General features: G+C 62.3%; 195 protein-coding genes and 11 tRNA genes (2 of these 206 running past the window's edge). 123 read left to right on the top strand and 83 right to left on the bottom strand.

Features of this window, described 5'->3' with window-relative positions; translation table 11 throughout:
• The 3 genes from FHP91_RS15505 to FHP91_RS15515 form a co-directional block, all read right to left on the bottom strand.
• A protein-coding gene (locus tag FHP91_RS15505; protein WP_246116330.1) for an HNH endonuclease crosses the window boundary here: on the bottom strand, positions 1 to 400 show its 5' portion. 230 nt of this gene lie to the left of the window's left edge; only the first 400 of its 630 coding nucleotides appear in the window; its start codon is at positions 398 to 400; its stop codon lies off the left edge, out of view.
• Between the two features lie 146 nt (positions 401 to 546).
• Positions 547 to 867, bottom strand: coding sequence for an EthD family reductase (locus FHP91_RS15510; protein ID WP_144310448.1), 321 nt, complete (start codon positions 865 to 867; stop codon positions 547 to 549).
• 150 nt (positions 868 to 1,017) lie between these two features.
• Positions 1,018 to 2,919: a sigma-54-dependent Fis family transcriptional regulator gene (locus FHP91_RS15515; RefSeq protein WP_186301579.1), complete on the bottom strand. Its 1,902-nt coding sequence runs from the start codon at positions 2,917 to 2,919 to the stop codon at positions 1,018 to 1,020.
• 294 nt (positions 2,920 to 3,213) lie between these two features.
• Between FHP91_RS15515 and exaC the strand changes: the two genes are divergently transcribed.
• From exaC to FHP91_RS15540, 5 genes are all read left to right on the top strand, one after another.
• The gene (gene exaC / locus FHP91_RS15520; protein ID WP_144310450.1) at positions 3,214 to 4,734 is read left to right on the top strand and encodes an acetaldehyde dehydrogenase ExaC; all 1,521 of its coding nucleotides are present in this window, start codon (positions 3,214 to 3,216) and stop codon (positions 4,732 to 4,734) included.
• Positions 4,735 to 4,879: 145 nt separating this feature from the next.
• The gene (locus FHP91_RS15525; protein ID WP_144310451.1) at positions 4,880 to 5,254 is read left to right on the top strand and encodes a DUF779 domain-containing protein; all 375 of its coding nucleotides are present in this window, start codon (positions 4,880 to 4,882) and stop codon (positions 5,252 to 5,254) included.
• A gap of 19 nt (positions 5,255 to 5,273) precedes the next feature.
• Positions 5,274 to 5,594 carry a c-type cytochrome gene (locus FHP91_RS15530; protein ID WP_144310452.1) on the top strand — a complete coding sequence of 107 codons (321 nt, stop codon included), beginning with the start codon at positions 5,274 to 5,276 and terminating at the stop codon, positions 5,592 to 5,594.
• Positions 5,595 to 5,726: 132 nt separating this feature from the next.
• On the top strand, positions 5,727 to 6,311 hold the full coding sequence (locus FHP91_RS15535) for a GNAT family N-acetyltransferase (RefSeq protein WP_144310702.1): 585 nt from the start codon (positions 5,727 to 5,729) through the stop codon (positions 6,309 to 6,311).
• Position 6,312: 1 nt separating this feature from the next.
• Positions 6,313 to 6,723 carry a VOC family protein gene (locus FHP91_RS15540; protein ID WP_144310453.1) on the top strand — a complete coding sequence of 137 codons (411 nt, stop codon included), beginning with the start codon at positions 6,313 to 6,315 and terminating at the stop codon, positions 6,721 to 6,723.
• Positions 6,724 to 6,893: 170 nt separating this feature from the next.
• On the opposite strand, the gene FHP91_RS15545 is transcribed toward FHP91_RS15540, so the two are convergent.
• The 4 genes from FHP91_RS15545 to pedF are packed head-to-tail and all read right to left on the bottom strand — an operon-like array spanning position 6,894 to position 9,678.
• Positions 6,894 to 7,418: a cytochrome b gene (locus tag FHP91_RS15545; protein ID WP_144310454.1), complete on the bottom strand. Its 525-nt coding sequence runs from the start codon at positions 7,416 to 7,418 to the stop codon at positions 6,894 to 6,896.
• Positions 7,415 to 8,365, bottom strand: coding sequence for a beta-propeller fold lactonase family protein (locus FHP91_RS15550; protein WP_144310455.1), 951 nt, complete (start codon positions 8,363 to 8,365; stop codon positions 7,415 to 7,417). Before FHP91_RS15550 ends, FHP91_RS15545 begins: the two co-directional genes overlap by 4 nt.
• A gap of 40 nt (positions 8,366 to 8,405) precedes the next feature.
• Positions 8,406 to 9,257: a substrate-binding periplasmic protein gene (locus tag FHP91_RS15555; RefSeq protein WP_144310456.1), complete on the bottom strand. Its 852-nt coding sequence runs from the start codon at positions 9,255 to 9,257 to the stop codon at positions 8,406 to 8,408.
• Positions 9,247 to 9,678, bottom strand: coding sequence for a cytochrome c-550 PedF (gene pedF, locus FHP91_RS15560; protein ID WP_144310457.1), 432 nt, complete (start codon positions 9,676 to 9,678; stop codon positions 9,247 to 9,249). Before pedF ends, FHP91_RS15555 begins: the two co-directional genes overlap by 11 nt.
• Before the next feature lie 297 nt (positions 9,679 to 9,975).
• Between pedF and FHP91_RS15565 the strand changes: the two genes are divergently transcribed.
• Complete coding sequence (locus tag FHP91_RS15565) at positions 9,976 to 11,988, top strand: sigma-54-dependent Fis family transcriptional regulator (RefSeq protein WP_144310458.1); 2,013 nt, start codon at positions 9,976 to 9,978, stop codon at positions 11,986 to 11,988.
• 257 nt (positions 11,989 to 12,245) lie between these two features.
• Here FHP91_RS15565 and FHP91_RS15570 read toward each other — a convergent pair whose 3' ends face one another.
• Together FHP91_RS15570 and queD are read right to left on the bottom strand one after the other, a co-directional pair.
• Positions 12,246 to 15,623 carry a transglutaminase family protein gene (locus FHP91_RS15570; RefSeq protein ID WP_144310459.1) on the bottom strand — a complete coding sequence of 1,126 codons (3,378 nt, stop codon included), beginning with the start codon at positions 15,621 to 15,623 and terminating at the stop codon, positions 12,246 to 12,248.
• Positions 15,624 to 15,989: 366 nt separating this feature from the next.
• Positions 15,990 to 16,445 carry a 6-carboxytetrahydropterin synthase QueD gene (gene queD / locus FHP91_RS15575; protein ID WP_144310460.1) on the bottom strand — a complete coding sequence of 152 codons (456 nt, stop codon included), beginning with the start codon at positions 16,443 to 16,445 and terminating at the stop codon, positions 15,990 to 15,992.
• Positions 16,446 to 16,525: 80 nt separating this feature from the next.
• On the opposite strand from queD, the gene FHP91_RS15580 reads away from it, so the two are divergent.
• On the top strand, positions 16,526 to 17,365 hold the full coding sequence (locus FHP91_RS15580; protein WP_144310461.1) for a radical SAM protein: 840 nt from the start codon (positions 16,526 to 16,528) through the stop codon (positions 17,363 to 17,365).
• A gap of 18 nt (positions 17,366 to 17,383) precedes the next feature.
• Here FHP91_RS15580 and FHP91_RS15585 read toward each other — a convergent pair whose 3' ends face one another.
• Positions 17,384 to 17,683: a helix-turn-helix domain-containing protein gene (locus tag FHP91_RS15585; protein WP_144176805.1), complete on the bottom strand. Its 300-nt coding sequence runs from the start codon at positions 17,681 to 17,683 to the stop codon at positions 17,384 to 17,386.
• 584 nt (positions 17,684 to 18,267) lie between these two features.
• Here FHP91_RS15585 and FHP91_RS15590 point away from each other — a divergent pair.
• From FHP91_RS15590 to FHP91_RS15655, 14 genes are all read left to right on the top strand, one after another.
• Positions 18,268 to 19,680, top strand: coding sequence for a Na(+)-translocating NADH-quinone reductase subunit A (locus FHP91_RS15590; RefSeq protein WP_246116331.1), 1,413 nt, complete (start codon positions 18,268 to 18,270; stop codon positions 19,678 to 19,680).
• 2 nt (positions 19,681 to 19,682) lie between these two features.
• On the top strand, positions 19,683 to 20,894 hold the full coding sequence (locus FHP91_RS15595; RefSeq protein ID WP_144310462.1) for an NADH:ubiquinone reductase (Na(+)-transporting) subunit B: 1,212 nt from the start codon (positions 19,683 to 19,685) through the stop codon (positions 20,892 to 20,894).
• On the top strand, positions 20,887 to 21,672 hold the full coding sequence (locus FHP91_RS15600) for a Na(+)-translocating NADH-quinone reductase subunit C (protein ID WP_144310463.1): 786 nt from the start codon (positions 20,887 to 20,889) through the stop codon (positions 21,670 to 21,672). The genes FHP91_RS15595 and FHP91_RS15600 overlap by 8 nt, the downstream gene beginning before the upstream one ends.
• 2 nt (positions 21,673 to 21,674) lie before the next feature.
• Positions 21,675 to 22,343: an NADH:ubiquinone reductase (Na(+)-transporting) subunit D gene (locus tag FHP91_RS15605; RefSeq protein WP_144176793.1), complete on the top strand. Its 669-nt coding sequence runs from the start codon at positions 21,675 to 21,677 to the stop codon at positions 22,341 to 22,343.
• Between the two features lies 1 nt (position 22,344).
• Entirely contained in the window at positions 22,345 to 22,953 is a 609-nt protein-coding gene (gene nqrE / locus FHP91_RS15610; protein ID WP_144176791.1) for an NADH:ubiquinone reductase (Na(+)-transporting) subunit E, read from the top strand.
• 15 nt (positions 22,954 to 22,968) lie between these two features.
• On the top strand, positions 22,969 to 24,195 hold the full coding sequence (nqrF, locus tag FHP91_RS15615; protein ID WP_144310464.1) for an NADH:ubiquinone reductase (Na(+)-transporting) subunit F: 1,227 nt from the start codon (positions 22,969 to 22,971) through the stop codon (positions 24,193 to 24,195).
• Positions 24,196 to 24,225: 30 nt separating this feature from the next.
• A complete protein-coding gene (gene nqrM, locus FHP91_RS15620) occupies positions 24,226 to 24,426 on the top strand; it encodes a (Na+)-NQR maturation NqrM (protein WP_144176776.1) in 201 nt (66 codons plus the stop codon).
• Between the two features lie 3 nt (positions 24,427 to 24,429).
• A complete protein-coding gene (locus FHP91_RS15625; RefSeq protein WP_144310465.1) occupies positions 24,430 to 24,825 on the top strand; it encodes a CBS domain-containing protein in 396 nt (131 codons plus the stop codon).
• A gap of 470 nt (positions 24,826 to 25,295) precedes the next feature.
• Positions 25,296 to 25,388, top strand: a tRNA-Ser gene (locus tag FHP91_RS15630).
• A 55-nt stretch (positions 25,389 to 25,443) separates the two neighbouring features.
• A tRNA-Arg gene (locus FHP91_RS15635) sits at positions 25,444 to 25,520 on the top strand.
• An 88-nt stretch (positions 25,521 to 25,608) separates the two neighbouring features.
• Positions 25,609 to 25,685 (top strand) — tRNA-Arg (locus FHP91_RS15640).
• A gap of 289 nt (positions 25,686 to 25,974) precedes the next feature.
• Positions 25,975 to 27,693 carry an NADH-ubiquinone oxidoreductase-F iron-sulfur binding region domain-containing protein gene (locus tag FHP91_RS15645; RefSeq protein WP_144310466.1) on the top strand — a complete coding sequence of 573 codons (1,719 nt, stop codon included), beginning with the start codon at positions 25,975 to 25,977 and terminating at the stop codon, positions 27,691 to 27,693.
• Positions 27,693 to 30,509: a formate dehydrogenase subunit alpha gene (fdhF, locus tag FHP91_RS15650; protein ID WP_186301580.1), complete on the top strand. Its 2,817-nt coding sequence runs from the start codon at positions 27,693 to 27,695 to the stop codon at positions 30,507 to 30,509. The genes FHP91_RS15645 and fdhF overlap by 1 nt, the downstream gene beginning before the upstream one ends.
• Before the next feature lie 288 nt (positions 30,510 to 30,797).
• Positions 30,798 to 31,829: a sodium:calcium antiporter gene (locus FHP91_RS15655; RefSeq protein WP_144310468.1), complete on the top strand. Its 1,032-nt coding sequence runs from the start codon at positions 30,798 to 30,800 to the stop codon at positions 31,827 to 31,829.
• Between the two features lie 62 nt (positions 31,830 to 31,891).
• Here the strand turns inward: FHP91_RS15655 and pabB are convergent, their stop codons facing one another.
• The 4 genes from pabB to FHP91_RS15675 form a co-directional block, all read right to left on the bottom strand.
• The gene (gene pabB, locus FHP91_RS15660; RefSeq protein WP_144310469.1) at positions 31,892 to 33,646 is read right to left on the bottom strand and encodes an aminodeoxychorismate synthase component I; all 1,755 of its coding nucleotides are present in this window, start codon (positions 33,644 to 33,646) and stop codon (positions 31,892 to 31,894) included.
• A gap of 15 nt (positions 33,647 to 33,661) precedes the next feature.
• The gene (gene serB / locus FHP91_RS15665; RefSeq protein WP_144310470.1) at positions 33,662 to 34,492 is read right to left on the bottom strand and encodes a phosphoserine phosphatase SerB; all 831 of its coding nucleotides are present in this window, start codon (positions 34,490 to 34,492) and stop codon (positions 33,662 to 33,664) included.
• Positions 34,489 to 35,568 (bottom strand): 3-deoxy-7-phosphoheptulonate synthase, encoded by a 1,080-nt coding sequence (locus FHP91_RS15670; protein ID WP_144310471.1) that lies wholly within the window; start codon positions 35,566 to 35,568, stop codon positions 34,489 to 34,491. The genes serB and FHP91_RS15670 overlap by 4 nt, the downstream gene beginning before the upstream one ends.
• A 187-nt stretch (positions 35,569 to 35,755) precedes the next feature.
• On the bottom strand, positions 35,756 to 36,292 hold the full coding sequence (locus tag FHP91_RS15675) for a peroxiredoxin-like family protein (RefSeq protein ID WP_144310472.1): 537 nt from the start codon (positions 36,290 to 36,292) through the stop codon (positions 35,756 to 35,758).
• Between the two features lie 91 nt (positions 36,293 to 36,383).
• Between FHP91_RS15675 and FHP91_RS15680 the strand changes: the two genes are divergently transcribed.
• Complete coding sequence (locus FHP91_RS15680; protein WP_144310473.1) at positions 36,384 to 37,205, top strand: AraC family transcriptional regulator; 822 nt, start codon at positions 36,384 to 36,386, stop codon at positions 37,203 to 37,205.
• 12 nt (positions 37,206 to 37,217) lie between these two features.
• Here FHP91_RS15680 and mfd read toward each other — a convergent pair whose 3' ends face one another.
• The gene (gene mfd / locus FHP91_RS15685; protein WP_144310474.1) at positions 37,218 to 40,649 is read right to left on the bottom strand and encodes a transcription-repair coupling factor; all 3,432 of its coding nucleotides are present in this window, start codon (positions 40,647 to 40,649) and stop codon (positions 37,218 to 37,220) included.
• A gap of 318 nt (positions 40,650 to 40,967) precedes the next feature.
• Here mfd and FHP91_RS15690 point away from each other — a divergent pair, with 318 nt between their 5' ends.
• Complete coding sequence (locus tag FHP91_RS15690) at positions 40,968 to 42,986, top strand: PEP-CTERM sorting domain-containing protein (protein WP_144310475.1); 2,019 nt, start codon at positions 40,968 to 40,970, stop codon at positions 42,984 to 42,986.
• Positions 42,987 to 43,164: 178 nt separating this feature from the next.
• On the opposite strand, the gene msrB is transcribed toward FHP91_RS15690, so the two are convergent.
• Complete coding sequence (gene msrB, locus FHP91_RS15695; RefSeq protein WP_144310476.1) at positions 43,165 to 43,671, bottom strand: peptide-methionine (R)-S-oxide reductase MsrB; 507 nt, start codon at positions 43,669 to 43,671, stop codon at positions 43,165 to 43,167.
• 259 nt (positions 43,672 to 43,930) lie between these two features.
• Between msrB and FHP91_RS21645 the strand changes: the two genes are divergently transcribed.
• On the top strand, positions 43,931 to 44,062 hold the full coding sequence (locus FHP91_RS21645; RefSeq protein WP_281281803.1) for a hypothetical protein: 132 nt from the start codon (positions 43,931 to 43,933) through the stop codon (positions 44,060 to 44,062).
• A 278-nt stretch (positions 44,063 to 44,340) separates the two neighbouring features.
• On the opposite strand, the gene FHP91_RS15700 is transcribed toward FHP91_RS21645, so the two are convergent.
• Both FHP91_RS15700 and FHP91_RS15705 read right to left on the bottom strand, forming a co-directional pair.
• Positions 44,341 to 44,952, bottom strand: a complete 612-nt coding sequence (locus FHP91_RS15700; RefSeq protein ID WP_246116332.1) for a PA2778 family cysteine peptidase — start codon at positions 44,950 to 44,952, stop codon at positions 44,341 to 44,343.
• A 225-nt stretch (positions 44,953 to 45,177) separates the two neighbouring features.
• Entirely contained in the window at positions 45,178 to 45,804 is a 627-nt protein-coding gene (locus tag FHP91_RS15705) for a PEP-CTERM sorting domain-containing protein (RefSeq protein WP_144310477.1), read from the bottom strand.
• Between the two features lie 453 nt (positions 45,805 to 46,257).
• On the opposite strand from FHP91_RS15705, the gene FHP91_RS15710 reads away from it, so the two are divergent.
• Complete coding sequence (locus FHP91_RS15710; protein WP_144310478.1) at positions 46,258 to 47,004, top strand: hypothetical protein; 747 nt, start codon at positions 46,258 to 46,260, stop codon at positions 47,002 to 47,004.
• Positions 47,005 to 47,164: 160 nt separating this feature from the next.
• Here FHP91_RS15710 and FHP91_RS15715 read toward each other — a convergent pair whose 3' ends face one another.
• The 3 genes from FHP91_RS15715 to FHP91_RS15725 form a co-directional block, all read right to left on the bottom strand.
• Positions 47,165 to 49,756, bottom strand: coding sequence for a TRAP transporter permease (locus tag FHP91_RS15715; RefSeq protein ID WP_144310479.1), 2,592 nt, complete (start codon positions 49,754 to 49,756; stop codon positions 47,165 to 47,167).
• 270 nt (positions 49,757 to 50,026) lie between these two features.
• Positions 50,027 to 50,767 (bottom strand): Mut7-C RNAse domain-containing protein, encoded by a 741-nt coding sequence (locus FHP91_RS15720; RefSeq protein ID WP_144310480.1) that lies wholly within the window; start codon positions 50,765 to 50,767, stop codon positions 50,027 to 50,029.
• Between the two features lie 302 nt (positions 50,768 to 51,069).
• Positions 51,070 to 52,230 carry an NAD(P)/FAD-dependent oxidoreductase gene (locus FHP91_RS15725; RefSeq protein ID WP_144310481.1) on the bottom strand — a complete coding sequence of 387 codons (1,161 nt, stop codon included), beginning with the start codon at positions 52,228 to 52,230 and terminating at the stop codon, positions 51,070 to 51,072.
• 301 nt (positions 52,231 to 52,531) lie between these two features.
• Between FHP91_RS15725 and FHP91_RS15730 the strand changes: the two genes are divergently transcribed.
• Positions 52,532 to 53,359 (top strand): THxN family PEP-CTERM protein, encoded by an 828-nt coding sequence (locus tag FHP91_RS15730; RefSeq protein WP_144310482.1) that lies wholly within the window; start codon positions 52,532 to 52,534, stop codon positions 53,357 to 53,359.
• Between the two features lie 103 nt (positions 53,360 to 53,462).
• Here FHP91_RS15730 and FHP91_RS15735 read toward each other — a convergent pair whose 3' ends face one another.
• Positions 53,463 to 54,731 carry a lamin tail domain-containing protein gene (locus tag FHP91_RS15735; RefSeq protein ID WP_186301581.1) on the bottom strand — a complete coding sequence of 423 codons (1,269 nt, stop codon included), beginning with the start codon at positions 54,729 to 54,731 and terminating at the stop codon, positions 53,463 to 53,465.
• Positions 54,732 to 54,914: 183 nt separating this feature from the next.
• Here FHP91_RS15735 and FHP91_RS15740 point away from each other — a divergent pair, with 183 nt between their 5' ends.
• On the top strand, positions 54,915 to 55,232 hold the full coding sequence (locus tag FHP91_RS15740) for a hypothetical protein (RefSeq protein WP_144310484.1): 318 nt from the start codon (positions 54,915 to 54,917) through the stop codon (positions 55,230 to 55,232).
• 21 nt (positions 55,233 to 55,253) lie between these two features.
• Here the strand turns inward: FHP91_RS15740 and FHP91_RS15745 are convergent, their stop codons facing one another.
• From FHP91_RS15745 to amrB, 5 genes are all read right to left on the bottom strand, one after another.
• Entirely contained in the window at positions 55,254 to 55,856 is a 603-nt protein-coding gene (locus FHP91_RS15745; RefSeq protein WP_246116334.1) for a putative metalloprotease CJM1_0395 family protein, read from the bottom strand.
• Positions 55,857 to 55,966: 110 nt separating this feature from the next.
• Positions 55,967 to 56,638 (bottom strand): alpha/beta hydrolase, encoded by a 672-nt coding sequence (locus FHP91_RS15750; protein WP_144310485.1) that lies wholly within the window; start codon positions 56,636 to 56,638, stop codon positions 55,967 to 55,969.
• Between the two features lie 18 nt (positions 56,639 to 56,656).
• Positions 56,657 to 57,751, bottom strand: a complete 1,095-nt coding sequence (gene amrS / locus FHP91_RS15755) for an AmmeMemoRadiSam system radical SAM enzyme (protein ID WP_144310486.1) — start codon at positions 57,749 to 57,751, stop codon at positions 56,657 to 56,659.
• Between the two features lie 17 nt (positions 57,752 to 57,768).
• Positions 57,769 to 58,326 carry an AmmeMemoRadiSam system protein A gene (gene amrA / locus FHP91_RS15760; RefSeq protein WP_144310487.1) on the bottom strand — a complete coding sequence of 186 codons (558 nt, stop codon included), beginning with the start codon at positions 58,324 to 58,326 and terminating at the stop codon, positions 57,769 to 57,771.
• A complete protein-coding gene (amrB, locus tag FHP91_RS15765) occupies positions 58,313 to 59,131 on the bottom strand; it encodes an AmmeMemoRadiSam system protein B (protein ID WP_144310488.1) in 819 nt (272 codons plus the stop codon). The genes amrA and amrB overlap by 14 nt, the downstream gene beginning before the upstream one ends.
• Positions 59,132 to 59,310: 179 nt before the next feature.
• Here amrB and FHP91_RS15770 point away from each other — a divergent pair, with 179 nt between their 5' ends.
• Positions 59,311 to 60,834 carry a hypothetical protein gene (locus tag FHP91_RS15770; RefSeq protein WP_144310489.1) on the top strand — a complete coding sequence of 508 codons (1,524 nt, stop codon included), beginning with the start codon at positions 59,311 to 59,313 and terminating at the stop codon, positions 60,832 to 60,834.
• A 25-nt stretch (positions 60,835 to 60,859) separates the two neighbouring features.
• Here FHP91_RS15770 and FHP91_RS15775 read toward each other — a convergent pair whose 3' ends face one another.
• Entirely contained in the window at positions 60,860 to 62,140 is a 1,281-nt protein-coding gene (locus FHP91_RS15775; protein WP_144310490.1) for an MgtC/SapB family protein, read from the bottom strand.
• A 98-nt stretch (positions 62,141 to 62,238) separates the two neighbouring features.
• Here FHP91_RS15775 and ispD point away from each other — a divergent pair, with 98 nt between their 5' ends.
• The 4 genes from ispD to FHP91_RS15795 are packed head-to-tail and all read left to right on the top strand — an operon-like array spanning position 62,239 to position 64,693.
• Positions 62,239 to 62,940 (top strand): 2-C-methyl-D-erythritol 4-phosphate cytidylyltransferase, encoded by a 702-nt coding sequence (gene ispD / locus FHP91_RS15780; RefSeq protein ID WP_144310491.1) that lies wholly within the window; start codon positions 62,239 to 62,241, stop codon positions 62,938 to 62,940.
• 1 nt (position 62,941) lies between these two features.
• The gene (gene ispF, locus FHP91_RS15785; RefSeq protein WP_144310492.1) at positions 62,942 to 63,436 is read left to right on the top strand and encodes a 2-C-methyl-D-erythritol 2,4-cyclodiphosphate synthase; all 495 of its coding nucleotides are present in this window, start codon (positions 62,942 to 62,944) and stop codon (positions 63,434 to 63,436) included.
• A complete protein-coding gene (thpR, locus tag FHP91_RS15790; RefSeq protein WP_144310493.1) occupies positions 63,426 to 63,986 on the top strand; it encodes an RNA 2',3'-cyclic phosphodiesterase in 561 nt (186 codons plus the stop codon). Before ispF ends, thpR begins: the two co-directional genes overlap by 11 nt.
• Positions 63,987 to 64,000: 14 nt before the next feature.
• Positions 64,001 to 64,693, top strand: a complete 693-nt coding sequence (locus FHP91_RS15795) for an aspartate/glutamate racemase family protein (protein WP_144310494.1) — start codon at positions 64,001 to 64,003, stop codon at positions 64,691 to 64,693.
• A gap of 3 nt (positions 64,694 to 64,696) precedes the next feature.
• Here FHP91_RS15795 and FHP91_RS15800 read toward each other — a convergent pair whose 3' ends face one another.
• The 6 genes from FHP91_RS15800 to FHP91_RS15825 form a co-directional block, all read right to left on the bottom strand.
• The gene (locus FHP91_RS15800) at positions 64,697 to 65,161 is read right to left on the bottom strand and encodes an RES family NAD+ phosphorylase (protein ID WP_144310495.1); all 465 of its coding nucleotides are present in this window, start codon (positions 65,159 to 65,161) and stop codon (positions 64,697 to 64,699) included.
• Positions 65,162 to 65,804: 643 nt separating this feature from the next.
• On the bottom strand, positions 65,805 to 66,260 hold the full coding sequence (gene parS / locus FHP91_RS15805; protein ID WP_144310496.1) for a type II RES/Xre toxin-antitoxin system antitoxin: 456 nt from the start codon (positions 66,258 to 66,260) through the stop codon (positions 65,805 to 65,807).
• A 135-nt stretch (positions 66,261 to 66,395) separates the two neighbouring features.
• The gene (locus tag FHP91_RS15810; RefSeq protein WP_144310497.1) at positions 66,396 to 66,830 is read right to left on the bottom strand and encodes a host attachment protein; all 435 of its coding nucleotides are present in this window, start codon (positions 66,828 to 66,830) and stop codon (positions 66,396 to 66,398) included.
• Between the two features lie 227 nt (positions 66,831 to 67,057).
• Positions 67,058 to 67,513, bottom strand: coding sequence for a flavodoxin family protein (locus tag FHP91_RS15815; RefSeq protein WP_144310498.1), 456 nt, complete (start codon positions 67,511 to 67,513; stop codon positions 67,058 to 67,060).
• 18 nt (positions 67,514 to 67,531) lie between these two features.
• Entirely contained in the window at positions 67,532 to 68,323 is a 792-nt protein-coding gene (locus FHP91_RS15820; protein ID WP_144310499.1) for a M90 family metallopeptidase, read from the bottom strand.
• Between the two features lies 1 nt (position 68,324).
• A complete protein-coding gene (locus tag FHP91_RS15825; RefSeq protein WP_144310500.1) occupies positions 68,325 to 69,221 on the bottom strand; it encodes a DMT family transporter in 897 nt (298 codons plus the stop codon).
• 85 nt (positions 69,222 to 69,306) lie between these two features.
• On the opposite strand from FHP91_RS15825, the gene FHP91_RS15830 reads away from it, so the two are divergent.
• The 14 genes from FHP91_RS15830 (at position 69,307) to amaB (ending at position 90,160) form a co-directional block, all read left to right on the top strand.
• A complete protein-coding gene (locus FHP91_RS15830; RefSeq protein WP_144310501.1) occupies positions 69,307 to 71,508 on the top strand; it encodes a RelA/SpoT family protein in 2,202 nt (733 codons plus the stop codon).
• A gap of 269 nt (positions 71,509 to 71,777) precedes the next feature.
• Positions 71,778 to 72,437 carry a Crp/Fnr family transcriptional regulator gene (locus FHP91_RS15835; RefSeq protein WP_186301582.1) on the top strand — a complete coding sequence of 220 codons (660 nt, stop codon included), beginning with the start codon at positions 71,778 to 71,780 and terminating at the stop codon, positions 72,435 to 72,437.
• Between the two features lie 214 nt (positions 72,438 to 72,651).
• Complete coding sequence (locus tag FHP91_RS15840; RefSeq protein ID WP_144310503.1) at positions 72,652 to 73,899, top strand: MFS transporter; 1,248 nt, start codon at positions 72,652 to 72,654, stop codon at positions 73,897 to 73,899.
• A gap of 22 nt (positions 73,900 to 73,921) precedes the next feature.
• On the top strand, positions 73,922 to 75,577 hold the full coding sequence (locus tag FHP91_RS15845; protein WP_144310504.1) for an MFS transporter: 1,656 nt from the start codon (positions 73,922 to 73,924) through the stop codon (positions 75,575 to 75,577).
• A 64-nt stretch (positions 75,578 to 75,641) separates the two neighbouring features.
• Entirely contained in the window at positions 75,642 to 79,397 is a 3,756-nt protein-coding gene (locus tag FHP91_RS15850; protein WP_144310505.1) for a nitrate reductase subunit alpha, read from the top strand.
• Positions 79,398 to 79,508: 111 nt separating this feature from the next.
• Positions 79,509 to 81,080, top strand: coding sequence for a nitrate reductase subunit beta (gene narH / locus FHP91_RS15855; RefSeq protein ID WP_144310506.1), 1,572 nt, complete (start codon positions 79,509 to 79,511; stop codon positions 81,078 to 81,080).
• A gap of 12 nt (positions 81,081 to 81,092) precedes the next feature.
• Positions 81,093 to 81,641, top strand: a complete 549-nt coding sequence (gene narJ, locus FHP91_RS15860; protein ID WP_144310507.1) for a nitrate reductase molybdenum cofactor assembly chaperone — start codon at positions 81,093 to 81,095, stop codon at positions 81,639 to 81,641.
• Positions 81,642 to 81,651: 10 nt separating this feature from the next.
• Positions 81,652 to 82,344 carry a respiratory nitrate reductase subunit gamma gene (gene narI, locus FHP91_RS15865; RefSeq protein ID WP_144310508.1) on the top strand — a complete coding sequence of 231 codons (693 nt, stop codon included), beginning with the start codon at positions 81,652 to 81,654 and terminating at the stop codon, positions 82,342 to 82,344.
• A 92-nt stretch (positions 82,345 to 82,436) separates the two neighbouring features.
• Positions 82,437 to 84,437 carry a histidine kinase gene (locus tag FHP91_RS15870; protein ID WP_246116335.1) on the top strand — a complete coding sequence of 667 codons (2,001 nt, stop codon included), beginning with the start codon at positions 82,437 to 82,439 and terminating at the stop codon, positions 84,435 to 84,437.
• Positions 84,434 to 85,102 carry a response regulator gene (locus FHP91_RS15875; protein WP_144310509.1) on the top strand — a complete coding sequence of 223 codons (669 nt, stop codon included), beginning with the start codon at positions 84,434 to 84,436 and terminating at the stop codon, positions 85,100 to 85,102. Before FHP91_RS15870 ends, FHP91_RS15875 begins: the two co-directional genes overlap by 4 nt.
• Complete coding sequence (locus FHP91_RS15880; protein WP_144310510.1) at positions 85,099 to 85,476, top strand: putative zinc-binding protein; 378 nt, start codon at positions 85,099 to 85,101, stop codon at positions 85,474 to 85,476. The genes FHP91_RS15875 and FHP91_RS15880 overlap by 4 nt, the downstream gene beginning before the upstream one ends.
• 125 nt (positions 85,477 to 85,601) lie before the next feature.
• Positions 85,602 to 87,458 carry a methyl-accepting chemotaxis protein gene (locus FHP91_RS15885; protein ID WP_186301583.1) on the top strand — a complete coding sequence of 619 codons (1,857 nt, stop codon included), beginning with the start codon at positions 85,602 to 85,604 and terminating at the stop codon, positions 87,456 to 87,458.
• Positions 87,459 to 87,522: 64 nt separating this feature from the next.
• Positions 87,523 to 88,653, top strand: a complete 1,131-nt coding sequence (locus FHP91_RS15890; RefSeq protein WP_144310512.1) for a saccharopine dehydrogenase family protein — start codon at positions 87,523 to 87,525, stop codon at positions 88,651 to 88,653.
• A 10-nt stretch (positions 88,654 to 88,663) separates the two neighbouring features.
• Positions 88,664 to 90,160 carry an L-piperidine-6-carboxylate dehydrogenase gene (amaB, locus tag FHP91_RS15895; protein ID WP_144310513.1) on the top strand — a complete coding sequence of 499 codons (1,497 nt, stop codon included), beginning with the start codon at positions 88,664 to 88,666 and terminating at the stop codon, positions 90,158 to 90,160.
• A 205-nt stretch (positions 90,161 to 90,365) separates the two neighbouring features.
• Here the strand turns inward: amaB and FHP91_RS15900 are convergent, their stop codons facing one another.
• The 9 genes from FHP91_RS15900 to FHP91_RS15940 all read right to left on the bottom strand — a co-directional run bounded on the left by FHP91_RS15900 (position 90,366) and on the right by FHP91_RS15940 (position 109,821).
• The gene (locus FHP91_RS15900; RefSeq protein ID WP_222105228.1) at positions 90,366 to 92,264 is read right to left on the bottom strand and encodes a putative bifunctional diguanylate cyclase/phosphodiesterase; all 1,899 of its coding nucleotides are present in this window, start codon (positions 92,262 to 92,264) and stop codon (positions 90,366 to 90,368) included.
• The gene (locus tag FHP91_RS15905; protein ID WP_144310514.1) at positions 92,261 to 95,122 is read right to left on the bottom strand and encodes a hybrid sensor histidine kinase/response regulator; all 2,862 of its coding nucleotides are present in this window, start codon (positions 95,120 to 95,122) and stop codon (positions 92,261 to 92,263) included. The genes FHP91_RS15900 and FHP91_RS15905 overlap by 4 nt, the downstream gene beginning before the upstream one ends.
• Positions 95,119 to 101,172 carry a cadherin-like domain-containing protein gene (locus FHP91_RS15910; protein ID WP_144310515.1) on the bottom strand — a complete coding sequence of 2,018 codons (6,054 nt, stop codon included), beginning with the start codon at positions 101,170 to 101,172 and terminating at the stop codon, positions 95,119 to 95,121. Before FHP91_RS15910 ends, FHP91_RS15905 begins: the two co-directional genes overlap by 4 nt.
• Before the next feature lie 11 nt (positions 101,173 to 101,183).
• Complete coding sequence (locus tag FHP91_RS15915) at positions 101,184 to 102,113, bottom strand: efflux RND transporter periplasmic adaptor subunit (protein ID WP_186301584.1); 930 nt, start codon at positions 102,111 to 102,113, stop codon at positions 101,184 to 101,186.
• Positions 102,114 to 102,117: 4 nt separating this feature from the next.
• Positions 102,118 to 104,079, bottom strand: coding sequence for a preprotein translocase subunit SecA (locus FHP91_RS15920; protein ID WP_144310517.1), 1,962 nt, complete (start codon positions 104,077 to 104,079; stop codon positions 102,118 to 102,120).
• A gap of 1 nt (position 104,080) precedes the next feature.
• Entirely contained in the window at positions 104,081 to 106,219 is a 2,139-nt protein-coding gene (locus tag FHP91_RS15925) for a PqqD family peptide modification chaperone (RefSeq protein ID WP_186301585.1), read from the bottom strand.
• Positions 106,216 to 107,592 carry an HlyD family efflux transporter periplasmic adaptor subunit gene (locus FHP91_RS15930; RefSeq protein ID WP_144310519.1) on the bottom strand — a complete coding sequence of 459 codons (1,377 nt, stop codon included), beginning with the start codon at positions 107,590 to 107,592 and terminating at the stop codon, positions 106,216 to 106,218. Before FHP91_RS15930 ends, FHP91_RS15925 begins: the two co-directional genes overlap by 4 nt.
• 155 nt (positions 107,593 to 107,747) lie before the next feature.
• A complete protein-coding gene (locus FHP91_RS15935; protein ID WP_144310520.1) occupies positions 107,748 to 108,740 on the bottom strand; it encodes an HpcH/HpaI aldolase/citrate lyase family protein in 993 nt (330 codons plus the stop codon).
• 91 nt (positions 108,741 to 108,831) lie between these two features.
• A complete protein-coding gene (locus FHP91_RS15940) occupies positions 108,832 to 109,821 on the bottom strand; it encodes a malate dehydrogenase (RefSeq protein ID WP_144310521.1) in 990 nt (329 codons plus the stop codon).
• A gap of 202 nt (positions 109,822 to 110,023) precedes the next feature.
• On the opposite strand from FHP91_RS15940, the gene FHP91_RS15945 reads away from it, so the two are divergent.
• The 17 genes from FHP91_RS15945 to FHP91_RS16025 all read left to right on the top strand — a co-directional run bounded on the left by FHP91_RS15945 (position 110,024) and on the right by FHP91_RS16025 (position 131,153).
• A complete protein-coding gene (locus FHP91_RS15945; protein ID WP_144310522.1) occupies positions 110,024 to 110,752 on the top strand; it encodes a GntR family transcriptional regulator in 729 nt (242 codons plus the stop codon).
• A gap of 100 nt (positions 110,753 to 110,852) precedes the next feature.
• Entirely contained in the window at positions 110,853 to 111,242 is a 390-nt protein-coding gene (gene sdhC / locus FHP91_RS15950) for a succinate dehydrogenase, cytochrome b556 subunit (RefSeq protein ID WP_144176648.1), read from the top strand.
• A complete protein-coding gene (sdhD, locus tag FHP91_RS15955) occupies positions 111,236 to 111,583 on the top strand; it encodes a succinate dehydrogenase, hydrophobic membrane anchor protein (protein ID WP_144176647.1) in 348 nt (115 codons plus the stop codon). Before sdhC ends, sdhD begins: the two co-directional genes overlap by 7 nt.
• Before the next feature lie 2 nt (positions 111,584 to 111,585).
• Positions 111,586 to 113,379 carry a succinate dehydrogenase flavoprotein subunit gene (sdhA, locus tag FHP91_RS15960; RefSeq protein WP_144310523.1) on the top strand — a complete coding sequence of 598 codons (1,794 nt, stop codon included), beginning with the start codon at positions 111,586 to 111,588 and terminating at the stop codon, positions 113,377 to 113,379.
• 19 nt (positions 113,380 to 113,398) lie between these two features.
• Positions 113,399 to 114,109 carry a succinate dehydrogenase iron-sulfur subunit gene (locus tag FHP91_RS15965; RefSeq protein WP_144310524.1) on the top strand — a complete coding sequence of 237 codons (711 nt, stop codon included), beginning with the start codon at positions 113,399 to 113,401 and terminating at the stop codon, positions 114,107 to 114,109.
• Positions 114,106 to 114,363: an FAD assembly factor SdhE gene (locus FHP91_RS15970; RefSeq protein ID WP_144310525.1), complete on the top strand. Its 258-nt coding sequence runs from the start codon at positions 114,106 to 114,108 to the stop codon at positions 114,361 to 114,363. The genes FHP91_RS15965 and FHP91_RS15970 overlap by 4 nt, the downstream gene beginning before the upstream one ends.
• 37 nt (positions 114,364 to 114,400) lie before the next feature.
• Positions 114,401 to 115,696, top strand: coding sequence for a citrate synthase (gene gltA, locus FHP91_RS15975; protein WP_144176643.1), 1,296 nt, complete (start codon positions 114,401 to 114,403; stop codon positions 115,694 to 115,696).
• Positions 115,697 to 115,851: 155 nt separating this feature from the next.
• Positions 115,852 to 118,680 (top strand): 2-oxoglutarate dehydrogenase E1 component, encoded by a 2,829-nt coding sequence (locus FHP91_RS15980; RefSeq protein ID WP_144310526.1) that lies wholly within the window; start codon positions 115,852 to 115,854, stop codon positions 118,678 to 118,680.
• A gap of 40 nt (positions 118,681 to 118,720) precedes the next feature.
• A complete protein-coding gene (gene odhB / locus FHP91_RS15985) occupies positions 118,721 to 119,902 on the top strand; it encodes a 2-oxoglutarate dehydrogenase complex dihydrolipoyllysine-residue succinyltransferase (protein ID WP_144310527.1) in 1,182 nt (393 codons plus the stop codon).
• Positions 119,903 to 119,956: 54 nt separating this feature from the next.
• A complete protein-coding gene (lpdA, locus tag FHP91_RS15990) occupies positions 119,957 to 121,387 on the top strand; it encodes a dihydrolipoyl dehydrogenase (RefSeq protein ID WP_144310528.1) in 1,431 nt (476 codons plus the stop codon).
• 99 nt (positions 121,388 to 121,486) lie between these two features.
• A complete protein-coding gene (gene zapE / locus FHP91_RS15995; RefSeq protein ID WP_144310529.1) occupies positions 121,487 to 122,599 on the top strand; it encodes a cell division protein ZapE in 1,113 nt (370 codons plus the stop codon).
• Positions 122,600 to 122,636: 37 nt separating this feature from the next.
• Complete coding sequence (locus tag FHP91_RS16000; protein WP_186301586.1) at positions 122,637 to 123,479, top strand: hypothetical protein; 843 nt, start codon at positions 122,637 to 122,639, stop codon at positions 123,477 to 123,479.
• Positions 123,472 to 125,502 carry an ATP-dependent DNA helicase gene (locus FHP91_RS16005; protein WP_246116336.1) on the top strand — a complete coding sequence of 677 codons (2,031 nt, stop codon included), beginning with the start codon at positions 123,472 to 123,474 and terminating at the stop codon, positions 125,500 to 125,502. The genes FHP91_RS16000 and FHP91_RS16005 overlap by 8 nt, the downstream gene beginning before the upstream one ends.
• Positions 125,503 to 125,522: 20 nt before the next feature.
• Positions 125,523 to 126,689, top strand: coding sequence for a M20 aminoacylase family protein (locus tag FHP91_RS16010; protein ID WP_144310531.1), 1,167 nt, complete (start codon positions 125,523 to 125,525; stop codon positions 126,687 to 126,689).
• 7 nt (positions 126,690 to 126,696) lie between these two features.
• Positions 126,697 to 129,180 (top strand): ABC transporter permease, encoded by a 2,484-nt coding sequence (locus FHP91_RS16015; RefSeq protein WP_144310532.1) that lies wholly within the window; start codon positions 126,697 to 126,699, stop codon positions 129,178 to 129,180.
• A 48-nt stretch (positions 129,181 to 129,228) separates the two neighbouring features.
• On the top strand, positions 129,229 to 130,647 hold the full coding sequence (locus tag FHP91_RS16020) for a DNA recombination protein RmuC (protein WP_449240248.1): 1,419 nt from the start codon (positions 129,229 to 129,231) through the stop codon (positions 130,645 to 130,647).
• Entirely contained in the window at positions 130,644 to 131,153 is a 510-nt protein-coding gene (locus FHP91_RS16025; RefSeq protein WP_144310533.1) for a hypothetical protein, read from the top strand. Before FHP91_RS16020 ends, FHP91_RS16025 begins: the two co-directional genes overlap by 4 nt.
• Before the next feature lie 78 nt (positions 131,154 to 131,231).
• On the opposite strand, the gene moaA is transcribed toward FHP91_RS16025, so the two are convergent.
• On the bottom strand, positions 131,232 to 132,278 hold the full coding sequence (gene moaA, locus FHP91_RS16030) for a GTP 3',8-cyclase MoaA (protein WP_144310534.1): 1,047 nt from the start codon (positions 132,276 to 132,278) through the stop codon (positions 131,232 to 131,234).
• Between the two features lie 184 nt (positions 132,279 to 132,462).
• Positions 132,463 to 132,538, bottom strand: a tRNA-Asn gene (locus FHP91_RS16035).
• 114 nt (positions 132,539 to 132,652) lie between these two features.
• Here FHP91_RS16035 and FHP91_RS16040 point away from each other — a divergent pair.
• Positions 132,653 to 134,557 (top strand): AsmA-like C-terminal region-containing protein, encoded by a 1,905-nt coding sequence (locus FHP91_RS16040; RefSeq protein ID WP_144310535.1) that lies wholly within the window; start codon positions 132,653 to 132,655, stop codon positions 134,555 to 134,557.
• 66 nt (positions 134,558 to 134,623) lie between these two features.
• Here the strand turns inward: FHP91_RS16040 and FHP91_RS16045 are convergent, their stop codons facing one another.
• On the bottom strand, positions 134,624 to 135,832 hold the full coding sequence (locus tag FHP91_RS16045; protein WP_144310536.1) for an amino acid aminotransferase: 1,209 nt from the start codon (positions 135,830 to 135,832) through the stop codon (positions 134,624 to 134,626).
• A gap of 133 nt (positions 135,833 to 135,965) precedes the next feature.
• Between FHP91_RS16045 and uvrB the strand changes: the two genes are divergently transcribed.
• Both uvrB and FHP91_RS16055 read left to right on the top strand, forming a co-directional pair.
• Positions 135,966 to 138,023, top strand: a complete 2,058-nt coding sequence (gene uvrB, locus FHP91_RS16050) for an excinuclease ABC subunit UvrB (RefSeq protein WP_144310537.1) — start codon at positions 135,966 to 135,968, stop codon at positions 138,021 to 138,023.
• 19 nt (positions 138,024 to 138,042) lie between these two features.
• Positions 138,043 to 138,513 carry a low molecular weight protein-tyrosine-phosphatase gene (locus FHP91_RS16055; RefSeq protein ID WP_144177249.1) on the top strand — a complete coding sequence of 157 codons (471 nt, stop codon included), beginning with the start codon at positions 138,043 to 138,045 and terminating at the stop codon, positions 138,511 to 138,513.
• Between the two features lie 89 nt (positions 138,514 to 138,602).
• Here FHP91_RS16055 and FHP91_RS16060 read toward each other — a convergent pair whose 3' ends face one another.
• Positions 138,603 to 141,623 carry an Rne/Rng family ribonuclease gene (locus tag FHP91_RS16060; protein WP_144310538.1) on the bottom strand — a complete coding sequence of 1,007 codons (3,021 nt, stop codon included), beginning with the start codon at positions 141,621 to 141,623 and terminating at the stop codon, positions 138,603 to 138,605.
• Positions 141,624 to 142,006: 383 nt separating this feature from the next.
• On the opposite strand from FHP91_RS16060, the gene FHP91_RS16065 reads away from it, so the two are divergent.
• The 3 genes from FHP91_RS16065 to FHP91_RS16075 are packed head-to-tail and all read left to right on the top strand — an operon-like array spanning position 142,007 to position 143,950.
• A complete protein-coding gene (locus FHP91_RS16065; RefSeq protein ID WP_144310709.1) occupies positions 142,007 to 142,978 on the top strand; it encodes an RluA family pseudouridine synthase in 972 nt (323 codons plus the stop codon).
• Positions 142,959 to 143,618: an HAD-IA family hydrolase gene (locus FHP91_RS16070; protein ID WP_144310539.1), complete on the top strand. Its 660-nt coding sequence runs from the start codon at positions 142,959 to 142,961 to the stop codon at positions 143,616 to 143,618. Before FHP91_RS16065 ends, FHP91_RS16070 begins: the two co-directional genes overlap by 20 nt.
• Positions 143,597 to 143,950 (top strand): Rieske (2Fe-2S) protein, encoded by a 354-nt coding sequence (locus FHP91_RS16075; protein ID WP_144310540.1) that lies wholly within the window; start codon positions 143,597 to 143,599, stop codon positions 143,948 to 143,950. Before FHP91_RS16070 ends, FHP91_RS16075 begins: the two co-directional genes overlap by 22 nt.
• 7 nt (positions 143,951 to 143,957) lie before the next feature.
• Here the strand turns inward: FHP91_RS16075 and FHP91_RS16080 are convergent, their stop codons facing one another.
• Both FHP91_RS16080 and FHP91_RS16085 read right to left on the bottom strand, forming a co-directional pair.
• Positions 143,958 to 144,674: an SAM-dependent methyltransferase gene (locus tag FHP91_RS16080; RefSeq protein ID WP_144310541.1), complete on the bottom strand. Its 717-nt coding sequence runs from the start codon at positions 144,672 to 144,674 to the stop codon at positions 143,958 to 143,960.
• Positions 144,671 to 145,246, bottom strand: coding sequence for a Maf family nucleotide pyrophosphatase (locus FHP91_RS16085; RefSeq protein ID WP_144310542.1), 576 nt, complete (start codon positions 145,244 to 145,246; stop codon positions 144,671 to 144,673). The genes FHP91_RS16080 and FHP91_RS16085 overlap by 4 nt, the downstream gene beginning before the upstream one ends.
• Positions 145,247 to 145,323: 77 nt before the next feature.
• On the opposite strand from FHP91_RS16085, the gene FHP91_RS16090 reads away from it, so the two are divergent.
• The 9 genes from FHP91_RS16090 (at position 145,324) to FHP91_RS16130 (ending at position 151,820) form a co-directional block, all read left to right on the top strand.
• Positions 145,324 to 145,812 (top strand): YceD family protein, encoded by a 489-nt coding sequence (locus FHP91_RS16090; protein ID WP_186301587.1) that lies wholly within the window; start codon positions 145,324 to 145,326, stop codon positions 145,810 to 145,812.
• A gap of 21 nt (positions 145,813 to 145,833) precedes the next feature.
• Positions 145,834 to 146,013, top strand: a complete 180-nt coding sequence (gene rpmF, locus FHP91_RS16095) for a 50S ribosomal protein L32 (RefSeq protein WP_144176624.1) — start codon at positions 145,834 to 145,836, stop codon at positions 146,011 to 146,013.
• Positions 146,014 to 146,099: 86 nt separating this feature from the next.
• On the top strand, positions 146,100 to 147,113 hold the full coding sequence (plsX, locus tag FHP91_RS16100) for a phosphate acyltransferase PlsX (RefSeq protein WP_144310544.1): 1,014 nt from the start codon (positions 146,100 to 146,102) through the stop codon (positions 147,111 to 147,113).
• Positions 147,110 to 148,075 (top strand): beta-ketoacyl-ACP synthase III, encoded by a 966-nt coding sequence (locus tag FHP91_RS16105; protein WP_144310545.1) that lies wholly within the window; start codon positions 147,110 to 147,112, stop codon positions 148,073 to 148,075. The genes plsX and FHP91_RS16105 overlap by 4 nt, the downstream gene beginning before the upstream one ends.
• 23 nt (positions 148,076 to 148,098) lie before the next feature.
• Complete coding sequence (gene fabD / locus FHP91_RS16110; protein ID WP_144310546.1) at positions 148,099 to 149,037, top strand: ACP S-malonyltransferase; 939 nt, start codon at positions 148,099 to 148,101, stop codon at positions 149,035 to 149,037.
• On the top strand, positions 149,034 to 149,783 hold the full coding sequence (fabG, locus tag FHP91_RS16115; protein WP_144310547.1) for a 3-oxoacyl-ACP reductase FabG: 750 nt from the start codon (positions 149,034 to 149,036) through the stop codon (positions 149,781 to 149,783). The genes fabD and fabG overlap by 4 nt, the downstream gene beginning before the upstream one ends.
• 84 nt (positions 149,784 to 149,867) lie before the next feature.
• Positions 149,868 to 150,107, top strand: coding sequence for an acyl carrier protein (acpP, locus tag FHP91_RS16120; RefSeq protein ID WP_144176619.1), 240 nt, complete (start codon positions 149,868 to 149,870; stop codon positions 150,105 to 150,107).
• Between the two features lie 22 nt (positions 150,108 to 150,129).
• The gene (gene fabF / locus FHP91_RS16125; protein WP_144310548.1) at positions 150,130 to 151,371 is read left to right on the top strand and encodes a beta-ketoacyl-ACP synthase II; all 1,242 of its coding nucleotides are present in this window, start codon (positions 150,130 to 150,132) and stop codon (positions 151,369 to 151,371) included.
• Between the two features lie 5 nt (positions 151,372 to 151,376).
• Entirely contained in the window at positions 151,377 to 151,820 is a 444-nt protein-coding gene (locus FHP91_RS16130) for a protein YgfX (RefSeq protein WP_144310549.1), read from the top strand.
• Between the two features lies 1 nt (position 151,821).
• Here the strand turns inward: FHP91_RS16130 and nadB are convergent, their stop codons facing one another.
• Complete coding sequence (gene nadB / locus FHP91_RS16135) at positions 151,822 to 153,411, bottom strand: L-aspartate oxidase (RefSeq protein ID WP_391527575.1); 1,590 nt, start codon at positions 153,409 to 153,411, stop codon at positions 151,822 to 151,824.
• 209 nt (positions 153,412 to 153,620) lie between these two features.
• Between nadB and rpoE the strand changes: the two genes are divergently transcribed.
• From rpoE to FHP91_RS16240, 21 genes are all read left to right on the top strand, one after another.
• Positions 153,621 to 154,220: an RNA polymerase sigma factor RpoE gene (gene rpoE / locus FHP91_RS16140; protein WP_144176615.1), complete on the top strand. Its 600-nt coding sequence runs from the start codon at positions 153,621 to 153,623 to the stop codon at positions 154,218 to 154,220.
• 2 nt (positions 154,221 to 154,222) lie between these two features.
• On the top strand, positions 154,223 to 154,759 hold the full coding sequence (locus tag FHP91_RS16145; protein WP_144310551.1) for a sigma-E factor negative regulatory protein: 537 nt from the start codon (positions 154,223 to 154,225) through the stop codon (positions 154,757 to 154,759).
• On the top strand, positions 154,756 to 155,715 hold the full coding sequence (locus FHP91_RS16150; protein WP_246116337.1) for a MucB/RseB C-terminal domain-containing protein: 960 nt from the start codon (positions 154,756 to 154,758) through the stop codon (positions 155,713 to 155,715). Before FHP91_RS16145 ends, FHP91_RS16150 begins: the two co-directional genes overlap by 4 nt.
• Positions 155,712 to 156,185: a SoxR reducing system RseC family protein gene (locus tag FHP91_RS16155; protein ID WP_144310552.1), complete on the top strand. Its 474-nt coding sequence runs from the start codon at positions 155,712 to 155,714 to the stop codon at positions 156,183 to 156,185. Before FHP91_RS16150 ends, FHP91_RS16155 begins: the two co-directional genes overlap by 4 nt.
• A gap of 31 nt (positions 156,186 to 156,216) precedes the next feature.
• Positions 156,217 to 157,587 carry a Do family serine endopeptidase gene (locus FHP91_RS16160; protein WP_246116338.1) on the top strand — a complete coding sequence of 457 codons (1,371 nt, stop codon included), beginning with the start codon at positions 156,217 to 156,219 and terminating at the stop codon, positions 157,585 to 157,587.
• A complete protein-coding gene (locus FHP91_RS16165; protein ID WP_144310554.1) occupies positions 157,587 to 157,847 on the top strand; it encodes a glutaredoxin family protein in 261 nt (86 codons plus the stop codon). The genes FHP91_RS16160 and FHP91_RS16165 overlap by 1 nt, the downstream gene beginning before the upstream one ends.
• Positions 157,848 to 157,896: 49 nt before the next feature.
• Positions 157,897 to 159,693: a translation elongation factor 4 gene (lepA, locus tag FHP91_RS16170; protein ID WP_144310555.1), complete on the top strand. Its 1,797-nt coding sequence runs from the start codon at positions 157,897 to 157,899 to the stop codon at positions 159,691 to 159,693.
• 28 nt (positions 159,694 to 159,721) lie between these two features.
• Positions 159,722 to 160,510, top strand: a complete 789-nt coding sequence (gene lepB / locus FHP91_RS16175; protein ID WP_144310556.1) for a signal peptidase I — start codon at positions 159,722 to 159,724, stop codon at positions 160,508 to 160,510.
• Between the two features lie 11 nt (positions 160,511 to 160,521).
• A complete protein-coding gene (locus FHP91_RS16180; RefSeq protein WP_246116339.1) occupies positions 160,522 to 160,890 on the top strand; it encodes a DUF4845 domain-containing protein in 369 nt (122 codons plus the stop codon).
• 10 nt (positions 160,891 to 160,900) lie between these two features.
• A complete protein-coding gene (gene rnc, locus FHP91_RS16185) occupies positions 160,901 to 161,575 on the top strand; it encodes a ribonuclease III (protein ID WP_144310711.1) in 675 nt (224 codons plus the stop codon).
• On the top strand, positions 161,565 to 162,473 hold the full coding sequence (era, locus tag FHP91_RS16190) for a GTPase Era (RefSeq protein WP_144310558.1): 909 nt from the start codon (positions 161,565 to 161,567) through the stop codon (positions 162,471 to 162,473). The genes rnc and era overlap by 11 nt, the downstream gene beginning before the upstream one ends.
• A gap of 11 nt (positions 162,474 to 162,484) precedes the next feature.
• Positions 162,485 to 163,207: a DNA repair protein RecO gene (recO, locus tag FHP91_RS16195; RefSeq protein WP_144310559.1), complete on the top strand. Its 723-nt coding sequence runs from the start codon at positions 162,485 to 162,487 to the stop codon at positions 163,205 to 163,207.
• The gene (locus FHP91_RS16200) at positions 163,204 to 163,971 is read left to right on the top strand and encodes a pyridoxine 5'-phosphate synthase (protein ID WP_144310560.1); all 768 of its coding nucleotides are present in this window, start codon (positions 163,204 to 163,206) and stop codon (positions 163,969 to 163,971) included. Before recO ends, FHP91_RS16200 begins: the two co-directional genes overlap by 4 nt.
• Positions 163,968 to 164,351, top strand: coding sequence for a holo-ACP synthase (gene acpS / locus FHP91_RS16205; RefSeq protein ID WP_144310561.1), 384 nt, complete (start codon positions 163,968 to 163,970; stop codon positions 164,349 to 164,351). The genes FHP91_RS16200 and acpS overlap by 4 nt, the downstream gene beginning before the upstream one ends.
• A 5-nt stretch (positions 164,352 to 164,356) precedes the next feature.
• The gene (gene nagZ, locus FHP91_RS16210; protein ID WP_144310712.1) at positions 164,357 to 165,394 is read left to right on the top strand and encodes a beta-N-acetylhexosaminidase; all 1,038 of its coding nucleotides are present in this window, start codon (positions 164,357 to 164,359) and stop codon (positions 165,392 to 165,394) included.
• Positions 165,395 to 165,404: 10 nt separating this feature from the next.
• Positions 165,405 to 167,213 carry an excinuclease ABC subunit UvrC gene (gene uvrC / locus FHP91_RS16215; RefSeq protein WP_144310562.1) on the top strand — a complete coding sequence of 603 codons (1,809 nt, stop codon included), beginning with the start codon at positions 165,405 to 165,407 and terminating at the stop codon, positions 167,211 to 167,213.
• Between the two features lie 82 nt (positions 167,214 to 167,295).
• Positions 167,296 to 167,871, top strand: coding sequence for a CDP-diacylglycerol--glycerol-3-phosphate 3-phosphatidyltransferase (gene pgsA, locus FHP91_RS16220; protein ID WP_144176603.1), 576 nt, complete (start codon positions 167,296 to 167,298; stop codon positions 167,869 to 167,871).
• Between the two features lie 48 nt (positions 167,872 to 167,919).
• A tRNA-Gly gene (locus FHP91_RS16225) sits at positions 167,920 to 167,995 on the top strand.
• A gap of 81 nt (positions 167,996 to 168,076) precedes the next feature.
• Positions 168,077 to 168,150, top strand: a tRNA-Cys gene (locus FHP91_RS16230).
• 10 nt (positions 168,151 to 168,160) lie between these two features.
• Positions 168,161 to 168,236 (top strand) — tRNA-Gly (locus FHP91_RS16235).
• Between the two features lie 94 nt (positions 168,237 to 168,330).
• Positions 168,331 to 169,527, top strand: coding sequence for an alkaline phosphatase family protein (locus FHP91_RS16240; RefSeq protein ID WP_186301588.1), 1,197 nt, complete (start codon positions 168,331 to 168,333; stop codon positions 169,525 to 169,527).
• 7 nt (positions 169,528 to 169,534) lie between these two features.
• On the opposite strand, the gene FHP91_RS16245 is transcribed toward FHP91_RS16240, so the two are convergent.
• The 3 genes from FHP91_RS16245 to FHP91_RS21360 all read right to left on the bottom strand — a co-directional run bounded on the left by FHP91_RS16245 (position 169,535) and on the right by FHP91_RS21360 (position 171,113).
• Complete coding sequence (locus FHP91_RS16245) at positions 169,535 to 169,957, bottom strand: DUF1178 family protein (protein ID WP_144310564.1); 423 nt, start codon at positions 169,955 to 169,957, stop codon at positions 169,535 to 169,537.
• A gap of 215 nt (positions 169,958 to 170,172) precedes the next feature.
• On the bottom strand, positions 170,173 to 170,784 hold the full coding sequence (locus FHP91_RS16250) for a 3'-5' exonuclease (protein ID WP_144310565.1): 612 nt from the start codon (positions 170,782 to 170,784) through the stop codon (positions 170,173 to 170,175).
• A 17-nt stretch (positions 170,785 to 170,801) separates the two neighbouring features.
• Complete coding sequence (locus FHP91_RS21360; protein ID WP_144310566.1) at positions 170,802 to 171,113, bottom strand: DUF5710 domain-containing protein; 312 nt, start codon at positions 171,111 to 171,113, stop codon at positions 170,802 to 170,804.
• A gap of 264 nt (positions 171,114 to 171,377) precedes the next feature.
• Between FHP91_RS21360 and FHP91_RS16260 the strand changes: the two genes are divergently transcribed.
• Together FHP91_RS16260 and yghU are read left to right on the top strand one after the other, a co-directional pair.
• The gene (locus tag FHP91_RS16260) at positions 171,378 to 172,031 is read left to right on the top strand and encodes a DsbA family oxidoreductase (RefSeq protein ID WP_144310567.1); all 654 of its coding nucleotides are present in this window, start codon (positions 171,378 to 171,380) and stop codon (positions 172,029 to 172,031) included.
• Between the two features lie 13 nt (positions 172,032 to 172,044).
• Positions 172,045 to 172,941: a glutathione-dependent disulfide-bond oxidoreductase gene (yghU, locus tag FHP91_RS16265; RefSeq protein WP_391527576.1), complete on the top strand. Its 897-nt coding sequence runs from the start codon at positions 172,045 to 172,047 to the stop codon at positions 172,939 to 172,941.
• An 82-nt stretch (positions 172,942 to 173,023) separates the two neighbouring features.
• Here yghU and FHP91_RS16270 read toward each other — a convergent pair.
• The 7 genes from FHP91_RS16270 to FHP91_RS16300 form a co-directional block, all read right to left on the bottom strand.
• Positions 173,024 to 173,108: transfer RNA gene (locus tag FHP91_RS16270), tRNA-Leu, on the bottom strand.
• Positions 173,109 to 173,249: 141 nt separating this feature from the next.
• On the bottom strand, positions 173,250 to 173,510 hold the full coding sequence (gene minE, locus FHP91_RS16275; protein ID WP_144176597.1) for a cell division topological specificity factor MinE: 261 nt from the start codon (positions 173,508 to 173,510) through the stop codon (positions 173,250 to 173,252).
• A 1-nt stretch (position 173,511) separates the two neighbouring features.
• A complete protein-coding gene (gene minD, locus FHP91_RS16280; protein WP_144310568.1) occupies positions 173,512 to 174,327 on the bottom strand; it encodes a septum site-determining protein MinD in 816 nt (271 codons plus the stop codon).
• Positions 174,328 to 174,354: 27 nt separating this feature from the next.
• Complete coding sequence (gene minC / locus FHP91_RS16285) at positions 174,355 to 175,137, bottom strand: septum site-determining protein MinC (protein ID WP_144310569.1); 783 nt, start codon at positions 175,135 to 175,137, stop codon at positions 174,355 to 174,357.
• A gap of 88 nt (positions 175,138 to 175,225) precedes the next feature.
• The gene (gene hslO / locus FHP91_RS16290) at positions 175,226 to 176,095 is read right to left on the bottom strand and encodes an Hsp33 family molecular chaperone HslO (protein WP_144310570.1); all 870 of its coding nucleotides are present in this window, start codon (positions 176,093 to 176,095) and stop codon (positions 175,226 to 175,228) included.
• Complete coding sequence (locus FHP91_RS16295; RefSeq protein ID WP_144310571.1) at positions 176,095 to 176,451, bottom strand: ArsC family reductase; 357 nt, start codon at positions 176,449 to 176,451, stop codon at positions 176,095 to 176,097. Before FHP91_RS16295 ends, hslO begins: the two co-directional genes overlap by 1 nt.
• Positions 176,452 to 176,500: 49 nt before the next feature.
• Complete coding sequence (locus tag FHP91_RS16300; protein ID WP_144310572.1) at positions 176,501 to 178,816, bottom strand: Tex family protein; 2,316 nt, start codon at positions 178,814 to 178,816, stop codon at positions 176,501 to 176,503.
• 85 nt (positions 178,817 to 178,901) lie between these two features.
• Between FHP91_RS16300 and FHP91_RS16305 the strand changes: the two genes are divergently transcribed.
• Positions 178,902 to 179,327: a hypothetical protein gene (locus FHP91_RS16305; RefSeq protein WP_144310573.1), complete on the top strand. Its 426-nt coding sequence runs from the start codon at positions 178,902 to 178,904 to the stop codon at positions 179,325 to 179,327.
• Here the strand turns inward: FHP91_RS16305 and FHP91_RS16310 are convergent.
• The 4 genes from FHP91_RS16310 to FHP91_RS16325 all read right to left on the bottom strand — a co-directional run bounded on the left by FHP91_RS16310 (position 179,320) and on the right by FHP91_RS16325 (position 186,705).
• Positions 179,320 to 180,174, bottom strand: a complete 855-nt coding sequence (locus FHP91_RS16310) for a D-hexose-6-phosphate mutarotase (RefSeq protein ID WP_144310574.1) — start codon at positions 180,172 to 180,174, stop codon at positions 179,320 to 179,322. The two genes, FHP91_RS16305 and FHP91_RS16310, sit on opposite strands and share 8 nt — an antisense overlap.
• Positions 180,171 to 180,758, bottom strand: a complete 588-nt coding sequence (locus FHP91_RS16315; RefSeq protein WP_144310575.1) for a DNA-3-methyladenine glycosylase I — start codon at positions 180,756 to 180,758, stop codon at positions 180,171 to 180,173. The genes FHP91_RS16310 and FHP91_RS16315 overlap by 4 nt, the downstream gene beginning before the upstream one ends.
• Positions 180,759 to 180,814: 56 nt before the next feature.
• Positions 180,815 to 183,502 carry a bifunctional acetate--CoA ligase family protein/GNAT family N-acetyltransferase gene (locus FHP91_RS16320; RefSeq protein WP_144310576.1) on the bottom strand — a complete coding sequence of 896 codons (2,688 nt, stop codon included), beginning with the start codon at positions 183,500 to 183,502 and terminating at the stop codon, positions 180,815 to 180,817.
• 251 nt (positions 183,503 to 183,753) lie between these two features.
• Positions 183,754 to 186,705: a PAS domain S-box protein gene (locus FHP91_RS16325; protein ID WP_144310577.1), complete on the bottom strand. Its 2,952-nt coding sequence runs from the start codon at positions 186,703 to 186,705 to the stop codon at positions 183,754 to 183,756.
• A gap of 205 nt (positions 186,706 to 186,910) precedes the next feature.
• Here FHP91_RS16325 and FHP91_RS16330 point away from each other — a divergent pair, with 205 nt between their 5' ends.
• Positions 186,911 to 187,492, top strand: a complete 582-nt coding sequence (locus FHP91_RS16330; protein ID WP_144310578.1) for a class I SAM-dependent methyltransferase — start codon at positions 186,911 to 186,913, stop codon at positions 187,490 to 187,492.
• Here FHP91_RS16330 and mnmH read toward each other — a convergent pair whose 3' ends face one another.
• Positions 187,493 to 188,560, bottom strand: a complete 1,068-nt coding sequence (mnmH, locus tag FHP91_RS16335; RefSeq protein ID WP_144310579.1) for a tRNA 2-selenouridine(34) synthase MnmH — start codon at positions 188,558 to 188,560, stop codon at positions 187,493 to 187,495.
• 45 nt (positions 188,561 to 188,605) lie between these two features.
• Here mnmH and selD point away from each other — a divergent pair, with 45 nt between their 5' ends.
• The gene (gene selD, locus FHP91_RS16340) at positions 188,606 to 189,646 is read left to right on the top strand and encodes a selenide, water dikinase SelD (RefSeq protein WP_144310580.1); all 1,041 of its coding nucleotides are present in this window, start codon (positions 188,606 to 188,608) and stop codon (positions 189,644 to 189,646) included.
• Positions 189,647 to 189,660: 14 nt separating this feature from the next.
• Here the strand turns inward: selD and FHP91_RS16345 are convergent, their stop codons facing one another.
• Positions 189,661 to 190,281 carry an arylesterase gene (locus FHP91_RS16345; RefSeq protein WP_144310581.1) on the bottom strand — a complete coding sequence of 207 codons (621 nt, stop codon included), beginning with the start codon at positions 190,279 to 190,281 and terminating at the stop codon, positions 189,661 to 189,663.
• Here FHP91_RS16345 and FHP91_RS16350 point away from each other — a divergent pair.
• A complete protein-coding gene (locus FHP91_RS16350; RefSeq protein WP_144310582.1) occupies positions 190,268 to 190,990 on the top strand; it encodes an ABC transporter ATP-binding protein in 723 nt (240 codons plus the stop codon). The two genes, FHP91_RS16345 and FHP91_RS16350, sit on opposite strands and share 14 nt — an antisense overlap.
• An 89-nt stretch (positions 190,991 to 191,079) precedes the next feature.
• Here FHP91_RS16350 and FHP91_RS16355 read toward each other — a convergent pair whose 3' ends face one another.
• From FHP91_RS16355 to FHP91_RS16395, 9 genes are all read right to left on the bottom strand, one after another.
• Positions 191,080 to 191,475: a hypothetical protein gene (locus tag FHP91_RS16355; protein WP_144310583.1), complete on the bottom strand. Its 396-nt coding sequence runs from the start codon at positions 191,473 to 191,475 to the stop codon at positions 191,080 to 191,082.
• A 65-nt stretch (positions 191,476 to 191,540) separates the two neighbouring features.
• The gene (gene hpnE / locus FHP91_RS16360; RefSeq protein WP_144310584.1) at positions 191,541 to 192,872 is read right to left on the bottom strand and encodes a hydroxysqualene dehydroxylase HpnE; all 1,332 of its coding nucleotides are present in this window, start codon (positions 192,870 to 192,872) and stop codon (positions 191,541 to 191,543) included.
• Entirely contained in the window at positions 192,873 to 193,706 is an 834-nt protein-coding gene (gene hpnD, locus FHP91_RS16365) for a presqualene diphosphate synthase HpnD (RefSeq protein ID WP_144310585.1), read from the bottom strand.
• Complete coding sequence (gene hpnC, locus FHP91_RS16370; RefSeq protein WP_144310586.1) at positions 193,703 to 194,527, bottom strand: squalene synthase HpnC; 825 nt, start codon at positions 194,525 to 194,527, stop codon at positions 193,703 to 193,705. Before hpnC ends, hpnD begins: the two co-directional genes overlap by 4 nt.
• A gap of 19 nt (positions 194,528 to 194,546) precedes the next feature.
• A tRNA-Leu gene (locus FHP91_RS16375) sits at positions 194,547 to 194,631 on the bottom strand.
• A gap of 60 nt (positions 194,632 to 194,691) precedes the next feature.
• Complete coding sequence (locus FHP91_RS16380; RefSeq protein ID WP_144310587.1) at positions 194,692 to 195,576, bottom strand: HDOD domain-containing protein; 885 nt, start codon at positions 195,574 to 195,576, stop codon at positions 194,692 to 194,694.
• A gap of 146 nt (positions 195,577 to 195,722) precedes the next feature.
• A complete protein-coding gene (locus FHP91_RS16385) occupies positions 195,723 to 197,273 on the bottom strand; it encodes a SpoVR family protein (RefSeq protein WP_144310588.1) in 1,551 nt (516 codons plus the stop codon).
• The gene (locus FHP91_RS16390) at positions 197,270 to 198,535 is read right to left on the bottom strand and encodes a YeaH/YhbH family protein (RefSeq protein ID WP_144310589.1); all 1,266 of its coding nucleotides are present in this window, start codon (positions 198,533 to 198,535) and stop codon (positions 197,270 to 197,272) included. The genes FHP91_RS16385 and FHP91_RS16390 overlap by 4 nt, the downstream gene beginning before the upstream one ends.
• 60 nt (positions 198,536 to 198,595) lie before the next feature.
• Positions 198,596 to 200,518, bottom strand: a complete 1,923-nt coding sequence (locus FHP91_RS16395) for a PrkA family serine protein kinase (RefSeq protein ID WP_144310590.1) — start codon at positions 200,516 to 200,518, stop codon at positions 198,596 to 198,598.
• A gap of 352 nt (positions 200,519 to 200,870) precedes the next feature.
• On the opposite strand from FHP91_RS16395, the gene tig reads away from it, so the two are divergent.
• The 8 genes from tig to FHP91_RS16435 all read left to right on the top strand — a co-directional run bounded on the left by tig (position 200,871) and on the right by FHP91_RS16435 (position 209,278).
• Positions 200,871 to 202,175: a trigger factor gene (tig, locus tag FHP91_RS16400; protein WP_144310591.1), complete on the top strand. Its 1,305-nt coding sequence runs from the start codon at positions 200,871 to 200,873 to the stop codon at positions 202,173 to 202,175.
• 35 nt (positions 202,176 to 202,210) lie between these two features.
• Positions 202,211 to 202,837 (top strand): ATP-dependent Clp endopeptidase proteolytic subunit ClpP, encoded by a 627-nt coding sequence (clpP, locus tag FHP91_RS16405; protein WP_144176572.1) that lies wholly within the window; start codon positions 202,211 to 202,213, stop codon positions 202,835 to 202,837.
• A 19-nt stretch (positions 202,838 to 202,856) separates the two neighbouring features.
• Positions 202,857 to 204,125 (top strand): ATP-dependent Clp protease ATP-binding subunit ClpX, encoded by a 1,269-nt coding sequence (gene clpX, locus FHP91_RS16410; protein WP_144176571.1) that lies wholly within the window; start codon positions 202,857 to 202,859, stop codon positions 204,123 to 204,125.
• 74 nt (positions 204,126 to 204,199) lie between these two features.
• Positions 204,200 to 206,620 carry an endopeptidase La gene (gene lon / locus FHP91_RS16415; RefSeq protein WP_144310592.1) on the top strand — a complete coding sequence of 807 codons (2,421 nt, stop codon included), beginning with the start codon at positions 204,200 to 204,202 and terminating at the stop codon, positions 206,618 to 206,620.
• 194 nt (positions 206,621 to 206,814) lie between these two features.
• Positions 206,815 to 207,087, top strand: coding sequence for an HU family DNA-binding protein (locus tag FHP91_RS16420; protein WP_144310593.1), 273 nt, complete (start codon positions 206,815 to 206,817; stop codon positions 207,085 to 207,087).
• 29 nt (positions 207,088 to 207,116) lie between these two features.
• Positions 207,117 to 207,192, top strand: a tRNA-Val gene (locus tag FHP91_RS16425).
• Between the two features lie 9 nt (positions 207,193 to 207,201).
• Positions 207,202 to 207,278, top strand: a tRNA-Asp gene (locus FHP91_RS16430).
• A 95-nt stretch (positions 207,279 to 207,373) separates the two neighbouring features.
• Positions 207,374 to 209,278, top strand: a complete 1,905-nt coding sequence (locus FHP91_RS16435) for a SurA N-terminal domain-containing protein (RefSeq protein ID WP_144310594.1) — start codon at positions 207,374 to 207,376, stop codon at positions 209,276 to 209,278.
• A 120-nt stretch (positions 209,279 to 209,398) separates the two neighbouring features.
• On the opposite strand, the gene FHP91_RS16440 is transcribed toward FHP91_RS16435, so the two are convergent.
• On the bottom strand, positions 209,399 to 210,190 hold the full coding sequence (locus FHP91_RS16440) for an enoyl-ACP reductase FabI (protein ID WP_144176567.1): 792 nt from the start codon (positions 210,188 to 210,190) through the stop codon (positions 209,399 to 209,401).
• 344 nt (positions 210,191 to 210,534) lie between these two features.
• On the opposite strand from FHP91_RS16440, the gene FHP91_RS16445 reads away from it, so the two are divergent.
• From FHP91_RS16445 to FHP91_RS16460, 4 genes are all read left to right on the top strand, one after another.
• Positions 210,535 to 212,691, top strand: coding sequence for an ABC transporter substrate-binding protein (locus FHP91_RS16445; protein WP_246116341.1), 2,157 nt, complete (start codon positions 210,535 to 210,537; stop codon positions 212,689 to 212,691).
• Positions 212,692 to 212,694: 3 nt separating this feature from the next.
• The gene (locus tag FHP91_RS16450; protein ID WP_144310596.1) at positions 212,695 to 213,672 is read left to right on the top strand and encodes an ABC transporter permease; all 978 of its coding nucleotides are present in this window, start codon (positions 212,695 to 212,697) and stop codon (positions 213,670 to 213,672) included.
• 234 nt (positions 213,673 to 213,906) lie between these two features.
• The gene (locus tag FHP91_RS16455; RefSeq protein WP_144310597.1) at positions 213,907 to 215,295 is read left to right on the top strand and encodes an ABC transporter permease; all 1,389 of its coding nucleotides are present in this window, start codon (positions 213,907 to 213,909) and stop codon (positions 215,293 to 215,295) included.
• A gap of 188 nt (positions 215,296 to 215,483) precedes the next feature.
• Positions 215,484 to 216,503 (top strand): S1C family serine protease, encoded by a 1,020-nt coding sequence (locus FHP91_RS16460; protein ID WP_186301589.1) that lies wholly within the window; start codon positions 215,484 to 215,486, stop codon positions 216,501 to 216,503.
• Positions 216,504 to 216,577: 74 nt separating this feature from the next.
• Here the strand turns inward: FHP91_RS16460 and FHP91_RS16465 are convergent, their stop codons facing one another.
• From FHP91_RS16465 to tssJ, 7 genes are all read right to left on the bottom strand, one after another.
• Positions 216,578 to 217,027, bottom strand: a complete 450-nt coding sequence (locus FHP91_RS16465; RefSeq protein ID WP_144310599.1) for an HD domain-containing protein — start codon at positions 217,025 to 217,027, stop codon at positions 216,578 to 216,580.
• A 391-nt stretch (positions 217,028 to 217,418) separates the two neighbouring features.
• Positions 217,419 to 218,153 (bottom strand): hypothetical protein, encoded by a 735-nt coding sequence (locus FHP91_RS16470; protein WP_144310600.1) that lies wholly within the window; start codon positions 218,151 to 218,153, stop codon positions 217,419 to 217,421.
• A gap of 3 nt (positions 218,154 to 218,156) precedes the next feature.
• The gene (locus tag FHP91_RS16475; RefSeq protein ID WP_144310601.1) at positions 218,157 to 219,287 is read right to left on the bottom strand and encodes a hypothetical protein; all 1,131 of its coding nucleotides are present in this window, start codon (positions 219,285 to 219,287) and stop codon (positions 218,157 to 218,159) included.
• On the bottom strand, positions 219,287 to 222,166 hold the full coding sequence (locus FHP91_RS16480; RefSeq protein WP_144310602.1) for a type VI secretion system Vgr family protein: 2,880 nt from the start codon (positions 222,164 to 222,166) through the stop codon (positions 219,287 to 219,289). The genes FHP91_RS16475 and FHP91_RS16480 overlap by 1 nt, the downstream gene beginning before the upstream one ends.
• A 29-nt stretch (positions 222,167 to 222,195) precedes the next feature.
• Positions 222,196 to 222,966, bottom strand: coding sequence for a type IVB secretion system protein IcmH/DotU (gene icmH, locus FHP91_RS16485; protein ID WP_144310603.1), 771 nt, complete (start codon positions 222,964 to 222,966; stop codon positions 222,196 to 222,198).
• Complete coding sequence (gene tssK, locus FHP91_RS16490; RefSeq protein ID WP_144310604.1) at positions 222,963 to 224,306, bottom strand: type VI secretion system baseplate subunit TssK; 1,344 nt, start codon at positions 224,304 to 224,306, stop codon at positions 222,963 to 222,965. Before tssK ends, icmH begins: the two co-directional genes overlap by 4 nt.
• 13 nt (positions 224,307 to 224,319) lie before the next feature.
• Complete coding sequence (tssJ, locus tag FHP91_RS16495) at positions 224,320 to 224,931, bottom strand: type VI secretion system lipoprotein TssJ (protein ID WP_144310605.1); 612 nt, start codon at positions 224,929 to 224,931, stop codon at positions 224,320 to 224,322.
• Between the two features lie 181 nt (positions 224,932 to 225,112).
• Between tssJ and FHP91_RS16500 the strand changes: the two genes are divergently transcribed.
• The 6 genes from FHP91_RS16500 to tssF all read left to right on the top strand — a co-directional run.
• Positions 225,113 to 225,751, top strand: coding sequence for a tetratricopeptide repeat protein (locus FHP91_RS16500; RefSeq protein ID WP_246116342.1), 639 nt, complete (start codon positions 225,113 to 225,115; stop codon positions 225,749 to 225,751).
• An 84-nt stretch (positions 225,752 to 225,835) separates the two neighbouring features.
• A complete protein-coding gene (gene tssB / locus FHP91_RS16505) occupies positions 225,836 to 226,348 on the top strand; it encodes a type VI secretion system contractile sheath small subunit (RefSeq protein ID WP_144310606.1) in 513 nt (170 codons plus the stop codon).
• Positions 226,345 to 227,829 (top strand): type VI secretion system contractile sheath large subunit, encoded by a 1,485-nt coding sequence (gene tssC, locus FHP91_RS16510; RefSeq protein WP_144310607.1) that lies wholly within the window; start codon positions 226,345 to 226,347, stop codon positions 227,827 to 227,829. Before tssB ends, tssC begins: the two co-directional genes overlap by 4 nt.
• A gap of 34 nt (positions 227,830 to 227,863) precedes the next feature.
• A complete protein-coding gene (locus FHP91_RS16515) occupies positions 227,864 to 228,400 on the top strand; it encodes an Hcp family type VI secretion system effector (protein ID WP_144310608.1) in 537 nt (178 codons plus the stop codon).
• Between the two features lie 60 nt (positions 228,401 to 228,460).
• Positions 228,461 to 228,940, top strand: coding sequence for a type VI secretion system baseplate subunit TssE (gene tssE, locus FHP91_RS16520; protein ID WP_144310609.1), 480 nt, complete (start codon positions 228,461 to 228,463; stop codon positions 228,938 to 228,940).
• A protein-coding gene (gene tssF / locus FHP91_RS16525; protein ID WP_144310610.1) for a type VI secretion system baseplate subunit TssF crosses the window boundary here: on the top strand, positions 228,941 to 230,686 show its 5' portion. It continues 93 nt past the right edge of the window; 1,746 of the gene's 1,839 nt are visible here — the first part of the coding sequence; its start codon is at positions 228,941 to 228,943; the stop codon falls past the right edge of the window.

Genomic DNA, 230,686 nt, shown 5'->3' on the forward strand with positions numbered 1-230,686 from the left:
GTGGTTTCTTCGATGGCGTTGCTGTTTTGGTAGAAGTGACGCTGTTCGGGCACTTGAATTGCCCTTTTTGATTGAGAACGACCTGGAATTTCTCTTTGAGTGACATGCTACCGAGCAGGGCATTGACCGATTTGCAGCATGCAACGCAGTTCTCGTCGTTGTTGCTTCCACCGTTGGAACTGGCGAACAGATGTTCAACGCTTGCCTCCGCTTTCGGTAATGGTTGCTTGCAGAAGAAGCACAGTCCTCCTTGGACAAACATCAAGCGGTCAAGTGGTTTTGTGGGCATAAGCTTCAAACTACAAGTCGCCTCGTATTTGACGAAAAATATCGCGTCAAGGCGTACCTTTGGGTGCTGGCCGAGGTGCCGGCCATCGCCAGCATTGGCGCGTCCTGTCATATCCAGAACGGATTAAACGCGACTTGGTCGAGAACGGCAAGCGGCACCCGGCGGGAATCGAGGGATTTCCGTCGGGTGCCGCGATCGTTGGTGGCGTCGTTCGCGACGCCGACGTTCGGTGAGGTGTCGGTGTCTGCGTGGTGGAGTCAGCCGCGCTCGACGACGACTTCGCTGATCTGCAGGATGGGCGCGAGGTCGGTGTAGTTGGAGATGTCGGCCATGATCTCGTCGGCGTGGGGGCCGAAGGCGCTCTGGAAGGCCTCGACGGAGTCGCAGAAGATGTGGCACATGCCGACGTAGGTGGCGGGCTCGTCAGGGGCGCCGCCGGCGAGTCCTTTGTCGACGGTGTAGTAGCGGCAGGCCGCGCCGAGGCGGGACTTGACCATGGGCATGTGGGTGTCGCGGTAGTAATCGTGGTCGAAGCGGGCGCCCGGGGTGTTGGGGTACATGACGCTGACTTTGATCATGGGGTGTCTCCTGTCTTTTCAGGCGGGGTAGGTTGGGTTGGTTGGGTTGAGCGGAGCGAAGCCCAACGCGATGGTTCGAATGTTTTTCTCGTGGCGAGGTGGCGGTTGTTGGGCTTCGCTGCGCTTAACCCAACCTATGTGTCCTTTGATTTACGTTGGTTCGTTGGGCGGGTTGTTTGGTGTGGCATTGTCATCCTGACGCAATTTCCGGTACAGCGTGGTTCGGGTGATGCCGAGCTCTCTTGCTGCGGCCGAAACGTTGCCGCCGTGGCGTTGCAGGCAGGCGCGGACGAGGCGTTGTTCGCAGCTGCGCAGGTCTTCGGCGGCCGGGGTGTGGGCCGGGGTGTTGGCGATGGCGGTGACGAGGTCTTCGGGCAGGTGCTTGAGATCGATGACGGTGTCGGTGTCGTCGAGCAGGGCGATCATGACGCGCAGGGCGTTCTTGAGTTGGCGGACGTTGCCGGGCCAGGGGTAGGCGCGTAGTTGGCTGCGCACGATATCGGCCAGGCGGATGGGGCGGCCGTCGGCGGCGTCGGCGAGCAAGGTGTCGAGGAAGCGGTCGAAGTCGGCGCGCTCGCGCAAGGCGGGCAGGGTGACGGAGAGGCCGTTGAGCCGAAAGAGCAGGTCGGCACGGAAGGCGCCTTCGGCGACCAGGGTGTGCAGCGGCCGGTGGCTGGCGCAGACGAGGGCGATGTCGATAGGGGTTTCATCGCTGCTGCCGAGCGGGGTGACGCGTCGGGTTTCGAGCACGCGCAGCAGCACGGCTTGCAGGGTGAGTGGCATGTCGCCGATTTCGTCGAGAAACAGGGTGCCGCCGTCGGCATCTTGGAGGCGGCCGGGGGCGCCTTTGGCTTTGGCGCCGGTGAAGGCGCCGGCGGCGTAGCCGAAGAGTTCGGATTCGATCAGCGTGGCGGGAATGGCGGCGCAATTGACGGCGACGAAGGGCGCGTCGCGGCGCGGCCCGTCGGCGTGGTAGGCGCGGGCAAAGAGTTCTTTGCCGGAGCCGGTTTCGCCCTGGATGAGCAGCGGGATGTCGTGCCCGGCGATGCGTCGGGCGCGGCGGATGGCCAGCTGCATGCGCGGGTCGCCGTGGTCGAGCGTGTCGAAGCCGCTTTTTGGCCCGGTGGTTTTATGCAGCACCGTGGGCACCGCCTGGCTGTAATGCGGGGTCGGTGGCGGCGGGTTGCGCCACTGCAGGCGGGCCGACAGCGCGGGCGGCGGTGAGGTGCGCAGCAGAATCGGGCCGGTGGCACAGGCCTCGACGAGATGCGGCAGGCGGCGCCAGTCGCGCTGAAAGCAGGTGGTGAAGTCGGGCAGCGCGGTGGGGTCGGCGAGGCCGAGCAGGGCGCGGGCGCGACGGTTGCAGCCGATCATGCGGCCGGCGTCGTCAAACAGGGCGATGCCTTCGATGGGCGTGCCGAGCATTTCGGCGTGGGGGCTGAAGCGCACGATGACTTTGCCGGTGTCGAGCGATTCGATCAGCCGGTGTTCGATCATCTCGGCGGTGGAGGTGAGCAGTGCCTGGGCGTGAGGCAGGGTGACGCGGGTGTCGCTCGATAGGTCAAGGATGCCGAGCATGCCGCCGGTGGGGGCGTGGATGGGCGTGGCGATGCAGGTGAGGAAGCGGTTGCGCTCCAGAAAGTGTTGCTCGCCGCACACGGCAATGGTGCGCGATTCATGCGCGACGGTGCCGATGGCATTGGTGCCCATCACCGCTTCGCGCCAGTGGGCGCCGGGGGCGAGGGCGACGCGCTGGGCACGGTCGACAAAATCGCCGTCGCCCACGGTGCGCAGCACCAACCCGTCACGGTCGGCCAGCAAGACCATGGATGATGACTGGGTGAGCTGACGATGCAGGTATTCCATGACCGGCTGGGCAAAGCTCATCAGCCGGGCGTTGGCTTCGAGCCGCTCGGCGAGCAGCGAGCGGCTGGCGATGTCCAGATGCAGCGGATGCTCGGGGCTGAGGCCGTAGTCGGTCGAGCGCTGCCAGGAGGCGTCGATGTGCGGGGTGTTGGCAGCGGCGGGTTTGGGCGGCGACATGGGTGTCATGTCAGCAGGATTCGTGCCGCTCGTAGACGGGCGTGAACCGGTGCTTTTCAGGTGTGCCATCTGCCCGGAAGCGCTCCATGATGGAACAGGTGTGCTTTTTCGAAGCATCCCGTGCGGTGTGCACTTGCCTGCCTGGGCAATGGGCGCGGCGCCGTAGCCGGCGCGTCATGCCTTGTGTGGCGTGGGATTCGATTGGAATTCCGGTTGGTCGGTGCGGCTTGGCACGGTGCCTGCGATGGTGTTCTGCGACGGACGAGTGTCCGCACCCGAATCGTTCATAACACTGGAGACACCATGATCTACGCGATGCCTGGCCAAGATGGCGCCAAAGTCCAATACAAATCCCGTTACGACAACTTCATCGGTGGCAAGTGGGTTGCACCGGTCAAGGGTCAGTACTTTGATGTGGTGACGCCGATCACCGGCAAGCCCTATACGCAGGTGGCGCGCTCCACCGCTGAAGACATCGAACTGGCGCTCGACGCCGCCCATGCGGCCTTCCCCAAGTGGGGCAAGGCCGACGCGACGACCCGCTCCAACACGCTGCTGAAGATCGCCGACCGCCTCGAAGCCAACCTGGAGCTGCTGGCCTACGCCGAGACCGTGGATAACGGCAAGGCGATTCGCGAGACGCTGAACGCCGACATTCCGCTGGCGATTGACCACTTCCGTTACTTTGCCGGCTGCCTGCGTTCGCAGGAAGGCGGCATTTCGGAAATCGACGAAAACACCATGGCGTATCACATCCACGAGCCGCTGGGCGTGGTGGGTCAGATCATTCCGTGGAACTTCCCGATCCTGATGGCAGCCTGGAAACTGGCGCCCGCCATTGGCGCCGGCAACTGCGTCGTGCTCAAGCCGGCCGAGTCGACCCCGATCTCGATCCTGCTCATGATGGAACTGATCGCCGATATCCTGCCGCCGGGCGTGCTCAACATCGTCAACGGTTTTGGTCGCGAAGCCGGCATGCCGCTGGCCACCAGCAAGCGCATCGCCAAGATCGCCTTTACCGGCTCGACCTCGACCGGCCGCGTGATCGCCCAGGCCGCTGCCAACAACCTGATTCCGGCCACGCTGGAGCTCGGTGGCAAGTCGCCCAACATCTTCTTTGCCGACGTGATGGACAAGGACGACGGCTTCCTCGACAAGGCCATTGAAGGCCTGGTGCTGTTTGCCTTCAATCAGGGCGAAGTGTGCACCTGCCCGAGCCGCGCGCTGATCCACGAATCGATCTACGACGCGTTCATGGACCGCTGCCTGGCCCGCGTGAAGGCCATCAAGCAGGGCAACCCGCTTGATACCGAAACCATGATGGGGGCGCAGGCCTCTGCCGAGCAGATGAACAAGATCGGTTCCTATCTGGATCTGGGCCGTCAGGAAGGCGCGAGCCTGCTGTGCGGCGGTAGCCCGGCGCAGTTCGAAGGTGATCTGGCCGAGGGCTATTACATTCAGCCGACGCTGTTCAAGGGCCACAACAAGATGCGCATTTTCCAGGAGGAGATCTTCGGGCCGGTGCTGGCCGTGACCACCTTCAAGGACGAAGCCGAAGCCCTGGCGATTGCCAACGACACGCTGTACGGCCTGGGTGCTGGCGTTTGGAGCCGTAACGGCAACGTCGCTTACCGCATGGGTCGCGCCATTCAGGCTGGCCGTGTGTGGACCAATTGCTACCACGCCTACCCGGCGCACGCTGCCTTCGGCGGCTACAAGGAGTCGGGCATCGGTCGCGAAACGCACAAGGTCATGCTCGACCACTACCAGCAGACCAAGAACCTGCTGGTGAGCTATGCGGAAGAGAAGCTGGGCTTCTTCTAAACAACTTCCAAGCCACACGCGGCCGGGCGCGGATGCTCCCGGTCCGGCCGCACACTGTGTTCTCCCTCCTCGCAGTCAGGAGCTTTTCGGGGCGGCTTCGGTCGCCCCGTTTTTCTTGTCTGGCGGCGTGTTAAAGGAGTGTTTCATGATCGACCGAGTGATAGCCACCGACGCCGCCCTGGCGTTGATTGAACGGCTCAAGGCCAAGCACGGCCCCGATCTATTGTTTCATCAGTCGGGCGGATGCTGTGATGGCAGCGCTGCCAATTGCTACCTGAAGGGCGAGATCACCGTCGACAGCGACGTGTTTCTCGGCGAAATCGGCGGTACCCCGTTTTACATCAGCAGTTCGCAGTACGAGTACTGGAAGCACACCCAATTGATCATCGACGTGATAGAGGCGCGAGGGGGCGGCACTTTCTCGCTGGAGGGGCCCGAAGGCGTGTCCTTTCATACGCGATCCCGTCTGTTTACCGATGCTGAGTGGGCCGAGCTTGAAGCCTCCGGCCTGGTGAGATAATTCATTCAAGGAAATTTTCATGCGTACAAAACTCTTGCTCGTTGCTGCGCTTGCACTCGGGTGTATTCAGCCGGCCTTGGCCTCATACGATGTGGTTAAAAAGGCGCGCTGCATCAGTTGCCATGCGCTCGACAAGAAAATGGTGGGCCCGGCCTTCCGCGATATCGCCGCCAAATACGCCGGTCAGGCCGATGCACAGACCGCCTTGTTTGCCAAGGTGCGTGAGGGCGGAGCCGGTGTCTGGGGGCAGATCCCGATGACGCCGAATGACGAAGCCAAGATCAGCGACGACAATTTGAAGGTCGCCATCGACTGGATTCTGGCGGGCGCAGAAAAGTAAGTCGCGTATTGTCGTCATGTGGTGGGCCGGCCCGCCGGACTGATGTGAATCAGAGCCGGCTGGCCGGTCTCTTGCGTGGACGCCGCGGCGCGGCTTTTCTATGCTGAAGCGATAGAGGAGAGCGCGGTGAGCATGCTGACAGCCGAGGCGGCGATCGAGTTTGAAACGGAACGTTTGCGTCTGCGCCAGTGGCGGACGACCGACCGCGGGCCGTTCGCGGCGCTCAATGCCGATCCGGAGGTGATGGCGTTTTTTCCCTCGCCGCTAAGCCGTGCGGCCAGCGACGCCTTGGCAGCACGCTGTGCGGCGCTGATCGAGGCGCGGGGCTGGGGCTTCTGGGCCTGCGAGCTGAAACGCACCGGCGAGTTCATCGGTTTTGTGGGTTTGCATGAGCCCCCCGCTGCCTTGCCGCTTTCACCTTGCGTGGAGATTGGCTGGCGCCTGGCGCTGCCGTTCTGGGGGCAGGGCTATGCCAGCGAGGCGGCGCGCGGCGCATTGGCGGTGGGCTTTGAGCAACTGGCACTGTCCGAGATCGTGTCGTTTACCGCCACCATCAATATTCGCTCCCGCGCGGTCATGTCGCGCCTCGGGATGCGTCAGACGGGGCAGTTCATGCATCCATCGCTGGCCGATGGCAGCCCCTTGCGTGCGCACTGCTGGTACCGTTTGTCTATCGCGCAGTGGCATGCGCAGGGGCTCAGACCACGGAGGAAATGACATGAAGCCGCGTATCAGCATGATCACCCTGGGGGTGCGCGATCTGGCCGCATCCATCCATTTTTACGAAGAAGGCCTGGATTTTCCGCGTATGGAATCGCCGCCGGGGGTTGCGTTCTTCACGCTCAATGGCACCTGGCTCGGGCTGTATGGGCGCGATGCGCTGGCCGAGGACGCACAGGTGAGCAAGGAGGGCGAAGGCTTTCCCGGTTTTTCGCTGGCCCACAATCTGGCATCCGAAGCCGAGGTGGACCAAGTGATGGCGCAGGCGCTGGCTGCGGGTGCGACGCTGGCCAAAGAGCCGCAAAAGGTGTTCTGGGGTGGGTACAGCGGCTACTTCAAGGACCCGGACGGCTATTTGTGGGAGCTGGCCTACAACCCGTTTGCCTGGATTGGTCCGCACGATGATTGATCGTCGCGGGTGCCGGGCGCGATGTTTCTAAGCCGCGGAAGCACTTTTTTGATCGTACTTCGGCCATCGTTGCCAGGCGGTTGACGTAGCGGCCACAAGACTTGCACGGCACACCTGTTCCGAAATGGAGCAGATGTGCCGTTTCGATGCACATGTGTATCGCGAGGTGTTCAGCGCCTGGCTGGCAGCATCCGCTGCAAAGTGCCGTCCCGACGTACGGCGTGACGAATGGCGGCAGCCACATGCAGCACGATCAGCGCGATCAGCGTCCAGGCCAGATACTTGTGGGTGGTGCTGAACAGTGTGTTAAGGGTGTCGTCCGGCCAGCCGGCTTTTGGAATTTCGACGCCGAAGAACTTGAGCGGGTACTTGGTGAAATTGACCGAGGTCAGCCCCATGCTCGGCACCACCACCAGCAGCACATACAGCAGGTGATGTGCGGCGTTGGCCAGGCGTGTTTCGATGGTTGTCAGCGCCTGGTTTGGCGGCGGGCGGTGGCTGATGCGCCAGCCCAGACGCACAAAAACAAGCATCAAGGCCAGCATCCCGAAGGATTTGTGAATGCCGATCGCCCAGCCGCGCTCCGGCCCTTTGGGCAGGTCGGACATCCACAGCCCCCAGCCAATCAGCCCGATCACGAGCACCGCCATGAGCCAGTGCAGACCCATGGCGACGCGGCTGTAACGCGGGTTCATCGGATCACCACGCCCCACGGGAAGCTGCCGACCGGGACATCCTTGATCGCCTTGAGGCTGGCGGTGTCGATCACGGTGACGGTGTCGGAGCGGCCGTTGGCCACGTACAGCTTGGCGCCGTCGGGCGTGATCGCCATGTTCCACGGGCGCTTGCCGACCGGCACGGTACCCACCACGGTGTTGGTCGCGGTGTCGATGGCCATGACGGTGGCGTCCTTGCCATTGGAGACATACACCCGCTTGCCGTCTGGGCTGATGGCGATGCCGTTGGAGAACTTGCCGGCGGGGATGCTGGCGATCACGGTGTGAGTGGCCACGTCGATGGCGAACACGGTGTTGCCGATCTCGCAGGCCACGTAGGCGCGGCTGCCGTCGGGCGTAAAGCCGATGCCGCGCGGACGTTTGGCGACCGGAATCTGCGCAACCTGCTTCATGGCGGCGACGTCAATCACGTCGACTTGTTCGGCGTCTTCGGCGCTGGCGTAGAGCCATTTTCCGTCGGGGCTGAAGACGGCGTGCTCGGGGTTTTCACCCTTCACCTTGATGTGCGCCAGCGTCTTGCCGGTGACCGCTTCGAGCAGGGCGACGCTGTTGTCCTCTTCAACTGCCGCGGCCAGCAGCTTGCCGTCGCGAGAGATGTACAGGCCCTCGGGCGAGTCGCCCAGTTTCCAGCTGGCAACAGGTTTTCCGCTGGCCAGGTCGACCACGATGAGCGATTCGGTCGGCGAGTCGGTCAGATACAGCCGGCTGCCATCGGGCGCGATGGCGATGCCGCGCGGCCGTTCGCTGATCTTCAGCGTGGTGGTGACGGTGTCGGTGGCGGTGTCGATAACGCTGACCGTGCCCGATTTTTCGTTGGGTACGTAGGCCAGTGGCGCAGCCAGAACGGCGCCGGCAAAGCCATAGAACGTCAGGGCTAGCGCCGCTTTAAGCGTTGTTTTACGCATGGGTGTCTCCTCGCCGATGGTCATGCCATCGATTCTGTGGTCAGGGGGTTTGGTGAGTGATGCCGTGCTCTTTGAAGATGCGTGCCAGTGTGCCATCACGCTGGATGTCGATCATGGCCTGCGAGAGTGCCTCGGCCAGCAGCGTGCTGTCCGCCTTGACGGCCATGCCCAGCGACCAGCCCTTGATGCGCAGCTCCGGCATCGAGACGGGGCCGACATCAATGTGCCCCGGCGCACCCAGCGCACCCTCGATCTCGGCGCGTGAGGCCATCACCGCGGCAATGCTGCCGGCCTTGAGCGCGGCGACGGCGTCATTGACGGTCTTGAAGTGCACCACGTTGTCGCGCAGTCGGCCATTGAGCACGCCGAGCAGGAAGTCGTCAGCGAGGCTGGCGGTTTCGACGCCGATCTTTTCGCGGGTGAACACCTCCAGCGCGGTGGCGGCCGAGCCTTTGACCGGCGGCACGCGCGACGGATCGCGCGCGACGGCAAGTGATTCGAGGTGGTAGGGGGCGAAGATGCGCACCTTGTCATTGAGTTCGGCGAGGCGCTGATCCACCGGGACATGGAGCATCACGTCGCCGGGGCGGGTGCCCAGGTAGTGACCTTTCCACACCATGTTGCGCAGGTCGTCGTTCATGTCCTCGTCTGCGGTGACTTCAACCACATCGGCGGTCAGCCCCATGCGCTTGGCCAGCTCTCGGCCGATGGCAATGTCGACGCCTTTGCCTTTGGCGGAATAGGGCGGAAAGTCGGCATACACGGCAATGCGCAGGCGGCCCGGCTGCTGAATTTCCAGCGCGTCGGCGGCGGTGGCGTGGCTCAGGCTGGCCGCCAGGCAGGCGACGGCCGCGATCGAGCCAAGTGCAATACGGCGTAGATTATTCTTCATGGACAGTCTCCAGCCAGGCACGAATCGACCACATGGCCTCTTGCTGCAGAATACCTTCGAACGGGGGCATATAGACCTTGCCGTTGCGGGTGGCGCCGTTGCGAATGCGCTGCATGAAGATCTCATCGCCTTCCATGCCCTCGGGCAGCATGCGAAGGTCAGGCGCGATACCGCCGGAGATGCCGCCCAGGCCGTGGCAGCGCGCACAGTTCTGGTTGTAGGCGGAGTCGCCAATGCGGATGGCTTCCTTGTCGCCCCGGTAGGGGTTCTCGGGCAGCCAGTCGGCACCGAGCGACTTCAATGTGCTGGTATCGACGGCTTGCGGTGTCACGTCACCGTGCGCAAGGGCGTGGCCCGAGACGCCGAGGGCGAGGATCACCGCAGCGTGGCGCAAGGGACGGAGAGCGGGGAGGTAAGGCATGACTGGTTCCTCTATCTTGGTTGAGTTCGATCCACTGCTCGAGGGCAGGGGGTGAGCTCTCCCCCGCAAAGGCTGTGCCAGTTGCTTTCACGGCGCGTTCATCCCGCTCGGAAGCGGCTGATATCGCCCAAGCGACGGATGGTCAGCCATTTGTCAGTGTTCGCTGGCACACTAGTTGCGTGATAGGTGACACAGGGATCTGCCCAGCTTGCTCCAGCTTGGAGCAGTTGCTACGTAGAGGAACAGGTCCGCATAACTATCAGAAAAATAATAAAAAATAGCTGCATGGAGGAGACGATGGAGAATCCGCTGCAATCAGTGGAGCACCGCGATGTCCGCGTTCGCGACGCTCGCACGGCGTTTTTTGAGCAAGGCGCACCGGCCGACGCGCTGGTGCCCATGGTGGGGACTGTCGCCAATTCCTGGTCGCGCTGCATACAGGTCGGGCTGGAGGCGTCGGCGCGTTCTGCTGGCGTGGATCCGGTGACGGACAGCCAGCTGCGCGAGACGCGCGATCGCAATGCGTTTTTGCTCTCCCATGCCCGCGGCGTGCTCAGTCATCTGTATGAACAAATCCGATCGACTGGCAGTGTGGTGATTTTGTCCGACGGCAACGGACTCGTGCTCGAAGGCATGGGCGATGCCGATTTTGTCAGCCGTGCCGATCAGGTTGCGCTGAAGGCCGGTGCCCAGTGGGCCGAGGGGCTGCGCGGCACCAATGCCATCGGCACCGCGATTGCCGAGCAACGCCCTGTCGAGGTGGTGGGTGCCGAACACTTCTTCGATTGCAATGCCTTCCTCACCTGCAGTGCGTCGCCCATTTTTGATGCCGGCGGTCAGTTGATGGGGGTGCTCGATATCTCCGGCGACTCCCGCTCACACGAACGGCACACGCTTGGCTTGGTCCGCATGTCCGCTCAGCTGCTCGAAAAGCGGTTGTTCGAGGCGGAGTTCGGACGCGAGATTCTGGTGTTTTTCCATCCGCGCATGGAATACGTCGGCTCCTTGCAAGAGGGGGTGTTGGCCTTCAACCAGGGCGGCGAGTTGCTTGGGGCCAACCGCTGCGCACTCGAGCTGCTCAAGCTCACACGCAACATGCTGCGCCAGCTCGATTTCGGCCTGTTGTTCGATCAGAATTTTGGTGTTTTTGTGGATCGGAGCATGCGTGATCCGCATGCCTTGTCCTCCCTGCCGCGCCGCCATGGCGAGCGTGTGTATGCCCGCATGAACATGCCTGCGGCGCTGATGCCTGCCGCCCGTTCCGCGCCGCCGCCCGCCCCCACGAAGATTGCCGCGGCACCCGCGCGAACAAGTAAATCGGCCTGCAGCGATGGCCGTGTCAGCTTTGACTGTCTCGATACCGGTGATGCGCGCATGGGGGCGGCGATTCAACGCGCCACCCGCATGGTCGGCAAAGACATTCCGCTGTTGATTCTCGGTGAGTCCGGTGTGGGCAAGGAGATGTTCGCCAAGGCCTTTCATGATGTCGGTCCGCGGCGCAGCGCGCCTTTCGTGGCGCTCAATTGCGCGGCCATCCCCGAGAACCTGATCGAGTCCGAGCTGTTTGGCTACCTCGGCGGCGCATTTACCGGCGCACGCAAGGAAGGCTATACCGGCAAGATCCAGCAAGCCTGTGGCGGCACCTTGTTTCTCGATGAAATCGGCGACATGCCGCTCAACCTGCAGGCGCGCCTGCTGCGCGTGCTGCAGGACCGGGTCGTGACGCCGCTCGGTGGCGCCAAGCCGGTGCCGGTGGATGTGTCGCTGGTGTGCGCGACCCACCGAAATCTGGTCGACGCGGTCAAGACGGGCGCCTTCCGTCAAGACTTGTATTACCGGGTCAACGGGCTCACGGTGACCCTGCCGTCGTTGAGAGAGCGCACGGATATCCGCGCCATCGTGGCCAATATCATCGCGATTGAAACCGACGGCATGCGCGATATTGCGGTGTCGGAAGAGGTGCTGACCTTCTTCGAGCGCTATCGCTGGCCGGGCAATATCCGCCAGATGCACAACGCGCTGCGGGTGGCGGTGGCCCTGCTCGATGACGATGAAGATCTGATCGATTCCACCCACTTGCCTGAAGAGCTTTTCGCCATGGAAAGCGATTCCGACGAACCCGTTGAGCGGGCCGAGCCACGGCCGCGGCGCATTGATGTGGCGCCTCTGCAGGGAGCCGAGTCGCTCGAAACAATCGAAAAACGGGCAATCGAGCAGGTGCTCGAAGAGGAAGGCGGCAATGTATCCGCCGCCGCGCGGCGGCTGGGGATCAGCCGCAATACCTTGTACCGGAAGCTGGGCCGGATGTAAGGCTTTGATTTGCGCCGGGTATGGGGCCGCCGGTTGGTTGTGCCTCGGTGGTCACTGGTGCGATGAGGCCAAGCCCGGCGAGGCCAACGACGTAGCGGGTTTGTGCAACATCGTCAGCCGCATCAAGGTCAGAGCGCGTCATCCGGTCGAGTGCATCGACTGGCGTGAGTTTAAGGAGTGCCTTTGTCGCCAACCGAGGATTCTCCCTCGCTGGCGCCCCGGATTGGCTTCCACAAGCGCAGTCCGGTTTTTCCATTTCAGTGGCGGCGCAGATCGAGGGTGAAGGGGAACTCCGGATTGGTGTTCACCGGCGGCGGGTTGATCTTGCCGGGGGTGTGACCAAAGGCGAAGAAGCGCGCCAGCCGGCGGCTTTCGGCCTCAAAAGCGTTGACCGGGAAGGTGTCGAAACTGCGACCGCCGGGGTGCGCCACATGATACTGGCAGCCACCGAGCGAGCGTTGCGTCCAGGTGTCGACCAGGTCGAACACCAGCGGCGCATGCACCGGAATCAGCGGATGCAGGCAGGACGGTGGCTGCCATGCGCGGTAGCGCACGCCGGCCACAAACTCGCCGACGGTGCCGGTGTTTTGCAGTGGCACGGTCTCGCCATTGCAGGTGAGGCGGTAGCGATCCGGCGCCATGCCGGTGAGCTTGACCTGGAGTCGCTCGACCGACGAGTCGACAAAACGCACCGCGCCGCCGGCCGCGCCTTCTTCACCCATGACATGCCAAGGTTCGAGGGCGTGACGTACTTCGAGCGTCATGCCGCGTACGGTGACATCGCCGTGACGCGGGAAGCGGAACTCGAGGTGCGGGGCGAACCACCCGAATTCGAGCGGGAAGCCGGCATCGCGGGTCTCTTCGATCACGTCTTTCAGGTCTTGCGCGACGAAGTGCGGGAGCATGAAACGGTCGTGCAGCTCGGTGCCCCAGCGGGCGAGACGATCCGGCTGATAAGGCGTTTTCCAGAAGCGCGCGACCAGGGCGCGCAGCAGCAGTTGCTGGGCGAGGCTCATCTGCGCATGCGGCGGCATTTCAAAGGCACGCAGTTCCAGCAGGCCAAGGCGGCCGGTCGCACCGTCGGGCGAGTAGAGCTTGTCGATGCAGAACTCGGCCCGGTGGGTGTTGCCGGTGACGTCGATCAGCAGGTTGCGCAGCAGTCGGTCAACTTGCCAGGGCAGGGATTCCTGGCCTGCGTCGGGCATCTGCTTGAAGGCGAGTTCGAGCTCGTAGAGGCTGTCGTTGCGCGCTTCATCCACCCGCGGCGCCTGGCTGCTCGGGCCGATGAACAGGCCGGAGAACAGATAGGACAGGCTGGGGTGGTTGTGCCAATAGGCGATCAGGCTGGCGAGCAGGTCGGGGCGGCGCAGGAAGGGCGAGTCGGCCGGCGTGGCGCCGCCAAGCACGAAGTGGTTGCCGCCGCCGGTGCCGGTGTGACGGCCGTCGACCATGAACTTTTCGGTGCTGAGCCGGCTGATGCGGGCCGCTTCGTAGAGGTGAACGCTGCGCTCGACCAGCTCGTCCCAAGATTTGGCCGGGTGCACGTTGACTTCGATGACGCCGGGGTCGGGGGTGACGCGGAACACCGTGACGCGCGGATCCTTGGGTGGCTCATAACCCTCGAGAATGACCGGCAGCGACATGGCGTCGGCGGCATCTTCAACGGCCACCAGCAGTTCGACGTAGTCTTCGAGGCTGCTGGTGGGCGGCATGAACACATACAGCCGGCCGTCTCGCGGTTCGGCGCACATGGCCAGACGGGTGATGTTGGTGGCCGATTCGCCGTGCGCGGGCGCTGCGCTGCTCAGACCTTGGGCGTTGGCGGTGCCCGCTTCGGCTCCTGCACCTGCATCTGCACCGGAGGCTGCCGACGCCGCCGGTGAGCCGGATACGGCAGCCTGACGGCGGCTGCGCAGCTGGGTGGCGATCTGCGCGCGCGAGGGCAGCGGCACGACTGGCTGCATCGGGTCGGGTGGCAGGACGTGCGGGTAGTCGGTTTCCTTGACCCAGGGCTGTGAGTCGATCGGCAGGCGGTAGCCGATGGGCGAGTCGCCCGGCACCAGATGGCAGCGGCCGGTGCGCATATACCAATCGCTGCTCTCCCAGTGACCCGCGGTGTTCTTGTTCACGGGCAGAACATGACCGACCGCGGCGTCCAGGCCCTTGTCGAAAACGCGTCGCAGGCGCTCGCGCTCGAGTGGGTCTTTCAGGCGCGCGTCGAAGGGATCGACGTTCACCGGCAAGGTGCGCTCGCGCCACAGGTAATAGTAAACGTCCTCGAAAGTCGGGAAGACATGCTTGGGCGCGAGGCCGAGGTTTTCCGCCACCTTGCGCAAGAACTGCTCAGTGGTGTCGGTGGTGACCTTGTAGTTTTTCTTCTCATCGCCCAGCAGGGCCGGGTTGTGCCATAGCGGCTCGCCATCTTCGCGCCAGAAGCAGTTCAGGCTCCAGCGCGGCAATTGCTCGCCGGGGTACCACTTGCCCTGACCGAAGTGGGTCAGGCCCTTGGGTGCGTATTTTTCGCGTAGATGCTGGAACACGTCGGCGGCCAGCAGACGCTTGGTGGGGCCGAGTGCGGCGGTGTTCCATTCGTCGCCATCGGGGTCGTCGATGGACACAAAGGTGGGCTCGCCACCCATGGTCAGGCGGACATCCTGCGCGACCAGGGCTTCGTCGATGCGGTGGCCGAGCGATTCGATGGCTGACCACTGTTCGTCGGTGTAGGGCTTGGTGACGCGCGGCGCTTCGTGTACCCGGGTGACTTCCATCGAGTGGGAGAACTCGACTTCGCTCTTGGTGACCGCGCCGGTGATGGGCGCAGCAGAGGAGGGCTCGGGCGTGCAGGACAGGGGAATGTGCCCTTCGCCGGCGAACAGGCCCGAGGTGGGGTCGAGGCCGATCCAGCCCGCGCCGGGGAGGTAGACCTCGCACCAGGCGTGCAGGTCGGTGAAGTCGACCTCGGTGCCTTGCGGGCCGTCCAAGCTTTTGACGTCGGGTGTGAGCTGAATCAGATAGCCCGAGACAAAACGGGCGGCCAGCCCGAGGTGGCGCAACACCTGCACCAGTAACCAGGCCGAATCGCGGCAGGAGCCGAGTCGCTTCTCGAGGGTTTCTTCCGGCGTCTGGACGCCAGGTTCCATGCGAATCGTGTAGTTGATGTCGTTCTGGATGCGCGTGTTGATGGCGACCAGGAAGTCGACACTGCGGGTCGGCGTCAGATCGACGTCGGCGATGTACTGGGCGAACAAGGGCGCGTTGTCTTTGTTCAGGTCCAGGCAGTAAAGATAGGGCGCGAGTTCATGGCGTTGCCACGCCTCGTATTTGAACGGAATCTCCTCCGCGTGGGGCTCAAGGAAGAAGTCGAAGGGGTTGATGACCGACATTTCGGCGACCAGATCGACCTCTACGCGAAAGCTCGTGGTCGGCTCGGGGAAGACCAGCCGGGCCAGCCAGTTGGCTTGCGGGTCTTGCTGCCAGTTGATGAAGTAGTTGTCGGGCGTGACTTTCAGGCTGTAGGCGTGAATCGGCGTACGCGAGTGAGCGCAGGGGCGCAGGCGAATGACTTGCGGACCGAGTTCGACCGGGCGGTCATAGTGGTACTCGGTCACATGGTTCAGGGCAACGTGAATCGACACAGGCAAACTCCTGTAGACGGAAAATCGAGAATCGCCACGGCAGCGGGTGCAGGTGCGCGGGAATCACCTGAGTGCTTTGAAAGCCAGCATAACAAGGATTTCTGCATGTCGGTATGTGGTCGCGAGGGCGTGCTGTACTGGGGTGGAAACGGATGCCAGGGCGCGTGGTTGGCTGCGGGGTGCGATGGATGCATGCGTGACACGCGCTTTGTTTGAGTGGCTACGGTGCAGGGAGTGCACACTTCGTGCCAAGCGTATTCCGGGCTAAACAAGGCGGACGGCGCAGATTCCGCCCGTTTGCGTGGCGTGAGATGCCGGTGGCGCACCGTTGCGGTGCATCTGGCAGTCGGGCAGACGCGGTAGCGACTAGGCCTGAACCATGTCGCGTGTGGCGTCGGCCCAACAGTTGGGGGTTTCGTACAGGCGCACGCGCTCGAGGCGGAGGTGGTTGCCGAAGCTGTCGGTGTAGTGCGCGTCGAGAATGCGGAAGGCGATGACGACGAGGTTCTCGGCGGTCGGGACGGCGTCCAGCAATACGGTCTTGTGATTGGGCAGACTGGCGAGGAAGTCGACGATGGGCGCGTCGCCACGGTAGGCCAGGAAAGCATGATCCCACTGATCGACCAGATGCGTTTTGGCGATGCGTTTGATGTCGCCGAAGTCCATCACCATGCCGTTGGCGGGGTTGCCATCGGCCTGGATGATGTCGCCGGTGAGCGTGATTTCGATGACGTAACGATGCCCGTGCAGGTGTTTGCACTGGCTGGCATGGTCAGGAATTCGGTGGCCGGCGTCGAACTCCAGGCGGCGGGTGATGCGCATGCGTTTCCCCTAGGTCAGGGGCGCAATTCTATATCATTGGCGCTTCCCATCGCGCTTTTCAGCAGGCAAGGACCACCGTCATGACGCTATTGAACGTCTCAGATCACAGCCGCGATTTTGCCGGTATGACCTATGTTTATCCGGTGCTGTCACGTCGCGCAGGCGGCGTGTCGGTTGGCATCAACCTGAATCCGAACAACGCGTGTAATTGGCATTGTGTGTATTGCCAGGTACCCAACCTTGTGCGTGGGGCCGCGCCGCTGATCGACCGCGCTCAGTTGCACCAGGAGTTGTCCGGTTTTCTGAGTGCACTGGTCGACGGTGATTACATGCAGCAGCATGTGCCGGAGGGGTTGCGAACGATCAAGGACATCGCATTTTCGGGCAACGGCGAGCCGACCAGTGCGGGCGACTTCGCCGACATCGTCAATGACGTGCTGGCGATACGCGATGCGGCAGGATTGACGGCGGTGCCGGTGCGGCTCATCACCAACGGATCTTTGGTCAAGCGACGCGCGGTGCAGGACGGGTTGCGCCGGTTGGCGGCGGGCGGTGGTGAGGTGTGGTTCAAGGTCGACGGCGGGCGTCGTGAGGATATTGCGCGTATCAACGGCGTGGATCTGGACCCGGCGTCGGTCTCGCGTGCACTGGCAAAGTCGGCCGAATTGTGTCCGACCTGGGTGCAGACCTGCATGTTTGCCTGGGATGGCGAGGTGCCCAGTGAGGCGGCGTTGGCAGGCTATCTGAATACGCTCGAGGTGGCCGGGCTGGATGCGCTCGAAGGTGTTCTTCTCTATGGCGTGGTGCGCGCCTCAATGCAGCCGGAGGCCGTGCGGGTGAGCGCGCTGGATGAAGCGGGCCTGATGCTGATTGCCGAGCGCATCAAAGAAAAAGGGCTGACGGTTCGCGTCAGCCCTTGATGTCCGGCGTGAGGCCGGTCACGCCTTCTTTGGTTTGCGTGCCGCGCGGGCTTCTTTCTTGAGCGTCTTGTACAGCTCGGGGTTGGACTTTTTCAGATAGTCGGCCATTTCCATGTCGTCACGTCGCACCTTCTCGATGTCGACTTGTTCGATGTGAACCAGACGCAGCAGTGCTTGAACCGGGCGGGGGATGTTACGGCCGCTTTCATAGCGCGAGCCACCGCTTTGGGTGACGCCAATGCGCGACCAGAATTGGGACTGGTTGAGACCGAGCTTGCGACGTACTTCGCGAACGTCAATCTTGTCGTTGGCTTTCATGATCTTTGCGCTCCATCAATATTGCGTATTTTGTAGGGGTATGACCAAGTTCTTGAACAAGAGTTCGCGTTACTACTTTGGTCATACGATGGTTGGAGTATAGAAAACTCTCTGGAAACCACACAAGCATTTTTTTCGACTTTGTGAGTAGTTCTTTTGAATATCTATCGAGGGTTTGCGTGGTCGTGGGTATGGGTTGCCCTTGAGATTGTTGCTACCCGGAACGGGCGAAACCGGCGTGGTTGCTGGGTGTCAGGTTCTTTTAGGATGCCAGGCGATGCGAATTGGGCGTACCGGAGGGCGCGTGAATTTCGGATGGCATTCTGATTTTGCCGTTCGTCGGCGAAATCGGCGGCGTGGAATAAATCACACACATGCGCGTCGGTGATGTCCGATGCATCGTGGATCGGCAGGTGATTTCATGTCTATCCCGTTAGGTGAGATGCCTTGTCATTGGTCAAAAAAAGAAGAGATCGCTCGCCATAAAATATCGACCGAACGGTCGATTCAGCAATGTTTTTCTATAAGACTGGAAGCAGAGCGTTTCAATCGGTAACATCGTGGCGTTTTGCTCTGGGGTTGCGATGTCCCATGACGGGATGGCGTGGCTCTGTTGCTCACTCTCTATTGATAGGCACGTTTTCATGCATTTCAGGCTACAGAAAGGCTTGGATCTACCCATCAGCGGGGTGCCGGAGCAGCGCATCCATGATGCGGCACCGGTACAGCATGTCGCAGTCGTTGGTGTTGACTACAACGACCTGAAAGCGACCATGCGGGTTGCCGAGGGAGATCGCGTCAAGCGCGGTCAAGCGTTGTTCGAGCACAAGAAACTACCCGGCGTCTGTTACACCGCCCCGGGGGCGGGCGAAATCGTCGCCATTCATCGAGGCGCACGCCGCGCCTTGTTGTCGATCGTGATCCGGGTGGATGAGGTCGAGGAAGCCGTTACGTTCGATACCCATGACGCGGCAAGTCTCGCGACGCTGGATGCGGACCGCGCGGTGGAACAACTCTGTGCTTCGGGTCTGTGGACCAGCTTGCGAACCCGCCCGTTCAGCAAGGTGCCCGATCCACAGACGCGACCCAGCGCCATCCTTGTCACTGCGATGGATACCCATCCGCTGGCGGCGGATGTGTCCCTGCTGATTGCTCAGCACCCGGATGATTTCCAGAACGGCTTGAAAGTGCTCTCTCGTCTGACCGAGGGCAAGGTCTGGGTATGCGCTGCGCCGGGTGCGAAGATTGCACTGCCCGATGGCACTGCGCAGATTGCGCGCGCCGATTTTGAAGGCCCGCATCCGGCCGGTTTGCCGGGGACGCATATCCACTTCCTGTCGCCTGTGAGTGAAAGCCGCACGGCATGGTACGTCGGTGCGCAGGACGTGATCGCGATCGGCAAGCTGTTTACGACCGGCCAGCTTGATGTGAGCCGGGTGGTGTCTCTGGCAGGGCCCGTGGTCAAGCAGCCGCGTTTGGTGCGCACCCGTGTCGGTGCCAGTTTGGTCGAGCTGACCGAAGGGCAGTTGAACGCGGGCAAGAACCGTCTGATCTCCGGCTCGGTGTTCGGCGGGCGTACCGGGCGTGAAGCGCTGGCCTATCTCGGGCCATACCACCAGCAGGTGTCTTGTCTGAAAGAAGGCAACGACCGCGAGTTCATGCACTTCATGCGTGCGGGCGTGAACAAGCACTCGGTACTCAATATCTTCATCTCCAGGTTGCTGGGCGAAAAACGCCTGGATATGACCACCACCACCAACGGGAGCCCGCGGGCCATGGTGCCGGTGGGCAACTACGAACTGGTCATGCCGCTGGACATCCTGCCAACGCAGCTGCTGCGTTATCTGGTGGTCGGCGATACCGAAATGGCGCAGAAGCTCGGTGCGCTGGAACTGGACGAAGACGATCTGGCGCTGTGCACGTATGTCTGTGCCGGTAAATATGAATACGGTCCTATCCTGAGGGATATCCTGGCCCGCATCGAGAAGGAAGGCTGATTATGGGGCTTCGTCAATACCTCGATTCGATCGAGCATCATTTCGAAAAGGGTGGCAGGTACGAGAAGTGGTACGCATTGTTTGAAGCGGCCGATACCTTCTTCTACCGCCCCGGCAGCGTGACCCGAACGACATCGCATGTCCGTGACGGCCTCGACCTCAAGCGGATGATGATCACGGTCTGGTTGTGTACCTTTCCGGCCATGTTCTTCGGCATGTGGAACGTCGGCTTTCAGGCCAACACGGCACTGGCTGCAAATGCTGAGCTGATGGCTCTCCAGGAGGGCTGGCGCATCGGGCTGATTCAGTCGATGGCGGGTTTCGATCCCGGCAGCGTCTGGGATAACTTTATTCACGGCGCGGCCTACTTTCTGCCCATTTATCTGGTGACCTTCGTGGTCGGCGGTTTCTGGGAGGTGCTGTTCGCCACGATTCGTCGCCACGAGGTGAACGAAGGCTTCTTTGTGACCGGCGTGCTTTTTGCGCTGACGCTGCCGCCGTCAATTCCCTTGTGGCAGGTGGCGCTGGGCATCAGCTTCGGCGTAGTGATCGGCAAGGAAGTGTTTGGTGGCACGGGCAAGAATTTCCTCAACCCGGCGCTGGCGGGGCGGGCGTTCTTGTTCTTTGCCTACCCGGCGCAATTGTCCGGCGATGCAGTGTGGACCTCGGTTGACGGCTATACCAGCGCAACGGCGCTGGCCAATGGTGCGGCCGGCGGTGTGGATGCGATCGTGATGGCCGGCGTGACCTGGACGGATGCGTTTCTGGGTGTCATGCAGGGCTCAATGGGCGAAACCAGCACGCTGGCCATTTTGATCGGAGGCATTGCGTTGCTGATCATGCGGATCGCCGCCTGGCGAATCGTCGCGGGCGTCATGCTGGGCATGATCGTGATCAGCCTGCTGTTCAACGCTATCGGTTCCGATACCAATCCGATGCTCGCGATGCCGTGGTACTGGCATCTGGTGCTTGGCGGTTTTGCCTTTGGCATGATGTTCATGGCCACCGACCCGGTGTCGGCATCCATGACCAATACCGGCAAGTGGATCTTCGGCGCCATCATTGGTGGCATGGCGGTGATGATCCGCGTGGTCAACCCGGCCTTCCCCGAGGGCATGATGCTGGCCATCCTGTTCGGCAACCTGTGTGCGCCGCTGATCGACCATTTTGTGGTGCAGGCAAACATCAAGCGGAGGCTGGCCCGTAATGTCTAATAAGGAAACGACCTCCCGCACGCTGATGGTCGCGTTGGCGGTCAGTCTGGTGAGCTCGATCTTCGTGGCCGGCGCGGCAGTGTCGCTCAAGCCGATCCAGGTTGAGAATCGCCAGCTCGACAAGCAGCGCAGCATTCTGGCCATTGCTGGCCTGGGTGAGGCGAAGCTCAGTGGCGCCGAGGTGAAAAAGCTGTTCGGTGAGCGGATTGCCGCCAAGGTGGTGGATCTGAGCTCCGGCGAGTATGTCGATCAATTCGACCCCACGACCTTCGATCCGCTCAAGGCGGCGCGCGATCCGAAGCTGTCCGCCGAGCTGGCGGGCAACGAAGATATTGCCCTGATCAAACGGCGCGAGCGTTACACGACCGTTTATACCGTGGAGCAGGACGGCAAGCTCGAATCACTGATCCTGCCGATTCGAGGCTATGGCTTGTGGTCGACGCTGCACGGCTTCATCGCTGTCAAGGCCGACCTGAACACCGTCGTTGGCCTCGGTTTTTATCAGCATGCCGAAACGCCGGGCCTCGGTGGCGAAGTCGACAACCCGAAGTGGAAGGGCCTCTGGCCGGGCAAGCAACTCTTTGACGACGCCGGCAAGCCGGTCATTCGTATCGTCAAGGGCGGCGTCGATCCTGCCAGCGCATCGGCCGTGCATCAGGTTGATGCGCTGGCTGGCGCCACGCTGACCAGCAATGGTGTCGATCGTTTGCTGCAATTCTGGCTGGGTGAGCAGGGCTTTGGCCCGTATCTGGCAAAACTGCGCGCAGAGGGGGTCTGATCATGGCGAAGCAAACCATCAAGGAAGTACTGCTCAACCCGATTTTCAACAACAACCCGATCGGCCTGCAGATCCTCGGTATCTGTTCGGCGCTGGCGGTGACGTCCAATCTCAAGACCGCATTGGTCATGTCGATTGCGCTCACGCTGGTGACGGCGTTCTCGAACCTGTTCATCTCGATGATCCGCAAGCAGATCCCCAGCTCGATCCGAATGATCGTGCAGATGGTGATTATCGCCTCGCTGGTGATCGTGGTTGACCAGATCCTGCGTGCCTACGCCTTCGGGCTGGCCAAGCAGTTGTCGGTGTTCGTCGGCCTGATCATCACCAACTGTATCGTGATGGGCCGTGCCGAAGCCTTTGCCATGCAGAACCCGCCGCTGCTGTCGTTCATGGACGGCATCGGCAACGGCCTCGGCTATAGCGTGATGCTGATCGTGCTCGGCGTGATCCGCGAACTCTTCGGCGCCGGCAAGCTGCTGGGCTTCGAAGTGCTGGCGCTGGCCAAGGATGGCGGCTGGTATGTGCCCAACGGCCTGCTGCTGCTGCCGCCCTCAGCCTTCTTTCTGATCGGTCTGATCATCTGGGGTTTGCGCACCTGGAAGAAGAATCAAGTCGAAGCGCCGGCATTCACGCTGGCGCCCCAAGTCGCCAATCAGGAGGTGCATTGATATGGAGCATCTCATCAGTCTGTTTGTTCGGGCGGTGTTCATTGAGAACATGGCACTGGCCTTCTTCCTCGGGATGTGCACCTTCATTGCCATCTCGAAGAAGGTCGAAACCGCGATCGGTCTTGGTGTGGCGGTGGTTGTGGTGCAGACCATCACCGTGCCGGCCAACTACCTGATCTTCAATCTGCTGTTGCGCGAAGGCGCGCTGGGCTGGGCCGGCTTCCCTGACGTCGATCTGTCCTATCTCGGCCTGCTGTCTTACATCGGCGTGATCGCCGCGATCGTGCAGATTCTGGAGATGCTGCTCGATAAATACGTCCCCAGCCTGTACAACGCGCTGGGCGTGTTCCTGCCGCTGATCACCGTGAACTGCGCCATCCTCGGGGGCACGCTGTTCATGGTCGAGCGCGATTACAACATGTCCGAAAGCGTGGTGTATGGCCTCGGATCCGGGTTCTCCTGGGCGCTGGCCATTGCGCTGCTGGCAGGTATTCGCGAGAAGCTCAAATACAGCGATGTGCCCGAGGGCCTGCAAGGCCTGGGTATTACTTTCATCACCATCGGGCTGATGTCGCTTGGCTTCATGTCTTTCTCCGGTGTTCAGCTGTAAGGACGGACAGACCCAATGAACAATCTGGAAATCATCCTCGCAATCGGGATGTTCACCGCGATCGTGCTGGCCCTCGTCGTCTTCATTCTGATGGCGCGCGCACGGCTGGTCTCAAGCGGCGATGTCACGATCGATATCAATGGTGAGCACAAACTGACGGTGCCGGCGGGCGGCAAGCTGCTGCAAACCCTCGCCAATCACAATATCTTCCTGTCGTCCGCCTGTGGCGGCGGTGGCACCTGCGCGCAATGCAAGTGCATCGTCGAAGAAGGCGGCGGCGAAATGCTGCCCACCGAAGAGTCGCACTTCACCAAGCGCCAGCGTGGCGAAGGCTGGCGCCTGTCGTGCCAGACCCCGGTCAAGCAGGACATGAAGGTCGAAGTGCCGGAAGAGGTCTTCGGCGTCAAGAAATGGGAGTGCACCGTCGAGTCCAATCCCAACGTGGCGACCTTCATCAAGGAACTCACGCTGCGCCTGCCGGATGGCGAGAGCGTCGACTTCCGCGCTGGCGGCTATGTGCAGCTCGAATGCCCGCCGCACGTCGTGAATTACAAGGATTTCGACATCGAAGAGCGCTTCCATGGCGACTGGGACAAGTTCGACCTGTGGCGCTTTGTCTCCAAGGTGGATGAAACCGTCATCCGCGCTTACTCTATGGCCAATTACCCGGAAGAAGAGGGCGTGGTGAAGTTCAACATTCGTGTTGCCTCGCCGCCGCCGAATCGTGATGACATCCCGCCGGGGCAGATGTCCTCGTGGGTGTTCGGCTTGAAGCCGGGCGACAAAGTCACCGTGTACGGTCCGTTCGGTGAATTCTTTGCCCGCGAGACCGATAACGAAATGGTGTTTGTGGGCGGGGGTGCCGGCATGGCGCCGATGCGCTCGCACATCTTCGACCAGCTCAAGCGTCTCAAGAGCACACGCAAGATCACTTTCTGGTACGGCGCGCGCTCCCTGCGCGAGACCTTCTATGTCGACGAGTTCAACAAGCTGCAGGAAGAGAATCCGAACTTCACCTGGCATCTGGCCTTGTCCGATCCCTTGCCCGAAGACAACTGGACGGGCTACACCGGCTTCATCCATAACGTGCTCTACGAGAACTATCTCAAAGATCACCCGGCGCCGGAAGACTGTGAGTTCTACATGTGCGGCCCCCCGATGATGAACTCGGCGGTGATCAACATGCTGGTCGATCTCGGTGTCGAACGTGAAAACATCATGCTCGACGACTTCGGTGGTTGATCGAGTCGGCAGACGGACGAGGAGCGCGAGATGAGTATTTTCGTTGTGACCTTTGCGGTCATTCTCTTTGTGGTGCTGGCGATGGCGATCGGTGTCATCGCCGGTCGCAAGCCGATTGGTGGAAGTTGTGGCGGGATGGGTGCGGTGGGGCTCGAATGTGAGGCCGGCTGTGCCAAACCCTGTCCGAAGCGACGCGCTCGCATGAAAGCGCAGGCGGAAGGAAAGGAATAAAGCATGCTGCGTTCGTTGAAAGTCAAAGATTATATGACGCGGGATCCGCTGTCGTTTTCACCCCAGATGGAAGTACTGAAGGCCGTTCATCAATTGCTGACCCATCACCTGAGTGGTGCGCCAGTGGTTGATGAGGCGGGCAAAGTGGTGGGTTTCCTGTCTGAAAAGGACTGCCTCAAGGCTGCGCTCAACGCGACCTATTACGAGGAGTTTGGCGGTCAGGTAAGTCAGTTCATGTCGTCACCGGCGATCACCATCGACGTCGAGTCCACCTTGACCGATGCCGCCGAGATGTTCGTGACCAAGGCCCATCGCTGCTATCCGGTGATGGATGATGGTCGTCTGGTTGGGCAATTGTCGCGTCACAACACCTTGGCTGCGCTTGAGCGGCTTTGGTAGGCCTCGCTTGATCCCTTCCGGGCGTATACGCCCGGAAGGGTGTTTTCTGATACTCGCCCGCCGCCTGTGTGGTCCGCTCAAAGGCCATTCCAGTCTTGGGCGAGTTTTTCATTGCTCAGTCTGGGGTGGCGGAGCCAGGTACGGTTCCGGTTGGACGCGGCCGCCATGGCGCGTGTACTTGGCTGGTTTGTCGCGGTGAGCGCGCTGACTTTCCGTTGAGGCAGGTCGTCACCATGCCGCGTGTTTCTTGCTGCGGTGCCGCCGCTCTGAGCGACCCCTCTGAAGCGTGAGTCGAGCGGGGTAGGCGCGATGATTTCGACCGCCTGGATCGGGATCTTGGTGGGAATTGGCGAGAAGCCTCGCTCGCTGGCCGCGCATGCACAATGCAAGCGATTTCGCAGCAACGCAATTGCAGCAAAAGCGGTTTGACCGCAGGGCCTGAAACCGATATTATCGCGGCCCTGTGGTGAGGAGACGTGGCCGAGAGGTCGAAGGCACTCCCCTGCTAAGGGAGCATACCGTCAAAAGCGGTATCGAGGGTTCGAATCCCTCCGTCTCCGCCACCCACAGTGCTTTACGGCGTTTATTCTTCATCGTATAATCGCTGGCTTCGCGGTTGCGCTCGTAGCTCAGTTGGATAGAGTACCTGGCTACGAACCAGGGGGTCGTGGGTTCGAATCCTGCCGAGCGCGCCATATCGAACAAGTAATAAAAAAGCGAAAAGGCCGCGTCCAGCGCGGCTTTTTTAGTCCGGAACGAAGGTCATCACCTGACGCCGGCAACGCGCTCGTAGCTCAGTTGGATAGAGTACCTGGCTACGAACCAGGGGGTCGTGGGTTCGAATCCTGCCGAGCGCGCCAGTTTTGATAAAGGGCATCTCATCGAGATGCCCTTTATTGTTTCTGAAACCTGTATTTCCTTGTTTACACGTTTGATATTCTTCAGGCGGTTTGCCTACTGCTCATCCATCCGGAAGCGGGGCACTCGCCGAATGAAAAGCGTTGCCCGTGGGGACGCTTGTGCGCCGTCCGTTGTGTCTTGAAACCCGGGTGTGTACGTCGCCTGACTGAGCGATTAGGATCGTCAGAGCGCGTCTTGCCACGCCAGCTGCGCGGCAAGCGATGCACAACCAAGGTGGAAACCGATCACATGACGCAATCGACTGCCGCGCCGCTGCGGCGCAAGTCACGTACAGGCCCCCGCGGTCGCGCGGTGGCGCCCCAGGCGCTCGCTGCCGTCGAGGCGTTGCTCGGCCAGCGCTCGCGCAGCCGCGATCAGCTCATCGAGCATCTGCATTGCCTGCAAGACCACTTCGGGCATATCTCGCTGGCGCATCTGCGCGCGCTGGCCGAGTGGATGAACCTGCCCATGGCCGCGGTGTACGAAACCGCGAGTTTCTACGCGCATTTCGATCTGATTCGCGAGGATGACGCTCTACCGCCGGCGCAGACGGTGCGCGTGTGCGACTCGCTGTCATGTCAGCTTGCCGGTGCGCAGGCGCTGCGTAGTGCGTTGTCGAGCGGCCTGGATGCGGCCGACGTGCGGGTGATTCGTGCGCCCTGCATGGGACGTTGCGACGTGGCGCCGGTGCTTGAGGTGGGGCACCGGCACCTTGGTCAGGCCAGCGTCGCTGCGGTTCAGGCGCTGCTCGACTCGGGTGAGCTCGACCCTGAGCCCATTGTCTGGCCGCGTCTGGCGGACTATCAGGCGGAAGGGGGCTATGCGCTGCTGGGCGCGCTCCGCACGGGTAAGGTGTCGGTCGATGCGCTCTGCGATCTGCTTGAGCGTGCAGGCCTGCGTGGTCTGGGCGGCGCGGGCTTCCCGACTGGGAAAAAGTGGCAGTTCGTCCGAGCCGAGCCGGCGCCGCGCTACATGGTCATCAATGCCGATGAAGGCGAGCCGGGCACGTTCAAGGATCGCTACCACCTCGAACAGGCGCCCCATCAGTTTCTCGAAGGTGCGTTGATCAGTGCGACGGCGATTGAAGCCTGCGCGCTCTATATCTACTTGCGTGACGAGTATCCCGGTTTGCGCGCCGTGCTGCGCTCGGCGATTGCTGAACTCGAAGCCACCGGCCTGGTGGCGCCGGGCTTCATCGTGCTGCGCCGAGGCGCGGGCGCCTACATTTGCGGTGAAGAGTCGGCGCTGATCGAGTCGCTGGAAGGCAAGCCGGGCAAGCCGCGACACCGCCCGCCCTTTGTGGCACAGGTGGGTTTTTTTTGTCGACCGACGCTGGTGAACAACGTCGAGACGGTCTTCTGGATTCCGGCGCTGTACGCGAAGGGCGCGGCGTGGTTTGCCAGTCAGGGGCTGCGCGGTAGGCAAGGCCTGCGCAGCTTTTCGGTGTCGGGCCGTGTCAAGAAGCCGGGGGTGCATCTGGCGCCGGCCGGCATCACCTTGAGCGAGCTGGTGGACGAATACTGCGGAGGCATGGCTGACGGACACACCTTGCTGGCCTACCTGCCCGGGGGCGCGTCGGGGGGCATCTTGCCGGCCTCGAAAGCGGACCTGCCGCTGGACTTCGACACCTTGCAGCCGCACGGCTGTTTCATCGGCTCGGCCGCCGTCATCGTGGTGTCGGATCAGGATGATCTGAGAGCCATTGCCAAGAACCTGATGGCCTTCTTTGCAGACGAATCCTGCGGCCAGTGCACGCCGTGCCGGGTGGGTACCGAAAAGATGCTGGCCTTGCTGGAAGCAGAGGCGTGGGATGCGACAGTGCTGCGCCGGCTCGCCCAGGTGATGCAGGATTCATCGATCTGCGGCCTCGGACAGGCGGCCCCCAACCCGGTCATCAGCTTGCTGACGTATTTCCCGACGGATCTGGCGCGGCAAGGTGTGCAGATCCGCGAAGCGGGAGACGCCTGATGCGCCAACCCACGCAAGACGATACTGTGTCCGCGGCCTTTGAACTGAGCCTCGACGGCGTGATGGTCGAGGCCTCACCCGGCGAGACCTTGTGGCAAGTCGCCAAGCGCGCAGGCGAGCATATTCCGCACCTGTGCTTCAAGGACGCGCCGGGCTACCGTGCCGACGGCAACTGCCGCGCCTGCATGGTTGAAATTGAAGGTGAGCGCACGCTGGCCGCCAGTTGTATCCGCGAAGCCAGACCTGGCATGGTGGTGAAAAGCGCCACCTCGGCGCGCGCTCAGGTGTCGCGCGAGGGGGTCATGGAATTGCTGCTGATCGATCAGCCCGATCGTGAGCTCAGCCCGGATCGCGCCAGTCACTTCTGGAAGACGGTCGATCAGCTCGACATGGACGCCGCCTCGGTGCGCGCCCGCTTGCCACATCGCGCGCCCGACGTGTCGCGGCAAGACGCCACCCACGCCGCCATGCGCGTCAATCTGAACGCCTGCATCGACTGCAATCTGTGCGTGCGTGCCTGCCGCGAAGTGCAGGTGAATGATGTGATCGGCCTGGCCTATCGCGGTGCGGCGTCCAAGGTGGTGTTCGATTTTGACGACACCATGGGCGCGAGCACCTGTGTGGCCTGCGGCGAGTGTGTACAGGCCTGCCCGACGGGCGCCTTGATGCCGTCCACCCTGATCGACGCCGAGGGGCGCGGTGACTCAGCCTCGGCCGACCGGCAGGTGGACTCGGTATGCCCGTATTGCGGAGTGGGCTGTCAGCTCACCTATCATGTCAAGGACGACCGCATCCTGTTTGTCGAAGGGCGTAACGGCCCGTCAAACGCCGGGCGCCTGTGTGTGAAGGGCCGCTTCGGCTTCGACTACCCGAATCACCATGCGCGGCTCACGCGGCCGTTGATCCGCCGCGCCGGCGTCGCGAAGGGCATGGACCCGGATTTCGACCCGGCCAATCCGCTCACCCATTTTCACGAAGCCAGTTGGGACGAAGCGCTGGATGTCGCCGCCAAGGGGCTGATCGCGCTACGCGATACCCACGGCCCGGACGCGCTTGCCGGCTTTGGCAGCGCCAAGTGTTCCAACGAAGAGGCGTGGCTGTTTCAGAAGCTGGTGCGCACCGGCTTTGGCTCCAATCATGTCGACCACTGCACACGGTTGTGCCACGCCAGTTCCGTGGCGGCGCTGATCGAGTGCATTGGCTCGGGTGCGGTCACGGCATCCTTCATGCAGGCGCTGGAGGCCGACCTCGTGGTACTGATCGGCTGCAACCCCGAGGCCAACCACCCGGTCGCCGCCACCTATTTCAAGCAAGCCGCCAAGCGTGGCACCAAGATCATCAGCCTCAACCCGCGCGGCCAGACGCTGGGTGGCTATGCCCACCGAACGGTGCGCTTCACGCTGGGTGCCGATGTGGCCTTGCTCAACGCCATGCTCAATGTAATCGTGGCCGAGCGACTTTACGACGCCGACTACATCGCCGCGCACACTGAGGGCTTCGAGGCGCTCAAGGCGCATGTCGCGCCAATCACACCCGAGACCATGTCGGCCGTCTGTGGCATTGCGCCCGACGAGATCCGCGACATCGCCCGCCTGTACGCCAACGCCGAGCGTGCCATGATCTTCTGGGGTATGGGCGTGTCGCAGCACACCCACGGTACCGACAACGTACGCTGCCTCATCTCGCTGGCGCTGGCCTGCGGCCATGTCGGCAAACCGGGCACCGGGCTGCATCCGCTGCGCGGCCAGAACAATGTGCAGGGCGCCTCCGACGCCGGCCTGATCCCGATGATGCTACCGGACTACCAGCGCGTCGGCGATGCGCAGCTGCGCGCCGCTTTCGAGGAACTGTGGAACACTCCGCTGGCCGACAAGCCGGGCCTGACGGTGGTCGAAATCATGGACGCGATTCTCGCCGGCACCATCTGCGGCATGTACATCATGGGCGAAAACCCGGCCATGTCCGATCCCGATCTCGATCACGCGCGCGCCGCGCTCGCCACGCTCGAACACCTTGTGGTGCAGGACATCTTCGTGACCGAAACCGCGCAGTTCGCCGATGTGATCCTGCCGGCCTCGGCCTGGTCCGAAAAGGACGGCACCGTCACCAACACCAACCGTCAGGTGCAGATGGGCCGCGCCGCCGTGCCGTTGCCTGGCGAGGCAAAAGCCGACTGGTGGATCACCCAGGAGATCGCGCGTCGCTTCGGACTGGATTGGCGCTACACCCACCCGCGCGAGGTGTTTGCCGAGATGGGGCAGGGCATGGGGTCGCTGGCCAACATCAGCTGGGACCGACTGGAACGCGAAGGCTCGGTAACCTACCCATGTCCGGCCGATGACGCCCCGGGGCTGGACGTGGTGTTTGGTGACCGCTTCCCGACCGCCAGCGGCCGCGCCCGCTTCTCGCTGGCTGCGCTGCTGCCGCCCGATGAACCGGTGGATGATGACTACCCCACGATACTCACCACCGGACGCCAGCTTGAACACTGGCATACCGGCTCGATGACGCGCCGTGCAAGGGTGCTCGATGCGCTGGAGCCTTCGGCCGTGGCCATGCTCGCGCCTGGCGAACTACAGCGGCTGGGTTTGCGCGAAGGCGAGATGCTGACCATCACCACGCGCCGCGGCCATATTTCGCTGGCCACGCGGATAGATACGGCGCTGCCTGACGGCATGGTGTTTGTACCTTTCTGCTACAGCGAGGCCGCGGCCAATGTGCTGACCAACCCGGCGCTCGACCCCTTCGGCAAGATTCCCGAATTCAAATACGCCGCCTGTCGCCTGAGCGTGCCGCCCCCGCTCGCGCCGGACTGACCCGCCGCGCGCATTGCAGACCCACGCATCGGACGGGTAGCAGGCGTTTGCTGTCTTGGGCCGCCGGACGTGGATGGCATGGGCGACGGTCTTGAGCGCCAGCCACGGGCGGTGCTGTCGAGCGCTTGGTCGACGAGGCAGATGGTTAGCTGACCCCCGACGGCGGCAGTTGAACTGCGACCGGCCACCAATGACTAATGGACCACTGACGGACGATGATCCTGCTCCGGCCCGCATTCGGCATGGCCCTGCCCGCGGGTGTGGCGCGGGCCGACAAAAGGGAGAGCCATGATCGATTTCGACGCGCTGCCGCTCGCCATCAATGTTGCGGTGTTTCTGGCCATGGGGGTGTTGATCGGTATCGGCGGATGGCGCCTGGCGAATGTGGCGGCGCGCATTGCCCGATGCACCGGCCTTGGCGAGGCCGTGACCGGGGCGCTCTTCCTCGGCGCCGCCACGTCGCTGCCCGGTTCGGTCACGTCGATGACCGCGGCTGCCGGCGGCCACGCCGAGTTGGCGGTGGCCAATGCGCTCGGCGGCATCGCCGCGCAGACGGCATTCCTGGCCATTGCCGATCTGGCCTATCCGCGCGCCAACCTCGAACATGCCGCCGCCTCGGCAGCCAACATCATGCAGGCTGCGATGCTGGTGAGCCTGCTCGCACTGATCTTGGTGGCGATGACCACGCCCGAGATCTCGCTATGGAGTGTGCACCCGGTATCGGTGCTGTTGCCGATGGCGTATGTCTATGGGCTGCGACTGGTGTCCTCGGCGCACCAGCGGCCGATGTGGTTGCCCGAGCAGACCGAGGAGACGCGTTGCGAGACCCCGCGGATACGCCTGCGCTTTGCCGGCATGTCACGCCTGTGGACCGAGTTCGCGCTCCTCGCTGGCCTGGTCGGTGCCGCGGGCTGGGCGCTGGCGGGCAGCGCCATCGCGCTTGGGCGACAGACCGGCATCAACGAGTCTGCGGTCGGTGGCGTGTTCACCGCGGTGACCACGTCCTTGCCTGAGCTCGTCACGGCGATTGCTGCCGTGCGACAGGGGGCACTCACGCTGGCGGTCGGGGACATCATCGGCGGTAATGTCTTCGACACCTTGTTCGTGGCCGTCTCTGACCTGTTCTACCGCTCAGGGTCCATCCTGCATGCGGTCAGCGACCGGCAGGTTTTTCTGGTCAGCGTGGCGATCCTGCAGTCCGGCGTGTTGTTGATGGGCCTGCTGTATCGCGAGAAGCGCGGTCTGGCGAACATCGGCTTCGAGAGCGTGTTCGTGCTGGTGGCCTATGTCGCCACCGTGGTGTTCATGTTCAGCATGTAGGCGTCGCCGGGGCGCATGTCGGAGGCAACGGGCGCCGACGCAATTCTGCCGGTCGGTGGGGCTCAATCGCCCAGATGTACCGCGATCACGCCCCGCAAGGCATTGCCGACCCACAGCCGGGTGGCGCGGGCAAGGTCGTCCCGGGTCAGGTGGCGCTCGCGTGCGAAGCCTTCGCGCAATGCCCGTTGCCGGCAGACGCCGGCCAGCAGACCGGCGGCCAGGGGCGGGGTGACAATTTGCCCATCGATTTCCACGAACACACTGCTGCGCGCACCTTCTGCCAGTTGACCGCGCTCATTGAAGAACAATGCATCGAAATGGCCGCGGGCGATCGCCGCCTTGAGCTGCCGGTCGTAGATCGCGCGGGCGGTGGTCTTGTGTGCCAGCAGCGGGTTGCCGCTGTCGAGCGTTTCGTCGGCCAGGCAGACGGTCTGAGGGCCCGCCAGCGGTGCCAGCGGTTCGGTGGCAAGGTCGAGGTCGCCGGCGTGGCCGAGGCTCAGGCGCATGCGGTGCTCGCCACGGAGCGGCGCAGTGGCGGCGTCGAGCGCGGCGCGCACCGTGTCGAGTTTGCAGGGCATGCCGAGGGCCGACGCCGAGCGGGCGAGGCGGGCGAGGTGGTCGTCGCGCCAGGGGATGGTCTGGCCATCGAAGCGCAGGGTTTCGATCAGGCGCAGGTCGCCGGGGAGGCAGTCGAGGAAGGCCTGCTTGAGGCGGCATTCGGCCCACTCGTCGCGGGCCACGGAGTCGTCGACGATGCCGCTGCCGGTGTGACTGCGCAGCGCGCCGTTGGCAGCGATGTCGAGAGTGCGGATCGGCACGTTGAACTGGAAGTCGCCGTGCGGGGCGATCCAGCCCATCGCGCCGCAGTACACGCCGCGCGGGCTGCCTTCGAGCTCCCGGATGATCTGCATGGCGCGGATCTTCGGCGCTCCGGTGACCGACCCGCAGGGGAAGAGGGCGCGGAAGATCTCGGCGAGGCCCGCCCGCACCGGCGCGGCGGTGACGGTGGAGGTCATCTGCCAGACGGTGCGGTAGGCCTCGGCTTCAAACAGCGTCGGCACGCTCACGCCGCCCGGGGGGGCGAGCCGCCCGAGGTCGTTGCGCAGCAGGTCGACGATCATCAGGTTTTCGGCGCGGTTCTTTTCGCTCGCGGTTAGCGCGCTTGCCGGCGCATCAATCGGCGCCGTGCCTTTCATGGGCTTGCAGGTGAGCGTGTGGCCGCGGCGGGCGACGAACAGTTCTGGCGAGCGGCTCATGAGCGCGCCGTCGGCATGGAGAATCAGCGCGCCGTAGCGCACCGGCTGCGCCTGGCGCAGCTTGCGGTAGAGTCGCCAGGGGTTGCCGTAGGCGCGGCCGTGGCTTGGGAAGGTGAAGTTGGTCTGGTAGCAGTCGCCGTCGAGGATGTAGCGTTTGATGCGCTCGACCGCGCGCAGGTAGTCGGTCTCTGAGAGTCCGGTCTGGCGGTCCATGAGGCCGGTGGCCTGGCCGTCGTCATGGGTCGCGAGCCAGGCGTCGCAGGCGCTGTCGTCGAGTTCGGCACACTGGGCAAACACCCAGGCGCGCAGCAGCGGCGTGGGGCTGGCCGGGCGCAGCGGCGCAAGCCGGGGCTCGAGCGCGTAGCCCAGCTCGTACGCTGCGGCGAGTGCGACCCAGTGGCCGGTCGCGGTGGCGGACTCGATGCGGGCAAAGGCAGCGTCGAGCCCTTGCGGGGCGTCGCAGACGATGGTGTCGATCAGGCCGTGCAGCCGGCGGGCGCGTTGTTCGACAAGGTTGTCGTCGAACAGCGCGACAGGCTCACGGGAGGCGAAGGAAAGCATCCGGAGCGGGCGGGGTCAGGCGAACAGCTTGAGAACCGCGTCCAGACCGCTGTAATTGAGGCTGCAGTCGGCGTGGGCGCGCAGCACCGGTTTGGCCTTGAAGGCGACACCAAAGCCGGCCGCGCGGAACATGGGCAAATCGTTGGCTCCATCGCCGGCGGCCATTACGCGCTCGGCGCTCAGGTCGAGCTGATTGCGGATGCGAATGAGGTGGTCGGCCTTGGCCTGGGCGTCGACGACCGGGCCGCAGACGCGACCGGTGAGCTTGCCGTCGGCGCGTTCGAGCGTGTTGGCGTAGGCGTGGTCAAAGCCGAGGTCGGCCTTGAGGCGTTCGGTAAAATAGGTGAAACCGCCCGACACCAGCACGGTGACAATGCCGGCAGCTTTGAGTGCGCTGATCAGTTCGCGCGCACCGGGGTTGAGTTGCAGCCGCTCGCGAAACACGGTGTCGAGTGCGCTGGCGTCCAGGCCTTCGAGCAGGGCGACACGGCGATTGAGTGATTCGCGAAAATCGATCTCGCCGCGCATGGCCGCTTCGGTGATCTCGGCGACCTGGTCTTTCTTGCCGCATTGGTCGGCGATCTCGTCAATGCACTCGATGTCGATCAGTGTCGAATCCATGTCGGTGACGAACAGGCCGAAGTCGGTCAGGCGTCGGCCGGTCGGCACAAAGGCGAAGTCCACGCCAGCCGCGTCACAGAGCTCGGCGACGCCGTCGCGGCGCTGTGTGTCGACCAGGCGGAAGGCGCTGGCGTCGATTTGTTCGATGGCCCGCGCACCACTGTGGCGGGCCAGATTTTTCAGCACTGGCGTTTCGATGTCGGTGCCAAGCACAACAAGATTCATTGAGGCGAGGTCCGGGTCGGCAAGGTGGTGCGCAGAATGTCGCGGGCGTGGCGCAGCATGTCGACCGTGGTCTCCCAGCTCACGCAGGCGTCGGTGACCGAGCAGCCGTACTTGAGCTGCGACAGATCGGTCGGGATCGACTGGTTGCCGGCTTCGATGAAGCTCTCGATCATCGCGCCGACCACCGAGCGGTTGCCTTCGCGGATCTGGTGAACCACGTCGCGCAGCACCAGCGGCTGGTATTCGGGGTTCTTCCAGGAGTTGGCGTGCGAGCAGTCGACCACCACGTTTTGCGCCAGCTTGGCTTTGGCCAGCGCCTTCTCGGCGAGGTTGACCGACACGGTGTCGTAGTTCGGCCGGCCACCGCCACCGCGCAGCACCACATGCCCGTAGGGGTTGCCGCGGGTGCGCAGGATGGCCGAACGACCCTGGCCGTTGATGCCGAGGAAACTGTGGCGATTGGCGGCCGAGACGATGCCGTTGATGGCGGCGTCGAGCGAGCCGTCGGTGCCGTTCTTGAAGCCCACTGGCGTCGACAGACCCGAGGCCATTTCGCGGTGAGTCTGCGATTCGGCGGTGCGGGCGCCGATGGCGGTCCAGGCGATCAGGTCGCCGTAGTATTGCGGGGCGATCGGGTCGAGGGCTTCGGTGGCGCAAGGCAAGCCGACTTCGTTCACGTCGAGCAGAAACTGGCGGGCCTTCTGCATGCCTTCGTCGATGCGGAAGGAGTCGTTCATGTAGGGGTCGTTGATATACCCCTTCCAGCCCGTGGCGGTGCGCGGTTTCTCGAAATACACGCGCATCACCAGCATCAGCGTGTCGGAGAGCTCGTCGGCAAGTGCCTTGAGGCGGCGGGCGTAGTCCAGGCCGGCGACGGGATCGTGAATCGAGCAGGGGCCAACCACCACAAACAGGCGGGGGTCTTCGCGATCCAGGATGGCCTGCAGGGCGCGGCGGCCTTCGAGTACCGTTGCGGTAGCCGCGTCGGTCAGCGGCACCTGTGCCTTCACCTCTTCCGGCGAGGGCATGTGGTCTTGCGCGATGATGTTAAGGTTTTCTGTCTGGGCGACGGTCATGGTGCGCTCTTTCCAGGCGGCGAAAAACGGGTAGTTTACTGCGTTTGCGGGCGATTCGTCAGATGGGAAAACCTCAAGGCGTTTGTCATCCGACAAAGGGCTTGCGGGCGGTGGTCGAAAAGTTGGGCTGTAAACGAAAAAGACCGTCTTTCGACGGCCCGTTTCGGGTGTTGCGGCGCGTGCAGATTCAGACGTTGCCGACAAACTCGCCGCGTGCCGGGTAGTGGTTCTTGAGTACGAAATCCATCGCACCCAGCAACTCGGAAAACAGCGGACGGGCGAAGGGCATGGTCTGCACGGCGCCGTAGTACAGGGTGCCGTCCGGGCGCACAAAGAACAGGCCGGGCTCGCTGAACAGGCTGGGCTCTTCGATGCCGATGGAGGTCTTGCCGCGGCTGGCCGAGATGTACAGACCCCAATTGCGGGCGACGGCCAGCGGCAGGTCGTAGCCAAAGCGCAGGTGATTGGCCTGAACCTTGTCGGCCATGGCCTGGGCGCGCTCCTGGTTGTCGCTCGAAATGGCGATGGTCTTGACGCCACGCTCGGCAAACTCGGGGGCCAGACGCTCCAGTTCCATCAGGTATTTGGCGCAGATCGGGCAGTGCAGGCCGCGATAGAAGGCCACCATGGTGAAGGTGTCGGCCTTGTCGGTGGCGATATCGAAGGGGACTCCGGCGAGCGTGGCAACCTTCAGTTCGGGGACGGCTTGGCGGGGAACGAGCATTTTTTGGACTCCAGCGAGAGATTCGATGCTTGGAGTATTGCGTACGATATGCAACACTTTGTCCGTAAATGTTTGCAGAGCGTACAAATTTATGCCAACAGCACCTCGCCTCGATCGCCTGACTTCCCTCCTGACCGGCTTGATGCCGCGCATTCAGATCCGTCATCTGGGCGATCTGGCCGATGCCGCGACAGTGGCCAGCGATGCCGCCGATTGCCTGCACTTGCATCTGGTGGTGGCCGGCAGTGTCGAGTTCGATAGCCGCGACGGCACACAAACGCTGAGCGCGCCGGCGATTGCGGTGTTTCGCAACGATCAGGCGCATGGCCTGCGGCCGCTTGACGATGCGCCGTGCCGGGTGTTTTGCGCCGAGGCGTTTTTTGATGGCCCGGCCGCGCCGCTGTTGCTCGAAGCCTTTGACACGCCGCTGTTTTTGCCGATGACGGCGGCGATGCCGGGGCTCACACAAACCATCGGGCTCATCGCGCTCGAAGTCGAGTCGCCGCGTTGTGGCGGGGGTGTGTTGTTGAGCCGCGCCGGCGAGATTTTGCTGATCGGTCTGCTGCGTCATCTGCTGTCGAATCAGATTCTGCCGCGCGGCGTGCTCGCCGGGCTGGCCGACCCCGGCCTGGCGCGGGCGTTGGTGGCGGTGCATACGCAGCCGGCCGCGCCGTGGTCACTAGAGGCCATGGCCGAAACGGCGGGCGTGTCGCGTACCACCTTTGCCGAACGCTTTCGCGACAGCCTCGGCATCACGCCGCGGCGCTATTTGAATGCCTTTCGGTTGACCATTGCCCGACGCGAGATTGCCGCCGGGCGTGGCCTCAAGCGGGCGGCGCAGGCCGCGGGCTACGAGAGCCCGGCGGCGCTGTCGCGGGCCTTGTCGCGCGTGGCCAACGAGGTGGCGTCGTAATCTGCTGCCTGATCAGGTGATCAGTTTCAGCAGTTCTTTGACCGCGGCGGCGCGCTGCTTGACCGTCGGCGCGAGGATCTTGCAGATCAACCGATCCTGCCCGGCCATGCGGGTGTTGCGGTCTTTCTGGATCAACCCGATGACCTTCATCGGGTCGATCGGCGCGGCCACGCCAAACTGGATGCTCAGCTGGCTTTCCGACACATCCAGCTTCACCACATCCATATCCTTGAGCATCACGCGCAGGCGGTGCGTCTCCAGCAGCGCCAGGGTTTGCGGCGGCATCTCGCCGAAGCGGTCGATCAGCTCTTCTTGCAGCTCGCGCAGCTCGTCTTCGGTGTCGGTGTTGGCCAGGCGCTTGTAAAGCGTAAGGCGCTCCTGCACGTCGGCGCAGTAGGCGCTGGGCAGCAGGGCGGGGCTGTGCAGATTGATTTCCGACACCACATCCAGCGGTTTGGTCAGGTCTGGCTCGCGCCCGGCCTGCAGGTCACGCACCGCGCGCTTGAGCATCTCGGTGTAGAGCGAAAAGCCGATCTGCTGGATCTCGCCCGACTGGTTTTCGCCCAGCACTTCGCCCGCGCCGCGGATCTCCAGGTCGTGCATGGCGAGAAAAAAGCCCGAGCCCAGGTCTTCCATCTGCGTGATGGCTTCGAGCCGCTTTTGCGCCAGTGCGGTCGGCTTGGCGTGCGCGTCGGTGAGCAGGTAGGCGTAGGCCTGGTGGTGCGAGCGCCCGACCCGGCCGCGCAGCTGGTGTAATTGCGCCAGGCCGAAGCGGTCGGCGCGGTTCATGATGATGGTGTTGGCGGTCGGGATGTTGATGCCGGTTTCGATAATGGTGGTGCACAACAGCAGGTTGGCGCGCTGCTGGGTGAAGTCGCGCATCACGCGCTCCAGCTCGCGCTCGGGCAACTGGCCGTGGCCGACCACGATGCGCGCCTCTGGCAGCAGCTCGGTGAGTGAGTCGCGCACGTTCTCGATGGTGTCAACTTCGTTGTGCAGGAAGTACACCTGCCCGCCGCGCTTGAACTCGCGCAGCACCGCCTCGCGGATGATGCCCTTGCTCCAGCGCTGCACGAAGGTCTTGATCGACAGCCGCTTCTGCGGCGCGGTGGCAATCACCGAGAACTCGCGCAGCCCCTCCAGCGCTAGGCCCAGCGTGCGCGGAATCGGCGTGGCGGTGAGGGTGAGGATGTCCACCTCGGCGCGCAGTTGCTTGAGCGATTCCTTCTGACGCACGCCAAAACGGTGCTCTTCGTCGATGATCACCAGCCCAAGGCGCTTGTACTGCACGTCTTTTTGCAGCAGGCGGTGGGTGCCGATGATGATGTCCACCTTGCCCTCGTCCAGCTCCTTGAGCGCCTGCGTTTGTTCCTTGGCGCTCTTGAAGCGCGACAGCTCGGCGATCTTGATCGGCCAGTCGGCAAAGCGGTCGGCAAAGGTCTGGTAGTGCTGCTCGGCCAGCAGCGTGGTGGGGCACAGCACCACCACCTGCTTGCCGTCGGCCACCGCGATGAAAGCGGCGCGCAGGGCGACTTCCGTCTTGCCGAAGCCCACATCGCCGCACACCAGCCGGTCCATCGGCCGGCCGGACTGCATGTCCTTGATCACCGCGTCGATGGCCGCTTGCTGGTCGGCGGTTTCCTCAAAGCCGAAGGCCTCGGCAAAGGCGTCGAGGTCATGCGTCTTGAAGCTGAACTTGTGGCCGGTGCGCGCGGCGCGCTGGGCATACAGCGCCAGCAACTCGGCGGCGGTGTCGCGCACCTGCTGGGCGGCCTTCTTCTTGGCCTTGTCCCACTGGCCAGAGCCCAGCCGATGCAGGTCGACCGCCTCGGGGTCGGCGCCGGCGTAGCGGGTGATCACATGCAACTGCGACACCGGCACATACAGCTTGTCGTTGTTCGAATATTCCAGATGCAGAAATTCGGTGTCGCCTTCGCCCAGGTCCATGTGCACCAGGCCAAGGTAGCGCCCCACGCCGTGCGACACATGCACCACCGGGTCGCCAATTTTCAGCTCCGACAAATCCCGCAGCCAACCCTCGACGGTGGCCTTGCGCCCGCCATCGCGGCGGCGCTGGGTGCGTGCGGTGTTAGCGTACAGCTCGGTCTCGGTGAGGATGGCCAGCTTCGCCTCGGGCAGGATAAAGCCGCGCGTCAGCGGGCCGGCCGACAGGCACAGTGGCGCATCGCTGCTCAGGAAGCTCGCCAGGTCGTCGCTGGGCGTGTAGGCCAGGTCGTACTCGGCAAAGTACTCCGCCATGGTCTCGCGCCGGCCGGCCGATTCGGCCAGCACCAGCACCCGGCCGTCAAAGCCGTCCAGCCAGCGCTTGAGCGCCTGCAGCGGATCATTCGCCTTGCGCTCGACCGCCACGGTGGGCATCGTCGTGCTCGCCACTTCGCCCTCGCGCGGTGCGCCAATCTGCAAGCGCGGGTGGTCGGCCAGCCGCGAGAAAAACGCCTCCTGATCCAGAAACAGCGCCCGCGGCGCCATCACCGGTCGGCTGCGGTCGCCCTTGAGCAAGTCGTAGCGTGACTGTGTATCGCGCCAGAAGTCGGCAATCGCCGTCGGCACATCGCCATGCAGCAACACCCGGCAAGCCGTCGGCAGGTAATCAAACAGCGTAGCCGTGTCTTCAAAAAACAGCGGCAGAAAATACTCCACGCCCGCCGAAGCGATGCCGTTCGACACGTCTTTGTAAATGGACGCCCGGCTCGGGTCGCCCTCAAAGGTCTCGCGGAAGCTGCTGCGAAAGCGTGTGCGGCCTGCCTCGTCGAGCGGAAATTCCCGCGCCGGCAAGAGGCGAATCTGATCCACCGGATACACCGTGCGCTGGGTGTCCGGGTCGAAGGTGCGGATGGTGTCCACATCGTCGTCGAACAGATCAATGCGGTAAGGCAGCGTCGAACCCATCGGAAACAGATCGATGATGCCCCCGCGCACGCTGTATTCGCCCGGGCTTACCACCTGCGTCACATGCGCATAACCCGCCAGCGTCATCTGTTCGCGAAACGCATCCCCATCCATCCGCTCGCCGCGCTTCACAAAAAAGGTATGCGCCGCCAGAAAGCTCGGCGGCGCCATGCGATAAAGCGCCGTCGATGCCGGCACCAACACCACATCCGCCTCGCCGCGCGTCACCGTATACAAGGTCGCCAGCCGCTCGGAGACCAGATCCTGGTGTGGCGACAGCGCGTCGTAGGGCAGCGTCTCCCAGTCCGGCAACACACACACCCGCAGCTCCGGCGCAAACCACAGGATCTCGTCCCGCAGCCGCTGCGCATCGATCGGATTCGCCACCACCACGACCTGCATCGTGTCAGTGCCCAGCGCAGAGATTGCCAAGGCGTCGGAAGAGCCGGCGAGCGCGGGCAGATCGACGCGGTGGCCGGGTTTGGCGGCGGGGAGGGCGGCGAGGGAGGGGAGCAGGGGGTGTGGGACGGGCATGCGGGGCGAAGACGTTTGGGGGCGGGGCGTTGATTATACGGGAGCCGATGCCCAGCGATTGCCGGGACGATGGCGTTGACCGAGCTCAATCGAGAACGGTATGCGCGTGGCCACGGTAGCGGCTAACTCTGGTCGGCTGGACGTGGTTCACGTGGCAGGAGATGTCGGGAAATTTTACGGAGGTGGATGCAGGTATGTTTTGTCGTAAGGGTAACCGTATGTAGTAAATAGACATTCTTCTTTGGGCATCTTTCTTGCATAATGCGATCGGTTTTCAAGGGGCCGATCGAAGCATAGACGTGCCGTCTGGAGAAATTAATGCATCGCAAAAAATTTGGAAGTGTTCGCCGATCTTTGCCGGCTATTAGCTTGTTTGTGGCCAGCTTTGGCATATCGCCTTTACCTACCTACGCAGTGACAATGGATGTGTTGGGTGTCGATGGTAGCGACGGTGTCAATGGTAGTGGAGGCACGAACGGTGGTAGCGCAACCGCCACGCTTCCGCTTAACAATGACAACACCAGTAGTGCGAAAGCAACTGGTGGTCAAGGCGGGTGGGCCGGTGACAAGTATCTGGGCGTTGGGGTGATCAATGGTCAGCCGAGCGTTCTTGGAAGTGGTGGCGATGGCGGTTCGGCGACTGCAGACGGGAACTCCACCGTGTTGTCGGGCAGCGCCTCGGTTCTTGGCCAGGCGACAGGTGGCGCGGGTGGCGTGGCGGCAGGGGTCGGGTACGACGGTGGCGAGGGCGGAGATGCCAGCGCGAAGGCGCGGGGTATGTCTGGTGGAAACGGGTCGTACTACGGTGTGGCCGCCCGCGCGGTTGGTGGTTCGGGGGGCAGCAGCTACTTTGGCGATGGCGGAAACGGCGGGAGTGCCGTTGGTGCGTCGTCGGGGCATTTCGTTGGCTTTGGCAATGCCAGCCTTATCAACGAGGTTGTCGGCGGTGCTGGCGGTACTGCGAGCTATGGCAGCGGTCGGGGGGGCGATGGCGGGGTCGCCTCGATTGGCTCAACCTATGGGCAACAAGGTTCCGGACACCTCAGCGTCAGGACTGATGCTATCGGTGGTAACGGTGGATCCGGCTATTCGGGTGCATCGGGCGGAAATGGCGCGGACACAAGCATTGTTGATGGTGCGCGAGGGTCATCTAATAACTCGCTGTCGTTGTCGCAGTTTGCCAAAGGTGGCGACGGCGGCTACTCCGAGAACGCGTTCGCAGGAAATGGTGGTGATGCGCTATCCCGGCTGGTTCAGACCTTCTGGCCCTATAGTGAGCGTAGCGTTTCAGGGGTTGTTACGGCATCGGGTGGGCGAGGCGGAACCACGAGTACGGGGGCTGCCGGCAACAGCGGAAACGCAACCGCCTATATCTCCATCGGCACAGATCACTTCGGTTCGACTGCGCGGGCAACCGCCCGGGCCATCTCACCCAGCACCCCGTGGGTCGTGGGTGGGAAGGCCAATGCCGATGCTTCTGCCAGCTCGCGCGGTGTTGGCTTTGCAGAGGCCAGCGCATATGCGGCAGGGAATGGTGGCCACGCCAATGCGTCGAGTATGACCAATCACTCCTTCGAGGTTGGCAGCGGCACCGCACGCAGATATATCCACCCGGTGATCAAGGCAGGAGCAAGCGCGCAGGTTGGCGAGAATACGGCGAATGCCTCTGATGTGGCGCAGCAGGTCAATAGTGTTGCCATGACCGGATTTTCCGGAGGTGCCTCGAAAGTGCTGCCAAATCTGTCCGGCGGCAGCAACGGCATTGAAGCGTTTTCTTATGCTGACGGGTTGCTGGCCAGCGGCCAGTTCGACAGCCTGGTCAATGGCCATAATGCAATCAAGGCGTCGTTTGTCGCGGGCGCGGAGCGCCGCATGATTGGCACTGGCGTAATCGGCGCGAACTACAGCGAGTTTGCAACTGGGCAACGTACCTACACTGGGAGTGCGCAGTATTCGTACACTTTCGATCAGGCGACCGATGTACTGCTTGGGTTGATGGATTTTTCTGGTTATGACGCATTAAATCCGATGGCTCTGGATTTTTCGATAGCAAACGCCGGCCAAACAATGTTTTCTCGTAGTTTCATCACTTTGTCCGATGCCCGTGGTTTCTTCGTCAACAATGCGATCAACCTTGGCTCGTTTGTGGGGCAAGTTGATCTGGCCATCAACTTTTCGCTCACTGCAGATGTATCGCAGGGTGCCGCGTTCAGCTACCTGCTTGCTGCCGGATCTGCGACGATTGCGCCGGTGCCGGAGCCAAGCCAGTTCGCGATGTTGCTCGCGGGTTTGGCCGTTGTTTCCTTGACGGTTCATCGGCGCGTGCGCAGGCCTTGAAGGATTCGGAGGCCGGGCGCCGCCGTGTTTGGCTCGGCCTGTTATAGAAGGCGCCCTCGACTGAGGGCGTTTTCGTTTGAGCACCTCGAATTTGTGGTGCCTGCGCTGGGCGTTCACCAGAGTTCAGGCAGACAGGGCGAGCCCGGTCAAGCGAGATGTGGCGGGCGCTGCCGGGCGCTCAGGTGCGCAGCGCCGGCAGCGTGTCGCCGCGCACGACGAACTGCAGCGCGAGCCCGTTGTTACAGTAGCGTTTGCCGGTGGGTTGGGGGCCGTCGTCAAATACATGGCCTTGGTGGCCGCCGCAGCGCGCGCAGTGGTACTCGGTGCGCGGCCAGATCAGCTTGTAGTCGCGCTCGGTGTTGACCGCGCCGGTCAGCGGCTGCCAGAAGCTCGGCCAGCCGGTGCCGCTGTCGTATTTGGTGGCGCTGTCGAACAGCGGGAGGTAGCACGCCGCGCAGACATAGGTGCCGTCGCGCTTCTCGTGGTTCAGCGGGCTGCTGCCGGGCGGTTCGGTGTTGTCCTCGAAGAGGACCGCGTAGGCCGGGCGGGGCAGTAGTTTGGCCCATTCCTCTTTGGGTTTCATCAAGGTGGGGCCCGCCGTGCCTGCCGCCCCGGCGACGCGATGTCCGCCGAGCGAGAGTAGGGCGGCTGCCAGCAGGGTTTGGAGCGATTGACGTCGGTTCATGCTTTGCCTCTCTTGGGTGGTGCGCGAGTGTGTGCAGCATTCAGCCGGCCGACGGGACGCCGGGCCGGGCGTGCGCCTGTGGTACTTCGCCACTACCTGTCTATTCGACAACGCCTGCGGAACAAAATTCGCCCGGCGCCTGCACTCAGGGCTTGTGTCGGACCCCCGGCCGGACGTTTGTCTCGCCGTTCGACGGACGCTTCTTGCCGTCCGGCAGGGTCGGGCCTAAATTGGAATCTCCCAATCGAAGGGAGAAGGCATGAATCGATTCCTTAACGCGTTGCTCACCGTACTGTTCGCCTTCGGCAGCCTATCGGCAGTCGCTTGCACAGGAGACAAGGCCAAGGACGACACCGGCGGCATGAGCACGCTATCGCAGCCGAAGAAGTAGGCTCCGCCGGAGCCGAATCGACAAGGGCCGGTCATGCCGGCCCTTTCCTTTCTTTTAACCAACCTCGGCGTCAGTGTTTGAAATACGACGTCTCAGCGTTAAAAATCCTTCTTGTTGCCGCGCGCCGGCCAACATGCGGGCGGGAATGTGCGTTGGATCATGCATGGCTCGATCGACGGTGGATGGCGCATTCTGGTCGTTGCATGATTGATCGACGACTCAGCCGCAGTGGCGGGTGCTTGGTCCCTGTGCGCAGTATTGGGGGCACGCACCGACTTTCAAACCAGACTCGAGGCCTCGATTTCATTCGCTGACCCGCCTGAGCGTATCGGTCGCTTGTGCGTGAAACGGGCCGCCAAGGCTGACCGCCCGCTCCGCCGCGCGACGGGCTTCGTCGCGGCGGCCCAGTTCAAGCAGCACCATGGCGAGGTTGTTGTAGGTGGCGGCATCCTGGTGGCGCTGCGCCGCGTCGTGGAACACCGCCGCGGCACCGGTTTTTCGCCCTGCGCATAGAGGGTGTTGCCGAGGCCCATGGCGAGCGTGAGGTTGTCGGGCCAGCGTGCCAGCGCTTGCTGGTAGGCACGTGCGGCGGCATTCGGCGGTGCATTGTGTTCGAACGCCACCAGTGCACGCGTGGCTTCGGATTCGGATGCGGTGGCCGGCAGTGACCCGGGCGGGGTGACGACGAAGGCCCAGCGTCCGCCGCGCTCCCAGGTATGTTCGAAGGTGGAGAAGGCGAGTTCCTGGCGCTTCATCGGGCCGGAGCGGAGCACTAAGTGGGCGGCGTCGAGGTCGTACCCGATGACTACGGCGTAATGCCAGGATGGCGTCCAGGACAGGCCGAGATTCTGGAACACCACCACCGGATTGCCATGATGGGTTACGCGCATGACGGCTTCGAGCGTGTCGAGAGCGTATGTCGCCACCGCGCCGCGGCCGCGCGGAGAATTTGGGATCAATTCTTGAATCCCAACATCCTTCGGGGGGCGTCGCGAAGATTTAACGCGAGAGAGTGTCGTAATTCAAGACCAGCCCCTCGGGGTGTGACGAATCAAGCAGGCATGCAAAACCCGCCCGGGGAGCGCTCGGGCAGGGCGGTGTGATAGGAAAGGCCCTCAGGTAGCCATGCGGCGACGGATCAGCCCGAGACTCCCCAGCCCGAGTAGCAGCAGGCTGGCCGGCTCGGGCACCGTCACTGGGTCCCCAAAGGCAATCGAGTCGATGTCAAAGCCGTCAGTGGTGTTACTGCCGGGATACTGAACCAGTGAGGCGTCCTGGATGTAGATGAACTCCCAAAAACCGGCGACGGTCAGGTCGGTGAGCGCGGCCGCCGGGTTGCCTCCGCCGTTGTTTACCGTGCCAGCGTACATGGTCGATGTGGCATCGAAATTTCCGAAGGCATCGGCCAGCGCCACAAACACGTCTGCCGCCTCATTAACGAGGCCGTCGTCGAAATCATGGATGGAGAACGTGCCGGTAAACGGCGTGGAGACCTGAAATACCGCAACCCCGGTGACACCGAGCGTGGGAATCCCCAGTGAGTACGCATGGCCGTCAGGTGCGCCCTGATTGACTTGAGTTGCATCGGTCTGCGCTGCAACGGCGCTGCAGCTCACACCGCTGCCGTTCCAGACGGGGTAGTTCGGGTCGCAATCGGCAAGGATGGGTGTGAGGGCGGCGTGGGCGCCGGTGGCGAGGCCAAGCAACGCGGCGAACATCAGGGGCCGAATACGACTCCTCATGAGGAATTCCTCCGTGTTGTTCCCGGAAGATCCCGGGTATATCCGTTTGCCAAGCAAGTTTCATGCGTAGGGCTCCAACGGCCGCCCTGACGCCGTGATCCCGCTGTTCGCCACGACTGAAGCGTTCTGGAGTGAAGACGAATGTCAATTTCATCGACATGGTGCGTATCTGCGTGCGGGACCCTTCGCAGTGGCACGCGGGGTCACCCATTAGCCTCCCCCATGCAATCGGGCACTCGGCGACAACATCAAACACCGGCCGCCGCGTCGCGCTGAAGAAGGTTGGCTGATGGTTTCGGGGGATGCCGCTGCTCTGCACAAGGACGTTCGAGTCACTGGCGCCGAGTCTGAAACCCTCCCTTCGGGTGCGGCGGGCATGTTGGTGGCGATTGTCTTTCCGGCATGCCAATTGCTGACCAAGAGCTGTGTTCAACACCGGCTGAGGCGCTCGCCATGACAATCCAATCCGGCATTGCCAATCCGGCCGCGACATGGCTGAACAGTTCTTCGCCGCTGGCGCGGACGGCGGTATCGGCAGAGACTGCCGGGGTTGCGGAAAATCTTGCCCAGCGGGTGAGCATTTCGCCGGCAGCGCGAGGCCTGCTGGCTGCCGAATCTGCGCAGAGAGCGTCGTCGGGTGGTGCAACCGCGGTCTTCGACACGACCCGCGGCGCGGTCGAGCTCGATATCAATGCGTATTTCACGCCCCCGGGAAGCGCCGACAGGGGGACGTATACACTGCCGCCGCTCCTGGTGCCGTCCCAAAATAACATCGACGCTCTGCGCAGGCATATCTCGGCGGCAATGCCGGATTTTTTGGCGCGGAACGGCATCCCGTTCGGACCGTCGAGTATGACCTACGATAGTGCGGGCAAGGTCCAGTTGCCCGCGGACTATCCGTACACCGATGAGTTTACCGCTGCGCTGGAGGGCAGCCCGGCAATGGCACGTGAGCTGCAGACCGTCAATGCGCTGACGTCGACCCTGGTGGAACTGAGAAAGAGCCTCCCGTTCGTGCAGGAATATGCCGCGGCATCGCCGGCCGAGGCTGGCGCCGTGGTAGCCAGATACAGTCAGCTGTTTTCGGGCAGCCGAACCTACGACACCATTGCCCTGGGTTTCTCGGCCGACGGCCGCTTGAGCCTGACAGCCAATGGCGAACCGGTGTTCCAGGGGGCGCTGGCGCACGCGCGCTCATGACACCGTCGGCGCCTGAAGCACCGTAGCATCGTTGCGTGTCCGCCCGCGCGCAGGCTGCCGGGTAGTGGCAGCTCGACCGGGATCTGTTCGAGGGGGTTGGGAGCGACCACGTCATGAGGTGGCGTGTTGCCGGTTCGGCCGCTGTTGCGTTGTGTGTCGTTCACTCCGCTTCTCGTCGGGCGCGCCCCCGCTGCAGCGCAACCACCAGCGCCAGCACCAGCAGCGTCGGGATGAAAATCCATTCCTTGGCCGGGCGTTTGGCGGGTAGTTCGATGTGGGTGACGTTGAAACCCTGTTCGAGGCCGAGCTTGGCGGCGCGGCTGCCGAAGTCGACCATCATGACCTGGACGCTATCGCCGAGCGCCATCACGGTCAGGCCCGATTGCTTCAGGCGCGCACGGGCATTCTCGGCGCTGTCGCCGAGCGGCAGCAGCACGCCCTTGGAGATCTCGTCGCCCTCCAGCGTGATGCCTTCGATCCATACGCGCAGATTGCCGTTCGCGGGGGCGGCTTCGACCAGTTCGTTGAGGCGTGTTGCCGGCACCGTGTTGTAGGGCGGATGGATCTGGTCCATCCAGAAGCCGGGCCGGAACAGGCTGAAGGTGACGAGCAGCAGCAGTGCGGTTTCGTACAGGCGGCTGCGGGTGAGGAACCAGCCTTGGGTGGCGGCGGCGAAGATCAGATTGGCGAGTACTGCGCTGCTAACTGTGAGGAAGAAGGCCCACAGGTTGTCGATGCCGATCATCAGCAACTGGGTGTTGAAGATGAACATGAAGGGCAGGATCGCGGTGCGGATCGAGTAGATGAAGGCCTGCACGCCGGTGGCGATCGGGTCGCAGCGGGCGATGCCGGCGGCGGCATACGAGGCGAGGCCGACCGGCGGGGTGACGTCGGCCATCAGGCCGAAATAGAAGACGAACAGGTGCACCGCGATCAGCGGCACCAGCAGGCCGCTCTGCGCGCCGAGCTCGACCACCACCGGCGCCATCAGCGTCGACACTACGATGTAATTGGCGGTGGTGGGCAGGCCCATGCCGAGGATCAGGCAGATCACCGCGACCATGAACAGCATGGCCATCAGGTTGCCGCCCGAGACCGCCTCGACGAACTCGGTCAGCACCAGGCCGATGCCGGTCAGCGTGACGGTGCCGACGATGATGCCGGCGGCGGCGGTGGCGATGCCGATGGCGATCATGTTGCGCGCGCCGATCGACAGGCCGTCGTAGAGGTCACGGAAGCCCTGATGCAATTCGGCCAGGGTGTCGCCCTTGCCGCGCATCAGCGCCAGGATGGGGCGCTGGGTGACGAGGATGAAGATCATGAAGCTCGTCGCCCAGAAGGCCGACAGGCCGGGCGAGAGTTCCTCGACCATCAGGTTCCAGATCAGCGCGACGACCGGCAGCAGGAAGTGCAGCCCGGACTTGAGCGTCGGGCCGACCTCGGGCAGTTCGGTGATCTCGTCGTTCGGGTCCTCGATGTGCAGTTCGGGCTGCTGCGCCGAAAACCACAGCAGCGCGAGATAGGCGAAGAACATCAGCACCGCGACGACGATGAACGAGGCGTCGCCGGCGACATCCTTGATCCAGCCCATGCCCCAATAGACGATGCCGGCGAGGACGATCACGCCGCTGATCGTCATGATCGTGCGCATCAGCCGTATCTGCCAGCTGTGCGGGCTGGGCGGCCGTGGCAGGCCGCGGATGTCGGCCTTCATGGCTTCGAGATGCACCAGGTAGAACAGCGCGATGTACGAGATCAGCGCCGGCAGGATGGCGTGCTTGAGCACCTGTACATAGGGAATGCCGACATACTCGACCATCAGAAAGGCGGCCGCACCCATCACCGGCGGCATGATCTGCCCGTCCACCGACGCCGCCACCTCGACCGCGCCGGCCTTTTTCGGCGCGTAGCCGACGCGCTTCATCAGCGGGATGGTGAAGGTGCCGGTGGTCACCACATTGGCGATGGATGAACCGGAGATCATGCCGGTCGAGGCCGAGGCCACCACCGCCGCCTTGGCCGGCCCGCCGCGAAAATGCCCCAGCATCGACATCGCCGACATGATGAAGTAATTGCCCGCACCCGCCGTCTCGAGCAGCGCGCCGAACAGCACGAAGAGAAAGATGAAGCTGGTCGACACGCCCAGCGCCACGCCGAACACCCCCTCGGTCGACAGCCACAGATGGTTCATGCCCTTGCCGAGCGAGGCGCCACGGTGGGCGATCACGTCCGGCATGTAGGCGCCGAGGAAGATGTACGAGATGAAGACCAGCGCGAGGATCACCATCGGCAGCCCGAGCGCGCGGCGCGCCGCTTCGAGCAGCAGCGTCAGGCCGACCACGGCGGCGACCAGGTCGAAGGTGGTCGGCAGCCCCGGGCGCTGGGCCAGCTCGCTGTAGAACAGATAGAGGTAGCCGGCGGCAAAGGCGCCGACGAGGGCCAGCACCCAGTCGAGCACCGGCACATGGGTGCGTGGCGAGCGCTTGAAGGCCGGGTAGGCCATGAAGCCGAGGAAGACGGCAAAGGCCAGGTGGATGGCGCGCGCCTCGGTGTCGTTAAGGATGGCGATGTTGAACACGAAGGGCAACGGGGAGGCGAACCACAACTGGAACAGCGACCATGCGATGCCGGTGGCAGCAATGATCGCGGCGGTGACGCCGGTCGGCTTGCGCCCGCCGGTGTCCGCCTCGGCAACGATCTGCTTCAGTTCCTCTTCGCTCAGTTCATGGTGTCGAGCTTGTGCCTTGGCCATTCGCCCGGTCTCCTCGTGTTCGCCGGTGTGGTCGCGGACGGGTAGTCGAACACTAGCGTCCTTATGCCGGCGATGTGCCTGAGAGTGCAGGAATGAACCCCTACCTTATTCTTTGTAGTACGTGGCGTGGCGGGCGGGCAGGTCGGTGGAGGCGTCGTGGTGAGAATGTGCGGGGATTTCGGGGCGATTCGAGATGGTGCGAGGCCTCGGGCTGGCAGCCGTTTGATCCGCCTGCCGGCAGGGCGCCAATGTTCGCGAAGGCGGTGCGCTTCATTCGATTCCGAGTTGCGTAATGAGGGCCTTCATGTGTTGCCAGTGCGAACCTTCCCAGAATACGCGCCGGCAGTGGTCGCAGGTGCTGAAATTGTGGTGCCGGCGGGCCACGTCAGGTGGTACGCGGTTGATCGCCTCGTCGCGGTCGAGCGGGCGCAGCGGCGTGTTGCAGTTGAGGCATAGCGTGAATGGGCGTGCGCTGTGCGTCAGATCGAGGCGTGCGAAAACTTCTTCGACCTGTTTCGACGGCTTTCTTGCGTGGATGTAGCAGCCGTGGGTGATGCTGCGGCGTTTGAGCAGATCGCGGTCTCGGGTGAGCACGATGCGATGGTCCCGCGCGGCCAGCCGTTCGATCTGGCTGTCTTCATAGGCGTTGTCGTACAGCGTGTCGAAGCCCGTCATGCGCAGCAGCCGGGCAAGACCGCCCATGTGCGCATCGGCGACGAAGCGGGTGTGCCGCAGCGGTGCGCTGCGCACACGCAACAGCGATGAGACGTCGAAGGCCTCGAAGACCGGATAGACCGCGACCCGGTCGCCCGCGGCCAGCTGGCGGTCGAAGCCGACCGACTCGCCATTGACCAGCACCAGCTCAACCTCGGTGTGAGGCACACCGAGGGCTTCAATGACATGCTTGACCGAGGCGGTCTCCGGGCTGCTCGTGGCGAATTCCCGGTGCCGTCGGGCCGGTGCCAGGAAGTCGTTCAGTTCGGCATAGAAGCGAAAGCGGCTGGTGGTCATGCCGCTTGGAGTTTGTGAGGAGGCCCTGGGTTCGTGATGATGCGCGGCTTTGCGGTCGCGATGTCACAGTCTGGCCGGCGGCATGCCGGATTCAAGCCATTGAAGGGATGCCTGCATCCGGCCGGTTATTCAAGGTCGGTACGTCGACAGATGGGTGATTGCGCGACACGCCCGAGTGTGCGTCTGGCGGGCCGCCTTGCTGCGTTGCGCCTCCATGCCGCGCGCAGGCTGTGCGTCCAGCCCGTCAGGCGCACACTAGGGCGCGTCCAACTACGGTTTCTAGGATGATTTACACACCCGGCTCAGCCCGCCACCATTACCGCCACCTGTCGGCCGATGGCCAGTGCCGCGGTGAGGCCGGGCGATTCGATGCCGAACAGATGGATGAGCCCGGGTGTGCCATGCTGGGCCGGGCCGTCGATGCGGAAGTCGGCATCGGGCATGCCAGGGGCGACGATTTTGGGGCGCACACCCGCGTAGCCGGGCTCCAGGCGGCCGTCCTCGAGTTGCGGCCACCAGGCGCGGATGGCTTGGTAGAAGCGCTCGGAGCGGGTGGGGTCGACATGGTAGTCGGGGGTGTCTATCCACTCGACGTCGGGGCCGAATTTGGCCTGACCGCCGAGGTCGAGCGTGAGGTGCACGCCGAGGCCGCCGGGTTCGGGCAGGGGGTAGATCAGCCGCGAGAAAGGGGCTTTGCCGGTGAGGGTGAAGTACACGCCGCGGGCAAACCAGGCTTGGGGCAGCGTGGCTTGGGCGGGGCCGCTGATGCGCTGGCCGAGGGCGACGGCGTCGAGGCCGGCGGCGTTGATGACCCAGTTTGCGCGCAATTCCATTTCTTGCTCGCCACCCGCGCGTACGACCACTGTGCCCTTGTCGGCGTAGCCATCGATGACCGGGCTGCCGAGCGCGAGCATGGCGCCGTGGGCTTCGGCGTCGCCGAGCAGCGAGAGCATGAGGCCGTGGCTGTCGATGATGCCGGTCGATGACGAGAGCAGCGCGGCGTGGGCGTCGAGGGCGGGTTCGAGTTCGGCGATCTGGGCGCGATCGAGTCGTTGCAGGTCGTGCACGCCGTTGGCGGTGGCTTTGGCGCGGATCTGGTCGAGCGCGCCGGCTTGTTCGGCGTGGGGGGCGACGACGAGTTTGCCGCAGCGCGCGTGAGCAAGGCCGCGCTCGGCGCAGTAGGCGTAGAGCTGGTCGCGGCCTTCAACGCACAGGCGGGCCTTGAGCGAGCCGGTGGGGTAGTAGAGGCCTGCGTGGATGACTTCGCTGTTGCGCGAGCTGATGCCGGTGCCGAAGGCGGATTCTCGCTCAAGCACAACGACTTCGCGGCCGGACTCGGCGAGGGTTTTTGCGCAGGCGAGCCCGACGACGCCGGCGCCGATGATGACGCAGTCGACAGTGTCCATGGTGTCTCGATAGGTTTGAGTTCGGGTAGGGCGGAAAAACGTAGCGCCTTCCGCCATTGGTGACACATGAATGGATAGACCGGAGGGCGCGCCTGCGGCTTATCCGCCCTACGAAATCCTTGCGGCGTTCACTTGGGCGGGTTTTACCAGATTGGTGCGGGAGTTGGTAGGGCTGGTGAGGCGCCGGGGGACGGGGCGATACCAGGCCGAGCTGTCGGGGGACTTTACAGTGGCAGACGTTGTTTTGAGCGCTGTTTTTTTAGGGCCTTGTTTTTATTGTGAAAAAATGCCGAGGCACAAATTGTGCTTCATGTCAATCGACGGTGTTTAAACCGTTTTTTGGCATAGGAGACATGTCATGTTCAAGACTACATTTCCCCGCCGTGCCTTGGTTGGTGTCTTGCTTGCACCAAGCCTTCTTGTCGCTGGAAGCGCCCAGGCTGCGGTCACCACATGGGGCTACGACATTCTTTCTGGCTTCACTCAGTCGGTCATCGGTCCCACAACGACCAATTACCCCGTTCCGGGAACGACATCCTTGTCGTGGGGGACGTCAACTGGCTCCGGCCAGAGTTCGTTGGTGATCAATAACCCGAGCATTCTGGGAAGCTCGGTCGATACGTACATTGGCGGAGCCCCCCCGGCTGCGGCGCCTTATCTTGGTTTCAGTACGTCTCTGACTCACAACAACAATCCGATCACCGGGGATACATTGACGTCGGCGACCTTGCGCAATGCCGTCACCCTGACACCGACGGTACCTGCTGGCGCTGCGTTGCCGGATCAAGTGGTCAATTTTGATATTTCATTCGCTGAGACGCCCAATTCTGGCACGTGCGCTGTACTCGGCAGCCCAACGCCGTGTAACGATATTTTTGTGCTGACGAGTGGTCTGCTCAATCAAACGTTCATGTATGACGCAGGGGACGGAGACGGGCTGCTGACGTATTTCGTGAATATCTTCCCGACCACTGGTGGCGTGTTGTCGACCCTGGCAAACGAGGTTTGCGCCGCAGCAAGTCAGCCGTTCGGTTGTATTGGTTTTACAACGCCCGAGAATGCGTCGACCACGCTGGCGTTCGGGTTCACGATTTCGACCAACCCGCTGTCGGTGCCGGAGCCTGGCGTGCTTGCACTGCTCGGCCTTGGATTGTTGGGTATGGGTTTGTCCAAGCGTAGGGCTTGAGTCGGATTGAGTTGAAGGGAAGTTTGGCTCTCGTAACAAGAAGCCCTCATCTCAGACAAGCCCCCGATTCGTCGGGGGCTTTTTTATCGCGACAGGAATGTGTTCAGAACGTCACGCTGACGCCTTCGTCGGGCAGGTCTTTAGGTTCGTAGGCGACCTGGTCGACAATCTGTTCGCCGGGGGCGAGCACGGTGATGGTGTCGCGGTCGTTGTTGAGTTTGACGGCGCTGGAGAGTGCGATGCGCAGCGTCTCGCCGCGGGCAATGTGGCCGCTGATGGTCTGGCTGCCTTTGGCGTCGGCGATGCGCCAGCCGGTGAGGTCGACATCTTGGTTGCTTGCGTTGAGCAGGGTGACGGTTTCGTTGCCGTGTTCGGGGCGCTCGATGGGGTTGACCAGCGCGCAGATGATGCGCACGCCGCTGGGGTGGCGTGGGCGCGAGGGGAGCACACCGCCAACGGTGGCGGGGAGGATGTAGTCGTCGGGAACGATCACGACGTCTTCGGGGGCGAACATGAGGCGCAGCGTGGTGCCTTGGGCGCGGATCATGTCGTGCAAGTTGCCAACCTCCATGGTGGGCAGCAGCAGGCGGTCATCTCGGTTGCGGGTGTCTTGGCGCAGCCAGGCGTCAAAGGCGTCGAAGTTGGTGTGGCCGGCCTGGAAGTAGGGCGCGATGCGGCGAAACAGTTTGGGCCAGAGGATGCCGTTTTGCAGGGCATCGACGCCGTCCAGCGTGATGCCGGTGCTCATGGATGGCGCCTGCGCCCAGAAGCCGAGCCGGTTGTCGCGTGCGTGGCGCACGCTGCGGCGCAGGTGTTCGCGCAGCTCGGGCGGCAGGCCGAGGTAGAAGGCGCCGTAGGCGTGGCCATGGTGCAGCATGAAGGCGTTGAGGCTGGTGTCGAGCATGTGCGGCTGCATGAAGATGCGCGAGCCGTCGATGGAGGGGTGTTCGCCGGTGTATACAAAGGCCACGCTGCGGCCGTAGGTGTCGAGCCCCATGGACAGGATGTAGCCGCGCACCGGGTGGGTCTCGACGGTTTCGACTTTGTAGGGGTGGCTGTCGAAATACTTGATGGCACCGAAGCCGATGCGTGCCATGAGCGCGTCACGCGCGGCGAGCGCCAGCGGCAGGTGCTGGTGGAACTCGGTGTCTTCGACATCAAAGTGGGTTTCGAGTGCGTCGACGCCTTCGAAGCGGATGCTGGTGATGCCGGCTTGGTTGAAGCCGGGCATGCGGTTGGGGCGAGGTAGGCGCTCGACCAGCTGCGGGTTGTCGGGCTGAAACTTGATGGTGTCGCCATCGGGCTCGGGGCCGCTGAGCGGGATGGCCGGGTAGTGGATGTGAAAGCTGCCTTTGATGAGCGTGTAGGCCATGTGCGCAGGTTCCCTGGGGTTGATCGACGCGAAGAGGCGCCGTTCTTTCAGGGTAGTTGGCCTGCGTGCGAATGGCATTGTTGATATTGACGCTAACGCCCCCACTTGGTGGATGCGCCGCGCATCGATGTTCGATCGGTGATAGCGTTGTGCATTGCACCCATGTCGTAAACAGGAAGCACCATGCGTATCGATCCGAACCAACAACGTGTTTTTGAGGCCTTTGCACGCCGTAATGGCCGTCCGCTCAGCCCGTGGCAGAAGATTGTCGGCTCGGTGGCGGCGATCGGTTTGTTTGGCTTGGCGCTGGTGTTTTCGGTGGTGGTGTTTGCGGTGGTGCTCACCGTGGGCGCTGCGGTGTGGGGCTGGTTCTGGTGGAAGACGCGCAATTTGCGCAAGCAGATGCGCGAGACGCAGGCGCAGCAGCAGGCTCAGGAAGGTTTGGTGATTGAGGGTGAGGTGATCCGCGAGGTGGATGAGCCCGACGACCGACGCGCTTGAGCGCCGCAATGCCTGACTGTGTCAGGCGAAAATATTGACTTGCTCGCCCGAGGCCGGGTTGGGCTCGATCTGCGATATCGCCGTCTGCAACTGACGGCTGGCGCCATCGGCGCCGATGGCTGGCTCATTCTGAGTCGCCAGTTCCCGTTGGGCTTGTTGAATCAATTGGGCGGCAATGGCCGCGACCCGGTAGTCCTGCGATGACGGATCTGCCGGGGCCAGCGCTGCGCGCTGGATCTGCTGTGCCTTGGCGATGGTTTCGTCCGGAGTGCGGCCGGGCGACACATCAATGCCGACCTCGCCACCCACCGCGTACATCTGCCCGTCCGGGCCGCGTACGGTGGAGAAGCTGGCTCCGCCTTGCGCGAGGCCGCCGGCGGCAGCCAGATGAGCTGCCTCGTGCGAACGGACTTTGCGATCAGTACTGGCGAGTGCGGCGACTTCAGCCGCAACCGCAGCCGCTTCGCGGGAGTCTGTTTGCTTGGCGTCCGTTTTGCTGGAAGCAATGTTTGCGTTGTCGGCTTCTGCTTTGGGTTGTGCGGTGGTTGTCGACGCGGCGTCGCTTGCCGGTGCGCGTTGAAGCGCGGCAAAGTAGCTTGGCGAAGCGGCGGACACGGACATCATGAGATATCCCCTTAAACAGTCGACGCCCTCACTTTAGTGCTTTTCTCAAGCATGCAAAAGGGTTAGATGGGCTTTGTTGCAGGGGGGTGTTTTCCTTGCATGGCAAGGGTTTAAATGCCGTCAGGCGTGTCTTCGGTGGTGCCGGGCAGCTGGTGTTCGAACCAGCGGACGAGCGTCGGGATGACGCGTGCCAGCGCGGCTGGCGAACTGAGGCCGGTGTCGTCGATATCTTGCCAAGCAGCGTCGGCGTGAATCAGCTCGAACGCCTTGCGCATCATGGCGCGGCTCGGCTCAGCATGGCTGACGGCGACGCACAGCGGCAGCGCCAGCGCCCCGAGTGGGCCGGCGCCGGCCAGGTCGATGCGGCCGCCGAGACAGAACAGCGCGCTCAATCGGTCGGCCGAGCGGCTGGCGGCACGAATGGCGGCACCGCTGGCGGTGCCGCCGGCCACGAGGCCGCGCGCCAGACCGTGCAGCGGGGGTTGGTGGTCGATCCAGGCGAGTGCGGCTTCAATGCGGTTGGCGAGCAGCGGGGTGTTGTAGCGCAGGTCGGGGTCGCGCTCGTCTTCGTGCGGGGTCGCCAGGTCGAGCCCGAGCGTGGCAAAACCGGCGCGGTTCAGCGCGTCGCTGATGGCGCGTTCGCGGGCGGTTTCTTCGTCATCGAGCGTGCTGCGTGTGATGATGACCAGGCCCCGGACATCGGGCGCGTGGGCCAGCCGGGCGGCTAGCCAGACGGGTCCGGCGGGCAGGCTGAGAGTGGAGTGACGGAGCGTGAGCGACATGGCGTGAGCATCGCACGGCTATTCGGCTGCTGTCGAGCCAATGGCGACCGGAATGCGCCGGTTGCCGAAGGGGCGCTCGAAGGTCGCGAAGCGGCCGGGGAGGCGTTCACCGCAGCGCTGGCACTGGCCGCGTTCGTCGAGCCGGTAGTCAAGAATGTTGTAGCCGACGCGGACAATGACAGGGGCGTTGCAGCCGGGGCAGTAGGTGCTGGCGCCGTCGCGGTCGGCGAGATTGCCGATATACACATGGCGCAAGCCGGCGTCGCGCGCGCAGCGGCGCAGCCGGGTGAGGGTGGTGTGCGGCGTGCCGTGGCGGTCGGTGAGCTTGAAGTCGGGGTGGAAGGCGGTGAGGTGCAGCGGCACGTCGTTGCCCAGCTCGCGGTGAATCCACTCGGCCATGGCGGTGATTTCGGCGTCGGAGTCGTTCTCGCCGGGGATGATCAAGGTGGTGATCTCGAACCACACATGGCTCTCGTGACGCAGCCAGATCAGGGTGTCGAGCACGGGCGCCAGCTCGGCGCCGCACAGCTTGCGGTAGAAGTCGTTGGTAAAGGCCTTGAGGTCGACATTGGCCGCGTCCATGTGGGCGAAGAAATCGGCCCGGCCCTGTCCGTGGATATAGCCGGCGGTGACGGCCACGGTGTTGAGCCCGCGCGCATGGCAGGCGATGGCGGTGTCGATGGCGTACTCGGCGAAGATCACCGGGTCGTTATAGGTAAACGCGACGCTCTTGCAGCCCCAGCGCTCGGCCGCTGCGGCGATGGCCTCGGGGCTGGCGGTGTCCATCAGGCGGTCCATGTCGCGCGATTTGCTGATGTCCCAGTTTTGACAGAACTTGCAGGCCAGATTGCAGCCGGCGGTGCCGAAGGACAGCACACTGCTGCCGGGGTAGAAATGGTTGAGCGGCTTCTTTTCGATGGGGTCGATGCAAAAGCCGGAACTGCGCCCCCAGGTGGTGAGCTCCATGTGGTCGCCGACCCGCTGGCGCACAAAACAGGCGGCGCGCTGGCCTTCGTGCAGGCGGCAGGTGCGCGGGCACAGATCGCATTCGATCCGGCCGTCGTCCAGCGTGTGCCAATAACGGGCGGGAACTCGGGATGCTGCGTCGTGCATGTTCGCCTCCTGTCGGTTTAGGCGTCGTCCTCCCGCCATTTCTGGACCGGGTAGGTGGCGACCATCACTGCCGAACTCCAGTAGTCGGCGCTGAGGCCGGCCTTTTTCTTGAGCTCGGTGAGGAAGTCGCGCGGGTCGGGGAGCTGCGCCCACACTTGTGGCAAAAACGTGGCCTGCTGGCAGCCGTTGAAAAAGATCACGCCGTCTTTGCCGGGCTTGAGCTGCGCGAGCACCTCGGCTTCGGATTTGGCATCGAGGAATTCGGCGCGGCCGAGCAGCGAGACTTCGACGCGGATGTGCGGCCATTCGTCGGCCGTCATTGGGGTGAAGCGCGGGTCGTGCAGCGCGGCGGACAGCGCATTGGCGACCACGTCGGCGCCCAGTGCGCGCTGCGGCTTGAGACTGCCGATGCAGCCGCGCAGCTGGCCGTTACGGGTGAGGGTGACGAAGGTGGCGCCGCGCTCGGCCAAGTCCGGGTCGTCGGCGGGTGCGGGGCCGAGATCGAGTGCGTGTTCAATCGCCGCGCGGGCGCGGGCGAGGAGGCGGGTGCCGAGTTCGGATTCAGTGAGCGACATGGCGTTGGGCCGGGGTAAAGGCGATGCTGGTGTATCCCACCACACGATTGCGGTCGCCGGCGGTGTCGCCAGAGTTGCGCAAGTCGAGCACGGTGGGGGCGAGATGGTGGCGCTGGGCGGCGAGCAACATGCCTTCGATGGGCAGCGCGCCGCAGGCCTGGTCAAAGGCGAGGCCGCCTTGCAGACGCTCGATTTGCTCCACCGTCGAGCGGTCGCGCCAGCGCGCCTGGTGATAGGGCAGGTAGTGCGACAGGTCGGATGAGATGACGATGAGCGTTTCGTCGTCGCCCCACAGGCGATCGAGCAGATGGGCGACGCGCTCGGGTGTGGTGTCGCCGACGACGATGGGTACGATGGTGAAGTGGTCGAGTACGGTTTGCAGGAAGGGCAGCTGCACTTCGAGCGCGTGTTCGAGGGCATGCGGGGCGTCGTCGACGACCACGTCGGGCTCGTCCTGAATCGCCAGCCAGCCGGGCCGGTCGACCGCCACCTCGCCCAGCGGCGTGGCCAGCGATTGCGCGGCGGGCAGCGCAAAGCCTTGCACCGGCACCCGGTGGCAGGGGCCGAGCAAGACCACCCGCCGATAGAACGCGCGCGTGCTGCGTAGCCCGGCGTAGGCGGATGCGGCGATCGGCCCGGAATACACATAGCCGGCGTGCGGCACGATCAGCGCCTTGGGCCAGTGCACGGTTTCCAGTGGCATGGCGGCGTTCAGCATGTCGCCAATCATGATCTGCAGCGCGCGTGGGTCGGCCGGGTAAAACGCGCCGGCGACGGCAGGCGGGCGGATGGAGGCATTGGCCATGTCAGTCTCCGGGAGACCTTAAGATTGATATAGGAATTATAGGCTTAGCGCGGCGCACTTGACCGTACTGCCTCCGGGTGACGTTTCACGGTCGCCCCGGGCACGAGGTTGGCTGACCCGCGTGCTAGCCGTTAAGGTAGGGCGCATCGACGCATTTTTCGCAGGCGTACATCCCTGGCATGACGACACACCACCGACTACGCAACTTCTTTTTCAATCTTTGGAACGAGCAGCCGCTTTGGCACTTTCTCGTTGTCATCGTGTCGCTGACGGCGACCGTTGTGTTTGGCTTTGCCTTGCTCTATCACGCGGCCGGCCCGCTGGATCAACTGAGCTGGCGCAACCTGCCAGGGGTATCCGACAAGCCGTTTTTGCCTTGTGTTGAGCGGGCGTTTCTTGAGTTCGTGACCCTGTCGGGGGGTAACACTCAGTGCGTGGTGCCGGTGCCTTGGCTGGATAAGGCGATTGCTGCGGTGCAGATTCTGTGCGGCTTGTTTTTCTTTGCCGCCATCGTCGCCTTTGTGACGGCGGTGGTGCTGCGCCCCAAGTCGGTGTTTGAATTCAAGCCGTGTCTCAATCTGCATCGTGCTGAAGGTCGATACGATCTGATCTTCAGTGTCTACAACGCCTCGCCGGTGACGCTCAGCCAGCTGCATGTGCGCCTCATCGCGCGCGCCCGCATTGACGGCACCACGCTTCGCAACGTGGTGTTGCGCGACGAAGCGCCGCGCCAGCCGCTGGCCGAACCGTACATCCCCTTGCGCATTCGGGCACCGCTGGATGATCTTGGCATTGCCGTCAACGGCGTGGACGCGCAGGGTTTTGTGACCTCGGCGAGCGTGCGGAGCGAGCGGGATCCGCAGCCGCTGCCAATTGAAGAGATCTATGCCGAGATCCGCGGTGTGATGCTGGGCATCGAGCAGCCGGTGCAGGGCGCCTTGCGCTACTGCCTGTCTGAAAAAGCGTTGTTTCATGGCCGCCATCGGTCGGTCGATTCCGACTACCCGTATGCGCGGCGCAAGGGTTTGTTCCGGCGACTCACGCCGCCGGGCGACATCGTTCGGGCGTTTCACCTTAACGCGCCACCCTGGGCGACGCAGGCCGACAAAATTTATGTGTTCGGGTTTGGTTCGCTCGTCGACCCGGCGTCGTTCAGCCGCACCATTGGCCGGGATGCGTGGCTTCTGGAAGACTTTCCGCTCGCCACCTTGAAGGGCCACAAACGGGTATGGGGCGTGGCGATGGACAATCGCGTCAGCCTGCCCGGCTACAAGCACTATGTTCGCGCCGACATGCCTGACAGCGTGCCGGCGGTGCATGTCTGTTTTCTGGATGTGGCGCCGGACGCGTCGCAGCAGGTCGTGGGGGTTCTTGTGGCGGTCAGCGAGGAGGAGTTCGCGCGGCTCAAGCAACGGGAGCGCAACTACGAGGCCGTCGATGTCACCGCCGCCATGGCGCATCCGCCACTCGATGGGCGGGTGTTCACCTTCAAGGGGCTGGACGAGGCCAAGGCGCGCCTCGACGCCGGGCGGGCTGCCGGCACGCTGGTGATCAACACCGCGTATCAAACACAGGTCGAATGCGCCTACCGGACGCGCGGGAAAGCCGCGTTCGACAACTACCGGGAGGCCACTGAGATACCCGACGGTGTCGCGTTGGTGGCCTTGAAAATGGTGCGTGTTCCGGAGGCCGGCGGCAGCTGAGGCGGCAGCCCGGCGTTTGTTCTGATTACCCTGTGACGCCATTCGCCGCCCAGCCCACCCAGGCCAGACCGCTGCCCAGCCCCAGACCCACCGCCAGCATGGCGGCCAGTACCCGTTTGGTCACGCTGGGCCCGCCCACGCTGATCGCCAGGGTGGTCTTGAAGGCCAGATTGGACAGCATGGCCAGACCGATGGCGGTGACGGTGGGGATGGATTCGAGGCGGTCCAGCGAAAACAGGCGCAGGCTCGACAAGGTGATGGCGTCCACATCGGTCAGCCCCGATACCAGCGCGACCAGATACAGCCCCGCGCTGCCGGCGATATCGGACAACCACGCAGCACCCAGCAGGACTGCGGCGTAGAGTGCGCCGAAGGTGAGTGCGGAGCGCAGTTCGGTCGGGTTCTTGGTGTCGGGCACCGGGCTGCCTTCGTGAGTCATCAAGGTTTTCCACTGCACGCCCAGCGCGACAAGGCCCAAGGCCAGACCGGGCCCGGCGATGCTCAGCACTTGCCAGAGCAGACTGGGCGCCAGCACCGCGCAGACCACGGCCACGCGCACCAGCATGATCAGATTGGCAATGACGATGACCAGCGCCGAGATGGGCGCAAAGACGGGCCGTTTGCGCGCGTCGCGGGCAAACACCAGCGTGGTCGCGGTGCTCGACACCAGGCCGCCAAACAGGCCGACCAGTGGCGCGCCATAGCGCCCGCCCACCAGTTGCAAGGCGGCGTAGCCGGCCAGGCTGACGCCCGAGATGAGCACCACCATCAACCACACTTGATAAGGATTGAGCGCGTCGAAGGGGCCGAAATTCTGGTTCGGCAGTACGGGCAGAATGACCAGCGAGATGACGCTGAACTGCAGAATCGAGTTCCAGTCGCGCGCGGTGAGTCGGGTGGCCCAGCCGCGCAAGGTTGTCTTGAAGTAGAGCAGGGCGGTGGTCCCGACCGCGATCATGATCGACAGCCGTACCTCGCCTTCCCACACCATGAAGCCGAGCACATGGCACAGCAGCAGCGCGGCCACCGAAGTGGTGCCGGCGTCTTGCGGGTCGGGGTTTTGCAGATAGGCGGCGATGATCATGACGCCGATCAGCGTAAGGCTGATGAGGAAGGGCCACAGGCTGTCGAAACGTTCGCCCAGCAGGCCGGCGAGCGCGCCGAGCAGACCGACCAGCGCGAAGGTGCGCAGGCCGGCGCGCGGTGCCGGTTGGCGTTCGCGCTCCAGCCCCAGCATGAGTCCGATGCCGAGGGCGACCAGGATGGCCTGGAGTTGACGCGTGTCGATGGGCAGGTCGGGTGCCATTTGAATGAGTCGGGAAATGGGCCTGGAAGTCCATTCTACGCCGCGTTGGCGGCATCAGAGGCCGTGCCGCGGCGGCCGCTCGCAGGTAGAATCGCGCCATGCAAAAAATTGCCCATCGCCATTTCGCTCTGGTGCCTGCCGCTGGCGGCGGCACCCGCATGGGGCGGGAAACCCCCAAGCAGTATCTGAATCTGATGGGCGAGCCGCTGCTGCGCCACACCTTGCGGGTGCTGTGTGCGGTGCCGCAGATCGAGCGCGTGTATGTGGTGCTGTCGGTCGGCGACCAGACCTGGAACGGCTTTGACTGGTCCGACTTGGGCGACAAGCTCAAACCGATCTATGTGGGTGGCCCCTCGCGTGCCGACAGCGTACTTAATGGTTTGCGCGCCATCCGGCCTGACGTGCGCGATGGCGACTGGGTGCTGGTGCACGACGCCGCGCGGCCCTGCCTGGCGCCCTGGCATGTGGATACGCTGATCGACACGCTGGACGAGGACGAAGTGGGTGGTCTGCTGGCGGTGCCGGTGGCCGATACGCTCAAGCGCGCCGACCCCCAGGGCCGCGCCGTGACTACCGTGCCGCGCGACAGCCTGTGGCAGGCGCAAACGCCGCAGATGTTTCGCTACATGATGCTGCGCCGCGCGCTCGAATCGGCGCGTGACGTCACCGACGAGGCCAGCGCCATCGAGGCGGCGGGCCTGCGCCCGCGTCTGGTGCGCGGCGATCCGACCAATCTGAAAGTCACGTATCCGCTCGACCTGCATCTGGCCGAGTGGATTTTGAAAAACCGGGAGAGTTGAGATGACGGTGCCTTTTCGCATCGGGCAAGGCTTTGACGTCCACGCGCTGGTGGCCGGTCGGCCGCTGATCATTGGCGGTGTATCGATTCCTTTTGCCAGCGGTCTGCTCGGCCATTCCGACGCCGACGTGCTGCTGCATGCCATCACCGATGCGCTGCTCGGTGCGGCGGGTCTGGGCGACATCGGCCGGCATTTTCCCGACACCGACCCGGCGCACGCCGGCGCCGATAGCCGTGTGCTGCTGCGCGAAGCGATGGCGGCGGTGCGTTCGGCCGGTTACACGGTGGGCAACGTCGACGCCACGGTGATCGCCCGCGCGCCGAAGCTGCTGCCGCATGTGCCGGCCATGGTCGCCAACATCGCCGCCGACCTGGGCGTGGCGGCCGAGAGCATCAATATCAAGGGCAAGACCACCGAAAAGCTCGGCTTCACCGGCCGCGGCGAAGGCATAGCCGCGCAGGCGGTGGCGCTGCTGTTCCGGGCGGATGCCGGCTGAAATACCGTTCTCGGACGACGGCACGCCAGTTGCGGCGCCGACCGCCCGTGTGTTTTTCGCCCTCTGGCCGACGCCGGCCATCGCAACCCAACTGCACCAACTCGCGCGTGATGCCGCGGCGTCCGACGCGCGCATCATGCGTGTCGACACCCTGCATCTGACGCTCGCCTTTATTGGCGATGTGGCGGTCGATCGGCTGCCGGCCATAGAGGCCGTCGGCGATCAGACCGTTTGGCCGCGTTGCACTTTTCATCTTGATCAGCTTGGCCATTGGCCTCACAACCAGATTCTGTGGGCGGGCAGCCAGTCGCCGCCGGACGCATTGGCGAATTTGGCCAGCGAACTGTCCTCGGGTTTGCAGACCATCGGCATTAGGCTGGCGGCTCGCCCGTTTGTTTCGCATGTCACGTTGGCGCGTCGCTGTCGGCATGCGCAGGGCAAAGCATTTGTGCCGATTGAATGGGCGGTCGAAGGCGGTGTGCTGGCGGTTTCGCACCGGGACGCCAGCGGCGCGCGCTATGAGATACGTCGGCGTTGGTTGGCGGCGTGAGTGCAGGAGGCAGCATGAAAACCATCGGTTTGCTCGGCGGCATGAGTTGGGAATCCACCGTGAGCTACTACCAGGCCATCAACCGCGGCGTGAATGCCGCGCTCGGCGGCCTGCACTCGGCCAGGCTGGTGCTCGCCAGCGTCGACTTCGCGCCCATCGAGGCCGCACAGCATAGGGGCGACTGGGATGCCACGGCGCAGATGCTTGTCGACTCGGCGCAGTCGGTCGAAGCCGGCGGGGCGGATTTTCTGTTGATCTGCACCAACACCATGCACAAGGTCGCACCGCAGATCGAAGCGGCACTGTCGATACCGCTGCTGCATATTGCCGATGCCACGGCCGAAGTGCTGCAGGCCGATGGCGTGCGTCGTGTCGGCCTGCTCGGTACGCGTTTTACGATGGAGCAGGATTTCTACCTCGGCCGCCTGCGTGATCGCTTCGGTATGGAAGTGCTGGTGCCCGAGGCCGCAGAGCGCGACTTTGTGCACTCCGTGATCTACGACGAGCTGTGCCGTGGCGTGGTGTCGGACGCCTCGCGTGCGTGCTATGTCGAGATCATCGCCGGTTTGCAGGCGCAGGGCGCCGAGGCGGTGATTCTCGGCTGCACCGAAATCGCGCTGTTGGTGCAGGCCGAACACACGGCGGTGCCGCTATACGACACCACGGCCATTCATGCGGCGGCAGCGGTCAGGCACGCGCTGGCCTGAGCGCTATTTTCGGATCAGCCGCAGGTCGGTGACGAAGTCCTGCGGCGCGCCGATCTCGATCTTTGCAAAGTCTGGGTGCAGCGGATTGATCAGGTAATTGGTCTCGGCCGGAATTACCGCGCTGGGCACTGCCAGCACCGCGCTGCTGCCACGACGCGCCCAGTCGCTACCGAGGCTTTGCAGGTGCGCACGATTGGCCGGGGCATTCCATTGGTCCGGCAGGTCGGCGAGAGCGATCTGTTCGACCTTAAAACGCTTGGGCAGCGTCGCCGCGATCATCACGTAGCGCGCCCGCAGCGGTTCGTCCTGCACCAGGATCTCGAGCATCGCCAGTGACTGGCTGGCGGCGGTATAGACCATCGGCACCCCCTTGCGATTCCAGCGCCCGCCAAACAGGCGCGCACCTTCGCCGCTGAAGGCGGTGTCGGCGAAGCGGGCGGTGACGAGGCGCCAGAGGGAGGTGGTCATGGTTTGTCGCCTTGGCGGTGGGGCGTGCGTGTATCGGAGGTTCGTTGGCCGGGTTTCGCCCCGGCGGGCGAGTAACTTTCTTGTGGCGACAAGAAAGTCACCAAAGAAACGCCCCCGCCGTGCCGCCGGCTTCGCCGGTGCCCTCTCTGCGCCTGGCGTCGGCGGGTCGTGTCGCAAACTCGCCCTGCGGGCTCAGACAGCGACACGACAATTTCCGCCGTCCCCTGGCTCCGTTCGGCGGCACAGAAGGGGAGGGGCATGCGGGCTCGGCTTCGCCGTCGCCCGCACGGGTGGTCCGTTGTAGGGCGGATGCGCCTGTGGCTTATCGGCCCTACGAGATTGGGTGCCGCTGATGCAGGCTGGCACCCCATTCCCCTCTGTCGTGCCGAGTGCAGCAAGTGCGGGGCGGAAAAAGCGGCTTCGCTGTCTGAGCCCGTAGGGCGAGTTTGCGAAGCTGCCCGCCCCGTGCTTGCGGAGGGAGGGGAGCCCGAAGGGCCACGACGGTGGGGTGTGCTTCTTTGCCTAGCTTTCTTGCACAAGCAAGAAAGTAGGTCGCCCGCCGGGGCGAGACCCGGCCAACGATCCCTATCGAGAAACCATGCACGCGGGAGTGCGAAAAGAGGGATCACAGTGGCTCTTCCGCTCAGCTATACACCCCATGCTCGATCCGCCCCAGCGTATCCATCACGCTCTGGGTGCCGATGTCGGTGTCGATCAGCGACAGCGGGGTGTCGCCACCGAGCGCGGCGTTGGGCGATTTGAGCCAGTCGAGGGCGGCGCCGAGGTCTTCGAAGACTTCTTCGGCGCGCTCGACCACGCGGGCCAGGCGCACCACCTTGGCGGACTCTTCGCTGCTGAGCGTGCCTTCCTTTTTACGCCGGGCCAGCGTGCGCTCGGGTATGGCGAGGGCGGCGGCCAGTTCGCTTTGGGTGAGGCGCAGGGTTTTTGAGAGTGCGTCGATGGCGGTGGAGGAGATGCCGTGGCGGATCAGCCCGACCCAGTCCAGCGGTGTGCGCGGCTGGCTGTGCAGGACTTTGCGCCCGCCCAGCAGGCGGTCGACCGAGAGCGGCTCGGGTGCGATTGCAGCAGCGGTGCTCATACGGATTCCTTGTGTGCCATGTGGCAGTTATTCTATGCAATATTGGCGTTAATTGCCAGGCGTCTCTTTGGCGCGCGCGCTGGGGCCACAAAAAAAGGGCGCCAGCGGCGCCCGTTGTGGTTGGAGGTCAAGAACTCAGAGGCAGATGCTGCCCCCCAGGCGCATGGCCAGATCGGGTTCGGCGGTTTTGGTGTAGTCCTTCTCGACCCGATCGGTGATGAGTTGGGCGGTGGGGCCGTCCATGACGGCATTGAGCATGCCCATGAAGGCGGGGGGCGCCACCAGAATGGCGCGGCCGAAGGCGTGCTTGTTGCGGCCTTGGTAAAACTCCTGCGCCAGTTCCTGTGCAAAGGCGCGCGCGGCTTGGGTTTTTGGGGGCGTGTGAGACTCGTAGCCACTGCCGTGGGTCGATTGAATATTGCCGGCTCGGTCGGTGACGAGGTCTTGGTTCTTCTGTCGGCTTTCCGGGTGGATCAGCTCTTTGACCAGCTTGAGTCCCTTGTTGGGACCATAGTTGGCGTAGAGCTTTGCAAGGCTGGCGTTTGCGACCAGGATCCAGGTGATAGCCATAGAGCATCCTCCGAAAGAGTGGTGGGTCTTCCGCGTCCAGCCGATCCGTCCAGACAGCAGGCGCAGAACTCTCAGCGTAGAAGGCGCACGCGAACACTTCAAAAGCGTTTGATGCCGAATTTTGCGCCGCGCCGTTGGTCGTGACCGCGAAAGCCGTGCCATGCGTGGCTCGGGCGGCGATCAACCGTTCGTCAGACACTTTGGGTTGTGACAATTCACCGCAGTGCTCAGAAAATGCCCATCGCCAGCCCCTCGGCCATGGCGGCGCCAATCGCGTGGCAGGCATCGAGGTCGGCGGGCTGAATCTCGCCCCGGGCAATGTGGGGTTCGGACACTTCGCGCCAGCCGTAGCCGGTGGCGATGCGGCGGATTTCGCGCACGGCGTTGGTGCCGTCATTGCCGGCGCTGATGAAGATGGCGAAGGGCAGGCCAGTGAGCTGGCCTTCGAGCGGGTAGTAGGTGCGGTCGAAGAAGTCCTTGAGCGCGCCGGACATGTAGCCGAAGTTTTCGGGCGTGCCGAGCAGCAGGGCGTTGCACTGTGCGAGATCGTCCACGCCGGCGTCGAAGGCCTTGAGGCAACGTACTTCGATGCCGTCGGCGGTGTCGGCGCCGGCCTTGACCGCGTCGGCCAGTTGCGCGGTGTGGCCGGACTGGCTGTGATAGACGATCAGCAGGCGTTTCATGGGCAAACCTCGCGCGCTTCAGTGTTCCTGCGGGTTGGAGTCGTGAGTGGGGCGGGGGTTCGCGCCGGCGGCGGGGTCGAGGCCATACAGACGCTTGAGCTGAGCATAGGCGGCGGGATAGGCGGCACGCAGTCTGAGCGGTACTTCGAAGAAGGCTTCGCTCATCACGGCAAAGAATTCGGCCGGGCTTTCGGCGGCGTAGGCGTCGATGGCGTGGGGCAGGTCGTGATCGACCCGGTGACAGAAATCGTGATAGGCCGCGATGAAAATGCGTGCCCAGTCGGCGCGGCGCATGTCGGCCGGTAGCGGCGGGAAGCCGTCAGCCTGACCATTGCACATGTCGAGTTTGTGGGCGAATTCATGGATGACGACGTTCAGGCCGTCGGTGCGTTGCTGCGGCTGCCAGGAGACGACCACCGGGCCGTCCGGCCAGGCTTCGCCGAGGACTGGCTCGTCGTATTCGTGCACCACACCGTCTTCGTCCATTTCTTCGCGCGGGATGACAAAGTCGCCGGCATAGACCACCACGCCAACCCATTGACTGTAGGCGTCGAGCCCGGTGTTATAGATCGGCAGACAGGCTTGCAGGGCAATGGACAGCAGGATGTCGTCGGTCAAGACCAGATCGTGTGCACCGTGGAAGGTCTTCTGGTCGAGGAATTCAAGCGCGAGGGCGCGCAGGCGCGAACGGGCGTCTGGTGGCAAATAGGTCAGAAAGGGCAGTCCGGCTTCGACGCGTGCCCACTGTTCTTCGGTGACGGCGGGGCGGTCTGCCTGGCCAAACAGCCAGCGTTGCAAGCGGCGCAGCATGTCAACGGACTTCGGGGTGGCGCGTGGTGAGCCAGATGCCCGACAGGATGAGCGCGATGCCGGCGCCGTGGTAAAGGGCCGGCAATTCATCGAGGAAAATCACTGACAGCACCGTGGCAAACACCGGCATCAAGTGAATGAACAGCGCGGCGCGACTGGGGCCGACCATGGCCACGCCGCGGTTGTAGAACACGTAACCCAGAAAACCGGGAAAAATGGCGGTATAGACGATGGCGGTGAGACTGCCTGTGTGCAGCACGATGTGCCGGCCTTGCGACAACTCCCACGCCCAGGCCGGTGCCAGCACGGTGATGCCGACCACCGTCATGGCGGCGAGCAGCACCATCGGGTGCATGCCGCCGGGGCGCCAGTGCAGGCCGACGGTGTACAGCCCCCAGACGGTCACCGCGATCAGCATCCAGAAGTCGCCGGGGTTGAACTGCCAGTCGAGGATCATGGCCGGGTTGCCATGGGTGACGATCACGCTTACGCCGATGAGCGATAACACCACGCCGAAAACTTCAAAGCGCTGCAAGCGCCGCCGAAGCAGCAACACTGCCAGTAATAAAGTAGCCACCGGGATCAGCGAGTTGATCATGGTGGCATTGATCGCCGTGGTGTATTGCAGGGCCAGGTAGGCAAAGGTGTTGTAGCCCCCCACCCCGAGCGCGCCGAGCAGCACGATGGGCCGCCAGTGGCGTTTGACCAGCGGCCATTGCGTGCGCAAATGCGGCCAGGCGAAGGGCAGGATCAGGCACAGCGCCAGCGTCCAGCGCCAGAAGGCCAGACCGAAGGGCGGCACGTCGGCGCGGATACCGCGACCGATGACCATGTTGCCCGACCAGAACAGCGTGGTCAGGGTCAGCAGCAGGTAGGGCAGATCAAACAGGCGGCGCATAGGGAGAGGTCGGTGTAAGGCAGTCGGAAGGCGGCGCGATTATCATCGGGGCATCCAATCTGCTCAATGAGAGATAATTGCAGTCATGGTATCCGTCACTCACGCTATTTCCTACGCCGACTCGGAAACGCCGCCGATCGATCGTATCTGCGAAGGCTTGCCCGAGGCCGACCGGCCGCGCATTGAAGCGGCCTTGTCGCTGATCACCGAGCTCTACAGCCAGCAGCCGCTGGGCACCGGCGAGCCGACCTTGCGCCATGCGCTGGGGATGGCGCTGATCTGCGTGTCGCTCAAGATGGATGGCGATGCGCGCTTGGCGGCTTTGCTGTTCGCGTTGCACAGCCACATGGACAACGCCACAGAGTATCTCGAGAAGCACTTCGGCGCGCGGGTGGCCAAGCTGGTGGGCGGGCTGTACCGGCTGAATGGCTTGCGGGTGATCACGCGCAAGACGGCCACCAATCGCGCGCCCGAAATGCGTCAGCAGTCCGAAACCCTGCGCAAGATGCTGCTGGCCATGGTCGAGGACATCCGCGTGGTGTTGCTGCGCCTGGCCTCGCGTACCCAGACCTTGCGCTACTACGCCGAGCATCCGGACGAGGATGAGCAGCAAGACGCCGCACGCGAAAGCCTGGACATCTACGCGCCGCTGGCCAATCGGCTGGGGGTGTGGCAACTCAAGTGGGAGCTGGAGGACCTGTCCTTCCGCTTTTTGGAGCCGGCCACTTACAAGCGGATCGCCAAGATGCTCGATGAGCGTCGGGTCGAGCGCGAGCAGTTCATTACCGACGCGGTGACCCGCTTGCGCGAGGAGATGGCCGGCGCGGGCATCAAGGGCGAGGTCTATGGCCGACCCAAGCACATCTACAGCATCTACAACAAGATGCAATCGAAGGATCTGGACTTTGAGCAGGTGTACGACGTGCGGGCGCTGCGCGTGCTGGTCAAGCAGGTGCGCGACTGTTACGCCGTGCTCGGCATCGTGCATCAGTTGTGGACGCCGATCCCGAGGGAATACGACGACTACATCCTGAAGCCCAAGGGCAATAACTACCAGTCGCTGCACACCGCCGTGCGCGCGGCCGATGGCCGTGCGCTCGAAGTGCAGATCCGCACCGAAGACATGCACCAGCACGCCGAATTTGGCGTGGCGGCGCACTGGCGTTACAAAGAAGGCAGTGGTGCCAGTGGCGGCACTTACGACGAGAAAATTGCCTTGTTGCGTGACCTGTTGTCCTGGCGCGATGAGGTGACCGATGCCGACCATTGGGAAGAAAAATATCGCGACGCTTCGCTCGACGACACGCTGTATGTGATGACGCCGCAGGGACGGGTGGTCGACTTGCCGCGCGGCGCGACGGCGGTGGATTTCGCCTATGCGCTGCACTCCGACCTGGGGCATCGTTGCCGTGGCGCCAAGATCGATGGCCATCTGATTCCGCTGAACAAGCCGCTGGAGAGCGGGCAGACGGTGGAAATCACCGCCGCCAAGGAGGGCGGCCCGTCGCGGGACTGGCTCAACCCCCAGCAAAACTACGTCACCACCGGCAAGGCGCGGCGCAAGATCAAGCAATACTTCGCGCAGCAGGAGCAGGGCGAATTGCTCGATCGCGGTCGGGCCGTGATTCACCGTGAGTTGCAGCGCGAAGGGCAGACCCAGTTCAACAACGACACGCTGGCGCAGCGCCTAGGCTTCAAGAATGCCGAAGCCATGTTTGTGGCTGCCGGGCGCGGCGAGGTGGGGCCGCGCGCGGTGCAATTGGCCACACACGCCCAGGAGGCGGCTACGCCCGTCGCTGACGACGTGGTCATTGGACGCAGCCACCAGCGCAGCACCGACGACGATATTCTGGTAGTCGGCGTTGGCAAGCTGATGACCTCGCTCGCCCGCTGCTGCAAGCCGGCGCCGCCGGACGCGGTGGAAGGCTTTGTCACCCGCGGGCGCGGCGTGTCGGTGCACCGGGTCGATTGCCCCGACTTCCAGGCCTTGCTCAAGCGCCACCCGGAGCGCGCCATTCCCGCCACTTGGGGGGACGGTGTGGATGCGCCGGGCAGCCGCTATCCGGTGGACGTGATAGTCGATGCCAGCGACCGTCAAGGTCTCCTGCGTGACCTGTCGGACGTGCTCTCGAGAGAAAAACTCAACGTTATTGCCGTCAACACCCTCACCCGGAAAGGCAAGGCGCGCATGCGCTTCACCATCGAGGTCAACGGCTCGCAGCAGATCCAGCGCGCGCTCTTGCTGATGGGGGAAGTCGTCGGTGTTGATCAGGCCCGCCGCACGTGAGTGCAATCGGTCTTCCCGGTATAACGCGGCCGACCTAGTTCTTTTGGACTAGGCCGCCTCGGTCATTCGGGGGGTGGTCGTCCGGCCGATTGTCGTGCTCAGCGTGTCTTCGTATTGTGTCCCCCGTAGAGGCTCCGGCCGTGCGCGCTGTTGTCGCCGCCGATGTGCCTCCGTGGCGGCGCGAGGAGGTACGTATGGACATGAGGATCAGTCAGGCACGACGGCATTTGGCTGGTGGTCACGCAGAGGGTCGCTCCGAGGTCATCTCCATGCTCCGGTCGATGCCCTTGCTCAAAGGTCTGCAGGCTCGCACGCTTGAGTTGCTGGCGCAGGAGGCAACCCGACTGCGCTATGAGCGCGAGGAGATCGTATTTCGTCGTGGCTCGGTGCCGACGGGTTTGTTTTTTGTGCTCGAGGGCAGCATCAAGCTGCTCGCCCTGGAGCCCGACGGGCGCGAAAAAGTGATCGAACTCTTCACCGAAAAGCGTTTTTTCGGTGAGATTGGCGTTTTTCGGTTGTCGCGCTATCGGGCGTGGACGCAAGCGGTACGATCGACCGAGCTGCTGCATGTGCCCTCCGACGCTTTGCGCCAGGCCGTGCGCGAAGACCACGAACTGTCCTTGCGCATGCTGTCCGAAGTGTCCGGCCGAGTGCAGGCCTTGATCGAGTCGATCAGCCAGACCGCCCCCTTGCTCGCCTACAAGCGGGTCGCGGCCTATCTCATTGAGCAGGATGGGATCGGCGACGTTCAGCCGGGATGGGTGCACCTGGCGGCGCCGAAATACACCATTGCCTCCATGCTAAACATGAGCAGCGAGGCGTTGTCCCGCGCGCTGCGCAAGCTGCGCGATGCCGGCATGATCGAAGGCGGGGGACGCACCATCCGCATTCTCGACTACAAGGGGCTGAGCGCTCTGCTCAACACCTGACCCACACCCTTGGCTTTCGTTTCGGCGCGGCCGACCCGCCGCGCCGGCATGTCGCTGTTGACGCTGGCTGTGCCGGATGCGCCGGCGTCTAGTTCTTTGTGACTAGTCCTTGTGCACCGCTCAACTCCTGCGGATGACCAATGTTGCACTTGCCCGTCGGCCGATACGCTGCATGGCAATGAAACATCCGTGTGCGGCAGGAGGAAAAACGGCAATGGCGACACTGCGTCATCAGCAGATTTCGGTGCTCTCGTCGAGTACGGTGGCCTTCACGGTGTGCTTTGCGGTGTGGATGATCTTCGCGGTCATCGGCGTGCCCATCAAGGCCCAGCTCAACCTTAACGAAACCCAGTTTGGCCTGCTGGCCTCGATGCCGGTGCTCACTGGTGCGCTGGTGCGTTTGCCGCTCGGCTTGTGGGGCGACAAGTACGGCGGCCGGCTGGTGTTTTTTGTGCTGATGCTCAGCACGGTGCTGCCGATCTATCTCATCGGCCATGCCACCGAGTACTGGCAATTTCTGGTGATCGGCCTGTTCGTCGGCCTGGCGGGCGGGTCGTTCTCGGTCGGCATTGCCTACTGCGCCCGCTGGTTCGAACGCAGTCGCCAAGGCCTGGCGATGGGCATCTTCGGTGCTGGCAACTCCGGTGCGGCGCTGACCAAGTTCGTGGCGCCAGCGATTGTCGCCGCCTGGGGCTGGGAGATGGTGCCGACGGTGTATGCCATCGCAATGTTGGTGACTGCGCTGGCCTTCTGGGTCTTCAGCTATGACAACCCCACTCATCGCGTTGCGTCGAATGTGAGCTTTGCTGACCAGTTGCGCGCCTTGAAAGACCCGCGCGTATGGAAGTACTGCCAGTACTACTCCATCGTGTTTGGCGGTTATGTGGCGCTCGCCTTGTGGATGACAAAGTACTACGTCACCGAGTACGGCTTCTCGCTTCAGATGGCGGCCTTGCTGGCGGCGGCGTTTTCTCTGCCGGGCGGCGTTCTGCGCGCTTTCGGCGGCTGGTTTTCCGACCGCTTCGGCGCACACAAGGTCACCTGGTGGGTGATGTGGGTGTCGTGGATCTGCCTGTTCCTGCTCTCTTACCCGCAGACGCATCTCACCGTTCAGACGGTCAGCGGTCCCAAGACCTTCGATATTGGCCTCAATCCGTGGATGTTTACGGTGTTGTTGTTCGCCGTTGGCGTGGCCTTCGCGTTCGGCAAGGCCTCTGTCTTCAAGTACATCTCTGACGAGTTCCCGCATGACATCGGCGCGGTGTCCGGCATCGTCGGCCTCGTCGGTGGCCTGGGCGGCTTCCTGCTGCCGATCCTGTTTGGCGCAATGGTCGATCTGACCGGCGTGCGCTCCAGCTGCTTCATGTTGCTCTATGGCGTGACCTGGGTATCGCTCATCTGGATGTACTGGACCGAGGTGCGCGCGACCGACGTGATGCACTCGGCGGCTACAAAGTCTTGATTTAAAAAACGAGGGGGTGAATGTGAATTCCAGCCGTGCCGAGCGCGTACCGCTCGCAACACAGAAGACCGGTGGTGCCGACGTCGATTACTGGGATCCTGAGGACGAGAAGTTCTGGGAGAGTACCGGCAAGCGTATCGCCAACCGTAACCTGTGGATCTCGATCCCGGCGCTTTACTGTGGATTCGCGGTGTGGGCGATGTGGGGAATCATCTCGGTGCAGATGCTGAACCTCGGTTTTCCCTTCACCAAGGAGCAGCTGTTTACGCTGACCGCGATCTCCGGTCTGTCGGGTGCGACGATGCGTATCCCCTCGTCGTTCTTCATTCGCCTCGCGGGGGGGCGCAATACCATCTTCCTGACCACGGCGATGCTGTTGACGCCGGTCATCGGTACCGGTATCGCGCTGCAACACCAGGATCTTCCGCTGTGGGTATTCCAGCTGCTGGCGCTGTGGTCCGGTGTGGGCGGTGGCAACTTCGCCAGCTCGATGTCAAACATCAACCCCTTCTTTCCCAAACGGCTGCAGGGTACGGCGCTGGGCCTGAATGCGGGTCTGGGCAATTTCGGCGTGACCGCGACGCAGATTTTCATCCCGCTGTTCATGACCGTTGGCTTGTTCGGCGCCATTGGCGGCGAGCCGATGACGCTCGTCAAGGATTCGGGCTGGTTGTTTGGCAAGATCCCGGCGGGCGCGCCCACCTACATCCAGAACGCCGGCTTCGTGGGCATCCTGATTCTCGTGCCGGTGTCGATTGCCGCTTGGTTCGGCATGAACAATCTGCGCTCGGTGTCGCCGCAGACGGGCGTCGTCGCCAGCTTCTCCAAGATCACCTGGCTCTACACGCTCGCCTTCATCCCCGCGATTGTCGGTCTTTACCTTTATCTGCCGGCGCCGACCGGCCTGGGCTTGATCAATGCGTGGTTCCTGGTGCCGTTCGATATCGTGATGGCGCTGTTGATCATGAAGCTCGCGGCGTTCGGCCCAATGAAGGAGAACGTTGCAAAGCAGTTCGCGATCTTCTCGAACAAACACACTTGGGCCATGACCGCGCTCTATGTCGTCACCTTTGGCTCCTTCATTGGTTTCTCGCTGGCGCTGCCGCTGGCGATCACCGTGATCTTTGGCGACAAGCACATTCTGGATGCGGCGACGGGAGTGTGGACTCACGTCAAGAACCCGGCCGCGCCCTCCGCGCTGACCTACGCGTGGATCGGCCCCTTTGTGGGCGCGGCGGCACGTCCGTTTGGCGGCTGGATTTCCGACAAGCTTGGCGGCTCCATCGTGACGCAGGCGGTGTCAGCGGTGATGGCGGTGGCCTCGGTCGCCACGGGCTACGTGATGTTCCTCGCCTTTCACTCCGAGACGCCGGAGCAGTACTTCCTGGTCTTCATGCTGCTCTTTTCGTCGCTTTTCCTCGCGTCGGGCGTTGGTAACGGCTCGACCTTCCGCTCGGTGGGCCACATCTTCAACCGCGAACAGGCCGGCCCCGTGCTGGGTTGGACGTCCGCGGTGGCGGCCTACGGGTCTTTTGTTGCGCCGACCATGATTGGCGGACAAATCCACGCCGGTACGCCGGAGAACGCCATGTATGGCTTCGCGGTGTTTTACGCGGTGTGCCTGGTTATCAACTGGTGGTTCTACCTGCGTCCCAACGCCTACGTAAAAAACCCCTGAGCATGCAGCCCCACGGCAGCGCGGCGGCATCGCCCTGTACCTCACAAGTTAGAAGGAGCATCAAGTGAGTCACTTTCTGGATCGACTGAAGTTCTTGGAACGGATTAAGGAAACCTTCTCCAACGGCCACGGTATCGTCACGGACGAAGACCGTAACTGGGAAGACGCCTACCGCAACCGCTGGCGCCACGACAAGGTGGTGCGTTCCACCCATGGCGTGAACTGTACCGGTGGCTGCTCGTGGCGGATCTTCGTCAAGAACGGGCTGGTATCGTTCGAAATGCAGCAGACCGACTACCCGCGTACCCGCGAGGATCTGCCTAACCATGAGCCGCGCGGTTGCCAGCGGGGCGCCTCGTTCTCGTGGTATCTCTACTCGCCGCACCGCATTAAGCACCCGATGATCCGTGGCCGACTGCTCGAGCTGTATCGCGCCGAGCGTCAGAGCGGCAAGGACCCGGTCGAGGCTTGGGCGGCCATCCAGAAAGACGAGAAGAAGCGCGACAAATACGTGCGTGTGCGCGGTTTGGGCGGCTTTGTTCGCACGAGCTGGAATGAAGTCAGCGAGATCGTCGCCGCCGCTAACGTCTACACCATCAAGAAGTGGGGCCCGGACCGCATCTACGGTTTCTCGCCGATCCCCGCGATGTCGATGATTTCCTATGCCGCCGGTTCGCGTTACCTGTCGCTGATCGGTGCCGCCTGCGGTTCGTTCTACGACTGGTATTGCGACCTGCCGGCTGCCAGCCCGCAGACCTGGGGCGAGCAGACCGACGTGCCCGAAGCGGCCGACTGGTACAACTCGACCTACCTGATCATCACCGGCGCCAACCTGCCGATGACGCGCACGCCGGATGCCCACTTCGCCACCGAGGTGCGCTACAAGGGCACAAAGATCGTCTCGATGGCGCCGGACTACGCCGAGTACGTCAAGTTTGCTGACTTGTGGATGCCGGTCAAGCAGGGCACCGATTCGGCCGCTTTCCTGGCCATGGGCCATGTCGCGCTCAAAGAGTTCTACATCAACAAGCAAGACCCGTATTTCCAGGAATACGCCCGCAAGTACACCGACTTGCCGATGCAGGTCATTCTGCGCGCTCATGAAGATGGCTTCGTGAGTGACCGCAACTTGCGCGCCTCTGACTTCGATGGCGGCTTGGGCGAGGCCAACAACCCCGAGTGGAAAACCATCGTTTTCGACAGTAAGGGCAAGCGCTTCATTGCGCCGAACGGTTCCATCGGTTTCCGTTGGGGCGAAGAGGGCAAGTGGAACCTGCTCGAGAAAACCGGCGCCGACCAAGCCGAGACCGAAGCGGAGCTGACCTGCATCGACAACCGCGACGCCGTGGTGTCGGTCGGTTTTCCGCACTTCACGCCGGGCGAAGACGAACTGCTGTACCGCAACGTGCCGGTGCGTCAGCTGACGCTGGCCTCGGGCGAAACGGTGTATGTCGCCTCGGTGTTCGACCTGCAAGTGGCGCAATACGGTATCGACCGTGGTCTGGGTGGCGGCAATGTGGCCTCGTCCTACGACGACGCTGATGTGGCCTACACGCCGGCCTGGGCCGCCAAGTACACCGGCGTCAAAGCGGCCGACATGGAGCGCACCGGTCGCGAGTTTGCCGACAACGCCTCGCGTACCAAGGGCAAGTCCATGGTCATCATGGGCGCGGCGATTAACCACTGGTATCACAACGACCTGTCCTACCGCGCGATCATGAACCTGCTGCACATGTGCGGCTGTGTGGGTCAGACCGGCGGAGGCTGGGCGCACTACGTGGGCCAGGAAAAGCTGCGGCCGCAGGCCGGCTGGGCACCGATTGCCTTCGCACTCGACTGGCAGCGTCCGCCGCGCCACATGAACTCCACCTCGTACTGGTATTTCCACACCGACCAGTGGCGCTACGAGACCATCGACGCTGACGCACTGATGTCGCCGGCCGGCAAGAACCGCAACAAGGGCCTGACCCTGGCCGACTACAACGTCAAGGCCACCCGCATGGGCTGGCTGCCGTCGATGCCGCACTTCAATCGCAACCCGGTCGAACTGGTCGCCGAAGCCGAAAAGGCCGGTGCCACCGACGAAGCCGGTGTGTCGAAGTACGTGGTCGATCAGCTCAAGAGCGGCAAGCTGGACATGGCCTTTGCCGATCCGGATGCCGAAGAGAACTGGCCGCGTAACCTCATCGTCTGGCGCGCCAACCTGATCGGTTCGTCCGCCAAGGGGCATGAATACTTCCTCAAGCACTTGCTCGGCGCGCAGAACGGCGTGATGAGCGAAGGCGGCGCCGGCAACGGCTGCAAGGAAGTGAAGTGGCACGAAGAAGGCCCGACCGGCAAGCTGGACCTGATGGTGGACATCAACTTCCGCCTCAACTCCACCGGTGCCTACTCGGATATCATTCTGCCGACCGCCACCTGGTACGAGAAGAACGATCTCAACACCACCGACATGCACCCCTTCATCCATCCGCTGGGTGAAGCCGTCACGCCGGGCTGGGAGTCCAAGTCCGACTGGCAGATCTTCAAGCGCCTGTCGAAGGAGTTCTCCAAGCTGGCCGCCAAGCACCTGCCCGACGCCAAGGATCTGGTCGCGTTGCCCATGCAGCACGACTCGGCCATGGAACTGGCGCAACCGCTGGGTGAAGCGCGTGACTGGAAACTGGGCGAGTGCGAGCCGATTCCGGGCAAGACCATGCCGATCCTGAAGGTGGTCGAGCGCGATTATGTCAGCACCTACAACAAGTACATCGCGCTGGGCCCCTTGATGGTCGAGCTGGGCAACAACGTCAAGGGCATCGACTGGAACACCGAGGCCGAGTACGAAGAGCTCAAGAAGTGCAACTACACGGTCACGGAAGAGGGTGTCTCGAAAGGCATGCCGTCGCTCGAAGAAGATATCTACGTGTGCGATGCGATCATGCGCATGGCGCCGGAGACCAATGGCGAAGTGGCACACAAGTCGTGGAGCGCGTTGTCGAAGAAGACCGGCATCGACCACCACCACCTGTACGCCGGCCGCCATGAGGACAAGATCACCTTCCGCGACATCGTCGCCCAGCCGCGCAAGATCATCACCGCGCCGACCTGGTCGGGGATCGAGTCGGAGACCGTGTCCTACACCGCCGGCTACACCAACGTGCATGAACACATCCCGTTCCGCACGCTGACCGGCCGGGCGCACTTCTACCAGGACCACGAGTGGTTCCTCGACTTCGGCGAAGGTTTCTGCACCTTCAAGCCGCCGGTCGACCTCAAGGCGCACGACAACGTGCCGGCCAGCGTTCGCGCCAAGCCGCACCTGACGCTGTCGTGGATCACCCCGCACTCCAAGTGGGGCATCCACTCGAGCTACCAGGACAACCTGCGCATGCTCAACCTGTTCCGCGGCGGCCCCTACATCTGGCTGTCCGAAGAAGAGGCGGCCACGGTCGGCATCCGCGACAACGACTGGGTCGAGGCGATCAACTCCAACGGCGCCACGGTGGCTCGGGCAGTGGTGTCGCAGCGCGTGCCGCGCGGCATGGCGCTGATGTACCACGCCCAGGAAAAGAACATCAACGTGCCCGGCTCGAACACCACCGGCAAGCGCGGCGGCATTCTCAACTCGGTGACCCGGGTGGTGGTCAAGCCGACCAACATGGTCGGCGGCTACGCCCAGTTGTCGTACAGCTTCAACTACTACGGCACGGTGGGTTGCCAGCGTGACGAGATGGTGGTGCTGCACAAGATCGAGGACCAGGACATCGACTGGCTCGAGCGACCGCTGACGGATGAACGCGAAGCCCAGCGCAACCCCGAGGGCATCGGCTCGAAATAAGCAGACAACGTAGGGCGGATAAGCCGCAACGCGGCGTCATCCGCCGCATGCAAAACGGCGGAAGGTGCTGCGCTTTTCCGCCCTACGACGACACAGGAACTGGAGAATCAAATGAAAATCCGCGCGCAATTCGCGATGGTATTCAACCTCGACAAGTGCATTGGTTGCCACACCTGCTCGGTGACCTGCAAGAACGTGTGGACCAACCGCAAAGGCATGGAATACGCCTGGTTCAATAACGTCGAGTCCAAGCCCGGCATCGGCTATCCGAAGCAGTGGGAAGACCAGGAAAAATGGAAGGGCGGCTGGGAGAAGATCAACGGCAAGCTCGAACTCAAGGCCGGCGGCCGGGTGAAGAAGATCGTGCAGATCTTTGCCAACCCCAACCTGCCCGAGATCGACGACTACTACGAGCCGTTCTCATTCGACTACGCCCGTTTGCAGAACGCACCGCTGTCCGAGGCCGCACCGACCGCACGCCCGATCTCACAGATCACCGGCGAGAAGATGGACAAGGTCACCTGGGGTCCGAACTGGGAAGACGATCTGGCCGGCGAATTCGCCTCGCGCTCGCGCGATGCCAACTTTGCCAACATGCAGAAGGAGATGTACAAGCAGTTCGAAAACACCTTCCACATGTACCTGCCGCGCATCTGTAACCACTGTATCAACCCGGCTTGCGTTGCATCGTGTCCGTCGGGTGCGCTGTACAAGCGTGAAGAAGACGGCATCGTGCTGTCCGACCAGGACCGCTGTCGCGGCTGGCGGATGTGCATCTCCGGCTGCCCGTACAAGAAGGTGTTCTTCAACTGGGAGTCGTCCAAGGCCGAGAAGTGCATCGGTTGCTACCCGCGCGTCGAGAACGGTCTGCCGACCGTGTGTTCCGAGACCTGCGTGGGCCGTATCCGCTACAACGGCATCATCCTGTACGACGCCGACAAGATCGAATCCGCCGCCAGCGCCGATGACACTCAGGATCTGTACCAGAACCATCTGGACATGTTCGTTGATCCCTTTGACCCGAAGATCATCGCCCAGGCCAAGAAAGATGGCATCACCGATGACTGGATTCTCGCCGCGCAGAAGTCGCCCATCTACAAGATGGCCGTGGAGTGGAAGATCGCCTTCCCGCTGCACCCCGAGTACCGCACGTTGCCGATGATCTGGTACGTGCCGCCGCTCTCGCCGGTGCAATCGCAGATCGACCAGAAGAATCTGCCGACCGAAGCCGATGGCGTGCTGCCCAAGGCCGAAGCCATGCGTCTGCCGGTGCAGTATCTGGCCAACCTGCTCACCGCCGGCAAGGAAGCGCCGATCGTCAGCGCGCTCAACCGCATGATCGCCATGCGCTCTTACCAGCGCTCGATCCATGTCGATGGCAAGCCCGACACCCGCGCGCTCGACGCCACCGGCATGACCGAAGACATGGCCAAGGAGATGTACCGTTATCTGGCCATCGCCAACTACGAAGACCGTTTCGTCATCCCGAGCTCGAAAGAAGAAATGCGTCTGGACGACTACTACGGCTTCCAGGGCCAGACCGGCTTCACCTTCGGCAACGCCTCGTCGCTGGGGATGACCAACAACGCCTTGTTCCCGGCGCGCCGGAAAGAAACGGTGGAGTCACGTGAAGAGGCGCCGCTGGCCGAGCCGACGCATGACGCGTCCGGCGAGCAGTACTGAGGAGGGAGAACCATGCAGACCTACAAACTATTGGCCGAATTGCTGGACTACCCGAACCGGGAACTGGTTGGCGAGCTGGACAACGCGGTGACCGCGCACGGCACGGCGCTTGTCTGGCTGGCCGAGATCGACCGTGACGACGTGTTTTCGCCGGCCGACCGCCAGGCCATCGCGGCCTTCATCGATGCGCTGGTTGCGCAGGACGCGACCGAACGCGAAGCGGCCTACGTGGCCACCTTCGACATGGTGCCGGATCACAGCCTGCACCTGACGCACCACCTGTTCGGTGACGACAAGAACCGCGGCCCGGCGCTGATCGATTTGTCCGAGTACTACAAGTCCTTCGGCTTTACGCATGAAGAAACGGAGATCCCCGACTTTCTGCCGCTGATGCTGGAGTTCGTCTCGCAACTCGACGTGCAGGGCGCCAAGGTCTTCCTCGCCGACGTGGCGAAGATCTTCACTGTGCTGGCACAAAACCTGGAAAAGGCGGGCAGTCCGTACGCGCCGCTGATCCGCATTCTCGAAACCCACGGCACGCTGACCCGTCTGGCAGCGTGAGGAGAGTGACATGTCTCTGATGAAATTTCTGTTTGCGGTCTATCCGTACATCTGTCTGACCGTCTTTGTGGTGGCCAGCTGGATCCGCTTTGACTACCAGCAATACACCTGGAAGACCGACTCCTCCATGCTGTTGTCGAAGAAAAGCATGGTGGTGGCCAGTAACCTGTTCCATATCGGCATCCTGTCGATCTTTGGCGGTCACTTCGCCGGTCTGGTCCTGCCGCACGGCCTGTGGCTGGGGCTGGGCATTTCGGACATGACCCACCAGTGGATCGCCATCATCGCCGGCATCGTGTTCGGTCTGATGTGCCTCGTCGGTGGTGCCATGCTGTGGTCGCGCCGCATGTTCAATCCGCGCATCCGTGCCACCGGCCGCAAGAATGACATGTTCGTCATCTCGTGGTTGATGATCACCCTGCTGCTCGGCCTGATGACCGTGCCGTTTTCGATTGGTCATGCCAACCACAATGATCCGTCCGTGATGCTCCTGCTGGCAGAGTGGGTCAAGAGCATCTTGCTGCTCAATCCTCAGCCCGAGTTGTTGGCGACGGTCGATCCGATCTTCCGGGCGCACATTTTCTTCGGCATGACCGTGTTCTTGATCTTCCCCTTCACGCGCCTGGTGCACATTCTGACCGCGCCACTGAGCTATTTGGGCCGTGCTTATCAGATCGTGCGTACCAAGCGTCGGACAGTCTGACGCATTGCGAAGCACTTCGGGGCGACCGCCGTTTTTGGGTGGTCGCCCGTGTCCGTTGACCCGGCTCAATGACTTCGAGAGCCGAGGAGAGCATGTTGCCAGCCAATAGCGAACACCCCGTTCGGACGGAATTTGACCTGTTGAACATGCTGTTTGGCCAGAAACTCGCCACCCGGATCATCGGCGTGCTGGTGGCCTTTTTCCTGCTCGCGCTGGTGGCCATCGGGCTCACCCTGTATTCGTCATGGAAGCTCGAAGGCGTGGCCGCGGCGATCAACGATGCCGGCAGCCTGCGCATGCGCTCCTGGAAAGTCGTGCATCACACCGCCGTATTGCCGCTCGAGGGTGCCACCCGCAATGCTCGCCTGGCAGTCTTGCACAAGGACATCGCCGATATCGAGCGCGTGCAGTCCGGCCTCGTGCTGGGTGACCCGGCCCGCCCATTGTTCATTCCGCGCGACGACGGAATCCCTGACGATGTGGCCACGATTGCCCGGATCTGGCATTCCGACATGCGTCCCCTGATTGAACGTGTGGTCGGTGCGCAAACGGCCGCGGCCGCGGAGCAGGCCTCGGTGGCATTGGAGGGGGCGACGCACACCTACGTCACCCGCATCGACACCGTGGTGAAGAAAATGGAGCGCAGCTTTACCGCGCACACCAATGTGTTGCGTAGCTACCAGGTGTTGTTGGTAGCGCTGGCGGTGATTGGCACGGTGGTGCTGATGCGGTTCTTCTTTGTCGCCGTGATCCGCCCGCTCGATACCCTGCAAAGCGGCATGCAACGGATGGAGCGCGAAGATTTCAGCGCCCGCGTGCCGGTGCTCACCAATGACGAGTTCGGCGAAGTGTCGCGCGGCTTCAACCGTATGGCCGGTCACCTCGAAGGGCTTTACGGCACACTCGAAGAGCGGGTGGCCAACAAGACCCGCTCCCTGGCCGAGAAGAATCGCGAACTGTCCATTCTCTACAACATCGCGCGGCTGTTGCGGCGGCCGATGAGTATCGAAGAGCTGTCGCGCAGTTTTCTCGAAGAAGTCCGTCATACCTTCGAGGCGGACGCGGCCTCGGTGCGGCTCTTCGACGCCGAGGCCGATAACCTCTACATCACTACCCACCAGGGGCTGGCCACCGAATTCATCGACGAAGAGGCGATTCTCGATTGCGGCAACTGTCTGTGCGGGCAAGCGGTACTGGGCGATATACCGATTGTCAGCAGCACGTCTGATCCGGACGGCGCACGTACCCGGGACACCTGTCTCCGAGCCGGTTTCGTGACCGTGAGCGCGGTGCCCGTCAATCACAACAATCGCGCGCTGGGCATTTTCAATCTGTATTTCCGGCGCAAGGTGGAGGTGTCGGAGGGCGATCGCGAGGTGCTGCAAAGTCTCGGTCAGCATCTGGGTATGGCCATCGACAACGTTCGGCTGCAGTCGCGCGAGAAGGAAATGGCGGTCTCCGAAGAGCGCAACTTGATCGCCCGCGAGCTGCACGACTCCATCGCCCAAGGCCTGGCTTTCCTGAATTTGCAGGTGCAGATGCTCGACGATGCGTTGACCAATGATCGCCAGGAAGACACCGGCGAAGTGCTCGAAATGATCCGCCAGGGCATCCAGGAGAGTTACGCCGATGTGCGCGAACTGCTGCAGCATTTCCGGGCACGCGTGCCACAACAGGATCTGGCTGCCGCGTTGCGCCTTGCGCTTGAGCGTTTCTCGCAGCAAAGCGGCGTCAGCGGCGAATTGCGGGTGCATGGTGCGAGCCCGCCAACGGTGGCCGAAGTGGACATCCAGGTGCTGTACATTGCCCAGGAGGCCTTGTCGAATGTTCGAAAGCACGCACATGCCAAGCATGTGAGCGTCGACTTGTGGCGTGATGCGGAGGGGGTGCGGCTTGAAATCCGCGATGATGGCGTCGGTTTTGACAAGACGGCGGCCGGCGCACCCGAGTACGGCGAGCATGTGGGCTTGCACATCATGGGTGAGCGGGCGGCCCGCATTGGCGGCGTGCTCGACATCCAGTCGCAAAAGGGCGGTGGCACCTCGGTCAGCCTGATGCTGACGGCCACCGAGCAGGAGGCAGCACAGACATGACGGAACGAATTCGCATCTTACTGGTGGATGACCACGGCTTGTTTCGCAGTGGCATCAAGTCCTTGCTCAAGCGCAGCGACGAGTTTGAAGTGGTTGGTGAGGCGGCGGACGGGCTTGAGGGCGCCAAGCGTGCCAAGCAACTCGCGCCCGATGTGGTACTGCTCGATCTGCACATGCCCGGCGTCGGGGGGCTGGATGCGCTCAAGCTGATCCTCGAAGAGGTGCCGCAGACGCATGTGCTGATGTTGACGGTGTCGGAAGATTCGGAAGATCTGCTCACCACCTTGCGAGGCGGTGCCACGGGCTACCTGCTCAAGAATATCGAAGCCGAAACCCTGATTGACGCCATCCGCATGGCCTCGCGTGGCGAACCGGTGGTGTCACCCCTGATGATGGGCAAGCTGCTGGCCAATCGCAGCCATGGCAGCCCCAGTGCTGCGAACCCGGTCGCGGCGGACGCCGAGCTCGACAAGCTCACCCCGCGTGAGCGCGAGATCCTCGCCTGCATTGCCAAGGGTCAGAGCAACAAGCAGATCGCGCGTAACCTCGAGGTGGCCGAAAGCACGGTCAAGATCCATGTTCAGAGCGTGCTCAAGAAGCTTCATCTGAGCAGCCGGGTGCAAGCCGCGGTGTTTGCGGTTGAGCGGGGGTTTGCCGCGCAATGAGCGCGAAGCCGATTGTCTATTCCTGTTCGGGTTGCTCCAGCGCGGCGCAGCTGGCCAATCATTTCGCGCTTCGACTGGATCGTGAGGGACGGGCGGACATGTCGTGCATCGCCGGCATTGGTGGGCATGTTGCGCCCTTGGTGCGACTGGCGCGCTCGGGCCGCCCCATGTTGGCACTCGATGGCTGCGTGCTGGCCTGTGTGCGCGAAACGCTCGCGCAGCATGGCCTGACGCCGACGGTTCATGTCCGGCTGGACGCCTTCGGCGTCAAGAAGCTCAAGAAGGCCGATTTTGACCCGGCCCAGGCCCGCGCGCTGTATCCCCGAGTGCTTGAGCAACTCGCCGCCGGTGTCTCGCAGGACGGGGCCAACTGAGCCCTTTTGGGGGCAGTTTGCGCCCGGTTGTGTTGCGGCGCAATATTAAGTTTTGGTTACATCTATAAAGCACTCTGCCTCGGTGACGATAGCCTCTTCGTCCGGAAATAATGCGAGTGCACATAATGTCCCTGAAACTACGAATCACTTTGTTCAGTGCGCTGATCACCGTTCTGGTGGCGCTTCTGATGGGCGCTCTCGGTGCTGTCGGCCATCACCAGATGGGCGAACGTTTGATTGACGCTGAGCAGCGCAGCAACGCTGGCGTATGGTCCCGAGCGCTTGGCCAGCTTTACCGGCAGATGGATGGTGCCGTCACTGCGCTGGCGGGCGAGTTCGATCTGCGCTCGGCGCTCAAGCAAGGTGATGCCGAGGCATTGGCGGGTTATGCCGAACGCTTCATCGCTCTGACCGGCGATGGCGGTGGCTACGACCACCTGTCGATTCACGCACCGGACGGCCGGGCACTCTATCGCAGCCCGTCGTCACCGCCATTGCCGATCGGTGATCTGGTGGCCACTGCGGCGCGGCAGAAGGATGCGCTGGCCGATCTGTCCGTTGCCGGCGGCGCACCTTGGGCGGTGAAGGTTTTTCCGCTGACCTCGCGCGAGCGCTTGATTGGCGTGGCGGTTCTGGTCAAGGGGCTGGGGCCGATGGCGGCAACGATGGCCGACGGCAGCGAGCAGGGGGTTGTCATATGGGGCGAGGGCGGCTCGGCACTGGCCAGTGCGCTGCCGGCCGGTGTTGATGCGGGCCGGCTGCAGGGCGCGTTCGCCGGCGAGGCGCGGCAGACGGTGTGGCGCACCGCGAACGCTGCCTACCGAGTCAATCGTTTGCCAGTGGTCAACGCCAGCGGGGAGACGATCGGCCACTGGCTGGCTGTGCGCGAGGCCACCGCGGCGCTGGCTGAGGAGTCGCGTTTTCTGATTGTCGCGGGGGTGGCGCTGGTTTTGATCGTGGCGCTCAGCATCGCGGGCTTGTACACCCTGATGCAGCACTATTTGGCGCCGTTGGTGCGGGCGGCCGGATTGGCTGAAGCCATCGCCGGTGGCCGGCTGTCGGTTGAGGTGGCGCGCGGCGGGGTGGCTGAAGTGGCCACGCTGGAGGGCGCCATGGCACAGATGGTCGGCGGGTTGCAGGCGCTGGTGGCTGACATCGGCCAGGTGTCGGCCCAGGTCGATGCCGCAGCGGGGCAACTCGATCTCGGCGTGCGGGATGGCCATGTCGATCTGCTGGCTCAGCACGGGGAGTGCCGCGACATTACCGAGGCGGTGGACGAGATCACCTGCTCGATCGGTCAGATCGTCGATAGCACCCGCTCGGCCAATGCTGCTGCGGTGCAGATCGAGCGTTTGTCGGCGCGTGGACGCGAGGCAATTGCCGAAAACCGTGACGCCGTCGCCGTGCTGTCGACGACGCTGGCGCAGGCCACGGATGCCAGTCGGGCAGTGCACGGGCTGACCGCGCAGGTGACCGAGGTGCTGGGCGAGATTGGCGAGATCGCCGATCAGACCAACCTGCTGGCCCTCAATGCGGCCATTGAGGCGGCACGGGCGGGCGAACAGGGACGCGGCTTTGCCGTGGTGGCCGATGAGGTGCGCAAGCTGGCCGGACGGACGCGGCAATCGACCGAAGTGGTCGGCGGTATCCTGCAGCGGCTGTCGAAAGACGTCAGCGGTGCGGTCGATCGGCTCGACGCGGTGGGCGAGGCCATGCGCCACACCCAGCAGCAGACCGAGGTGCTCAACGCGCGCTTCTCGGATATTGCCGAGCAGATCGGCGGCGTGGCGCAGCTGAACCAGGCCGTCGCGTCCGCCGTGCATTCGCAGGAAGGGATCACCGAGACCATTGCCGAGCGCATGCGTGGATTCCAGGGCCGCTCGGAGCGCGCCGTGGCGCACAGCAGCGAACTCAGCGACACTTCGCGGGCGCTGCGGGCGCTCGCCGAAGCGCTGAAAGCGACGACGGCGCGTTTCGCATGAGCCCCGGTGGGCACGTTTTGGCGTAATCTCGGTCCGACCTCAGAGACATGGCCGGGAGCATGACATGCGACAGGTGACCATCGTTGGGGCGGGCAAGATCGGCGAGGTGATTGCCGACTTTCTGGTGTCGAGCGGCGATTACGCGGTGAGCGTGGTCGATCGCGACGCAAAGGTGTTGGCGCGGCTCGCACAGGCGTTACCCTCGACCACGCTGCGCCAGATTGACGTGACCGATGCCCGCCAGCTTGCTGCGGTGCTGGCCGGCCAGGACGCGCTGATCAACGCCTGCCCCTTCGACCTGAGTGAATCCCTGGCTCGCGCCGCCGTTTCGGCAAGGTCGCACTATCTCGACCTCACCGAAGACGTGGGCAGCGCACGCACGATACGGGCGCTGGCCGATGGCGCACAAACGGCGGTGGTGCCCCAATGCGGTCTCGCCCCGGGCTTCATTTCCATCGCTGCCTACGATCTGGCCCGGCGTTTTGACGAACTGCACGATGTGCACATGCGGGTCGGCGCGCTGCCCAAGTTTCCGTCCAACGGCCTCAAATACAACCTCACCTGGAGCACCGACGGGCTCATCAACGAGTACCTCAACCCCTGCGAAGCGATTGTCGGCGGTGTGCTCAAGGAGATGCCGGCGCTCGAAGAGCTGGAGCATTTCTCGCTAGACGGCGACGACTACGAAGCCTTCAACACCTCCGGCGGCCTCGGCACGCTGTGCGACACGCTCAATGGGCGGGTGCGCAATCTCAACTACCGCACGGTGCGCTATCCGGGGCATCGCGATGTAATGAAGCTGCTGCTGCACGACCTGCGTCTGGGCGAACGGCGCGCGCTGCTCAAGGAAATACTCGAGTCATCGATCCCGGTCACCATGCAGGATGTGGTGCTGGTGTTCGTGAACGTGAGCGGCATGCGCGACGGCCTGCTGATGCAGGAGACCTTTGCCCGCAAGATCTACAGCCGTGAGGTCGGCGGGCGAATGCGCAGTGCGATTCATGTCACGACGGCCAGCGCGATCTGTGCCGTACTCGATTTGCTGATGGATGGCCGCTTGCCGCAGCAAGGCTTTGTCCGGCAGGAAGATATCTGCCTGGACGAATTTCTGAGCAACCGCTTTGGTCGCCACTATGTGACCGATGGTGAGGAGCCACAGACCGCGGCCAGCGGTGGTTTGCGACAACAACCCTAGGAGACGATGGATGAGCGCAGCGCGTATTTTTGAGGCATTGGGGCTTGACCATGGGCGGCTGACCGACGGCGACTGGGTGGTTTCCTCTCCGATCGATGGCGCAGAGATTGCCCGTGTGGCGCTCGATTCGCCCGAGGCGCTGGAGGCCAAGCTGGCGCGCAGTGTCGAGGCCTTTGCCCAGTGGCGGACCGTACCGGCGCCGCGCCGTGGCGAGTTGATCCGGCGCTTTGGTGCTTTGCTTCGTAAGCACAAGGCGACGCTGGGCGCGTTGATCACGCTCGAAGCCGGCAAGATCACCGCTGAGGGCGAGGGTGAGGTGCAGGAGATGATCGACATCTGCGACTTTGCGGTCGGGCTGTCCCGCCAGCTCTATGGCCGAACCATCGCCTCCGAGCGCCCCGAGCACAGCCTGCGCGAGACCTGGCACCCGCTGGGTCCGGTGGGCGTGATTTCGGCCTTCAATTTTCCGATGGCGGTGTGGGCCTGGAACGCCACGCTGGCCGTGGTGTGCGGCAACAGCTTGCTGTGGAAACCATCCGAGAAGACGCCGCTGTGTGCCATGGCCTGCCAGCACCTGTTTGCGCAGGCCATGGCCGGTTTTGATGGCGCCCCTGACGGCTTGTCGCAAGTGGTGCTGGGCGGCCGGGAGACCGGTGTGGCACTGGCCGATGATGTGCGCGTGCCGTTGATCAGCGCGACAGGCAGTTGTGCCATGGGGCGCCAGGTGGGCGCGCGGGTGGCGCAGCGCTTTGGCAAATCCATTCTGGAACTCGGCGGTAACAACGCCATTATCGTGACCGCCTCCGCCGATCTCGATCTTGCCGTGCGTGCGATTGTCTTCGGTGCTGTCGGCACCGCCGGCCAGCGCTGCACCACCACGCGCCGTGTCTTTGTTCAGCGTGAGGTGGCCCCGGTGCTTTTCGAGCGCCTGCAGCAGGCCTACGCGGCTTTGCCCATCGGCGACCCGCGGGAGGCTGGCACATTGGTGGGCCCCTTGATCGACGCGCGGGCTTTTGCGCAGATGGAGCACGCCTTGCAGGTTGCGCGGGAGCAGGGCGGCAAGGTGGTGGGCGGCGGGCGCGTGCTCGCCGATCGCTACCCTGACGCCTACTACGTGCTTCCGGCATTGATCGAAGGCGGTGGCGCACTGGACAACAGTTTTGAAGAGACCTTTGCGCCGGTGCTGTATTGCTTTGCCTACGACACGCTCGACGAGGCCATTGCGTGTCAGAACGCGGTGCCGCAGGGCTTGTCGTCCGCGATCTTTACTACCGATGTGCGTGAAGCCGAGCGGTTCTTGGCCGCCACCGGAAGCGATTGCGGCATTGCCAATGTGAATGTTGGCACCAGCGGCGCTGAGATTGGTGGGGCGTTTGGAGGTGAAAAAGCCACTGGCGGCGGGCGGGAGTCCGGCTCCGACGCCTGGCGCGGATACATGCGGCGGCAGACGGCGACCATCAACTACTCCGATGATCTTCCGCTGGCGCAAGGAATTCGCTTCGGCTGATGCCGGGCCGGATTCAGATTGGACTGGGGACGGGCACGATTCGGGTATGGCGGGATTTTTTGGCGGGAGACATTGCCGCGTCGGCCCCCATCAGCGGTGCTTCGTGTGAATCCGGTGTACCTGCGAAGCGATGCCGCCGCTGAAGCACACGTGCAATTGCGTGTCGCCACAGAATTATGCCATCTGTGGTGGGGCGTGCCTTGTGCTAAGTGTTTTCAGATGATGTCGAGAGCATTTGGGCGAAGTCGTCGGCGGGGACGGGGCGGCTGAACAGAAAGCCTTGAAAAGCTTCGCATTGGTGTTCTTTCAGAAATGCCAGCTGCCCTTGTGTTTCAACCCCCTCGGCGACCACGCTCATATTCAGGCAGCCCGCCAATGCGAGGATGGCACGCACGATGGCGGCGCTTTCGGGGCGGGTTTCAACATGGGTGAGAAAGCTGCGATCAATCTTGAGTTCGTCGATGGGCAATGCACTCAAGTAGGACAACGAGGAATATCCGGTGCCGAAGTCATCGATTGAAAGTTGCACCCCGAGTGTGCGCAGCTCATTGAGCATATCCGCAACTTTCAGTGGTTCGATCATCAGCAGTGATTCGGTCAATTCAAGTTTCAGATGTCGTGGTGCGACGCCGTGGCGCTCAAGTGCGCCCCGTACGCCATCTACAAATGCGCCATGCCGAAACTGCTGCACCGATACGTTCACCGCGAGTTGGCCGGGGATGAGGCCCTGGCGCTGCCAAGCGCTGTGTTGTCGGCAGGCTTCGTCGATGACCCGTTGGCCGATCTCCACGATGAGTCCGGTCTCTTCCGCCACCGGAATGAATTCCAGCGGTGATACCTGCCCATGCTCGGGGTGCTGCCAGCGCAGGAGACATTCGGCACCGATAAGCGCGCCAGTATCCACGGTGTACTTGGGTTGAAAGTGAAGCGTCAGTTCGTTTCTATCGAGCGCCCGGCGTAGCTCTGCTTCCATGTTGAGGCGTGAGGAGGTGCGTGCGTTGAGCTCTTTTGAGTAGAACTGAAAAGCCCCATTCGGATTGGCTTGGGCAGTCTGCAATGCGCGGACGGCAATGGCGGCGCTGTGCTGCACCGCATCGATATCGGTTCCGTCTTCGGGGAAGGTCGCAATGCCGATGCTGATGGATATGAAAATTTCCTGCTCCTCGACGACAAAGGGATCGGTCGTGGCCACGAGCAAACGGCGTGCAATTCGCGCGATGCTCTCGGCGGTGAGATGGCCAAGGAGTAATAGGGTGAATTCGTCGCCGCCCCAGCGTGCCAGTCCTACGCTGGCTTCGGTCTCGCTCAAGGTGGCGAGCAGGTCGCTGTCACGGCAGGCATCGTCAAGTCGTTTGGCGATGCCTTGCAGGAGTTCATCGGCACGGCCGGGGCCCAGTGCCTCCTTGATTTCGCGAAAGCGATCGATGTCGATCTGCAGCAAGGCGCCGGTTTGCTGGTAACGCTGGGCGTGCTTCATGGCCCAGTCGAGGCGATCGATCAGCATGCGCCGGTTGGGCAGGCCGGTGAGCACGTCGATGTAAGTTAGACGGTCTTGATAGGCCTTGGCTGCCAGCGTATTGCGCACGCGCAGCACGAGCTCGCTTTCGTCCACCGGTTTGGCAAGGAAGTCGGTTGCGCCCATTTCCAAGGCTTTGAGCTTGGTCGGCGCGTCGGACGATGAGGTCAGCACCACCACGGGTAGATGCTCGAAGCGTTCGTGCGTGCGTAACTGTTCCAGGATCTCGAAGCCATTTACATGGGGCATCAACAGATCGAGCAGGATGATGTCGGGGCGTTCGCGTTCAACTGTTTCCATGGTTTCGCGCGAATCGCCCACCAGCACAAAGTGGGTGTATCCGGCGTCTTCGAGAAACATCTGGATGATCTCTAGCGTGATTGGCTCGTCATCTACCATCATGATCGTGGCGCGTTTCATCGCGCTCCACGACCGGTCGGCATTTCCCGCCACCGAGACCTCCGCGCTAGCGTTGGGGGAATCTTGTGTCGTCATTGTTTTTCGCAGTGGCGTGCCCGTGCCCGTGCCCGTCTCCCGATCAGTCAACGACCAGATTGAGGGAAAGTTAAGTCGCGCACCTGGTGTCATGGCGCTCTGCTGGGCGTGATGTCTATCGTTGAACCGGCTGGGGTCATTTGTCTTGTCAGTGCGCCGATTCGATTGATCCAGCGTTGGCAGTCGGAATTGTTGCCGGCTTTGGCCGCGGCTTCCAGTTCGGTGGCGGGCTCGGTAAAGTCGTCGAATCCGACGGTGCCGGCCGCGCCTTTGAGCCAGTGCGCGAGCCCAGCCAGTTCGGTGAAGTCAGCCGCGCGGTGTGCGGCTTCGATTCTTGGCAGTTGTTCATGCATCCGCTGAATGAACTTGCCGATCACCGAGTGCAGGCGCGGATTGGCTTCGAGACGTGAGCGAACCGGGCCGATCACTTTTGCAGGGGCGCAGGGCTTTGTTTTGCGGGGCGTCACGATGGGTGTGTCCCCGGGCGCTGCAATGCGGTCGGCGATGTCGCGCAGGGTGTCGACCCATAGCGCACTTTGCGCCGCGTCGTTGGCGCGGGCGGCAGTTTCGAGTTCGGCGGCCGGTTCGGTGAAGGCGTCGAAGCCTACTGTGCCACCAGCGCCTTTGAGCCAATGTGCCAGCTCGACCAATGTGCTGAAATCGTGCGCGCGCTGGGCGGCTTCGATGGCGTGCATCTGCTCGCGCATGCGCAGCACAAACTTGCCGATGACCGGGTGCATGCGTGTTTTGGTGGCCAGTCGGGACGGGATCGCACTGCGATCCGGCACGCTCGGCTCGCCCACGTTTTTTGTGACGGACGATGTCGGGTTCGTGCCTTCTCGGTAGCCACCGACGATGTGCGCCACGGTGGCCAGCAGGGCGTCGATGTCGACCGGTTTGGTCAGATATGCGGTACAGCCGGCGGCGATGACTTCCTGTTCATAGCCTTGCATGGCGTTGGCGGTGAGCGCCACGATGGGGGTTGTCAGCCCCGCTTCGCGCAGGGTGCGTGTGGCGGTGTAGCCGTCCATGACCGGCATTTGCATGTCCATCAGGATCAGGTCGTATGTCTTGGCCTGCGCCATGTCGACGGCGATCTGGCCGTTCTCGGCCTCGTCGAGCGTCAGACCGAATTCGCCCAGCACCGTGGCGACCAGTTCGCGGTTCTCGGCGCCGTCATCCACGACCAGAATGCGGGCGTTTTTCGGCAGGATCCAGCGGGCCGTTTCGACATCGGCACTGACCGCGACGGACGCTTGCAGGGCTGCGTCGTCGAGCAGGCGAACGCCTTCGAGCGAGCCCGTGGTGAGCGCAATCGAGAAGGTGCTGCCTTCCCCCGGCACGCTGGTGGCGGTCACATCGCCGCCCATGGCGCGTGCCAGCCGCCGGCTGATTGCCAACCCCAGACCGGTGCCGCCGAAGCGCCGATTGACGCTGCTGTCGGCCTGCACGAAGGGGTCAAAGACCTGGTCGACCTTGTTTTGGGCAATCCCGATGCCGGTGTCGTGAACGTCGATGCGAAGTGCGGCCGGATCGTTGCGGGTATCGAGCGCGAGCGTGACGGTCACTCCGCCGTGTTCGGTGAACTTGAGTGCGTTGCCGATCAGGTTGGTCAGAATCTGCCGCAGCCGTGCCGGGTCGGACTGGATGGTTTCGGGAATTCGCCCGTCGACGACCAGATCAAGCTGCAGGTTCTTTTCCTTCGCGCGCACGCCGATGGCCTGGATGACCTGATGGGCGAGCGCATAGGGCTGGCAGTCGATGGCTTCGACCTCCATACGTCCTGCTTCCACCTTGGAGAGGTCGAGAATGTCGTTGATCAACGCCAGCAGATGGGTGCCGCTGGAATGGATGGTGGCCAGATGCCTGGCGGCGTCGGCGCCGTCACGCGAATAGCCGCGCCGCAGAATTTCGGTAAAGCCGAGAATGGCGTTCATCGGCGTGCGGATTTCATGGCTCATGTTGGCCAGGAAGTCGCTCTTGGCCCGGTTGGCCGAGTCGGCCGCGTCCTTGGCTTTTTCCAGCTCGATACTGTTCTGCTCAATGCTGGTGATGTCGTCCAGGCTGATGAGCACGCCGCCGGGCTGGCGGCCGCCGGTGAGAATCGGTGCGCAGTTGATCTGGAACGTATGCAGGCTGCCGTCAGGTGCGCGCATATGGACCGTGTTGTTGGTGTGTACCTCGCCGTCGTGCAAGGCGTGGGCCCAGGGGGCCGCCTTCAGATTGAAGTCACCGCCTTTCGAATCGGTCCATGGCAGCTTTTTGGCATTCATGCCGATCAGCTCGGTCGCCGGCTGGCCGGTGAACTCGGCGAAGGCGCGGTTCGCCAACACCACGGTCTGCCGGCGATCGAGGACCAGCAAGCCTTCAGTAAGGGTGTCGAGAGCGCTGCGAACCCGGTCCGGGACCGCACCGGATGGGTCCAGATGGCGCAGCACTTTGCCCAGATAGAAATAGAACACCAGCAAAGCAGAGAGGAAAATGAATCCGACCAGCTTTACCCAGGGGTTGAACAGCCAGCCTGCGAGGCCTTCGGGCGTCACCGGTCGAAAGCGCAGTTCGAGTTGTCCCCAATGTTCCTTGCCCGAGAGCAGCGGCACATGAAGCTCGGTGTCGGTGGACATGTCTGCATTGTTCAGCGTCCAGTTGGCCGCGTGGGGGCCGGCTTGCATGATGATGGTGCCTTCCTCGGTGCGCAGCGCCGCCGAGAGCACATCCGGGTTGCGTTTGACCACCAGTCGCAGCGTGGGCGCGAGCCAGTCGACCTGTCCGCGCGCGGTCATTTCGGCGGCCGTGACCGCGATGGCTTCGGCCAGTGCGATGCGGCCGTCGCGCACGGCGGCTTCTCGGTCCGGGATCAGCCCCAGGAAGCCGGCCGCCAGCACGATGCTGATGACCAGGAAGGCGAGGCCGATGGCAATGTGCGCCTTGGCGCCGAGTTTTCGGATCATGCCTGCGCTCCTGGCTTGGGTGCCACGGGGGGCGCGTCGCCTTCGTCGGGGTCGTCCGGGCTCTGGTTGACCATGGCTTCGAGCGAGTCGTCGTCGTTGCTACCCCGTTTTTTGCCGGCGCTGTTCAGGATGGGCAGTGGATCGAGCAGGCGCCAGGCTGGCATGGTGGACAACAGGCTGGTGAGCAGCACGCCGCCGCGAATCAGCCAGGCGACATATCCGATGGTGAGACCTGCGCCGGTGACCATGGTGGCCCCAATGCTTTGCTGCTCGCCCTGCGTTTCGCCTTCGGCACTTTCTCGGAGCTGGTCAAAGGCTTGTTCGAGACGCGCTTCGCGCAGTGCGGTGTTGACCTGCCCGTTGACCGACAGTGTGCTGACAGTTTCACTGGGTGCGTACAGCACGGCGAGAATATCGGTGGTCGACAGTGAGAGATTCAGTGATGCGACGTGGTGGATCGTGATGCTGATGTTGCTCTCATCCTGCGCGACGGTGGTTTGCGGCGCCGATGTGATAGCGACGGGTAGTGTCGGCAGTGTGCTGTCGACGAGTGGTGCGGATATCGACGCAGGCGAAGGCTCGCCGGTGCTTGCTGGGGCGGTGTCGGGAGGTGTCGCTTCGGTGGGGGCCTCAGTGGTTTCTTCGGTGATCGGTTCGGTCACAAGCGCTGGCTCTTCGGCGGTGAGCAACTCGTCTGGCCCGCTCGTCGGGGTGGCTGGTGCGGGCGCAGTCACCGAGACGGGGAGGCTGGTCACGGTGTTGCCATCGCTGACATCGAGAATCAGATTGGCCGTGCCGTAGCCGCCGCTGTGGCCGGCCACGACGCTGATGCTGCGGGTGGCGCCGCTGCCGGACAGCACAATGGCCGAGTCGGGCAGCACGGCCGGGTTGGACGAGCGCGCTGTGACGGTCAGCGCGGCGGCGCTGGTCTCTGCATCACCGATGGTGAAGCTCAGGGGGCCGAAGCCACCGCCTGCGGTGATGACCTGATCTGCAATGGCGCTGATGCTGGGGGCATCGTTGATGTTGGTGAACGTGATGTTGGCGACCGATGCAGGCGAGTCGAGGGTGCCGTCGGTCAGCGTCAGCGTGTAGGTCGGTGCCGCTTCGCCGCCATTGTGCACAAAGCGCACCTGGCCGCCGGCGACATCGGCCTGGGTGAATTGGGTGACGGGCGTGGTCGGTGCGCTGGCGAGCGCGAAGTAGCCGTTGCTCAGCCCGCTCACGGTATAGCGGACGGCGCTGTCGGCGTTGTCTGCATCCGAGCCTGCGAGTTCGCCGCTACCCAGGGTGATAGTGTCGCCCTCGTTGAGTGTGAGTTGGTTGACCGAGATGTCCGGCATGTCATTGACCGCGTCGACCACCAGGGTGGCGGTGTTCGGCGTGGCGACGATGCCATCGTCGACCGCGAAACTGAAGGTGGCTGTGCCGTTCCAGTCGGCTGTCGGTGCAAAAGTCCAGGTGCCGTTTGCGTTGTCGGTGAGGACGCCGCTGCCGGAGGTGAGCGCGAGGTCGACTGCGGTCAGCGTGTCGCCGTCGAGGTCGGCCGTGCCGGCCAGCAATTCGCCTTGGGTGATGAGGCGGGTGCCGTCTTCGGCGAGATTGCCCAGGTCGATGGCGGTGACCGTGGGTGCATCGTTGACCGGCCGCACGATCAGCGTGACCGTATCGCTGGTGGCACTGAAGGCGGTGCCGGCAGTGGTGTCGTCGAGCGTGCCGGCCGTGCCGCTGCTCGCATCCCAGGCGACAAAGCGCAAACCGGCGGTCGTGGTGCCGGCGTAGTTGGCGTTGGGCTGGAAGGCGAGGCGGGTGTTGCCGTCGGCCAGCAGAAGCAAGCCGCTCGTGGTCGACACGCTGCCCAGGGCCGTCCAGTTGTTGCCGCCATCGGTGCTGACATGCCAGACCCCGTTGGAGGTGTCTGCGGCGATGACCGCAATGCCAAGCGAGCCGCCGGTGTCGGGGTCGGTCATGTTGCGCGGGCCGGTGCCCGCGGTGCTCAGCCCGATGATCGAGTCGATCGGGATGCCGACGTCGCCGACCGGCACGCCGCTGTCTTCGTCGAGCGATAGCGTGGCGTTGCCGGTGACGGTGAGAACCGGCGCGTCGTTGACCGGCGTGAACGTGATGCTGCCGTTGATCGGGGTGACGGTGGCCGCGCCGTCGGTAAGCGACAGGGTATAGGTCGGCGCCACCTCGTTGCCGTCATGCTCGAATTGCACCAGACCGGCGTTGACGTCGGCCTGGGTGAAGCTGGCGATCGCCACGCCGGGCGTGGCGACCCACGCAAAAATGCCGTCCGACACCGCTTGCACGGTATAGCTCAGGCTGGCCGGCGGGCTGTCAATGTCGCTGGCCGAGAGGTTGGCTGCGCCAAAAGCTACGCTCGCCCCTTCACTGATGCTCAGCGTGTTGGCCGTGACGGCGGGGGCGTCATTGACGGCTTGCAGGTCCAGCGTGGCCGTGTGGCTCGTGGCGCTGAAGGCGCTACCCACGGTGGTGTCGACACCGGTCTGGCCGTCGTTGCCGAAAGTCTGGTCCCAGGCTTTGAAAGTGAGCGTGTCCGCGCTGGTGCCGAAGGCATCGGCGACGGTGCTCTGGAAGTAGAGTCGGTTCAGGCCGTTGTCTGCGAGCAACAGGGCATTGGTGGTGCTGAGTCCGCTCGGTACAAGCGTCCAGTTGCTGCCGCCGTTGGTGCTGTACCACCAGTTGCCGGCTGAGGTGTCTGCATCGGTGAGTGCGATGCCGAGCAAGGCGCCGGGGTCGGTGTCGGCGACGTTTTGCGGACCGCTGCTGGCGCCGACGAATGAAACCAGCGCGGGCAGAGTGAAGCCCACCGCGCCAACGGGTGAGGGTGCGTCTTCAGTGGCGATGACCGTAATCGCGATACCGGTGTTGAGCGTCGGTGCCTGGTTGACCGCAGTGATGATCAGATCGACGGTGTCGGTGGCGGTGCTGAACGCGGTGCTGCCGCCGCCCGGCAGCGGGTTGGCGCCGCCGCCGTTAGTGCCGGTGCTGCCGTCCCAGGCATGGAAGCTCAGGCTGTTGGCGAAGCTGCCGGTGGCCGTGTCGGTGTGGTGGAAGTACAGGCGGGTGTTGCCGTCGGCGGCGAGCAGGCGCGCTTCGCCAGCCGGCAGTGCGGCGAGGTCGAGCAGGTTCCAGCTGGCACCGTTGTCGATGCTGTAGTGCCACATGCCATGGGTCGAATCTGCGGCGGTAATGGCGATGCCGGCCACTGCGCTGCTGTCGGGGTCGGTGACGTTTTGCGGTCCGCTCCCGCTGCCAGCCATGGTGACCAGCGTTGTGACACGCACGCCGACGGCGCCCACTGGCGCGCCGTTGTTTTGCAAGATACTGAAGCTCAGCGGCGTATCGGCGAGTGCCGGCGCGTCATTGATATTGGTGAAGGTGATGTTGGCCGTCGAGGCGGCGGAGCCGAGGTCTTCGGTGTCGGTGAGGGTGAGGGTGTAGGCCGGCGCCGCTTCGCCGCCGTTGTGCACGAACTGGATCTCGCCGTCGATCACCTCCTGCTGGGTGAAGCTGGTGACCGCTACCGCGGGGCTGGAGACGCGGGAGAAGAAGCCGCCGGTGACCGCCGTGACGTTGTAGCGCAACAGGCCGGGGGCGTCTTCCACGTCGCTGCCGGCGAGCATGGCCGGTGTCAGCACCACGGTCTGACCTTCGCTGATGACCAGCTGGTTGGTCGAAATCACGGGCGGATCATTGACGGCGTTGACGGTCAGCAGCGCGGTGTCGGTAGCCGTGCTGAATGCGCTGGTGCCGCCGTTGGTGCTGGTGTCGGCAAAGTCGCCGTTGCTGTCGCTGCTGCGGTCCCAGGCGCGGAAGTCGAGACTCGGTTGGTTGCCTGCCGCTGTATTGAAGTTTGCATTGGGCGAAAAGGCGATACGGGTCTGGCTGTTGGCGGCCAGAAGCAGCGCATTGCTGCTTGAGAGCGCGGCGCTGTTGATCAAGGTCCAGTTGGCGCCCCCATCAGTACTGAAGTACCAGTTGCCGTTGCTGTTGTCGGCGCTCAGCAAGGCGAGACCTGTGATGCCTGTCGAATCCGGGTCGGTCACGTTTTGCGGCCCGCTGCTGCTGCCGGCCAGGCTCAGGAGGGTGCTGATGAGGGTTCCGGTCACGCCGCTCGGCGGCCCCGCGTCTTCGTTGATGGCGACCAGGCTGGGGGCGACAGGGGTGAGCACTGGCGCGGTATTGGGTGTCGATGCTTCGGGCCAATCGAAGGTTCTGGCGCTGATCGCGCTGCTGTCGCCGGCGCGGTCGCCTTCCCACGCAATGACGATCTGGCCGCGCGAGTTGATGGCGACAGCCGGTTGTGATTGATTGGCTATGGTGTAGACGTTAACCGCGATTTCCGCGCTGGCGTTGCTTGCGCCGGGTTCATAGCTGCGGGCAAATATCCCCTCTGCGTTGCCATCCTGGTTTTTTGACTGCCAGGTCACCACGGTATAGCCGGCCGCGTTGATCGCTACGTCGGCGAATTCTTGCTTGTCGCTCGTGGTGGTGTTGACCTGCACCACCGTACCGATGGGGCTGCCGGACGCAGTGAAGTTTTGCATGTAAATGTCTTCTTTCGGGCCGCTCCGTCCGCCCTCATGCCAGAGCACCACGAAGTTGCCGGCACCATCCACAGCGACGGCGGGGGCGTCGGGATCATTGGAGTGGCCGCCGGGCATGAGAATTTCAGTGCCGCCGTTGTTCAGTGCATCGAACTGGCGGGCTACGATGCGCTTTCCGTTGGAGTCGTCGAACCACGTGACGACGACGCGGCCATCGTTGGTGAGCGCGACGTCGGAATCGTCTTGTCGTTGGGAGGTCGTGGTGTTGACGGCCGTGATGCCGGAGTTTGGCGCGCCGGCGACGTCGAAGCGGCGCATGAAAATGCCGTCAGTGTCGCCGCTGCCCTGGCCGTCCCAACTGACCACGAAATCACCCGAGCTGTTCATTGCTACGCTGGCATTTGACTGGTCGCCTGCGGTACTACCTTCGTTGATCTTGATGTCGTCAGTTTGTGCGACACCGGCACTATTGAAGATGCGCGCGTAAATGTCTTCATTGCCGTCCTTGTCGCTGGTGAATACAAATACGATGCGGTCATTGCCGTCGGTGGCAACCTCGCCTTGGTTTTGATTGCCACTGGACGTTGCGCTGATCTGAAAGAAGCTGCCTTGTTTGCTTCCGTCGGCATTGAAGATCTGGCCGTACACTTTTTTGGCGGTGTCGTTGGTCCAGGTGGCGACCCAGCGGCCATCGTCGAGTATGGCGACAGCCGCGTCCGCTTGAGTGCCAGAAATGGAGGGCTCCACGTTGATATCACCACTGCTTGCGGTGACGCCGAGTGCGCCCTGCCAGCGTGTGCTCGACAGCGCGACGCTGTCGAGCACGCCGATGCGGTGCTCTAGCACCCAGTCGCCGCCGGCGCCGGTGAGGTCGTCACTGGCGGCGACATCGGCGCCGCTCAGGCGGGCGAGGGTTTCGATAAAGCCGAGCCCGGTGGCGTCGGCAGCGACATCGCATCCGTAGAGCAGGATGTCGGCGTCGTCGCTCAGCGCGCTGGTCCAACCGGCGATGCTGCTGGCGCGTTGCGTGAGCGCGGTGGTGTCGACGGTGCTGTTGCCAAGCGCAAGCTGACCGCTGCTGCCGTGCGAGAGGATGTGAATGGTGCCGATGTCAGTGCGCCCGGCCAGCGCGGCGCTGATCTGGTCGAGGCCGTTGGCGTCTGCGTCAAGCCAGATGATGTCGAGCGTGCTGAGATCGCGATCGAGTGCTCCCAGCAGTTGCTCGGCGTTGTCGATACTAGCGTCGATGAAGACGATCTCTTGCCGGTGTGTCTGCGCGGCGTCGTCGGCGGAGGTGTTGATCGGTGTGGTGTCGAGCAGACGCACTTCGGCGCTGGGCGCGGTGGCGTCCAGCCCGGCCGGCATCAGGTCGGCCGAGTAGAGCAGCCGCGGCTCCATGGTTTCGAGCTCGGGGCCGCGGCGCGGCGCGATGGTGCTGCCGGCGCGTGACAGGAGGCGGTCGAGCAGACGCAGCATGTGGGTCGCCTTTACATCCGCTGCCGTGGCGCGGCGGTCGTACGGCGGGTGAAGTCGGGTAGCGTCGGATCGATGCGTAGTGCGCGGCGATCGCTTGCCGGGGTCGGTAGACTGGCGGGCTTGACGCTGCCGCCCGTGTCCTGACGGTCGACGAAGGCGGCGATGCAGCGCACGCCGGCCGGGATGGCGTGGTCGGCGTTGGGTAGCGTCAGGCGCGCGCGGAAGGTGTTGCTGGCCGCATCCATGACTTTGTCGACCCGGGTGACCTGCGCGCTGAGCACGCCCAGGCCGGGCAGGTCGGGCTGGATGTCGGCGATCATCCCTGGTGAGATCGTGCCGTACAAGGTGTTGGGCAGCACGACCTCGACCCGTAGCGGGTGGATTTTGGCAATGCGTAGCACCGGCTTGTCTTCGACGCGCTCACCCACCGACAGATAGCGGTCGGTGACGATGCCATCGAAGGGGCTGTGCAGCACGCGCTCACCCAGGCGGGCTTCGGCCAGTTCGAGCTCGCGGCGCGAGATCTGCTGGATGTCGCGGGCTTGGGCGAGCTTCTCGGCCGAGACGCGGTGTTCGGCTTCGGCCTGGTCAAGTGCCTGGGCGGAGATGAACTTGCGTGCATGCAGGTCACGCGCGCGCTTGAGGCGCTCGTCGGCGAGTACCAGATTGGCCTGGGCGGCGCGGATGTCGGCCTCGGTTTGCGCGCGGCTGCGGGCGACGTCGATCTGAGCGCGCTCGACGGTGTCGCGCAAGGTGGCGAGTACGTCGCCCGCGTGGACGATGTCGCCGCGTTCGACCCGAATGCTGGCGATCACGCCGGTGATGGCGGCGCCGATGTCGGCGGTTTGGTCGGGCTCGATCAGGCAGCCAATGGGTTGGTCTGCCGGGGCCGCGAAGGCGCCAAAGGCGACGAGTGCGAGGAGGGAGGCGAGTGTTTTCATGGGCTTACAGTCCGGTGCCGCGATAGGCGTGGCGCTGTTGGCGGGCGTGATCGTCGCGCAACAGGGCGGTGCGCATATGGCGTTCGCGCACTGCGGTGAGATGTTGGCCAAGGCGAAAGAGCGCGATGATGGTGCGCTCGGAAAGTATGGGTAGCACGCGCGCAAGGGCGCGACGCACGGCGGGTGATACGCCGATGTCGGGGGCATCGGTGTCGAGCGCACGGAAGTGCTCGGCACTGCCGGGGTCGCCCTGCCGGGCGCAGCGGCCGATCAGTTGGCGGTCGATGCGTCGATTGGGGTTGTGCTGGCAGCAGATGACATGCAGGCCGCCGCCGGCGCGCACGGCGTCGGCCAGACGAATGTCGGTGCCGCGCCCGGCCATGCGGGTGGCGACGGTGATGCGCCCGGGTTGGCCGGCTTGCGCGACGATGGCCGCTTCGTCGGCGTCTTGCAGCGCGTCGAGCACGGTGTGCGCGATGCCGGCGGCAGTCAGCATGGCGGCGAGCTGGCGCGAGTCACGGACTGAGTCGGTGCCGATCAGCACGGCGCGGCCTTGTGATGCCAGCGCGGCAGCGCGTGCGGCGGTGGCCTGCCACATGGCGTGTTGCGTGGTGAACACGCGCGGCGCCAGAATGCGGCGCGCCAGCGGACGGTGGGTCGGCAGGCGGATGATCGGTCGGTCATACACCGTGGCCAGTTCGGCCGCCGTTTCGGCCAGCGTGCCGCTGATGCCGGCCAGATGGCAGTAGCGCGGGAAAAAGCGCTGGTAGGTCATTTGCGCGGCGGTGGTGGTCTCCTGTCCGAGCGGACAGCCCTCTTTGAGTTCGATGAAACGGTGCAGCTCTTGCGACCAGGCGCGGCCATCGGCGATGCGGCCGGTCTGGGTGTCGATGATTTGCACACGATCGTCTTTCACGACGTAGTCGCGGTCGCGGCGGTACAGGTGTAGCGCGGCCAGCGCTTGGCATAGCCGGGCATCGCGAGCGCGAGGGTGGCCGCCAAGGGACTCGGCAGCGGCGCGCCCGGCGTCGGTGAGCGTGGCGCGACGCGATTCGGTGTCGAGACGAAAATCGCGGTCGGCATGCAGGCTGGTGGCGCAGGCAAGCGTGGCGTGGAGGGCGGCGACGTTCAGCGGCGTGGCTTGGGGCCGCGAGAGAATCAGCGGGATGCGCGCTTCGTCGATAAGCACGCTGTCTGCTTCGTCGATGAGCGCCATGTGCTGGCCGCGCTGCAAGCGTTGCGCGCTGCGCGTCGGGTCGGTGAACTGGCGGGTCTGGTTGATCAGCGCGTCGCGTTCGGTGGGCGCGAGGACCGCGTCGCGCAGGGCGTCGAAGACCAGTTCGCGCGCGGTGAGATAGGTGATGTCGGCACGGTAGGCCCCATGGCGCAGTGCGGGCGCGTCGCCGGCGCACACGGTGGCCACGCGCAGACCAAGGGAAGCAAACAGCGGCGCCATTTCGGCGGCATCGCGGGCCACCAGATAGTCGTTGGCGGTGATCACATGTACCGGCAGGCCGGCGAGCGCGCCGGCGGCGGCAGCCAGCGCGACCACCAGGGTTTTGCCTTCACCGGTGGCCATTTCCACAAAACAGCCTGACAGCAGGGCATGCGCGGCGGCGAGCTGGGTGTCGTGCGCGTGCAGGCCCAGGCTGGCTTCGGCAGCCAGGGCGGCGGCGGCGAGACTGCGACGGTGAATCGTATGATCGCCTCGTGTGTTGTTGAGTGACTGACGAAGCGTGGTTACATCCACCCACGACTGGCGCTGTTGTGCTGCCATCTCGGTGCGGATTGCGGCCACGGCGGCGCGCTGGCGGTGAGTGCGTATGCGTGTGCCGGCGTGGCGCAGGCGGCGCCAGAGCGTGCGGGCAAGGCTGGGCGCGGTGTCTTGCGCCCCTTGACTGGTCGGTCGCGGGAGGCGGTGTCGTGCCTGTGAGGCGGCAAGGCGGGGCAGGCGCAGGGAGGTCATGTCAGGGCGCCTGGTTAATAAATTGCAGCAACACCTGCCGGCCACGGCGTAGCCATTGGGAGGCCAGGGGCTCGTCGGGGTGAGCGAAGCGAACCCAGACTCGCTCGCCAACGTGCCCGGTAGTCTGACGATCAAGCGCGAGTTCGATTTCGAAAATGGGCGCGATGGTGTGCAGCCGGTCTGGATCGTCGGCGCGCGTGGCTAGCGGCCCGCCGAAGTGGTCCGACAGCGCGGCGCTGGGCAGGCGGTGGCTGGCGCCTTCGGTAAAGCGGGTGGCGTATGCGGGTATTGGCGCGCCGGTGGCATCAGCGAACCGGACACTGACCGCTTGTGTGGCTTGGCGAATGTAGGCGATCTGGTCGTCCGCCACGACGGCGCGAATCTTCAAGCCGCTGTCCGATACCACATGGCCAAGGCTGTGGCCGCGTGGCAAGTAGGTGCCGGGTAGATCGTTCTGTTGTGGCAAGGCGAGTCGGCCGTCGACGCCGGCGCGCAGCGACAGGGCGGCGATACGTTGGCGTACGTCGGCCAGATCTTGCTCGACCGTGACAATCTGGGTGCTCACATTGCCAGCTTCGCGCGGGTTGGACAGCAGGCTGCCGTAGCGCCGAGTTTGCAGGCCGACGAGTTGTTGGACCAGCGCGCTCTCGGTGGCCGCGAGCTCGGGGTCGTCGAGCCGCGCGATGAGTTGGCCGGCGGTGACGGTGTCGCCATCCCGAGCCAGCACCTCGGTGACAAAGCCGTCCGTGTCGGTATGCAGTTGGGCCTGTTCGGGCAGAGCAAGCACGCCGGCTACACGTGTCGAGGACGGAGCGGGGACGAGCGTCAGCAGCGTCAAAGCTACGATAAATACGACGCCGATCCGGCTTTGAGTGCGTCGGCGCGTCGGGCCTGGTTCGCGCCCGATCCAGCCCTGGATGGCGCGGTAGCTGGGGGTGATGACCAGCGTGGCGACCATGAAGAGGCCGAGTATGACGCCGAGGACGCTGGAAAAGCCGGCAATCCATTGCGCGATCTGGTAGCTGATCAGCAACTGAAACAGCCATGCCGCCGGTGCGTAAGCGGCCAGCCAGCGCGCTTCACCAACCGCGACCGTCATGGGCGGGCGCTGAAGACCGAGCAGGTGTTGGCCGATGCGGTGGTGCCACCAGCGCCGGCTGCGTGAGGCGAGGTTGGGCAGGTCGAGCGCATCGGACAGCACGTAGTAGCCGTCGAAGCGAAGCAGGGGGTTGCCGTTGAACAGCAGTGAGGACACCGCGCCGATGAAGAAGGCGGTGAGGGCGATGTCCTGAATCAGACCGGGCGCGACGGCCCACCAGACCCAGAAGGCCAGCGCGGCGATGAGCAGTTCGGTCATGATGCCGGCGGCGCTGACAATCACACGTTGGCCACGTGCGAAACCGTTGGCGGCAGAGGCGTCGAGATAGGGCACGGGCATCAGCACCAGCAAGGTGAAGCCGGCCGTGTGCACCGTGCCGCCCCAGTGGCGCACGGCGAGGCCGTGGGCGAGTTCGTGGAGGGCTTTCATGAGGGGGTAGACGCCCCAGGCAATCAGCGCGAAGCGGGGCGATTGAAGGCCCTCGCCGATTGCCGTGCCCAGGCGGGTGCCTTCCGCACCGGCGTTGAGTGCTGTGATTAGGATCACTGCAAGCCATGCCAGCAGAACGGGCAGGCAGAAGATGCGTTGGCCGAGCGCCTGGAACCGATCCAGCAGGCGTGATGGGTCGAACAGGCGAACCCGGATTGCAAGCGGACTGAGGGCAGCGAGACGTTGTTTGCGGGCTTGCTGGCGGGCATGGTCGAACTGGGTGAGCAGATCGGGCTGGACATCGGCGCGTAGGAAGCCGGCGGCGCTGAGTTGGGCGAGCAGATCAAGGACTTCGGGCTGGCTCGGAGCGTCGTCGCCGAGTGTGTCGTGCAGGCGGTGCCACAGGGCGTCGACCGTGTGGTGGCCGTCGAGCAGTCCAATAAAGCGCCAGGCCGTGGCATTCAGCCGCAGTTGCTGGCGGGAGTCGGGCGCGGTTAACAATTGCCAGCGGGTGCCGCGGCTGAGCAGCCTGCGAGCGTGGACTGTGCTGCGCAGGGCGGGGCATAGTGCAGCGATTTCATGCCACTGGGGGCTGTAGAGGGGGGCGGTCATAGGCCGAACCAAGCCCATTGCTGCAGACGCAACCAGTTGCGTACGCGCTTGGTCCACTGGGCCGCGAGCGGTGCGGGCGCGGTGACGATTCGGGCATAGCCGCGCATGCCGGGTTTGACGGCGTCGGGGGGGGAGGTGAGGCGGGCTTCGACTTCAATGAAGTGGCGTCCGTCCCGTTGCATGGCGACCGGTAGTACGCGTACGACGGTGAAGTCGATGGCGTCGGCGGGCATGGCGCTCAGGGCTATCTGGCCGGATGCCTGGGCCGAGAGGCGATGCGCGTCGCGCTCGTCGAGTTCGATCATCAGTCGGTATCGGGCCTGCGGTGCCAGCACCAGCAAGACTTCGCCACGCTGCACGGGCGTGCCCTGGGCCTGGTCGAGATCACCGGAGAGGACGATGGCGTCCATCGGTGCGCGGATCAGGCCGCGGTCGAGTTGGTGGTCGATGAGGGCGATGCGGGCGCGGGCTTCGTCGGCGCGGGCGCGCTGGACTATCATCTGCGCGCGATCGGCGGTGGACAGCGCAGCGGCGAAGGCGTTGTCGTGCTGGGCCAGCTCGCTCTCGTGCTTGCGGCGTTCAAGTTTTGCTTCGCGGTCGGCGAGCTCGACCAGGATCTGGCCTTCGTGCACGACGTCGCCTGGGCGAACGAAGGCGCGCTCGATGTAGCCATCAGCAGGCGCGGTCAGCGCGCGCTGGATTTCGCCCTCGATACGGGCTTCGGCGGTGATACCGGCCGGGATTGGGATGGCGAGCACGGCGGCGAGTGTGAGTGTAATCACGGCGGTGGCGCCGCGGTACCACGGGTGTGAGCTGTCGTGCGGGTGAAATGCTTTCGCCAGTCGTTGGTGCAGTGGTGCGTCGCGCGCGGCGCGAAGCTGAAGCACAGGGCCTGCGTGGGCCGCGACCTGCGCGATGAGCGCGATGTCGTCGGCATTGAGCGACACGTGGGAATCGGCTTCAACGAGGATCGCACCAATCGGCATGTCATCGACCGGGATGGGGACAGTGCAGACCCAGCCGCCCAGATGATGAGCGAGGGCTGCGTGGGCGCGGGTGATGTTCAGGCTGTCGGGGTGCGTGGACGGCGCCTCCAGCTGCGTTTGCTGGTCGAGTGCTTCGTTGACTGCGGCGTCGATCAGGGGCTGGGCTTGGGGTGATGTATCGGCCAGGGCCAGATGTGAGCTGGCGTGACGGCGTGCCTGGCCTTTGAAATCCAGCAGGAGGTGTACCGCACGCAGGGGCAGGCTGGTCGCCAGCTCCGTTGCGATGGCAGTGGCGGCTTCGCGCACATTGTTGCCCGACAGCGCGCGGGCCTGGCAGAGCAGGGCGAGCGCGAGCCGTCGAGTGTGATCGTCAGAGGAGGCGGTCATGGTGCGCTGGGCCTTCGATACGTCAGACGGATATACCGGTCTAACGGCATCTCGGGGCGCGAACTTGACGCGGATTACCCTCGTGGCAGGGTTAATTTGTGTGCTTGATCACGCTTGCTTTTGAGAAAACACAACGACGACTCCGCAGCGGTGGATCAGTTGCTGAAGAAGCGCTGCTCCGCATCGGCTGGCAGGCGCTGGCCAGTGGCGCGGGCGCGCTTGAGCAGCGTCCAGTAGTAGCGGTAGGACGCGCGGTCGTGCAGTTTGCCGGCGTGCTGGATCGGCCCCCAGTTGGCGTCTTGCGCGGCTTCGAGAATGACAATCGCACTTTCGACCTCGGAAAAGTCGGGGCGCATGGCTTCGAGGATCGGGGTGATCTGGTTGGGGTGGATGCTCCACATGCGCAGATAGCCAAACTCTCGGCGGGCGCGTTCGGCGTCTTTTCGGATGAATTCGACATCCTTGATCTCGGTGGTGACGTTGTGGCTTGGCACCACGCCATGCGCGAGTGCGGCGGCGGCGATTTCGCATTTGGCGCGCGCCACCAGCGGGTGCTCGAACTGTGCGGGGCTGCGCATCGCTTCGCCGGGGATGGCGCCGTGATGGGCGCTGACGAAGTCCATCAGGCCGAAATCGAGGCTTTCGACCCCGTCGAGCGCGGCGATGTGCCAGGCATCGCGCAGTGCGCCGTGCGTTTCGATCAAGACATGCACCGGGAGCGCGATGCCGGTGTGGTTGGCCGCTTCCTGCATGCGCAGATAGGCGAGTTGTTCGCGGACATCGTCGACCGAGCGCGGTTTGGGAAAGGTGATGAAGGCTAGGCGCTGGCCGGCGTCTTCGACCAGGATGTCGACATCCCGGCGCCAGTGCGGATGGGTGATGTCGTGGATGCGCGCGCCGACCCGGCCAAACTGGTTGGCCTCAGACATGACCATGGTCGCGGCCATATGTGCGTGCTCGGTTTCCTGGCCGGCCTTGGCGCCATCTTCGCAATCGCAGGTGATGTCGAATACCGGGCCCATGTCCTGCTGGATGGACAGCGCCTTGGTGATGAGCTTTTCGCTGCCGGCGTAGTGGTCGATGGCGGGCATGTCGGGGAGCGTGCGCTCGCCCTGGAAAAGAACCTGGTCGGGATGCATGGCGGTCATGTCTGGTGGTGTGTATTGCTGGGCAGAATAGCAAAAAAATCGGGGGCGATTTCTCGCCCCCGATACTTTGCTACTGAACTTCGTTAAAGGATCAGAGCAGATCCTTCACGCCTTCGCGCTCTTCGAGCAGTTCGTTGAGCGTGACAGTCATGCGCTCGCGGGAGAATGCGTCGATCTCCAGATCCTTGACTACCTTGTACTCACCATTTTCGGTGATGCAGGGCACGCCGTAGATGATGCCTTCGGGGATGCCATAGGAGCCGTCAGACGGCACGCCCATGGTGACCCACTCGCCGTTCGAACCGAGCACCCAGTCGCGGATGTGGTCGATGGCGGCGTTGGCGGCCGATGCGGCGGAGGACAGGCCACGTGCTTCGATGATGGCCGCACCACGCTTGCCAACGGTCGGCAGGAACACGTCGCTGTTCCAGACGTCGTCGTTCACCAGTGCCTTGACGTTGTCGCCGTTGGACAGGCAGAAACGGTAGTCGGCGTACATGGTGGGCGAGTGGTTGCCCCACACGACCAGCTTGGTCAGGCTGGACACGCTGCGACCGGTTTTGCTGGCGAGCTGCGACAGGGCGCGGTTATGGTCCAGACGCAGCATGCCGGTGAAGTTCTTGGTGTTGACGCGGCCGAACTTCTCGGCAGTCTTCATGGCGATGTAGGCGTTGGTGTTGCAGGGGTTGCCGACGACGAGCACCTTGATGTTCGGGTCTGCGTACTGGCCGATGGCGGCGCCCTGAACGGTGAAAATCTTGGCGTTTTCGGTCAGCAGGTCCTTGCGTTCCATGCCGGGGCCGCGCGGACGGGCACCGACCAGCAAGGCGATTTGCGCATCCTTGAAGGCAACATTGGGGTCGTCGGTGGCGACCATGCCGGCGAGCAGCGGGAAGGCGCAGTCTTCCAGCTCCATCATCACGCCCTTGACGGCCTTCTGTGCCTGCGGCAGGTCCAGAAGCTGAAGAATGACCGGCTGATCCTTGCCCAGCATTTCACCGCTGGCGATGCGGAACAACAGGCTGTAACCGATTTGACCGGCTGCGCCAGTGACGGCGACACGTACGGGGGCTTTGCTCATGGACGACTCCCTCTCGATGTGAGTGTGTGAAAGCGGACATTCGGCGGACCGTGTGCCTCATGTGTGAGGCGGGCGTCGGTGTTTGCCGATTCGCGCAAGATAGTAGTATTGCGGCTCTACAAAGTCAATTCATGTCATATGTCTTATATAAGATATATGAGTTGATATAGACGCCTGTCAACTTTTGTGATGAAATACGCCAATGGCCCAGACGTCCCCCACCTTTAGTCCGCTATATCGTCAGATAAAAAGTCTGATGCTGGTAGCGCTTGAATCCGGCGAATGGAGTCCGGGTCAGGCCATTCCCAGTGAGCAGGAACTGGCGGCACGTTTCGGCGTCAGCCAGGGGACGGTGCGCAAGGCCATCGATGAAATGGCGGCCGAGAACCTGCTGGTGCGCAAGCAGGGTAAAGGCACCTATGTTGCATCGCACAATGACCCGCGCTCCTTGTTCCGCTTTTTGCGCCTGGTGCCAGAGGGTGAAGGCCTGTCGCATCCCGTTAGCGTGCCGCTCGAATGCTGGCGTGCCAAGGCGGGTCAAGAGGCGGCGCGTGTGCTCGCCATCGAGCCTGGTTCGCCCATCATCATTGTTCGGCGCTTGCTTGAATTTAGCGCAAAACCCGTGGTTGTCGACGAAATCTATCTGCCTGGCGAAGTTTTTCAGGGCTTGACGCTCGAGGTGCTTCAGGGCTGGAAAGGGTCGCTCTATAGTCTCTTTGAAACCCGCTTTGGTCTGCGCATGATTCGCGCCGAAGAGCGCATTCGGGCGGTGGCTGCCGATCGGCGCACGGCCGAAATGTTGCGCGTCAAAGAGGGTGTGCCCTTGTTGTCGGTCGAGCGGGTGACATTCACCTATGGCGACCGGCCTGTGGAGTGGCGCCGTGGCCTGTATTCGACGGACGAACATTTTTATTTGAACGAGCTGAATTAATGGCGAGCGACGCATTCAGGTGACGCGACGTCAACGGTTATAATCGACGTTTTTCGTGGGAGTAAGGCGGCATTCGTGCGGCCTAGCATTGGGGGAAAAGATGTCTGAAATGACAGTCAGAAAAAAGCGCCCGAAACACTTGGCGTTGCACGAAATCAGGCTGCCCTTGGCGGGGTTTGTCTCGATTCTGCACCGCGTCAGTGGCGCAGGTTTGTTCTTGATGTTGCCGTTGCTGTTGTCTTTGTTTGCTGACAGCCTCGGGTCCGCAGAGACCTTCGCTGACTACAAGGACACGGTTTCCAATCCGCTGGTGAAGCTGATTCTGTTCGGCCTGTTGTGGGCGTTCCTGCACCACTTCTGCGCCGGCATCCGCTTCTTGTTGCTGGACGTTCATAAGGGTCTGGATCTCGCTTCATCGCGTCAGTCGGCCCGTCTCGTTCTCATTGTCAGCCTGGTGCTGACCGTTCTGATCGGGGTGAAACTATGGTGAAACGGATTGTTGTCGGTGCCCACTACGGTCTTCGCGACTGGATTGGCCAGCGCGTGACCGCCATCGTGATGGCGCTGTACTCGGTGTATTTCGGAATCTGCGCGCTGATGCTGCCGGAAATGTCGTACGAGGCCTGGAGCGGCATGTTCGCCGGCGGCTTCATGCGCTTCTTCAGCTTCCTCTTTTTCATGTCGCTTTTTTATCACGCCTGGGTTGGCGTCCGTGACATCTTCATGGACTACATTCAGCCGGTCGGTATTCGACTGACCTTGCACGTGATCGTCATGTTCCTGCTCATCGGTTACGCCGGTTGGGCAGCCCAGATTCTGTGGAGGCTGTAAGGGTGAAAATCGCAAAGCATACTTATGATGCGGTGATCGTCGGCGCGGGTGGTGCGGGTCTTCGCGCCGCACTGCAGCTGTCAGAATCCGGTCTGAAAACGGCAGTCCTGACCAAGGTGTTCCCGACGCGCTCCCACACCGTGGCTGCACAAGGTGGCGTGGCCGCTTCGCTGGGTAACTCGACCGAAGACAACTGGCACTGGCACATGTACGACACCGTCAAGGGGTCGGACTGGCTGGGTGACCAGGATGCCATCGAGTTCATGTGCCGCAAGGCGAACGAAGTTGTCGTCGAGCTCGAGCACTACGGCATGCCTTTTGACCGTCTCGACAACGGCAAGATCTATCAGCGTCCCTTTGGTGGTCACTCGCAAAACTACGGTCAGTCGCCGGTGTCGCGTTCCTGTGCGGCCGCTGACCGGACGGGTCACGCCATGCTGCATGCGCTGTATCAGCGCAATGTGCGCGCGAAGACCCAGTTCTTCGTTGAGTGGATGGCGCTGGATCTGATTCGTGATGCTGACGGCGACGTGGTTGGCGTGACGGCCATGGAAATGGAAACCGGCGAAGTGTCGATCTTCCATGCCAAGGCGGTGATCTTCGCTACCGGTGGTGCCGGCCGGATTTACTACAGCTCGACCAATGCCTTCATCAACACCGGTGACGGTGTCGGTATGGCAGCGCGCGCTGGCGTTCCGCTCGAAGACATGGAGTTCTGGCAGTTTCACCCGACCGGTGTGGCCGGCGCGGGCGTGCTGATTACCGAAGGTGTGCGTGGTGAGGGCGGTATTCTGCGGAACGCAGCGGGTGAGCGTTTCATGGAGCGCTATGCGCCGAACCTGAAAGATCTCGCTTCGCGTGACGTCGTGTCCCGTTCGATGGTGACCGAAATCAACGAAGGCCGCGGCTGCGGACCCGACAAGGATCACGTCCTTCTCGATATCACGCACCTGTCGCCCGAGACGATCATGAAGCGTCTGCCTGGCATTCGCGAGATCTCGATCCAGTTTGCGGGTATCGACCCGATCAAGGCGCCGATCCCGGTTGTGCCGACCTGCCACTACCAGATGGGCGGTATTCCGACCAACTACAAAGGTCAGGTGGTTGCGCCCAAGGGTGATAACCCGAATACGCCAGTAACCGGTTTTTATGCCGCGGGTGAGTGTGCCTGCGCTTCGGTGCATGGCGCCAACCGCCTCGGTACCAACTCGTTGCTCGACCTGCTGGTGTTTGGCAAGTCGGCGGGTGAAACCGTGGTTGAGGATATCCAGAGCGGCAATCTGCGTCTCAAGCCGCTGCCTGACGATGCGGCCGATTTCTCGCTCGCACGGATGGCGCGTCTCGAGAACCAGAAGGATGGCACCAATGTGCACGAAGTCCGTCTGGCGATGCAGCGCACCATGCAGAAGCACGCCGGTGTGTTCCGCTTCTCCGAACTGCTTCAGCAAGGCGTGACCGCGATTCTCGAGGTGGCCGAGCAAGCCAAAACCACCGAGATCAAGGACAAGTCCATGGTCTGGAATACGGCGCGCATGGAAGCGCTTGAGCTGGATAACCTGATCGAGGTTGCCAAGGCCACCATGATTTCGGCCGAAGCGCGCAAAGAGTCTCGCGGCGCCCACGTGCGCGATGACGCACCGGATACCGCAGAGTTTCCGAACGGCCGCCGTGATGACGAGTGGCTCAAGCACACCTTGTGGTACAGCGAAGGCAACCGCTTGGATTACAAGCCTGTGAATTTGCAGCCGATGTCCGAAAGCGTCGATCCGATCGCGCTTGCGACGCGGACTTACTGAAAGGCCGGGAGTCGAACAGATGAGCAAACGTACCGTTCAATTCAAGATCTACCGTTACGATCCGGACCGCGACGAAAAGCCCTACATGCAGGATATTTCGGTCGAGCTCGAGCCGTCCGACAAAAAGCTGCTGGATGCGCTGGTGCGCCTGAAGGTGAAGGACGATTCGACGTCCTTCCGTCGTTCGTGCCGCGAAGGTGTGTGTGGTTCCGATGCCATGAACATCAACGGCAAGAATGGTCTGGCCTGCCTGACCGATGTCGATAGCTTGCCGCAGCCGATCGTGCTGCGCCCGTTGCCCGGGCTGCCCGTCATTCGCGATCTGATCGTCGATATGACCCAGTTCTTCAAGCAGTACAACTCGATCAAGCCGTATCTGGTCAATGACAACCCACCGCCGGAGCGCGAGCGTTTGCAGTCGCCGGAAGAGCGTGAAGAGCTCAACGGGCTCTACGAGTGCATTCTGTGTGCTTGCTGTTCGACGTCGTGCCCGTCGTTCTGGTGGAACCCTGACAAATTCGTCGGTCCCGCCGGTCTGCTTGCAGCCTACCGTTTCATCGCCGACACCCGGGATGAAGCGACAAACGAGCGCCTCGACAACCTCGAGGACCCGTATCGTTTGTTCCGTTGCCACACCATCATGAACTGTGTGGATGTCTGTCCGAAGAGCCTGAACCCGACCCGGGCGATTGGCAAGATCAAGGACATGATGGTGCGTCGCGCGGTATGACGCTAAATAAAGGACGCATGCGCTGGCACTGCCGTCGGGCGCTACTCGAACTCGACCTGGTGTTCGCACGCTTTCTTGAAAACAGGTTCGACCAGCTGAGCGATGCTCAGTTGGCCGACCTTCAGGACCTGCTGGACATCGAAGACCATGACCTCTGGGCCATGGTCAACGGAAGCGCACCGTGTCCCGAAGATCGCTGGATGCCACTCCTCAGCATGCTGCGTGATAGCGGAACACAGGATGATTCTGCCTAGGCAGATGGAAAATAACAGGTAAGCCAAAGGACAAGTTATGAGCAATGAACGTAACGCCACCCTCACGGTCGATGGGAAAACGGTCGAATTTCCGGTGATGACCGGAACGCATGGCAACGATGTCATCGACATCCGTACGCTGGGCGCCAAAACCGGTCTGTTCACTTACGATTCCGGATTCCTTTCCACCGCTAGCTGCGCGTCCACCGTGACGTTTATCGATGGCGACAAAGGCGAGTTGCTGTATCGCGGCTATCCGATCGAGCAACTGGCAGAGCACTGCAACTTCCTCGAAGTGGCTTACCTGCTGAAAAACGGCGAACTGCCCAACAAGACGCAGAAGACTGATTTCGAAGACACCATCAAGAACCACACGATGTTGCACGACCAGATGACCAAGTTCTACTCGGGCTTCCGTCGTGACGCACACCCGATGGCGGTCATGGTTGGTGTGGTGGGCGCTCTGTCGGCCTTCTACCACGACGCGCTTGATCTGCAGGACGCCGAGCACCGTAACGTGTCCTTCAATCGTCTGGTGGCCAAGCTGCCGACCATCGTCGCGATGGCGTACAAGTACAACACCGGGCAGCCCTTCATGTACCCGCGCAATGATCTGGGCTATACCGCCAATTTCATGCACATGATGTTTGGCACCCCCTGCGAAGAGTACAAGCCGAACCCGGTGCTGGTGCACGCGCTCGACACCATCTTCACGCTGCATGCCGATCACGAGCAGAACGCATCGACCTCGACCGTGCGTCTGGCCGGCTCCTCCGGCGCCAACCCGTTTGCCTGCATCTCGGCCGGTATCGCCTGCCTGTGGGGCCCGTCCCATGGCGGCGCAAACGAAGCCTGCCTGAACATGCTCGAGCAGATCGGCGACGTCTCCAAGGTCAGCGAGTACATCGCCCGCGCCAAGGACAAGAACGATCCGTTCAAGCTGATGGGTTTTGGTCACCGTGTCTACAAGAACTTCGACCCGCGCGCCAAGCTGATGCGCAAAGTCTGCTACGACGTACTGACCGAGCTGGGCCTCGAAAACGACCGCCTGTTCAAGCTGGCCATGGAGCTCGAGAAGATCGCGCTGGAAGATCCGTACTTCGTCGAGAAGAAGCTCTACCCGAACGTCGACTTCTACTCCGGCATCGTGCAGAAAGCACTGGGCATCCCGACCTCGATGTTTACCTGCATCTTCGCGCTGGCACGTACCGTGGGCTGGATGACGCAGTGGGAAGAGATGATGACCGATCCGGAATACAAGATCGGTCGTCCGCGCCAGTTGTATGTCGGCGCGGCTCGCCGCGACGTCGTGGCGATCGACCAGCGGGCGTAACACCCATGCGGGCTGGGAAAGTGAGCACTTAAATCAGTCCGTCACGGGATGATCACCGCCTGTCGTGATCATCCCGTTTTCCTTATGCCCCAATTGGCCGTGATCGCCGGATGGCGATTACCAGACTAGGCAACAGAATTCGGGTGAATTCCAAGATGATGAAGCAACTGCATAGCACCTCGATGCTGTTCGGCAGCAATGCACCGTTCGTCGAAGAGCTGTACGAGTCGTATCTCGCCGATCCGGAAAACGTTCCGGAAGAATGGCGAACCTATTTTGATGGTCTGAAAGCGGGCGCCGCCGCTGCGGTGCGCGACGTGGCGCATACGCCGATCATCCACGCCTTCGAGCAACTCGCCAAACGTGGCCCGGTGCGCACCATTACCTCCGGCGACGGTAACAAGCGTCAGGTCAGCACGCTGCAGTTGATCAACGCCTATCGCTTCCTCGGCACCCGCTGGGCGAATCTTGATCCGCTCAAGCGCAGCGAGCGCATGCATGTGCCGGAGTTGGAGCCGTCCTACTACGGTTTCACCGAGGCAGACCTGAACGAGCAGTTCAATGTGGGCTCTTTTCACGCGTTCTCCAGCGAGCAGGCGAGCCTGCGCGAGATTCTGGAGGCGGTGCGGCAGACATACTGCGGCTCGATCGGCTCCGAGTACATGTACATCTCGGACATCGCCCAGAAGCGCTGGATTCAGGCGCGCCTGGAGAGTATTCGCGGCACGCCGCAGTTTTCGGTTGAGCAGAAGAAGCACGTCCTTGGCCGTGTGACTGCTGCCGAGACGCTCGAAAAATATCTGCACACCAAGTACGTCGGCCAGAAGCGCTTCTCGCTCGAAGGTGGCGAGTCGATGATCGTCGCCATGGATGAGGTGATCAGTGTCGGCGGTCGTCTCGGTGCGCAGGAAATCGTGATCGGTATGGCCCACCGCGGCCGTCTGAACGTGCTGGTCAACACGCTGGGCAAGTCGCCTTCGACCCTGTTTGCCGAGTTTGAAGGCAAGGCCGAAGTTGACCTGAGCGCCGGTGACGTGAAGTACCACAACGGTTTCTCGAGCGATGTGATGACTCCGGGCGGTCCGGTCCATCTCACGCTGGCCTTCAACCCGTCTCACCTTGAGATCATCAACCCCGTTGTGGCCGGCTCGGTCTATGCACGCCAGGTGCGTCGCAAGGACAAGGCAAAGACTCAGGTCTTGCCGGTGATCATCCATGGTGACTCGGCAGTGGCCGGCCAGGGTGTGAACCAGGAGATGCTGAACTTCTCGCAGACGCGTGGCTACGGCACGGGCGGCACCGTTCACATCGTGGTGAACAACCAGATCGGCTTTACCACCTCCGATCCGCGGGATTATCGCTCTTCGCTGTATTGCACCGACATCTTCAAGATGGTCGAGGCGCCGATCTTCCATGTGAATGGTGATGATCCGGAAGCCGTTGCGCTGGTCACCGCGCTGGCGGTCGAGTTCCGCAACGAATTCAAGAAAGACGTGGTCATCGACATCGTCTGCTATCGCAAGCTCGGCCACAACGAGCAGGACGAGCCGATGGTGACGCAGCCGCTGATGTACCGGAAGGTGGCGCTACACCCGGGTACTCGCAAGCTGTATGCCGATCGCCTCGTGCGTGAAGGCGTGTGCGCGGCGGACGAACCCGAAGCGATCATTCAAGATTATCGCGAGCACCTCGATCGCGGCGAATTGCTGGCCAACCCGGTGCTGTCCGGTCACAACCGTCAGTTCGCGGTCGACTGGACGCCTTATCTCAAGGCCGAGTACACCGACGAAGCCGTTACGGCCGTGCCGATGGTCGAGCTCAAGCGTCTGGCCGAGCGGATCAGCACGGTGCCAGAAGGTTTTGAGTTGCAGTCCCGGGTCAAGAAAATTGTGGCTGACCGTGCCGCCATGGCACGCGGCGAAGCGCTGATCGATTGGGGCATGGGTGAGAACCTCGCCTACGCCAGTTTGTTGGTTCAGGGCTACGGCGTGCGTTTGTCCGGTGAGGATATCGGCCGCGGTACCTTCTTCCACCGTCATGCCGTGTTCCACGACCAGAAGCGTGAGCGTTGGGACGAGGGTGCCTACATTCCGCTACAGAACATCCAGGATGGTCAGGCCGAGATTCAGGTCTTCGACTCCGTGTTGTCTGAAGAGGCCGTGCTGGCGTTTGAATATGGTTACTCCACTGCGGTGCCTGACGACCTGGTCGTTTGGGAGGCGCAGTTCGGTGACTTCGCCAACGGCGCACAGGTCGTGTTTGACCAGTTCATTTCGTCCGGCGAAGCCAAGTGGGGCCGCAAGGTCGGTCTGACGGTGTTGCTGCCGCATGGTTACGAAGGTCAGGGCCCGGAGCACTCTTCGGCCCGTCTCGAGCGTTACATGCAACTGTGTGCTGAAAACAACATGCAGGTGCTGGTGCCCAGCACGCCGTCGCAGATCTTCCACCTCTTGCGTCGCCAGATGGTGCGTCAGTTGCGCAAGCCGGCCATCGTCATCACGCCGAAATCGCTGCTGCGTCATAAAGAGGCGGTGTCGACCATGGATGAGCTCACCAAGGGTTCCTTCCGTACGGTCATCGGGGAGGTCGACAAGCTGGATGCCAAGAAGGTCAAGCGGGTCGTGTTGTGCTCCGGCAAGATCTACTACGAGTTGATGGCCTATCGCCGCGAGCAGGAGATCAAGGACATCGCCGTGGTGCGTATCGAGCAGCTTTACCCGTTCCCGCGGGATGCCTTCCGTGTCGAACTGGCCAAGTACCCGAACGCGAAGGAGGTGGTGTGGTGTCAGGAAGAGCCGCGCAACCAGGGCGCCTGGTACTGGTTTGCTTCGCGTCAGCACCTGATCAACGTGCTCGGCCCGAAACAGAAGTTGCTGCTCGTCAGCCGTCCGGCTTCGGCATCGCCTGCGGTGGGTTATTACGCCAAACACAATGCCCAACAGAAAGCGGTGCTTGAGAACGCTTTCGGTCCCATCAACGATTGATCGAACAACGAAAAAACCACGCATTAGAGGGAGTCAATTCATGCTGATCGAAGTTAAAGTCCCCCAGTTGTCGGAGTCCGTGTCCGAAGCGACGCTCGTCACCTGGCACAAGAAAGAAGGCCAGGCCGTTTCGCGTGACGAGAACCTGATCGACATCGAGACCGACAAAGTCGTGCTCGAAACCCCGGCACCGGCGGATGGCGTGCTGGTCAAGATCATCCTTGGCGACGGTTCGACCGTGGCCAGCGGTGACCTGATCGCCCAGATCGACACCGAAGCCAAAGCGGCTGCCGGCGCAAGCCCCAAGGCTGCCGAGCCGGCACCGGCCGTGACCGCGCCGCCCGCCGCCAGCAAGGCGGCCGGCGGTTCGGCCAGCCCGGCCGCGCGCAAGATTCTTGATGAAAAAGGCGTAGCCGCCGATGACGTCGCAGGGTCTGGTCGTGGTGGTCGTGTGACCAAGGGCGACGCGGTTGCCGCAGGCAAATCCGCACCGGCCGCGCCGGCCGTTGTGGTGTCGGGTGACCGTCCGGAAGAGCGTGTGCCGATGACCCGTCTGCGCGCCCGTATTGCCGAGCGTCTGCTGCAGTCGAAGAACGAAAACGCCATTCTCACTACCTTCAACGAAGTGAACATGGGTCCGGTGATGGCCCTGCGCGCTCAGTACAAGGACAAGTTCGAGAAAGAGCACGGCGTGCGCCTGGGCTTCATGGGCTTCTTCGTCAAGGCAGCTGTGGCGGCACTCAAGAAGTTCCCGGTGCTGAACGCCTCGGTCGATGGCAACGACATCGTCTATCACGGCTACTTCGACATCGGTATCGCTGTCGGTAGTCCGCGTGGCCTGGTTGTGCCCATCCTGCGTGACGTCGATCAGATGTCGATCGCCGATATCGAGAAGAAAGTTGCCGAATACGGCCAGAAGGCCAAGGAAGGCAAGATCACGATGGAAGAGCTCACCGGCGGCACCTTCTCGATTTCCAACGGTGGTGTGTTCGGTTCGATGCTGTCGACCCCGATCATCAACCCGCCGCAGTCGGCGATTCTCGGCATCCACGCCACCAAGGATCGCCCGGTGGTGGAGAACGGCCAGATCGTCATCCGCCCGATCAACTACCTGGCCATGTCCTACGATCACCGCATCATCGACGGCCGCGAAGCCGTGCTGGGTCTGGTGACCATGAAGGAAGCGCTTGAGGATCCGGCGCGCCTGCTGCTGGACGTCTGATAAGGAATACAGCGGGCGCCTCGGCGCCCGTTGTCGACATCGAGGGAGAGAACAATGTCGAAGAAACAATTTGATGTGCTGGTGATCGGTGGTGGCCCGGGTGGTTACGTCGCCGCCATCCGCGCTGCCCAATTGGGTTTCAGTGCCGCCTGCGCCGAATCCAATCCCTACGCCGACCCGAAAGGCGAGCCGCGTCTTGGCGGCACCTGCCTGAACGTCGGTTGCATTCCGTCCAAGGCGCTGCTGCACACCTCGCATATGTTCGAGGAAGCGTCTCATGACTTCGCCGATCAGGGCATCAAGGTCGGGACGCCGAGCATCGACGTGCCGACCATGGTCGCGCGCAAGGCCAAGATCGTTGATCAGCTCACCGGTGGGATCAAGGGCTTGTTCAAGAAGAACAAGGTTACGATGCTGCCGGGTCATGGCAGCTTTGTCGGCCAGACCGAAGATGGCTGGGACATCAAGGTAGGCGACGAGGTCATCGGGGCCAAGCAGGTCATCATCGCGACCGGCTCGACCGCACGTCACCTGCCGGGTATCCCGGTGGACAACACCCTGATCTGCGACAACATCGGCGCCCTGGATCTGGATGCGGTGCCCAAGCGCCTCGGCCTGATCGGCTCCGGCGTCATCGGCCTGGAAATGGGTTCGGTGTGGCGTCGTCTGGGTGCCGAAGTCACCATCCTCGAAGCCATGGACAGCTTCCTCGGCGCCGCCGATCAGGATGTGGCCAAAGAGGCGCAGAAGGTGTTCGCCAAGCAGGGCCTCGCGGTCAAGCTGGGCGTCAAGGTGGGCAAGGTCACCCCGGCCAAGAACAAGAAGTCGGTCACCGTCGAGTTCGAAGACAAGGACGGCGCGCAGAAGGCCGTGTTCGACAAGCTCATCGTATCGGTGGGGCGTGTGCCGAACACCGACGGGCTGAACGCCGACGCCGTTGGCCTCAAACTGACCGACCGCGGCATGGTCGACGTCAACGATCACTGCCAGACCAATCTGCCGGGCGTATGGGCAGTGGGCGATGTGGTGCGTGGCCCGATGCTGGCCCACAAGGCCATGGAAGAGGCCGTCATGGTGTGCGAGCTGATGGCAGGTCAGGCTGGTCATTGCGACTTCAACACCATTCCGTGGGTGATCTATACCTCGCCGGAGATTGCCTGGGTCGGCAAGACCGAGCAGCAACTCAAGGCCGACGGCGTGGCCTACCGCGCCGGCAAGATCCCGTTCATGGCCAACGGCCGTGCGCTGGGCATGGGCGCGCCCACCGGCTTCGTCAAGATGCTGGCTTGCGCTGACACCGACCGTATCCTCGGCGTGCACATCATTGGCGCCAATGCCTCGGAGCTGATTTCCGAAGCCGTCGTTGCCATGGAATTCCATGGTGCGGCCGAAGACCTTGCGCGGATCTGCCACGCTCACCCGACCATGTCGGAAGCGGTGCACGAGGCCGCGCTGGCCGTCGATAAGCGCCCGCTGCACTTCTGAGCGACGCTGCCGTAAGATCAGGGGTGGGTTCGGGGTAGCGTCGCTACCCGGAGCTCACCCTTGTGCATTTTTGTCTCTATTTCATACGTCGTCCAGACCATGCCCCATCGCGAACTTGATGTCCCGGAATTCGGCATGATCGATGCCTACAACGCGGCGCTGATTGAGCGCGGCTACGAGGCCGATCCGGCACAGCAGTCGGCCGTCAAACGCTTGCAGAGGCTGTATTCCGACCTGCTCGGCTATAAGGTTGCGCGGCGCAGTCTGTTCAAGAAATGGTTTTCCAAGCCTTCGGAGCCGCGCAGCGTGTATTTCTGGGGCGGGGTGGGGCGCGGCAAAAGCTTTCTGATGGACTGCTTCTACGAGGCAGTACCGTACACGCGCAAGCGCCGGGTGCATTTCCATGCCTTCATGCAGGAAGTGCAGAACGATCTCAAATCGCTCAATCATCTGCCCGACCCGCTGCAGATCATCGCCGATCGGGTGAGCGAGCAGACCCGTCTGCTGTGCTTCGACGAATTCCATATTTCGGATATTGCCGATGCGATGATTCTCGGGCGGCTGCTCGAAGCCTTGCTGGCGCGCGGGGTGATCTTCGTGATGACTTCCAACTACCCGCCCGACGGTCTGTATCCGAATGGTCTGCAACGCATCAACTTCCTGCCGACCATCGCGCTGATGAAGCAGCGTTTCGATGTCGTCGAGGTGGATTACGGCACCGACTACCGCTTGCGCACACTGGAGCAACTGCAGATCTATCTGGTGCCCGACGATGACGAGGCGCGTGAGCGCATGGCTGACGACTTCTACCGCATTGCTGCGGTCGAAGGCGCCCCGGGTTCCATCGATGTGCTGGGTCGCAGCTTCGAGGCGGTGCGGGTCGCGCCCGGCGTGATCTGGTTCGAGTTCAGCGCCTTGTGCAAGGGGCCGCGCTCGCAAAATGACTATCTTGAACTGGCCCGCGAGTATCACACCATCCTCGTGTCTGGCGTACCGAAGATGGCCGCGGGGCAGAGCAATGAAGCCCGCCGTTTCACCTGGCTGATCGATGTGCTTTACGATCACCGGGTAAAACTCATCATGAGCGCAGAGGCCGAAGCCCATGATCTTTATCGCGAAGGTCACAACGCCAATGAATTTGTACGCACTGTCAGCCGGCTCATGGAAATGCGTACCCGGGACTATCTTGCGGAAGCCCACCGCACCGAGTGATCGACGCCTGGTGCGTCGCGTCACGCAATGGCTTCTGTTGAGCATTGCGCTCGTCGGGCTCAGTGGTACCGCCTATGGTGCGCTGCCGCTCACCATCGTCACACTTCAGCATCGTGGCGTTGACGAGGTGCTCCCCGCCTTGCGGCCTTTGCTGGCGCCCGAGGGTCAGCTCAGCGGCATCAACGACAAGCTGCTGATTCGCACCACGCCTGACAACCTGCGCGTATTGCGCGACGCGCTCGGCGCCATCGACACGCCGCCCGCCCGGCTGCGCATCGAGGTGCGAAGCGATCGCAGCGGTAGCGAGCAGCGGTTTGACGCTGGTGTCGGTGGCGAGATCCGCAACGGCGATATCGCCGTTCGACTTCCCGGTCAGGTGCCCAGGCGCGGGGCCCGCGTCGAGATCGGCGGCGTGCAGGTCGGTGTCAATGAATCGACCCGCAGCGTGCGCCGTGGCAGCACCCAGTTTGTCGAAACCCGCGACGGCGGCACGGCCAGCCTGTTTTTTGGCAGCTCGGTACCGCTGGCGTTTCGTCAGGTGTTTATTCAACCTGACGGCGCGCGGGTGGTGCGTGGTACCACCTACCGCGATGTGGGGCAGGGCGTGTCGGTGCGACCGACCGTTGTCGGACAGCGGGTGCGACTCGTGTTGAGCCCCGAGGCCAGCGCCTTGGCAAACGATGGACAGATTGAAGTCATGCGCCTCGAAACCGAAGTGGAAGGCCGGCTCGGTGAATGGATTGCCGTCGGCGGTGCCACCACGACCGGCGCTAGCACCGAATCGCGCGGGGTCGCCATCGGTAGCACATCAAGCGCCGATACCCAGACCGAAGCCGCGTTCTGGGTTCGGGTAACTTCTGCAGGAGCCTTGCGTGACTGAGGTCGATGCCGTTCAACGCGACGTTGAAGCCGCGTTCTCGCCCGAGGGCGCTTTGGCGCAAGTCGTGCCGGGCTTTGCCGCGCGGACGCAGCAAATCGAAATGGCGGTCAAGATCGGCCAGACCATCCGCGAGCAGGGCGTGCTGGTGGCCGAAGCGGGTACCGGCACGGGCAAGACCTTTGCCTATCTCGTGCCTGCGCTCATGTCCGGCGGCAAGGTGCTGGTGTCGACCGGCACCAAAACCTTGCAAGACCAGCTTTTCCGGCGCGATCTGCCCACGGTGCGCAAGGCGCTCAAGCTGCCGCTGCGCATCGCGCTGCTCAAGGGCCGCGCCAACTACGTCTGCCACTACCATCTGGCGCGCCATGCCAACGACGGGCGCTTCGCCACGCCGCAAGACGCTGCCAACCTGCGCAAGATCACCCGCTTCGCCGAGATGACCCGCACCGGCGACAAGTCAGAATGCCAGGATGTGCCCGAAGACAGCGCCGCCTGGATCTCCGCCACCTCGACGCGCGACAACTGCCTCGGTCAGGACTGCCCCAACGTCAAGGAATGCTTCGTGCTGCAGGCGCGGCGGGAGGCCATGGATGCCGACGTGGTGGTGGTCAACCACCACCTGTTCTTCGCCGACGTGATGCTGCGCGACGAGGGTATGGGCGAGCTGCTGCCGGCCTGCAACACGCTGGTGTTCGACGAAGCCCACCAGCTGCCCGAGACCGCCAGCCTGTTCTTCGGCGAATCGGTGAGCACCGCACAGGTCATCGATCTGGCGCGCGACATGCGCGCCGAGGCGCTGGCCGGTGCGTCCGATTGCCGTGTGCTGATCGAAGGCACCCGCACGCTCGAAAAGGCGGCTCGCGACTGGCGCTTGTCGGTCAGCGACGAGAACGCCCGCATCAGCCTGGAGCAACTCGCCCAGCACACCGGCTTTACGCCCGCGATCGAGATGCTGGACAAGACGTTGGCCGAGGTCGGTGCGATTCTCAAGACCCAGGCCGAGCGGTCGGAGGGCCTGGCCAACTGCCTGCGCCGGCTTGAAGAGATGGCCGAACGCCTCGACCACTGGCAGCATCCGCCCGAGCCCAAGGTGGTGCGCTGGGTCGAGGTCTTCACCCAATCGCTCGCGGTCAACAGCACGCCGCTCGAGATCGGCAACGTCTTCGCACGCCAGATGCAGCGCTACCCCAGCGCCTGGATCTTCACCTCGGCCACGCTTGCCGTTGGCACTGATTTTTCGCACTACAACCGCGACCTCGGCCTCAATTGGCTGGAGCCACCGGCGCACACGGCCGTCTGGGGCAGCCCGTTCAACTACCCGGAGCAGGCGGTGCTGTACGCGCCGGCCGGCATGCCCAACCCGAACGCGCCGGAGTACCCGGACGTGGTCGCCGACATCGCCTTCCCGTTGATTCGCGCCGCCCATGGCCGCACCTTTGTGTTGTGCACCTCGCTGCGGGCCATGCGCCGCATCCACGAACGCCTGGGCGACAAGCTCGAGCGCGCCGGTCTGAAGCTGCCCTTGCTGCTGCAAGGCGAGGGCTCGCGCAGCCAGTTGCTGGCGCGTTTTCGCGAACTCGGCAACGCGGTGTTGGTCGCCAGTCAGAGCTTCTGGGAAGGTGTCGATGTGCCCGGTGACGCGCTGTCGGTGGTGGTCATCGACAAGCTGCCCTTCGCGCCGCCCGACGACCCGGTGCTCGCTGCGCGCATCGAACATCTGCGCGAGGCCGGGGTCAATCCCTTCATGACCTACCAGCTCCCGCGCGCCGTCATCAACGTCAAGCAGGGCGCCGGCCGGTTGATCCGCACCGAGCAGGACCGCGGCGTGCTCGCCGTGTGCGACCCGCGCATGATCGACAAACCCTACGGCAAGCGCGTCTGGCGCAGCCTGCCGCCGATGCGGCGCACCCGGGTGCCCGAAGAGGTCGAGGCCTTTCTTGCCACGTTACCGCCGCCGCGCGGGGTCACCGCTGAGGTGTTGCTGAGCGAGGATACGGCCGACGACGTTACACTGACCGACTGAATCACCCCACAGGAGGGCGCATGAAGATCCTCGACGCCGTCAAACAACAACACGCCGCGCTCACCAATTTGCGCCGCGACATCCATGCTCACCCGGAACTGGCGTTTGATGAGCATCGCACCGCCGCGCTGGTGGCCGATCGCCTCGAAGCCGCCGGCATCGAAACGCATCGTGGCATCGGCCGCACCGGCGTGGTTGGCGTGATCCGCGCCGGTACCTCCAAGCGGGCCATCGGCCTGCGCGCCGACATGGATGCCCTACCAATGCAGGAGCGCAATACCTTTCCGCATCACTCAAAGCACCCCGGGCGCATGCATGCCTGCGGGCACGACGGACATACCGCGATGTTGCTTGGCGCGGCAGAACACCTCGCCAGACATCCTGACTTTGACGGCACGGTGGTGTTCATCTTCCAGCCGGCCGAAGAGGGCGACGGTGGTGGCCGCGAGATGGTCGAAGACGGTCTGTTCGAGCGCTTTCCGATGGATGCCGTGTTTGGTCTGCACAACTGGCCGGGCCTACCCGCCGGCAGCTTTGCCGTGCACGCCGGCCCGGTGATGGCCTCGGCGGATCGCTTCGACATCGAGGTGCTCGGCCACGGCGCGCATGCCGCCATGCCGCATCTGGGCGTGGACCCGGTGGTGGCCGGCTCGGCGCTGGTGCAGGCCTTGCAGACCATTGTCACCCGCACGCTTGATCCGCTCGATCCGGCCGTGCTGTCGGTGACCCAGTTCCATGCCGGCGAAGCCTACAACGTGATTCCTGACCGGGCGCGCATCACTGGCACCGTGCGGGCGTTCTCCACCGAAGTGCAGTCGCAGATCGAAGCGGCGATGCAGCGCATTTGCCAGGGCATCGGCGCCGCCTACAACGTGAACGTGCGTTTCAACTACATCCGTGGCTATCCCGCCACTATCAACACGCCCGCCGAGGCTGCGCTGTGCGCCGAGGTGGCTGGTGCGCTGGTGGGTGAGGGCGCGGTGCGCACCGATCTCAAGCCCAGTATGGGCGCCGAAGATTTTGCTTACTTTCTGCATGAAAAACCGGGCTGCTATGTCTGGCTGGGCAATGGCCCCGGCGAGGGCGGCTGCACCTTGCACAACCCCAATTACGACTTTAACGACGCCGTGATCCCGACCGGCGTGAGCTACTGGGTGGGCCTGGTCGACCGGCTGCTCACCGCGTGATGTCGGCATGAATATTCTTCGTCTTGCCCTGCGCATGTTGCTGCGCGATCTGCGCGCGGGCGAGCTGCATCTGCTCGCCCTGGCCTTGATTGTGGCCGTCGCCAGTCTGAGCAGCGTCGGTTTTCTCACGGACCGCGTCGGGCGCAGTCTCGACCGCGAGGCCAACCAGCTGCTCGGTGGCGACTTGTTGCTCAGTGCCGATCACGACTGGCCCGACCCCTTCCGCGAACTGGCGCGCAGCGAGGGGCTGCAGACCGCCGACACCTATGTGTTCTCCAGCATGGTTGGCACCGACGCCGCGGTGCAGCTGGCGGCGGTGAAGGCCGTCGGCGATGGCTATCCGCTGCGTGGAAGCGTTCGCATCGCGCCCGCGCGCAATGCGCCAGATGCGGTGGTGGCTGACATCCCCCCGCAAGGCGAGATCTGGCCCGATGAGCGGGTGATCGCGGCGCTTGGCGTGTCGGTGGGCGATACCGTTCAGCTCGGTTTGCTACGCATGAAGATTGGCGGTGTGCTCACCTTTGAATCCGATCGCGGCGCCAATTTCTTCAGCATGTTGCCGCGGGTCATGGTCAACGCCGCCGATTTGCCCGCCACCGGCCTGATCCAGCTCGGCTCGCGCGTGTCTTACCGATTGCATGTGGCCGGTGAGACGGCTGCCGTGGCGCAGTACCGTGAGCGCGCGACGGCCATTCTGGCGCGCGGGCAGCGCATCGAGTCCATCGACAATGCCCGCCCTGAAGTGCGTGTAGCGCTGGAGCGGGCTGAGCGCTTTCTGCGCCTCGCCGCGAGCTTGTCGGTGGTATTGGCGGCCGTTGCTATCGGCCTGAGCGCCCGGCGCTTCATGGCACGCCATCTCGATGGCTGCGCCGTGCTGCGTTGCCTCGGCGCCCGGCAGGCGCAGCTGATCCAGTTGTTCTTGCTTGAGTTCGTTGTCTTCGGCCTGGTGTCGTCGGTCATCGGGGTGGCGCTGGGTTGGGCTTTCCAGGCCTTGCTGGCCGAGGGGCTCGGTGAGGTCTTGCGCGTGGCTTTGCCTGCGCCATCCTTCCTCCCCGTGATGCATGGTCTCGTGGTTGGCCTGGCCTTGTTGCTCGGTTTTGTGCTGCCGCATCTGATCGGGCTGGCGCGGGTGCCGAGTCTGCGCGTCATGCGCCGTGAACTGGGGGAGGGCGTCGGTCCGGCGCGCGCCGCGTGGGCCAGCGGCCTTGCCGTGCTGGTCGCGATCATTTTGTGGGTGGCCAATGATTTCGCGCTGGGTGCCTGGATTTCAGCCGGCTTTCTGGCGGCGCTCGGTGGCTTTGCCGCCTTGAGCGGGGTCGGTTTTGCGTTGCTGGCGCGCTTTGCGCTGGCGGTCGGCGGTGGGTGGCGGCAGGGGTTGCTGGCACTCAGGCGGCGTATGGGCAGCCAGGTGATCCAGGCCACGGCGGTGGGCCTCGGGTTGATGGCGCTCTTGTTGCTCACGCTGGTGCGTGCCGATTTGCTGTCGGCCTGGCGAGACACTGTGCCGCCCGACGCACCGAATCGCTTCGTGATCAATCTTCAACCCGATCAGCAACAGGATTTCCTCGCTTTTTTTCGCGAGGCCGGCCAGCCCGAGCCCGACTTGATGCCGATGATTCGCGGCCGACTGATGGCGATCAACGGGCAGGCGGTGTCACCGGAAGGCTATGCGGATGATCGGGCTCGACGGCTGGCGGAGCGGGAGTTCAACCTCTCGTATTCCACTGCGCTGCCGGTAGGGAATGTGCTCGATGAAGGGCGCTGGCATGGCACCGCTGGCCCTGCCTTTTCGGTCGAAGCCGGCGTGGCCAAATCGCTGGGTGTGTCGGTGGGGGACTCGGTGACTTTCGACGTGGCCGGTCAGCAAGTGACGGCGCCGGTCACCAGCCAGCGCAGCCTGCGCTGGGACTCCATGCGGGTGAACTTCTTCTTCCTCGCCTCGCCGGGTGTGCTCGATCAGTTCCCGGCCAGTCTGATCACCAGTTTCTATTTGCCGCGCGAGGCCCAGGAGTTCTCTTTGGCATTGATCCGCGCTTTCCCGAATATCTCGGTGATCGATGTGGGCGCGGTGATGGGACAGGTCGAGGCGATGATCGACAAATTGATCACCATCGTTGAGTTGGTATTCGGCTTCGCGGTGATTGCCGGCGTGGTGGTGCTGTTTGCCGCGCTGCAGTCGACGCGTGACGAGCGAGCACGCGAGTTCGCCGTCATGCGCACGCTCGGCGCACGGGCGCGGCAACTCAAGCAGAGCCTGTTGGTTGAGTTTGCCGCCATGGGCGCCGCGGCCGGGGCGCTGGCGGGTATAGGCGCCAGCCTGGTGGGCTGGCTGCTGGCCGTGCGGGTATTCGACATGCCCTACGCACCCGCGCCGGGGCCGGTGCTGATCGGTGCGCTCCTCGGCGCGCTGGGGGTCATGCTGGTCGGCTGGTTGGGGGCTGGCCGGCTTTTGAGTCACTCGCCCCTGCAGCTTTTGCGCGAGGCAGTTTGAGCCCATGCCACTGCTATACTCGCCCTCTTTTTTCCGGTGGATAGCGCAGTGACCGAGCAACAGATTCAGTACGCATTGATCGCCGCCCTGTTGGTATTGCTGGTGGCGGTGCTGGTGTTGATCCTGCGGGTGCGTCGTCTTGAATCCGAGCTGCCCGGGCAGCTCGTAGGTGCCGTGCACGATGCGCTGGAATCGCAACACCGCGAGATGCTCGGTGATCTGCATGGCGGCCTTGGACGCCAGGCCGATCGTTTGACCGAAGTCAGCGAGATGCAGGGCGAGCGCCTGCGTGCCCGGGTGGATGGCGAGCTTCGCCTGACGCGCGATGCCATGCACGGCCTGCAATCACTCATGCAGACGCAGCTGGCCGATCAGCGCAGCGAAATGCAGCTTCGGTTAAGCGACCTGAACAGTGGCCTGCAAGCGGCCAATGCCCGTCTGCGTAGTGAAATGATCGAGCAGACACTGGCGCGCCTCGGCGAACATGCACGCGCTGATCGCGAGTTGCTGCAAAACGGTTTACGCAGCGCCTCTGAGCAGATGGCCAAGGGCAGCGAGGCCTTGAATCGGACGGTGAATGAGCGTCTGGAGGCGATCACTGGCCAGGTGCATCAGCGCCTCGATGAAGGTTTCAAGAAGACCAACGAAACCTTTACCAATGTGATGGCGCGCCTGGCGACCATCGACGAAGCGCAGAAGAAAATCGATGGTCTGACGACCAACGTGGTGAGCCTGCAGGAGTTGCTTGGCGACAAGCGCGCCCGCGGCGCCTTCGGCGAAGTACAACTTGAAGCGCTGGTGCGTAACTCACTCCCGCCGGATGGTTTCGAGTTTCAGGCCACGCTGTCGGGCAATGTGCGGGTCGATTGCTTGCTGACACTTCCCGAGCCCACGGGCCGGGTCGCGGTCGATTCCAAGTTCCCGCTGGAGAACTATCACCGGATGTTCGAGATCGGTGTGGGGGAGTCTGATCGACGCGCGGCACAAAGCGCCTTCCGTCTCGATGTGAAGCGCCATGTGGATGCCATTGCCAGCAAGTACATCATTCCGGGTGAAACCTCGGATGGTGCGGTGATGTTTGTGCCGGCCGAGGCGGTGTTTGCCGAAATCCACGCCTACCACCCGGAAGTGGTGGCGTATGCGCAAGAGCGGCGAGTGTGGATTGTGTCGCCCACCACCTTGATGGCAGTGCTCAATACCGCGCGTGCGGTGCTCAAGGATGTTGAAACCCGCAAACAGATTCATGTGATCAAGGACGCGCTGTCCAAGCTGGCCAAGGACTTTCACCGCTTCGACGATCGCATGCAGGCGCTGGCCCGGCATATCGAGCAGGCCGGCAAGGACGTCAAGGACGTTCAGGTCAGCTCACGCAAGATCACTGCGCATTTCCAGAAGATCGAATCGGCCCAGTTGGACGAGTTGCCCGAGGATCTCGGTGAAGGCGCCGACGACGCGGAAGGCAATTGATCGCGACCACGCCGGGTCGATCTGCCATGCGGGCGGTGTTCGTCATCCTGCTCACCCTGAGCCTGTCCGCCTGCGATGAGGTCTATTGGCATGTGAAAACCGGCGACGTCGGATGGGCATTGAAAAACGCGTTGCGCGACAAGAAAAGCACACGTATCGAACTGGCGATGCTCACCACATTTCAGTGGGATGAGTTTTTCCTGTTTGGACCCTATCAACCAACGGATGGCGTTTGCAAGCGCCTGGGCCTGATGTCAGCGGCATGCAAATCCGTGATCACCGCCGAGTCAGTGGATGACTCGGAGATGCTGATGGTTTTTCGCTATCAAGGCAAAGTGGTGCATGCCGAAATGCACAATCGTTGGCACGGTGACTTCACTCCAGTATCAGAAAAACCGTTTACACCACAAACTGCCATTTTTTCGGTGACGATTGAGGGGAAGGGTGCTGGTGGTGGAGACTGGCTGAAACTGCGTGCTGTTCGCGACATAACGTCGGCGCAGTAGGCACTGAGCGACGAAGCTCCACCGTGGCCTCAAGCTTGAACTGTCAAAGCGCCCGCAGTGGCGTTAGCGTGGGGGCCTTTAGCCACCAATGTAGGACATCTCGATGCGCTTGAGTTCGTGCGTGTTCTCAGTGCGGATTTCCGAATAGCGATCGCTGCGCGCCTGCCAGGTGCGGTGGATGATGGCGGCCAGTTCTTCGTCGCTGGCGCCGCCGCGTAGCGGGGCGCGCAACTCGTGCCCTTCGTTGGCAAACAGGCAGGTGTAGAGCTTGCCTTCGGTCGACAGGCGAATGCGCGTACAGGTGCTGCAAAAGGCTTGTGTGACTGAGGAAATGACGCCGACTTCACCGTCGCCATCGAGGTAACGCCAGCGTTCGGCGACTTCCCCGGTGTAGTTCGGTTGCGAGGATTCGAGCGGAAAGACGGCGTGGATGCGGTCGATCACTTCACGGGACGGCACCACGTCATCCAGTCGCCAGCCGTTAGAGGCGCCGACATCCATGAATTCGATGAAGCGCAGGATGTGGCCCGAGCCCTTGAAGTGGCGCGCCATGTCGATGATCTGGTGTTCGTTGACGCCGCGCTTGACCACCATGTTCACCTTGACCGGGCTCAGCCCGGCTTCGTGCGCGGCTTCGATGCCGGCGAGCACGTCGGCGACGGGAAAGTCGGCGTCGTTGATTTTCTTGAAGATGGCGTCGTCCAGCGCGTCGAGGCTCACCGTGACCCGGCGCAGGCCGGCATCGGCCAGCTTTTGCGCCATGCGCGGCAGTAACACGCCGTTGGTGGTGAGGGTGACCTCGACCTCAGGGAGGGCGGCCAGCGCCTTGATCAACTGATCGACGTTTCGGCGCAGCAGGGGCTCGCCGCCGGTGATGCGGATTTTGCGCACGCCGTTGGCGACAAAGATGCGAGCAATGCGGACGATCTCTTCGAAGTTCAGGAGTTCGGAGCGCGCGAGGAATGTGTAGTCTTTGCCAAAGACCGCGCGAGGCATGCAATACACACAGCGGAAATTGCAGCGGTCGGTGACCGAGATGCGCAGGTCGCGCACCGGGCGACCGCGTTGATCGGTGAGTTTGAATGGCTCGGCAGTGTCGATCGAGGGGGCGACCATCGGACTCATCAGTTTTGAGAATATCTGCCGATGTTATAGCAGACAGTGCCGAAAGGGTCTTGTTCGGGGGCAAATGCGCTGCGTATTTTCCGAAAACTGGAAGCGCAGCTGAGTAGCAGATCGTGTCGATCTGATACGCTTGCCGACGGAATAGAAAAAGGGGCTGTCGCTAGGCGACAACCCCTTGTATTCTTGGCTCCCCGACCTGGGCTCGAACCAGGGACACACGGATTAACAGTCCGTTGCTCTACCAACTGAGCTATCGGGGAACTGGAGAAGCGCGAATTATAGGAATGCCCAAAACCGCTGTCAACGTCTTTTACGATTTTTGTGCCAAAATGCCATCCGATTAAGGTGCCTGAGGGCCTCTGCCGCAACCAGCCATGAACTTTGAAGATACAGTTTACGTCAAGACGGAACTTGGAGATGCACGAGCGAAGCAGCCCCGTTCGATCAGTTCGCATGAGCTGCGCGCGACGCTGCTGTTGATCGATGGGCGTATTACCGTCCGCGAGATGAAGCGACGCTTTGGCTCATCGCTGGCGATTGATCCGGCGGTGAGTGAATTGCTGCGTGAGGGTCTGATTCGGGCCAAATCGACCGCCACTGACGCGCCCGCGGCCACGCTTACAGCAGAGCAGGATCCTGACGACGAAGCCGCCGAATCCTTGCTTGTCGTCGTTGAAGCGCCGCCCGAGGCTCCAGAGGTAGAAGTCATCGATGTGGCGGAGGTTGAAACGGACGACGTTGCCGCCGGCGCTGGCGCGCAAAGCGTCAAAGACGAGCGCATAGAGCCCGAGGGAGAGATTCCCGCGCACGACGAACCGCTTGACCCCAACGGCGCGCAAGAGCCGATGGTGGGTGAGTCCGAACGCGACAAACCGATCACAGACGAGCCGCCGCCTGCCTTGGTGGTGAGTCCGCGTTTAGGCGATAGCACCCGGGGGGGCATGATTGCGTTGGGTTTCTTCGTCGAGCGGCTGTGGCGGGGTTTGTTGCCGATCGCTGCGTTCCTTTTGATTGGTGCGCTGGTCGTTGCTGCTTTCTTGTTGCCTGAACGCTATCGGGCCGACGTCGAATCGGCCATGAGTACCCAGCTGGGCACTTCGGTGCGTTTTGGCGGCTTGCGGGCGTCCTTTGCGGGCGGCGGTTCCTTGCAACTGAGTGATGTGCGGGTCGAGGCGATTCCGTCGTTGCGCGCGTCTGAGGTCTATCTGATCCCGGATTGGCCGGCCTCGCTGCGTGCGGTGGATTGGCGCGTCACGGTGAAGATCACCGAGTTGCGGGGTACGCCTTCGGCCTTCGCCCGGGTTTTGGCGATGCCCGCACGTTCGTCGGCGGTGGTTGAGACGCTGTTTGAGCGCTTGAGCGTGACCGCTGGGGGAGAGCAGTGGGCGCTGCTGTCGGGCAGCGTTACGCACGACCAGAACGGCGCGACTGCGACGCTGCGTGATGCCTTGGGCGGTTTGTCGGTGACGGCGACTGGAGACGGCGATGCCTTGCGCGTCGACGCGGTGGCAGTAAACCAGGTGTTGCCCGTGTTTTCACAGATTCCGTTCAATACGATGCAAGTCGTTGGCCGGCTCAGTGATGAGGGCTTTGATGTGGGCAGTTTTGGTGCGAGCGCGCTCGATGGCAAGCTGTCCGGCTCGGCCAAGCTGGTTTGGGAAGACAATACGCGGATGACAGCGGAGGTCGCGCTTAGCCAGATCAACGCAGAAGGTTTGCTGAAGCGCTTGGGTAGCAGCGTTCGTTTGAGCGGATCCGTGTCGGGTGCCTTTACGTTGGGGGGTGTTGCCGCGCATCCATCGGAGATCCGTTATGCGTCGAGTGTGAATGGGCGTTTTGATATCGCCAACGGCGCGCTGGGCGGTATCGATCTGGGGGCGGCGATGCGTGAGCGCGGGAGTGGAAAAATTCAGGGCGGAGAGACCCGCTTCGAGACCATGTCCGGGACGCTGACGCGCAAGGCGGAGTCGCTGGAAGTTCAGGTGTCCCGTCTGGAGGCCGGCGCGCTCGAGGCGAGCGGCACATTCAAGATCGGGGCGCTAGAGTCGCTGTCTGGCGTGCTGACGACGGTGGTTGGCCGGGGCGATCGGCGCGTTCGTTTGCCTGTGGATATTGGTGGTTCGCTTGCCGCACCGACGCTGGAAGCGCGTTTGCCGCCGCCGGTCGTTGAGGCCCCGCCTGCGCCAGCCGTCGGCGTCGATGCGTTCGAAGCAAGCTTGGGCCAGGAAACGCCCGGCGGGTCTTTGGAGGTGCCGGTCGTGCCAGGGAGTTTGCGCTGAAAGTTGTGAGTCGTAATAAAAACGGCGCCTGTGGGGGCGCCGTTTTTGTTGGTTCTTGCGATAGCGTCAGTTTGCGATGACCGATGCAATTGCCTTGGCGACGGCATCGATATTCCTGCTGTTGAGCGCTGCCAGGCAGATGCGACCGGTCGACACGGCGTAGATGCCATGCGCGTCTTTCATCTGTTCGACCTGTGCGGCGGTCAGGCCGGTGAAGGAGAACATGCCGCGCTGCTGGATGACGAAGGAGAAGTCCCGCGTGACGCCAGCGGCAGCAATACGCTCGACCAGTTGGGTTCGCATCAGTCGGATGCGGTCGCGCATGCCGGCCAGTTCGTCCTCCCATTGTGCACGCAGGTTCGGGTCGGACAGTACGGTGGCAACCACGATGCCACCATGCGTCGGCGGGTTGGAGTAGTTGGTGCGGATGACGCGCTTGACCTGCGACAGCACACGGGCCGACGTCTCGCGATCGGCGGTGACCACGGTCAGTGCGCCAACGCGCTCGCCATACAGCGAGAACGACTTGGAGAAGGAGCTCGAAACGAAGAACTCCAGCCCCGAATCGGCAAACAGGCGCAGCGGCGCGGCGTCTGCTTCGATGCCGTCGGCAAAACCCTGGTAGGCCATGTCGACGAAGGCGACCAGGTTGCGCGAGCGGATGACATCAATCACTTGCTGCCACTGCGCGAGCGTCAGATCGGCGCCGGTGGGGTTGTGGCAGCAGGCGTGCAGGACGATGATCGAGCCGGCCGCGTAGCTATTGAGCGCCTCGAGCATCGCGCTGAAGTTGACGCCGCGGGTGCTGGCGTCATAGTACGGGTAGGTGCCGACCTCGAAGCCGGCGGCTTCGAACAGGGCGCGGTGGTTTTCCCAACTCGGATCGCTGATGTAAACCTTGGCTTTCGGATCCAGGCGGTTCAGGAAGTCGGCGCCGACTCTCAGGGCGCCAGTGCCGCCCAGCGCTTCGATGGTGACGGCACGGCCGGCGTCGACCAAGGCCGAATTGGCGCCAAACAGCAGGGTCTGAACGGCCTTGTTGTAGGCGACGGCGCCTTCGATGGGCTGATAGCCGCGCGGCGGTGCCAGTTTCTGACGCTGCTCTTCGGCGATCTTGACCGCCGCCAGGAGCGGAATCTTGCCGTTGTCGTCGTAATACACGCCAACGCCGAGGTTAACTTTTTCGGCACGGGTGTCCGCCTGGAAGGCTTCGTTAAGGCCGAGGATCGGATCGCGCGGTGCCATTTCTACCGCAGCAAAGATCGACGAGGTCATGTTCGCTCCATCTGTGGGTGGCGCTTGGCCACCCTGGGTGAGTTGCGCCGACCGGGGCGACGCGAAATAATCGAAAACTATGTTCACTCATGGCACACAGATTGACCTGTGCACACAAGGCGAAAATTCTAGCATGACGAAGTCGACGAATTCCGATCGCCTATTGACCTTTGACGGCAGTCCGTTCCGGCTGCACCAGCCGTTTGAGCCGGCGGGCGACCAGCCTAACGCCATCGAGCAACTGACGATGGGCGTTCAGGACGGTTTGATGTACCAGACGCTGTTGGGCGTGACAGGTTCGGGCAAGACTTTCACCATGGCCAACGTGATCGCCCGCTGTGGCCGACCGGCCCTGGTGCTTGCGCACAACAAGACCTTGGCGGCGCAGTTGTATTCGGAGTTCAAGGAGTTCTTTCCCGAAAACGCGGTGGAGTATTTCGTGTCGTACTACGACTACTACCAGCCCGAGGCCTACGTGCCGTCGCGGGATCTGTTCATTGAGAAAGACTCCAGCATCAACGAGCACATCGAGCAGATGCGCCTGAGCGCCACCAAGAGCCTGATGGAGCGTCGCGATGTGGTGATCGTGGCCACGGTGTCATGCATTTACGGTATTGGTGACCCGGTTGATTATCACAGCATGGTGCTGCACCTGCGCGAAGGCGAGCGCATGGCGCATCGTGATCTGCTCCAGCGTCTGGTGAGCATGCAGTACGCGCGGGCCGACATCGACTTCCGGCGGGGCACGTTCCGGGTGCGTGGCGATGTGATCGATATCTTTCCGGCCGAAAACGCCGAACTTGCGGTACGGGTGGAGATGTTTGACGAGGAGATCGAACATCTCACGCTGTTCGACCCTCTCACAGGCCATCTCAAGCACAAATTGGTGCGCTTTACGGTGTATCCCTCAAGTCACTACGTTACGCCGCGTGCGACCGTTCTGAAGGCCATGGAAGGCATCAAGACCGAGCTACGCGATCGGATCGAATTTTTTCAGCACGGCGCCAAGCTGGTTGAAGCGCAGCGGATCGAGCAGCGCACCCGCTTTGACCTCGAAATGCTCAACGAGCTGGGGTTCTGCAAGGGCATCGAGAACTACTCCCGCCACATGTCGGGTCGCGCGCCCGGCGAGCCGCCGCCGACCCTGATCGACTATCTGCCGCCGGACGGGTTGCTGTTCGTCGATGAGTCCCATGTGAGCATTCCGCAAGTCGGCGCCATGTACAAGGGCGACCGGTCGCGCAAAGAGAATCTGGTCGGCTACGGCTTCCGGCTGCCCTCGGCCATGGACAATCGCCCGCTCAAGTTTGAAGAGTTCGAGGGGATGATGCCGCAGACGCTGTTCGTGTCGGCGACACCTGGAAAATACGAAGCCGAACATCAGGCTCAGGTCATCGAGCAAGTGGTGCGCCCCACCGGGCTGGTCGACCCGATCATCGAGGTGCGTCCGGCGGTCACCCAGGTTGATGATTTGCTCAGTGAAATCAAGCGGCGAACCGACAAAACCGAGCGGGTGCTGGTCACCACGCTCACCAAACGCATGTCCGAAGACCTGACCGACTACATGCTCGAGAACGGTATCCGGGTACGCTATCTGCACTCGGATATCGAGACCGTCGAGCGGGTCGAGATCATCCGGGATTTGCGGCTCGGCGTGTTTGATGTGCTGATCGGCATCAATCTGCTGCGCGAAGGTCTCGATATTCCCGAAGTGTCACTGGTGGCCATTCTGGACGCCGATAAAGAGGGCTTCCTGCGATCCGAGCGCGCACTGATCCAGACGATTGGCCGTGCAGCGCGTCATGTGCACGGCACCGCGATTCTCTATGCAGATGTGATTACCGAGTCCATGCGCCGGGCAATGGCCGAAACCGAGAGACGTCGAGAAAAACAGACCGCCTACAATCTTGAGCACGGCATTACGCCGGCCTCGGTGGTGAAGCGCATCAAGGACATCATCGACGGCGTCTATGCGCCGCAGGATGATGTGTCAAAAGCGACCGGCAAGGCGGCGCCGGTTGACTATTCGGCCATGGACGAAAAAGCCTTGGCACGCGCCATTCGGCAGCTTGAAAAACAGATGCAGACCCATGCGCGCAATCTGGAGTTCGAAGAGGCCGCCAAGTTGCGCGATGAGCTGTTCCGCCTGCGCAGTCAGGCCTTTGGCGCTGATCGACACGATGAAATCTGAGGAGGCGAGGGCGACATTGGTGAAACGAATCTTGTTTGTCTGCACGGGCAATATCTGTCGATCGCCAACGGCAGAAGCCGTGGCACGTCACTGGTTGAAAATGGTCGGGCTCGATGGCGTGGTGAGTGTTGACTCCGCCGGCACACAGGGCGCCCATGCCGGTGAGCCGCCAGACCCGCGCAGCCAACGCACGGCGGCCATTCGTGGCTACGATCTGTCGCGGCTGCGGGCGCGCAAGCTGACCGAAGATGATTTTGCACGCTTCGATCTTTTGCTCGCGATGGATGCCGGACATCTGGCGGTCATGCAGCGCAAGTGCCCCCCCGAGTATCTGTCCAAAGTCCGGTTGTTTCTGAGCCTCGCCCCTGATTGTGGCCGGCTTGAGGTGCCCGACCCGTACTACGGTGCAGGGCGCGGGTTTGATGAGGTGCTCGATCTGTGCGAGACCGGCGTGCAGGGCCTGGTCGATATGCTCCGGGACATCCACTGACGTTCCTCGCCTGACGGCGCAATGAAAAAAGGCTCAGCCATGGTGCGCTGAGCCTTTTTTCTGGCCATTAGGCCGAACGGCGGAAAACCTTACTTCTGTGTTTCAACCTGCTGAAGCTCGCCTGCTTGCGGCATGGCCACCGGTGCCGGGCGCGGACGGCCCAAGGGCGTTGCCGGCGTCGTCACGGGTTGCGCCGTGGCTGCGTCCGGGCGTGTTTCGATCATGGTCAGGCCACTCTTGGCCAGATCGATCGGTGCGACCGCTGGTGCGGGGACCGGCTTCTCAGCGACCGGAGCGACCGGGGCGGGTGCCTCTTGCATCGGCTCAGCGGACACCGTGAGTTCTGCTTCTGGTGTTGCCGATTCGACTGCCGCGGCTTCTTCGACCGGTTCCGGCTCGGCTGCCGTCGGCGCTTGCGACACCTCGGGCGGAGTCACCTCGGCCGCGGGTGCAGCCATCTCCGTCGTTGCCGCCACCGGGGTGGTTTCAACGACTTCCGGCATTTCGAGCGACATCTGTGCCGTGGCGGGCTTGCTTGCAGCGGGCTCAGCAGTGACTGGCACCGCTTCAGCCGCAGGCGTGGCTTCCGCAGTGACCGGCGCAATGTCGGCCGCAGGGGCTTCGGCTGCAGCGGCGACTTCGGCGTGCGCTACCTCGGTGGTGTCAGCGACCGGTTCAGCGGTCTCTGAGGTCGCTTCGGTGGTGCTGTTGTCGTCTGCCGAGGCGTCGCCAGTGGCTTCGCCAGTGGCTTCGCCAGTGGCTTCGCCATTTTCGTTGCGGTTCTGACGCGAACGACGACGACGACGGCTGCGGCTGCGGCCCTCGGACGCTTCGTCGGAGGTGCCTGTATCGGCAGGCGCGGCGTTGGCGTCGTCTTCAGTCGCGTCGGATGCGACCGTCGCATCGGCGGTGGCCGCAGAGTCGTCTTGCGACTCGTCAGTCGTGTTGCTGTCCGCTGTGTCGTTCTGGCGACCACGACCGCGGCGGCTGCGGCGGCGGCGGTTGCCTGTGGACTCTTCGGTTTGTGTTGCCGCAACGGCCACGGCGCCGGCGGTGAGCGCATCGGCTTCAGCCGTTGCTTTGCCCGCTTCGTCGTTTGCCTGAACATCGACTTGCGCTTCGTCGTTGCGATTGCCACCGCGACGATTCCGCCCGCGACGGTTGTTGCCGCGTGCCTCGTCGTTGTCGGCGCGGCTCTCACGCGGCTGGCGGCCCTCGGCTTGAGCCTCGTTGCGGCCGCCTTCCTTTCGATCGCCACGGTCGTTGCGGTCATTGCGTTCACCACGACGGCCGCGCCCACGGCGGTTGTCGCCTCGGGAGGACTCATCGCGTGACGACTCGCTGCGCTTGCGGCGCGGGGCTTCAGCGGCGGGCGTTTCGACCGCCGGTGCCTCGGAGCTGAACAGACGCTTCACCCAGCCGAAGAATCCGCCCGATGTTGCCGGCACTGCAGCGACGGCAGGCGCGTCCTCTTTGGGCGCAACCACTGGTGCGGGCTGTGCCGGCGAGATGCCGCGAACGGCTGCTTCGGCACGCGCGGGCTTTTTGCTGTCTTCGATGGCGGCATCGGCGTAATTCACCTCGGCCGGCATCTGCACCATCTGGTAGCTCGGTAGGGCGGCTTCGTCCTGGTTGAGCTGGTCGTGGCGCAGGCGGACGATTTCGTGTTGCGGGGTTTCGAGGTGGCGGTTCGGCACAATCAGCAGATTGACCTTGTGGCGCAGCTCGATGTGGGCGATGTCGACCCGCTTCTCGTTGAGCAGGAAGGTGGCGACATCGACCGGCACCTGAACGTGCACAGCGCCGGTGTTTTCCTTCATCGCCTCTTCTTCGAGAATGCGGACGATGTGCAGCGCCGACGACTCGGTGCTGCGGATGTGGCCGGTGCCGCTGCAACGCGGGCAGGGGATGTAGCTGGTTTCGGCCAGGGCCGGACGCAGGCGCTGACGCGACAGCTCGAGCAGGCCGAAGCGACTGATCTTGCCGGTCTGGACGCGGGCGCGGTCATGGCGCAACGCATCGCGCAGGCGGTTTTCGACTTCGCGCTGGTTCTTGCTCGACTCCATGTCGATGAAGTCGATGACAATCAGACCACCGAGGTCGCGCAGACGCAACTGGCGGGCCACTTCGTCGGCCGCTTCCAGGTTGGTGCGCAGGGCGGTCTCTTCGATGTCGGCGCCCTTGGTGGCACGACCGGAGTTCACGTCGACCGACACCAGGGCTTCAGTGTGATCGATGACCACGGCGCCGCCGGAGGGCAGGGTGACCTGACGACCATAGGCCGATTCGATCTGGTGCTCGATCTGGAAACGCGAGAACAGCGGCACGTCATCGTTGTAGCGCTTCACGCGATTGACGTTCTGCGGCATGACGTGGGCCATGAACTGGCGCGCCTGCTCGTAGACGTCGTCGGTGTCGATCAGGATCTCGCCGATATCGGGCTGGAAATAATCGCGAATGGCGCGGATGACCAGACTGCCTTCCTGATAGATCAGGAAGGCGCCCGCCTGCGCGTGGGCCGCGCCATCAATGGCACTCCACAATTGCAGGAGGTAGTTGAGGTCCCACTGGAGCTCTTCGGCGCTGCGGCCGATCGCTGCGGTGCGCGCGATCAGACTCATGCCGGCAGGCACTTCCAGAGCGTCCATGACTTCACGCAGTTCTGCGCGCTCGTCACCCTCGACGCGGCGCGATACGCCACCGCCACGCGGGTTGTTGGGCATCAGGACCAGATAACGACCGGCCAGAGAAATGTAGGTGGTCAGGGCTGCGCCCTTGTTGCCACGCTCATCTTTCTCGACCTGAACGATCAGTTCCTGACCTTCCTTGAGGACGTCCTGCGGGCGCACGCGCCCCTGCCCGTCGCCACCGGCGCCCAGGTAGTTGCGGCCAATTTCCTTGAACGGAAGAAAGCCGTGGCGGTCTGCCCCGTAATCAACAAAAGCGGCTTCCAGGCTGGGTTCAACCCGGGTAATGACTGCCTTGTAAATGTTGCTCTTGCGTTGTTCTTTTGCGGCCGATTCGATATCGAGGTCGATCAGTTTCTGACCATCAACGATCGCGACGCGTAGTTCTTCGGCTTGCGTCGCATTGAAAAGCATGCGTTTCATGGGTTCGTTCTCCCGCGTGTTCCACACGGGCAGGACGAGCGGCGCGCACCATCGTGCGAGACGGAGTCTTGCGAGTTATCTTTTTAGGAAAACGGCTCTCATCCGGTAAGTTCTAGCTGTCGAAGGTGGGCTGGTCGATTCTCATGTTTCCCGCCCTAAGGGCCGGAACTTCTGATCCTGCGTGTGGGTGACGCGTATAAGCAAGAAGACAAATCAGGGTTTGCTTGCGTTACCATCGCAGCCTTTCAGGGCTGCGAGCGGAAACTGCTGACTGGCCGGGAACCACAAAAAACGGGTTCTTGTTGCCGTCGCGAGCATTGGCAATTCCGCACAAGGTCGCATGGCGCCGGACCAAACCGGTCAGAGCGCAAGTATATGGCAGGATGATGGCGCAAAGCAAAAAGCTTGAAGTTCGACATGAACAGATCGACGCGGAGTCGGAAGGTCAGCGCATCGATAACTATCTGATGCGCGTCCTCAAAGGCGTTCCGAAGAGTCACATCTATCGTCTTTTGCGCAGTGGTCAGGTGCGCGTCAATGGCCGACGGGCCAGTCAGACTTATAAGCTCCAGGTCGAAGACGTGGTGCGAATACCTCCGGTGCAAGTGAGCACGGCGAGCGAACACCGGGTGGTACCGGTCGGCAATGCGCTGCCGGTGATCTACGAAGATGATGCGCTGCTGGTCCTCGACAAACCGGCGGGGCAGGCGGTGCATGGTGGTAGCGGGGTGAGCTTTGGTGTAATTGAGCAGTTGCGCAAGCAGCGCCCCGACGCGCGACTGCTTGAACTGGCGCATCGCCTGGATCGCGAAACCTCCGGGCTGCTCATCGTGGCCAAGAAACGCACCGCATTGGCCGCCTTGCATGAGTTGATGCGCAATGGTGGGATCGAGAAGCACTACATCACGGTGGTCAGTGGTCGTTGGATGAACCCGCGCGAGCATATTCGTGCGCCGCTCTATAAATATTTGACCGCTGATGGCGAGCGACGCGTGCGGGTGCAGGCCGATGGCAAGGTGGCGCACAGTATCGTCACCTTGCGGCGACGCTGGAAAACGATGAGTGAGCTGGGCGTGGAACTCAAGACTGGGCGCACTCACCAGATCCGTGTGCATCTGACGAATCACGGCTTTCCGCTGGTGGGCGACGACAAGTACGGCGATTTCGCCCTGAACAAGCGTCTGGCGAAAGAATCTGGGCTTGCGCGGATGTTTCTCCATGCGGCGCGCTTGCAGTTTGTTCATCCATTGACCGGCAAGGAGATACGGGTCGAAGCGCCCTTGCCGCCGGAATTGCAGGCGTTTCTGAATCAACTGGATGCGAACGAGGTGAGAGATGCCGGCGAAGCGGTATGAGTTGATCGTGTTTGATTGGGACGGCACCTTGCTGGATTCGGCGGGCGCCATCGTGCGGGCCATCCAGGCGGCGAGCGGCGATCTTGGGCTGCCGGTTCCCGAGGACGCCCGCGCGCGTCATGTGATCGGTCTCGGGTTGGACGATGCCTTGCACTATGCGGTGCCAGAGCTGACAAAAAATCGTTACCCCGAAATGGTGGCGCGCTACCGGCACCACTATTTGTCGCGTGACCAGGAGCTGGTTCTGTTCGATGGCGTTGCATCGACCATTGCGTACCTGGCGGAACAGGGCTGGCTGCTGGCGGTGGCGACCGGCAAGAGCCGTGTCGGGCTGGATCGCGCCCTGGTGCATAGCGGCCTTGGTGCGTATTTTCACGCGACACGCTGTGCGGACGAGTGCTTTTCGAAGCCGCATCCGGCGATGCTCCAGGAGTTGATGAGCGAGTTGTCGGTTGCGCCTGAACAGACCTTGATGATCGGCGATACCACGCATGATCTGCAGATGGCGCAGAACGCTGGCGTCGATGGACTGGCCGTCAGTTTTGGCGCGCATGATGTCGATGCGCTTGCATCGGTGCCGTCAGTGGCCTTGTTGGCGACGCCTGCGGAACTGGATCAGTGGCTGCGCCAGAACGCCTGATCTGTGCGTCGGACGACCTCGCCGAGGGGGGCGACGGGGTGCGCTTCGAAGTGGATACAACGTCCGGGCGACTGCCCGCCTTCGTGGTTCGTTTCGAGGGGCAGCCGCGAGCCTTCGTGAATCAGTGCGCGCACGTGCCAGTCGAACTCGATTGGCAGGAGGGCGCCTTTTTCGATGCGGATGGCCGCTATCTTATTTGCGCCACTCACGGCGCGACCTACGACCCGGTGTCCGGCGCCTGTGTATTTGGCCCGTGTCGCGGCGCGGCGCTAAAAAAGCTCGCGGTGGTCGAGGTCGATGCTGCGGTCTGGCTGCTTGGCGCTGACGGTTAGGCGCGGGTCAGGCCAGCAGGAGAAATACCGTCGGGACTTTGCCCAGCTCCGGCAGCGCCTGTTTTTTCCAGTTCGCGACGCTGCGCGTTTGAATCCATTCGTCGGCTGTGGTGACGCCGCGTGCGATACATAGTCGTGTATTTGGCCGGCAGGTGGCGGCCAAGGATTCGAGCATGCGCTGGTTGCGGTAGGGGGTTTCGATAAACAGCTGGGTTTGCGATTTCTGTATTGATTCGGCCTCGAGCGACTTGATGGCCGCGGCGCGTTCGTTGTCGTGCACCGGCAGATAGCCGTGAAACGCAAACTGTTGTCCGTTCAGTCCCGAGGCCATGAGTGAAAGCAGCAGCGACGATGGGCCGACCAGCGGGACGACCTGTAGCCCCAAGTCGTGTGCAACTTCGACTAACAAGGCGCCAGGGTCCGCTACCGCCGGCACGCCGGCTTCCGACATCAGGCCGATGTGGGCGCCGTGCAGGGCAGGGGCCAGGAGCGCGCGCAGCGCCGTGGGTGTTGGCGTCTCGGGCAGGGGCTGGATATCCAACTCGCGCAACGGCATTGGGTGTTCGAGTCGCTTGAGGTCGGCGCGCGCGGTCTTGGCGTTTTCCACGACGAAGTGGCTCAATGCACGGGCGATGGCCGCGGCATCCTGCGGCAGCGTCGCTGTCCATGGGCTGTCGCCCAGGCTGGCGGGTACCAGGTAGAGTTTGCCGTGAGCGTTGCTCATGGAATAGCGACGCCTTCGGCGCGCAGCATCCGGGTGAGCGCGATCAGGGGCAGGCCGATCAGCGCGGTCGGGTCGTCGCAGCTCAGCGCTTCGAGCAGGCTGATGCCCAGGCCTTCGGCTTTGGCGCTGCCGGCGCAATCGAGCGGCATTTCCTTTTCAACGTAGCGGACGATTTCATCGTCGCTCAGGTCGCGGAAGTGCACCACGGTGGGGACACCTGCGACCTGGGTGTTGCCAGTGCTGCTGTTCACGAGGGCGACCGCGGTGTGGAACACCACGCGCTGTCCACGCATCTGTTGTAATTGCGCAACGGCTTTTGGCACGCTGCCGGGCTTGCCAAAACGCTGTGCGCCAAGGTGGGCGACCTGATCGCTCCCGATAATCAGGGCGTCCGGCGAACGCTCCACAAGCGCCTTGGCTTTGGCGATCGCCAGTCGCTCCGCGGTTTGATCCGGCATCTCACCGTCAAGTGGCGCTTCATCGACATCGGGGCGCGCGACCACGAAAGGCAGGCCGAGGCGCTCCAGCAACTGGCGTCGGTATATGGAGGTGGAGGCGAGGATCAGAGGCATGGCGCAGAAGGCAGTTGGGCTTTGACACGGGTAATCGAAAATACTATCATGCGCCGCTTATGTCGCGAGATACCTACGTGATTGATTCGCTGGTCTTCGCGCGCGAAGGTAGGCAGAAGGCAGGGCGGGAGCCAGTAAGCGGCTTTGAACGCCTGTCCAGTCTGGTATGCGCGCCGTCGGGTGATGTGGATTTCACCGTGACGGGTGTGCAGAACAACCAGGATGAATCCTTTCTTGAGATCGCTGCGAGCTGCACTTTGGTGCTGCGGTGCGAGCGGTGTCTTGAAGCGATGTCCTGGCCAGTCGAGGTCTCCGGTCGTTTGTTGCTTGTCCCGCAGGGTAAGCCGATGCCGGATGAAGATCTCGAGGTGGATGAATACGATCCGATTCGAGCAGATAGCGCCCTTGAGGTGCTGCCGCTGGTTGAGGAAGAGATTCTGCTCGGAATGCCCTTTGCGCCGAGGCACGAACACTGTGAAGCGCCGCTGCCTTTGGGCGGTGCTGTTAAAAAATCGCCGTTTGCCGTACTCGAAGGTTTGAATACGACAAGAGGCACTGAAAAATGATTGCTCCAAGGAGTTTTTGCAATGGCTGTTCAACAGAACAAAAAATCGCCCTCCAAGCGTGGCATGCGTCGTTCGCACGACGGCCTGACCGCGGCACCTTTGGCGGTTGAGTCGACCACGGGTGAAGTTCACCTGCGTCACCACATCAGCCCGAACGGTTTCTACCGCGGCAAAAAAGTCATCAAGACCAAGGGCGAGTAAGCCTTGTCGAAGAATTCGGCGCGACGCGTCCTGCGTTCGCGCCGTTTTTTCGTCCCTATCCCCCCTGAATTACTGACCCGACGTCGATGAATGTAACTATTGCTGTCGACTGCATGGGTGGCGATCACGGCCCGTCCGTGACGGTTCCTGCTGTCTGTGATTTTCTCAAGCGCGGTGCTGGCCCTCAGATTGTGCTGGTTGGCCGGGCCGAAGCCATTGAGCCTCACTTGGCCGCGATGCCGGCAGAGGTGCGCCAGCGCGTGCGCATACAGGCCGCAAGCGAAGTGGTCGGGATGGACGAGCCACCCGCGACGGCGATGCGCAACAAGAAAGATTCGTCGATGCGGGTGGCCATCAATCTGGTCAAATCGGGTGAGGCGCAGGCCGCGGTATCTGCGGGAAATACCGGTGCGCTGATGGCGATCTCTCGCTTTGTCCTCAAGACCTTGCCGGGTGTCGATCGACCGGCGATTGCCTCAATTCTGCCTTCGATGCGCGGCCGTACCTATGTGCTGGATCTTGGTGCCAATGTCGACTGCACGGCAGAGCACCTGCTTCAGTTCGGTATCATGGGTGCCAGCCTGGTCGCGGCGGTTGAGCATATTGACCGACCCACCGTGGGACTGCTCAATATCGGTGAAGAAGAAATCAAGGGTAATGAGGTGGTGAAGCGTGCCGCCGAGTTGTTGCGGGGGAGTGGTCTGAATTACTTTGGCAATGTCGAAGGTAACGATATTTTCAAAGGCACCACCAATGTGGTCGTGTGCGATGGGTTTGTCGGTAACGTTGCGCTGAAAGCGTCCGAAGGGCTCGCTCAGATGATGGCCACCTTCCTGCGTGAAGAGTTTGGTCGTAACCTCCTGACCAAAGTCTTGGCGGTGCTGGCGATGCCAGTGCTGACACGTTTCAAGGGGCGGGTGGATCACCGGCGCTACAATGGCGCAGCCTTGGTCGGCTTGCGCGGCGTGGTGGTCAAGAGTCATGGCTCTGCCGATGCGTTTGCGTTTGAGCAAGCCATAGCGCGGGCGGCCGAGGCGGCAGGTAACCGTTTGCTAGAGCGCATTACCGAGCGGATGGGAATGCGGGAGGACGCTGAATGATTTACGCGCGAATCGCCGGGACGGGCAGTTGTTTGCCAGGCACGCCGGTGACCAATGATGATCTGGTGGCACGCGGCATTGATACGTCGGACGAATGGATCGCCACCCGTACTGGGATTCGGGCGCGCCATTTCGCGGCCGACGGACAGAATTCGAGTGACCTGGCAGAAACCGCATCGCGCCGAGCCATTGAGGCGGCGGGTATTCAGGCTGACGATATTGATCTGATCATCGTTGCGACCTCGACCCCGGATTATATTTTCCCGAGCACGGCGGCACTGTTGCAAGCGCGACTCGGTATTCGCAACGAGAGCCCCGCGTTTGACGTCCAGGCCGTTTGCAGTGGCTTTGTTTACGCATTGTCTGTGGCCGAGAAGTTCATCCGCTCCGGTAGCCACAAGAAGGCGCTGGTTGTCGGTGCCGAAGTGTTTTCTCGGATTCTCGACTGGAATGACCGGACGACCTGTGTGTTGTTTGGTGACGGTGCCGGCGCCATTGTGCTTGAAGCGTCGGATCAGCCGGGTATTCTTGCGACGGCATTGCATGCCGACGGTGCACACAACGAGATTTTGTGTGTGCCGGGAACCGTTGCGTCGGGCAAGGTGTTGGGCGATCCCTTCCTGCGCATGGACGGGCAGGCCGTGTTCAAATTTGCTGTCAAAGTGCTCGGTGATGTGGCGCAGGAAGTGCTCGCGGCAACGGGCTCGACCGTGGACGAGGTCGACTGGTTGATTCCGCACCAGGCAAATGTCCGTATTATTCAGTCCACCGCAAAGCGCCTCGGCTTGCCTTTGGAGCGCGTGGTCAGTACCGTCGCGAGCCACGGCAATACGTCGGCCGCGTCGATTCCGCTGGCGCTCGATACCGCGATTCGCGATGGCCGCGTCCAGCGCGGGCAGCGGCTGGTGCTCGAAGGTGTGGGTGGCGGCTTTACCTGGGGCGCTGCGCTGGTTCAGTATTGAGTCAGGCTGTTCAAGGAATAATAATGAAGTTTGCTCTGGTTTTTCCCGGTCAGGGTTCGCAAGCGGTTGGCATGATGGCGGCGTATGGCGATTCGCCTGAAATCCGTCAAACCTTCCAGGAAGCGTCCGACGCGCTTGGCGAAGATTTGTGGACCATGGTTGCCGATGGCCCTGCTGAGTTGCTGTCTCAGACCGTTAATACGCAGCCGCTGATGCTCACGGCCGGCGTTGCGGTCTATCGCGCCTGGTTGGCGGCGGGCGGCCCGGTGCCTGATGTGGTGGCCGGCCATAGTCTGGGTGAATACAGCGCGCTGGTGGCTGCCGGGGTGTTGAAATTTTCGGACGCCGTGCCGCTGGTGCGTTTTCGCGCCGCGGCCATGCAAGCGGCCGTGCCTGCGGGCCAGGGGGCCATGGCGGCCTTGCTTGGCCTGAATGCCGAGGCCGTGATTGCGGTATGTGCCGAAGTGGCCGAGGGCGATGTTGTCGAAGCCGCGAATTTGAATGCCCCGGGGCAAATCGTCATTGCCGGTAATACCGCTGCAGTGGAACGCGCTATGGCCCTGGCGAAAACACGCGGCGCCAAGCGCGCGGTGCTGCTTCCGGTGAGTGCGCCGTTCCACTGCGCCCTGATGAAGCCTGCCGCGGTGCAGTTGGCGGAGCGTCTGGCATCTGTTGAGTTGAATGCGCCCAGCATTCCTGTGCTGAATAACGTCGATGTTGCGGTGTGCTCGTCAGCGACGGATATTCGCGATGCCTTGGTGCGTCAGGCGTATTCTCCGGTGCGCTGGATCGAATCCGTGGAGGCGATCGCTGCGCGCGGTGCATCTTCCGTGATTGAATGCGGCCCGGGCAAAGTGCTGGCCGGTCTCACGAAGCGCATCGTTCGCGATGTGCAGGGCACGACACTGGTCGATGAAGCCTCGATTCAAGAGGCGATTGCTTTGGTGAAGGAAGGCGCATGACGAAAGTACTTGAGGGTCAGATTGCATTGGTGACGGGCGCGTCCCGCGGTATTGGCCGAGCCATTGCCATGGAACTGGCAGGAATGGGGGCGACCGTGATCGGTACCGCCACGTCTGACGCCGGTGCGGCTGATATTGCCAAGGCCCTGGCTGAAGGCGGCTTTAGTGGCACCGGCCTGGCTTTGAATGTGACCGATGCCGCAGCCAGCGAGGCAGCGATCGCTACGATCGAAAAAGAATTTGGCGCGGTTGGTATTTTGGTTAACAACGCCGGCATCACCCGTGACAACCTTGCCATGCGCATGAAGGATGACGAATGGGATGCCGTCGTCGATACCAATCTCAAGGCCGTGTTCCGTATGTCGCGTCTTGTGATGCGGGGCATGATGAAGGCGCGCCACGGTCGCATCATCAACGTGACCTCGGTGGTTGGTAGCTCCGGTAACCCGGGGCAGGCCAATTACGCTGCCGCCAAAGCCGGCGTGGCGGGCATGGCACGTGCGCTGGCGCGTGAGTTGGGCAGCCGGAATATCACGGTCAATTGTGTTGCGCCGGGCTTCATCGATACCGACATGACCCGTGCGCTGCCTGATGGCGCACGTGAGGCATTGACGGGGCAGATCGCGGCCGGACGCCTTGGAAAACCTGAAGAAATTGCAGCTGCGGTGGGCTTTTTGGCATCGCCAGCTGCGTCCTATGTCACTGGTACGACCTTGCATGTCAATGGTGGCATGTACATGGCGTAAACTTGACGCTATGGGTGCGCTACCTTTTTGGTAGAATACGCCCGCCTTAACTACATACCCGCATATCCGGGAAGGAGCTATTTCATGGAGAACATCGAACAACGCGTCAAGAAAATCGTCGCGGAGCAACTCGGTGTTAACGAGTCCGAAATCAAGAACGAGTCCTCGTTCGTGGACGATCTTGGTGCTGATTCGCTGGACACCGTGGAACTGGTGATGGCACTCGAGGAAGAGTTTGAGTGCGAGATTCCGGACGAAGAGGCTGAGAAGATCACCTCCGTGCAGCAAGCGATCGACTACGTGACTGCGCATCTGAGCAAGTAATCAACTGATATCGGAGCGAACATTGACCCGTCGCAGAGTTGTTGTGACCGGCCTGGGGATCGTATCTCCAGTCGGAAATACCATCCCGGATGCTTGGGACAACATTGTAAATGGCCGCTCCGGCATCACGGAGATTACGCGCTTTGACGCGTCGGCCTTCCCGGTGCGTATCGCCGGGGAGGTCCAGAATTTTGATGTCGGCACCTATCTGTCGCCCAAAGAGGCACGACGGATGGATACCTTCATCCACTTCGGTATGGCCGCCGGAATGCAGGCCGTGCGCGATGCCGGGCTTGAGGGCGTCACTGGTGCGGACGCTGAGAGAATCGGTGTGAACATCGGTTCGGGCATCGGCGGTTTGCCGATGATCGAGGCAACGCACGATGACTACCTTCGGGCGGGTCATCGCAAGATTTCGCCGTTTTTCATCCCGGGCACCATCATCAACATGATCGCCGGTCATCTGTCGATCATGTATGGCTTCAAGGGGCCGTGCCTGGCCATGGTGACGGCATGTACCACGGCCACTCACTGTATTGGCGAAGCGGCACGCATGATCAAGTACGGTGACGTCGATGTGATGGTCGCCGGTGGTGCCGAGGCCACGATCACGCCGTTGGCCATCGGTGGTTTCGCTTCGGCGAAAGCGCTGTCGACCCGCAATGACGACCCCGCAACCGCGAGTCGTCCGTGGGATTCAGGGCGTGATGGTTTCGTGCTGGGCGAAGGTGCCGGCGTGGTGGTGCTCGAGGAATACGAGCGCGCAAAAGCCCGTGGCGCCAAGATTTATGCCGAGGTGGTGGGTTACGGCCTGAGCGCGGACGCCTATCATATGACCGCGCCTTGCGAGGACGGTGATGGCGCAGCCCGCTCGATGACCAACGCCATCCGTGACGCCAAGTTGTTGCCGACCGATTTCGACTATATCAACGCACACGGCACCTCGACGCCGTTGGGCGATGTGGCTGAAACCGTGGCGGTGAAACGCTGCTTTGGCGAACATGCCAAGGATCTGGTAGTCAGCTCCACCAAATCCATGACGGGTCACTTGCTCGGCGCTGCTGGCGGCGTTGAGGCGGTGTTCACGGCGCTAGCCGTACATCATCAGATTGCACCGCCGACGATCAATATCGTTGATCAGGACCCTGCCTGCGATCTGGATTACGCGGCCAACAAGGCACGGCCGATGGATATCCGTGTCGCCCTGTCGAACTCTTTCGGGTTCGGTGGTACGAACGGGACCTTGGCGCTGGCCCGAGTCTAAAAGACATGACGGAGGCGGTGTTCCGCCTGCCGCTTACGCTGGAATTGAAGCCGTCGCGCTACCTGCGCCATCTATTGATGGTCTCAGGTGGTGTGGCGGCTTTGTTTTTGGTCGTGACGCCGGGCGTCAGTGCATGGTTGAGTGCGGGCTGGGTCGCCGCATGGGCCGTACTGTCGGTATTGGCATGTTGGCGCCCCGGCACGTCTCGACACCTGACGCTGCTGCCGGACGGGTGCTGGGTTGCGCCCGGCGAAGTGGCAGCGTGCGAGCTCGCGGCGTCGAGCGTGGATCTCTTTGGCGTGTTCTGGCTGCATGGCTGCAGCGAGGACGGGCGACGTCATGCGGTTATGGTCATGCCGGACGCGGTGGCGCACCCGGAAGGATGGCGCTGGTTGTGTGTCTGGTTTCGCAATGCGCCGGGTCGTCATCCGGAGTCGCCTTGCACCTGAACTACTTCGCCGACGTTTTCCGTGGACGAAGTACCGTGTCGCGCGGCCGTGACTGAGTCCCTGGATAGTCTCGGCTGAAATGCAGACCGCGGCTTTCCTTGCGTCGCAGCGCACTGCGTACAATCAGATCGGCGGTGGTGACCAGGTTGCGCAGCTCGATCAAGTCATTGGTGACCCGGAAGTTGGCGTAAAACTCGTCGATCTCGCGGGTCAGCAGCCGAATGCGGTGTTGTGCGCGCAGCAGGCGTTTGTTGGTGCGGACAATGCCGACGTAGTCCCACATGAAGCGGCGCAATTCTTCCCAGTTGTGGGAGATCACGATTTCCTCGTCGGCATCGGTTACCCGGCTTTCGTCCCATGGCGGCAGGGGCAGGGGAGGGAGGACGGGCTGCGCCAGAATGGCGTCGGCAATGCCCTCGCTGAATACCACACATTCCAGAAGCGAGTTGCTGGCCAGGCGGTTGGCGCCGTGCAGGCCGGTGCAGGTGGCCTCGCCAACGGCGTAGAGGCCGGGGAGGTCGGTGCGACCCTGCAGGTCGGTGACGATACCGCCGCAGGTGTAGTGGGCGGCTGGCACCACGGGAATCGGCTGGCGGGTGATGTCGATGCCCAGCTCCTGACAGCGCGCGAGAATGGTGGGGAAGTGCGATTTCAGGAATTCGGCGGGTTTGTGGCTGATGTCGAGGAACACACAGTCCAGGCCGCGTTTCTTCATTTCAAAGTCGATGGCACGCGCGACGATGTCGCGTGGTGCAAGCTCTGCGCGCGGGTCATGCTCGGGCATGAAGCGCTCGCCGCTGGGCAGGCGTAGCAATCCGCCTTCACCACGAACTGCTTCTGACACCAGGAAGGACTTGGCTTGCGGGTGATACAGGCAGGTCGGGTGAAACTGGATGAACTCCATGTTCGCCACCCGGCAACCGGCCCGCCACGCCATGGCGATTCCGTCGCCTGTCGCGGTGTCGGGGTTGGTCGTGTAGACGTAGACTTTGCCGGCGCCACCTGTGGCCAGCACCGTGGCAGAGGCGCGAAGGGTCTTGACATGCTCGTTGTCGATATCGAGAACATATGCTCCAAGACAGCCACGATCAGTCTGTCCCAGCTTGCTGCCGGGGATAAGGTCAATCGCGATATGTCGCTCGAGCACGGTAATGTTCGGGTGGGCTGCGACTTGGTGACTGAGCGTGGCCTGGACCGCCGCGCCGGTGGCGTCGGCAGCATGGATGATCCGCCGGTGGCTATGGCCGCCCTCGCGGGTCAGGTGGTAGCCGGTGGGGGTGTCCTCGTCACGGGTAAATGGTACACCGCGATCAATCAGCCACTCGATGGCGCGGCGGCTGTTTTCGACGACATGTTGTGTGGCGGCGCGGCTGTTGAGCCCGGCGCCGGCATCGAATGTGTCAGACACGTGTGACTCGACGCTGTCGGCCGGATCCAGGACGGCGGCAATGCCGCCTTGCGCCCAGGCACTGGCGCTGTCGCTGAGCGTCCGTTTGGTGACAATCACCACTCGGCGGTGTTCTGCCAGACGCAACGCGAGTGACTGGCCGGCCAGGCCGCTTCCGATAATGGCGACGTCGAAGGTTTCCACCGACAGGTTCCAGCGAAATTTAGGTCGGCGCCAACTATATCACTCGGTGTCATGCCGCTGGTGATACAAAAACCCTTGCGCTGTCTGAACTATTCGCAGAATGAGGAGTCGATTGCTCAGGTTGATGTGTTTTTGGCGTGAGGCACCGGGTTGGTTATACTTTCGCGGTTTATTCGCTGCCGCGATCGATTTTCGTTTCCCCAAGCCAAATGACCGACCGAGAACTGGATCAACAACTTGTTGAGCGCGTACAGCGCGGAGACAAACAGGCCTTCGGCCTGTTGGTTTCCAAGTATCAGCGCAAGTTGCTGCGCTTGCTGTCGCGCCTGATCCGCGACCCTGCTGAGGTGGAGGATGTTGCGCAGGAAACATTCATCAAGGCCTATCGTGCGCTGCCAGCGTTTCGAGGCGAGAGCGCGTTTTACACCTGGCTTTACCGCATCGGGGTGAATACGGCGAAGAATTATCTGGTTGCTCAGCGCCGCAGGGCGCCGACGACCACGGGTTTCAATTCGGAAGAAGCAGAGACTTTTGATGATGGAGATCAGCTGAGGGACATCAACACGCCTGAGCGCTTGATGATGTCTCGTCAGATCGGACAGACCGTCGATATTGCAATGGAAGCGTTGCCGGAAGAGTTGAGAACGGCCATTGTTTTGCGCGAGATCGAGGGACTGAGCTACGAGGAAATCGCCGGCATCATGGAATGCCCGATAGGTACTGTGCGTTCGCGAATATTCCGGGCGCGCGAGGCGATTGCAGAAAAACTCCGGCCGTTGTTGGATACGGCCCCTGATCAACGGTGGTAGGTATGAAGGAACGTATTTCGGCACTGCTTGATGGCAATCTGGATGCGCAAGCGGTGGAGCCGGTCCTGAATTCAGTTGGCGAGTCCGCCGATGTTCGCCGTCAGTGGGATCATTATTGTCTGATCGGCGATGCGCTTCGCAATGAGCCAGAGTTGTCTTGCGATTTATCGGCAAGGGTCATGGCGAGTCTGGCGCAGGAGCCTACCGTGCTTGCGCCGGTGGCCATCCGTCCGTTGACATCGGTATCGCCACTTGGCAAGTCTTGGCGGAAGATCCTTCCTTTGGCCGCATCGGTGGCTGGTGTGGCCGTGGTGGGGTGGCTGGCGATTCCGCAAAGCACGGAGACGTCGGCCATTCAAATGGCCAGAATCGCACCTCAGCCGCTGATGGCGAGCGCTGTCGAGACAAACCGACAGGATCGGGAGCCTTTGCGTGCGTACCTGTTTGCGCATCAGAGCCTGGCGAATCAAGGCGCTATTCCTGCTGTCGCACCGTTCGTCCGCACGGTCGCCGATGTGTCTGCCGGGGTGCGGAGATGAGGCACCGCCTCCTCGTCGTCTGGCTTTTCGTTTTTTGCGGCGCTGCCTCGGCCGGCCCGGAGAACGACGCCCTGTCCTGGATGAACCGGATGGCGGGCGCAGCCCAGAAGGTCAACTTTTCCGGCACGTTTTCCTATCTCAGCGGAAAACGCCTGGAGACGCTGCGGATTGCCCATGTGACTGGCCCGGAGGGCGACGTGGAGCGCATCGAGACGCTCGATGGAAACCCCCGGGAAGTGATTCGTACGAATTCGGAGGTTCGTTGTGTTCTGCCCGACCTCAAGACGGTGATCATCGACCGGATTGGGAATCGACGCGCGTTTCCGGCCCGCCTGCCGGTGGCGGTTGCGGCCCTGAACGAGTATTACCGGATTTTCCGCGGCGATATGAGCCGGGTTGCCGGTCGCAAGGCACAGTTGATCATCCTCGAACCCAGAGACAATCTTCGTTATGGCCACCAGTTGTGGGCAGACGAAGAGAGCGGTCTGTTGCTCAAGGCCCGCTTGCTCGATGGCAACGGTGAGTTGATCGAGCAGTTTGCGTTCAACGAGATACGCATCGGCGGAGACATCGACCCCGATCTGCTCAAGCAGAAATATGCGGTCGCCGACGACTGGCAGACGGTTAACGCCAAGGGCGACGAGGCCAGCGCAGACGCGTCCGCCTGGCAGTTGGGCGACATGCTGCCGGGCTATCGTCTGGTGTCGACGGTACGACGCTCGGTCGGTGCTCATGGCCAGTCGGTATTACACATGGTGGTGTCGGATGGCTTGGCCAATATTTCGGTCTTTGTCGAGCCTGCTCAATCCCCGGATGACAGCGCCGGGTTCATGGATGCCGGTTCAATCGCCGTTTATGCCAGGAACGTGGCCGGACATCGTCTGACCGTGCTGGGCGAAGCGCCCAATGAGGCACTGCGCCGTGTTGGTGACAGCATGACGGCGGCCAACCAGTGATCGAAGCGCGGGGCATTGTGTTGCATGCCGGCGAGGATCAGGCGTGGGTGCGTGTTGACGACCAACCCACGGGGTGTGGACGTTGCAATGAGCCGGGTGGTTGTGGCGGGGCAAAGATTGCTCACGCTTTTGGCAAACCCGACGAAGTCTTTCATGTTGAAAATCCGCAGCATTTTGTCGCCGGGGATCGTGTGCGTCTTCAGATTGATGATGGCGCGGCGCTGGGCGCAGCCGCGGTGACCTATGGTGTGCCGACGCTCGGTGCGCTGCTCGGTGCTGGCTTGGGTACGTGGTGGGCAGGCAATGCCGGCGCGCTGACTGGGCTGGTGCTCGCATTGATTGCATCGGTGCTTTTCGTTCGCTCGATCGGTGGTCGGCGGTTCTGGCGGCAAAAGCTGTCAGTTCGGTTGGCAGCTGACTCGGCGCTGTGTCCATCGACGCACATTGAAACCGCTGCGCGCCGTGATTAGGCGGGTTTGTTTACATGTGATGGCGGCGGCCTTGTGCCTGTTTGCCGTCGGTGTGTCGGTGGCCGATGTTCTGCCAGATTTTCGCGCGCTGGTGCGCGAGCACGGTCCGTCCGTGGTCAATATCAGCATTTCCCAGCTTGAATCCAGCGTCAAGCCGGTCCATTCCGAGATGTCGGAAAATCCGCATGTGCCCGATTTTCTGCGACGCCTGTTGCCGGAGGCACCTGAGCCACAGCCGGAAGAGCTTGAGCAGTCTCAGGGTTCGGGCTTCTTCATTTCTGATGATGGCTACATTCTGACGAACGCGCATGTGGTGGCTAATGCGCAGACGATTCAGGTGCGGCTGCTCGACCGTCGGGTGTATTCGGCCACGCTGATCGGGTCGGACAAGCGTGCGGATATCGCCTTGTTGAAGATCGATGGTAGTGGGCTGCCTGCGGTTCGGATGGGGGCGCCAGATGGCCTGGCGGTCGGTGAATGGGTGGTGGCGATCGGGTCGCCGTTCGGCTTTGAGAACAGTGTGACCGCTGGGATTGTCAGTGCGAAGGGGCGTGTGTTTCCCGAAGAGAGCTTCGTGCCCTTTATCCAGACCGATGTGGCGATCAATCCCGGCAACTCTGGCGGGCCGCTGTTCAATCTGGCGGGGGAAGTGGTGGGGATTAATTCCCAGATCTATAGCCGCACCGGTGGCTTCATGGGTGTGTCCTTCGCGATCCCGATTGACGTTGCCATGGACATCCAGTCTCAGCTCAGAAGTACGGGCAAGGTGGCGCGGGGTCGGATTGGGGTGGGCATTCAGGAAGTGACGCCGGCATTGGCGAGCGCCTTCGCGCTGCCGTCGTTGGACGGTGCCCTGGTCGGGATGGTCGAGCCCGATAGCCCAGCGTTGCGCGCCGGGGTGATGGTGGGTGATGTGATCGCTCGTTTCGGCGAGACGCTCGTTCGGCGCTCAGACGATTTGCCACGCATTGTGGCGCGCCTGGCGCCGGGTCGTGATGTGCCGATGGAGGTGATTCGAGATGGGGCCCGCCACACGCTGACCGTCACGCTGGGTCATTGGCCAAGCGCTGAGCGCGCGTCATCGCCTCAGCGGCACAATCCGCCGAAACTGAATGATCTGGCCCGACGCGGGCTGACCGTGTCCGAGCCCAATGGCGCACGACTAAAGACCGTTGGTGCGCAGTGGGGGCTTGAAGTTCGGAAGGCACAAGGGCCGGCGGCACGCGCCCGTCTGCGCGAGGGGGATTTGCTGGTGGCCTCGGTGATTGCTGGCAAGCAAACGCCGCTCAAGAAAATCGATGATCTCGATGCCGTCTTGAACCGCCTTGGGCCGCAGGAGGCGCTAACCGTCTTGCTGCAGCGGGGTGCCGGCCGGAGTTTCGTGGCGATTGAGTCGCGTTGATGGGCACGTTGCGATTGCTCAGCCGCAGCTGGTGTCATCTGTGCGACGAGATGTTGGCGGCGGCCAAGTCATTGACCGATGCGGCGGGCGCGGAGATCGAAGTCGTCGATGTGGATAGCGATCCAGCGCTGGAGGCGCGCTGGGGTGAGCTGGTGCCGGTATTGTTGGCGATTGATGGTCAGGAACTGTGCCACTACCATCTTGACGAGGCGGCGCTGCGTGCCTATTTGGCCCGATTTCCGATAGAATCCGCCGATTGACTACGCCCGGGAAACGAGGGTGCCGCAAGGCACCTTTTTTGTTGTGAATATGCGCCACATACGTAATTTCTCCATCATTGCCCACATTGACCACGGTAAGTCGACGTTGGCGGATCGCTTGATCCACCGCTGCGGCGGCCTGGCTGACCGGGAGATGGACGCCCAGGTGCTCGATTCGATGGATCTGGAGCGAGAGCGTGGCATCACCATCAAGGCGCAGACCGCGTCCTTGCTCTACACAGCCAAGGACGGGCAGGTCTATCAGTTCAACCTGATTGACACTCCGGGGCATGTGGACTTCAGCTACGAGGTGTCACGTTCTTTGCAGGCTTGCGAAGGCGCGCTGTTGGTGGTCGATGCCTCGCAAGGCGTGGAAGCGCAGACCGTGGCCAACTGCTATACGGCGATCGAGCAGAATCTGGAAGTCATTCCGGTGCTCAACAAGGTGGACCTGCCCGCTGCTGACCCCGAGCGTGTGCGTGCCGAGATCGAGGATGTGATCGGTGTCGATGCCTCCGAAGCGACGCTGTGTTCGGCCAAGACAGGCTTGGGTATCGATGACATTCTCGAGACCGTGGTGCGGCGTGTGCCGCCACCGGTGGGTGATCCGGCGGCGCCGCTGAAAGCGCTGATCATCGACTCGTGGTTCGACAGCTATGTGGGTGTGGTGATCCTGGTTCGGGTGATCGATGGATGCATCAAGGCCAAGGATCGTATGCGCTTGATGGCCAATGGCGCGGAGTACCCGGTCGACCAGGTTGGGGTATTCACGCCGAAATCGTTGGTGCGTGAAACGTTGTCGGCGGGTGAAGTGGGTTTTGTGATCAGTGGTATCAAGGTGATTTCCGACGCCAAGGTTGGCGATACGGTCACCTTGGCGACTCGCCCGGCCGACAAGCCCTTGCCGGGCTTCAAGGAAATCAAATCGCAGGTGTTCGCCGGCTTGTATCCGGTTGAATCCAACGAGTACGAGCAATTGCGTGAATCGCTCGAAAAGCTGCAGCTCAACGATGCGGCGCTGCGCTTCGAGCCGGAAGTGTCCCAGGCGCTGGGTTTCGGTTTTCGCTGCGGCTTTTTGGGGCTGCTGCACATGGACATCGTGCAGGAGCGGCTTGAGCGCGAGTTCGACATCGATCTGATCACCACAGCACCGACCGTGGTGTACGAAGTGCTGATGAAAGACGGCTCGGTGATGAAGGTCGAAAACCCTGCCAAATTGCCCGATCCGTCCAAAATGGACGAGATCCGGGAGCCGATCATTCGCGCGACCATTTATTTGCCGCAGGAATATGTTGGGGTAGTGATCACGCTGTGTACTCAAAAGCGCGGTTCGCAGGTGGATATGCGTTACCACGGCCGACAGGTGCAACTGGTGTACGACATTCCGATGAATGAAGTGGTCATGGACTTCTTCGACCGGCTCAAGTCCGTGTCACGGGGCTATGCCTCGCTGGACTATGAATTGCATTGCTACCAGGCGGCCGATCTGGTCAAACTCGACATGCTGGTCAACGGTGAAAAGGTCGACGCGCTGTCGGTGATTGTCCACCGTGCCAATGCACATTACCGCGGCCGCGAGTTGGCAGCCAAGTTGCGCGGCATCATTCCGCGCCAGATGTTTGACGTGGCGGTGCAGGCGGCGATCGGGTCGACCATCGTGTCGCGGGAGAACATCAAGGCCTTGCGCAAAAACGTGCTCGCGAAGTGTTACGGCGGAGACATTTCCCGCAAGCGCAAGCTGCTCGAAAAGCAGAAGGCCGGCAAGCGCCGGATGAAGCAGGTCGGTGCGGTCGAGATTCCGCAAGAAGCCTTCCTGGCGGTACTACGTACCGACGACAGCAAGTAACCTCCCTGGGACGCAATCCGGAGTTGATGTGAATTTTGCCCTGATCCTTTTCCTGCTGCTGGTTGCAACCGGCGTACTGTGGCTGATTGACAAGCTTTACGCGCGCAAGCTGCGTGCCCCCGGTGCGAGCGAACCGTGGTGGGTCGAATATGGCGCCAGCTTTTTTCCTGTCATTCTCGCGGTCTTTTTCTTGCGCTCTTTTTTGGTCGAGCCCTTCAAGATTCCGTCGGGATCCATGATTCCGACCTTGCTGGTGGGTGATTTCATACTGGTCAACAAGTACACCTACGGCATTCGTCTGCCGGTGATCAACAAGAAAGTTGTGGAAATGAATGCGCCGGCGCGGGGCGATGTCATGGTCTTCCGGTATCCGGAAAACCCTTCGCTCGACTACATCAAGCGGGTCGTCGGGCTGCCGGGCGATACCGTCGCGTATTTTGACAAACGCCTGACGATCAACGGCGAGCCACTCGAAGTGGCGTCAGAGGGCGAGTATGTTCATCTCGACCGCCTCTATGCCAGCGCGCAATTCAGTGAGAAGCTGGGTGATGTGGCGCACGCCTTCCTCAATGATGCCGACAAGCCGGCCTATGTGCCGCAACCCAAGCAGTTCCCGCAACGTGAGAACTGCACCTATACTAACAACGGCGTGCGTTGCACGGTGCCGCAGGGACATTACTTTGTCATGGGCGACAACCGGGACGACAGTAGCGACAGTCGGTTCTGGGGGTTTGTGCCAGAGCAGAACATTGTCGGCAAGGCGTTCATGATCTGGTTCAACTTCAATGAGCCGAGCCGTATCGGCTTTTTCCACTGAAGGGCAATCGAATGAAGAACAAGCAAACGGGCCTGTCCCTGATTGGTGTGCTGATCGTCGGCGCCATCCTCGGGTTTATCTTTCTGATCGGGATGCGTACGGTGCCCGTGGTCACTGAGTACATGGCGGTGAAGCGGGTCATGAATGCGATCATCAACTCCAGCCCTTCGCCGGAAGTTCCAGTGAGTCAGTTGCGCGCCGATTTTGAGAAGCGGGCCTATATCGATGAGGTTAAACACGTTTCGGGTCGCGATTTGGTGATCGTCAAGCGTGGCAACAAATTCGAAATGTCAGTGACCTATTCGCGCAAGGTGCCCATCGCCGGCAACGTGAGTTTGCTCATCGACTTCGATACCGGTGTGCTGCGCGGTGGTTCCTGATGGTGGTCAGGTGACTTTCGACACACTTCAAGAACGGCTCGATTACCGTTTCAAGGATGCCTCCTGGCTGCGTCAGGCACTGACCCACCGCAGTTACGGTCAGCCGAACAATGAACGGCTGGAATTTCTCGGCGACAGCGTAGTCAATCATGTGGTTGCGCTGGCGCTGTTCTCGCGATTCCCTGACCTGCGCGAGGGCGATTTGTCGCGCCTGCGGGCGCAGTTGGTGTGTCAGGATGCGCTGCACGGTATTGCCGCCAGCCTTGAACTTGGCACGGTGTTGCGTTTGGGAGAGGGGGAGCAGAAGAGCGGTGGCGCCGAGCGCCCGTCGATTCTTTCTGACGCACTGGAAGCCTTGTTCGCGGCGGTCTATCTTGATGGTGGGTTTGACGCGGCCAAAACCGTGATCGACTACCTGTTCAAATCCCATCTGGCGAGTCTGGATCCGAATACCAGCCTGAAAGATCCGAAAACCCGGCTTCAGGAATGGCTGCAGGCGCGCCGGAAACAGTTGCCGAAATACCGCTTGGTCGAAACGCTCGGCGAGGCGCATGCGCAGCAATTTGATGTCGAATGCACCATCGATGGCGGCCTGCAAACACGGGGCCTCGGTTCAAGCCGGCGTGCGGCGGAACAGCAAGCGGCGCTGCTTGCCATGGAAACCTTGGAAAAACATGCAGGATAATCACACTCCGGACGGCACGGCCTTCCATACGGGTTTCATCGCAATCGTTGGCCGACCCAATGTGGGCAAGTCGACGCTGATGAACCGGTTGATCGGCCTGAAGGTCAGCATTGTCTCGAGCAAAGCGCAGACCACGCGACACCGGGTGTCAGGCATTCTCACCGACGATACGGCGCAGTTTGTTTTTGTCGACACGCCGGGATTCCAGACTCGTCACCAGAATGCGCTGAATCGCACCATGAATCGCACGGTGACCCAGTCGCTCGCCGATGTGGACCTGGTGTATCTGGTCATCGAGGCGGGCAAGTTCGGCCCCGAAGACGAGCAAGTCGTGGCCTTGCTGCCGCGCGACGCCAAAGTGGTTCTGGTAATCAATAAAGTCGATACGCTGGCTGACAAGTCCAGCCTGCTGCCGTTTATCGAGCGTATCCGTGGGGCTTTCCCGTTCGCCGAGGTCGTGCCTTTGTCGGCCGAGCGCGGCAAGAACGTCGACGCCTTGCTGAAGGTGTCGCGCACCTATCTACCCGAAGGTCCGCCGATGTTCGGGCCGGATGATGTCACCGATCGTAGCGAGCGCTTTCTTGCCGCTGAATTTCTGCGCGAGAAGCTTTTCCGGTTGCTTGGCGACGAGCTCCCCTACGGCATGACGGTCGAGATCGAGCGTTTCGAGGCTGACGGCGGCTTGCGCCGTATCAATGCCGCCATCATCGTCGACAAGCCGGGACACAAGGGCATCGTCATCGGCAAAGGCGGCGAGCACCTCAAGCGCATTTCGACCGAAGCGCGCAAGGCCATGGAAGAATTGTTTGGCGCCAAGATCTACCTCGAAGTCTGGGTCAAGGTGAAGTCCGGCTGGGCCGACGACGAGCGCGCACTCAAGAGCCTCGGCTACGACTGAGTGAGCGCGTCGTGGGCCAGAAGCAGCGCGTCGATCAACAACCCGGTTTTGTCCTGCACACCCACCCGTATCGGGAAACCAGCCTGATCGTCGAGGTGTTTAGCCGCGACTACGGCCGCATGGCCCTGGTCGCCAAGGGCGCGCGGCGTCCGATGTCTGCGCTGCGCGGCGTGCTGATGGCCTACCAGCCCTTGTTGCTGGACTGGTCGGGCGGTGGCGAGGTGAAGACGCTGATACGTGCCGAGTGGTTGGGCGGCCAGCCCTTGCTCTCCGGAAAGGAGCTGCTGTGCGGCTACTACCTCAACGAATTGCTCGTCAAACTGCTGCCGCGCGAAGATGCGCATGCCGAACTCTACGCACACTACGCTGCCTTGATTCAACGCCTGCCGGGCGAAACACGCTTCGAGCCGGTGCTGCGTGCGTTTGAACTGACGCTGCTCTCCGAGCTTGGCTATGGCGTTCCGCTGGAACATGACGCCGAGACCGAATCGCCCATCGAGGCCGACGCGCACTACGGTTATATAATTGATCGCGGCCCGGTGAGAGACGTATCGCCCGAGGATGGCTTGCCGATGGTCACGGGTCAGACCCTGCTCGACATGGCCGCCGGCCGCTTCGATGACCCGAAAACACTGGTGCAGAGCAAGGCCTTGCTGCGCCACCTGATCCAGCACCACCTCGGCGCTCAGCCACTGCACTCGCGCCGGATGTTCAAGGAGTTGCAAGCACTGTGATTGAATTGGGCGTAAACATCGATCATGTCGCCACCTTGCGGCAGGCACGGCGCACTTGGGAGCCGGACCCGGTCTGGGCGGCTGTTGAGGCGCATCTGGGCGGGGCCGACGGGATCACCGTGCATCTTCGTGAAGATCGACGGCATATCAACGACGACGATGTGCGCAAGCTGCGTGATCTCACCCAGGTCAAACTCAACCTCGAAATGGCGGCCACCGACGAGATGGTCGGCATTGCTGCCACGCTCAAACCCGAGATGGCGATGTTCGTGCCCGAGGGGCGGCAGGAAGTCACCACCGAGGGCGGGCTCGACATCGTGTCGCAAGAGGCGGCCTTGCGTGCGTCGGTCGGCAGGCTCTCCGATGTGGGCATCTCGGTGAGCGTGTTCATCGATGCCGATCCGGCGCAGGTTGACGCCGCGGCGCGCATCGGTGCCCGCGTTTGCGAAATTCACACCGGGCCGTATGCCGCGGCTTTCCATCGCGCCGGGCGCGATGCCGAAAGCCCCGCCGTGATCGCCGAGATCAACAAGATCCGTCGCGCCGGTGAGATGATCCGTGCGGCCGGCATGCGCTTCAACGCTGGCCATGCGCTTAACTATTACAACGTTCAGCCCGTTGCGCGCCTCGCAGGCATTCGTGAATTGCACATCGGCCACGCCATTGTTTCCCGGGCCGTGTTTTCGGGTCTGCGTGAAGCGGTGCGTGAAATGAAGCGCCTGATGCGCGAAGCCGCCCGACAAGGCGAGTCAGGCGGGGCATGATCCACGGCATCGGCACCGATATGGTCAGCGTCACGCGTATCCGCCAGGCGCTGGCGCGGCACGGCGATCGTTTCGCCTACCGCATTCTGGCGCCAGGCGAGCGTCAGGCCTACCACGACGCCCCGCAGCCCGAGCGCCTGCTGGCCAAGCGTTTTGCCGCCAAGGAAGCCTTCGGCAAAGCCTATGGCACCGGTGTTGCGGTGCCGGCCACCTTGCATTCAGTGGCGATCTCTCGCGACGCGCTGGGCAAACCGCATTACATTTTTCATGGCCAGATGGCCGAGATTGTTGCTCGCGACGGCCTGCGTACGCATGTCAGCCTGAGCGACGAGCTCGACTATGTGGTCGCCTTTGCGGTGATTGAAAAGGATGCCGCCTGATGGCGATGACGCTGCCCCTCGGACCGGTGATGCTCGACGTCGCCGGCCATGCCCTCACTGATGACGAGCGCACGCGCCTGTGCCATCCGTTGGTTGGCGGGGTGATCCTGTTTGCCCGTAACTACGACAATCCCGCGCAACTGGCGGCGCTCACCGCTGACATTCGCACGCTGCGCCTTCCGGCCTTGTTGATCACGGTCGATCATGAAGGTGGGCGGGTGCAGCGCTTTCGAGAAGGCTTCAGCGCCGTGCCCGCGATGGGCGTGCTGGGCAAGGCCTGGTCGGATGACCCGGTGGCCGGCTGCCAGCTGGCCCGCGACGCCGGCCGGGTGTTGGCCAGCGAGCTGATTGCGCATGGCGTGGACCTGAGCTATACCCCGGTGCTTGATCTCGACTACGGCGTGAGCCGCGTGATCGATGATCGCGCGTTTCATCGCGACCCGGACGCCACCATCGCGCTCGCAACCGCGCTGATCGACGGCATGGCCGACGCCGGCATGGGGTGTGTGGGCAAGCACTTCCCCGGTCACGGCTTTGTCGAGGCCGATTCGCATGTCGACATGCCGCGCGATGCGCGCGATTTCGATGCCATCTGTGCGCAGGACATGCGCCCGTTTCATACGCTGGCGTCACGATTGGCCGGTGTCATGCCGGCACATGTCATCTACTCGGCGGTCGATCCTCGGCCGGCGGGCTTTTCACCGTTCTGGCTGCAGACCGTGCTGCGCGGCCAACTCGGTTTTTCGGGCGTGATTTTCAGCGACGACCTGACCATGGAAGCGGCCACCGAAGCGGGCGATATCGTTGCACGTGCCGAGGCCGCGTGTGTCGCGGGTTGCGACATGGTGCTGGTATGCAACCGGCCGGACCTGGCCGACACCTTGCTGTCGCGTTGGCAGCCCGAAGTGCCGCCAACACTATCGGAACGCCTTTGCGCCTTGCACGCGCGTCCCTGCGCTGACAGCGTCTGCCCAGGCAGCGCAGCCTATAACCAGGCCAAAGCGCAGCTGGCGGCCTTGGCTGAGCGCACCCGGCGCGCCTGAGCAAGACCACGTGACAGGCTTCGACCCCCAGCGCTTCCTGCGCAACGCGCCGTCCGACCCCGGGGTTTACCGGATGATCGGCGAGGGAGGGCAGGTGCTGTATGTCGGCAAGGCCAAGAATCTCAAAAAGCGGCTGTCGTCCTACTTCCGAAGCCAGGTGTCCAGCCCGCGGATCGCCATGATGGTGGCGCAGATCGTGCAGGTGGAAATCACCGCGACACGCTCCGAAGCCGAGGCGTTGATCCTCGAAAACAACCTCATCAAGTCGCTGGCACCGCGCTACAACATCTTGTTTCGGGACGACAAGTCCTACCCCTACATCACGCTCACGGCGCATGGCTTTCCGCGACTGGCCTTCCATCGCGGCGGCTTCACCAAGGGCGCGCGCTACTTTGGCCCCTTCCCGGGAAGCGTGTCGGTGCGCGACAGCATTCATTTGCTGCAAAAAGTCTTCAAGCTGCGCACCTGCGAAAACGGCGTGTTCGATCATCGCTCGCGTCCTTGTTTGTTGCATCAGATCCAGCGCTGCACGGCGCCCTGTGTTGGGCTGATCTCCGAGCAGGACTACGCCGCCGATGTGCGGCTGGCCACGCTGTTTCTCGAAGGGCGCACCTCCGAAGTCATCAACGGCCTGACCGACAGCATGGCGGCCGCGGCCGAGCGTATGGCTTTCGAGGAGGCCGCGGCGCTGCGTGACCAGATCCGTGCGCTCCAGCAAGTGCTGCACCGGCAGTACGTCGATAGCGGCAAGGAAGAAGACGTGGACGTACTGTGCGCGGTCCAGTCCGAGGGGCTGGTGTGCGTCAATCTGGCAATGATTCGTGGGGGGCGTCACTTGGGGGACCGGCCGCAGTTTCCGGTGGTCGATGGCGAATGTTCCACGCAGGATGTGCTGCTCGCCTTTATTGAGCAGCACTACGCGATGCTGCCGTTGCCTGGCAAGATCGTGGCGTCGATCGACGCCGCGCTCGTCAGGACGGTGCTGGAGAGCCTGGGCAAACAGGCGGTCGTGACTGCGCCGCGTCGGCCGATGGAAAAAGGCTGGGTGGAAATGGCCGAGCGCAACGCCACGCTCGCCATCCAGGCGCGGCTGGCGATGTCCGACCGCAGCGCCTCCCGGCTTGAGGCTTTGCAGCAGGCGCTTGGCCTGACTGAGCCGCCCGCGCGTATCGAATGCTTTGACATCAGCCATACGATGGGTGAGGCCACTGTTGCTTCCTGCGTGGTGTGCGAGGGCGGTGCGATGAAACGCGGCGAATATCGGCGTTACAACATCACCGATATCACGCCGGGCGACGACTACGCCGCCATGCGCCAGGTGCTGTCGCGACGCTACGAGAAAGTCGCCAGCGGCGACGGCGTGTTGCCTGATCTGGTGTTGATCGATGGTGGCCGCGGCCAGCTGTCGATGGCGCTTGAAGTGTTTGCCGAGCTTGGACTGGCGGCCTTGCCGGCGGTTGGGGTGGCCAAGGGGGAGGGACGCAAGCCGGGGCTGGAGTCGCTCATCTTCGGCGATGGCCGACCGCCCATGCATTTGTCGCCCGAATCGGCCGCGCTGCATCTGGTGCAGGAGATCCGCGACGAGGCGCATCGCTTTGCCATCACGGGTCACCGCGCCAAGCGTGGCAAGGCGCGCATCGGCTCCAAACTAGAGCGCATCGCCGGTGTGGGGCCGACGCGGCGGCGCGCGTTGCTCGCCACTTTTGGCGGTCTGGATGGCGTGCGCAGCGCGACGGTGGACGATCTGTGCCGGGTCGAAGGCATCAGCCGGACGCTCGCCGAATTGATCCATGGCGAGCTCACAGGCGGTGAATCGTGACAAGCTGCGCCGCCAGCGGCTACACTTCGCGCCTGTACTCACGGTCGGTTTCGATCGGCGAGGCAATGACATCCACTGACTCATGCCATTGAATATTCCCAATACGCTGACCTGGGCCCGGATCATCATGATTCCGGTGTTTGTCGGCGTCTATTATTTGCCCGACGGCATGATGACGCTGCCGGAGCGGAATCTTGCAGCGACGCTGGTATTCGGCGTGGCCGCAATCACCGACTGGTTTGACGGCTATCTGGCGCGCAGCCTTGGTCAAACCTCGGCTTTTGGCGCGTTTCTCGATCCGGTCGCCGACAAGCTGATGGTGGCGGCGGCGCTGATCATGCTGGTTCAGTTGGGGCGTGCCGACGCGACGATTGCGGTAATCATCATCGGCCGCGAGATCACCATTTCCGCACTGCGGGAATGGATGGCGCGAGTGGGGCGTTCCGCCAGTGTGGCGGTCGCTTTTGTCGGCAAATTAAAAACCGCAGCACAGATGGTTGCGATCCCGTTGCTTCTGTATAATGCGCCGCTGCTTTCAGTGCAATCGCAGTGGGTCGGGACCATTTTGATCTACATTGCGGCGGTGCTGACCCTGTGGTCCATGGGCTATTATTTGCACCGAGCCATGCCCATGTTGCGGGACAGTGAAAAAGGCTGAAAACGCCTTGACAGAAGAAAATGGCTGCCTATAATGGCGGTCTGTTTTGCGGGAATAGCTCAGTTGGTAGAGCGCAACCTTGCCAAGGTTGAGGTCGCGAGTTCGAGCCTCGTTTCCCGCTCCAGTATTCTGGGGAAAGCACCGCTTTCCCCTTTTCACTCCCGAGAAATCGGACGGTGAATGACCGACCTGGCAGTCGGTCAGTGGCGCGGTAGCAAAGCGGTTATGCAGGGGACTGCAAATCCCTCCAGGGCGGTTCGACTCCGCCCCGCGCCTCCAGGAAAGTATTGCGGGAATAGCTCAGTTGGTAGAGCGCAACCTTGCCAAGGTTGAGGTCGCGAGTTCGAGCCTCGTTTCCCGCTCCAAAAACACGAAGGGGAAGCCAGACGGCTTCCCCTTCTGTTTTTCCGCTGGCTCCCGGCGACGCTATCATGGGCATGTGTTCGCCGGATGGCTGAAATGACCTACCCCCGATTTCTTGATTTGCCAGAGACGGTGGCCCCGGATTACCGAGGGGGCGGCCTGCTGAATCTGATGGCCTCGATACGCCAGTGTTTTGGCGATACCCGGGTCGAGACGCCTGGCTTGCGCAATCCGGACACCTTGCCGCTGAACGCCGCGCGCGTTGTGGTCTTGTTGGTGATCGATGGTCTCGGCGCGCACGATCTGGCCACGCGCGGTGCGGGCAGTTTTCTCGCGCAACATCAAGCCCGCACGCTGACCAGTGTTTTTCCGCCTACCACCGCCAGCGCAATCACTACGACCTTGACCGGTATCGCGCCCGCCGAGCATGGGCTCACCGGGTGGTATATCCGCGACGACCGGTTTGGTGGCGTGCTCGCGCCCTTGCCGATGGTGCGTCGAGATCGGGCGCCAATGACCGGTTGGTGGCGCATGCCGCGCCTGTTTCCCTACCACAGCCTGTTTCAGCGCCTCGATACGCGGAGCGTGATGGTCGGACCAGAATCGATTCTGGGCTCACCCTTCAATCTGCGTCACTCGCGCGGCGTGGCGCGGCGATACGCGTATCAGGATTTGCCTGAGCTGGAGTCGCAGCTTGTTCAGTCGGTGCGCGATCTAGGCAGTCTCGACGGCTTTGTCTACGCCTATCACGCCGACTACGATGCCCTGGCGCACCAGTTCGGGATTGCCTCGCTTGAGTGCGATGCGCACTTTGAAGCGCTGGATGCCATGGTCGCGCGGGTGAGTGCCCAACTTGCCGGCAGCGGGGCGCTACTGCTGGTGACCGCAGATCATGGATTCATCGACTCTCCGCCCGAGCGACAATGCGATATCGCCGCGGAAGGCCAACTGCAATCCTATCTGGACGGTCCGCTGTGGGGTGAGCGACGGGTCGCCTACTGTCGCGTGAAAAAAGCGCATCGAGCGCAGTTCGAGCTTGAGGCGATTAGCCAGTTGGGCGATCGTTTTCATGTCGTGCCAGGCCCGCGCCTGATCGATTCCGGTGTGTTCGGCCCGACGGCAAAGCCCTCGCGGCGACTGGCGGAACGAGTCGGCGATTTTGCCCTGATCGGCCGCGACAACTGGACACTCTACGACTGGTTACCGAATGAACGGCGTTTCCCGATGCTCGGCGTACACGCCGGGATCTCGGCTGCCGAAATGCTGATTCCGCTGGTGGCGATTCCCTGCTGAAAACGCGTTAGTGAAGGTCTTCTTTGGGGACGGGAATCGGCAGCACGCCGATGCCTTCATCAAGGAGTTCGGCCACCTCTTCAATGGATGCCTGTCCGCGAATACTTCGATCCGGCGCGTCGCCTTGATGAATGCGGCGCACTTCCGCCGGGAAGGCCTTGCCGACGTCCTCGGCTTTTTGTGCGAGCTGGCGCAAACCGGCAACGGCGCGTGCCGCAGTGTCGTCGATGCGCGCTGGCGTGTCGCCGCCCTTGGGCGACGGGGCGCCGGTTTGCACGTAAGGCGCGCTGGGGAGGCGGCGGATGTCGGCGCTGGCGCAGACCGGGCAGTTGATCTGGCCCGCCGCACGTTGCGCCTCAAAAGCATCCGATGAGCCAAACCAGCCTTCAAAGCCATGGCCGTTACTGCAGCGTAGATTGAGGACGATCACGAGTTATTCTCTGGCTGGTGTGGTGGCGCGAACCGGGCGATGAAGGTCATCTTGTGGGGCGTTGTCGGCGTCCTGCCTTTGGATCGCCGGCGCCAAGGTCTCTGAGTCTTTCTCTACACTCAGAAGTCACGCCCTGAACGAAAGCGTCGGGTGCAGTGGATGCACGGTCGGTTTGAGTGTGCCGTCCAGTATCTCACCTGGGCGATTGCAGGGCGTCACACGGCCCGCGCGTGGGCAATACATTTTGTCAGTTGCGACTTGGGCGCACGCTGAATCCGGCTGAGCAGGTCGACCGAAACGGTGTTGACCTTGTGCTGCTCACGCAACTCGTGCGCCAGGCGCTGCAAAAGGCTGGCGGCCATTTCCGCATCGGCCAAGGCGCGGTGATACCGTCCTGCCACCGGCAGATTGGCATACTCGATCAAGGCGCTGAGTTTGTGACTTGGCGCTTTAGGGAAGATCCGCCGTGACAGCAGCAGCGAGCAGACGAATTCCTGCCGTCGGGTCCGATCGATGCGAGCCATCTCCGCATCCCAGAATTTGCTGTCGAACGAAGCGTTGTGAGCGACCAAGGGGTAATCCCCCACGAAGTCGGCCACCTCCTGCATGACCAAGGATGCCGGCGGCGCGCTGCGAAGCATCTCGTTAGTAATGCCGGTCAGCGATTCGATGAAGGCGGGCACCCAGGCGCCCGTGTTCATCAGGCTCTGGTAGCGCCCAATAATTTCGCCGTCTTTGAGAATGACCGCCGCAATCTCGGTGGCGCGATCGCCCTGGCCGGGCGACAGCCCTGTTGTTTCAAAGTCGATGACCGCCACTGTTTCCATGATCATGCTTCCTTGGCCTAGCTGGACAGGGCGGTGGCCCGACAGATGTCGCAAACATCCCAAGGGGCGCAATCGCAGATACGGGGAGATTCAACATAGCGGCTGCCGATCTGAACGCCGCTCGACGTGCTTTGGGCTTTTGACGGGGCGCGCTTTGGCGCGGGGGTGGCGCTGGTGGATGCATCATGGGGCGTAGGTGACCACCTCGAGAAGGCCGTGACGTCGTCCTTGCCTTCGACGTACCAGATCTTGCGTGCGGCATCCCAGCGTGCGCCAAGCTTTTTTGCCTCATCCTTTTCTGCGAAGGGGACTTTCAAATTCAATCTCATCGTGCTTCCAGGTCAAGGCGTCGAGGCAGGCATTATATGTTGCGTCAGCGTTCTGACTCATGCCCCAGCGCCGTACGCTGGTAAATCGATGTGTGCCGGGTATCCCCCCAGTGCATTCTGGCTGGTGTCCTTGCCGCATCGGCTCCGTGGCATGACAGACGGCCCGTTTTTCATCGCGTTTTGATCAGTCGGTTCACATTGTGTATATTTAAACCGCTCGATCTAAACAGCAAATGATCATTGATCAATCGAAAGAGGGGCAGCATGACTGAGCCGGTCCAAAGTCTTCACATCGATATCGTCTCCGACGTGATGTGCCCGTGGTGTCTCATTGGTTACCGACAGCTGCAGCAGGCGCTGGTGGCGACGGGAACCGCAGGCGAAATACGCTGGCATCCGTTCGAGCTGAACCCCGACATGCCGGCCGAAGGCCAGAACCTGCGGGAGCATGTGGCTGAAAAATACGGTACGACACCAGAGGCGTCGGCAGAAAGTCGCGTCAGGATGACCGACATCGGCGCCGAGCTCGGGTTCGCGTTCCGTTTTTCGGACGACATGCGCATGCACAATACCTTCAACGTGCACCAGCTCCTTCATTGGGCCGATCAGCACGGTCGTATGCATGCACTGAAGCTGGCGTTCTTTGATGCACATTTTACGGATCGCCGAAACCTGTCAGACAAGGCCGTGCTGGCCGATGTGGCCGGCGAGACGGGGCTTGAACGCGCTGAGGCGCTTGCCGTACTGGCGGATCAGCGTTTTGCTGGCGACGTGCGCGATGCTGAGAGCCGCTGGTTGAAGCAAGGGGTTCGCAGCGTGCCGGCGATGATATTCAAGCATCGCTATCTGGTGAGTGGTGCGCAAGGGGTGGAAAACTACACGCGCATTCTGGAACAATTGGCCCAGATGCAGGACTGAGCACGCGCTCAACATGAATGAGGAATTGAGAACCATGTCTGACATGAAGCCGTATGCCCCGCCAAAAGTCTGGACCTGGGATGCCGAGAACGGCGGTGAATGGGCAAAGATCAACCGACCTATCGCCGGCCCCACGCGTGAAGCCACCTTGCCACGCGGGAAGCATCCCCTGCAGCTATATTCAATGGGCACGCCCAATGGTCAGAAGGTCACCATCTTGCTCGAAGAGCTGTTGGCAGTTGGTGAGCGCGGCGCGGAATATGACGCCCATCTGATCCGGATCAGCCAGGGGGATCAGTTTTCGACAGGCTTTGTTGAAGTGAATCCGAATTCAAAAATTCCCGCGCTGTTTGATGCGGAAGCGGGGCGCCGCGTTTTTGAAAGTGGTGCGATCCTGCTCTATCTGGCCGAAAAGTTCGGGCGATTCCTTCCCAAAGACCCGGCAGCGCGCACCGAGGTGCTCAACTGGCTTTTCTGGCTGCAAGGCTCAGCCCCCTATTTGGGCGGCGGTTTTGGCCATTTTTACGCGTACGCACCCGAAAAGTTCGAATACCCGATCAATCGTTTCACCATGGAGGTGAAGCGTCAGATGGACGTGCTTGACCGCGAACTGGCCGAGCACCGGTATCTGGGGGGCCGTGAATACACCATCGCCGACATCGCGACATGGCCGTGGTATGGCAACCTTGTGCTCGGTGAAGCTTATGGCGCGGGTGAGTTTTTGCAGGTCGAGCGCTACAAGAACTTGCGTCGCTGGGCCGAAGAGATTCTGGCGCGTGCCGCGGTCCAGCGCGGTCGCAAGGTCAACCGGACCTGGGGCGAGCCGTCCGATCAGTTGCATGAACGTCATGACGCGTCGGATTTCGAATTGAGAACCGAAGACAAGTTGGCGCGAGAAAGCGCTGCTTGAGCAGATCGTCTCGGTCGTTATGAAGCATCGGTGAAAAAAACGGGCGGGTATCTCTGATGGGAGATACCCGCCCGTTTTGTTTTGGTGCCCGGGACGGGACTTGAACCCGTAAGGCTTGCGCCGGCGGATTTTAAGTCCGCTATGTTTACCAATTTCATCACCCGGGCCGAACAACGCAGATCCTCTGGGCGCTTAGAGCGCCGCCATGACTATGAGATCGTGCGCTTCGCCTTGTGTTTTGCTCTTGATGGCGAGCACGGGAAGCCAGTCAGACCCCCGAAGCAAGGCATTTGTTCAGTGGGCCGCGATCAGTGTTCTTTCTCGGGAAGCACGATGTTGACCTCGAGTACCTCGTAGTTGTCCTGACGCTCAAGGTTGACCTTGATATCGTCCGGGTTGACGTTGACGTACTTCGAAATCACCGCGATCAGGTCACGCTGGAGATCCGGCAGAAAGTCCGGTGACCCGTCACGCGGGCCGTGCTCGCGGGCAATGATCAGTTGCAGGCGTTCTTTGGCCAGATTTGCCGTCTTGGGTTTGCTGCCAAACAGCATGCTGAGCAGGGACATTTCACTTCCCTCCGAACAGGCGCTTCATCAGGCCCGGCTTTTCGTAGGTCGTGTAGCGCATGGGGCGCTCTTCGCCCAGGAAGCGGGCGACCACGTCCAGGTAGGCCTCGGACACGTCGGTGCCCTTGAGGTGCACGGCCGGTGATCCCTGGTTGGAGGCGTGGAGCACAGCTTCGGATTCGGGGATGACGCCGATCAGTTCAACACGCAGCAGCTCCTGCACGTCCTTGTAGGAGAGCATTTCGCCGTCTTCGACGCGCTTGGCCGAATAGCGGGTGATCAGGAGATGCTCCTTGACCGCGTCCATGCCGTCCTTGGCACGCTGCGACTTGGATTGCAGGATGCCGAGGATGCGATCGGAATCGCGCACCGAGGATACTTCGGGGTTGGTGACAATGATCGCCTCGTCGGCGAAGGTCAGTGCCATCACGGCGCCGCGCTCGATGCCGGCGGGGGAGTCGCAGACCACGTAGTCAAAGCCCATGTGCTCGAGTTCCTTGAGCACGGACTTGACGCCTTCTTCGGTCAGCGCGTCCTTGTCGCGGGTTTGTGAGGCCGGCAGGATGAACAGGTTCTCGCAGTGTTTGTCCTTGATCAGCGCCTGACTCAGCTTGGCCTCGCCGTTGACGACGTTGATCAGGTCATACACCACGCGGCGTTCGCAGCCCATGATCAGGTCGAGGTTGCGCAGGCCGACGTCAAAGTCGATGACCGCAGTTTTGAATCCGCGCAGGGCCAGGCCCGAGGCGAACGCTGCGCTGGTGGTCGTCTTGCCGACGCCGCCCTTGCCGGACGTTACTACGATGGTTCGAGTCACGATACTTCCTTCCTGTGAGTGCCGTGCTTATGCAGTCTGCAGCGGCGCAATCGTCAAAATCGGGTTGTCGCCTTCGCCCTTGAGCCAGGCCTGGGCGGTTTTGCCGGCCACGGACTCGGGGATGCCTTTTTCGAAGGTGCGATAGACCCCGGCGATGGAGACCAGCTCGGGGCCAAAATTGGTGCTGAACACGCGGGCGCGGGTGTTGCCCTGTGCGCCGGCCAGCGCGCGACCGCGCAGCGGGCCGTAGCAGTGAATGCTGCCGTCGGCGATGACCTCCGCGCCGTGGCTGACGCCACACAGCAGCACGAGATCGCCGCCACGGGCATAGGCCTGCTGGCCGGAGCGCAGCGGGCGGTCGATGATGAGCGTGGTCGCCGCAGCGGCCGCGACAGGCGCAGCCGCCGCGGGTGCTTCGACCACCGGTGCGGGTGTCGGTGCAGGTGCAGCGGATGCCGGCGCCTCGGGCGCGCTGATGCTGGCGTTATCGGCATCGAGCACGGCCAGGCCAATCTTGCGTGCGCCTTCAATAAAGGCTTCGGGCAGATTGCTTACGCCCACCGGTTGCAGGCGGTAGCGACGCAGCAGGCTGGCAATCCCGGGCCAGTCGATGCGCTCTGGCGTGTTGGCCAGCTCGGCAAAATCGAGAATGGTCGCTTCACGGTTGAAGAAGTCGGGCATGCCGCCGAGCAGGGTGTGCATGGCGTCGGCCAGACGCATCGGGTCGGTATCGCGCAGGCGCGCGGTCATGACGCCCAGTGTTGCGCCCCGGAATTCTATGGGTTTGTTTGATGCGGAAGCTGGGTTCATTCGGGGCCGATGAGCTGTCAAATCCTGCGAGTTTACTGGCCGTAGCGGCTGGGGGCAAGATTCCGGTGGAATCTCTCCGTCCGCAGGTTCAGTGTTGGGTGGGCGGCGCGTCGGGGGCGGCGAACAGTTCGTGGATGGCGTCGGCGTCGAAGCGGTAGGTGTGGTTGGACATGTCGTCGTGAATCTCGACCACACCTTGGGTTTCGATCACCGATTCGAGCTCCTGGCGCCCCAGTCCTCGCAGCATGGTCTTGACCTTTTCGGGGTCGGCGGGCCAGCGGTGAAGCACCGGGCGCGGGGTGAATACACGCACCGTTTCTTCGTGAAACAGCCGGGCCAGTACGTCTTCGGGGGGCAGGTTGCGCAGCTCGTCGGGTTTGACCGTGGCGGCCAGGCTGGTGACGCGCGCCCAGCCGTCGGGGTCGCGCTGGTCGGCGTCGGGCAGCTTTTGCAGAAACAGGCCGGCGGCGGTGTCGCCATTGGCCACCAGCCATAGTGCGGCGGGTTGTTGTTCGGATTGCGCCAGATAGTGCTCGAAGACGGCGGCGACGGTATCGCCTTCGACTGGCACGAGGCTCTGGTAGGGTTGATCAAGGCCGGCGACGTCGAGCGTCAGTTGCAGGTGGCCATCGCCAATCAGTCCGCCCAGCTCGCTGCTGTCGACGGCTTCGTCGGTTTTGGCATAGCCGCGCAGATTGAGCGCCTCGGTGCAGTCGACCACCATCAGCGAGAGCGGGCCGTGGCCTTGCATCTGAAAGGTGAGGCGGCCGGGCTGCTTGAGGTTGGCCGACATGATCGCGGTGACCGCGGTCAGCTCGCCGAGCACGGCGCGCACGGCCGGGGCGTAGCCGCGCTGGGCGGTCATGGCGCGCCAGGCGTCGTTGATCTGGACGATGCTGCCGCGGATGTCCAGATCGTCAAACAAGAAGGGCTGGACGAGGCTGTCTTCGCGCAGCATCAGCGGGGCTCCGTGAGTTCGGTGGCGTAGGTGTCGGCGTTGAAGCCCACCAGCAGGCGACCATCGCCGGTGTCGAGCACGGGGCGTTTGATCAGGCTGGTGTGGGCGGCCATCAGTGCGATGGCGTCGGCATCGGTGTCGATCTGGCGGGCTTCGTCGGGCAGCTTGCGCCAGGTGGTGCCGCGGGTGTTCACCAGCGGGGTGCGACTCACGCGGGCGACCCAGTCGGCCAGCGTGGCGGCGTCGATGCCATCGCGTTTGTAATCGTGGAAGGTGTAGGCGATGTGGTGGCTGTCGAGCCAGGTAAAGGCCTTCTTCATGGTGTCGCAGCTGCGGATGCCGTAGATGTGGATCATGTTCGTGTCGTGTGCGTTGGCAGGCATTGTCTCAGAAAACCCCAAGTACTTATTTTTTCAATGCTTTGGCGAGTGCGGCGGCCATGTTGCCGTGGCCGCGGGCGTCGTCCTTGCGTGGCGCGCGATCGGCGCGCGGGGCCGCTTTGGGGCGGTCGGCGGGTTTGCGCTCGGGGCGCTTGCGCGCGTCGGCCGGGGTGTCGGACAGGCGCATGGTGAGCGCGATGCGTTTGCGTGGCAGATCGACTTCGAGCACCTTGACCGGCACCACATCGCCGGCTTTGACGACGCTGCGCGGGTCTTTCACGAAGGTGTCGGACAGCGCGGAGATGTGCACCAGACCGTCCTGATGCACGCCGATATCGACGAAGGCACCGAAGTTGGTGACGTTGGTGACCACGCCCTCCAGCACCATGCCTTCGGTCAGGTCGCTCAGTTTTTCGACGCCGTCGCGGAAGCTGGCGGTGCGGAAAGCCGGGCGGGGGTCGCGGCCGGGCTTGTCGAGCTCGGCGAGGATGTCATTTACCGTCGGCTCGCCGAAGCGATCATCGGCATAGCGCTTGGTATCGAGCCCCTTGAGCGTGCGGCTGTCACCGATGATGCTGCCCACATCGCGCTGGATGTCGGCGAGGATCTTTTCGACCAGCGGATAGGCTTCCGGGTGCACCGCCGAGGCGTCGAGCGGGTTGCTGCCGCCAATTACGCGCAAGAAGCCGGCGGCCTGTTCGAAGGTTTTCTCGCCCAGGCGCGGCACGGCCTTGAGCGCGCGCCGGTCGGGGAAGGGGCCGTGGCTGTCGCGGTGGGCCACGATGTTGTTGGCCAGCGTGCTGTTGAGGCCGGAGATGCGGCTGAGCAAGGCGGCGGAGGCGGTGTTAACGTCGACGCCGACCGCATTTACGCAGTCTTCGACCACCGCGTCGAGCATGCGCGCCAGGCGGGTCTGGTTTATGTCGTGCTGGTACTGGCCAACGCCGATGGATTTCGGGTCAATCTTGACCAGTTCGGCCAGCGGGTCTTGCAGGCGGCGGCCGATGGAGGCAGCGCCGCGCAGGCTCACGTCGAGATCCGGAAACTCCGCTGCGGCCAGTGCCGAGGCCGAATACACCGAGGCGCCGGCTTCGGACACCATCACCTTGGTGAGTTTCAGTTCCGGATGGCGCTTGATCAGCTCGGCGGCGAGGCGGTCGGTCTCGCGCGAGGCGGTGCCGTTGCCGATGGCGATCAGGTCGGCGCCATGCTTTTTGGCCAGGCGGGCGATCTCGGCCATGGCGCCGTCCCAGTCGCGGCGCGGTTCGTGCGGGTAGATGGTGGCGGTGTCGATGAGCTTGCCGGTGCCGTCGACCACGGCCACTTTGACGCCGGTGCGCAGGCCCGGATCGAGGCCGATGGTGACACGCGGGCCAGCCGGGGCGGCAAGCAGCAGATCCTTGAGGTTGCCGGCGAACACGCGGATGGCTTCTTCTTCGGCGCGTTCGCGCAGGCTGTTCATCAGTTCGAGTTCGAGATGCACGGCGATTTTCACCGACCAGGCCCAGCGCGCAGTCTCCACCAGCCAGCGATCGGCCGCGCGGCCGGTGTCGCGGATACCGGCGTGGCGGGCGACCAGCGATTCGCAGGGGCCCAGCTCGCCGGCGGGCGGTGGATCGGGCAGCTCAATGCTGAGCCGCAGCATGCCTTCGTTCCGCCCGCGAAGCAGTGCCAGCAGGCGGTGCGAGGGGATGTGGCCGACGGGTTCGGAGAAGTCGAACCAGTCACGGAATTTGGCGCCCTCGGCCTCCTTGCCTTCGACCACGGCCGAGACGATGCGGCCGCGCTCGTTCAGCAAGCTGCGCAGGGCGTCGAGTAGCGCGGCGTTTTCGCTGAATTGTTCGATCAGGATCTGGCGCGCCCCGTCGAGGGCGGCCTTGGTGTCGGCGATGCCGGCTTCGGTGTTGAGATAGCGCGTGGCCTCGGTCTCTGGCGCCAGCGTGGGGTCGGCGAGCAATGCCTCGGCCAGCGGGCCTAAGCCGGCTTCGCGGGCGATCTGGGCCTTGGTGCGGCGTTTGGGCTTGTAGGGCAGGTAGAGGTCTTCGAGGCGCTGCTTGGTGTCGGCTTCGATAATCTGCACGCGCAGCGCGTCGGTCATGACGCCTTGCGACTCGATGGATTCGACGATGGCGGCACGGCGGGACTCGAGCTCGCGCAGGTAGCCGAGGCGGTCTTCCAGTGTGCGCAGCTGGGTGTCGTCAAGGCCGCCGGTGACTTCCTTGCGGTAGCGGGCGATGAAGGGCACGGTGGCACCTTCGTCGAGCAGGGCAATGGCGGCCACCACCTGACGTTGAGTGGCCTTGAGTTCGTCCGCCAGGCGGTGTTCGATAGAGAGGGGCATGGGCGCGTTGGCGTTTTTAAAAACGGGCTAGTGTGCAGAAGCGAAGGCTCGGCGGCAAGCGCCGGCCGGAGAGTCGGGATACAATTTGACGCTCTTGTTTCTCTTGCGTGACCTGTCGATGATGTTTGTGTTTCGTTCAAGTTTCGTGCTGCTTGCCGCCCTGCTGTTGATGCAGAGCACTGCCTCGGCGGCCAGTCCGGCCGCGGCGGTGGTCGATCCGTCGCGCCTGGGGACGGTTCGCATCCCCGAGGGTGATGGCAGTGTGGCGCCAGTGCCGCCGGTGCGGGCCTACGCGATCGACGGTCGCAGTTTTTTCTACGGCGGGCAGCAATACATTCTCGATACCCCGGTGGTGACCGACGACCGCGGTGAACTGGCGCGCCAGCGCTTGCAGGAAATGCTCGATGGCGGCGAACTCAGCGTGCAGCCCCTGGGCGAAAAAATTGAGGATTCAGAGCGTGCGCAGGTGCGTATCAATGGTGAGTTGCTGACCGCACCGCCCGTCAATTAGCACCAACGAGCAGGCTCTGGCGGCCCCACCATTGCGCATCAGCGTTTAGCGCGATCGGCGTTTTGACGGCCGCAGCTTCGACGCACAGCATGCGGCGGAAGTCTTTGTCGGGCATGTCGGCCAAGGCGGCGGCGCCAGCCTCCCACGGATTCCAGACCACCACATCGGTGAAATTTTCCTGATCAATCTGCAGCGCCCGGCCGCCATCGTCGAGCACCATCGGCCGGCGAACGTCGTGGTAGATGCGGTCGATGGGATCGTCGATCTGCAACATCGGCATTGGATCGGTTTTGCGCGCACCGCCATCGCAGTGGTCGGTGTAGTGCAGGCCTTTCAAGCCATGGAGTTCGGCCAGTTCAACTTCGCTGACGCGCAGATAAGTGTGCAGCGCGGCGGTGAATTCGAGCGCGTCGGCGCCGGTGTTGGTAACTTCCAGCTCCATGTCCAGGCGGTTGCCGCCAATGTTGACCGTCAGCTCCAGCGAAAACAGATAGGGCCACACGCTCAACGATGTGTCGTCGCTGTCGATGCCGAGAGTGAGCATGACTTGCCCGTCGACTTCGCGTTGGTGGATGAGCCGCCAGAGGCGTGTGCGGACCAGGCCGTGGCGGGGCAGCGGGCCGTGCGCGGCAAACTGGGGGAAGCACACCGGCGTACCGCCACGAATGGCGCCGCGGGCGTCGAACACGGCTTGGTCGCTCAGATAGAGCCAGGGCCGGCCCCCCGCTGGTTGCCAGTGCAGTACCTGGCCACCAAAGAGGCTGACCGTGGCTTCTGCGCCTTCGGCGGTGCGGACCTGAATGACCGGCTGGCCGTGAAGTGTTTCAGTGGAAATGGTTGATTTCATTTTTTTAGCGATTGCGCCGCGTTTTCGGGGTGTTGGGGGCAGCTGAGCAAATGATCATTCACCATCCCCGTCGCCTGCGCGAAGGCGTAGCAGATGGTGGAGCCGACAAACTTGAAGCCGTGGCGTTTGAGCTCTCGGCTGAGGGTGTCGGATAACGCGGTTTTGCCGGGGACCTCCGCCATGCTTTTCCGTTGGTTAATCTGTGGCTGGCCGTCGACAAATTGCCATAGCCAGCGGTCAAAACTGCCTTCTCGCGCCTGCAGTTCAAGAAAGGCACGGGCGTTGCCGATGGTTGCGCGGATTTTGCCTGCGTGGCGGATGATGCCGGCGTCGGTGACCAGACGCGTGATGTCATCATCGGTGTAGGCCGCAATGCGCGTCACGTCGAAATGATCGAAGGCGCGCCGATAGCCGTCGCGTTTTTGCAGCACTGTCCACCATGACAGGCCTGCCTGCGCGCCTTCGAGCGTGAGCATTTCGAACAGCATCTGGTCGTCATGTTGCGGCACGCCCCATTCTTCGTCGTGATAGGCCACGTAAAGCGGTTCGGTGCCGCACCAGGGGCAGCGGTCGGAAGAATACATGTCGGCCACAATGGCGCCTCCGGTGTTGGAGGCATCATTGTAGCCTTGTGCGGCGCTCAGTCTTGCAGGGAGAGGACGCCGAGTTTGACCGTGCTGTCGTCCGGATCGCTGGAGAGCACAAAGCCGAGGCTTTGTACGAAGCGCAGCATGCGGTCGTTGTTGGCCAGGAAGACGCCGTTCATGTAGACCAGGCCGCGGTTGCGGGCGGTTTCAATCAGCACGCCCATCAGGCGGCGAGCCAGACCGCGGTGCTGCCAGTCGTCGGCCACCACCACCGCAAATTCACAGGACTCGCCGTCGGGATTGACCGCGTAGCGGCAGACGCCGATTTCGGTTTCCTGATCGTCTTCGGTGACGGTGGCAACAAAGGCCATTTCGCGGTCGTAGTCGATCTGCGTCAGGCGCACGACCATGGCGGGCGGCAGCTCGCGCATGGTGTTCATGAAGCGGAAGTACTTGGTTTCGGCCGACAGCTTGCGCACAAAATTGACTTCGAGGTCGGCGTCTTCCGGCTTGATGGCGCGGATGGTGACATCGGTGCCGTCGGGCAGCGTCCAGTGCGTGGTCAGGTGCTGTGGATAGGGGTGGATCGCCATGTGATCGTAGCGATCAGCTGTCGGCGAGACGTTGTCGGCCACGATGCGTGCATCGACCGCGACGGCGCCGTTCTCGTCGACGATCAGCGGGTTGATGTCGAGTTCCTTGAGCCACGGCAGTTCGCAGACCATTTCGGAGACGCGCAGCAACACCATCTCCAGCGCCTCCATGTTGATCGGCGGCATGTTGCGGAATTCGTCGAGATAGGACGACACGCGGGTCGAGCGGATCAGGTCGCGCGCCAGATAGGAGTTGAGCGGCGGCAGGGCGATGGCGCGGTCTTTTTGCACCTCGACGCGCGTGCCGCCTTCGCCGAAGGTGATGATCGGGCCAAACACCGGATCGCGGCGCACACCGACCATCAGCTCGCGGCCGTTGCGCTTGATGACCATCGGCTCGATAGCGATGCCGTTGATGCTGGCATTCGGATGGGTGCGGCGAACACCCTCGAGGATTTCCTGATAGGCCGTACGTACGGCCGCCAGGCTGGTGAGATTGAGGCGTACGCCGCCGACGTCGGATTTGTGGGTGATATCGAGCGAGTCGATCTTCATCACCACCGGCAGGCCGATTTCTTCGGCCAGCACCATGGCTTCGGTGGCCGAGCGGGCGACCACCGTTTGGGCGATGGGGATGCGGAAGGCCGCGAGGATGGCTTTTGATTCCATCTCGTTGAGCACTTTGCGGCGCTCGTTGAGGGCGGTTTCGATGACCAGGCGGGCGCTTTCGATCGACGGCGGGTTGCTCTGCGACAAGGATGCCGGCGTTTGCGCCAGCAGCTTCTGGTTGCGGTAGTAGGCCGAGATATGGCTGAACAGCTCCACCGCCGGTTCCGGCGTGCGGAAGGTCGGGATGCCTGCCGCTTCGAAAAGCTTGCGTGCCTCGCCCACTTGCTCTTCGCCCATGAAACAGGTCACCACGGGTTTGTCGGCGCTGCGTTCTTCTTCGATCAGGGCTTTGGCGACATCGGTCGGCCGGGTCATGGCTTGCGGGGTGAGCATCACCAGCACGCCGTCGACATTCGGGCCTTCGAGGACTGCCTTGATCGCACCGCGGTAACGGTCAACATCGGCGTCGCCGAGGATGTCGATCGGGTTGCCATGCGACCAGGTGGCAGGCAGGCAGGCGTTGAGCTTGGCCATGGTGGCGTCGGACAGCTGCGACAGCGGAATACCCAGGTCGAGCGCGCGGTCGGCCGCCATGACGCCCGGCCCGCCACCGTTGGTGATGATGGCCAGACGATTGCCGCGGGGGCGAAAGTGCGAGAACAGCGCGTTGGCCGCGGCAAAAAGCTGGCCGAGGCTGTAGAGGCGGATCACACCGGCGCGGCGGATGGCGGCGTCGAACACGGCGTCGTCGCCCACCTGTGCGCCGGTATGGCTGAGCACGGCCTTGGAGGCCTCAGGGTGGCGCCCCACCTTGATCAGCAGCACCGGCTTGACGCGGGCTGCGCCGCGCAGGGCGCTCATGAAGCGGCGCGCATCGCGCAGGCCTTCGACGTACAGGAAAATGCTTTCGGTACGCGGGTCCGAAATCATGAATTCGAGGGCTTCGCCAAAATCGACGTCGCGCGATGAGCCCAGCGACACCACGGCCGAGAAGCCCACATTGTTCGGCCGTGCCCAGTCAAGAATCGCGGTGCACAGCGCGCCGGATTGCGAGATCAGGCCGATCGAGCCAGGCAGGGCGCGGCCGTGGGCAAACGTGGCGTTAAGGCCGAGGTCGGGCCGCATGATGCCCAGACAGTTCGGGCCGAGCAGGCGGATCTTGTGTCGGCGGGCGGTGTCCATCACCGAGCGTTCGAGTGCAGCACCGCGCGGGCCGGTTTCAGAGAAACCGGCTGAGAGCACGATAGCGGCCTTGACGCCGGCACGACCACAACTGTCGATGATGGCAGGGACTTTTTGCGCTGCAGTGGCGATGACCACCAGGTCGAGGCGCTGCGGCACGTCTTCGACGCTCTTGAAGCACTTCACCCCATGCACTTTGTCGTGTTTGGGGTTGATGGCGAAGATCTTGCCCTTGAATCCGGCATCGAGCATGTTGCGGATCAGCACGCCGCCGATCGCAGTTTCGCGCTCGCTGGCGCCAATGACACCAACGGATTTGGGCTCGAACAGGGGGGTGAGATAGTGCTTTTCTTTCATCGTCGTAGTCCGTACTCAATGACATTCGATATCAACGCGTTCGCGGACACCGAAGAAACTGTCGGGGAGCGAATACCGAAACGTAGTGCAGTGCAGCATGGCTCATTCTGACACAGATCAGTTTTACAACGGCTCAGTTTGCAGAATGTTTGAGGAATGTTTGGCACGCGATGTGGCGTTGGCGCCGCAAAGTGCTGCCGACCGCCTCGGCACACCGGTTTGGAATCGCTGTGCGCACGGACGCAAAGACGTCAATGACCGATTGAAAAGCTGAAGCGCGCGCCTTCGCCGGGGGCGGACTCGGCCCGGATCTGACCGCCGTGACGCTGGATGATGCGTGCCACGGTGGCCAGTCCGATACCCGAGCCGGCGTATTCGCTGGTGACATGTAGTCGGTTGAAGGGTTGAAACAGCTTGTCGGCGTAGGCCATGTCGAAGCCAACGCCATTGTCGGCGACACAGAACATCACCTCGTCCTCGTCGCGGGTCGCAAAAAAGGCGATTTGCGTGACCGCCTGGCTGGCAGAGAACTTCCAGGCGTTACGCAGCAGATTTTCGAGGACGACACGCATCAACGCGCGGTCGGCGTGAGCGGTCAGCCCGGGGGTGATGTCGATGTCGACGACACGCTCGGGTGATTCGTGGCGCATCTCGGTGGTGATCTCTTCCACCAGTTGGCTGAGGTCGATGTTTTCGCGGCGCAGGGTCTGACGCGTGAGGCGGGCCAGCTCGATGAGGTCGTCAATCAGATGGGCCATTCTGAGCGTGGCCGCGCGAATCCGCGCAAGGTAGGCACCTGAGGTGGCGTCCAGTCGCTCCGCCATGTCTTCTTGCAGAATGCTCGCAAAGCCTTCGATGGCCCGCAGGGGCGCCCGCAGATCGTGCGACACCGAATAGGAGAAGGCTTCGAGCTCCCGGTTGGACGCTTCGAGTTCGGCGGTGCGCGCCCGTACTCGGGCTTCTAGTTCCATATTGACGTTTTTTAGCGTCAGCTCCGCGACCTTGCGGGTGGTGATGTCGTCGAGCGAGCCCATGATGCCGATGGTGCCGCCGGCGGAGCGGATCATTTGTCGGGCGTGGGCTTCGAGCCAGCGGATTTCGCCTTCGGTGGTGCGGATCCGCAGCTCCATGATTTCGTCGTGGGCGGCGCCGGCATTGAGCCGCTTGAACAGCACGCGCGCACGGCCGCGATCGTCGGGGTGCAGGAAGGACGCCAGTGGCTGGCCGACGCTGCTGTCAATGGGGTGGCCGGAGATCTGCGTCCAGGCAGGATTGAGAAAGGTGAACACGCCATTGAGATCGGTCTGGAAGATGACTTCGTTGACTGATTCGACCACCTCTTGGTAGCGGGTGCGGCTCTCTTGCAGGGCGCGCTCTGCGAGTACGCGATCGGAGATGTCGCGTATCACGCGAAGTGTTGCCGGCCCACCTTCGAAGTCGACAACCACACCGGTCGATTCAACCTCGACGTCGGTGCCGCTCAGTGCCTGGAATCGGAACTGCGCACGCGGCAGCGTCTGGCCTGCCTGGTGGTGGCGGTTCAGTGCGAGGGATTTTCGAGCGTCCTCGGTGTGCGGCTTTTCAAAGAAACGGCTCAGCGGGGTGTTGAGCAACGCCGTTGTGTTGGGGGCGCCAAAGACATGGGTGGCCGCGGCATTGGCGAAAAGTATCCGGTCGTCGCGATGCACGATGATGCCGTCGGGGGTGACGTCAACAAGCCGCCGGTAGCGACTTTCGGCGGCGCGCCGTTCGCGCTGCGCGACAACACGGGCGGTGATGTCTTCGACGATGGTGATGAAGCCCTTGAGGCCGCGATGTTCGTCACGCAGGGCGGTGACGGAGATATGCGCCCACACCGTATGCCCGTCCTGGTGGACGTAGCGCTTTTCGCCCTGGTGCGACGAGATCTGACCGCTGACAAAGGCCCGGTAGGCCTGATCGTCAGCGGCCTGGTCGTCCGGGTGGGTAAAGGTGCGAAAGTCGCGACCGAGCAGCACACGTCTCGGATAACCCAGCATGTGTGCGAATGCGGCATTGACGCTCTGCCGCCGGCCGTCGGCGTCGAGCGTGATGATGCCAACCGGTGCGTGTTCAAAGGTGGTCCGATAGCGCGCTTCGCTGGCCGCCAGCGCGAGCTGGATGTTGCGCTCGGCGGTGATGTCGCGCGCGACGCCACGATAGCCGCAGAAGCGGCCAGCGTCATCGTAATAGGGTCGCCCGCTGGCGGAAAACCAGCTGATGCTTCCGTCGGACATTCGTCGTGAATAGACAAAATCGCTGAACGACTCGTGTTGTTCACAACGGAGGACATGAGCTTTCCAGTGGGGTTCGGTGCCGATGGCCTCCGCCAGCGCCCACCGGGTCTTGCCGATGACGGCGTCGATGTCGAGGTCGTGCTCGTTGCGCGGGCTGGTCACCAGGCGCGTAAAGCGGAACTGTGTGTCCTGTTCCCAGAACCAGTCGAAGGAGCCTTCAACCAACGTGCGGAAACGTTCCTCGCTGTCGCGCAGTTCGCGCTCGGCGTTGATGCGTTGGGTGAGGTCGCGGCCGACGCCACGATACCCCTCGAAATGGCCATGTCGAAAGAGCGGCTTGCCAACGAATTCGAGGTGTCGCAGCGCACCGGACAGATCGTAGCGGGAGATCAGAAGCGTGAAGGGTTCGTGCTTTGCCAAGCGTTGTTGGTGGTCCGACCAGCGGCCGGCGTCCATGTTGTTGCAGGGCAGCTCCCACAGGTGTGCGCCGACGAACTCGGCGCTATCCATGTTGGCCATGCTGCGCATGCCTTCGCTCATCAAGGTGAAGCGGTGCTCGATGTCGGTTTCCCACAGCCAGTCGCTGGATAGTTCAACAAAGTCCATCAGCCGGCGCTGATTGAATTCGGTGACGGCGGTGGCGCGGTGCGCAAAGTCGACGGCGAAACGGTAGTTGCGAATCGAGCGGAAGCCCAGGCTCAGCGCGACGCCAAGCACGACCACCAGCAGCGCGAGGCCGATCCAGCCAGTCGCGTCGTTCAGGGCAGGGAGGCTGGCGGCACGTTCTGTCGCGGCAACAGCCTGGTTGCTTCGAGCAGCCCACCATTTTCCAGACAGCACCAGCAAGACGACCAGCGCCAGCCCCGCCAGTGCCAAGGAGCGGTGCAGCAAGCGCTTCGCCGAGGACGGCGTGGCGCGGAGGTCGGCAGGCTTGTCGTGTGAATCCATGTCGGGTGCCGTGGTGTATCGCCGTCAGAGCCGTCGTGCTGTCGAGACCAAGGGGCCCGGGTCGCGGCGCCGTAGGGCGTTGATCGAATGATACGCGTTTGCCCAGTGAGCCAAGGGCGCGTTCAAAGTCACCTGTTCAGGTCTACTGCGAACAGGCGAGGACAGCAAGCTAGAATTCAACACTCCATTCAGCTTGAGGTCTCTCATGTCCGAACCGATCAGTCAGCCGGTTGTTGCCGGAACCAAACATGGCGGCGGCCAGCCCTCGGTTTGGGTTCAGCGCCATGGCGGTGGGTTGATGGCAGGGTCACGCGTGCTCGATCTGGCTTGCGGCCGCGGGCGCCATGCGCGGTGGCTGGCCGATCGGGGGTGCCACGTGAGCGCCGCGGATCGTGATCCGGCCGCGCTGGCGGCGATTGACGCTCATCCCGGGGTCACCCCTTGTGCGCTCGATCTGGAATCCGGCGACACCTGGCCGTGGCCCGACGCTTCTTTTGACGCGATCGTGGTGACCAATTATCTGCATCGGCCGAGCTTTGGCCGTTTGGCGGCTTTGCTGCGCGCCGGCGGCGTACTGATCTACGAAACCTTCATGCTCGGCAACGCGGCTTTTGGCAAACCAAGCAATCCCGATTTTCTCCTGATGCCGGGGGAGTTGCTTGAGCGCACGCGAGATGCTTTCACCGTGATCGCTTTTGAGCAGGGCGAGATCGCGCGTCCGGCGCCGGCCATGGTGCAGCGCATTTGCGCCCGCAAAGGCGATGCGCCGGGCCGTCTGCCCGATTGATCAGCGCGCGTCGGCCCGCACCGGTGTTTTCGCCAGAATGGCGTCGGCAATGGCGATGATCCCGGATGGGCTCAGATCGTCGGTCGACACATGGATGGCATCGCCAAAGCGCACATAGTTGCTGTTTTGGGAGCGCTTGTAGAGCGGGTCGTAATGCTGATCGACCAGTTCGGTGAACAAGGCGGGCAGATCGTGCACGGCGGCGTAGTCCTGCCAGCGTGCCAGGGTCTCGTTTGAGATGATGCGGTTGAGGCAGCCGAGCTTGCGCTGCAGGTCGGCCACGTCGTCGCCCAGATAGGCGTAGTCGCGCAGCAAAAATTCGATGCGCGCCTCGCGGCTGGCGTCGATGGCGAAGCAGGGCGAGCCTCGCATGGCCTCCATCAACTCGGTGGGCAGGTGTACCCGACCGATCTTGCGGCTCTCGGCTTCCACATAAACGGGTCGATCAGGGCTGAAACGGCTGAGCACGGCATGCAAGGCTGTTTCGAATTTCTTCTGGGTCGGCTGGGCGACGCCGGGCAGCGCGCCGAGCACCGAGCCTTTGTGCGAGGCCAGCCCCTCCAGATCAAGCACCTGCGCACCAGCCGCGGCCAAGGCTTCGAGAATGCGTGTTTTGGCGCTGCCGGTGGCGCCGCCGATGATGCGGAAGTCGAGTGTGGCCGGTTGCTGCGCCAGCGCATCAATGACCATCCGGCGAAAATTCTTGTAGCCGCCTTCGAGTTGGCAGGCATCCCAGCCGACCATGCGCAGCCAGGTCACGAAGGCGCCGCTGCGCTGTCCGCCGCGCCAGCAATACACCAGTGGCCGCCAGTGCTTGGGCTTGTCCTGAAAGTGCGCGTGCAGATGGCGGGCCAGGTTCTCGGCCACCAACGCACCGCCGATGCGCCGCGCTTCGAAAGGCGACACCTGCTTGTAGATGGTGCCCACGCGCGCGCGCTGCGCGTCATCCAGCACTGGCATGTTTACCGCGCCGGGGATGTGATCGTCCGCAAACTCGGCCGGCGAGCGCACGTCGATGATCTCGTCAAACTCGGAAAGCTGTGCTACGGTCGCGCTGCCTTTTTTCATCACCATCCTGTGCCGGCGCCGCTCGCGCGCCTCTGTGTGTAAATCATGACTTCTGTTCGTTTGACCGAATTTTCCCACGGCGGTGGCTGTGGCTGCAAAATTGCGCCCGCGGTGCTGTCCGACATTCTCTCGCGCTCGCCCATGGGCGTGATGCCGCCCGAGCTGTTGGTCGGCAACGCCTCGTCTGACGACGCCGCAGTGTATCGGCTCAACGATCAGCAGGCGATCGTTGCCACCACCGATTTCTTTACCCCGATTGTCGACGACCCCACCGATTTCGGCCGCATCGCCGCCACCAACGCCATCAGCGACATTTACGCCATGGGCGCCACGCCGATCATGGCGCTGGCCATTGTCGGCATGCCGCTCGACAAACTCGCCCCCGAAGTGATCGGCCAGATCCTTGAAGGCGGCGCCAGCGTGTGCCGCGAGGCAGGCATCCCGATTGCCGGCGGGCACTCCATCGATGTGCTCGAGCCGATCTACGGGCTGGTGGCGCTCGGCATCGTGCACCCTGACCGTGTGCTGCGCAACGACACTGCCCGCGCCGGCGATGTGCTGATCCTCGGCAAGCCGCTGGGCGTCGGTGTGCTCTCCGCCGCCCTCAAAAAGGGCCAGCTCGATGCCGACGGCTACGCCTGCATGATCGACACCACCACGCGGCTCAACACCCCGGGGCCGGCGCTGGCACAGATCCACGGCGTACATGCGGTGACCGACGTGACCGGTTTCGGTCTGGCCGGGCACCTGCTGGAAATGTGCCGTGGCTCGGGCCTGGCGGCTGATGTGGCGTTTGGCGACATTCCGCTGATCGACGCCGCGGCGGGCTTTGCCCAGGCCGGTGTAGTGACCGGCGCCTCGCGCCGCAACTGGGCCGGCTATGGCAGCGATGTCCGCTTGGGCGATGGTCTCGGCGCATGGCAGCAGGCGCTGCTGACCGATCCGCAAACCAGCGGCGGCCTGCTCGTCGCCTGCGATCCGACGTCGGTCGATCAGGTGCTCGCGGTGTTCCGTGCGCAGGGCTTCGGCAGCGCGGCCGTGATTGGCCAGATGAACGCCGGCGCACCGACTGTTCAGGTACGCTGACGCAACCCTGATTGTCAGCGCTGTGATACCGCAGCCGGCAGCAGTGGTTTAAGCGCCGGCCACATCGTCTCAACAATGCGCGGCTGGGCGTCTGCTGTCGGATGCATGCCATCGGCCTGGAACAGTGCGCGGTCTTCGGCAAAGCCATCGAGCAAAAACGGCACAAAGGCCAGATGGCGTGTTTTGGCCACCTCGGCAAAAGTGTCCTGGAACAGCCGCGTATACACAGGACCGTAGTTCGGCGGCAGCCGCATGCCCACCAGCACCACCTTGGCGCCCGCGGCCTCGGCCACGTCGACCATCGCCAGCAGATTCTCCCGCATTAGCTTGACCGGCAGCCCGCGCAAGCCATCATTGGCGCCCAGTTCAATGACGACCACATTCGGCGCGTGTGCTTCAAGCGCCTGCGGCAGCCGCGCCCGGCCACCCGCGGTGGTCTCGCCACTCACGCTGGCGTTGATCACGGTATGCTTGCCCGGCAAGGCATCGAGCTTGCGCTGCAGATGGGCCGGCCAGGCCTGCTCGGCACGCAGGCCGAAACCGGCCGACAGGCTGTCGCCGAGCACCAGCACCGTCGCGGCTTGCGCCAGTGTGGTAGCCATAACCAATAGCAAACCAATAATGGATCGAACCATGCTTTCCAACTCCGGCCCGGTGATCGAAGTCACCGGTTTGTCCAAATCAGTCCCTGCGCGCGAGGGACAGGGCGGCGAGCTGCCCATTCTCAAAGACATTACGTTTTCCGTGCAAGCGGGGGAGTCGGTCGCCATCGTTGGCGCCTCCGGCTCCGGCAAATCCACGCTGCTCGGGCTTGTTGCGGGTTTGGACGTGCCAACGGGCGGATCGGTTCAACTCGCCGGGCAATCCCTGTTTGCGCTCAGCGAAGATGCCCGCGCCCAATTGCGGGGCGCCCAGATGGGCTTCGTGTTCCAGTCCTTCCAGTTGTTGCCGGCGCTCACCGCGCTCGACAACGTCATGCTCCCGCTCGAACTCGCCGGCCAGCCCAAGGCTGAAGCCACCGCCCGCGACTGGCTCAAGCGCGTCGGCCTCGAAGGGCGCACCGGCCACTACCCCAAACACCTCTCCGGTGGCGAACAACAGCGCGTCGCGCTCGCCCGCGCCTTCGCCCCCTCACCCGCCGTGCTGCTGGCCGACGAACCGACCGGCAATCTCGACGCCGAAACCGGCGCCGCGATCATCGAACTCATCTTCGACCTCAACCGCGAGCGCGGCACCACGTTGATTCTCGTCACCCACGACGACGCGCTGGCCTCGCGCTGTGATCGGGTGTTGCATATGCAGGGTGGGGTGTTGAGTGAGGCGGGGGTGTCGGCTGAGCTTTAGGTCACGGTCACGGCCGATGACCACCATAGGGGGCGCTCTGCCAAATGGAGCATCTCAGCGAGAAGTGAGATTTTTGGAGTTCTTCAGCGTCATAGACGCTCGATTTCTGACTGAAGCACCTCAATATCAATGCCGAGGCTCGTTTCAACAACGAATTTCGGTTCTGGCTGCAAGGCGATGATTGTCACCAATTCGCCAACCGCTCCTGTATGAGAGCCAGCGACAACGCTGACAGTATCTCGATGAGAGAACCAAACGCCCGCAATAGGCGTTTGATCGAGAAATGCTTGGCCGAGCTTTGAGCCATCAATGCATGTGCTGATGTCGTCAACTAGCTGGACGTCCGCAGGCAGGGCGCTGAAGCCTTCAGTACCGTCTACGAACGAAAGCCAAAGGTAGCCATGAGGCAGGAGCTTTCGGATTTCGACGATGCAGCCCTTTTGATCTAGAAGTCGGCGCTGGTCCTCTGCAGGCAGGTCGTGCAAGAGCCAATCTGGGATGCGTGTTACTTGAACTCGCCTGCCTGGTTGAAAGGCGCTCCTCTCCACTGTCATTGTTGGTCATTCTTCGTGGCGCCAGCGACCGCCTGCGCACAGCCCACCCCCGCCCGCACGGCCCCTTCAATCGTCGCAGGATACGGCCCGTCCACGTAATCCCCCGCCAACCAGATACCGCGCTGCGCGGTCTTCACGCCCGGCCGGGCCAGTTGCGGCCGGCAGGCAAAGGTGGCGCGTTTTTCGGTGATGGTGAGGATGCTGTCGGCCGGTGGCAGGCGGCGGTCGAGGAGGGTTTCGAGTTCGTTGTGAATCGCCAGTTCGACTTCATGCTTGGGGATGTCGAGATGCGGACCGCGGGCGCTGATGACGGCGGCGATGAGGCCGGCGGGGCCGCCGGTCTGGCCGCGGTCGAAGAACCATTGGGCGAGGCCGCCTTCGGCGCCGATCATGGGCGCGGGCAGGCGGACGCTGTCGTCGTATTGCAGGTAGGTGGTGAGGATGGGCTCGTAGGGCAGGGCCTGGATCGATGCGACCAGCGGCGCCAGCGCGGCGAAGGGGGCGAGCAGATCGGTGGCGTGGTAGGGCGCGGTGGCGACGACGACATGGTCGAAGCGGCGAGCGGACACCGGGTCGCCTTCGAGGCGGTAGCGGGGGCCGTGGGGCACGATTTCGGTGATGGCTTCCGTGACGTAGACCTGGCCGCCATTGCGGCCGAGCCAGCGCGCGGCGGGCACCGGGAACAGCTCTGACAGGTCGATTTTCGGGATCAGCAATTCGCTGGCCGAGGCGCCGGCGGCGAGGGTGTCGCGCAGCACGTTGGCGAAGACGCGCGCCGAGGCTTCAGCCGCCGGGGTGTTGAGCGCGGCGACGCACAGCGGCTCCCACAGGAAGCGGCGCAGGCGCTCGGGTTGCGTGGCATTGTCGAGCAACTGGCTGACGGTGAGATGTACCGGCAGGCGGAAGCGCTGGGCCTTGAGGTGCTGGATGAAGCGCAGGCAGGCGCGGCGCTCGGACCAGTCCATGCCCTGCGCGCGCAGCAGGCCGACGGCTAGATGCAGCGGGGCGGGCAGCGAGGCCGCGGTGAGGCGGAATTTGCCGGGGTAGTAGAGATCGAGCGGGGCGCTGTGAAACACCGAGGGGCGCACGCCGACATGGCGCAGCAGGCGCTGGGTTTCACTGTAGGCGCCGAGCAGCAGGTGCTGGCCGTTGTCGACCGACAGGCCGTCTTTTTCGACCCGACGGGCGCGGCCGCCCATGACGCTGGCGCGCTCGAACACGGCGACTCGCGCGCCTTTGCGCACCAGTTCGACTGCACAGGCCATGCCGGCGTAGCCGCCGCCGATGACAGCGACTTGCGGGGCGTCGAGGCGGGCGCGTTGAACCATCTAGTTTTTGAGCCAGGTGCGTGTGGCGATCCACAGCTTGCGCACGGGGGTGAGCGAGGTACGGCGGTCGAGCACCAGGAAGCCGTCACGGGCGATTTCGTCGAGCAGGGTGCGGTAGATGGCGGCCATGATCAGGCCGGGGCGTTGGGCCTTGCGGTCGATGCCCGGTAGTTGGGCCATGGCCTGGTCGTAGAAGCTGATGGCGCGCTCGGTCTGGAACTGCATGAGGGCGACGAACTTGTCGCTGTGCTCGCCTTGCAGCAGGTCGCTGGCGGGCACGTTGAAGCGTTGCAGGTCTTCGACCGGCAGGTAGATGCGACCGCGGCGGGCGTCTTCGCCGACATCGCGAATGATGTTGGTGAGCTGGAAGGCGAGGCCGAGGTCGTGGGCGTACTTGAGTGTCTGACGGTCCTGGTAGCCAAAAATTTCGGCGGCGAGCAGGCCGACCACGCTGGCGACGCGGTAGCAGTAGAGGCGCAGGGTCTTGAAGTCGAGATAGCGCGTTTGCGCCAGATCCATCTGCATGCCGTCGATGATTTCCAGCAACTGCTCGGTCGGCAGGCTGAAACGTTTGCGCACTTCGGTGAGCGCCAGGCCGACGGGGTGGGTGGCTTCGGCCTTGTCGAGTCGCAGGATTTCGCTGCGCCACCAGTCGAGTTTGCTTTGGGCGATGGAGGGGTCGAGGTTGTCGTCGACGATGTCGTCCACTTCGCGGCAAAAAGCATACAGCGCCATGATGGCTTGCCGCCGTTCGATGGGCAGGAACAGAAAGCTGTAGTAGAAGCTCGATCCGCTGGCGGCGGCTTTTTGCTGGCAATACTCGTGGGGGGTCATCGTGTGTTCGCGTGGAAGTTGAGCGCGGCGAGGGCGATGCCGGGGGCGTCGCGCTTGCCGAGGCTGGGCCGATGGCGGAAGACATCATAGCCGACGGCTTCGATGCGTTTGAGAATACGCAGGCCGCCGAGCACGATCAAACGCAATTCCCAGCCAATGCGGCCGGGCAGTGCGGTGGCCAGCGGTGCACCGCTGTGCATGAGGGCACGCGCACGGTCGACCTGAAAGCGCATGAGTGCGCGCCACGCGTCGTCGACACGCTGCTCGATCAGGTGGGCTTCGGTGACATCGAAGCGCGCCATGTCGTCGGCAGGCAGGTAGATGCGCTGCTTTTTCCAGTCGATGGCGACGTCTTGCCAGAAGTTGATCAGCTGCAGGCTGGTGCAGATGGCGTCGGACTGCGTCAGATGGGCCGGCGTGTCGGCGCGGTAGAGGCGCAGCATCAGGCGACCGACCGGGTTGGCCGAGCGACGGCAGTAGTCGAGCAGTTCGGTGTAATCGGCGTAGCGGGTTTTGCCGACGTCCTGACTGAAGGCGTCGAGCAGGTCGCGGAAGCGTTGGATCGGCAGTTCGTGCGCGGCGATGTGGGGCGCGAGCCGGGTGAAGATGGGCGTGGTCGATGGCTTGCCTTGCTCGATCAGGTGCAGTTCGCGGCGGTAGTCGTTGAGTTGCGCGAGCCGCACCACGGCGGGCGCGTCGCCTTCATCGGCAATGTCGTCGGCGCTGCGGGCGAAGGCGTAGATGGCCTCGACCGGTTCGCGCAAGCGCGCCGGCAGCAGGAACGACGCGACGGGAAAATTCTCGTAGTGTTCGACCGGCATGACGCCCGATGGGAAAAGCTGGTGCGAGAGGAGGGACTCGAACCCTCACGCCGTGAGGCGCTGGAACCTAAATCCAGTGCGTCTACCAATTCCGCCACCCTCGCGAGGTGGTGCGCTGATCCAGCGCGACGCGGATTATACACGTCGCGCCGGCGAGGGCACGCTCAACCGCGCAGAGCGGCGAGCAGGCCGTTGCGGGAGTCGCGTGCGTCGGCACGCAGCGCGGAGAGCTCTTGCTCGGGCACGGTTTGGGTTGTTGCTTCGAGCAGGGACAGCTTGGCGGCGCTGTTGAAGCGCAGGAAGGGGTTGGGAGTGTCGGCCGACAGGCCGGCGATGAAGTGAACATCGCGCAACTCGACGGGTGGCCATTGCCCGCCATAGGGGTTGCCGTCGTCGAAGATGTCGATGACGGTTTTGGGCACTTCGAGCGCGCCGAGCAGGGCGCGGCTGACCGGCTCGTGCCACAGGCCGATGAATTCGCCGAGGCGATTCAGGTCTTGTTCGAGCACCGGGTGCGCGGTGGCGCGGGCGAGCAGGTAGAACTGACCGATGCTGCTCAACATGCCGGCAAACAAGGCGGTGTCGGGGTCGCCGATACGCAGGTGGCGGGTGATGGCGTAAGACCAGGACGCGACATCAATGGTGTGCATCCACAGTCCGGAGGCGACCAGGCGCGCATCGGCGCTGCGGCTCTCGGCGGCGAGCTGTTCGGTGGCGACGGCGTAGGCGAGCGAGCGGACGTTGACCAACCCAACGCGACGCACCGCTTCGCTGATTGAGGTGAAGGATCGGTTATAGGGGTTGAGTGCGACGGAGTTGGCCAGGCGGATGATGCGCGCGCTGAGCAGGGGGTCGGCGCGGATGACGCAAATGATGTCGTCCAGCGATGCCTGTGGGTCGTCGCAGACGCGTTTGATGCGGATGGTCAGATCCAGAAAGGTCGGGAAGGTGAGCTGCCGGGTCGCGAGATCGTTTTCGATGGTGCGGGAGAATGCGTCGAGCGCGTTCTCGAACGGATCTTCGGACTGGATTTCAAGCGATGTAGACATGGCAACGACCCCTTGTTTGGTGCGGCTACAGATAGCGCCGGCGACACTGCGACGCATCATGGCCGAATTAACGGCCGCCGCCAACCGTGCTTTAGGGCGAAGGAGTCTTGCGGTTTACAGGCACGCTGAAATGGCGCGCGCCGGTGTTAATTCCGGGCGCGCTTCTCCTTGCTGTCGCCGCGGCGCTTTTCGGTACGGCATTCGTAGGTCAGCGTAGTGCTGCCGTTCGGTTCGACGGTTTCGAGTCGCACCGCGAAGCCCCACAGGCGGGCGAGATGCTTCATCACCTCTTCGACACTCTTGCCGAGCGGGCGCCGGTTGTAGGGCTGATAGCGCAGGGTGAGGGAGCGGTCGCCCCGGAAGTCGACGCTCCAGACCTGGATGTTGGGCTCGCGGCAACCCAGGTTGTATTGATTGGACAGCCGTTCGCGCAGCTCGCGGTAGCCGCGTTCTTCATGAATGGCGGAGACGAAGAGCTTGCTCTTCTTGTCGTCGTCCTGCACGGCAAAGAGTTTGAAAGAGCGCATCAGGCGTGGCGAGAGAAACTGGGCGATGAAGCTTTCGTCCTTGAAGTTGCGCATGGCGAAATCGAAAGTCTCTTGCCAGTTGCTGCCGGCGATGTCGGGAAACCACTCGCGGTCTTCGTCGGTGGGCGATTCGCAGATGCGTTTGATGTCTTGCCACATGGCAAAGCCGAGGGCATAGGGGTTGATGCCGTTGTACCAGGGGTCGTTATAGTTGGGCTGGTACATCACGCTGGAGTGCGAGTGCAGGAACTCCATCATGAAGCTGTCGGCCAGCAGGCCTTCGTCGTACAGCGTGTTGAGCAGGGTGTAGTGCCAGAAGCTGGCCCAGCCTTCGTTCATGACCTGGGTCTGGCGCTGGGGGAAGAAGTATTGCGCGACCTTGCGCACGATGCGGACGATCTCGCGTTGCCACGGTTCGAGCAGCGGGGCGTGTTTTTCGATGAAGTAGAGAATGTTCTCTTGCGGCTCGGGGGGGAAGCGTGGCGCCTCTTCCTTGGTATCGGTGGTGGTGCGCGTTGGCAGCGTGCGCCAGAGTTCGTTGACCTGCCGTTGCAGATAGGTTTCGCGCTCGCTCTGGCGGGCTTGCTCTTTGAGCAGCGATAGCTTGGGCGGGCGTTTGTAGCGATCGACACCGACGTTCATCAGCGCGTGGCAGGAGTCGAGCAACTCTTCGACCGCGTCGACGCCGTGACGCTGCTCGCACTGGGCGATGTAGTTGCGCGCAAAAATCAGGTAGTCGACGATGGCGTCGGGGCTGGTCCAGGTGCGGAACAGGTAGTTGCCCTTGAAGAAGGCGTTGTGCCCATAGGCGGCGTGGGCGATGACCAGCGCCTGCATGGTCAGGGTGTTTTCTTCCATGAGATAGGCGATGCACGGATCGGAGTTGATCACGATCTCGTAGGCGAGGCCCATCTGGCCGCGCTTGTAGCGCTTCTCGGTGGCCAGAAACTGTTTGCCGAAGCTCCAGTGGTGGTAGTTGACCGGCATGCCGACGGAGGCGTAGGCGTCCATCATCTGCTCAGAGGTGATCATTTCGACCTGTACCGGATAGGTGTCGAGCTTGTAATTGGCCGCGACCCGGGCGATCTCCTCGTGGTACAGGCCGATGGCTTCGAACGTCCATTCGGCACCGCTCGGCAATTTTTTGCTGGCAAGTGTGGTGTTGCTCATGCCGGCTCCTTTTTGAACAGTTCCCGGAATACCGGGTAGATGTCTTCAAGGGATTCGATACGCTGCAGGGCGAAATTGCGGTGATGCGCCGTCAGCCCTTCGTATTGCCGCCACAGATTCTGGGCTTCGCCGGTGGTGATCTCGATGTAGGCAAAATAGCGGCACAGGGCGAGTAACTCTTTGTCGAGGATGTCGCAGCAAATGGGCGAGTCGTTATCCCAGTTGTCACCATCTGAAGCTTGTGCGCCGTATACGTTCCAGGCGCCGGGTGGGTAGCGGTCGCGCACGATGTCGGTCATCAGGCGCAGGGCACTCGACACCACGGTGCCGCCAGATTCGCGGGAGTGGAAAAACTCGTCTTCGTCCACTTCCTTGGCGATGGTGTGATGACGGATGAACACCACGTCGATATGTTCGTAGTTCCGGCGAAGAAACAGATACAGCAGCATGAAGAAGCGCTTGGCCGTGGCCTTTTTCTGCTCGTCCATGGAGCCGGACACGTCCATGACGCAAAACATCACGGCCTGGGTAATCGGCTTTGGGATGCGGATGCGGTTGTTGTAACGCAGGTCGAAGCGGTCGATGAAGGGGATGGCTTCGATGCGGATGAGCAGTCGGGAGCGCTCTTCGCGTAACGCTGCGATCTCGTCGAGGTGAGCGGTGGTGTCCTGCTCCAGCGCCTCGATCTCTTCGTCGATCTCGCGCACGCGCGCGGCCAGTGGCGCACCGAGCGCCTTGCGCCGACCAATGGCGCCGCGCAGTGAACGAACCACGTTGATGTTGGTCGGTACGCCGTCAGACGTAAATCCGGCGCGCTGGGTCTTGAATTCGGTGAGCTTGGCCAGTTCGGTGCGAACGAGGTTGGGCAGGGCGAGGTCGTCGAAAAAGACGTCGAGGAATTCGTCCCTCGAGAGCTGAAAAACGAAATCGTCCTCGCTTTCGCCTTCGTTCGAGGCGCCACCGCCGCCGCTGCTGCCGCCACCGCCCATGGGCCGGTCGATACCGTCGCCCGAGGCGAAGCGGTCATTGCCGGTGAATACCTGCTCCCAGACGCCTTCCTTGCCGTGCTGAAAGCTCGGCTCGGAGAGGTCTTTGGACGGGATCGAGATTTCTTCGCCGCTTTCCAGGTCGCGAATAGAGCGCCCGTCAATCGCGTCGGCCACCGCCTTGCGGATCTGCCGCTTGAAGCGGCGCATGAAGCGCTGGCGATTGGCTGTGCTCTTTTTCTTACTGTCGAAACGTCGGTCGATGATCCGGACCATCGTCCTCCCCCCTTTTGCCGCAAGCCGGTGGCCGCCGCCCGAAGGCTGCGGCCGTCCGATTTACGAGGATTTGCGGACGCGCAGGTACCACTCGCAGAGCAAGCGAACCTGCTTCTCGGTGTAGCCCTTTTCGATCATGCGATTGACGAAATCCTGGTGCTTGCGCTGCTCGTCGGCGCTGGCCTTGGCATTGAAGCTGATGACCGGCAGCAAGTCTTCGGTGTTGGAGAACATCTTCTTCTCGATCACCGCGCGCAGTTTCTCGTAGCTGGTCCAGCTCGGATTCTTGCCGGCGTTCTGGGCGCGGGCGCGCAGCACGAAGTTGACCACCTCGTTGCGGAAATCCTTCGGGTTGCTGATGCCGGCGGGTTTTTCGATCTTCTCAAGCTCATCATTGAGTGAATTGCGATCGAGGATCTCGCCGGTGTTAGGGTCGCGGAACTCCTGATCCTGAATCCAGAAGTCGGCATAGGTCACGTAGCGGTCGAAGATGTTCTGGCCGTACTCGGAGTAGCTCTCGAGGTAAGCGGTCTGGATCTCCTTGCCGATGAATTCGGCGTAGTGCGCCGACAGATATTCCTTGATGAAGGCGCGGTAGCGGTCTTCAACTTCCTGCGGGAACTGCTCTTGCTCGATCTGTTGTTCGAGCACATACATGAGGTGGACCGGGTTGGCGGCGACCTCGCGGTGGTCAAAGTTGAACACCCGCGACAGCACCTTGAACGCAAAGCGGGTCGACAGGCCGTTCATGCCTTCATTGACACCGGCGTAGTCGCGGTATTCCTGATAGGACTTCGCTTTCGGGTCAGTGTCCTTGAGGCTCTCGCCATCGTAGATCCGCATCTTGGAGTAGATGCTGGAATTCTCGGGCTCGGCCAGGCGGGACAGGATCGCGAACTGCGCCATCATGCGCAGGGTGTCGGGGGCGCAGGGCGCCTCGGCGAGCGAACTTTCGCGCAACAGCTTTTCGTAGATTCGGATTTCGTCCGATGCGCGCAAGCAATACGGCACCTTGACGGTATAGATCCGGTCGAGGAAGGCCTCGTTGTTCTTGTTGTTCTTGAACGCGGCCCATTCCGACTCGTTCGAGTGGGCCATCACGATACCGTCGAAGGGAATCGCGCCAAAGCCCTCGGTGCCTTTGTAGTTACCTTCCTGGGTGGCCGTCAGCAAGGGGTGAAGCACCTTGATGGGTGCTTTGAACATCTCGACAAACTCGAGCAGACCGCGGTTGGCCAGGCACAGGCCGCCCGAGTAGCTGTAGGCGTCCGGGTCGTCCTGCGAGTGCGCTTCGAGTTTGCGGATGTCCACCTTGCCGACGAGCGAGGAGATGTCCTGATTGTTTTCGTCGCCCGGTTCGGTCTTGGCGATCGCGATCTGGCGCAGCACCGAGGGCCGCAGCTTGACCACGCGAAACTTCGTGATGTCGCCGCCAAACTCGTGGAGCCGCTTCACCGCCCACGGACTCATGATGGTATTCAGATAGCGCGCCGGGATGCCAAAGTCGTCCTGCAGGAGCTTGCCGTCTTCTTCGGGTTTGAACAGACCGAGGGGTGACTCATGGACGGGCGAGTCCTTGATGGCATAGAAAGGCACATGTTCCATCAGGCTCTTCAAACGTTCAGCCAGCGACGACTTGCCGCCGCCGACGGGGCCGAGCAGGTAGAGAATCTGTTTCTTTTCCTCCAGGCCCTGCGCCGCATGCCGGAAGTAAGAGACAATGTTCTCGATCGCCTCTTCCATTCCGTAGAACTCAGGGAAGGCGGGATAACGCTTGAGCACCTTGTTGGAAAAAATCCGCGACAGACGCGGGTCGTCCCGGGTGTCGATGAACTCCGGCTCGCCGATGGCCAGCAGCAGTCGTTCGGCTGCCGTTGCGTAGGCGCTCGGGTCGTCGCGACACAGGTCGAGATATTCCTGGAGCGACATCTCTTCTTCGCGTGTCGCTTCAAACCGGGCTTGGTAGGCGTTGAAGATGCTCATCTGACGTCTCCTGCTAGGTACCGCATGATCAGGCGGAGGGGAGCCGGTGTGCCGGGGTGTTGCGGTCTTCGGGTGTTCTAACGACAGCTCATCCCATAACTTGATGCCATCGGCGTGATGATTAGTTTCCGCGTTTCCTTGGTTCAGAGGAGGAAAAGTGTCACGGGTTCCCCCCATGTGGTGGGTTTTTTCAATGATTGGCGGATGCGTGCGGTGCGCTCGCATACGGGGTGATTTGCGTTGCGCTGTTCCGGCCAACCCCTGTGATAAACTTATCGTTTGTCTTCACTCAACATAGCGTGTGCGTCCGGCCATTGGGTCGTGGCGCGCCAGTCATTAGTCGGGAATGTTCATGCAAACCAACCAGGAAACCACCAACGCCCTCGAACGTCGCATCGACATTACGGTCGCCAAGGAGGCCGTCGAGCAAGAGGTTCAGGCGCGTCTCAAGCATCTAGGCCGTACCGTGAAAATGCCGGGTTTTCGTCCTGGGAAAGTGCCGCTCAAGATGATCGAGCAGAGCTACGGTGGTCAGGCGCGCTCCGAAGCCGTCGGCACCGCACTTGAGAAGGCCTTTGCACAGAAAGTGCAGGAAGAAAAACTGCGCGTGGCCGGTCAGCCGCGTCTTGAGCCCAAAGCCGAAGCCGAAGACGGCGCCCTGGCCTTCACCGCCGTGTTCGAGGTGTATCCCGAAATCACGCTGGGTGAAGTCAGCGACAAGGCCATCGAGCGCCCGTCATTGACGGTCAGCGATGTTGAAATCGACAAGACCATCGATGTGTTGCGCAAGCAACGCACCAACTACGAAACCGTCGAGCGTGCCGCGACCGCTGACGACCGTGTGGTGATCGACTTCACCGGTCGCAAGGATGGCGAAGTTTTCGAAGGCGGTCAGGCCAGCGACTTCCCGTTCGTGATCGGCGCAGGCAGCATGCTGAAGGATTTCGAAGACGCGGTTGATGGCCTCAAGGCCGGCGAGTCCAAGACCTTCAGCATGACCTTCCCGGAGGACTACCACGCAGCGAATCTCGCCGGTCAGACCGTCGAGTTCGAAATCACCGTCAAGGAAGTCGGCGCGGCCAAGCTGCCGGAAATCGACGCCGAGTTCGCCAAGTCTCTGGGCGTGGCCGACGGCGACGTGACCAAGATGCGTGACGAAGTGAAAGCCAATCTGGAGCGCGAGGTCAGCCGCCGGATCAAGACCCGCATCAAAGAGCAGGCCATGGATGCCTTGCTGGCCGCCAACCCGATTGACGTGCCCAAGGCGCTGGTCACCCGCGAAGCCGAGCAGCTGGCTGAAAACGCCCGCCGCGACATGGAAAGCCGTGGCATGCAAACTAAGGATCTGCCGGTGTCTGCAGATTGGTTCACCGAGCAGGCCGAGCGTCGCGTCAAGCTGGGTCTGGTGCTGGCTGAACTGGTCGCCGCCAAGGACCTGTACGCCAAGCCGGAGCAGGTTCGTGCCCTGATCGAAGATTTCGCCCAGAGCTACGAAGACCCGAAAGAAGTCATCGAGTGGTATTACAGCCAGCCGCAGCGCATGGCGCAGGCCGAGGCGCTGGTGATCGAAGAGAACGCGGTTGACTGGGTGTTGAATAACGCCAAGACTGAAGACAAGGTCGTCGACTTTGACGAACTCATGGGCGCTACGGCATGATCAACGTCGGACATCCGACAACAAACCATTCAGGCATGGCAATGACCAGTGATTGGAATCCCGTTGGCCTCGGCATGGTGCCGATGGTCATCGAGCAAAGCGGCCGGGGCGAGCGTGCGTACGACATCTATTCGCGCTTGCTCAAGGAACGCGTCATTTTTCTGGTCGGTCCGGTCAACGACACGACGGCGAATCTGATTGTGGCGCAGATGCTTTTCCTTGAATCGGAGAATCCGGACAAGGACATCTACTTCTACATCAACTCGCCGGGTGGCGCCGTGACCGCCGGTATGGCGATCTACGACACCATGCAGTTCGTCAAGCCGAACGTCAGCACACTGTGCATCGGCCAGGCGGCCAGCATGGGGGCCTTTCTGTTGGCCGCGGGGGAGAAGGGCAAGCGTTACTGCCTGCCGAACTCGCGGATCATGATTCACCAGCCGCTGGGCGGTTTCCAGGGGCAGGCGTCGGATATCGAAATCCACGCGCGAGAGATTCTGACCTTGCGCAGCCGGCTCAATAAAATGCTGGCCGACCATAGCGGCCAGAGCATTGAACAGGTCGAGAAGGACACGGATCGCGATAACTTCATGTCAGCCGAAGAGGCGGTGCGCTATGGCATCATCGACAAGGTTCTGACCAGCCGGGCCGATACGGTCTGAGCGCCAACGAGAGAGTGTTATGACTGAGAAGAAAACGGGCGGCGAAAAGCTCCTGTACTGCTCGTTTTGTGGCAAGAGCCAGCATGAAGTGCGCAAGCTCATCGCTGGCCCTTCCGTCTTCATCTGCGATGAATGCATTGAGCTTTGCAATGACATCATCCGTGATGAACTGGCGGGTGACCACGGCGGCGAAGAAGGCCGCACTGACCTGCCCACGCCGCTTGAGATCTTCGAGATCCTCAATCAGTACGTGGTCGGCCAGCCCAAAGCCAAGCGTATTCTGGCGGTGGCGGTCTACAACCACTACAAGCGCCTCAAGCACCTCGAGGCCACCAAGGACGATGTTGAGCTCGCCAAGAGCAATATCCTGCTCGTCGGCCCAACCGGTTCGGGCAAGACACTGCTGGCCCAAACGCTTGCGCGCTTGCTCAACGTGCCTTTCGTGATGGCCGATGCCACCACACTGACCGAAGCCGGCTATGTGGGTGAAGATGTCGAAAACATCATCCAGAAGCTGCTTCAGAAGTGCGATTACGATGTCGACAAGGCCCAGCGAGGCATTGTCTATATTGATGAGATCGACAAAATCTCGCGCAAGTCCGACAACCCGTCGATCACGCGTGACGTGTCGGGCGAGGGCGTGCAGCAGGCGCTGCTCAAACTGATCGAAGGCACCGTGGCCGCCGTGCCGCCGCAAGGCGGGCGCAAGCACCCGAATCAGGACTTCGTCCAGATCGACACCACAAACATCCTGTTTATTTGCGGCGGGGCGTTTGACGGACTTGAGCGCGTCATTCGCGACCGCACCGAGCAGGCCGGTATCGGTTTTGGTGCCGAAGTGCGAAGCCGTGAAGGCAAGCCAGCCTCCGAGACCTTGTTGAACGTCGAGCCGGAAGATCTGGTCAAGTTCGGCTTGATCCCGGAATTCGTTGGACGCTTGCCCGTGGTTGCCAGCTTGCAGGAACTTGACGAGGAAGCCTTGGTCAAGATTCTCACGGAGCCGAAGAACGCGCTGGTCAAGCAATACGGCAAACTCTTTTCCATGGAAGGTGTCGATCTCGAGTTTCGTGACGCTGCGCTGCGTGCGATTGCGCGGCGTGCCTTGAAGCGGAAAACCGGGGCGCGAGGCTTGCGCTCTATTCTCGAAGCCACTTTGCTTGACGTCATGTACGATTTGCCGACGATGGAAAACGTCGAGAAAATTGTTATTGATGAAGGTGCGATTGAAGGCAGTGCCCAGCCCATTCTGATTTTTGCAGATCAGCAAAAGGTTGCCGGTTCCAACTGAATTCGGGGTTGCTATCTTGAATTTGTATCACGGGCCCCCATCTGGGCCCGTGATCCCTTTCTGAAGGAAAAGTCATGTCTGGCACCCAGGAGTTGCCGCAGGAGCAGATGGAATTCCCGCTGCTGCCGCTGCGTGATGTGGTGGTTTTCCCCCACATGGTGATCCCACTGTTTGTGGGGCGCCCGAAATCTATTAAAGCCCTTGAGATGGCGATGGAAGGCGCGAAGAGCATTTTGCTTGTCGCCCAGAAGTCCGCCGCTCAAGACGAACCCGGTGCTCAGGATCTCTACGATATCGGCTGTGTCGCCAATATTTTGCAGATGCTCAAGCTCCCGGACGGCACCATCAAGGTGCTGGTTGAAGGCGTTCAACGGGCGAATCTGGACTCTGTCGCAGACCTGGATAGCGTCTTCACCGCGAAGGCAACGCCGATCCCGATTGCTGAAGTGGCGTCGCACGAAATCGAAGCGATGCGTCGGGCGATCATTGCCCAGTTCGACCAGTACGTAAAACTGAACAAGAAGATTCCCCCGGAGATTCTGACTTCGCTGGGTGGTATCGAAGAGTCCGGTCGTTTGGCCGACACCATCGCGGCCCACCTGCCGCTCAAGCTCGAGCAGAAGCAGGAAGTACTCGAAATGTTCGACGCCACTGCGCGTCTCGAGCGTCTGCTGACCCAGCTTGAGTCCGAGCTCGACATTCTCCAGGTCGAAAAGCGCATCCGTGGCCGTGTCAAACGGCAGATGGAAAAAAGCCAGCGTGAGTACTACCTGAACGAGCAGGTCAAGGCCATCCAGAAAGAACTTGGCGAAGGCGAAGACGGTGCTGATCTCGAGGAGCTCGATCGCAAGATCAAGGCTTCCGGGATGAGCAAGGAAGCGCTTGCCAAGGCCAATGGCGAGCTCAAGAAGCTGCGCCTGATGTCGCCGATGTCCGCAGAGGCAACGGTCGTGCGCAACTACATCGAGACCGTCATCGGCTTGCCGTGGAAAAAGCGCTCGCGCATCCACAAGGACCTGCAAGAAGCCGAGAAAGTGCTCGACAAGGAGCACTACGGCCTCGAGAAGGTCAAGGAGCGCATCGTTGAGTACCTTGCGGTTCAGCAGCGTGTTGACAAGCTCAAAGCGCCGATTCTGTGCCTTGTGGGGCCTCCGGGGGTTGGGAAGACCTCGCTGGGCCAGTCAATTGCACGGGCGACCAATCGCAAGTTCGTGCGCATGTCCCTGGGTGGGGTTCGTGACGAGGCCGAAATTCGTGGCCACCGACGTACCTACATCGGCTCCATGCCGGGCAAGATTTTGCAAAACATGACCAAGGTCGCGGTCAAGAACCCGTTGTTCCTGCTCGACGAAGTCGACAAGATGGGTCAGGACTTCCGCGGTGATCCGTCGTCGGCGCTGCTTGAGGTGCTCGATCCGGAGCAGAACTCCACGTTTGTCGACCACTACATCGAAGTCGAGTATGACTTGTCTGACGTCATGTTCGTGGCGACGGCAAATACGCTCAATATTCCTGCGGCCCTGCTGGACCGGATGGAAGTGATTCGCTTGTCCGGCTACACCGAGGACGAGAAGGTCAATATCGCGCAGCGTTATCTGGTGCCCAAGCAATTGAGCGCCAACGGTTTGAAGAAGGACGAAGTCACCATCACCGAAGACGCGTTGCGCGATGCCATTCGTTATTACTCGCGGGAAGCCGGTGTGCGCAGTCTGGAGCGTGAAATTTCCAAGATCTGTCGCAAGGTCGTGCGTGCGCTGGTCCTGCGCAAGCGCGCCACCAAGGTCGTCGTTAACAGCAAGAGCCTCGATAAGTACTTGGGCGTTCGTCGCTACAGCTTCGGCATGGCGGAGAAGGAAAACCAGGTGGGGCAGGTGACGGGTCTGGCCTGGACCGAAGTGGGCGGCGAACTGCTGACGGTTGAAGCCGTTGTCTTGCCGGGCAAAGGCAAGGTGGTTAACACCGGCAAACTCGGCGAGGTCATGCAGGAGTCGATTCAGGCTGCGCTGTCGGTGGTTCGCCGTCGCGCACGTTCGCTTGGCATTGCTGAGGATTTCTATCAGAAGAGCGACCTGCACATCCACTTGCCGGAAGGTGCCATCCCCAAAGATGGTCCGTCGGCCGGTGGGGCGATTACGACGGCCATGGTGTCGGCGCTGACCGGGATCCCCGTGCGGTGTGACGTGGCAATGACCGGCGAAATTACCTTGCGTGGAGAGGTCTTGCCGATCGGCGGTCTCAAGGAAAAGCTGCTGGCTGCCGTGCGCGGCGGGATCACCACAGCGTTGATTCCGGAAGAAAACGTCAAGGATTTGGCGGAAATGCCTGACAACATCAAGAATGCGCTGGAGATTGTGCCTGTGCGCTGGATTGATCAAGTGCTGGAGCATGCGCTGGAGCGTCGTCCTGAGCCGCTGCCGCCGGCCTCTGCCGATGGCGGAGCGACGGTGTCGGATTCGGAGAAAGCGTCTGATCCGCAGAACCTGCGAGCGCACTAAGCGCTCGAAGACTGGAAAACGGCCGCGTAAGCGGCCGTTTTCTTTTGTGCGTTTGCGCTGCACCGCGGCTTGACAGTCATAAAAAGCCCACGCTATAAAACCTGTGCGTTACCCGCCAGCACTGCCGCGATACCGCACCGTAGTGGCGCGGAATGGTGGTTGTTGCCCATATCAAAAAACGAAAGGGGACATCCGTGAATAAATCCGAACTGATCGATCAAATCGCTGACCAGGCTGATCTGTCGAAAGCGGCTGCTGGCCGGGCGCTTGATGCGGCTATTGGGGCTGTGTCGACGGCGCTGAAAAAAGGCGGCACGGTAACGCTCGTGGGCTTTGGTACCTTCTATGTTGGCAAGCGGGCGGCCAGAACGGGGCGTAACCCACGCACGGGTGCAGCTATCAAGATCAAATCAGCAAAAGTGCCGAAGTTTCGCGCTGGCAAAGCCCTCAAAGATGCAGTAAACTAGCGCGCTTTCGAGCCTCGTGGCTTGAGCGCGGGTGCTTAGCTCAGTTGGTAGAGCGTCGCCCTTACAAGGCGAATGTCGGCGGTTCGAACCCGTCAGCACCCACCAGCGCACAGCGGAGTGGTAGTTCAGTTGGTTAGAATACCGGCCTGTCACGCCGGGGGTCGCGGGTTCGAGTCCCGTCCACTCCGCCAGACCAAACAAAGGCGAGCGTTACGTTCGCCTTTTTTTATGCGAGTTTCGCTTTCGCGATACCATCCGCCTTTCAACGCTCTACTTGGTCATAAACATGTTTGAGGCAGTTCGAAACAACAAGCGCATCGCGCAAGCCATTCTCGCCCTGATCTCGGTGACGTTTGCATTCTTCGGTATCGAGTCCTATCTCAATAACAACGGCGCTGCTGGTGAGGTCGCGACGGTTGGTGGTACGCCCATCTCCGCTTACGAGTTCGAGCAGGCGGTTCGCGAGCAACAAGACCGAATTCGCGCCTCCAACGAAGGGCAGGTCGATCCGGCCACGTTCCAGGATCCGCTGTTCCGGCGCGCGGTGCTCGACAATCTCGTGAATCAGCGGCTGCTGTCGCTGTTCGCCAGCGAACACCGTTTGTCGGTGTCGGATGAGCAGTTGCGTCAGACGATTGCCGGCATTCCCGCATTTCAGGAAGACGGTCAGTTTTCCAATGCACGCTATCAGGCCGCGTTGCGCGGCCAGGGCATGAATGATCTGAGCTTCCAGGAGCGCCTCCGCGGCGAGCTGGCCTATCAGCAAGTGCTCAGCGCCATGGGTGAGGCAGCCATGGTCCCCAAGGCGGCGGTGTCGCGTGTGCTGTCGGCGCAGCTGGAGGAGCGGACGGTGCATATGGTGCGTTTCGAACCAGAGACCTATCTCAAGTCGCTCGAGATCTCGCCGGAAGCGGCGAAGGCATACTACGAAGCAAATATCGAAAGCTATGCTGTGCCGGCGCGCGTCAAGTTGTCGTACCTCGTATTGAGTGCTGACACGCTGAAATCAAAAGTGACCGTCTCTGACGATGAACTGCGCGCCGAGTACGAGCAAACCAAGTTGAACCTCGGGTCGCCCGAGGAGCGCAAGGCACGCCATATTCTGGTTCAAGTGGCCGCCGATGCCTCCGAGGCTGACGTGGCTGCCGCAAGCAAGAAAGCAGAGGCGCTGCTGGCCGAGATCAAGGCGGACGGCTCTCGTTTTGAAGCCATCGCCAAGACCGCCTCGGATGATCCGGGTTCGTCGGCCAATGGGGGTGACCTGGGTTTCTTTGGTCGCGGCGCCATGCTCAAGCCGTTTGAAGATGCCGCGTTTTCGCTGGCGGTGGGCGAAGTGAGCGAGCTTGTTCGTTCAGATTTTGGTTTCCATATTATTCGTGTCGACGACATTCGCAAGGCGACGATCCCGTCTTTTGAGGAAGCACGCGGACAACTGGAGGCGACGCTGCGCGAGCGCGCTGCCAGCCGTCGTTTCGCGGAGTCTGCCGAGCAGTTTGCCAACCTGGTGTATGAACAGCCGGACTCTCTCGAGCCGGCGGCCAACCAGTTCGGGCTTGAAATCCGCTCGACGGAAGACTGGATCGAGAAGGGGGCCACGACGGTCGCCGGGTTCGAGTCTCCCGCCTTGGCCGAAGCGGTGTTCTCGCAGTCAGCCATTGCCAGCAAGCACAATACGGATGCGATCGATATCGGAAACAATACGATTGTTGCTGCACGTGTGACATCGCATGAGCCGGCACAGCGACGGAGTTTCGATGAGGTAAAAGCCGAAGTCGAATCGCAGTTGCGTCAGCAACAGGCCGCAGAAGCCGCAGCGAAGGCCGGCGCAGACCAGTTGGCCGCGCTGACGAAGGGCGAGAAGGCCGACCTGAGCTGGGGCGACCCGATCAAGCTCCAGCGCGGTTTGCCGATGCTGCCGCCAAACGCGATGACTTCTGTCTTTGCTGTGGCGTCCGATAGCCTGCCGGCCTACACCGGTGTGAGCGTGCCAGGCGCAGGGTATGCGCTGTTTCGTGTGGATGCCGTCAAGAAGGTGACGATTGACGACAAGGATCCTCGCCTGGAGACGATGACTGATCAGTACGCGCAGTTGATGGGCGCGCAGGATTTGCGCGCTTTCTTGAGTGCGTTGCGTGAGCGTTATGCGGTGAAAATCAATGCAGCTGCGCTGGCGACTGACAGCAACGGCTGAGACCCGCGTTTCGTTTAAGTTTTGAGCAGCTTAAAAAAATGCCTCCCGAGTGGGAGGCATTTTTTATGGGTGCTGAAAAAAACCAACGCGATGCGCCAGTTTTTTAGATTCTCAGGTCAATCAACCTTGGTCGGGGTTGCCCAGTGCGGTGGTATTGAAACCGCCATCGACATACATGATCTCGCCGGTGATGCCGCTGGCCAGGTCGGAGCACATGAATGCGGCCGCGTTGCCGACTTCGTCGATTGTGACGTTGCGACGCAGCGGCGCGTTGCGCTCGTTGAAGGAGAGCAGCTTGCCGAAGTTGCCAATGCCGGAGGCTGCCAGCGTCTTGATCGGGCCAGCCGACACGGCATTGACGCGCGTGCCTTCGGGGCCGAGGCAGGCGGCGAGGTAGCGTACCGAGGCTTCAAGACTGGCTTTGGCCAGACCCATGATGTTGTAGTTCGGCATGGTGCGAACGGCGCCGAGGTAGGACAGCGTGAGCAGCGAGCCATTGCGTCCGGCCAGCAGCGGCCGCGCCGCTTTGGCCATGGCCGGGAAGCTGTAGGCACTGATTTCCTGGGAGATGCGGAAAGCCTCACGTGACAGCCCTTCAAGGAAGTCGCCCTCGAGTGCATCGCTGGGTGCGTAGGCAATCGAGTGAACTACGCTGTCGATGCCGCCCCAGGCGTCGCCGATCTGTGAAAAGAGGTCGTCGATCTGCGTGTCGTCCTGGACGTCACACGGCAAAATCAGTTCACTGCCGAAATCGGCGGCGAGTTTGCTGACGCGTTCCTGGAAACGTTCGTTCTGATAGGCAAACGCCAACTCGGCGCCTTCGCGGTGCATTGCTCGCGCGACACCGTAGGCAATCGACCGGTTGCTAAGCAAGCCGGTGACCAGAATTCGCTTTCCTGTGAGAAGCCCCATTTTTATCTAATCTCCGTTGAGCCAATCGGCGAATTATAGCCGAAGCCACACAGACCGAGGGGTTGTAGGCCGCAATCTTCGGCGAAGCGTTGAGGGGGGGGCAGGGCAAGGGGATTCGCTGCATGGCTGAGCCGCGTGAGGCCATGTGAGCCGTGCTCTCCTGCGAGCGCTTGATGCTTGTGCGGGGAGAACGCCGATGCCAGTCGTTCGCTGCTTGGGCTAAACTGCCGGCCATGCTCAACCGCTTTCGCACAATGCGCCTCGTCCTTCGATGTCATTTGCTTCGATGCCCGCTGGCCGGCGTATCGGCAGTTATCGATACCGTGCGGCGAGGTGTCTCGATCATGTGTGCGGCGGTGCTTTGTGGGGTGCTGTCGGGCTGCGGCAATGCCTGGAATGATCCGTATCCGGCGGCGGAGTCGGGCCAGAATATTCTCTATTCGGCTTTTGTTAACCGGCCGAAGCACTTCGATCCGGTGCAGTCGTATTCCGAAGACGAGGCGACCTTTCTGTACCAGATCTACGAGCCGCCGCTTCAGTATCACTATCTGCAGCGTCCGTATGCATTGATCCCAGGCGCCGCCGCACAGATGCCTGTGCTGTATCGCTATGGCAAGGATGGCGTGCTGCTGCCTGACGGTGCGGCGGCCGCCGACGTGGCCCATACGGTGTACGAAATAAGGGTGCGCCCCGGTGTGCGTTATCAGCCTCACCCCGCATTTGCGAAAGACGCGTCGGGGCGCCCAGCCTATGTGCCAATGCCTGCTGCGGCACTTGAGGTCGCGACGGCAATTCCCGACTTCCCGCTGGTGGGGTCTCGCGAGCTGATTGCCGAGGATTTTGTCTATCAGCTCAAGCGCCTTGCACACCCCAGGCTGCATTCGCCGATCTTCGAACTGATGCGGGGGTATATCCGCGGCTTGAGTGGCCTGCACGAGGCGCTTGCGGCGGCAGCGGAGAAGGCGGGGCCGGACGCCTGGCTCGATCTGGACGAGTTTGTGCTCGATGGCGTGGAGGTGGTTGATCGCTACACCTACCGGATTCGGGTTGAAGGCACCTATCCGCAACTGTCCTACTGGATGACGATGCCGTTTTTTGCGCCTGTGCCGCGTGAAGTCGATCGCTTTTACGCACAGCCCGGCATGGCGGAAAAGAATCTGACGCTGGACTGGTGGCCGGTGGGAACGGGCCCGTACATGCTGGTCGAGAACGATCCGAATGCGCGCATGGTGCTGGCGCGCAACCCGAACTATCGTGGCGAAACCTACCCGTGTGAAGCCGGTGATGATGATGTTGCAGCCGGCATGGTGGCCGATTGTGGCAAGGCGATTCCGTTCATTGATCGGGCGGTGTTCTCTCGCGAAAAAGAGGGCATTCCCTACTGGAACAAATTCCTGCAGGGGTACTACGACGCTTCCGGGCTGTCGTCCGACAATTTTGATCAGGCCGTCCAGATGGGCGGCGAGGGTGAGGTTGGACTCAGCGACGAGATGCGCGCGCAAGGGATCGAGCTGATCACCTCGGTGTCGCCCACAGTGATGTACCTGGGCTTCAACATGCTCGACCCTGTGGTCGGCGGAACCAGCGAAGCAGCGCGCAAGCTGCGCCTGGCGCTGTCGATTGCGATTGATGAAGAAGAGTTCATTTCGGTGTTTCTCAATGGCCGCGGGTCACCTGCAATGCATCCGGTGCCGCCGGGCATCTTCGGTCATGAACCCGGCGAGGCGGGCATCAATCCAATGGTGTACGACTGGATCAATGGTGCGCCGGTGCGCAAGTCGGTCGACGTCGCGCGCAAGCTTCTGGCCGAAGCCGGTTACCCGGGCGGACGCGACGTCAACACGGGTGCGCCCTTGGTGATTCACCTCGATACGACCTCGTCAGGCATGGGCCAGAAGTCATACGTGAATTGGCTGACCAAGCAACTCAGGAAGATCGATCTCCAGTTGGTGGTGCGAGATTCCGACTGGAACCGCTTGCAGGACAAATTGCGCAAGGGCAACGCGCAGATGTTTTTCCTGGGCTGGAACGCCGATTACCCCGACCCGGAGAATTTCTACTTTTTGCTGTATGGCCCGCAGGGGCGGGTGGCGACGCAGGGCGAGAATGCGAGCAACTACCAAAATGCCGAGTTCGACCGACTCTTCGAGGCCATGAAAGTGATGTCGAACGGCCCTGAGCGCCTGAGCATCATTCGCAAGATGAACCGCATTTTGCAACACGATGCGCCGTGGATCTGGGGCTTTCATCAAAAAGCGTTTGTGCTTCAGCATGGCTGGCTTAAAAACCGGAAACCGGGCGCCATCGTGCGCAACACGCTGAAGTATCAACGTATCGATACGGTTCAGCGGAGCGAAAAACGTCTGGCCTGGAATCGGCCGGTGATCTGGCCGCTGGGCTTGATGGCCGGGTTGCTGGTGTTGATGATCTGGCCGATGGTGCGTCGGTATCGCCAGCACGAACGGCAAACGGTCCGCGTGGCCGACGCGGCGGAGGGTTGAACCATGTGGGCCTATCTCGTCCGCCGCCTGCTGTATGCGCTGCCCATCCTGATGGGCGTCAATCTGCTGACCTTTGCCTTGTTTTTCGTGGTCAACACGCCGGACGACATGGCGCGGATGCAATTGGGCGTCAAGCGCGTCACACCCGAAGCCATCGAACGCTGGAAGGTCGAGCGCGGCTACGACAAACCTTTGTTCTTCAATGAAAGCGCCGAGGGCGGTGGGCAGTTGACTGACACCGTATTCTTCGACAAGTCACTGCGCATGTTCGTGTTCGATTTTGGCGCGGCCGACGACGGTCGGGACATCGCCCGCGAAATCCAGCAGCGCATGGGACCGTCGCTGGCCATCGCGCTGCCGACCTTTGTATTGGGCTTGTTCGTTACCGTCAGCTTCGCGCTGATGCTGGTGTTCTTCCGCGCTACGCCACTCGATTTCTGGGGCGTGGTGATGTGCGTCGCGATGATGTCGATCTCAAGCCTGTTCTACATCATCGGCGGACAGTGGTTGATATCAAAAGTCTGGCACCTGGTGCCGATCTCGGGCTACGGCGGCGGGCTGGATGCGCCGCGCTTCCTGGCTTTGCCGGTGGTGCTTGGCGTGATTGGCGGTATCGGCAGCAGCACCCGGTGGTATCGGACCATTTTTCTTGAAGAGATCTCTCGGGATTATGTCCGGACGGCGCGCGCCAAGGGCGTGTCCGAACTGACCGTGCTGTTCCGGCATGTGCTCAAGAACGCCATGATTCCCATCCTCACCGGCGTGGTCGTGGTGATCCCCTTACTGTTCATGGGGAGCCTGATCATCGAGTCCTTCTTTGGCATTCCGGGGTTGGGGAGCTACACCATCGACGCCATTCAGGCGCAAGATTTTGCCGTGGTGCGAGCGATGGTGTTTATTGGTTCGGTGCTCTACATCGTGGGGCTGATTCTCACTGATTTGTCCTACACCCTGGTGGATCCGCGCGTGAGGTTCGAATGATCCTAGAAACCGCAGTTGACCGCTTGTGCCCATGAGCAAGGTATTGAACATGCGAAGCTTTTCGGCTTCGAGGTCGATCACCCGGTGGGTGATCGCGCTACGCGCCAGAGTGCGCGTCTGGGGGGCCGCCTTGCTGCGTTGCTCCCCCTTACAGCGTGCAGGCTGTGCGTCGTCGCGCCTTGCCAGACCGCCCGCCAGGCGCACACTCGGGTGCGTCCAACTACGGTTTCTAGGATGATCGAGCACGGATTTGAAACGGTCGTGTTGTGGACCGATGCCTGCTTTTTCCTGCTGCTCGGCGCGTTCGCCGTCGGTGCGCTGCACGCCTGGCGCCGTCCGCACCTTCGTCGCTCGTGGGCGCGGGTTGGGGAGCGCCCTGCAGGCATGGCCGCCATGGTTGTGTTGTTGGTCTTTCTTCTCATCGGCATTCTCGACAGCCTGCATTTTCGCGCTGCCTTACCGCCGACGGCGGGGCAGACGGAGACGGTCTACGCCACGGAAGTGACGAGCGTGCTGGATGTTGTCATGCACCGTCAGCGGACCGATGTCGAGCGCACCTATTCGGCACCGCTTGCGACGCATGCCTTCGTCAAAGAGACGGTTGAACTGCCTGACGGCGGTCAGCGGCGAGACTTTCCGCGGCTGGTCCATGGTGGCGCACATCTTGAGGATGCGGCGCAGGACCATGGCGCTGATATCGCCAGTCGTCTCATGCGAGGAGCTGCGGTGGGTGTCGGGCTCTCGCTGCTGGCCGCTGCCGTGCTGAGTGTATTTAATGGTGGTGCTGGCCGTCTGATACGCGGCCAGACGCAACTGGCCTGGCGCAGTGCCTGGCTGACCTGGTCGATTGTGGCCGTTGTGGCGGGCATGCTGCTGTCGCTGGCGCAGGGATACCACGTGTTCGGCACCGACAAGGTCGGGCAAGACGTGTTTTACCTCACCCTCAAGAGCGTGCGCACCGCGTTGATGATCGGCACACTCACGACACTGGTGACACTCCCGCTGGCGATCGCGCTCGGTATTCTTGCCGGCTATTTCGGCGGGTGGGTTGATGATGTCATCCAGTACCTCTACACCGTGCTCAACTCCATTCCTGGTGTGCTCTTGATTGCTGCGGCGGTGTTGATGATGCAGGTATTCATCGCAAACCACCCCGAGTGGTTTGCCACCGCGGCCGAACGATCCGATGCGCGGCTGCTGGCGTTGTGCTTCATTCTTGGCATGACCAGCTGGACCGGGTTGTGCCGTCTGCTCAGAGGCGAAACCCTGAAGCTGCGGGAACTGGAGTATGTGCAAGCGGCCCGGGCATTCGGCGTGCCCACGGTGCGCATTCTGTTGCGCCATGTACTGCCCAATCTCATGCACATTGTGATCATCGCGTTGGTGATGGACTTTTCCGGTCTGGTGCTGGCCGAAGCCGTGTTGTCCTATGTGGGCATTGGCGTCGATCCCAACATGGCGAGCTTTGGCACGCTGATCAACGCCGCGCGCATGGAACTGGCCCGCGACCCGATGGTGTGGTGGTCCCTGGCGGCGGCGTTTGTGTTCATGTTCGTGCTGGTTCTTGCCGCTAATTTGCTTGCTGACGTAGTGCGTGACGCGTTCGATCCTCGGGCCGGCTAAGCTCAGGGGACGCGCGACAGCATGGATTCGACCGTTGCCAGAGAAAGGCTGGCATTTGGTCTTACGTAAATTTGCGAGAGACAATGGATTGCCCCAAGTGTGGACATAGTCAGTCGAACACCGAGCAGTGCGAATCCTGCGGTGTGTTTTTCGAAAAATATGCGCAGTATCTCGCCGAGAAGGAAGCCATGGCTTCTGCAAAACGCGCGCCCCGACGCAGCGGTGGCGACGATGCGCCGGGGTTCCCACTCGTCAAAAGCGCGATTGCGCTGCTCATCGTGTTGGGCGGCGCCTTTGCCATCTTTGGCGGTGACGGGGCGGACACCGCATCAGTTGAGGGGGCGCCAGCAGCGGTTGCTTCGCCGCCATCGCAGCCACAAGGCGGTATTGCCGCCAAGCTCAACAAATCTCACCCACCACGCAACGCAATCGAAGCCGCGCGCAATGCCACGGTGTTCATCCAGACGCCTTGGGGCAGCCTCGGATCAGGCTTTATCGTGAGCACCGATTGCCGGGTCGTGACCAACCGGCATGTGCTGCATTTCGATAGCGCCAGCGCCAGGCGCGCCGCAGAACAATCCCCCATGATCGCCAAGGAGTTTGCGCGCCAGCAAAGTGAGTTGCTCCAGGATCTCAAGGCCTTGTCGGCGGCTTATCGAGAGGAAGTGGCTCGCAACGGCAAGGGTAGCGGTGGTGCGTTGTCCTTGCAGATCAAGATCGACAAGGTGAAGGAAAGCATACGCGCGCTCCCCGAGGCTGTGCGCCAGCAAGTCAATGACGAGATCAGCAAAACCGCGCTCTATGCGCGCTTGGCAACCTACAAGGTGTCGCTGGTCGATGGCACCAAGTTCGACGTCAATCAAGTCGAATACGTCGACGAACTTGACCTCGCCAGCTTTCGACTGCCCGCCAGCAACTGCCCCTACATCAAGCGCGGCAAAAGTGCAGCGCTCAGTCAGGGCGAGCGGCTATACACCGTCGGCAGCCCTTCGGGCCTGACCTACACTGTCACCGGGGGTATTTTTTCCGGCTACCGGGACGAAGGCGAACGCCGATATCTCCAGACCGATGCGCCCATCAACCCGGGCAATAGCGGCGGCCCATTGATCACCGAAGTGGGCGATGTCGTCGGCGTGAATACGGCGGTATTGCTCGGGACGCAGGGGATCGGGTTCGCGATTCCGGTCGAGGATATTCCGGCGCTGTAGCGGCTGGGTTCACCACGCGTGTCGAGGCGTTTGAGGTGTGCTGCGTGGTGGCCCCGATCGATGCGTCAGGGCGGTCACGCATAGCCGCCGCCGGTCAAAACACGGCGTTCACGCTCAAGATTGCGTCGCGCCAAGCCTTCCCAAGCCTCAAATAGCGCCGGTGTAGCGTAGATATGCGTGCGCGCCAACAGGTGGGTGATGAACGCCTGTCGCCCGGCACCAAATACGTCGTCTGACACATGTGCATACTCGCGACGGATTCGATCGACGTAATCATCGTAGGCGCTCGGTTCCGCGGCGAGAATCGAAAGATCCAGATCCATCAGCAGCGCAGCATCGTAGTCGCCTGGCGGCGCCGCGTGTTTTGCGGTCATCTGGATCAAGGAGGCAACCCGCCGACAGGCGTCGTCAGACCAGCCGATGCCGCTCAGATATTCAGTCGCCAGATCGGCAGATCGTGCTTCGTTGTCGCGACGCGTCGGGTTGTAAATCGCATCATGAAACCATATCGCGGCATCGATCAACTCAGGCTGCCGGCACAGCGAGCCAAACGCGGCAAAGTGCTTCAACATCGCGCAGATGTGATCGAGCGTGTGGTAGTGCCGGTGCGGTTCCGAATATCGCGAGATCAACGCCTCGCGCAGCGCGGCAGGCGGACATGGGAGTTGAGGCATTGGCGTTCCGTAGTGTGGTCTATTTCAAATTTAGATTTTCACCATTTTTTTATGACACGCCCGAACCAGGCGTCGGAGCCTGAACTAACGCTGGAACCGTTCAATCTCGAAATGACCGCACGGCACCGCTGCGTCGTGCTTTGAATGCTCATAGCGTCCGGCACCAAACCCACAATGCCTTTCGTCCTTCATGCAGGGGCAGGTCACTGGTAACCCCACATTGTGAGCACATGCCGAAATGCTAGCTTGGTCCCAGCCATACCCAATCTACGTTTTTTCCGTGATTTCTGGGCATCCTTTCGCCTTTCCATAGAAGATGAGATTCCTTGAGATCGTCAACCCGACCCCATCGACCATTCTTTTCACATACTTCACCCGAGTGTTGAGAAATCGGGAGACTTACGTTGGCCCATTCATGTTTGGCAGTTTCTGATTTCTCAGGATGTGTATGCTCGGATGAGAGGCAGTGGACCGCCTCTGCGACGCCGACAAAAAAATCCCAGCTTCCCAAAGTGCGGTCTGAAAAAGGCGTTACGTCTGCACCATACAGGCGCAGGAATAATTGTGATTCGTAAACGACATCCGTCGTTACTTTTCCGTCAACAACGAGCTTAAACCGGCTTTTCCCTTGCTCCAGCGCCCCCGACGGCTTTTTAGCCGGTTCGACCACAGCATCAATGGATGTATGCAGGGCTCGAATTTTTCCGTTGCGAGCCCGCTCAAATAGGGGGGTTATCTGATTGTGATTGTCTCGAAAGCAAAATCGATCTGAGTAATCCCAGTACGCGCAGTAGCGAACAGTATCGCCCTGATAGTAGGTCCCGCGAATGGCCATATCGAAACGGGCATCGAGTGGCACCTCGCCATCGCTAGGCGCGTCTCGTTCTTCCACAGAGAACCAGTCACCAGTGCTCATTGAAAGGGAAATGACATCGTCTGCCGTGTGATGGCGACACAGAAGTACGTTAAGATTCATCGCTTATTTCCCTCCATTTACGATCCTGTCGATCTCCGCGAGTAACGCTTTGGCTCGATCAGCATCACCGGACTGCTTGGCGCTGTTGTACTCGAGAATACGGTCCCAGGGAAAATCGTCACCCCCGGTGCGTTGGGCACCTTCGATGATTTCTTCGTTGGTTTTGGGTTTGCCGCGCCCGACTTTAATCTCATCGCCGTGCTCGTCAATTCGTGTGCCGCGGCGCAAGTCTTCATATTTTGGCCCAAGAGGGTCGCCATATGTTTTCTGGTTTCTTCTGTAGATAACTTCCGCCAAGTCAGCGTCCGTTGCATCTTTCGCTTCTTTGCCAATGGCTCGCCGTTCTGCGTGGGCAAATCGGGCTATATCCTCGGAACTCCGGCCCGCAGCCTTCATGCTTTCCACTTTTGCGCCAATGCGACGGCGAACAGCGACTTCATAGTCAAGGCGCATCAATGGCTTGGCGCTGTGCGCCAGGGTATTCGTTGCATCGGCTGTGCCGTCCAATCTTGCCGGTTTGGCGCGAGCGAGCAGTTCATCCAGTTCCTTCTTGAGGAAGCGCATCGCTTCGGGGATCTTGCTCTGGCCCAAGGCTTTGAGTTTGTCGATTTGCTGTTCAACGAGTTCCAGGCGCTTGAGCTTGTTGCCAAATACGGCTTTCGCCAGCCACATGTGACGCACATCCGAGATGCCCAGTTTGAGCTTGTTGACAATCTCGTTGAAGTTCTTCAATGCCTGCCGGGCGTAGTCGTCCATCGGGAGGGATTTGAGCCACTTGACCGGGTCGCCCTTGCCGGCCCCGCGCACCACGGCAAGAATCATCTCCAGCGCTTCGTCAGCATGTTTGCCGCCTTTGCGGACGAACTGGATCAGGATTTTGAAAACGCCTTTCAGGACGCTCCCAAGTATAGGGATCAGGCCGATCAGCGTGATCGCCAGCGCGACCCACTTCCAAGTGTCTTTCGAGTCTTTCGACAGTTGGTGCAGATTGGCGATTACGTCCCGCACATCAGCAATCTGGTCGATGATCGGAATGGCGGTGATGATGCCTGACACGATGGTTTGCGACAGGCTGGGCTCTTCGTTGAAGTCGCCTTGCAGGACGCCCCAGAACCAGTCGAGCGCCTCGTCCATCAGACGATCTCCCTTGTGTACAGCTCAAAAAGTGCGACGGCTTGTTCTTCGCTCAGTCGTTTTCCGTACGCTGGATTGGCCTGGGGTTGGGCGCTGTCGTCCAGTGTCCATGACCTCGCATCTTCACCAATTTCGATCTCCGCCAGACCCCCTGGTGTTCCTTCAACGCGGGCAAAGCCCGCCTCGTTCAAGCGTGCTGTGCGAATCGTTCCGCCGGCGAACGTGATTTCTACTGGAGCCCCCTGAACGGCGGAACCGTCGTAGTACTTGCGCTCGACTTCGATCCAGTGAGGAACCTCGACCACCGTCCCCATTGGCAATCCGTAAAGACTGGCGCTCCCCCGCCCCGGCCCCTGAAACGCATTCCCCCCGCCCTTGACCGAGAAGGTGCCGGGGCAGGCGAAGGTGATGTCGCCGCCTGAGAGGGTCACCGCGCTTTGCCCGGCCTTGATCTGGATCTGGTCCTTGGCGAGGATGCGGATTTCATCGCTGGTACTGGTGACAGTGACGGCCTTGTCGGCGTGAACGGCCATGGCGTCGGTGTGGGCCTGGATGGTGTGTCGGCCGGCGGCGGCGACGGTCTTGATGCCGTCGGCGTGGCTGAACCAGCTGGCGGCTTCTCCGACCGTGGTGCTGAGAGTGTGGGCGGCGGCGCTGTGCCAGTCGTGCTGAACGGTGGCGTGCAGGTGCTCGGCGGCAAAGAACACGGTGCTGGCCGGTGAGGTGAGGCCGATGTCGTCGGGCGCTTCGGCGACGATGACCGGCTCGGCGAAGCGCTCGGTGGGCTCGCCGAGGGTGCGACTGGCGGGCTGCGCCTTTTGCGCGGTTTGCCCGCCGACGCTGCTGGTGAACTTGCCGTCTTTGGCCGGGTCGATGCCGTCGATGAAGCGGGTTTGCTGGGTGTTCGCGGCCAGGGGGTGTGCGCCCTGGCCGGCGGCCGCGTCGGACAGTGTTTTGGCGGTGCACTCGGCCGCCCGTAGTTGGGCGACGGCTTCGCTGACATCGAGCTGTGAGCTTGTGGCGTTGCTGCGAGCCGTGCTCGAGAGCAGCATGCCTTCGCCGGCACGCACGGCGAGCCAGCCGTCGGTGCGCAGCTCGAAGCCGCTGCCGCGCCAGGGGCCGCGCGTGGCGGTGAGCGGGTGGTGATGGATGAGGTGACCAAGGCCGAGCTGGCTGTCGGCGCGGCTGGTGGCCAGGCGGGTGTGCAGTTGGCCGGGCGCGTCGTCGGCGAGCCATTGGTTGAAGCCGGCGTCATGATTGTGGCTCATCCAGCCGCTGATCACGCCGGGGTGGTTGGCGCCGGAGTCGTGGCCGGCGCTGAAAGGCGGAAGCTCTTCGCCAGTAAAGGTCTGCCCGACAATGACTGGGCGGTCGATGTCCCCGCCGATGAACTCGACCAGGACTTCGGTCCCAATGCGCGGCAGGAAGTGACTACCCCAATTGGCTCCGGCCAGCCATTCGGCAACGCGGATCCAGGAGCCTGAGGTTTCGTCTCCTGGTGCATTTGAGCCGGCCCGACGCTCGCTTTTCTCGCTGCCGGCCGAGGGCGCTGCGCTGGCGCTAGAGGTGATTCCTTGAGTGGGGGCTGACAGTCCGCCGGGATTCGGCGTATCGCCGCGTTGCCAGTGAAACTGAACCTTGATGCGATGGTCTCGATCCGTGCTCAATGGGGCGTCATCGTGCCCGACGACCTGCGCACTTTGTGGTGCGACATAGGGCTTCGGGCAGGGGAGTGGGACGATTGGCTGTGCGTAGGCTTGGGCGTCAAACTGGTTGCGGTAGCTGCCCGCTTCAATGTCTGGTGACTTGAGCAGGCGCGCCATATTTGCGCCGAGGTTGTTGGCAGCCTGGTGGGAAATGGCAAGTGCGGTAAAGGTGTTGCGACCTGACGGGTATTGATCGTGGCCAGTGAGCGTAAAGGTGCTGGCGACGGCCATTGCGCGTGCGCTGCCTGTGCCTTCGAGGCGCTGGAACCGTGATTCGTGTGCGGCTAGAAGGGCGTCGGATCGTTGCGTTGCGGCCTGACGGCTTTCGAAAGGATAGGCGGCGCTGCCGTCGTAGATTTCCAGCGGGGGGACTTCGTTGTTGTTCTGCGTGCTGCTGGCTTCGCCGCCTGGGGCCGTGAGTTGTTTGTAGTCCCACCCGCTGAGACTGACTTTGTTGGTGAGTATCTGTCGAGTTTCGTGAATTCGTTGGACGCTGTCGGTGATTTCCGTTGCGTCGGCACGATGGAAACGAATGGTCGGTTGGATGCAGATGGGGCGTTCGGCGTTGCGATCGAAGACGACGAGTTTGTGGCGTGCGTGTGTGGCGTTGTCGCCCGCGGCGGCGCTTTGGTCGTGTTCAAATCGGTAGGACAGTCCTTCGGCCGAGAGCACCCGCTGGATGAATGCCAGGTCGGTTTCCCGGTATTGGGTGAGCCGGCTGTGAGTGCGCAAGGTTTGCGAGACATCGATGCGCCAATCGGCCTGGGGGTAGTTGGACAGGATTCTGTCGAGCGCCGTACGAATATCGACATCTTGAAACAAGTAGCAGTTGCGTCGATGCTTGAGCAGTGCGAGCCAAGGCGCTACGTTGAGTCGATACCGTGCAAACCCGCCGTCCGAACCGAGTTGAAGCGCCTGGGTGACGTAGCCGTGCCAACACCGATGCGCGCCGTCCGCCAATTGCAGGCGAAGCGTGATTTCTTCGCCGATCAGCGCGTTCAGGTCGAAGTGTGCGTGCGCCGAGAGGCAGTCGATTTCGAACAGGAAAGGCTGTGATACCGACTCGTGGCCGATGAAACGTTCGACGAGCAATGCGGCGTCGGGGAGAGCCGTTGATATTTCTATCAGCCGGTTTTGCTGTGAGATCAGCGCGGCAAACGGGAATAGGGTCATGATTGGCGCAGCCCTTGCAGACGTTGAATTCAGGGCAGAGTGATCGTTAAGGTGGGTGCGCGCGGGGCGAGCTGAACGATGTCCTGGAAGGGGGCTATCGTGTCATGCGTGGTTCGTTGGGCGTAGCTGTTGAGTGCCAGGTAGGCGAGCAGGCCAAGCAGGGAGAGTACCGAGCCGATGACCCAGACGGGTACTTCACGCTTGAGGGCGTGGGTGATTTTGTCGGGCGCCATGGCGCGTGGTGCAAAACTTGCAGCTTTGCCTTTGAGGTGGGCGATTTGCTCACCGACCTGGGCGGTGAGGTACTTGAGCTTTTCGGGCCCTTCGAGCAGGTACTTGCCCTTGAAGCCGAGGAGCAAGCACATGTGAAATACGTCGAGCGCGTTGAGTCGGCTGGCGCCGCCGTTTCTCGCCGCTTCGAGCTTGTCGAAAAAATGCTCGCCGGCGAGTTGATCGCCGAACAGGGCCAGTTGCAGCGGACGCCGCTCCCAAGTGTCGCGAATGGCGGATCGGGAGGAGAGAATCGTTTCATCGACGGTGGCGCAAAAGGCGTACTTGGCGTCAAAGATGTCTTCGGCGCTGAAGTGATGTTTTTTGGCCGTTCGTTCAAAGTTGGCGAGAAACTTCTGAACGTGTGTAGTGAAGCGGTCCGCGTCGCTCGGTGCCGTCTGGTTTCGCAGCAAAATCAGCATGTAGAACCCGTCGTAAAGCAGATCGACCAGTGTTCGGGCGCTGGATTCGATGGCTGGCGGTCGTGGCGCGGGAGTGGCGTCGCCGAAAAGGGTGGGGGGTGAATTCATGGGGTGACGGCGATGAGTTCGAGTTTGAGGTCTTGGTAGCTTTCCGGGGCGTAGATCATGATGGACTGCGCATTGAGCATGCGTTCGTACAGCGCGCCCTTGGTGTCGAGCGCAAAATAGCTTGCACCGGGTCGAACCGGGATTGCTGCCGGGACTTGCGCCGCGTGGCTGATCCGCACGCCGGACATGGCCGACAGCACGAGTTTTTCGACATCGTCCGGGGCGCCCACTTTCAGACGCAAGGGGACCGATTCGATAAGCTCTGACTGAGGGTGAGCCGCGCTGACAGAGAGATAGAACGTGGTGTCGCTGGCGATTTTTTCCGAATCGAGACGCCCAGCGTGGAAGGCGGCTTTGGGTTGAGTAAGTGCAATGGAAAAGTATCGAGTCGAAATGACCGTATCGAGCAGGTCGCGCAGGATTTTGTCGAGTTGAGTGAAGCACGCGCCGGGGGCGCCATGTTCGTAAGCGGGCAGATCGTCGAGCGCATGATGCTTCGAGAAGGTCATCAATCCGCCGGCCAAACGAAGCAGTTCCTGAAACAGTCGTTCCGGGTGGATGTCTGGGTTGCGGAACAGATGTGTCAGCGCCGCACAAGCGCTGCTGGCGGTATGAAGCAGCCAGAACGATGCAATGTCGCCGGAGCGGAATTCAATAATGTTCTGCGAGGGTTCGCGATGAAAACCATAGAGCGCATCGACTTTTGCGCGAAGCGCGTCGATTTGACGGCGGAGCATGAGGTAGAGCAGCGGGGCACTGCGCAGACTGGTGGCCGGGGGCAAAAATGCAGGATCGCGTTCGAACCCGTCACTGCTGGTCCGCCGTATGCGAAGTAGCGGAAGCGTCGCGTATTGGTCTCGTGGCTCGCTGGCGGCTTTAAGATAGGCCAGCTTGCTGAGGTAGGTGATTTGCGCATCGGCTGCGTCAGTAAAGAGGTCGGCCGTGTCTTTGGGTTCGATAAGAAATCGCGCATGGCTGTCGTCGCGACAGCCCTCGACGCAGTTTCCTCCGTGATTCTTGAGCTGATGAATCGCCAGGTGGAATGTGATGCCGCCCTGGTCGGAGACGAGCGCGTCCAAGGCAACGGGTGGCGGAAGCTGGTCAATGTCCGGGGCCGTAAATGATGTCCCGTCGGACATCACGACATCAATGCGATTGAAGCGCAGCGTGCCGGTTTTGAGCGCTTCGATATCCAGTGCAAGGTCTTTGACGCCCCACGCGAAGGGCTGGGCGGTCATGAGTGCATGACGGCTCAACGCCTCGGCATACGCATCCTGTTGCTGGAAGTGTTGTGGCCGAAGAAAAAGCCCTTCGCCCCACAGTATCTTTGCACTCTGCATCACTATCCCTTGGCTACCCGTCGCAGCTCACGCCCGACAGTGTTCTTGATTGATCGGCCGATTGGGCGCCCGACACCACCCCGCGGCCTGCCGTCAGTGCGCAGGCATGTGCGCCGACCGTGATACCTGTTTCTTGTGACGCGACCGCGTCGAACGTGAGTTTCCAGCGGCGCTGGGCCGGCGATCGGAAAAGGCCGACGACGCCGATGGTTGTGCTGTCGGCAGTCAGCTTTTGGGTGAGGTCATAGTTTTTTCCCGGTATGAGCACGACGTCCTCTACCGCGACCAGATCCTCGCCCAGCACTGCTTTTCCCGCATCGTCGCCGCTTGCTGCGGGGTAAGGGAGTTCGTTGAATGCGCGGCCATTTCGTAGTTGATAGACCCGCACGACCAGCGACAAGGACTGCCCTGAGGGGGTGGTGTTGAGTTCGTTTCCGGCGGAGATTCGCATTGGCACCTCAACGGCCTTTTGCTCCTTGTTGCCGGCATCCGTCTTGATGCCGGAAAGCTGCATCGCGATGTTGACGGCAGTGCCTACCGCTTGCACGGCGCCTGTTGTGGCGCACCCGGTATTTGTCGCCACTGTCGCGACAAGCAATGCGAGAAGCCTTTTCTGAAGCGTCATTGGTCCATTCGTCGATCTGCTCTGTATGACATAGTCACTTTTTACGGCGCCATGCTAGCATGCGTTCGTCGTATGCAAAACGCGTTGTTTTTGTCGAGGCGAGACTGTACTATCTCGCACTTTCCAAAGCAAACATTTGTCATATTGTCAGCGTCGTTGTGCGCTGTGAATGAGGATAGCCATGAGTTTGACGCGTTCCGTTTGGTTGTTTTTGGCGCCAGTTGTACTTTTCGGCGTCCAGGCTTGCGCGACGAAGCCCTTGCCCTTGTCGCAAGAGGCGTTTTCATCGGCGATGGCCGTGTCTGGTGTGAAAGTCGACGTGCTCGTCGATGAAGCCAAACTGGACGAGGCGGTTGGATTGCTTGCCAAGATGGCGGAAGACAATCCTGCTCAGAAGGAACCCTGGGTGCGTATGGCCCGAATTCACTTTGAAGCCGAAAACTATGGCAATGCCATCGTTGCTGCAGATGAGGCTTTGCACCGCGACAGTACGGATATGACAGCCAAAGGCTTGCGTGCGGTCAGCGGTTTGCGGGTTGCTACACAGTCGCTGGCCGAGCTTCGTGATGACACGAATCTGAAAGGTTCCGCCCGGGCCGATGCGCTCAGTCTGGCGAAGGTGTTGCGCGAAACACTTGGTGAGGATGTCTTGGTGCCGCCGGTGTCTGCCGAAGCCAAGCGTCGCGAGGAGGCGCTCGAAGTGCGTGCCAAGCCGCGCAGGAAGGTGCGCCGCGCTCCTGTTGCTGTCGCGCCTTCACCCGTAACACGGTCCCCGGCGCCGCTGCCTGTGGATGGTGATCCTTTTAGCGTACTCAAGTAGCTATTGAATCGATGCCGGCTGCGCACCAATGATTTGTGCGGGGCGACGGCGAATCCGTGTTGAACATCTGATTGGAGACGTACTGTGGCAAAAAAAGAGAGTGTTCAAAAACGATTGCAGAAGGTGCGGCCTCCGCGCGTGCAACTGACCTATGACGTTGAGCGTGGCGACGCAATTGAGCAAAAGGAGTTGCCTTTTGTCGTAGGCGTGCTGGGTGACTATGCCGGGCAGTCCGAGCAGCCACAGGGTAAATTGCGCGACAGAAAATTCGTCAATGTCGATCTCGACAATTTCGACGATGTCATGGCGGGTTTGGCGCCTCGTGCGGCGTTTCGCGTCAAAAACCGCCTCACGCCTGAGGGCGGCGAACTTGCTGTCGACCTGACATTCAATCGCTTTGAGGACTTTCGTCCCGAGTCCGTGGTGCGCCAAGTGGCGCCTTTGCGTCGTTTGCTAGAAGCGCGTTCAAAAATCGCCGATTTACGCAACAAGTTGGCTGGCAATGAGAAGCTGGAAGATCTTCTTGTGGATGTGCTCAAAAGTACCGAGCAGCTTCAGCAACTCGGACACAACGGTGATCAGGAGGGGGGCGAATGAGTACCCAGATGGCGACCCAGGCCACAGTGACGGAAGCGCCCGATGCAAGCCTGCTTGACCGGATCATTGAAGATAGTCGCGTGGCACGTTCCGACAACGAGCGGGCGCGGGCGAGGGACATCATCAGCGAGTTTGCCAGCCAGGTGCTCGAAGGCGAAGTGGTCGTCTCGGAGAACCTCGCCGCATCGCTAGACGTGCGCGTGGCGGAACTCGATCGACTGATCTCGGAGCAGTTGAGTGAGGTGATGCACGCCCCCGCGTTTCAAGCGCTCGAAGGTGCCTGGACCGGGTTGCATTATCTGTGCAAGCAGACATCAACCGGCGAGCAACAGAAAATCAAGCTGATGAGTGCGACCAGGCAAGAGCTGGTCAGGGACTTCAAGACAGCGATCGATTTTGATCAGAGTGCGTTGTTCAAGAAGGTTTACGAAGAAGAGTTTGGCACCTTCGGCGGTGCGCCATTTGGCGCGCTGATTGGCCAGTTCGATGTGACACGTCAGCCCGAGGATATGTACTTCATCGAGCAGATGTCGCATGTGGCGGCGGCGGCCCATGCGCCCTTCGTTACGGCAGCGTCACCTGAATTATTCGGGCTGGACTCCTTCACTGATCTGGGGAAGCCGCGTGATCTGTCGAAAGTGTTCGATACCGTCGAGTATGCGAAATGGAAATCGTTTCGGGATGCCGAAGATTCGCGCTATGTCGGATTGGCCATGCCGCGCTTTCTTGGGCGCCTGCCGTACAACCCGATCGATGGCATCACGACCGAGGGCTTCAATTTCGTTGAAGAGGTCGACGGGGCTGATCACAGCAAATACCTGTGGTGCAACGCTGCGTTTGCGTTTGGTGCGCGACTGACCAATGCATTCGAGAATTATGGCTGGTGCGCCGCCATTCGCGGGGTGGAGGGCGGAGGCTTGGTGGAAGACCTGCCCACGCACACCTTCCGCACGGATGAGGGCGAGATTGCACTCAAGTGCCCGACGGAGATCGCTATTACCGATCGCCGGGAAAAGGAGCTGAGTGACCTGGGATTCATCCCGCTGGTGCATTGCAAGAACACCGACTTTGCCGCCTTCTTTGGTGCGCAGTCGGCGCAAAAGGCAAAAAAATACGACACCGACTCCGCCAACGCCAACGCCTCCTTGTCGGCGCAACTGCAATACATCTTTGCCGTCTCACGAATCGCGCACTACATGAAGGCGATGATGCGCGACAAGATCGGCAGTTTTGCCTCATCTGCCAATGTTGAGTCCTACATCCAGCGCTGGATCGATCAGTACGTCACCGCCGATGACTCCGCTTCTCAGGAGACCAAGGCGCAATTTCCGCTTCGCGAGGCCTCGATTGAAGTCAGCGAAGTGGCCGGGCGCCCGGGTGTATATCGCGCTGTGTCGTTTATTCGACCCCATTTTCAACTTGATGAGTTGTCGGTGTCCTTGCGACTGGTGGCTGAGTTGCCGCAGTCGAGCAAGGGTTGATTTTTCTCTGTCATAACCCCAAGGGGGATCAAGCATGAAGGATATTTACGTCGAGTTTAAAGGGAGTGACATCAAGGGTGACTCCCGCGATGCCAAACACAAGGACACGGTCGAAGTGTCTGCGTGGAGCCATACCATTCGCCAGCCGAAATCGGCGACAGCATCGGGCTCTGGAGGTCACACCGCAGAGCGCGTCGAGCACGGCGAAATGATCTTCACCAAAGATATCGACGGTTCCAGCCCGAAGCTCTACCAGGCGTGCTCATCCGGTCTGGTGATCAATGACGTGGTGATCTATTTCTATCGCGCGTTTGGCGGCAAGAACACCACGGGCAATCCGTCGGGCACCCAGAACCGTCATCAGTACCTCAAGATCGAACTGAAGAACGCGATCATCGCGTCCGTTTCGCCGTCGGTGAGCGACGAGGCGATTCCTCAAGAGACGTTTTCCTTGAAGTATTCGGCGGTCAAGTGGACCTATGACGAGCTGAATATCGATGGCACCAAGTCTGGAAAAGTGAACATTCAGGGCGCTTGGAATCTGGCAAAGAACACCCCGAATCTGACTTGATCGACGGTGTGAGGCAAAAGAATGGCGGAGCACAACTCCGCCATTCTTTCGAGGCATTGAATGAAAGGATTTGAACCGTCAATTTTCGACAAGCTCTTTGATGAGTCGCCCATGCAAGCATTGCGCCGGCGCCTGAGCATGGATGAAGTCAAAGACGCCGTTGCCCGTGATCTTGAAGCTTTGCTCAATACACGCACCGTCATCGATGAATCGCTGGCGTCGGATTTCCCGCGTGCATTGAGTTCAGTGGCCAGCTTCGGGCTGAACGATTTTTCGGGATTGAGCCTGTCGAGCGTTAACGATCGCCGGCGCATTTGCGCTTCCATCGAACGGACCATCGCTCGCCATGAACCGCGACTGCGCGAGATCGAGGTCGGCCTGGAACTGGATCGCCGGTCAATCAACGCTCTGTACTTCTCCATCCGCGCGGTGTTGGTGGTAAGGCCAGCACAAGAGCCTGTGAGTTTCGACGCCATGCTGCAACCCACCACGCTTCAGTATTCGATCGGGCGCCAACGGTCCCGGATCGGGAACGCCTAAATGGAAGCGCTTTTACCCTACTACGAGCGTGAACTGGCCTTTCTTCGCGGACATTCGCGCGAGTTCGCCGAGCGCTACCCGAAAATTGCCGGGCAGTTGTTGTTGTCAGGCGAAGGCTGCGACGATCCGCATGTTGAGCGGATTATCGAGTCCTTGGCGCTGTTGACGGCGCGGGTGACCAAAAAGCTCGAAGACAGCTACCCGAGCTTTACCGAGGCGCTGCTCAACGTTCTATATCCGCACTATCTCAGGCCATTTCCCAGTTGCTCGATTGCGTTTTTCGATGCCACCGGCGCTGAACTTCAGCTGTCGTCACCGGTCGCGATTGATCGCGGTACAGAACTGATCTCCCGGCCGATCAAGGGCGCGGTATGCCGGTTCAGAACTGCCTGGAATGTCGACCTGCTGCCGGTGAGTGTGAGCCAGTTGTCCTTTGAGCCCGTGGCACGCGCACCGGGTAGCGTGCGACTGCCGGTCGGCAGCAGTGCGACTCTGTCCTTGAGTCTGGAGATTCCGGCAGCAGAAGGGCGCTGGGCTGCCGCGAAGGTGGATCATCTCAGGTTCTATATTGATGCCGAGCCTTCGGTGGCGGCGGCTTTGCGCGATGCACTCTTTCTCAAGCTGGCGACGACCTACGCCGAGGCGGACGACGGTCATTGGCGCCTGGCGGGTGAGGACGTGCTGCGTGAGGTCGGTTTCGGTGATGCCGAGGCGCTGATCGACATGCCGGCGGCGGGCCACGCCGCCTATCGGCATTTGACCGAGTACTTTGCCTTCCCGGAGAAGTACAACTTCTTTGATCTGATGCTGCCGGCCCTTCCCGCGGCATCCAAACAAACTCGGCACTTGACGCTGCATTTCGTGTTGTCAAACCTGCGCGCCGACGGTGACGCATCGCGTTTGCTGCAAACGCTGACGGCCCAAAACCTACGATTGGGCTGTGTACCTGTGGTCAATCTGTTCTCGCAGCGCGGTGATCCCATCCGGATAACGCATCGAAGCTCGACCTACCCGGTCGTGGCGGACAGCCGTCGTGCTTTCGCCTACGAGGTGTACTCGATCGACTCGGTGCGGCGTGTCCGCCAGAGCGCACAAGGAGAGTCGATTCAGGAGTATCGGCCATTCTTTTCTCTGCGCCATGGCGAAACACCTGAGCAAGAAGGCAACTACTGGTATGCCCAGCGCAATGCGCTGGTGGCCGAACAGAGCCCCGGATTTGAAACCGAGTTGTCGTTGGTCGATGCTGATTTCGACCCGGTCTCGCCGAAGACCGATGTTCTGAGTCTCGCCTTGACATGTTCCAATCGCGATCTCCCAACGCTGATGAGCGTTGGCATGCCGACGGGCGATCTTTTTCAGGAGGGCGGTGCGGCGGCGCGTTCCGTGCGCCTTCTCAGAAAACCCACCCAACCGTGCCGATTTGATCATCGCCACGACGGTCAGTGGCGGCTGGTGTCGCATCTGGCGCTCAACCACCTGTCTTTGACCAATAGTGGTTTGAGCGCTTTCAAGGAGATGTTGGCGCTCTACGATATTCAGCGTACGGCCAGCTCGCGTCAGCAAATCGACGGCATTCAGGCCATCGAGCAGCGCGACGCCACGGTCTGGTTGCCGGGCAAGCCTTTTGCTAGCTTTGTTCGTGGGCTGGAAGTGCGGCTCACGCTGGACGAATCCAGTTTTGTTGGTAGCGGTCTCGATGTGTTTGCCCGATGCGTCGATCGTTTTCTCGGGCTGTACGTTCATCTC

This window comes from Denitromonas halophila, from assembly GCF_007625155.1.
Lineage (GTDB): Bacteria > Pseudomonadota > Gammaproteobacteria > Burkholderiales > Rhodocyclaceae > Nitrogeniibacter > Nitrogeniibacter halophilus.

Bases quoted from the DNA above. Each gene is read 5' to 3' on its own strand.
- rpoE (WP_144176615.1), top strand. From the start codon at position 153,621: ATGACCGACCGAGAACTGGATCAACAACTTGTTGAGCGCGTACAGCGC.
- FHP91_RS16345 (WP_144310581.1), bottom strand. From the start codon at position 190,281: ATGGTTCGATCCATTATTGGTTTGCTATTGGTTATGGCTACCACACTG.
- FHP91_RS16040 (WP_144310535.1), top strand. From the start codon at position 132,653: ATGAACTTTGAAGATACAGTTTACGTCAAGACGGAACTTGGAGATGCA.
- FHP91_RS15510 (WP_144310448.1), bottom strand. From the start codon at position 867: ATGATCAAAGTCAGCGTCATGTACCCCAACACCCCGGGCGCCCGCTTC.
- FHP91_RS15820 (WP_144310499.1), bottom strand. From the start codon at position 68,323: ATGCTGCGCCGCTTGCAACGCTGGCTGTTTGGCCAGGCAGACCGCCCC.
- sdhD (WP_144176647.1), top strand. From the start codon at position 111,236: ATGGTGAAACGGATTGTTGTCGGTGCCCACTACGGTCTTCGCGACTGG.
- nqrF (WP_144310464.1), top strand. From the start codon at position 22,969: ATGAACAATCTGGAAATCATCCTCGCAATCGGGATGTTCACCGCGATC.
- narH (WP_144310506.1), top strand. From the start codon at position 79,509: ATGAAAATCCGCGCGCAATTCGCGATGGTATTCAACCTCGACAAGTGC.
- mnmH (WP_144310579.1), bottom strand. From the start codon at position 188,560: ATGAAAAAAGGCAGCGCGACCGTAGCACAGCTTTCCGAGTTTGACGAG.
- mfd (WP_144310474.1), bottom strand. From the start codon at position 40,649: ATGCCCGTCCCACACCCCCTGCTCCCCTCCCTCGCCGCCCTCCCCGCC.
- FHP91_RS15730 (WP_144310482.1), top strand. From the start codon at position 52,532: ATGTTCAAGACTACATTTCCCCGCCGTGCCTTGGTTGGTGTCTTGCTT.
- FHP91_RS15580 (WP_144310461.1), top strand. From the start codon at position 16,526: ATGACGCTATTGAACGTCTCAGATCACAGCCGCGATTTTGCCGGTATG.
- FHP91_RS16310 (WP_144310574.1), bottom strand. From the start codon at position 180,174: ATGAAATCAACCATTTCCACTGAAACACTTCACGGCCAGCCGGTCATT.
- FHP91_RS15940 (WP_144310521.1), bottom strand. From the start codon at position 109,821: ATGAGCAAAGCCCCCGTACGTGTCGCCGTCACTGGCGCAGCCGGTCAA.
- FHP91_RS16085 (WP_144310542.1), bottom strand. From the start codon at position 145,246: ATGCCTCTGATCCTCGCCTCCACCTCCATATACCGACGCCAGTTGCTG.
- amrB (WP_144310488.1), bottom strand. From the start codon at position 59,131: ATGGCCAATGCCTCCATCCGCCCGCCTGCCGTCGCCGGCGCGTTTTAC.
- FHP91_RS15605 (WP_144176793.1), top strand. From the start codon at position 21,675: ATGGCGAAGCAAACCATCAAGGAAGTACTGCTCAACCCGATTTTCAAC.
- FHP91_RS15885 (WP_186301583.1), top strand. From the start codon at position 85,602: ATGTCCCTGAAACTACGAATCACTTTGTTCAGTGCGCTGATCACCGTT.
- FHP91_RS15775 (WP_144310490.1), bottom strand. From the start codon at position 62,140: ATGGCACCCGACCTGCCCATCGACACGCGTCAACTCCAGGCCATCCTG.
- FHP91_RS15890 (WP_144310512.1), top strand. From the start codon at position 87,523: ATGCGACAGGTGACCATCGTTGGGGCGGGCAAGATCGGCGAGGTGATT.
- hpnE (WP_144310584.1), bottom strand. From the start codon at position 192,872: ATGGTTCAACGCGCCCGCCTCGACGCCCCGCAAGTCGCTGTCATCGGC.
- FHP91_RS15735 (WP_186301581.1), bottom strand. From the start codon at position 54,731: ATGGCCTACACGCTCATCAAAGGCAGCTTTCACATCCACTACCCGGCC.
- fabG (WP_144310547.1), top strand. From the start codon at position 149,034: ATGACGAAAGTACTTGAGGGTCAGATTGCATTGGTGACGGGCGCGTCC.
- FHP91_RS15715 (WP_144310479.1), bottom strand. From the start codon at position 49,756: ATGGCCAAGGCACAAGCTCGACACCATGAACTGAGCGAAGAGGAACTG.
- clpP (WP_144176572.1), top strand. From the start codon at position 202,211: ATGGCAATGACCAGTGATTGGAATCCCGTTGGCCTCGGCATGGTGCCG.
- FHP91_RS15945 (WP_144310522.1), top strand. From the start codon at position 110,024: ATGGCCCAGACGTCCCCCACCTTTAGTCCGCTATATCGTCAGATAAAA.
- tssK (WP_144310604.1), bottom strand. From the start codon at position 224,306: ATGCAGAGTGCAAAGATACTGTGGGGCGAAGGGCTTTTTCTTCGGCCA.
- lpdA (WP_144310528.1), top strand. From the start codon at position 119,957: ATGTCGAAGAAACAATTTGATGTGCTGGTGATCGGTGGTGGCCCGGGT.
- FHP91_RS16045 (WP_144310536.1), bottom strand. From the start codon at position 135,832: ATGACCTCGTCGATCTTTGCTGCGGTAGAAATGGCACCGCGCGATCCG.
- FHP91_RS16515 (WP_144310608.1), top strand. From the start codon at position 227,864: ATGAAGGATATTTACGTCGAGTTTAAAGGGAGTGACATCAAGGGTGAC.
- FHP91_RS15835 (WP_186301582.1), top strand. From the start codon at position 71,778: ATGCTCCGGTCGATGCCCTTGCTCAAAGGTCTGCAGGCTCGCACGCTT.
- FHP91_RS15675 (WP_144310472.1), bottom strand. From the start codon at position 36,292: ATGCTCGTTCCCCGCCAAGCCGTCCCCGAACTGAAGGTTGCCACGCTC.
- FHP91_RS15880 (WP_144310510.1), top strand. From the start codon at position 85,099: ATGAGCGCGAAGCCGATTGTCTATTCCTGTTCGGGTTGCTCCAGCGCG.
- FHP91_RS15840 (WP_144310503.1), top strand. From the start codon at position 72,652: ATGGCGACACTGCGTCATCAGCAGATTTCGGTGCTCTCGTCGAGTACG.
- nagZ (WP_144310712.1), top strand. From the start codon at position 164,357: ATGACGCTGCCCCTCGGACCGGTGATGCTCGACGTCGCCGGCCATGCC.
- FHP91_RS16060 (WP_144310538.1), bottom strand. From the start codon at position 141,623: ATGAAACGCATGCTTTTCAATGCGACGCAAGCCGAAGAACTACGCGTC.
- FHP91_RS15710 (WP_144310478.1), top strand. From the start codon at position 46,258: ATGACAATCCAATCCGGCATTGCCAATCCGGCCGCGACATGGCTGAAC.
- FHP91_RS16475 (WP_144310601.1), bottom strand. From the start codon at position 219,287: ATGGACGAGGCGCTCGACTGGTTCTGGGGCGTCCTGCAAGGCGACTTC.
- FHP91_RS15920 (WP_144310517.1), bottom strand. From the start codon at position 104,079: ATGACCTCCCTGCGCCTGCCCCGCCTTGCCGCCTCACAGGCACGACAC.
- FHP91_RS15810 (WP_144310497.1), bottom strand. From the start codon at position 66,830: ATGGCTATCACCTGGATCCTGGTCGCAAACGCCAGCCTTGCAAAGCTC.
- FHP91_RS15910 (WP_144310515.1), bottom strand. From the start codon at position 101,172: ATGCTGCGTCTGCTCGACCGCCTCCTGTCACGCGCCGGCAGCACCATC.
- FHP91_RS15525 (WP_144310451.1), top strand. From the start codon at position 4,880: ATGATCGACCGAGTGATAGCCACCGACGCCGCCCTGGCGTTGATTGAA.
- FHP91_RS16180 (WP_246116339.1), top strand. From the start codon at position 160,522: ATGAAGAACAAGCAAACGGGCCTGTCCCTGATTGGTGTGCTGATCGTC.
- msrB (WP_144310476.1), bottom strand. From the start codon at position 43,671: ATGAACCGACGTCAATCGCTCCAAACCCTGCTGGCAGCCGCCCTACTC.
- FHP91_RS15770 (WP_144310489.1), top strand. From the start codon at position 59,311: ATGACGACACACCACCGACTACGCAACTTCTTTTTCAATCTTTGGAAC.
- FHP91_RS16165 (WP_144310554.1), top strand. From the start codon at position 157,587: ATGGGCACGTTGCGATTGCTCAGCCGCAGCTGGTGTCATCTGTGCGAC.
- FHP91_RS15645 (WP_144310466.1), top strand. From the start codon at position 25,975: ATGACGCAATCGACTGCCGCGCCGCTGCGGCGCAAGTCACGTACAGGC.
- minC (WP_144310569.1), bottom strand. From the start codon at position 175,137: ATGAACCCAGCTTCCGCATCAAACAAACCCATAGAATTCCGGGGCGCA.
- FHP91_RS15700 (WP_246116332.1), bottom strand. From the start codon at position 44,952: ATGCGCGTAACCCATCATGGCAATCCGGTGGTGGTGTTCCAGAATCTC.
- FHP91_RS16010 (WP_144310531.1), top strand. From the start codon at position 125,523: ATGAAGATCCTCGACGCCGTCAAACAACAACACGCCGCGCTCACCAAT.
- sdhC (WP_144176648.1), top strand. From the start codon at position 110,853: ATGTCTGAAATGACAGTCAGAAAAAAGCGCCCGAAACACTTGGCGTTG.
- FHP91_RS15875 (WP_144310509.1), top strand. From the start codon at position 84,434: ATGACGGAACGAATTCGCATCTTACTGGTGGATGACCACGGCTTGTTT.
- tssC (WP_144310607.1), top strand. From the start codon at position 226,345: ATGAGTACCCAGATGGCGACCCAGGCCACAGTGACGGAAGCGCCCGAT.
- tssE (WP_144310609.1), top strand. From the start codon at position 228,461: ATGAAAGGATTTGAACCGTCAATTTTCGACAAGCTCTTTGATGAGTCG.
- FHP91_RS16500 (WP_246116342.1), top strand. From the start codon at position 225,113: ATGAGTTTGACGCGTTCCGTTTGGTTGTTTTTGGCGCCAGTTGTACTT.
- FHP91_RS15565 (WP_144310458.1), top strand. From the start codon at position 9,976: ATGGAGAATCCGCTGCAATCAGTGGAGCACCGCGATGTCCGCGTTCGC.
- FHP91_RS15590 (WP_246116331.1), top strand. From the start codon at position 18,268: ATGTCCCATGACGGGATGGCGTGGCTCTGTTGCTCACTCTCTATTGAT.
- nqrE (WP_144176791.1), top strand. From the start codon at position 22,345: ATGGAGCATCTCATCAGTCTGTTTGTTCGGGCGGTGTTCATTGAGAAC.
- pedF (WP_144310457.1), bottom strand. From the start codon at position 9,678: ATGCCTTACCTCCCCGCTCTCCGTCCCTTGCGCCACGCTGCGGTGATC.
- FHP91_RS16450 (WP_144310596.1), top strand. From the start codon at position 212,695: ATGTGGGCCTATCTCGTCCGCCGCCTGCTGTATGCGCTGCCCATCCTG.
- FHP91_RS16240 (WP_186301588.1), top strand. From the start codon at position 168,331: ATGACCTACCCCCGATTTCTTGATTTGCCAGAGACGGTGGCCCCGGAT.
- FHP91_RS15980 (WP_144310526.1), top strand. From the start codon at position 115,852: ATGATGAAGCAACTGCATAGCACCTCGATGCTGTTCGGCAGCAATGCA.
- odhB (WP_144310527.1), top strand. From the start codon at position 118,721: ATGCTGATCGAAGTTAAAGTCCCCCAGTTGTCGGAGTCCGTGTCCGAA.
- lepA (WP_144310555.1), top strand. From the start codon at position 157,897: ATGCGCCACATACGTAATTTCTCCATCATTGCCCACATTGACCACGGT.
- FHP91_RS16300 (WP_144310572.1), bottom strand. From the start codon at position 178,816: ATGCCCCTCTCTATCGAACACCGCCTGGCGGACGAACTCAAGGCCACT.
- gltA (WP_144176643.1), top strand. From the start codon at position 114,401: ATGAGCAATGAACGTAACGCCACCCTCACGGTCGATGGGAAAACGGTC.
- thpR (WP_144310493.1), top strand. From the start codon at position 63,426: ATGCCGGCTGAAATACCGTTCTCGGACGACGGCACGCCAGTTGCGGCG.
- ispD (WP_144310491.1), top strand. From the start codon at position 62,239: ATGCAAAAAATTGCCCATCGCCATTTCGCTCTGGTGCCTGCCGCTGGC.
- FHP91_RS15705 (WP_144310477.1), bottom strand. From the start codon at position 45,804: ATGAGGAGTCGTATTCGGCCCCTGATGTTCGCCGCGTTGCTTGGCCTC.
- FHP91_RS15720 (WP_144310480.1), bottom strand. From the start codon at position 50,767: ATGACCACCAGCCGCTTTCGCTTCTATGCCGAACTGAACGACTTCCTG.
- icmH (WP_144310603.1), bottom strand. From the start codon at position 222,966: ATGAATTCACCCCCCACCCTTTTCGGCGACGCCACTCCCGCGCCACGA.
- FHP91_RS16390 (WP_144310589.1), bottom strand. From the start codon at position 198,535: ATGGTCCGGATCATCGACCGACGTTTCGACAGTAAGAAAAAGAGCACA.
- tig (WP_144310591.1), top strand. From the start codon at position 200,871: ATGCAAACCAACCAGGAAACCACCAACGCCCTCGAACGTCGCATCGAC.
- minE (WP_144176597.1), bottom strand. From the start codon at position 173,510: ATGTCCCTGCTCAGCATGCTGTTTGGCAGCAAACCCAAGACGGCAAAT.
- acpP (WP_144176619.1), top strand. From the start codon at position 149,868: ATGGAGAACATCGAACAACGCGTCAAGAAAATCGTCGCGGAGCAACTC.
- plsX (WP_144310544.1), top strand. From the start codon at position 146,100: ATGAATGTAACTATTGCTGTCGACTGCATGGGTGGCGATCACGGCCCG.
- FHP91_RS15585 (WP_144176805.1), bottom strand. From the start codon at position 17,683: ATGAAAGCCAACGACAAGATTGACGTTCGCGAAGTACGTCGCAAGCTC.
- FHP91_RS16150 (WP_246116337.1), top strand. From the start codon at position 154,756: ATGAGGCACCGCCTCCTCGTCGTCTGGCTTTTCGTTTTTTGCGGCGCT.
- hpnD (WP_144310585.1), bottom strand. From the start codon at position 193,706: ATGACCCCCCACGAGTATTGCCAGCAAAAAGCCGCCGCCAGCGGATCG.
- FHP91_RS16470 (WP_144310600.1), bottom strand. From the start codon at position 218,153: ATGAATCTTAACGTACTTCTGTGTCGCCATCACACGGCAGACGATGTC.
- acpS (WP_144310561.1), top strand. From the start codon at position 163,968: ATGATCCACGGCATCGGCACCGATATGGTCAGCGTCACGCGTATCCGC.
- FHP91_RS16065 (WP_144310709.1), top strand. From the start codon at position 142,007: ATGATGGCGCAAAGCAAAAAGCTTGAAGTTCGACATGAACAGATCGAC.
- FHP91_RS16435 (WP_144310594.1), top strand. From the start codon at position 207,374: ATGTTTGAGGCAGTTCGAAACAACAAGCGCATCGCGCAAGCCATTCTC.
- exaC (WP_144310450.1), top strand. From the start codon at position 3,214: ATGATCTACGCGATGCCTGGCCAAGATGGCGCCAAAGTCCAATACAAA.
- queD (WP_144310460.1), bottom strand. From the start codon at position 16,445: ATGCGCATCACCCGCCGCCTGGAGTTCGACGCCGGCCACCGAATTCCT.
- zapE (WP_144310529.1), top strand. From the start codon at position 121,487: ATGCCCCATCGCGAACTTGATGTCCCGGAATTCGGCATGATCGATGCC.
- FHP91_RS15800 (WP_144310495.1), bottom strand. From the start codon at position 65,161: ATGACCACCTCCCTCTGGCGCCTCGTCACCGCCCGCTTCGCCGACACC.
- FHP91_RS16105 (WP_144310545.1), top strand. From the start codon at position 147,110: ATGATTTACGCGCGAATCGCCGGGACGGGCAGTTGTTTGCCAGGCACG.
- FHP91_RS15905 (WP_144310514.1), bottom strand. From the start codon at position 95,122: ATGATCCGAAAACTCGGCGCCAAGGCGCACATTGCCATCGGCCTCGCC.
- FHP91_RS15930 (WP_144310519.1), bottom strand. From the start codon at position 107,592: ATGACCGCCTCCTCTGACGATCACACTCGACGGCTCGCGCTCGCCCTG.
- FHP91_RS15935 (WP_144310520.1), bottom strand. From the start codon at position 108,740: ATGACCGCCATGCATCCCGACCAGGTTCTTTTCCAGGGCGAGCGCACG.
- FHP91_RS15825 (WP_144310500.1), bottom strand. From the start codon at position 69,221: ATGCGCCGCCTGTTTGATCTGCCCTACCTGCTGCTGACCCTGACCACG.
- narJ (WP_144310507.1), top strand. From the start codon at position 81,093: ATGCAGACCTACAAACTATTGGCCGAATTGCTGGACTACCCGAACCGG.
- FHP91_RS16145 (WP_144310551.1), top strand. From the start codon at position 154,223: ATGAAGGAACGTATTTCGGCACTGCTTGATGGCAATCTGGATGCGCAA.
- parS (WP_144310496.1), bottom strand. From the start codon at position 66,260: ATGAGCACCGCTGCTGCAATCGCACCCGAGCCGCTCTCGGTCGACCGC.
- FHP91_RS16080 (WP_144310541.1), bottom strand. From the start codon at position 144,674: ATGAGCAACGCTCACGGCAAACTCTACCTGGTACCCGCCAGCCTGGGC.
- uvrB (WP_144310537.1), top strand. From the start codon at position 135,966: ATGACGAAGTCGACGAATTCCGATCGCCTATTGACCTTTGACGGCAGT.
- FHP91_RS21360 (WP_144310566.1), bottom strand. From the start codon at position 171,113: ATGAGATTGAATTTGAAAGTCCCCTTCGCAGAAAAGGATGAGGCAAAA.
- FHP91_RS16440 (WP_144176567.1), bottom strand. From the start codon at position 210,190: ATGGGGCTTCTCACAGGAAAGCGAATTCTGGTCACCGGCTTGCTTAGC.
- amrA (WP_144310487.1), bottom strand. From the start codon at position 58,326: ATGTCGCTCACTGAATCCGAACTCGGCACCCGCCTCCTCGCCCGCGCC.
- FHP91_RS15595 (WP_144310462.1), top strand. From the start codon at position 19,683: ATGGGGCTTCGTCAATACCTCGATTCGATCGAGCATCATTTCGAAAAG.
- FHP91_RS16070 (WP_144310539.1), top strand. From the start codon at position 142,959: ATGCCGGCGAAGCGGTATGAGTTGATCGTGTTTGATTGGGACGGCACC.
- fdhF (WP_186301580.1), top strand. From the start codon at position 27,693: ATGCGCCAACCCACGCAAGACGATACTGTGTCCGCGGCCTTTGAACTG.
- FHP91_RS16480 (WP_144310602.1), bottom strand. From the start codon at position 222,166: ATGACCCTATTCCCGTTTGCCGCGCTGATCTCACAGCAAAACCGGCTG.
- FHP91_RS16395 (WP_144310590.1), bottom strand. From the start codon at position 200,518: ATGAGCATCTTCAACGCCTACCAAGCCCGGTTTGAAGCGACACGCGAA.
- FHP91_RS15670 (WP_144310471.1), bottom strand. From the start codon at position 35,568: ATGACCGTCGCCCAGACAGAAAACCTTAACATCATCGCGCAAGACCAC.
- nqrM (WP_144176776.1), top strand. From the start codon at position 24,226: ATGAGTATTTTCGTTGTGACCTTTGCGGTCATTCTCTTTGTGGTGCTG.
- FHP91_RS16015 (WP_144310532.1), top strand. From the start codon at position 126,697: ATGAATATTCTTCGTCTTGCCCTGCGCATGTTGCTGCGCGATCTGCGC.
- era (WP_144310558.1), top strand. From the start codon at position 161,565: ATGCAGGATAATCACACTCCGGACGGCACGGCCTTCCATACGGGTTTC.
- narI (WP_144310508.1), top strand. From the start codon at position 81,652: ATGTCTCTGATGAAATTTCTGTTTGCGGTCTATCCGTACATCTGTCTG.
- FHP91_RS16295 (WP_144310571.1), bottom strand. From the start codon at position 176,451: ATGATCCACATCTACGGCATCCGCAGCTGCGACACCATGAAGAAGGCC.
- FHP91_RS15655 (WP_144310468.1), top strand. From the start codon at position 30,798: ATGATCGATTTCGACGCGCTGCCGCTCGCCATCAATGTTGCGGTGTTT.
- FHP91_RS16460 (WP_186301589.1), top strand. From the start codon at position 215,484: ATGGCTTCTGCAAAACGCGCGCCCCGACGCAGCGGTGGCGACGATGCG.
- lon (WP_144310592.1), top strand. From the start codon at position 204,200: ATGTCTGGCACCCAGGAGTTGCCGCAGGAGCAGATGGAATTCCCGCTG.
- FHP91_RS15680 (WP_144310473.1), top strand. From the start codon at position 36,384: ATGCCAACAGCACCTCGCCTCGATCGCCTGACTTCCCTCCTGACCGGC.
- hslO (WP_144310570.1), bottom strand. From the start codon at position 176,095: ATGCTGCGCGAAGACAGCCTCGTCCAGCCCTTCTTGTTTGACGATCTG.
- FHP91_RS16250 (WP_144310565.1), bottom strand. From the start codon at position 170,784: ATGGAAACAGTGGCGGTCATCGACTTTGAAACAACAGGGCTGTCGCCC.
- FHP91_RS15870 (WP_246116335.1), top strand. From the start codon at position 82,437: ATGTTGCCAGCCAATAGCGAACACCCCGTTCGGACGGAATTTGACCTG.
- moaA (WP_144310534.1), bottom strand. From the start codon at position 132,278: ATGAGTCCGATGGTCGCCCCCTCGATCGACACTGCCGAGCCATTCAAA.
- tssJ (WP_144310605.1), bottom strand. From the start codon at position 224,931: ATGACGCTTCAGAAAAGGCTTCTCGCATTGCTTGTCGCGACAGTGGCG.
- FHP91_RS15550 (WP_144310455.1), bottom strand. From the start codon at position 8,365: ATGCGTAAAACAACGCTTAAAGCGGCGCTAGCCCTGACGTTCTATGGC.
- FHP91_RS15970 (WP_144310525.1), top strand. From the start codon at position 114,106: ATGACGCTAAATAAAGGACGCATGCGCTGGCACTGCCGTCGGGCGCTA.
- FHP91_RS15600 (WP_144310463.1), top strand. From the start codon at position 20,887: ATGTCTAATAAGGAAACGACCTCCCGCACGCTGATGGTCGCGTTGGCG.
- FHP91_RS15625 (WP_144310465.1), top strand. From the start codon at position 24,430: ATGCTGCGTTCGTTGAAAGTCAAAGATTATATGACGCGGGATCCGCTG.
- FHP91_RS15690 (WP_144310475.1), top strand. From the start codon at position 40,968: ATGCATCGCAAAAAATTTGGAAGTGTTCGCCGATCTTTGCCGGCTATT.
- FHP91_RS15815 (WP_144310498.1), bottom strand. From the start codon at position 67,513: ATGAAACGCCTGCTGATCGTCTATCACAGCCAGTCCGGCCACACCGCG.
- FHP91_RS15795 (WP_144310494.1), top strand. From the start codon at position 64,001: ATGAAAACCATCGGTTTGCTCGGCGGCATGAGTTGGGAATCCACCGTG.
- ispF (WP_144310492.1), top strand. From the start codon at position 62,942: ATGACGGTGCCTTTTCGCATCGGGCAAGGCTTTGACGTCCACGCGCTG.
- FHP91_RS16260 (WP_144310567.1), top strand. From the start codon at position 171,378: ATGACTGAGCCGGTCCAAAGTCTTCACATCGATATCGTCTCCGACGTG.
- FHP91_RS15900 (WP_222105228.1), bottom strand. From the start codon at position 92,264: ATGACACCAGGTGCGCGACTTAACTTTCCCTCAATCTGGTCGTTGACT.
- yghU (WP_391527576.1), top strand. From the start codon at position 172,045: ATGAATGAGGAATTGAGAACCATGTCTGACATGAAGCCGTATGCCCCG.
- FHP91_RS15745 (WP_246116334.1), bottom strand. From the start codon at position 55,856: ATGATGTCCGTGTCCGCCGCTTCGCCAAGCTACTTTGCCGCGCTTCAA.
- FHP91_RS15965 (WP_144310524.1), top strand. From the start codon at position 113,399: ATGAGCAAACGTACCGTTCAATTCAAGATCTACCGTTACGATCCGGAC.
- FHP91_RS15830 (WP_144310501.1), top strand. From the start codon at position 69,307: ATGGTATCCGTCACTCACGCTATTTCCTACGCCGACTCGGAAACGCCG.
- FHP91_RS15530 (WP_144310452.1), top strand. From the start codon at position 5,274: ATGCGTACAAAACTCTTGCTCGTTGCTGCGCTTGCACTCGGGTGTATT.
- FHP91_RS21645 (WP_281281803.1), top strand. From the start codon at position 43,931: ATGAATCGATTCCTTAACGCGTTGCTCACCGTACTGTTCGCCTTCGGC.
- serB (WP_144310470.1), bottom strand. From the start codon at position 34,492: ATGAATCTTGTTGTGCTTGGCACCGACATCGAAACGCCAGTGCTGAAA.
- FHP91_RS16380 (WP_144310587.1), bottom strand. From the start codon at position 195,576: ATGTCTACATCGCTTGAAATCCAGTCCGAAGATCCGTTCGAGAACGCG.
- FHP91_RS16445 (WP_246116341.1), top strand. From the start codon at position 210,535: ATGTGTGCGGCGGTGCTTTGTGGGGTGCTGTCGGGCTGCGGCAATGCC.
- amaB (WP_144310513.1), top strand. From the start codon at position 88,664: ATGAGCGCAGCGCGTATTTTTGAGGCATTGGGGCTTGACCATGGGCGG.
- FHP91_RS16320 (WP_144310576.1), bottom strand. From the start codon at position 183,502: ATGAAAGAAAAGCACTATCTCACCCCCCTGTTCGAGCCCAAATCCGTT.
- pgsA (WP_144176603.1), top strand. From the start codon at position 167,296: ATGCCATTGAATATTCCCAATACGCTGACCTGGGCCCGGATCATCATG.
- pabB (WP_144310469.1), bottom strand. From the start codon at position 33,646: ATGCTTTCCTTCGCCTCCCGTGAGCCTGTCGCGCTGTTCGACGACAAC.
- FHP91_RS15535 (WP_144310702.1), top strand. From the start codon at position 5,727: ATGCTGACAGCCGAGGCGGCGATCGAGTTTGAAACGGAACGTTTGCGT.
- fabD (WP_144310546.1), top strand. From the start codon at position 148,099: ATGAAGTTTGCTCTGGTTTTTCCCGGTCAGGGTTCGCAAGCGGTTGGC.
- FHP91_RS16455 (WP_144310597.1), top strand. From the start codon at position 213,907: ATGATCGAGCACGGATTTGAAACGGTCGTGTTGTGGACCGATGCCTGC.
- FHP91_RS15925 (WP_186301585.1), bottom strand. From the start codon at position 106,219: ATGACCGCCCCCCTCTACAGCCCCCAGTGGCATGAAATCGCTGCACTA.
- hpnC (WP_144310586.1), bottom strand. From the start codon at position 194,527: ATGCCGGTCGAACACTACGAGAATTTTCCCGTCGCGTCGTTCCTGCTG.
- amrS (WP_144310486.1), bottom strand. From the start codon at position 57,751: ATGCACGACGCAGCATCCCGAGTTCCCGCCCGTTATTGGCACACGCTG.
- FHP91_RS16330 (WP_144310578.1), top strand. From the start codon at position 186,911: ATGTCCGAACCGATCAGTCAGCCGGTTGTTGCCGGAACCAAACATGGC.
- selD (WP_144310580.1), top strand. From the start codon at position 188,606: ATGACTTCTGTTCGTTTGACCGAATTTTCCCACGGCGGTGGCTGTGGC.
- FHP91_RS15750 (WP_144310485.1), bottom strand. From the start codon at position 56,638: ATGTCGCTCACGCTCCGTCACTCCACTCTCAGCCTGCCCGCCGGACCC.
- FHP91_RS15515 (WP_186301579.1), bottom strand. From the start codon at position 2,919: ATGACACCCATGTCGCCGCCCAAACCCGCCGCTGCCAACACCCCGCAC.
- FHP91_RS16325 (WP_144310577.1), bottom strand. From the start codon at position 186,705: ATGGATTCACACGACAAGCCTGCCGACCTCCGCGCCACGCCGTCCTCG.
- FHP91_RS16315 (WP_144310575.1), bottom strand. From the start codon at position 180,758: ATGTATTCTTCCGACCGCTGCCCCTGGTGCGGCACCGAACCGCTTTAC.
- FHP91_RS15725 (WP_144310481.1), bottom strand. From the start codon at position 52,230: ATGGCGGAAGGCGCTACGTTTTTCCGCCCTACCCGAACTCAAACCTAT.
- rpmF (WP_144176624.1), top strand. From the start codon at position 145,834: ATGGCTGTTCAACAGAACAAAAAATCGCCCTCCAAGCGTGGCATGCGT.
- FHP91_RS15540 (WP_144310453.1), top strand. From the start codon at position 6,313: ATGAAGCCGCGTATCAGCATGATCACCCTGGGGGTGCGCGATCTGGCC.
- FHP91_RS16130 (WP_144310549.1), top strand. From the start codon at position 151,377: ATGACGGAGGCGGTGTTCCGCCTGCCGCTTACGCTGGAATTGAAGCCG.
- FHP91_RS15740 (WP_144310484.1), top strand. From the start codon at position 54,915: ATGCGTATCGATCCGAACCAACAACGTGTTTTTGAGGCCTTTGCACGC.
- FHP91_RS16350 (WP_144310582.1), top strand. From the start codon at position 190,268: ATGGATCGAACCATGCTTTCCAACTCCGGCCCGGTGATCGAAGTCACC.
- FHP91_RS15915 (WP_186301584.1), bottom strand. From the start codon at position 102,113: ATGAAAACACTCGCCTCCCTCCTCGCACTCGTCGCCTTTGGCGCCTTC.
- clpX (WP_144176571.1), top strand. From the start codon at position 202,857: ATGACTGAGAAGAAAACGGGCGGCGAAAAGCTCCTGTACTGCTCGTTT.
- FHP91_RS15555 (WP_144310456.1), bottom strand. From the start codon at position 9,257: ATGAAGAATAATCTACGCCGTATTGCACTTGGCTCGATCGCGGCCGTC.
- FHP91_RS15545 (WP_144310454.1), bottom strand. From the start codon at position 7,418: ATGAACCCGCGTTACAGCCGCGTCGCCATGGGTCTGCACTGGCTCATG.
- FHP91_RS16385 (WP_144310588.1), bottom strand. From the start codon at position 197,273: ATGAGCAACACCACACTTGCCAGCAAAAAATTGCCGAGCGGTGCCGAA.